General features: G+C 63.9%; 200 protein-coding genes, 2 tRNA genes, 7 pseudogenes and 2 riboswitches (1 of these 211 running past the window's edge). Of the genes and pseudogenes, 101 read left to right on the top strand and 108 right to left on the bottom strand.

The window, feature by feature from the left end; translation table 11 throughout:
* The first annotated feature begins 427 nt into the window (after positions 1-427).
* The 3 genes from AC07Y0_RS21150 to AC07Y0_RS21140 all read left to right on the top strand — a co-directional run bounded on the left by AC07Y0_RS21150 (position 428) and on the right by AC07Y0_RS21140 (position 1,779).
* Complete coding sequence (locus AC07Y0_RS21150; protein ID WP_498679609.1) at positions 428-865, top strand: DUF3775 domain-containing protein; 438 nt, start codon at positions 428-430, stop codon at positions 863-865.
* Positions 866-1,064: 199 nt separating this feature from the next.
* Positions 1,065-1,517 (top strand): DUF2267 domain-containing protein, encoded by a 453-nt coding sequence (locus tag AC07Y0_RS21145; protein WP_498679608.1) that lies wholly within the window; start codon positions 1,065-1,067, stop codon positions 1,515-1,517.
* A gap of 55 nt (positions 1,518-1,572) precedes the next feature.
* Positions 1,573-1,779 (top strand): ChaB family protein, encoded by a 207-nt coding sequence (locus AC07Y0_RS21140; protein WP_498679607.1) that lies wholly within the window; start codon positions 1,573-1,575, stop codon positions 1,777-1,779.
* A gap of 48 nt (positions 1,780-1,827) precedes the next feature.
* On the opposite strand, the gene AC07Y0_RS21135 is transcribed toward AC07Y0_RS21140, so the two are convergent.
* Positions 1,828-2,394 (bottom strand): HPF/RaiA family ribosome-associated protein, encoded by a 567-nt coding sequence (locus AC07Y0_RS21135; protein ID WP_498679606.1) that lies wholly within the window; start codon positions 2,392-2,394, stop codon positions 1,828-1,830.
* A 125-nt stretch (positions 2,395-2,519) separates the two neighbouring features.
* Entirely contained in the window at positions 2,520-3,617 is a 1,098-nt protein-coding gene (locus AC07Y0_RS21130) for a CapA family protein (protein WP_498679605.1), read from the bottom strand.
* Between the two features lie 181 nt (positions 3,618-3,798).
* Here AC07Y0_RS21130 and AC07Y0_RS21125 point away from each other — a divergent pair, with 181 nt between their 5' ends.
* The 4 genes from AC07Y0_RS21125 to AC07Y0_RS21110 are packed head-to-tail and all read left to right on the top strand — an operon-like array spanning position 3,799 to position 7,140.
* Positions 3,799-4,425 (top strand): phosphoribosyltransferase, encoded by a 627-nt coding sequence (locus AC07Y0_RS21125; RefSeq protein WP_498680301.1) that lies wholly within the window; start codon positions 3,799-3,801, stop codon positions 4,423-4,425.
* Positions 4,418-5,284 carry a bifunctional DNA primase/polymerase gene (locus AC07Y0_RS21120; RefSeq protein ID WP_498679604.1) on the top strand — a complete coding sequence of 289 codons (867 nt, stop codon included), beginning with the start codon at positions 4,418-4,420 and terminating at the stop codon, positions 5,282-5,284. The genes AC07Y0_RS21125 and AC07Y0_RS21120 overlap by 8 nt, the downstream gene beginning before the upstream one ends.
* Positions 5,285-5,318: 34 nt before the next feature.
* The gene (locus AC07Y0_RS21115) at positions 5,319-5,792 is read left to right on the top strand and encodes a YbhB/YbcL family Raf kinase inhibitor-like protein (RefSeq protein ID WP_498679603.1); all 474 of its coding nucleotides are present in this window, start codon (positions 5,319-5,321) and stop codon (positions 5,790-5,792) included.
* A 40-nt stretch (positions 5,793-5,832) separates the two neighbouring features.
* On the top strand, positions 5,833-7,140 hold the full coding sequence (locus tag AC07Y0_RS21110; protein WP_498679602.1) for a glycosyltransferase: 1,308 nt from the start codon (positions 5,833-5,835) through the stop codon (positions 7,138-7,140).
* Between the two features lie 84 nt (positions 7,141-7,224).
* On the opposite strand, the gene groL is transcribed toward AC07Y0_RS21110, so the two are convergent.
* Positions 7,225-8,850: a chaperonin GroEL gene (gene groL / locus AC07Y0_RS21105; protein WP_498679601.1), complete on the bottom strand. Its 1,626-nt coding sequence runs from the start codon at positions 8,848-8,850 to the stop codon at positions 7,225-7,227.
* A 149-nt stretch (positions 8,851-8,999) separates the two neighbouring features.
* Here groL and AC07Y0_RS21100 point away from each other — a divergent pair, with 149 nt between their 5' ends.
* Positions 9,000-9,473, top strand: coding sequence for an Hsp20/alpha crystallin family protein (locus AC07Y0_RS21100; protein ID WP_498679600.1), 474 nt, complete (start codon positions 9,000-9,002; stop codon positions 9,471-9,473).
* A gap of 75 nt (positions 9,474-9,548) precedes the next feature.
* On the opposite strand, the gene AC07Y0_RS21095 is transcribed toward AC07Y0_RS21100, so the two are convergent.
* The 5 genes from AC07Y0_RS21095 to AC07Y0_RS21075 form a co-directional block, all read right to left on the bottom strand.
* Positions 9,549-9,794: an acyl carrier protein gene (locus AC07Y0_RS21095; RefSeq protein WP_498679599.1), complete on the bottom strand. Its 246-nt coding sequence runs from the start codon at positions 9,792-9,794 to the stop codon at positions 9,549-9,551.
* Positions 9,791-11,041, bottom strand: coding sequence for a dihydrolipoamide acetyltransferase family protein (locus tag AC07Y0_RS21090; RefSeq protein WP_498679598.1), 1,251 nt, complete (start codon positions 11,039-11,041; stop codon positions 9,791-9,793). The genes AC07Y0_RS21095 and AC07Y0_RS21090 overlap by 4 nt, the downstream gene beginning before the upstream one ends.
* Positions 11,042-11,043: 2 nt before the next feature.
* On the bottom strand, positions 11,044-13,047 hold the full coding sequence (pdhA, locus tag AC07Y0_RS21085; protein WP_498679597.1) for a pyruvate dehydrogenase (acetyl-transferring) E1 component subunit alpha: 2,004 nt from the start codon (positions 13,045-13,047) through the stop codon (positions 11,044-11,046).
* On the bottom strand, positions 13,044-14,795 hold the full coding sequence (gene acsA, locus AC07Y0_RS21080; protein WP_498679596.1) for an acetate--CoA ligase: 1,752 nt from the start codon (positions 14,793-14,795) through the stop codon (positions 13,044-13,046). Before acsA ends, pdhA begins: the two co-directional genes overlap by 4 nt.
* A 205-nt stretch (positions 14,796-15,000) precedes the next feature.
* Positions 15,001-15,801, bottom strand: coding sequence for a Crp/Fnr family transcriptional regulator (locus AC07Y0_RS21075; RefSeq protein WP_498679595.1), 801 nt, complete (start codon positions 15,799-15,801; stop codon positions 15,001-15,003).
* Between the two features lie 453 nt (positions 15,802-16,254).
* On the opposite strand from AC07Y0_RS21075, the pseudogene AC07Y0_RS21070 reads away from it, so the two are divergent.
* From AC07Y0_RS21070 to AC07Y0_RS21055, 4 genes and pseudogenes are all read left to right on the top strand, one after another.
* Positions 16,255-17,447, top strand: a pseudogene (locus AC07Y0_RS21070) (IS3 family transposase).
* A 744-nt stretch (positions 17,448-18,191) separates the two neighbouring features.
* Positions 18,192-19,106, top strand: coding sequence for a CheR family methyltransferase (locus AC07Y0_RS21065; RefSeq protein WP_498679594.1), 915 nt, complete (start codon positions 18,192-18,194; stop codon positions 19,104-19,106).
* A 62-nt stretch (positions 19,107-19,168) separates the two neighbouring features.
* A complete protein-coding gene (locus tag AC07Y0_RS21060) occupies positions 19,169-20,626 on the top strand; it encodes an oligosaccharide flippase family protein (RefSeq protein WP_498679593.1) in 1,458 nt (485 codons plus the stop codon).
* 231 nt (positions 20,627-20,857) lie between these two features.
* Complete coding sequence (locus tag AC07Y0_RS21055) at positions 20,858-21,259, top strand: transposase family protein (protein ID WP_498679592.1); 402 nt, start codon at positions 20,858-20,860, stop codon at positions 21,257-21,259.
* A 46-nt stretch (positions 21,260-21,305) separates the two neighbouring features.
* On the opposite strand, the gene AC07Y0_RS21050 is transcribed toward AC07Y0_RS21055, so the two are convergent.
* Positions 21,306-22,862, bottom strand: coding sequence for an ISL3 family transposase (locus tag AC07Y0_RS21050; protein ID WP_498678269.1), 1,557 nt, complete (start codon positions 22,860-22,862; stop codon positions 21,306-21,308).
* Positions 22,863-22,989: 127 nt separating this feature from the next.
* Between AC07Y0_RS21050 and istA the strand changes: the two are divergent.
* The 4 genes and pseudogenes from istA to AC07Y0_RS21030 form a co-directional block, all read left to right on the top strand.
* Positions 22,990-24,483: pseudogene (gene istA, locus AC07Y0_RS21045) on the top strand (IS21 family transposase); the annotation flags it as partial.
* A gap of 5 nt (positions 24,484-24,488) precedes the next feature.
* A complete protein-coding gene (istB, locus tag AC07Y0_RS21040; RefSeq protein WP_498679591.1) occupies positions 24,489-25,223 on the top strand; it encodes an IS21-like element helper ATPase IstB in 735 nt (244 codons plus the stop codon).
* 198 nt (positions 25,224-25,421) lie between these two features.
* Positions 25,422-25,802: pseudogene (locus tag AC07Y0_RS21035) on the top strand (transposase).
* A gap of 228 nt (positions 25,803-26,030) precedes the next feature.
* The gene (locus tag AC07Y0_RS21030) at positions 26,031-26,507 is read left to right on the top strand and encodes a transposase (RefSeq protein WP_498679590.1); all 477 of its coding nucleotides are present in this window, start codon (positions 26,031-26,033) and stop codon (positions 26,505-26,507) included.
* A 345-nt stretch (positions 26,508-26,852) separates the two neighbouring features.
* On the opposite strand, the gene AC07Y0_RS21025 is transcribed toward AC07Y0_RS21030, so the two are convergent.
* The 8 genes from AC07Y0_RS21025 to AC07Y0_RS20990 all read right to left on the bottom strand — a co-directional run bounded on the left by AC07Y0_RS21025 (position 26,853) and on the right by AC07Y0_RS20990 (position 36,472).
* A complete protein-coding gene (locus tag AC07Y0_RS21025) occupies positions 26,853-27,974 on the bottom strand; it encodes an AGE family epimerase/isomerase (RefSeq protein ID WP_498679589.1) in 1,122 nt (373 codons plus the stop codon).
* Positions 27,975-28,017: 43 nt separating this feature from the next.
* The gene (locus AC07Y0_RS21020) at positions 28,018-29,331 is read right to left on the bottom strand and encodes a glycoside hydrolase family 130 protein (RefSeq protein ID WP_498679588.1); all 1,314 of its coding nucleotides are present in this window, start codon (positions 29,329-29,331) and stop codon (positions 28,018-28,020) included.
* 42 nt (positions 29,332-29,373) lie between these two features.
* Positions 29,374-31,653: a glycosyltransferase family 4 protein gene (locus AC07Y0_RS21015; RefSeq protein WP_498679587.1), complete on the bottom strand. Its 2,280-nt coding sequence runs from the start codon at positions 31,651-31,653 to the stop codon at positions 29,374-29,376.
* Between the two features lie 131 nt (positions 31,654-31,784).
* On the bottom strand, positions 31,785-32,048 hold the full coding sequence (locus AC07Y0_RS21010; protein WP_498679586.1) for a hypothetical protein: 264 nt from the start codon (positions 32,046-32,048) through the stop codon (positions 31,785-31,787).
* 521 nt (positions 32,049-32,569) lie between these two features.
* Entirely contained in the window at positions 32,570-32,845 is a 276-nt protein-coding gene (locus AC07Y0_RS21005) for a DUF1488 family protein (protein ID WP_498679585.1), read from the bottom strand.
* A gap of 1,175 nt (positions 32,846-34,020) precedes the next feature.
* On the bottom strand, positions 34,021-35,214 hold the full coding sequence (locus AC07Y0_RS21000; RefSeq protein WP_498675150.1) for an IS91 family transposase: 1,194 nt from the start codon (positions 35,212-35,214) through the stop codon (positions 34,021-34,023).
* Positions 35,215-35,217: 3 nt separating this feature from the next.
* Positions 35,218-36,126 (bottom strand): tyrosine-type recombinase/integrase, encoded by a 909-nt coding sequence (locus tag AC07Y0_RS20995; RefSeq protein ID WP_498675149.1) that lies wholly within the window; start codon positions 36,124-36,126, stop codon positions 35,218-35,220.
* A 256-nt stretch (positions 36,127-36,382) separates the two neighbouring features.
* A tRNA-Ser gene (locus AC07Y0_RS20990) sits at positions 36,383-36,472 on the bottom strand.
* 296 nt (positions 36,473-36,768) lie between these two features.
* On the opposite strand from AC07Y0_RS20990, the gene rplU reads away from it, so the two are divergent.
* From rplU to AC07Y0_RS20910, 16 genes are all read left to right on the top strand, one after another.
* On the top strand, positions 36,769-37,083 hold the full coding sequence (gene rplU / locus AC07Y0_RS20985) for a 50S ribosomal protein L21 (protein ID WP_454289005.1): 315 nt from the start codon (positions 36,769-36,771) through the stop codon (positions 37,081-37,083).
* Between the two features lie 37 nt (positions 37,084-37,120).
* A complete protein-coding gene (gene rpmA, locus AC07Y0_RS20980; RefSeq protein WP_454748028.1) occupies positions 37,121-37,393 on the top strand; it encodes a 50S ribosomal protein L27 in 273 nt (90 codons plus the stop codon).
* Between the two features lie 133 nt (positions 37,394-37,526).
* Positions 37,527-38,162: a GNAT family N-acetyltransferase gene (locus AC07Y0_RS20975; protein WP_498679584.1), complete on the top strand. Its 636-nt coding sequence runs from the start codon at positions 37,527-37,529 to the stop codon at positions 38,160-38,162.
* Entirely contained in the window at positions 38,162-38,731 is a 570-nt protein-coding gene (locus AC07Y0_RS20970; RefSeq protein WP_498679583.1) for a GNAT family N-acetyltransferase, read from the top strand. Before AC07Y0_RS20975 ends, AC07Y0_RS20970 begins: the two co-directional genes overlap by 1 nt.
* 181 nt (positions 38,732-38,912) lie before the next feature.
* On the top strand, positions 38,913-40,028 hold the full coding sequence (locus tag AC07Y0_RS20965; protein ID WP_498675509.1) for an IS110 family RNA-guided transposase: 1,116 nt from the start codon (positions 38,913-38,915) through the stop codon (positions 40,026-40,028).
* Between the two features lie 404 nt (positions 40,029-40,432).
* Positions 40,433-41,494, top strand: coding sequence for a GTPase ObgE (gene obgE, locus AC07Y0_RS20960; protein ID WP_498679582.1), 1,062 nt, complete (start codon positions 40,433-40,435; stop codon positions 41,492-41,494).
* A complete protein-coding gene (proB, locus tag AC07Y0_RS20955) occupies positions 41,495-42,673 on the top strand; it encodes a glutamate 5-kinase (RefSeq protein WP_498679581.1) in 1,179 nt (392 codons plus the stop codon). It begins immediately after the preceding gene.
* Complete coding sequence (locus AC07Y0_RS20950; protein WP_498679580.1) at positions 42,666-43,952, top strand: glutamate-5-semialdehyde dehydrogenase; 1,287 nt, start codon at positions 42,666-42,668, stop codon at positions 43,950-43,952. Before proB ends, AC07Y0_RS20950 begins: the two co-directional genes overlap by 8 nt.
* Positions 43,953-43,989: 37 nt before the next feature.
* A complete protein-coding gene (locus tag AC07Y0_RS20945; RefSeq protein ID WP_498680300.1) occupies positions 43,990-44,577 on the top strand; it encodes a nicotinate-nucleotide adenylyltransferase in 588 nt (195 codons plus the stop codon).
* 90 nt (positions 44,578-44,667) lie between these two features.
* On the top strand, positions 44,668-45,117 hold the full coding sequence (gene rsfS, locus AC07Y0_RS20940; protein ID WP_498680299.1) for a ribosome silencing factor: 450 nt from the start codon (positions 44,668-44,670) through the stop codon (positions 45,115-45,117).
* A 109-nt stretch (positions 45,118-45,226) separates the two neighbouring features.
* Positions 45,227-45,709 carry a 23S rRNA (pseudouridine(1915)-N(3))-methyltransferase RlmH gene (rlmH, locus tag AC07Y0_RS20935; protein ID WP_498679579.1) on the top strand — a complete coding sequence of 161 codons (483 nt, stop codon included), beginning with the start codon at positions 45,227-45,229 and terminating at the stop codon, positions 45,707-45,709.
* A gap of 167 nt (positions 45,710-45,876) precedes the next feature.
* The gene (locus tag AC07Y0_RS20930) at positions 45,877-47,262 is read left to right on the top strand and encodes a murein hydrolase activator EnvC family protein (protein ID WP_498680298.1); all 1,386 of its coding nucleotides are present in this window, start codon (positions 45,877-45,879) and stop codon (positions 47,260-47,262) included.
* A complete protein-coding gene (locus tag AC07Y0_RS20925) occupies positions 47,252-48,574 on the top strand; it encodes a S41 family peptidase (protein WP_498679578.1) in 1,323 nt (440 codons plus the stop codon). Before AC07Y0_RS20930 ends, AC07Y0_RS20925 begins: the two co-directional genes overlap by 11 nt.
* Before the next feature lie 66 nt (positions 48,575-48,640).
* Positions 48,641-49,831 (top strand): divergent polysaccharide deacetylase family protein, encoded by a 1,191-nt coding sequence (locus tag AC07Y0_RS20920; protein ID WP_498679577.1) that lies wholly within the window; start codon positions 48,641-48,643, stop codon positions 49,829-49,831.
* A gap of 10 nt (positions 49,832-49,841) precedes the next feature.
* Positions 49,842-50,369: an RNA pyrophosphohydrolase gene (locus AC07Y0_RS20915; protein ID WP_498679576.1), complete on the top strand. Its 528-nt coding sequence runs from the start codon at positions 49,842-49,844 to the stop codon at positions 50,367-50,369.
* Positions 50,370-50,932: 563 nt separating this feature from the next.
* Positions 50,933-51,460 (top strand): hypothetical protein, encoded by a 528-nt coding sequence (locus AC07Y0_RS20910; protein WP_498679574.1) that lies wholly within the window; start codon positions 50,933-50,935, stop codon positions 51,458-51,460.
* A gap of 1,146 nt (positions 51,461-52,606) precedes the next feature.
* On the opposite strand, the gene bfr is transcribed toward AC07Y0_RS20910, so the two are convergent.
* The 5 genes and pseudogenes from bfr to AC07Y0_RS20885 form a co-directional block, all read right to left on the bottom strand.
* Positions 52,607-53,092 carry a bacterioferritin gene (gene bfr, locus AC07Y0_RS20905; RefSeq protein ID WP_028737309.1) on the bottom strand — a complete coding sequence of 162 codons (486 nt, stop codon included), beginning with the start codon at positions 53,090-53,092 and terminating at the stop codon, positions 52,607-52,609.
* Positions 53,093-53,572: 480 nt separating this feature from the next.
* A pseudogene (locus AC07Y0_RS20900) lies at positions 53,573-54,018 on the bottom strand ((2Fe-2S)-binding protein).
* 1 nt (position 54,019) lies between these two features.
* On the bottom strand, positions 54,020-57,358 hold the full coding sequence (locus tag AC07Y0_RS20895) for an error-prone DNA polymerase (protein ID WP_498679573.1): 3,339 nt from the start codon (positions 57,356-57,358) through the stop codon (positions 54,020-54,022).
* Complete coding sequence (locus AC07Y0_RS20890; protein WP_498680297.1) at positions 57,355-58,767, bottom strand: Y-family DNA polymerase; 1,413 nt, start codon at positions 58,765-58,767, stop codon at positions 57,355-57,357. Before AC07Y0_RS20890 ends, AC07Y0_RS20895 begins: the two co-directional genes overlap by 4 nt.
* A gap of 40 nt (positions 58,768-58,807) precedes the next feature.
* Positions 58,808-59,731, bottom strand: a complete 924-nt coding sequence (locus tag AC07Y0_RS20885; RefSeq protein ID WP_498679572.1) for an ImuA family protein — start codon at positions 59,729-59,731, stop codon at positions 58,808-58,810.
* 157 nt (positions 59,732-59,888) lie between these two features.
* Here AC07Y0_RS20885 and AC07Y0_RS20880 point away from each other — a divergent pair, with 157 nt between their 5' ends.
* A complete protein-coding gene (locus AC07Y0_RS20880) occupies positions 59,889-60,356 on the top strand; it encodes a metallopeptidase family protein (protein ID WP_498679571.1) in 468 nt (155 codons plus the stop codon).
* Here the strand turns inward: AC07Y0_RS20880 and AC07Y0_RS20875 are convergent.
* Positions 60,353-60,778, bottom strand: coding sequence for a GlcG/HbpS family heme-binding protein (locus tag AC07Y0_RS20875; protein ID WP_028737315.1), 426 nt, complete (start codon positions 60,776-60,778; stop codon positions 60,353-60,355). The genes AC07Y0_RS20880 and AC07Y0_RS20875 overlap by 4 nt on opposite strands.
* 235 nt (positions 60,779-61,013) lie before the next feature.
* Between AC07Y0_RS20875 and AC07Y0_RS20870 the strand changes: the two genes are divergently transcribed.
* Positions 61,014-61,763 (top strand): SDR family oxidoreductase, encoded by a 750-nt coding sequence (locus tag AC07Y0_RS20870; protein WP_498679570.1) that lies wholly within the window; start codon positions 61,014-61,016, stop codon positions 61,761-61,763.
* Positions 61,764-61,811: 48 nt separating this feature from the next.
* Here AC07Y0_RS20870 and AC07Y0_RS20865 read toward each other — a convergent pair whose 3' ends face one another.
* Positions 61,812-62,018, bottom strand: a complete 207-nt coding sequence (locus AC07Y0_RS20865; RefSeq protein WP_028737317.1) for a DUF1737 domain-containing protein — start codon at positions 62,016-62,018, stop codon at positions 61,812-61,814.
* Positions 62,015-62,926: an HpcH/HpaI aldolase/citrate lyase family protein gene (locus AC07Y0_RS20860; protein WP_498679569.1), complete on the bottom strand. Its 912-nt coding sequence runs from the start codon at positions 62,924-62,926 to the stop codon at positions 62,015-62,017. Before AC07Y0_RS20860 ends, AC07Y0_RS20865 begins: the two co-directional genes overlap by 4 nt.
* Positions 62,927-63,037: 111 nt before the next feature.
* On the opposite strand from AC07Y0_RS20860, the gene AC07Y0_RS20855 reads away from it, so the two are divergent.
* From AC07Y0_RS20855 to AC07Y0_RS20835, 5 genes are all read left to right on the top strand, one after another.
* Positions 63,038-63,271, top strand: coding sequence for a hypothetical protein (locus AC07Y0_RS20855; protein WP_498679568.1), 234 nt, complete (start codon positions 63,038-63,040; stop codon positions 63,269-63,271).
* 139 nt (positions 63,272-63,410) lie between these two features.
* Entirely contained in the window at positions 63,411-64,016 is a 606-nt protein-coding gene (leuD, locus tag AC07Y0_RS20850) for a 3-isopropylmalate dehydratase small subunit (protein WP_498679567.1), read from the top strand.
* Positions 64,017-64,175: 159 nt separating this feature from the next.
* Positions 64,176-65,288: a 3-isopropylmalate dehydrogenase gene (gene leuB / locus AC07Y0_RS20845; RefSeq protein WP_498679566.1), complete on the top strand. Its 1,113-nt coding sequence runs from the start codon at positions 64,176-64,178 to the stop codon at positions 65,286-65,288.
* 115 nt (positions 65,289-65,403) lie between these two features.
* Positions 65,404-66,159: a phosphatase PAP2 family protein gene (locus tag AC07Y0_RS20840; RefSeq protein WP_498679565.1), complete on the top strand. Its 756-nt coding sequence runs from the start codon at positions 65,404-65,406 to the stop codon at positions 66,157-66,159.
* A 238-nt stretch (positions 66,160-66,397) separates the two neighbouring features.
* Complete coding sequence (locus tag AC07Y0_RS20835; protein WP_498679564.1) at positions 66,398-67,276, top strand: RNA polymerase factor sigma-32; 879 nt, start codon at positions 66,398-66,400, stop codon at positions 67,274-67,276.
* A 110-nt stretch (positions 67,277-67,386) separates the two neighbouring features.
* On the opposite strand, the gene AC07Y0_RS20830 is transcribed toward AC07Y0_RS20835, so the two are convergent.
* Positions 67,387-67,974: a hypothetical protein gene (locus tag AC07Y0_RS20830; RefSeq protein WP_498679563.1), complete on the bottom strand. Its 588-nt coding sequence runs from the start codon at positions 67,972-67,974 to the stop codon at positions 67,387-67,389.
* A gap of 36 nt (positions 67,975-68,010) precedes the next feature.
* Positions 68,011-69,057 (bottom strand): AraC family transcriptional regulator, encoded by a 1,047-nt coding sequence (locus AC07Y0_RS20825; protein ID WP_498679562.1) that lies wholly within the window; start codon positions 69,055-69,057, stop codon positions 68,011-68,013.
* A gap of 194 nt (positions 69,058-69,251) precedes the next feature.
* On the opposite strand from AC07Y0_RS20825, the gene AC07Y0_RS20820 reads away from it, so the two are divergent.
* From AC07Y0_RS20820 to AC07Y0_RS20800, 5 genes are all read left to right on the top strand, one after another.
* Positions 69,252-70,679, top strand: a complete 1,428-nt coding sequence (locus tag AC07Y0_RS20820) for an APC family permease (protein ID WP_498679561.1) — start codon at positions 69,252-69,254, stop codon at positions 70,677-70,679.
* Between the two features lie 9 nt (positions 70,680-70,688).
* Positions 70,689-71,510, top strand: a complete 822-nt coding sequence (locus AC07Y0_RS20815; protein ID WP_498679560.1) for an alpha/beta fold hydrolase — start codon at positions 70,689-70,691, stop codon at positions 71,508-71,510.
* 153 nt (positions 71,511-71,663) lie between these two features.
* Positions 71,664-72,763, top strand: a protein-coding gene (locus AC07Y0_RS20810) for an IS3 family transposase (protein ID WP_498673386.1) whose coding sequence is annotated in 2 segments (ribosomal slippage) — positions 71,664-71,916 and positions 71,916-72,763 — 1,101 coding nt in all. Because the reading frame shifts where the segments join, the coding sequence is not laid out codon by codon here.
* A 98-nt stretch (positions 72,764-72,861) separates the two neighbouring features.
* On the top strand, positions 72,862-73,212 hold the full coding sequence (locus tag AC07Y0_RS20805) for a hypothetical protein (protein ID WP_498679559.1): 351 nt from the start codon (positions 72,862-72,864) through the stop codon (positions 73,210-73,212).
* A complete protein-coding gene (locus AC07Y0_RS20800; RefSeq protein WP_498680296.1) occupies positions 73,161-73,490 on the top strand; it encodes a cyclase family protein in 330 nt (109 codons plus the stop codon). The genes AC07Y0_RS20805 and AC07Y0_RS20800 overlap by 52 nt, the downstream gene beginning before the upstream one ends.
* A 154-nt stretch (positions 73,491-73,644) precedes the next feature.
* Here the strand turns inward: AC07Y0_RS20800 and AC07Y0_RS20795 are convergent, their stop codons facing one another.
* The 4 genes from AC07Y0_RS20795 to AC07Y0_RS20780 all read right to left on the bottom strand — a co-directional run bounded on the left by AC07Y0_RS20795 (position 73,645) and on the right by AC07Y0_RS20780 (position 80,121).
* Positions 73,645-74,778 (bottom strand): alpha/beta hydrolase, encoded by a 1,134-nt coding sequence (locus AC07Y0_RS20795; RefSeq protein ID WP_498679558.1) that lies wholly within the window; start codon positions 74,776-74,778, stop codon positions 73,645-73,647.
* An 80-nt stretch (positions 74,779-74,858) separates the two neighbouring features.
* Positions 74,859-77,927: an efflux RND transporter permease subunit gene (locus AC07Y0_RS20790; RefSeq protein ID WP_498679557.1), complete on the bottom strand. Its 3,069-nt coding sequence runs from the start codon at positions 77,925-77,927 to the stop codon at positions 74,859-74,861.
* Entirely contained in the window at positions 77,924-78,997 is a 1,074-nt protein-coding gene (locus tag AC07Y0_RS20785) for an efflux RND transporter periplasmic adaptor subunit (RefSeq protein WP_498679556.1), read from the bottom strand. The genes AC07Y0_RS20790 and AC07Y0_RS20785 overlap by 4 nt, the downstream gene beginning before the upstream one ends.
* Positions 78,994-80,121 carry an efflux RND transporter periplasmic adaptor subunit gene (locus tag AC07Y0_RS20780; RefSeq protein ID WP_498679555.1) on the bottom strand — a complete coding sequence of 376 codons (1,128 nt, stop codon included), beginning with the start codon at positions 80,119-80,121 and terminating at the stop codon, positions 78,994-78,996. Before AC07Y0_RS20780 ends, AC07Y0_RS20785 begins: the two co-directional genes overlap by 4 nt.
* 20 nt (positions 80,122-80,141) lie before the next feature.
* Between AC07Y0_RS20780 and AC07Y0_RS20775 the strand changes: the two genes are divergently transcribed.
* Positions 80,142-80,870 (top strand): TetR/AcrR family transcriptional regulator, encoded by a 729-nt coding sequence (locus AC07Y0_RS20775; protein WP_498679554.1) that lies wholly within the window; start codon positions 80,142-80,144, stop codon positions 80,868-80,870.
* Between the two features lie 580 nt (positions 80,871-81,450).
* On the opposite strand, the gene AC07Y0_RS20770 is transcribed toward AC07Y0_RS20775, so the two are convergent.
* From AC07Y0_RS20770 to AC07Y0_RS20760, 3 genes are read right to left on the bottom strand one after another with little or no spacing between them, the layout of a single operon-like run.
* The gene (locus AC07Y0_RS20770) at positions 81,451-81,573 is read right to left on the bottom strand and encodes a hypothetical protein (RefSeq protein ID WP_498679553.1); all 123 of its coding nucleotides are present in this window, start codon (positions 81,571-81,573) and stop codon (positions 81,451-81,453) included.
* Positions 81,570-82,502, bottom strand: a complete 933-nt coding sequence (locus tag AC07Y0_RS20765; protein ID WP_498679552.1) for a VOC family protein — start codon at positions 82,500-82,502, stop codon at positions 81,570-81,572. The genes AC07Y0_RS20770 and AC07Y0_RS20765 overlap by 4 nt, the downstream gene beginning before the upstream one ends.
* Positions 82,503-82,528: 26 nt before the next feature.
* Complete coding sequence (locus tag AC07Y0_RS20760) at positions 82,529-82,954, bottom strand: DoxX family protein (RefSeq protein ID WP_498679551.1); 426 nt, start codon at positions 82,952-82,954, stop codon at positions 82,529-82,531.
* 137 nt (positions 82,955-83,091) lie between these two features.
* Here AC07Y0_RS20760 and AC07Y0_RS20755 point away from each other — a divergent pair, with 137 nt between their 5' ends.
* The 3 genes and pseudogenes from AC07Y0_RS20755 to AC07Y0_RS20745 form a co-directional block, all read left to right on the top strand.
* Positions 83,092-83,994 carry a LysR family transcriptional regulator gene (locus tag AC07Y0_RS20755; RefSeq protein ID WP_498679550.1) on the top strand — a complete coding sequence of 301 codons (903 nt, stop codon included), beginning with the start codon at positions 83,092-83,094 and terminating at the stop codon, positions 83,992-83,994.
* A 143-nt stretch (positions 83,995-84,137) separates the two neighbouring features.
* A complete protein-coding gene (locus tag AC07Y0_RS20750; protein WP_498679549.1) occupies positions 84,138-84,629 on the top strand; it encodes an ester cyclase in 492 nt (163 codons plus the stop codon).
* Positions 84,630-84,699: 70 nt separating this feature from the next.
* Positions 84,700-85,160, top strand: a pseudogene (locus tag AC07Y0_RS20745) (hypothetical protein); the annotation flags it as partial.
* 164 nt (positions 85,161-85,324) lie between these two features.
* Here AC07Y0_RS20745 and dhaL read toward each other — a convergent pair.
* The 7 genes from dhaL to AC07Y0_RS20710 form a co-directional block, all read right to left on the bottom strand.
* On the bottom strand, positions 85,325-85,942 hold the full coding sequence (gene dhaL / locus AC07Y0_RS20740; protein ID WP_498679548.1) for a dihydroxyacetone kinase subunit DhaL: 618 nt from the start codon (positions 85,940-85,942) through the stop codon (positions 85,325-85,327).
* The gene (locus tag AC07Y0_RS20735) at positions 85,942-86,952 is read right to left on the bottom strand and encodes a dihydroxyacetone kinase subunit DhaK (RefSeq protein ID WP_498679547.1); all 1,011 of its coding nucleotides are present in this window, start codon (positions 86,950-86,952) and stop codon (positions 85,942-85,944) included. Before AC07Y0_RS20735 ends, dhaL begins: the two co-directional genes overlap by 1 nt.
* 62 nt (positions 86,953-87,014) lie before the next feature.
* A complete protein-coding gene (gene fba, locus AC07Y0_RS20730; RefSeq protein WP_498679546.1) occupies positions 87,015-88,049 on the bottom strand; it encodes a class II fructose-bisphosphate aldolase in 1,035 nt (344 codons plus the stop codon).
* Between the two features lie 3 nt (positions 88,050-88,052).
* Positions 88,053-89,036: a class 1 fructose-bisphosphatase gene (locus tag AC07Y0_RS20725; protein WP_498679545.1), complete on the bottom strand. Its 984-nt coding sequence runs from the start codon at positions 89,034-89,036 to the stop codon at positions 88,053-88,055.
* A gap of 47 nt (positions 89,037-89,083) precedes the next feature.
* Positions 89,084-89,545 (bottom strand): D-erythrulose-4-phosphate isomerase, encoded by a 462-nt coding sequence (gene derI, locus AC07Y0_RS20720; protein WP_498679544.1) that lies wholly within the window; start codon positions 89,543-89,545, stop codon positions 89,084-89,086.
* Between the two features lie 12 nt (positions 89,546-89,557).
* The gene (locus AC07Y0_RS20715; RefSeq protein ID WP_498679543.1) at positions 89,558-90,331 is read right to left on the bottom strand and encodes a triose-phosphate isomerase; all 774 of its coding nucleotides are present in this window, start codon (positions 90,329-90,331) and stop codon (positions 89,558-89,560) included.
* 2 nt (positions 90,332-90,333) lie between these two features.
* Positions 90,334-91,104 carry a DeoR/GlpR family DNA-binding transcription regulator gene (locus AC07Y0_RS20710; RefSeq protein ID WP_498679542.1) on the bottom strand — a complete coding sequence of 257 codons (771 nt, stop codon included), beginning with the start codon at positions 91,102-91,104 and terminating at the stop codon, positions 90,334-90,336.
* 153 nt (positions 91,105-91,257) lie between these two features.
* Between AC07Y0_RS20710 and tkt the strand changes: the two genes are divergently transcribed.
* The gene (tkt, locus tag AC07Y0_RS20705; RefSeq protein ID WP_498679541.1) at positions 91,258-93,279 is read left to right on the top strand and encodes a transketolase; all 2,022 of its coding nucleotides are present in this window, start codon (positions 91,258-91,260) and stop codon (positions 93,277-93,279) included.
* A 77-nt stretch (positions 93,280-93,356) separates the two neighbouring features.
* Here the strand turns inward: tkt and AC07Y0_RS20700 are convergent, their stop codons facing one another.
* From AC07Y0_RS20700 to AC07Y0_RS20685, 4 genes are all read right to left on the bottom strand, one after another.
* Positions 93,357-94,295, bottom strand: coding sequence for a sugar-binding transcriptional regulator (locus AC07Y0_RS20700; RefSeq protein WP_498680295.1), 939 nt, complete (start codon positions 94,293-94,295; stop codon positions 93,357-93,359).
* Positions 94,296-94,629: 334 nt separating this feature from the next.
* Entirely contained in the window at positions 94,630-95,562 is a 933-nt protein-coding gene (locus AC07Y0_RS20695) for a sugar phosphate isomerase/epimerase family protein (protein ID WP_498679540.1), read from the bottom strand.
* A 14-nt stretch (positions 95,563-95,576) separates the two neighbouring features.
* Positions 95,577-97,094, bottom strand: a complete 1,518-nt coding sequence (locus tag AC07Y0_RS20690) for a glycerol-3-phosphate dehydrogenase (RefSeq protein ID WP_498679539.1) — start codon at positions 97,092-97,094, stop codon at positions 95,577-95,579.
* A 21-nt stretch (positions 97,095-97,115) separates the two neighbouring features.
* Positions 97,116-98,678 (bottom strand): FGGY-family carbohydrate kinase, encoded by a 1,563-nt coding sequence (locus AC07Y0_RS20685; protein WP_498679538.1) that lies wholly within the window; start codon positions 98,676-98,678, stop codon positions 97,116-97,118.
* A gap of 731 nt (positions 98,679-99,409) precedes the next feature.
* Here AC07Y0_RS20685 and AC07Y0_RS20680 point away from each other — a divergent pair.
* From AC07Y0_RS20680 to AC07Y0_RS20650, 7 genes and pseudogenes are all read left to right on the top strand, one after another.
* Entirely contained in the window at positions 99,410-100,066 is a 657-nt protein-coding gene (locus AC07Y0_RS20680; RefSeq protein ID WP_498680294.1) for a DUF2291 family protein, read from the top strand.
* Positions 100,063-101,604, top strand: coding sequence for a sugar ABC transporter ATP-binding protein (locus tag AC07Y0_RS20675; RefSeq protein ID WP_498679537.1), 1,542 nt, complete (start codon positions 100,063-100,065; stop codon positions 101,602-101,604). The genes AC07Y0_RS20680 and AC07Y0_RS20675 overlap by 4 nt, the downstream gene beginning before the upstream one ends.
* 92 nt (positions 101,605-101,696) lie before the next feature.
* Positions 101,697-102,677 (top strand): annotated as a pseudogene (locus AC07Y0_RS20670) (ABC transporter permease); the annotation flags it as partial.
* Between the two features lie 93 nt (positions 102,678-102,770).
* The gene (locus AC07Y0_RS20665; RefSeq protein ID WP_498679536.1) at positions 102,771-103,715 is read left to right on the top strand and encodes a D-ribose ABC transporter substrate-binding protein; all 945 of its coding nucleotides are present in this window, start codon (positions 102,771-102,773) and stop codon (positions 103,713-103,715) included.
* Between the two features lie 125 nt (positions 103,716-103,840).
* Positions 103,841-104,692 carry a DeoR/GlpR family DNA-binding transcription regulator gene (locus tag AC07Y0_RS20660; RefSeq protein ID WP_498679535.1) on the top strand — a complete coding sequence of 284 codons (852 nt, stop codon included), beginning with the start codon at positions 103,841-103,843 and terminating at the stop codon, positions 104,690-104,692.
* Positions 104,693-104,704: 12 nt separating this feature from the next.
* Positions 104,705-106,231 (top strand): FGGY-family carbohydrate kinase, encoded by a 1,527-nt coding sequence (locus AC07Y0_RS20655; protein WP_498679534.1) that lies wholly within the window; start codon positions 104,705-104,707, stop codon positions 106,229-106,231.
* Complete coding sequence (locus AC07Y0_RS20650) at positions 106,228-107,883, top strand: glycerol-3-phosphate dehydrogenase/oxidase (RefSeq protein WP_498679533.1); 1,656 nt, start codon at positions 106,228-106,230, stop codon at positions 107,881-107,883. Before AC07Y0_RS20655 ends, AC07Y0_RS20650 begins: the two co-directional genes overlap by 4 nt.
* 704 nt (positions 107,884-108,587) lie before the next feature.
* Here AC07Y0_RS20650 and AC07Y0_RS20645 read toward each other — a convergent pair.
* The 4 genes from AC07Y0_RS20645 to thiB form a co-directional block, all read right to left on the bottom strand.
* Positions 108,588-110,105 carry a M48 family metalloprotease gene (locus AC07Y0_RS20645; protein ID WP_498679532.1) on the bottom strand — a complete coding sequence of 506 codons (1,518 nt, stop codon included), beginning with the start codon at positions 110,103-110,105 and terminating at the stop codon, positions 108,588-108,590.
* A 275-nt stretch (positions 110,106-110,380) separates the two neighbouring features.
* Complete coding sequence (locus AC07Y0_RS20640; protein WP_498679531.1) at positions 110,381-111,112, bottom strand: thiamine ABC transporter ATP-binding protein; 732 nt, start codon at positions 111,110-111,112, stop codon at positions 110,381-110,383.
* Positions 111,102-112,724 (bottom strand): thiamine/thiamine pyrophosphate ABC transporter permease, encoded by a 1,623-nt coding sequence (gene thiP / locus AC07Y0_RS20635; RefSeq protein WP_498679530.1) that lies wholly within the window; start codon positions 112,722-112,724, stop codon positions 111,102-111,104. Before thiP ends, AC07Y0_RS20640 begins: the two co-directional genes overlap by 11 nt.
* Positions 112,725-112,750: 26 nt before the next feature.
* Positions 112,751-113,725 (bottom strand): thiamine ABC transporter substrate binding subunit, encoded by a 975-nt coding sequence (thiB, locus tag AC07Y0_RS20630; RefSeq protein ID WP_498680293.1) that lies wholly within the window; start codon positions 113,723-113,725, stop codon positions 112,751-112,753.
* A gap of 98 nt (positions 113,726-113,823) precedes the next feature.
* Positions 113,824-113,940, bottom strand: a riboswitch (TPP riboswitch).
* Between the two features lie 210 nt (positions 113,941-114,150).
* Here thiB and AC07Y0_RS20625 point away from each other — a divergent pair.
* On the top strand, positions 114,151-115,944 hold the full coding sequence (locus AC07Y0_RS20625; RefSeq protein ID WP_498679529.1) for an ABC transporter ATP-binding protein/permease: 1,794 nt from the start codon (positions 114,151-114,153) through the stop codon (positions 115,942-115,944).
* 145 nt (positions 115,945-116,089) lie between these two features.
* Here the strand turns inward: AC07Y0_RS20625 and AC07Y0_RS20620 are convergent, their stop codons facing one another.
* From AC07Y0_RS20620 to AC07Y0_RS20610, 3 genes are all read right to left on the bottom strand, one after another.
* Complete coding sequence (locus AC07Y0_RS20620) at positions 116,090-117,922, bottom strand: ABC-F family ATP-binding cassette domain-containing protein (protein WP_498679528.1); 1,833 nt, start codon at positions 117,920-117,922, stop codon at positions 116,090-116,092.
* Positions 117,923-117,924: 2 nt separating this feature from the next.
* Positions 117,925-118,575 (bottom strand): thiamine diphosphokinase, encoded by a 651-nt coding sequence (locus tag AC07Y0_RS20615; protein ID WP_498679527.1) that lies wholly within the window; start codon positions 118,573-118,575, stop codon positions 117,925-117,927.
* Between the two features lie 133 nt (positions 118,576-118,708).
* On the bottom strand, positions 118,709-118,852 hold the full coding sequence (locus AC07Y0_RS20610) for a hypothetical protein (RefSeq protein WP_169734075.1): 144 nt from the start codon (positions 118,850-118,852) through the stop codon (positions 118,709-118,711).
* Between the two features lie 370 nt (positions 118,853-119,222).
* Between AC07Y0_RS20610 and AC07Y0_RS20605 the strand changes: the two genes are divergently transcribed.
* The 5 genes from AC07Y0_RS20605 (at position 119,223) to AC07Y0_RS20585 (ending at position 124,232) form a co-directional block, all read left to right on the top strand.
* On the top strand, positions 119,223-120,062 hold the full coding sequence (locus tag AC07Y0_RS20605) for an AAA family ATPase (protein ID WP_498679525.1): 840 nt from the start codon (positions 119,223-119,225) through the stop codon (positions 120,060-120,062).
* A gap of 399 nt (positions 120,063-120,461) precedes the next feature.
* Positions 120,462-120,540: riboswitch (SAM riboswitch) on the top strand.
* 79 nt (positions 120,541-120,619) lie between these two features.
* Entirely contained in the window at positions 120,620-121,543 is a 924-nt protein-coding gene (metA, locus tag AC07Y0_RS20600; protein ID WP_498679524.1) for a homoserine O-acetyltransferase MetA, read from the top strand.
* Position 121,544: 1 nt separating this feature from the next.
* Entirely contained in the window at positions 121,545-121,997 is a 453-nt protein-coding gene (locus AC07Y0_RS20595; RefSeq protein WP_498679523.1) for a GNAT family N-acetyltransferase, read from the top strand.
* Between the two features lie 6 nt (positions 121,998-122,003).
* Positions 122,004-123,188 carry a vWA domain-containing protein gene (locus AC07Y0_RS20590; protein WP_498679522.1) on the top strand — a complete coding sequence of 395 codons (1,185 nt, stop codon included), beginning with the start codon at positions 122,004-122,006 and terminating at the stop codon, positions 123,186-123,188.
* A 30-nt stretch (positions 123,189-123,218) separates the two neighbouring features.
* Positions 123,219-124,232 carry an aldose epimerase family protein gene (locus AC07Y0_RS20585; protein WP_498679521.1) on the top strand — a complete coding sequence of 338 codons (1,014 nt, stop codon included), beginning with the start codon at positions 123,219-123,221 and terminating at the stop codon, positions 124,230-124,232.
* A 13-nt stretch (positions 124,233-124,245) separates the two neighbouring features.
* On the opposite strand, the gene AC07Y0_RS20580 is transcribed toward AC07Y0_RS20585, so the two are convergent.
* Positions 124,246-125,013, bottom strand: a complete 768-nt coding sequence (locus AC07Y0_RS20580) for an SDR family NAD(P)-dependent oxidoreductase (protein WP_498679520.1) — start codon at positions 125,011-125,013, stop codon at positions 124,246-124,248.
* 147 nt (positions 125,014-125,160) lie between these two features.
* A tRNA-Gly gene (locus tag AC07Y0_RS20575) sits at positions 125,161-125,235 on the bottom strand.
* A gap of 277 nt (positions 125,236-125,512) precedes the next feature.
* On the opposite strand from AC07Y0_RS20575, the gene AC07Y0_RS20570 reads away from it, so the two are divergent.
* The 4 genes from AC07Y0_RS20570 (at position 125,513) to AC07Y0_RS20555 (ending at position 128,031) form a co-directional block, all read left to right on the top strand.
* Positions 125,513-126,019: a prolyl-tRNA synthetase associated domain-containing protein gene (locus tag AC07Y0_RS20570; RefSeq protein ID WP_498679519.1), complete on the top strand. Its 507-nt coding sequence runs from the start codon at positions 125,513-125,515 to the stop codon at positions 126,017-126,019.
* A 57-nt stretch (positions 126,020-126,076) separates the two neighbouring features.
* Positions 126,077-127,048, top strand: a complete 972-nt coding sequence (trxA, locus tag AC07Y0_RS20565; RefSeq protein WP_498679518.1) for a thioredoxin — start codon at positions 126,077-126,079, stop codon at positions 127,046-127,048.
* Between the two features lie 97 nt (positions 127,049-127,145).
* Positions 127,146-127,829: an LON peptidase substrate-binding domain-containing protein gene (locus AC07Y0_RS20560; protein WP_498679517.1), complete on the top strand. Its 684-nt coding sequence runs from the start codon at positions 127,146-127,148 to the stop codon at positions 127,827-127,829.
* 13 nt (positions 127,830-127,842) lie between these two features.
* Positions 127,843-128,031 carry a Trm112 family protein gene (locus tag AC07Y0_RS20555; RefSeq protein ID WP_028737785.1) on the top strand — a complete coding sequence of 63 codons (189 nt, stop codon included), beginning with the start codon at positions 127,843-127,845 and terminating at the stop codon, positions 128,029-128,031.
* A 470-nt stretch (positions 128,032-128,501) separates the two neighbouring features.
* Here AC07Y0_RS20555 and AC07Y0_RS20550 read toward each other — a convergent pair.
* Positions 128,502-129,719 (bottom strand): annotated as a pseudogene (locus AC07Y0_RS20550) (ubiquinone biosynthesis hydroxylase); the annotation flags it as partial.
* Positions 129,720-129,801: 82 nt separating this feature from the next.
* Here AC07Y0_RS20550 and tesB point away from each other — a divergent pair.
* The 6 genes from tesB (at position 129,802) to AC07Y0_RS20520 (ending at position 137,332) form a co-directional block, all read left to right on the top strand.
* A complete protein-coding gene (tesB, locus tag AC07Y0_RS20545; RefSeq protein ID WP_498679516.1) occupies positions 129,802-130,686 on the top strand; it encodes an acyl-CoA thioesterase II in 885 nt (294 codons plus the stop codon).
* Between the two features lie 224 nt (positions 130,687-130,910).
* Positions 130,911-131,249: a P-II family nitrogen regulator gene (locus AC07Y0_RS20540; RefSeq protein WP_498679515.1), complete on the top strand. Its 339-nt coding sequence runs from the start codon at positions 130,911-130,913 to the stop codon at positions 131,247-131,249.
* A 27-nt stretch (positions 131,250-131,276) separates the two neighbouring features.
* The gene (locus AC07Y0_RS20535) at positions 131,277-132,701 is read left to right on the top strand and encodes an ammonium transporter (protein WP_498679514.1); all 1,425 of its coding nucleotides are present in this window, start codon (positions 131,277-131,279) and stop codon (positions 132,699-132,701) included.
* 244 nt (positions 132,702-132,945) lie between these two features.
* On the top strand, positions 132,946-135,633 hold the full coding sequence (locus AC07Y0_RS20530; protein WP_498679513.1) for a DNA translocase FtsK: 2,688 nt from the start codon (positions 132,946-132,948) through the stop codon (positions 135,631-135,633).
* A 109-nt stretch (positions 135,634-135,742) separates the two neighbouring features.
* Positions 135,743-136,417: an outer membrane lipoprotein carrier protein LolA gene (locus tag AC07Y0_RS20525; protein WP_498679512.1), complete on the top strand. Its 675-nt coding sequence runs from the start codon at positions 135,743-135,745 to the stop codon at positions 136,415-136,417.
* 111 nt (positions 136,418-136,528) lie between these two features.
* Positions 136,529-137,332 (top strand): exodeoxyribonuclease III, encoded by an 804-nt coding sequence (locus AC07Y0_RS20520; protein ID WP_498679511.1) that lies wholly within the window; start codon positions 136,529-136,531, stop codon positions 137,330-137,332.
* 15 nt (positions 137,333-137,347) lie between these two features.
* On the opposite strand, the gene AC07Y0_RS20515 is transcribed toward AC07Y0_RS20520, so the two are convergent.
* Together AC07Y0_RS20515 and AC07Y0_RS20510 are read right to left on the bottom strand one after the other, a co-directional pair.
* Positions 137,348-137,803, bottom strand: coding sequence for a Crp/Fnr family transcriptional regulator (locus AC07Y0_RS20515; protein ID WP_498679510.1), 456 nt, complete (start codon positions 137,801-137,803; stop codon positions 137,348-137,350).
* Between the two features lie 16 nt (positions 137,804-137,819).
* A complete protein-coding gene (locus AC07Y0_RS20510; RefSeq protein WP_498679509.1) occupies positions 137,820-138,503 on the bottom strand; it encodes a response regulator transcription factor in 684 nt (227 codons plus the stop codon).
* A gap of 102 nt (positions 138,504-138,605) precedes the next feature.
* On the opposite strand from AC07Y0_RS20510, the gene AC07Y0_RS20505 reads away from it, so the two are divergent.
* Positions 138,606-139,154: a L,D-transpeptidase family protein gene (locus AC07Y0_RS20505; RefSeq protein ID WP_498679508.1), complete on the top strand. Its 549-nt coding sequence runs from the start codon at positions 138,606-138,608 to the stop codon at positions 139,152-139,154.
* 12 nt (positions 139,155-139,166) lie between these two features.
* On the opposite strand, the gene AC07Y0_RS20500 is transcribed toward AC07Y0_RS20505, so the two are convergent.
* From AC07Y0_RS20500 to rplS, 12 genes are all read right to left on the bottom strand, one after another.
* Positions 139,167-139,715: a SixA phosphatase family protein gene (locus tag AC07Y0_RS20500; RefSeq protein ID WP_498679507.1), complete on the bottom strand. Its 549-nt coding sequence runs from the start codon at positions 139,713-139,715 to the stop codon at positions 139,167-139,169.
* Positions 139,716-139,791: 76 nt separating this feature from the next.
* Positions 139,792-140,622: an EamA family transporter gene (locus AC07Y0_RS20495; protein WP_454748090.1), complete on the bottom strand. Its 831-nt coding sequence runs from the start codon at positions 140,620-140,622 to the stop codon at positions 139,792-139,794.
* Positions 140,623-141,055: 433 nt separating this feature from the next.
* Positions 141,056-142,465, bottom strand: a complete 1,410-nt coding sequence (leuC, locus tag AC07Y0_RS20490) for a 3-isopropylmalate dehydratase large subunit (RefSeq protein WP_498679506.1) — start codon at positions 142,463-142,465, stop codon at positions 141,056-141,058.
* A 284-nt stretch (positions 142,466-142,749) separates the two neighbouring features.
* On the bottom strand, positions 142,750-143,577 hold the full coding sequence (locus tag AC07Y0_RS20485; protein ID WP_498679505.1) for an amino acid ABC transporter permease: 828 nt from the start codon (positions 143,575-143,577) through the stop codon (positions 142,750-142,752).
* A 35-nt stretch (positions 143,578-143,612) separates the two neighbouring features.
* Positions 143,613-144,410 (bottom strand): transporter substrate-binding domain-containing protein, encoded by a 798-nt coding sequence (locus tag AC07Y0_RS20480; protein ID WP_498679504.1) that lies wholly within the window; start codon positions 144,408-144,410, stop codon positions 143,613-143,615.
* A 177-nt stretch (positions 144,411-144,587) separates the two neighbouring features.
* Positions 144,588-145,346 carry an ABC transporter ATP-binding protein gene (locus AC07Y0_RS20475; RefSeq protein WP_498679503.1) on the bottom strand — a complete coding sequence of 253 codons (759 nt, stop codon included), beginning with the start codon at positions 145,344-145,346 and terminating at the stop codon, positions 144,588-144,590.
* A complete protein-coding gene (locus AC07Y0_RS20470; protein WP_498679502.1) occupies positions 145,343-146,407 on the bottom strand; it encodes a FecCD family ABC transporter permease in 1,065 nt (354 codons plus the stop codon). The genes AC07Y0_RS20475 and AC07Y0_RS20470 overlap by 4 nt, the downstream gene beginning before the upstream one ends.
* Positions 146,404-147,507, bottom strand: a complete 1,104-nt coding sequence (locus AC07Y0_RS20465; protein ID WP_498679501.1) for an ABC transporter substrate-binding protein — start codon at positions 147,505-147,507, stop codon at positions 146,404-146,406. Before AC07Y0_RS20465 ends, AC07Y0_RS20470 begins: the two co-directional genes overlap by 4 nt.
* 73 nt (positions 147,508-147,580) lie before the next feature.
* Complete coding sequence (locus AC07Y0_RS20460) at positions 147,581-148,990, bottom strand: PepSY-associated TM helix domain-containing protein (RefSeq protein ID WP_498679500.1); 1,410 nt, start codon at positions 148,988-148,990, stop codon at positions 147,581-147,583.
* A 7-nt stretch (positions 148,991-148,997) separates the two neighbouring features.
* Complete coding sequence (locus AC07Y0_RS20455; RefSeq protein ID WP_498679499.1) at positions 148,998-149,684, bottom strand: Crp/Fnr family transcriptional regulator; 687 nt, start codon at positions 149,682-149,684, stop codon at positions 148,998-149,000.
* 103 nt (positions 149,685-149,787) lie between these two features.
* Positions 149,788-150,180: a DUF2946 family protein gene (locus AC07Y0_RS20450; protein ID WP_498679498.1), complete on the bottom strand. Its 393-nt coding sequence runs from the start codon at positions 150,178-150,180 to the stop codon at positions 149,788-149,790.
* A gap of 158 nt (positions 150,181-150,338) precedes the next feature.
* Positions 150,339-150,887, bottom strand: a complete 549-nt coding sequence (gene rplS, locus AC07Y0_RS20445; protein WP_498679497.1) for a 50S ribosomal protein L19 — start codon at positions 150,885-150,887, stop codon at positions 150,339-150,341.
* A gap of 258 nt (positions 150,888-151,145) precedes the next feature.
* On the opposite strand from rplS, the gene AC07Y0_RS20440 reads away from it, so the two are divergent.
* On the top strand, positions 151,146-151,892 hold the full coding sequence (locus tag AC07Y0_RS20440) for a sulfite exporter TauE/SafE family protein (protein ID WP_498679496.1): 747 nt from the start codon (positions 151,146-151,148) through the stop codon (positions 151,890-151,892).
* A gap of 110 nt (positions 151,893-152,002) precedes the next feature.
* Here the strand turns inward: AC07Y0_RS20440 and trmD are convergent, their stop codons facing one another.
* The 5 genes from trmD to ffh form a co-directional block, all read right to left on the bottom strand.
* The gene (gene trmD, locus AC07Y0_RS20435) at positions 152,003-152,677 is read right to left on the bottom strand and encodes a tRNA (guanosine(37)-N1)-methyltransferase TrmD (RefSeq protein WP_498680292.1); all 675 of its coding nucleotides are present in this window, start codon (positions 152,675-152,677) and stop codon (positions 152,003-152,005) included.
* 11 nt (positions 152,678-152,688) lie between these two features.
* Entirely contained in the window at positions 152,689-153,267 is a 579-nt protein-coding gene (gene rimM / locus AC07Y0_RS20430) for a ribosome maturation factor RimM (protein WP_498679495.1), read from the bottom strand.
* A gap of 124 nt (positions 153,268-153,391) precedes the next feature.
* Entirely contained in the window at positions 153,392-153,766 is a 375-nt protein-coding gene (gene rpsP, locus AC07Y0_RS20425) for a 30S ribosomal protein S16 (RefSeq protein ID WP_454748100.1), read from the bottom strand.
* A 96-nt stretch (positions 153,767-153,862) separates the two neighbouring features.
* Complete coding sequence (locus AC07Y0_RS20420) at positions 153,863-154,183, bottom strand: chorismate mutase (protein ID WP_498679494.1); 321 nt, start codon at positions 154,181-154,183, stop codon at positions 153,863-153,865.
* Positions 154,184-154,194: 11 nt separating this feature from the next.
* Positions 154,195-155,769, bottom strand: coding sequence for a signal recognition particle protein (ffh, locus tag AC07Y0_RS20415; protein ID WP_498679493.1), 1,575 nt, complete (start codon positions 155,767-155,769; stop codon positions 154,195-154,197).
* A gap of 276 nt (positions 155,770-156,045) precedes the next feature.
* Here ffh and AC07Y0_RS20410 point away from each other — a divergent pair, with 276 nt between their 5' ends.
* From AC07Y0_RS20410 to AC07Y0_RS20380, 7 genes are all read left to right on the top strand, one after another.
* Positions 156,046-156,459: a hypothetical protein gene (locus AC07Y0_RS20410; protein ID WP_498679492.1), complete on the top strand. Its 414-nt coding sequence runs from the start codon at positions 156,046-156,048 to the stop codon at positions 156,457-156,459.
* A 2-nt stretch (positions 156,460-156,461) separates the two neighbouring features.
* Complete coding sequence (locus AC07Y0_RS20405) at positions 156,462-157,460, top strand: MBL fold metallo-hydrolase (RefSeq protein WP_498680291.1); 999 nt, start codon at positions 156,462-156,464, stop codon at positions 157,458-157,460.
* A 996-nt stretch (positions 157,461-158,456) separates the two neighbouring features.
* A complete protein-coding gene (gene dapF, locus AC07Y0_RS20400) occupies positions 158,457-159,368 on the top strand; it encodes a diaminopimelate epimerase (RefSeq protein WP_498679491.1) in 912 nt (303 codons plus the stop codon).
* Positions 159,365-160,639, top strand: a complete 1,275-nt coding sequence (gene mtaB, locus AC07Y0_RS20395; RefSeq protein ID WP_498679490.1) for a tRNA (N(6)-L-threonylcarbamoyladenosine(37)-C(2))-methylthiotransferase MtaB — start codon at positions 159,365-159,367, stop codon at positions 160,637-160,639. The genes dapF and mtaB overlap by 4 nt, the downstream gene beginning before the upstream one ends.
* 19 nt (positions 160,640-160,658) lie before the next feature.
* Positions 160,659-162,002, top strand: coding sequence for a signal recognition particle-docking protein FtsY (gene ftsY / locus AC07Y0_RS20390; protein WP_498679489.1), 1,344 nt, complete (start codon positions 160,659-160,661; stop codon positions 162,000-162,002).
* A gap of 53 nt (positions 162,003-162,055) precedes the next feature.
* Positions 162,056-162,718, top strand: a complete 663-nt coding sequence (locus tag AC07Y0_RS20385) for a septation protein A (RefSeq protein ID WP_498679488.1) — start codon at positions 162,056-162,058, stop codon at positions 162,716-162,718.
* Complete coding sequence (locus AC07Y0_RS20380; RefSeq protein ID WP_498679487.1) at positions 162,715-163,308, top strand: DUF2585 domain-containing protein; 594 nt, start codon at positions 162,715-162,717, stop codon at positions 163,306-163,308. Before AC07Y0_RS20385 ends, AC07Y0_RS20380 begins: the two co-directional genes overlap by 4 nt.
* A 10-nt stretch (positions 163,309-163,318) precedes the next feature.
* Here the strand turns inward: AC07Y0_RS20380 and AC07Y0_RS20375 are convergent, their stop codons facing one another.
* The 5 genes from AC07Y0_RS20375 to ccmA all read right to left on the bottom strand — a co-directional run bounded on the left by AC07Y0_RS20375 (position 163,319) and on the right by ccmA (position 166,287).
* The gene (locus tag AC07Y0_RS20375; RefSeq protein ID WP_498679486.1) at positions 163,319-163,918 is read right to left on the bottom strand and encodes a DsbE family thiol:disulfide interchange protein; all 600 of its coding nucleotides are present in this window, start codon (positions 163,916-163,918) and stop codon (positions 163,319-163,321) included.
* Positions 163,915-164,088 (bottom strand): heme exporter protein CcmD, encoded by a 174-nt coding sequence (gene ccmD / locus AC07Y0_RS20370; protein WP_498679485.1) that lies wholly within the window; start codon positions 164,086-164,088, stop codon positions 163,915-163,917. The genes AC07Y0_RS20375 and ccmD overlap by 4 nt, the downstream gene beginning before the upstream one ends.
* Positions 164,085-164,852: a heme ABC transporter permease gene (locus AC07Y0_RS20365; RefSeq protein WP_498679484.1), complete on the bottom strand. Its 768-nt coding sequence runs from the start codon at positions 164,850-164,852 to the stop codon at positions 164,085-164,087. The genes ccmD and AC07Y0_RS20365 overlap by 4 nt, the downstream gene beginning before the upstream one ends.
* 45 nt (positions 164,853-164,897) lie before the next feature.
* On the bottom strand, positions 164,898-165,557 hold the full coding sequence (gene ccmB / locus AC07Y0_RS20360) for a heme exporter protein CcmB (RefSeq protein WP_498679483.1): 660 nt from the start codon (positions 165,555-165,557) through the stop codon (positions 164,898-164,900).
* A gap of 82 nt (positions 165,558-165,639) precedes the next feature.
* Positions 165,640-166,287 (bottom strand): heme ABC exporter ATP-binding protein CcmA, encoded by a 648-nt coding sequence (gene ccmA / locus AC07Y0_RS20355; RefSeq protein ID WP_498679482.1) that lies wholly within the window; start codon positions 166,285-166,287, stop codon positions 165,640-165,642.
* Positions 166,288-166,561: 274 nt separating this feature from the next.
* Between ccmA and acnA the strand changes: the two genes are divergently transcribed.
* The 3 genes from acnA to AC07Y0_RS20340 all read left to right on the top strand — a co-directional run bounded on the left by acnA (position 166,562) and on the right by AC07Y0_RS20340 (position 172,587).
* Positions 166,562-169,255, top strand: coding sequence for an aconitate hydratase AcnA (acnA, locus tag AC07Y0_RS20350; RefSeq protein ID WP_498679481.1), 2,694 nt, complete (start codon positions 166,562-166,564; stop codon positions 169,253-169,255).
* A gap of 210 nt (positions 169,256-169,465) precedes the next feature.
* A complete protein-coding gene (locus tag AC07Y0_RS20345; RefSeq protein WP_498679480.1) occupies positions 169,466-170,209 on the top strand; it encodes a DUF1223 domain-containing protein in 744 nt (247 codons plus the stop codon).
* A gap of 308 nt (positions 170,210-170,517) precedes the next feature.
* Positions 170,518-172,587 (top strand): ATP-dependent helicase, encoded by a 2,070-nt coding sequence (locus tag AC07Y0_RS20340; protein ID WP_498679479.1) that lies wholly within the window; start codon positions 170,518-170,520, stop codon positions 172,585-172,587.
* Positions 172,588-172,654: 67 nt separating this feature from the next.
* On the opposite strand, the gene AC07Y0_RS20335 is transcribed toward AC07Y0_RS20340, so the two are convergent.
* From AC07Y0_RS20335 to chvE, 9 genes are all read right to left on the bottom strand, one after another.
* The gene (locus AC07Y0_RS20335; RefSeq protein ID WP_498679478.1) at positions 172,655-173,293 is read right to left on the bottom strand and encodes a 2-dehydro-3-deoxy-6-phosphogalactonate aldolase; all 639 of its coding nucleotides are present in this window, start codon (positions 173,291-173,293) and stop codon (positions 172,655-172,657) included.
* Positions 173,290-174,222, bottom strand: a complete 933-nt coding sequence (locus AC07Y0_RS20330; RefSeq protein WP_498679477.1) for a 2-dehydro-3-deoxygalactonokinase — start codon at positions 174,220-174,222, stop codon at positions 173,290-173,292. Before AC07Y0_RS20330 ends, AC07Y0_RS20335 begins: the two co-directional genes overlap by 4 nt.
* A 12-nt stretch (positions 174,223-174,234) precedes the next feature.
* Positions 174,235-175,749 carry an aldehyde dehydrogenase (NADP(+)) gene (locus tag AC07Y0_RS20325; RefSeq protein ID WP_498679476.1) on the bottom strand — a complete coding sequence of 505 codons (1,515 nt, stop codon included), beginning with the start codon at positions 175,747-175,749 and terminating at the stop codon, positions 174,235-174,237.
* A 23-nt stretch (positions 175,750-175,772) separates the two neighbouring features.
* Positions 175,773-176,708 carry a Gfo/Idh/MocA family protein gene (locus AC07Y0_RS20320; RefSeq protein WP_498679475.1) on the bottom strand — a complete coding sequence of 312 codons (936 nt, stop codon included), beginning with the start codon at positions 176,706-176,708 and terminating at the stop codon, positions 175,773-175,775.
* Between the two features lie 10 nt (positions 176,709-176,718).
* Positions 176,719-178,464, bottom strand: a complete 1,746-nt coding sequence (araD, locus tag AC07Y0_RS20315) for an L-arabinonate dehydratase (protein WP_028737833.1) — start codon at positions 178,462-178,464, stop codon at positions 176,719-176,721.
* Between the two features lie 53 nt (positions 178,465-178,517).
* Positions 178,518-179,483 (bottom strand): AraD1 family protein, encoded by a 966-nt coding sequence (gene araD1, locus AC07Y0_RS20310; RefSeq protein ID WP_498679474.1) that lies wholly within the window; start codon positions 179,481-179,483, stop codon positions 178,518-178,520.
* A 10-nt stretch (positions 179,484-179,493) separates the two neighbouring features.
* A complete protein-coding gene (gene mmsB / locus AC07Y0_RS20305) occupies positions 179,494-180,705 on the bottom strand; it encodes a multiple monosaccharide ABC transporter permease (RefSeq protein WP_498679473.1) in 1,212 nt (403 codons plus the stop codon).
* Entirely contained in the window at positions 180,705-182,240 is a 1,536-nt protein-coding gene (gene mmsA, locus AC07Y0_RS20300; protein ID WP_498679472.1) for a multiple monosaccharide ABC transporter ATP-binding protein, read from the bottom strand. Before mmsA ends, mmsB begins: the two co-directional genes overlap by 1 nt.
* A 117-nt stretch (positions 182,241-182,357) precedes the next feature.
* Positions 182,358-183,428 (bottom strand): multiple monosaccharide ABC transporter substrate-binding protein, encoded by a 1,071-nt coding sequence (gene chvE / locus AC07Y0_RS20295; RefSeq protein WP_498679471.1) that lies wholly within the window; start codon positions 183,426-183,428, stop codon positions 182,358-182,360.
* Positions 183,429-183,599: 171 nt separating this feature from the next.
* Between chvE and AC07Y0_RS20290 the strand changes: the two genes are divergently transcribed.
* Together AC07Y0_RS20290 and AC07Y0_RS20285 are read left to right on the top strand one after the other, a co-directional pair.
* On the top strand, positions 183,600-184,541 hold the full coding sequence (locus AC07Y0_RS20290) for a LysR family transcriptional regulator (protein WP_498679470.1): 942 nt from the start codon (positions 183,600-183,602) through the stop codon (positions 184,539-184,541).
* Positions 184,542-184,713: 172 nt separating this feature from the next.
* On the top strand, positions 184,714-185,112 hold the full coding sequence (locus tag AC07Y0_RS20285) for a DUF2794 domain-containing protein (protein WP_498679469.1): 399 nt from the start codon (positions 184,714-184,716) through the stop codon (positions 185,110-185,112).
* 3 nt (positions 185,113-185,115) lie between these two features.
* Here the strand turns inward: AC07Y0_RS20285 and AC07Y0_RS20280 are convergent, their stop codons facing one another.
* A complete protein-coding gene (locus AC07Y0_RS20280) occupies positions 185,116-185,673 on the bottom strand; it encodes a GNAT family N-acetyltransferase (RefSeq protein WP_498679468.1) in 558 nt (185 codons plus the stop codon).
* A gap of 155 nt (positions 185,674-185,828) precedes the next feature.
* Positions 185,829-187,706 (bottom strand): MFS transporter, encoded by a 1,878-nt coding sequence (locus AC07Y0_RS20275; RefSeq protein WP_498679467.1) that lies wholly within the window; start codon positions 187,704-187,706, stop codon positions 185,829-185,831.
* Positions 187,707-188,293: 587 nt separating this feature from the next.
* Between AC07Y0_RS20275 and AC07Y0_RS20270 the strand changes: the two genes are divergently transcribed.
* Positions 188,294-189,328: an aspartate-semialdehyde dehydrogenase gene (locus AC07Y0_RS20270; RefSeq protein ID WP_498679466.1), complete on the top strand. Its 1,035-nt coding sequence runs from the start codon at positions 188,294-188,296 to the stop codon at positions 189,326-189,328.
* A gap of 172 nt (positions 189,329-189,500) precedes the next feature.
* A complete protein-coding gene (locus AC07Y0_RS20265; protein ID WP_498679465.1) occupies positions 189,501-190,322 on the top strand; it encodes a lytic murein transglycosylase in 822 nt (273 codons plus the stop codon).
* A gap of 20 nt (positions 190,323-190,342) precedes the next feature.
* On the opposite strand, the gene AC07Y0_RS20260 is transcribed toward AC07Y0_RS20265, so the two are convergent.
* Entirely contained in the window at positions 190,343-191,902 is a 1,560-nt protein-coding gene (locus tag AC07Y0_RS20260; RefSeq protein WP_498679464.1) for a GGDEF domain-containing protein, read from the bottom strand.
* Between AC07Y0_RS20260 and AC07Y0_RS20255 the strand changes: the two genes are divergently transcribed.
* Complete coding sequence (locus AC07Y0_RS20255) at positions 191,901-192,029, top strand: hypothetical protein (RefSeq protein ID WP_498679463.1); 129 nt, start codon at positions 191,901-191,903, stop codon at positions 192,027-192,029. The genes AC07Y0_RS20260 and AC07Y0_RS20255 overlap by 2 nt on opposite strands.
* A 50-nt stretch (positions 192,030-192,079) precedes the next feature.
* Here the strand turns inward: AC07Y0_RS20255 and AC07Y0_RS20250 are convergent, their stop codons facing one another.
* On the bottom strand, positions 192,080-192,721 hold the full coding sequence (locus tag AC07Y0_RS20250) for a carbonic anhydrase (RefSeq protein ID WP_498679462.1): 642 nt from the start codon (positions 192,719-192,721) through the stop codon (positions 192,080-192,082).
* An 82-nt stretch (positions 192,722-192,803) separates the two neighbouring features.
* A complete protein-coding gene (gene pdxY, locus AC07Y0_RS20245; protein ID WP_498679461.1) occupies positions 192,804-193,682 on the bottom strand; it encodes a pyridoxal kinase PdxY in 879 nt (292 codons plus the stop codon).
* Between the two features lie 188 nt (positions 193,683-193,870).
* Between pdxY and AC07Y0_RS20240 the strand changes: the two genes are divergently transcribed.
* Positions 193,871-198,658 carry an NAD-glutamate dehydrogenase gene (locus tag AC07Y0_RS20240; RefSeq protein ID WP_498679460.1) on the top strand — a complete coding sequence of 1,596 codons (4,788 nt, stop codon included), beginning with the start codon at positions 193,871-193,873 and terminating at the stop codon, positions 198,656-198,658.
* Between the two features lie 37 nt (positions 198,659-198,695).
* Positions 198,696-200,102, top strand: coding sequence for an MFS transporter (locus AC07Y0_RS20235; RefSeq protein ID WP_498679459.1), 1,407 nt, complete (start codon positions 198,696-198,698; stop codon positions 200,100-200,102).
* A gap of 52 nt (positions 200,103-200,154) precedes the next feature.
* Here AC07Y0_RS20235 and purH read toward each other — a convergent pair whose 3' ends face one another.
* From purH to htpX, 4 genes are all read right to left on the bottom strand, one after another.
* A complete protein-coding gene (purH, locus tag AC07Y0_RS20230) occupies positions 200,155-201,771 on the bottom strand; it encodes a bifunctional phosphoribosylaminoimidazolecarboxamide formyltransferase/IMP cyclohydrolase (RefSeq protein WP_498679458.1) in 1,617 nt (538 codons plus the stop codon).
* A gap of 96 nt (positions 201,772-201,867) precedes the next feature.
* Positions 201,868-203,544, bottom strand: coding sequence for a heparinase II/III family protein (locus AC07Y0_RS20225; RefSeq protein WP_498679457.1), 1,677 nt, complete (start codon positions 203,542-203,544; stop codon positions 201,868-201,870).
* 188 nt (positions 203,545-203,732) lie between these two features.
* Positions 203,733-205,124 carry an RsmB/NOP family class I SAM-dependent RNA methyltransferase gene (locus AC07Y0_RS20220; protein ID WP_498679456.1) on the bottom strand — a complete coding sequence of 464 codons (1,392 nt, stop codon included), beginning with the start codon at positions 205,122-205,124 and terminating at the stop codon, positions 203,733-203,735.
* On the bottom strand, positions 205,115-206,077 hold the full coding sequence (htpX, locus tag AC07Y0_RS20215; protein WP_498679455.1) for a zinc metalloprotease HtpX: 963 nt from the start codon (positions 206,075-206,077) through the stop codon (positions 205,115-205,117). The genes AC07Y0_RS20220 and htpX overlap by 10 nt, the downstream gene beginning before the upstream one ends.
* Positions 206,078-206,192: 115 nt before the next feature.
* Between htpX and AC07Y0_RS20210 the strand changes: the two genes are divergently transcribed.
* From AC07Y0_RS20210 to AC07Y0_RS20200, 3 genes are all read left to right on the top strand, one after another.
* Positions 206,193-206,426: a DUF1674 domain-containing protein gene (locus AC07Y0_RS20210; protein ID WP_498679454.1), complete on the top strand. Its 234-nt coding sequence runs from the start codon at positions 206,193-206,195 to the stop codon at positions 206,424-206,426.
* A 51-nt stretch (positions 206,427-206,477) separates the two neighbouring features.
* Complete coding sequence (locus AC07Y0_RS20205) at positions 206,478-206,939, top strand: thermonuclease family protein (protein WP_498679453.1); 462 nt, start codon at positions 206,478-206,480, stop codon at positions 206,937-206,939.
* Between the two features lie 101 nt (positions 206,940-207,040).
* Positions 207,041-207,307: an excalibur calcium-binding domain-containing protein gene (locus AC07Y0_RS20200; RefSeq protein ID WP_498680290.1), complete on the top strand. Its 267-nt coding sequence runs from the start codon at positions 207,041-207,043 to the stop codon at positions 207,305-207,307.
* Positions 207,308-207,374: 67 nt separating this feature from the next.
* Here AC07Y0_RS20200 and acs read toward each other — a convergent pair whose 3' ends face one another.
* A complete protein-coding gene (gene acs / locus AC07Y0_RS20195) occupies positions 207,375-209,327 on the bottom strand; it encodes an acetate--CoA ligase (RefSeq protein ID WP_498679452.1) in 1,953 nt (650 codons plus the stop codon).
* 238 nt (positions 209,328-209,565) lie between these two features.
* Between acs and AC07Y0_RS20190 the strand changes: the two genes are divergently transcribed.
* Positions 209,566-210,267 (top strand): DUF1013 domain-containing protein, encoded by a 702-nt coding sequence (locus AC07Y0_RS20190; protein ID WP_498679451.1) that lies wholly within the window; start codon positions 209,566-209,568, stop codon positions 210,265-210,267.
* A 67-nt stretch (positions 210,268-210,334) separates the two neighbouring features.
* Here AC07Y0_RS20190 and AC07Y0_RS20185 read toward each other — a convergent pair whose 3' ends face one another.
* Positions 210,335-212,245, bottom strand: a complete 1,911-nt coding sequence (locus AC07Y0_RS20185; RefSeq protein WP_498679450.1) for a propionyl-CoA synthetase — start codon at positions 212,243-212,245, stop codon at positions 210,335-210,337.
* Between the two features lie 143 nt (positions 212,246-212,388).
* Entirely contained in the window at positions 212,389-213,048 is a 660-nt protein-coding gene (locus AC07Y0_RS20180) for a YggS family pyridoxal phosphate-dependent enzyme (protein ID WP_498679449.1), read from the bottom strand.
* A 200-nt stretch (positions 213,049-213,248) separates the two neighbouring features.
* On the opposite strand from AC07Y0_RS20180, the gene leuS reads away from it, so the two are divergent.
* Genes leuS through holA form a run of 3 tightly spaced genes read left to right on the top strand, consistent with a single transcriptional unit; the run spans position 213,249 to position 217,447 of the window.
* Positions 213,249-215,876: a leucine--tRNA ligase gene (leuS, locus tag AC07Y0_RS20175; protein ID WP_498679448.1), complete on the top strand. Its 2,628-nt coding sequence runs from the start codon at positions 213,249-213,251 to the stop codon at positions 215,874-215,876.
* Complete coding sequence (gene lptE / locus AC07Y0_RS20170) at positions 215,866-216,387, top strand: LPS assembly lipoprotein LptE (protein ID WP_498679447.1); 522 nt, start codon at positions 215,866-215,868, stop codon at positions 216,385-216,387. Before leuS ends, lptE begins: the two co-directional genes overlap by 11 nt.
* Before the next feature lie 13 nt (positions 216,388-216,400).
* Positions 216,401-217,447 carry a DNA polymerase III subunit delta gene (gene holA / locus AC07Y0_RS20165; RefSeq protein WP_498679446.1) on the top strand — a complete coding sequence of 349 codons (1,047 nt, stop codon included), beginning with the start codon at positions 216,401-216,403 and terminating at the stop codon, positions 217,445-217,447.
* Between the two features lie 6 nt (positions 217,448-217,453).
* Here the strand turns inward: holA and AC07Y0_RS20160 are convergent, their stop codons facing one another.
* From AC07Y0_RS20160 to hemE, 8 genes are all read right to left on the bottom strand, one after another.
* On the bottom strand, positions 217,454-218,335 hold the full coding sequence (locus tag AC07Y0_RS20160; protein ID WP_498679445.1) for a ParB/RepB/Spo0J family partition protein: 882 nt from the start codon (positions 218,333-218,335) through the stop codon (positions 217,454-217,456).
* A 33-nt stretch (positions 218,336-218,368) separates the two neighbouring features.
* Positions 218,369-219,163 carry a ParA family protein gene (locus AC07Y0_RS20155; protein WP_498679444.1) on the bottom strand — a complete coding sequence of 265 codons (795 nt, stop codon included), beginning with the start codon at positions 219,161-219,163 and terminating at the stop codon, positions 218,369-218,371.
* On the bottom strand, positions 219,160-219,804 hold the full coding sequence (rsmG, locus tag AC07Y0_RS20150; protein ID WP_498679443.1) for a 16S rRNA (guanine(527)-N(7))-methyltransferase RsmG: 645 nt from the start codon (positions 219,802-219,804) through the stop codon (positions 219,160-219,162). Before rsmG ends, AC07Y0_RS20155 begins: the two co-directional genes overlap by 4 nt.
* A gap of 2 nt (positions 219,805-219,806) precedes the next feature.
* Positions 219,807-221,681, bottom strand: coding sequence for a tRNA uridine-5-carboxymethylaminomethyl(34) synthesis enzyme MnmG (gene mnmG / locus AC07Y0_RS20145; RefSeq protein WP_498679442.1), 1,875 nt, complete (start codon positions 221,679-221,681; stop codon positions 219,807-219,809).
* A gap of 68 nt (positions 221,682-221,749) precedes the next feature.
* Complete coding sequence (gene mnmE, locus AC07Y0_RS20140) at positions 221,750-223,078, bottom strand: tRNA uridine-5-carboxymethylaminomethyl(34) synthesis GTPase MnmE (RefSeq protein WP_498679441.1); 1,329 nt, start codon at positions 223,076-223,078, stop codon at positions 221,750-221,752.
* A 108-nt stretch (positions 223,079-223,186) separates the two neighbouring features.
* The gene (gene rho, locus AC07Y0_RS20135) at positions 223,187-224,452 is read right to left on the bottom strand and encodes a transcription termination factor Rho (protein ID WP_028737867.1); all 1,266 of its coding nucleotides are present in this window, start codon (positions 224,450-224,452) and stop codon (positions 223,187-223,189) included.
* A gap of 199 nt (positions 224,453-224,651) precedes the next feature.
* Positions 224,652-225,188, bottom strand: a complete 537-nt coding sequence (gene hemJ / locus AC07Y0_RS20130; protein ID WP_498679440.1) for a protoporphyrinogen oxidase HemJ — start codon at positions 225,186-225,188, stop codon at positions 224,652-224,654.
* 3 nt (positions 225,189-225,191) lie between these two features.
* The gene (hemE, locus tag AC07Y0_RS20125) at positions 225,192-226,226 is read right to left on the bottom strand and encodes a uroporphyrinogen decarboxylase (RefSeq protein WP_498679439.1); all 1,035 of its coding nucleotides are present in this window, start codon (positions 226,224-226,226) and stop codon (positions 225,192-225,194) included.
* 403 nt (positions 226,227-226,629) lie between these two features.
* On the opposite strand from hemE, the gene AC07Y0_RS20120 reads away from it, so the two are divergent.
* The 3 genes in view from AC07Y0_RS20120 to AC07Y0_RS20110 are tightly spaced (at most 43 nt apart) and all read left to right on the top strand, a layout consistent with a single transcriptional unit that may run on beyond the window.
* Positions 226,630-227,451 carry a pyruvate, water dikinase regulatory protein gene (locus AC07Y0_RS20120; RefSeq protein ID WP_498679438.1) on the top strand — a complete coding sequence of 274 codons (822 nt, stop codon included), beginning with the start codon at positions 226,630-226,632 and terminating at the stop codon, positions 227,449-227,451.
* A gap of 43 nt (positions 227,452-227,494) precedes the next feature.
* On the top strand, positions 227,495-228,094 hold the full coding sequence (locus AC07Y0_RS20115) for a Maf-like protein (protein ID WP_498679437.1): 600 nt from the start codon (positions 227,495-227,497) through the stop codon (positions 228,092-228,094).
* On the top strand, positions 228,087-228,579 hold the 5' portion of the coding sequence (locus AC07Y0_RS20110; RefSeq protein ID WP_498679436.1) for a shikimate dehydrogenase. The gene runs 368 nt beyond the window's last position; 493 of the gene's 861 nt are visible here — the first part of the coding sequence; it begins with the start codon at positions 228,087-228,089; the stop codon falls past the right edge of the window. Before AC07Y0_RS20115 ends, AC07Y0_RS20110 begins: the two co-directional genes overlap by 8 nt.

The following is a 228,579-nucleotide window of genomic DNA, read 5'->3' as shown; positions in this document are numbered from 1 at the left end:
CACACATGCAAGTGGAGCCTTGGTCGTGACGATGGCTGCTTTCAGGCAGGTGCGACGGTAGCCTTTATGTCTGACATGAGGGCGCAAAGCCGCCCTTGTATGCGTTAATCGTTGTATCGCAATTGGCCCAGGGGATGAGCTTTTCGCCTTGAACGGAATCGAACCAAAGACCTTGGAGAGGCGGGCCTTATCAAGGACCTATGAATTCGGGGGCCCAGACACTTCGTTTCCATCCTCGATCCGATCGTCAGCCATTTCTGATCGAACGTGGAGCGATAGATCTCGTCAGGGGACAGTCATCAACGCGCGAATGACCGGCACCGTTGACGACGGTCAATGACAGGCGCGGGACGAGCATTAGGTCTAGTCTTGATGGGAGGCCCTCTTCTCCCACAAGGTCGCGTCAAACGGCGGAAGGCAAAGATCAATGAAACATCCCATCGACGTCCCGCAACGGGTCGACATCGAGATCCCAGTGGAGAAGGTCTGCTTCCTCATCATAAAGGCCAGGGAATTTGACGTGAAGGAGGAGGGTACCGATCCGGATTCCGGTTCCAATCCTTCCGATGACGCGGAACTCTCCGTTCTGGAGGATACGCCGGACGACCCGGTGGAGGAGGAGATCCGCTCGCTGATCGACGACCTGTCCATCGACGAGCAGATCGACCTCGTAGCCCTCGCCTGGCTTGGCCGCGACAACTATGACGCAAATGAATGGACCGACCTCCGCATCCAGGCGGCCGAGGCCCACAACAGGCGCACCGCCGACTATCTGCTGGGCGATCCGCTGCTGGGAGACCATCTGGCCGAGGGGCTGGCCGCACTTGGCTACTCCTGCGAGGACGTCGAGCGCAAATACCTTTGAGGCAGATCTCGGGCGGCCGATGCTGCGTGCTGTCTCAGCGGATGATGCTTCTTTCTCCCCATTGATGCCCGTCAATGTCGGCACGGCAGTCTCGTTTACCTTGTCTGGAATCTGCCCTCCACCTGCAGCCTTGAAAGCGTCCTCGACGGGCAACCGGTCATGAGACAATCGCCGGCCTGTCGGGATCCACTCTAACGCCATGGAGTTCATCATGACGACTGGACATCCCACTTTCGACCATACCGTGCAGGAAGCCAATCGCTGGCTCAAGGCGACGGCGGAAGAACTTCACGTCGAGGAACGCCGTCATGCCTATAGTGCACTGCGGGCAACCCTGCATGCGCTGCGGGACAGGCTGCCGCCGGAGGCCGCAGTTCATTTCAGCGCACAGCTGCCCATGGTCATCCGCGGATTGTTTTTCGAAGGCTGGAAAATCAGCGGAAAGCCGATAGAGGAGCACACGGTCGAAGCGTTTTGCGGCCGTATCGCCGGGGAATTGCCGGCGAATTTCCCGATGGACCCGGCAACAGCCGCGCGCGGCGTTTTCGAGGTCGTCTTCAAGGAGCTCGATCCGGGAGAAACGGCAAAGGTCATCGATCAACTGCCCCTGCCGCTGCGCAATCTGTGGCCAGCGCTGGCACGGCGCGGCTAGCCGCAAGGCAGCTGGACCCAGACGTCCGGTCTGAACCCTGTTGTCGGAGCGGCCTATGCCTTATGCGACGAATTCGGATCTGCCGCCGCCGGTGCGCCACGTCCTGCCCCGCCACGCCCAGGACATCTATCGCGAGGCGTTCAATCACGCTTTCGCTGCCCATGCCACTGACCCGCGTCGGGAAGAAGCCGCGCACCGCATTGCCTGGGCCGCCGTCAAGCGCTCCTATGTCAAGGTCGGCGACACCTGGGCGCAGCGCTGAACATGGTCATCCGCTATCCAGCCGCCTTCCCCGGGACACCACATCCCTCTATCGCAGAGCGTGCTTTCCCAGCGGTTTCACGGTACTCGCCTGGTCGCCCTTGATACCCTGTTCTTCGGCGAAGCTGACGCGCGTGCCCGGCTCCAGGTCGTCGAAACTGCCTGCGACGACACTGTTGCGGTGGAAATAGACCTCGCGGCCGTCGGATGCGGTGATGAAGCCGAAGTCGCCCGCATGATCGATCCGCGCGACCGTGCCGATCGGCTGAGGTTCATGGTGCTTCGTTTCGCCCTGAAGCTTGTGCGCCTCGTCCTGCAATTGCCGCCGCGCCCGCTTGAACGCGTCGTTGATGGCGAAATGGAGATCGGAATAGCGCTCGTCGCCATGATCGACATGGTCGACCGCCACTTCACGACCATTGGGAAGCGCCAGGTGTATGCGCACGTCGTAAAGCCCGCCCGTACGATGCCGCTGGCCCGGCCCCGTCACCACCACGCGGCAACTCGTGATCCGGCCATAGCGCGTCTCCAGTTCACCCACATGCTCGTTCAGCATCTCGCGAAGTGCGGGGGAAATCTCCACACCGTGGCTATCGATCTCGACAGGTGTCTCCATCACTATACCTCGTTCTGTTCTTCAAGGCTGTCCGGTCTCACCGCGATCGCTCGGGAATGCAGCGGTTCGCATCTTCTCGATCCGCAGCCACGCCGAACACCAGATGGGAATCCAATAGCGCAACCTCATCCGCCGGCATTGATGCCCGTCAAGACATCTCCCTGCGAAAGCGCGATGCGACAGCTTGGGCTTTCGCGGTCGAGGACCTCGGCAAGCCAGGCGGCGTCCTGGCTTGAAGCGCGCTCGAGGCGGAACTTCCGCCTGCGAAACGGCACCATCTCGAAACGTTCGCGGAGATCGCCGCATTCGTCGAAGTCGACGAAGTAGCCGAGTGCCAGTTCCGGCTTCAAGGCCTCATGGCCTCGTATGCCCTCGTAGTCGTTGATGAAGTCGCCGCAACCATAGAGGATCAGCTTCTTGCGGTAGACCTCCAGCCCAAGCGGATGATGCGAGGAATGGCCGTGAACGAGATCGACGCCGGCTTCGTCTATCAATGCGCGGGCTAAACGGCGATGCGCCTCGGGGATGTCGTATCCCCAGTTCGGCCCCCAATGGATGGAGAGGATGACGACGTCGCCTGGCTCGCGCCATGTTGCGATTTCCCGGCCAAGCCGTCCCAGGGCAACCTGCCCGAGGTCGGGGAGGAAATTGACACCCGGTGTCCGGCCTGCCGCCGCCCAGTGCGACGGGACGCCGGCGGACGCGCAGCCGAGGGCGAAGACAAGTACGCGCCGCCCCAGGGGACCGCGAAGAATGGCCGGACGCGCCGCGGCTTCGCCATCATCGCCGGCACCGGCGCTTGCCATTCCGGCTCCTGCGATATGCCGCACCGTCTCCTCCATAGCGGACAGCCCCCAATCGGCGACATGATTGTTGGCCAGCACGCAGCAATCGATCTTCGCCGACGTGAGGCAGCCGATGTTCTCGGGGTGCATGCGATAGTTGATGCCCTTGGCTTCAGGGACGCCCTCAGCCGTTATGCTGGTCTCAAGATTGACGATCCTCAAATCGGGCGAGCGACTGTCCAGCGCCTCCAGTGTATCGCCCCAGATATAGCCGAGCGGCACCGAGCGAGGGATCGGGCCCGACGCCCGTTCCGCAAGTTCGACATAGCGGAGGGCCGAAGAGACGTAGCTCTCGAACAGGATCGGATCCCCGGGATGTGGCAGGATCTGGTCGATGCCGCGTCCTGTCATGACGTCACCACAAAGAAAAAGCCGCATCTGCGCCCCCTCTTGGGCGGTAACTCTCAATCCACAATGCAGCAGCAAGCCCGTAGCCGCATTGAGCAACGTCAATGCAACGATCAGCCATACCGCGTCTTGTTGTTCGTCATCGGAGTGAGAACCCGGGAGGCGCCCCATGCCGTTCCTAGATCGCGGCGAAGCCGGACGACGGCTCGCCGTGGCGTTGCAGGCCTATGTCGGCCGGCCCCTTGCCGTGTTCGCCTTGCCGCGCGGCGGGTTGCCGGTGGCACTGGAGGTGGCAAAAGCCCTTGGCGCTCCCCTTGAACTCGCTCTCGTGCGCAAGATCGGCCTTCCCTTCTTTCCGGAGTTGGCGATGGGCGCAGTCATCGACGGAGAGCACCCGGCGATCGTCCGAAACGAAGAGGTGATCGCCGGTCACGGGATTTCGGAAGAGGACTTCCAGACATGCTGCCAGCGTGAACTGCAGGAAATCCAGCGGCGGCGACGCCTCGATCTCGGGGATCGACGGGATCGGGATATCAAGGGCAAGATCGCCATTATCATCGATGACGGCCTCGCGACCGGCGCGACCATGCGCGCGGCCATCAAGGGCCTGCGCTTGCGGCATCCGGACAAGATCGTGGTCGCCGCTCCCGTATCCTCTGTCGATATTCTTCCCGTCCTCCGCCGCGCGGCGGATGACGTGATCTGCCTGGAAACGCCTGTCGACTTCCAGGCCGTGGGTCTTCATTGTCGGCATTTTCCGCAACTCTCTGACGAGGACGTGCTGGACGCCTTGAAGGAAGCAGACAGAATCACCGCAAGAGAGGCCGGCGATGGCTAGGCGCAACCAGCCTCCGGCGCAGATGGCGGCGCTGCGATACCGGGCGCTTGGCTGGATTCCCCTGCCGGTCGCGCCCCACAGCAAACGACCGCTCATCGCCTGGACCGAACTGCAGGAGCGCATGCCGGAGGCGAACGAGGTGCGAGGCTGGTACGCGATGTGGCCGCAAGCCGGCGTCGCGGTCGTGACCGGCATGCGCTCGGGACTTGTGGTTCTCGACGTCGACCCGGCGCATGGCGGCAGCGCGGCGCTCGCGGCTCTGGAAGAGACCCATGGCAAGTTGGCCGAGACGGTCGAAGCCATGACAGGCGGAGGCGGGCGTCACCTCTATTTCACCCATCCTGGCGGCGACATCCGCAACCGGACGGGTTTTGCGCCCGGTCTCGACCTGCGCGCGGATGGCGGGATTATTGTCGCGCCCCCGTCCATTCACCCGAGCGGCAAACCCTATCGCTGGCGCCAAGGCCATGCGCCTGAGGAGATCGCCCTTGCCCGTCTTCCCGTCTGGCTTCGCGCTCAAGAGGAGGGTGAGGCACGCGGGCTCGGACACCCGCTGTCCTATTGGCGTGCATTGGCGCGGGAGGGCGTGGAGGCAGGGCGCAGGAACACGACCATCGCCTCGTTCACCGGACACCTGCTTTGGCATGGTGTCGATCCCGAGGTGGTCATGGAACTGATGCTTGCCTGGAACCGCTTGCGCTGCGACCCTCCCCTTTTGGACGACGAGGTCGTCCGCACGGTCCGCTCGATCCACGAGACGCACCGGCGTCACAGCCGTGACGCGGGAGACCGGGAAGGTGCAGATGATGAAGAGGTCGGCGAGACCGGTCGCCAGCCGAAAGATCTGCAATCGCCATGACCGGACGGCGGTTTCAAACGAAGGGAGCACAAGGATGGCCTTCACGATAACCTCACCCGCATTCGCCCCTAACGGAAAAATCCCGAGCCTTTATACCTGCGAGGGGCAGGACATTTCGCCGCCGCTCGAATGGACGGGCGTGCCGATGGCAACGAAAAGCCTGGTGCTCATCGTCGATGATCCGGACGCGCCGGATCCCGCCCACCCCAGGATGACCTGGGTCCATTGGATACTTTACAACCTGCCTCCGGACCTTAGCGGTCTCCCGGCCGGTGTATCGGTCCTGCCCGGAACGACCGTGACCGGCATCAACGACTGGAAGCGCAAGGACTACGGCGGCCCGTGCCCGCCGATCGGCAGGCATCGCTATTTTTTCAAGCTCTATGCTCTCGATCGCCTGCTTGACCATTTGACGCCGGGATCCAAGGATCAGATCGAGTCGGCGATACGCGGCCATGTCCTCGCCGCCACGGAAATCATTGGCACCTATCAGAAGGCAGGGTCTTGACGAAGAAAAGCAATCACCGTTCCGGCGGATCCGCCGGCTGATGAACATTGTCATGTTCACCAACACCTTCACCCCGCATGTCGGCGGGGTAGCCCACAGCGTGGCATGGCTGACCGAAGACCTGCGGCGCCTCGGACATCGCGTGCTCGTGGTCGCGCCGGAATACGGGATCACGCGGAATGACGAGCCGGACGTCCTGCGCGTGCCGGCCGTCCAGCATTTCGCCGGCAGCGATTTTTCCCTCCCCCTTCCCCTGGCTCGGCTCCTTGATGACACGCTCGACGCCTTCCAGCCGGATATCGTACATTCGCACCACCCCTTCCTGCTCGGCTCGCTGGCGCTGCGCGTGGCGGCCAAGTTCGACCGGCCCGTCGTCTACACCTATCACACCCGATATGAGTGCTATTGCCACCATGTCGCCCCGGATGCGCAGGCCATACAGCGGCTCGTCCTTAGCCTCTCCTTCGGCTATTGCGACCTCTGCGACGCCGTGATCGCGCCGAGCGCGAGCATCGCCCGCCACCTCACCGATCATGGTGTCAAGACACCGCTATCGCTGATACCGACCGGAGTGGATCTTGCCTTCTTCGCGGGTGGGGATGGCGCGAAGGCTCGCGCGTCCGCAGGCATTCCGGCTTATGCCTTTGTCGTCGGCCATGTGGGCCGTCTCGCCGCCGAAAAGAATCTCGAATTCCTGGCGGCATCGGTACTTCTGTTTCTCCGCTCCCACGAAGAGGCACACTTCCTCGTCGCCGGCGAGGGCGAAATGCTGACCGCCATCAGAAGCCGCTTTGATGCCGAGGGATTGGCCGACCGGGTGCATCTCATGGGTTCGGTCGAAGGAACCGCCCTCGCCGACACCTATGCGGCGATGGATCTCTTCGCCTTCTCGTCGAAATCGGAAACGCAGGGACTGGTGCTCGCCGAGGCGATGGCCGCCGGCACTCCGGTTGTCGCACTGGATGCGCCCGGCGCTACGGAGATCGTCCGCGACGGAGAAAACGGCCGCCTGGTGCCACAGGATTCATCACCGGAGGCGTTCGCGCGGGCACTCGACTGGGTGAAGACACGGCAGGGGGAGGAAAGAGCCGTACTTCGTCAGGCGGCCCTTGAGACGGCCGAGCCTTTTTCGCGGGAACATGCCGCCGCCCGGATCGTCGATCTCTACCAATCCACAATTGCCAATCATCCCGCCCCGAAAGAACCCGACGCCAGCCGCTGGCAAACGGCGGCCCGTCGCCTCGACCGGGAATGGCAGATCATGTCCAACATGTTCCATGCCATTGGCGACGCCGTCCTGGCGCCTGACGCCGATCATCCGGGACCGCGGGGCAGCCAGAACGGATAATGCGACCCAAGCGGCACGGTGACGAACGCCGCACCGGCCTTGCGATCCGCACGCGAGGCGGCCGGTCGCCATTTCTTGCCGCCATCAGACGTGCAGGCCTTCGCCACTCCCTCGCTCCGCCTTTTCCTCTTCGGGAATTTCGGTCATCGTCGCCTCGGTGAGCAGCAACACGCTCGCCACCGAGACGGCGTTTTCCAGTGCAACCCTCACCACCTTGGTCGGATCGATGATCCCGGCCTCGATCAGATCGACATGACGGTTCTGCGCCGCGTCGAATCCGATATTGCCTGTGCCCTCCAGCATCCTTGCAACGACGACGCCGCCATCGACGGCGGAGTTTTCCGCGATCTGGCGCGCCGGTGCGCTCAGCGCCCGGCGGAGGATTTCCAGACCCGTCTTCTCGTCGCCCTGGCTACGCGTCTGCTCTTGCTCGAGGGTGCCGGTGCAGCGCAGGAGCGCCAGCCCGCCGCCCGGCACGATCCCCTCGGCCACGGCGGCCTTGGTCGCATTGATGGCGTCGTCGAGGGCCTCTTTTCTGCTTTTCAGTTCCGCTTCGGAGGGCGCGCCGACACGGATCACCGCAACCCCTCCGGACAGCTTGGCCACCCTTTCCTCCAGCTTTTCCCGGTCGTAGTCGCTCTTGGTCTTCTCGATCTGCGTCCGGAGTTGCCGAAGGCGGCCCTCGATGGCGTCCCTGGTTCCAGCGCCGCCAATGATCGTCGTCGTTTCCCTGTCGCTGATGACGCGCTTGGCATGCCCCAACTGCGCGATCTCCACCGTTTCCAGTTTGCTGCCGAGATCCTCCGAGACAAGCTGTCCCCCCGTCACAATGGCGATGTCTTCCAGCATGGCCCTGCGGCGATCGCCGAAGCCAGGCGCCTTGGCGGCAATCGCGTGAAAGACGCCGCGAAGCTGATTGACGACCAACGTGGCCAAGGCTTCCCCGTCCACGTCCTCCGCAATGACGAGAAGCGGCCGCCCGCTCTTGGCAACTTGCTCCAGCAGCGGAACGATGTCGTTGATATGGCTGATCTTGCGATCACATACGAGAACATGGGCGTCCTCGATCACCGCCTCCATCTTGTCGGCATCGGTAATGAAATAGGGCGAGATGAAGCCGCGATCGAACTGCATGCCTTCGACGACCTCAAGTATCGTTTCGGTCGTGTTCGACTCTTCGACCGTGATCACGCCCTGATCACCGACCTTTTCCATCGCATCCGCGATCAGATCGCCGATCAGCAGATCATTATGCGCGGAGATGGCCGCGACCTGCGATTTCTCCTTCCGTGTCTCGACCGGTCTCGACATCGAACGCAGCGTCTCCACGCAGATCTTGAGACCGCGGTCGAGTCCCCGCTTGATGTCGATGCCACTGGCGCCGGCTGCGACATTGCGCGTGCCGTCGGCAAAGATCGCGTGGGCGAGAATGGTTGCCGTGCTGGTGCCGTCACCAACGGCATCTCCGGTCTTTTCGGCGGCCTGCCGCAATATCTGGGCGCCGAGATTCTCTTCCGGATCCGCCAGATCCACCTCCTTTGCGATAGTGATGCCGTCATTGCAGACGATCGGCGAGCCCCATTTCTTCTGGATCAGCACCGATTTCGATTTGGGACCGAGCGTGATGCGGACGGCATCGGCAAGCGCGGCGGTTCCGCGCAATATCTTTTCCCGCGCCGCCGAATGAAAGAGGATGTTCTTGTGCGACATATCTGAAGCCCGTTCTTCTGCCGATCATCGGAAATTGGCTTGGTTTCTTCTAGCGCCTCCATCACCGGGCTGGATTGACGGCCGTCAATGTCGCGGCCCTGTTCGACTGCGAGAGTGCCTTTCCCTAGCGAGGCAATGGAGGTGTCGACATGGCGCGTGGAAGTTGGTTGCAGTCCCTGTGGGGCGACAAGGAAGACGACAAGAACCCGTTCGCGGATCTGCGCAAACGCATCGACAGTCTTTTCGAGGATTTCGACCAGGGCCTGCCGGCTTTGGCGGGAAGCTTCGCGGTACGGTCGAATGTCAGCGAGACCGACAGTGAGGTCTGCATGACGGCCGATCTTCCCGGCGTGGAGCAGAAAGACATCGACGTTTCGGTCATCGACAACCGGATCACGATCAAGGGCGAGAAGAAGTCCGAGAAAGAAGAGAAAAAGGAAGACAAGGGGCGCGAGTTCCATCGCATCGAGCGTTCCGCCGGCTCCTTCCAGAGAACGATGACCCTGCCCTTCAAGATCGATGCCGACACCGTCAAGGCAGATTTCAAGAACGGCGTGCTGACGGTCACGATCCCGAAGCCGGCGGGAGCAGTGGCGGAGACGAAGAAGATCGAGGTCAAGTAGGCCTTCTCGGCGACACGACGGCGCCTGCGCAAGCGGGATCCCGAACCGGCACGTCAAACGACGTGTCGGTGTTTTCTAGGCAACCTTCTCCACAAGATAGTCCACGATCGCCGCAAAACTGCGAAGCCTCAGATAGTCCTCTTCCGGGATCGGCAGCAAGAAGCGCTTTCCCAACGCCGTAATCAGATTGAGGAAGTCGATGGAGTCGATGTCGAACTCCTGCCTAAGGTCCCCATCCCGGTCTATCTCCGCAACATCGACATCCGGCGCTATGCGCCGAAGCGCCTCGGTCAGCACCGTCTCCAGTTCCTGCTTGGTCATAGTCCCTCCGGCTTCTGCAGAAGTTGGTCTATGTGGGAGAGAAGAAGCGCGCCCCGGTGTCCGTCGCTTACCCGGTGGTCTCCGGCCAGCGTGACATGCACGATCCTGTGCGGACCGATCAGGCCCTCCAACGCGCGAACCTCCGTGACCGGCATGCCAAACCCGACGATGGCGACCTGCGGCGGATAAATGACGCCATACAAGGTCTCGACGCCGCGATCGCCAAGGCTGGACACCGTGATCGTCGGGTCCGACAGTTCCGACGAACGGAACCGGCCGGCCCTGACCCGCCCGACAAGATCGCGCATGGCGGCCATCAGTTCCGGAACGCCAAGCGCATCCGCATCATGGATGGCGGGCGCCACGAGGCCGGTTCCGCGGATATTGATCGCCACGCCGGCATGGACGACCGTGCTCGGGCGGAAGATGCCGTCGGTGAAATGCCCGTTGAATTCCGGATATTTCCGCGTCGCCCGTGCGACCGCCTTGACGAAGAGCGCACCCAGAACCACGCGCTCCGCCGGATCGCGTCGGGCGTTGAAGTTCGACAGCCAGGCCTCCGCGGCCGTGAGATCGATCCTGTGGGCCAGGTAATAATGCGGGATTTCCCGTTTCGAACGCGCCATCGCGGCAGCAATCGCGGCGCGCATACCGGTCATCGGCTGCGCGGCGGCTTCCTCGGGCGGCGCGGCAAGGCTCGGCTGACGGCCCTCCTGTCCCTCAAGATCACGAAGCTGGATCGCCCCATGGGGGCCGCTGCCCTTGACCAGTGACAGATCCATGCCGCGATCCGCCGCATGGCGCCGGGCCGCCGGCGAGGCACGCACCCTTTCCGGCGCTGTCTCGGCAGCCGTCGGCGGCGCCGCGACGGGCAAGGGCACAGGCTCTTCCGGTCGCTGCCGGGCGCCGGCTGTAATCTCGGCCATCCGCGGCGGACCGGGGGCCTCTGCGGGCGGCCCCTCCAGGGCCGGCGGAGCCGGAGCACCTGGGGCGACAGCCGCCGCCGGCTCGTCCTGACGCCGTATCAGCGCGATCGGCGCTCCTACCGGAACCCTGGCGCCGATCTGGGCGATCGGGCCCTCGAAGATTCCTTCCTCGAAATTCTCGATCTCGATCGCCCCTTTCTGGGTCTCGACCACGGCGATGACGTCGCCCCGTCTCAGCACCGCCCCAGGTTTGACGAGCCATTCGACGAGCGTCCCGGCCTCCATGTCCGCGCCAAGCGAAGGCATACGGAATTCAGCCATGTTCACACCTTTCCCAACATCGCCATAACCGCCGAGACGATCTTGTCGGTCTGCGGTATCGCCGCGTCCTCGAGATGTTTCGCATAGGGAATCGGGACTTCCTCGCTGCAGAGCCTGGCAAGCGGCGCGTCGAGCTCGTAGAAACACTTCTCGGCAATCCGCATGCCGATTTCGGCCGATATGCTTCCCGAGCGCCATCCCTCGTCGACGATCAATGCCCGCCTTGTCTTGGTCACGGAGGCAAGGATCGTCTGCTCATCGAGCGGCCTCAGACTGCGGAGATCGACGACCTCGGCGGAGATGCCGGCGCGCTCGAGTTCAACTGCGGCGTCCAGTGTCTTGAACAGCGATCCGCCATAGGTGATGAGGGAGACGTCGCGCCCTTCCCTGCGCACCGCGGCGCTGCTGATGTCCACCGGCCCGGCGTTCACGGCCAGAGGGCCGCTTCGGTTGTAGAGCATGACATTTTCGAAGATCAGCACCGGGTCCGGGTCTTCCAGCGCCGTCCAGAGCATGCCGCGCGCATCCTCGATCGTCGCCGGCGTGAGCACGCGCAGGCCCGGTATATGCGCATACCAGCCTTCCAGACTGTGGGAATGCTGCGCCGCCAGCTGCCTGCCTGCCCCGGTCGCCATGCGGATCACGACCGGGACCCCGAACTGGCCGTTCGACATGTGCCGGAACGTCGCTGCGGTATTGAGAATCTGGTCGAGTGCCAGCATGGAGAAATTGACCGTCATCACCTCGACGATCGGACGCATTCCGGCGATCGCGGCACCGATGCCCGCGCCGGTGAACCCGGATTCCGACAATGGCGTGTCGCGGATGCGGTCGGGGCCGTATTTTTGCAGCAGGCCCTTGCTGACGGCATAGCAGCCGCCATACTGGCCGACATCCTCGCCCATCAGGAACGTACGGTCGTCGCGGTCGAGCGCCTCCTGTATCGCCATCTTGACCGCTTCGCGATAGGTCGTCTCCACCGTCTCCGCAGCAGGCTCGACCTTCGGCGGGGACGCCGGCCGTACAGGGGCCACGACATGCCGGTTCAGGCTTTCCAGCGGTTCCCAGTGTCCGGCCTCCGCGAAGGCCACGGCCTCGGCGATCTCGGCATCGGCCTTGGCGACGACCTTGTCGACATCACCGGAATGAACGATGCCGTTCTCAAGCAGCCATGTCTGGAAACGCACGATCGGCCCCTTGCGCCGCCATTCCTCCACCTCCTCCTTCGATCGATAGAGTTGCGCATCGAACATCGAGTGGGCGCGGAACCGATAGGTCTGGCACTCCAGGAAATAGGGCTCTCCGACATCCCGGATGGTTTCCAGCGCGCGCCGCGCGGCCGCTTCGACGGCGACGACATCCATCCCGTCGACGACCTCGCTGATCAGCCCGTAGCCCTCGGCCTTCCGGTGAATGTCAATCACCGCCTCCGAGCGTTCCAGCGCGGTGCCCATGGCGTAACGGTTGTTTTCGCACACGAACAGCACCGGCAGATGCCAGAGCGAGGCAAGATTGAGGCTCTCGTGAAACTCTCCCTCGGCAACCGCGCCCTCTCCGAAAAAACAGGCGGTCACATGATCCTCGTCGCGCATCTTGTCGGCAAGCGCCAGGCCGGCGGCGAGCGGCAGGCCACCGCCGACGATTGCGTTGCCACCGTAGAAATTGGCGGCGGCGGAAAAGAGATGCATGGAGCCGCCCCGCCCGCCCGAGCAACCCTCCATCTTGCCATACATCTCCGCCATGACCGTCTTCATCGGCAGGCCCCGCACCAGCGCGTGACCGTGTTCGCGATAGGTCGCGACGACACGATCCTCGCTTTGCAGGAGAGGAATGATGCCGGCGGCGATCGCCTCTTCGCCATCGTAGAGATGCAGAAAGCCGCGGATCTTCTGCTCGGTGTAAAGCTCGGCGCACTTGTCCTCGAATCGGCGGATGCGGATCATCTGGGCCAGCAGGTCGAGCACGTGCTCTCGCGTCAGATGCGGTTTTTGGGAGCGGTCGGTCATCTTTCGTCACTTTCAAGTGTTGAGATGTCGCCCTCGGGCAGGCCCAGCTCCCGTGCCTTGAGCAGGCGCCGCATGATCTTGCCGGAGCGGGTCTTGGGCAGATTGTTCCTGAAGGCGACCTCCTTCGGCGCGACGGCGGGACCGAGCCGCTTTCGCGCATGGCCGAGCAGGTCGAGCATCAGTTCATCGCTACCCTCGTAACCCGGCTTGAGAGCGACGAAGGCCTTGACCACCTCGCCGATCGTTTCGTCCGGTATGCCGATGACGGCCGCCTCGGCGACGGCCGGATGCTCCATCAGGGCGCTTTCGACCTCGAATGGGCCGATCAGGTGGCCCGCGCTCTTGATGACGTCGTCATCGCGACCGACAAACCAGAAATATCCGTCCGCGTCCCGCATCGCCAGGTCGCCGCTCAGGTACCAGTCACCGACGAAACACTTGCGGTAGCGCTCCTCCTCATGCAGATAGGCCCGCATCATCGACGGCCAGCCGGGCTTCAGGGCCAGTTGCCCGATCGTCATCGGCCTTGAGATTTCCCGCACCATGCCGTCATGCTTTTCGACGATCCCGGCGGTGATGCCGGGAAGCGGCTTGCCCATCGAACCCGGCTTGACGTCCATCGAGGCGTAGTTGGCGATCATGATGCCGCCCGTCTCCGTCTGCCACCAATTGTCGTGAAACGGCATGCCGAATGTCCTGTCGCCCCAGGCCACGGCTTCGGGATTGAGCGGCTCTCCGACGCTCGCCATGAATCGCAATCGGGAGAGATCGTGATCCTTCGCGAGCTCCGGGCCGGCCTTCATCAGCATGCGGATGGCGGTCGGTGCCGTGTACCAGACGTTCACCTTCTCGCTCTCAAGGATGCCGTACCAGCGACCGGCGTCGAATTCGGCCTCGTCCACGATCATCGTGACGCCATTGGTGAGCGGCGAAATGATGCCGTAGGACGTGCCGGTCACCCAACCAGGATCGGCCGTGCACCAGAAGACGTCATCGGGGTGGAGGTCGAGGGCAAGCTGACCGGTCAGATGGTGGGCCACGACCGCCCGATGCACGTGAACGGCGCCTTTGGGGCGACCGGTCGTGCCGGAGGTGAAGTGCAGCAGCGCCATATCTTCCGGATCGGTCGCCGCGATCGAAAACCGCGGTCCCGCTTCGGCCATCAGCTTGGAGAGATCATGCGTGTCCGTGTCCGCTTCCGCCTCGTCGCCATCGATCAGGAGCACCGCGCCGAGGCCTGCGAGCTCCTTGCGCCAAGGAGCGACCTTCTTCCTGTAGAGTGAATGTGAGGTGACCAGGACGCGCGCGCCGCCGATCTCCATGCGGGCCTTCACCGGTTCCGGCCCGAAGGCCGAAAACATCGGGCAGAAAACCGCGCCGTATTTCAGCGTTCCGAGTGCTGCGACGTAGAGTTCAGGAACACGACCGAGCAGGGAGTAAACCCTGTCCCCCCTTGCAATGCCAAGCCCCTTCAAGACATTGGCGAAACGGTTGGTCTCACGCAGCAACTCAGCATAGCTGAAATCCAGCCGCGGTCCGTCTTTCGAAATCCACCGGATGGCGATCCTGTCGCCTCGGCCTTGAATGACGTGCCTGTCGATGGCCTCGAACGCGATGTTCAACTTGCCGCCGGGAAGCCCGTCGAGAAGACGTTCCGCGTCCTCCCAGTGAAAGCCCGCGTAGAATTGATCATAGTCAACCAGATTGGCCTGCCGCCTAGTAGCGTCGCTCTTGCGGATAGTGTCCATCACGCCCTCCCACGCAGCTTGCGTTGGGGATCCTGCTCCCTCCCCTTTTGTGGATTAGTGCCAACCTCTTTCGCATTGATGGCCGTCAACACCTGAACCTTCCTGATCCGGTTTGGCGGATCCAATACTCAGGTCCTCTGGCGCGTTCGTGGCGAGCGCCTTTCAGAAACTCCGGACGTCTTAGGCGCAGCCCATCGGCGCGGATTCAACCGAGCCTGGGCAGCGGCCCGATCTTTGCCCTCAACCCGAGCGGCGGATCGGAATCGAACCCGCTCGCCAATATCGGCTTCGCCATGCCGCCCCAATGCTGCTTCGAAAGCGACTGAAGCCGACCAAGATTGCAGATCTCGAAATGGGAATTGTCCAGAACTCTGATGATCCTCTGACGTGCCAGCGTCTGAACATGCCTGCTGATGGTTTCAACGGTTGTGCCGAGGTAGCCGGCGATGTCACGGCGCCCGATCGGAAATTCAATGAAGCGGTCGTGCGTGGGCACGCCGGCCATACGCATCCTCTCACGGATATGCAGCATGAAGCTGACGACGCGTTCGAACGTATTCTGGCAGCCGAGAACCATCATCCATTCCCGGCTCAGTTCCAGATCCCGCAACACACCCATCATGACCATGTGCTCCAGCTCATGGTTCCTGGCCAAAAGGGCCTCGAAGGCCTTCTGGGGAAACACGCAGGCCGTGACATCGGTCGCGGCCTCATACACGAACGCACTGCCATTGCGGAAGAAATGGCCGAAATATTCGCCCGGCAAAGCCAAGCCCACGACCTGCTGCCGTCCGTCGTCGAGGGCTTGCGTAATGCGCACCACGCCGGACACCACCCGGCCGACGACGCTTGGTTCGTCAGCCTCGGCAATGATGGTGATGCCGCTGTCATAACGCCTGAGGTGGCCGATCCTGTTCAATTCCTGTCGCGCGTTTCCTGGCCGGACGACCGTGGCATGACTTTGGAAATTCTGAGGCTGATGAACAGTCGCATCCGTGTCGATCATGCTATTCGGCATACTCTCCTCCTCGCAGAAGTGTCCAAATGCAATCAACAGTGCTTTTACAGACTACTCTTAACACCATGCGTCGAGATTGACCCACATCAATCTTGCGGATTCGATCCAGCGCGACTGTGGGCGGTTGTAGGGGATGGATCGGTGAGGTCATTCCAATTCTACAATGCCCCCCGCTGGTCGCTGGTTTCCGCCCATCGCACGCCAATACAATGAAGCCGCGATAGCTAAGGTCGCTCCACCGATTGCGACTGAATCCCCTGACGATATTCGGTCGAGGGCGACCACGGCCGGCAGGTCGCAACTACCGCTCCGAGCTGAAAGCGGAGTCGATTTCCGAGACGACGACGACGACTGTGCTTAGCGACCGGTGTCGCTTGGTGGCCTGCTGCCGGTTTCATGGACATCGAGTTAAGGTGTTCCTCCTGAAGCCGGAGAGTATGAATGCAAAGACGAATATTCAGCCGCGAGTATAAGCTTGAAGCGGTGAAGCTGGTCAGGGAACGTGGGGTCACTGTTGCCCAAGCTGCCCGTGACCTTGATGTCCACGAGAATGTGTTGCGCAAATGGGTTCGGGAGTACGGTGACGATCCCAGCCAGTCCTTTCCTGGAAAAGGCCAGATGAAGCCGGAGCAGCTTGAGATCGAGCGGCTCCGTCGTGAAGTCGCCAAGCTGAAGGCGGAGCGCGATATCCTAAATTGAAGCCGGAAGAGCAATCGATCCAGTGAATCGATTGCCCGGCGGAACGCCGCAGCCCACTTTGCCAGGGACGCGATATGAAGTTCGCGTTCGTTGCAAAGCACCGTTCGATCTGGCCGGTGGCATGGCTCTGCGAAGCGCTGGGGGTTTCTCGTTCAGGTTTCCATGCCTGGCTCAATCGTTCTCCGAGCGAACGCGCCCGCTATGATGAGGTTCTGCTGGACAAGATCACGCAGAGCTTCAAATCCAGCGACCGCACTTATGGTGCTCGCCGCGTATGGCACGACGTGTTGGAAGAAGGGTTATCCTGTGGCCTCCATCGTATTGAGCGGCTGATGCGTTTGAATGCGCTCAGGGCCAGGCCAAGACGACGTGGCTTGCCAAAGGATGCCGGTGACCGCGCCGTTATCATGCCGAACGTGCTGGACCGTCAGTTCAGGGCAGAGCGGCCGAACCAGAAATGGGTGGCCGACTTCACTTATATCTGGACCGCAGAAGGCTGGCTGTATGTCGCGGCCGTCATTGACCTGTTCTCACGCCGTGTCGTCGGCTGGTCGATGAATGCCAACATGACGGCCCAGCTCGTCACAGATGCGCTGATCATGGCGATCTGGCGTCGGGGAAAACCAGATGCGCTCCTGCATCATTCCGATCAGGGAAGCCAATACACGAGCGAGCAGCTCCAGCGCCTCATGGGCGACCACGGAATCACTTGCTCGATGAGCCGCTCCGGAAATGTCTGGGACAACGCCGCGATGGAGAGCTTCTTCTCATCCCTGAAAACGGAGAGAACAGCACGGAAGGTCTATCGCACGAGGAACGACGCCAGAGCGGATGTGTTCGATTACATCGAGCGCTTCTACAATCCGAAGCGCAGCCACTCGACACTGGGCTATCTCAGCCCCAATGAATTTGAAACCAAGGTGGGATTAGCTTAACTCGTGTCCGATAAACCGGCAGCAGGCCACGCCGCAGTATTTTCCGCAAGGCGAGCGCCTCCAGGGGTATGTGGTTTAGGACCATCTAGTCAAAAAGGCTGAACCATGTTGACCGGCGAACTCCATTGTCGCATTCGCAGGCATCACTTAAAAAAATCGGATGGACAAGCTAAGGCTCCAGAACCTGCCGGACCTGTTGCGAGGCGCGCTCGTCGTCGTGCTCGTGCTTGTTGTCGCCTTTGTCATGGAGGCAAGTCACGCTTCCACGCTTTCGATAGATTTTGACGAACAGGCCACGGTTCTCGCAACGGTAGACCAAGCCACACTGTCTGATGATTGTCTCAGCGACGTGGGGCACGGGAAAGAAACAAAGAGCAGCGGCAAGTGTTGTTCTGTCGCTTGCCCGTTCCTTGCAACGCTGCCGTGTCCGCCCGCCGTCAACTCCCCTGCGAGATCCTCTAAGCCGGTTGATTGCGGAAGGGGCCGACTGTTGGCCACAATCCTCCCAGTTTTGCAGCGCCCCCCGATAAGTTGACTCGGGCATCCCCGCAACACGTGTGTCGCCGACGCGGCGACCCATGCGGCTGCTCGTGTCAATGAAGCCACTGCTCTCGTCGCAGAACGCTTTGGCGTGCTCACGATGAGCCTGTGACGCGAGCTCTTCCTTGAAAATCGAGTTGTTATCGCTTTGTGCTGCCGGAGCCTGACACCGGGGACGAGCGATCCGCCAGTTGGAGAGCCGAAATGGAATATCAAGTTGCCAACATTCCCCAGATCATTAGACGCACTCCCCGAAAGATTTTTCGACGCATTTGGGATGCTCTGCCAGAGACAGTCCTGCGCACGGAGTTGATGAGGCAGTCCGGGAGATTCATCTATCGGCATTTCACCCGTGACACAGTCCGGGTTCAGAGCCACTACACATGGTTCATGCGAAACCCGCCACTCCTGAAAGCGCTTTCGGTTCTGGTGAACGACCTAAAGCCGAGAAATCATCTCAAAGTCGCTTCCATTGGATGTAGTACGGGCGCGGAGCTCTACTCCTTGCTTTACATCCTCAGGCGCGATCACCCCGACTTGGTGATAACCGGCGCAGGCATCGATCTTTCGGCTGCTGTGGTCCATGCAGCCCAGGCCGGGATCTACCGCCCAGATCAATTCGCAGCAGCCAACGCCCTCTTTGCGGAGGGACGACCAGAGGTGATGTCTGCGGACATCAGCTCGTTGGCGGAAATCCTCGAACAAAACGGGGACGGAACTCTGTCCGTCCACGATTGGCTCAAGGAGGGGACCAGATGGCTGACGGGTGATGCAACCGATCCCAACCTGATGACGATACTGCCACAACAAGACATCGTACTCGTAAACAATGTTATCGGGCCGATGGAAGATGCCGCAGCCGAAGCGTGCTTGCTGAATGTCATGAAGCTTGTATCGCCAGGGGGGTACCTTGTCGTGGATGGCATTGATCTCGATCTCAAGACGCGCATTATGATGGGATCCGATTTCATCCCGGCGCGAATTTCCCAAGAAAGCATCTGGAATGCCGACACCTCGAAGATAGGTTGGCCGTGGATACGGTGGGGACGAGAGCCATGGGACAACAGAGTGCCCAACAGTCGCTGGCGCTATTCTTGCGTGTTCGAGCGGCTGAGGTGACTGATGGCTGTTGCCCGCCCGTTTTGGCGGGCACTCGCTCGGTTCGAATCTAGAGATCAAAAATGAAACAGCAGACGGTCGGAAAAAGCCCGGATGGGCGTAGTGCAGCGATAAGCGCTGTGGTCTGGGTAGTCGCCTCAAGGCTTTTCAGCCAGGTAAGCCAAGTCGCCATCTTCTTCATTGCAATGCGCATGCTTCTCCCTGCGGAGTTTGGCCTCTATGCTGTGATCTCCTCCATCGGTATTCTTGGCGCGGTCATAGCCGAAGGAGGTTGGGCCGAATTTTTGATGAAGGCCCGGCAGCGCCGTGATGAGTTTGACCAGGTAGCAACCATTGCGTTCTTGTCGGGCGCCTTCGTCTCGCTGGGGGGGCTCACCGTATCGCTATTCCTCTCGCGAATTCTAGATTTGCCGGAAGCGGGTGCTCTTCTCGCACTATTCAGTTGCTGGACGATGCTATCGGTCGCATCTTCTGTTTTTGAGGGTGCACTTGTTGCCGAGGGGCAGTTCCGCAAGCAGGCTTGGATACGAATTGGTGCGGAACTTGCGGGCCTTATCGCTGCAATTTTAGGTCTTATGCAAGGACTCGGCTCCGTGGCGCTCGTCTATGGCCGGATTATCACCCAGTTCGTGACACTGGTGGCATCTGTATTGGTTTTTGGCAGGTTCCCTCGACTGGCCTTTAGCCGAGAAATGACTATGGCATTGTTGGCCTTTTCCAAACACGTTGTCGCCAATCGTTTTGTTGTGTTTCTGGGATCCTATTCCGGCACGCTTGCGCTCGGCGCCTCGGTCGGGGTGGTCGAGGCCGGCTACTACCGTGCCGCCGAGCGGCTTGTATCGGCGGTCTCAGAATTTCTGGGTGAGCCGACGAAAACGCTGTCATGGCGCTATTTTCGGCAGGCGCAGCAGAATCAGGACGCCGGTATTCCACAAGCCGTCACGAAAATGTCTGTCCGGTTTCTGACAGGTCTGCTTCTTGCCGGGGCACCGGCCTATCTCGGCTTGGCACTTGTGGCACCGTCGGCTGTCGAGATCCTTCTCGGTGTTGCATGGCTACCTGCCGTACCGATCGTCGCAATCCTCTGCCTCCGGCAATTCCTGCTCTTGCCAGGGTACATTACCGAGCCGCTCGTGACAGTCACCGGGCACTTCCGCAGGCGACTTCCCGTAACCCTCCTCAACGTAGCCGTGGCGGTCTTCGTGGTCGTCATATTTGCCCCTTACGGCGTGACTGCCCTTGCGATCGCCCAGTGTGGTGCGGCTGCGTTCGCGATATCGATGTCGATCAGGCTGCAGATTGTTTATGGCAGGGCAGATTGGCCAACCGTTGGCAAGAATTTCACAACCTTCGGCTTGGTGCCAGCTGTGGCACTGTCGATTGTGGTAACACTTGTTCCGATCTGGGCGATCGGACTTCGGGAAATCGAAGTCCTGGGCCTGCAGGTAGTGGCGGGCGCCATCGTTTTCGTAACCCTGTCTTTTCTTGCGTTTCACCTTGCGAGACGACCGTCCGCGTAGTGGGCAACGCTTGTTTCAGTTTCTGCAAACGACGCCGGACCGATCCTCTAGAAATACAGCCGGTGGAGGGCGTTTCGCTGCTGCTGCCCTGATCCAGATACAGCACGGTTTGGGGAATAACCCGCACCAGATCGAGGCTGACCAGCATGGCCCGCCGCGGCAGTTCTCTGAGCCCAAACCTTGGACGCCGGGAAATTACCGCGGAAACTCCAATTGTGAACGGTCCAGTTTTTGGGGATCGGAGCAGCCGGCGAAGCGATCATCGTCTCCGCCTATAGTCGATCCCAAGATTGCAGATGCCCTGACTGTGGAGCCGCCTCCCGTCGTGTGCATAGTCGCTATCCTCGGATGATTGCCGATCTGCCGTGCGCGGGCCGGAGGATCGAATTGCACCTGACCGTCCGACGCTTTGTTTGTAGTGCTGCTCACTACCGCCGAAAGATTTTCGCCGAGCGCTTCGGTGACGGTGTAATCCGTCCAATGGCTCGCCGAACAGCCCGTCTGGACTGCCTCTTTCGGCATCTTGCTCTTGCGCTGGGTGGTCGCTCGGCGGCGCGCTTTGCCGACCGTCTAGGATTGTCTGTGAGCAATGATGTGTTTCGGCGTGGAATATTGACCCCTCTGGCGGGGTGACCGGCGTCCAATTTTGGCTCTGACGCACTTTTGCTGGCGTCGGAGCTTACGCTGCACCGATCAATCGGGCCTGCAGCAGATCAAGTTTGGCTCGCCCATACATTTGGCGTTTGATAAGCTTCAATCGTGTGACCTGACCTTCCGTCTGTCCGTTCGACCAAGGTGAGAGAATTGCGTTTCGCACGGCGTCGAGATCTTTCGCAACGCCACCGGCAAACGATCCGACCAGGCTGTTCTTGGCAGCTTCAACCCATTCATCCAGCTTTCGCGCTGTTTTCGAACGGATCATGGATTGGAACTCGCCGATGGCCGCACGGGCGACTATCAGTTCCGGAACGTTCACTTCGATAGCCGCAACCAGGATCGCTTCAGGTTTCGCCAAGTCATCGCGCGCGGTTGTCATCAACCGGGCAATGACCCGGGCCGATGGCGTTCGCGCAAGCCCGCTCTGGTTGGCTTTCTCCGCAAGACGGCGCCGCTGAGCCCATTGGGAGACGACACCGCTCTGTCCCGGAAAGCCTTTCGCTTTCATCTCCCGCCAGAGCGCCAAGGCGTTCCGCACGCCTTCGTCCCAGCGGCCGTTGAGCCACGGCAGCCAGCTATCCAATGAGCTGGGCCGTGTCCGGAAGACATCGAGGCGCTGGCCCCTCAGAACGTCGCGGACAATCTTCCGACTATGGCCGGTTTGCCGGACTATTTGTCGAATTGAAGTTCCCTTCTTCGACATCTCCCGGATCGCCTCGTTTGTTTCCTGGCGGCGCAGATATCCCTCGTACTGCAGTTTTTCAGCGTAGGTTAAAAGCTTCGGGTCAACGACATTGCTGCCGACCGCCTGCCTGATCTGGCGCATCGACTTGCCGACTGCATCGAGGAAGGCCCGGCTGGAATTCTCCATCAGGTGCCAGCGATCGGCGACCTGCTCGGCATTGGGCAAGGCCTTCGCTATGGCCTCACCATAGCCACCGCCTCGATCGCGAGCGACGATCGATATCGACGGATGCTCGGCAAGCCATCTCCGAGACGTATCCAGCGCACGATCCGGCAACAGGGTGACAGGCCTCCGCCGCTCTAGATCACAAACGATCGTTCCATAGGTCTGGCCGCGCCTGAAGGCAAAGTCATCAATGCCTATGACGGTGAGTTCATCGTTCTGGTCAGCAATGCGGCGGCGAACCACCCGCAGCAGCGTGTCGTTGCTCACCGGAACCATCAAACGATTGGCAAAGCCGGCAGCAGGTCTTCCGCCCAGCGCCAAGCCGAGGTGGTGAACAATTGTCTCTAGCCGCTGGGTGCGCCGGCCATACCGAGCCAAGACGCCGCTATCAAACTGCTCGCAGAAGATGCGCCGTCCGCAAAGAACTGCATCGCACCAGAACCGACGCGCCACGATCGTCAATTCTACTCGCCGGCCGCAGAGGGGAAGATCAGCTGGCCGTCGCAGATATCTGCTTTGCACCCTCCGGCTTGGTCGTCCGCAGTCCGGACAAGACCCTGAGGGATAGCGTGATCGGAGCCGAACTTGAACGCATTCCCCAACAACCATCACTTCGTCTACTGCAAAGCCAGGCGGCGCGAGGCTCGTGCGCTGGAACCGATGTCGCATTGCTGATCCTCCGGTGAATCAGCGAAAGCGTCGCCCCAAACAGCAGCAAATGTGAGTCAGAGCCCAATTTTGACCCCTCTCAGGATTCGTCTGACCATCCGTCTTTTGACGGCGGATGGAGAGGGAGTTGAAGCGAGTGGATACGATTGCGCGTGTTCGCCGGGCCTTCCATGTGCAGGGTTGGTCGGTGAAGAAGATCGTCCGGGAACTGCATGTGTCGCGCAACACGGTCCGCAAGATATTGCGTTCCGATGAGACCGATTTCTCCTACGAGCGCGAACGGCAGCCACTGCCGAAGACAGGAGCCTGGAAGGCCGAGATCGAGCGGTTTCTTGCGACGAACGAGAGCAAGCCATCGCGCGAACGGCTGACGCTGATCCGGATTTATGAGGAACTGCGGGCGCTCGGTTATGACGGCAGCTACGATGCGATCCGCCGTTACGCCAAGACCTGGGCGAAGAACCGGGGAGCAGCGACGGCGGAAGCCTATGTGCCGCTCTACTATGCTCCGGGCGAAGCCTACCAGTTCGACTGGAGCCATGAGATCGTGCTGATCAACGGCGTGACGACAACCGTGAAGGTCGCCCATGTTCGGCTCTGCCACAGCCGGATGATGTTTGCGCGAGCCTATATGCGCGAGAGCCAGGAGATGGTGTTCGACGCGCACGACAAGGCCTTCGCTTTCTTCCGTGGCACCTGCACGCGTGGCATCTACGACAATATGAAGACGGCGGTGGAGGCAGTCTTCGTCGGCAAGGAGCGCCTATACAACCGCCGTTTCCTGCAGATGTGCAGCCACTACCTCGTTCATCCCGTCGCCTGCACACCCGCCTCCGGCTGGGAGAAGGGCCAGGTCGAGAACCAGGTGGGTCTCGTGCGCGAGCGCTTCTTCACGCCGCGTCTCAGGGTCAAGAGCCTGGAGGAATTGAACGTCTGGCTCATCGACAAATGCGTTGCCTATGCCAAGGCCCACAGCCATCCGGAGCAGACCGACCAGACGATCTGGCTGATGTTCGAAGCCGAACGCGGCAGCCTCGTGCACTATGTCGGTCCGTTCGATGGCTTCCATTGCGTGCCGGCTTCGGTGTCGAAGACCTGCACGGTCCGCTTCGACAACAACAAATACTCGGTCCTGTCGACCGCCGTCGGCCGCCCTGTCGAAGTCCACGCCTATGCAGACCGGATCGTCGTCAAGCAGGATGGTGCCGTGGTCGCCGAGCACCGGCGTAGCTTCGGCTGGGGCGATACCGTCTATGACCCCTGGCACTATGTTCCGGTCCTGGCGCGCAAACCCGGCGCTCTTCGCAATGGCGCACCGTTCCGGGAATGGGTGCTGCCCGCTGCCATGGAGAAGGTCCGCAAGCGACTGAAGAGTGCCGATGACGGCGATCGGCAGATGGTGACCATCCTCGGATGTGTTCTCGGCGACGGTCTTGCCGCTGTCGAGGCCGCCTGCCAGGAGGCGCTCGATCACGGCGTCTGCTCGGCTTCGGTGATCATCAACATCCTGGCGCGGCGTCGCGATCCGGCTCCGACCGCAATCCTGCAAACACCGGATGCGCTGAAGTTGACCCATGAACCGGTTGCCGACTGCGCACGCTATGACAGCCTCAGGAGGGCAAGCTGATGGAACGCACGCAGGTTCTGGAATTGATGAGCACCTTGAAGCTCTATGGCATGCGCAGCGCCTACGACGAGGTCATGGGCAACGGCATCAAACGGCAGCACGAGCCGCCGCGCATCGTCGGCGATCTGCTGCAGTCCGAGATCGCCGAGAAGCAGGCACGCTCGATCCGATACCAGCTCAGCATCGCCAAACTGCCGCTCGCCAAGGACATCGACGACTTCGACTTCGCCAACACGCCCGTCAACGAGACCCTGGTCCGGGAACTCGCCAATGGCACCTTCGTCGCCAATCAGCACAATGTCGTCCTCGTCGGCGGCACCGGAACGGGAAAGAGCCACCTGGCCATCGCCATCGCTAGGGCACTTATCCGCAACGGAACACGCGGTCGGTTCTTCAACGTCGTCGATCTCGTCAATCGGCTGGAAGTAGAGGCACGGAGCGGCAAGCAGGGACGAACGGCCGACTATCTCACCCGCCTCGACTTCGTCATCCTCGATGAGCTCGGCTATCTCCCGTTCGCCCAGGCCGGTGGACAGCTGTTGTTCCACCTGATCAGCAGGCTCTACGAACGCACCTCGATCATCGTGACCACAAACCTGGCATTCGGCGAATGGCCTTCCGTCTTCGGCGACGCCAAGATGACGACCGCGCTGTTGGACCGGCTCACCCATCACTGTGAGATCATCGAAACCGGCAACGAGTCCTGGCGCTTCAAAAACCGCTCTCAAAGCTAAAGCCGATAACCCCAACCATCCGCACTTGGCCCGCCCTCTGCAACCCCGGCCAGCGCCGGGCAGGCCAAGCACTCGCCGACTACAAGGGGGTCAACATTGGACTCAGATAGGGGGTCAGTTTTGTGCGCCGGTTGACACAATGATACGCTGCTGCGAACTGTTCGCCGATACGATCGCCCGCCGCCAACGCCACCGAGTGTGATCGGTATCGATGACTGGGCATGGCGGCGCAATCATCGATATGGCACGATCATTTGCGACCTAGAACGGCGAAAGACGATCGCCTTGTTGCCCGACCGAGGACCCTCGACCGCAAAGGCCTGGCTGGTCGAATAGCCGCAGATCGAAGTCGTCGCACGCGACCGCGGCGGCGGGTATGCGCAGGCCGCTACGCAAACCCTACCACACGCCCAACAGGTCGCCGACCGCTGGCATCTGATGGAAAACGCCAGCCACGCCTTCCTTGACGCCGTGCGCAAACCCATGCGGCGGGTCCGCGTTGCGATCGGCACAGCAACTATAAATCCAAAGCTTCTAACTGCCACCGAGCGGCGGCATGAAGAGGCACCTGCGATATGACGGGTACCTAACGCCGTCATCCGTGATCTCGTCAAAGACGGCGTATCCATAAAGGTGATTGTGCGTAAAACGGGACACAGCCGTAAGCTGGTTCGCAGTGTCGTCCGCGGTCAGCGGACCGACATCTTTCGGGTCCGGCAAACCTCCCTGGAACCGCATCTGCCTTGGCTTGAAGCGGAATGGGACGCAGGATTGCGAAACGGCGCTGGACTTTGGCGGCAGCTTCGGTTGACTGGCTTCGGCGGCGGTCTCCGTGTTGTCACCGAATGGGCAACGCGGCGACGGCGTGCCGAAAAGGCCGAGAACGGACTCGGACATGCGCCAGCCGCACGCACCATCGTCCGCCTGATGACCCTTGAACGTAACAATTTAACGAAGGCTCAAACGGTGACGGTTGCTGCAATCGAGGAGCGGCTACCGGACCTTGTCGAGGCCAGGGATGTCGTCGAGAGCTTTCACAATATGCTGCGCCGGAAGTCCAAAGAGGATCTGGAAGCTTGGATCGACCGAGCAGCAAGGAGTCTGGTCGCATCATTCGCCAACGGGGTCATCAGCAACAGGGCCGCCGTCCAAAATGCGATAGCCTCACAGTGGTCGAATGGCCAGACAGAAGGACAGATAACCGAGCTGGAACTCATCAGGCGGCAAATGTGTGGACGCGGGAAGCTCGATCTGCTCGAGGCACGTATCATCGGAGTGCCCTGATGTCACCGAGATTGCGTCAGATCCAACATTGGACGCCGATAGGGGGGCAGTTTTGTGCGCCGGTTGACAGGCAAGCCACGCGTTTCAACGCAATCTCTCTTAGGTGAGTGCAAACCGGTGGGCTCACAGAGTCTCCAAGGCATGGCAGAGGTTTTCCCACGTGGGCGCCGATCAGCCGATCGATCTCCGGGGTCGCTGACGATCCCTTTCGCCGGGTGAAACCGTCCGCCTGCCATGGCCGCGCAAGGCAAGTGCGTCGTGAACTCGTCTCTCCCCCTGCGCTTGCTCAGCTGCCGGCGCCCCCGATTCGTCGTCGTGGAATTGGCCCGCAAACCGCTCGGCGACCTAGACGAAGTCGGCGAAAGCCGTCCAGAGATGATAAAGTGAACTGGCCGGTATGGTCCCGCCGATGGGTCGGTTGTTGAAGTCCAGACGATCATGCCAGCAGCCCGTAGGCACATCTTGGAAATAGGACGTCAGCATTTCGGAGGACAGCGTCTCGGCTTCGGCGAGATAGCTGCCGTCATCGAGCCACCTGTGCTGGGTCAGCAGCGCTTTCAGCATCTCGACCTGCGGCCAGAGCCGTCTCGACGGCGTGACCGGCACCCCTGATGCCAGGGCCTGGTCGACGAGGAAAGGGGATTCGCCCGAGCGGCCTATCCGCAACGCGTTTGCGAGGAGATCGGCGCGAACCTCGTTGTGGGATGTCTGGGTCAGGGTGTCATGGCGGCCGGTCAGCCACACCCATTCGCACATGTGTCCCGGCTCCAGCATCTGCGAACCGAACGTGTCGGCGACTTCCCAGCGAGGCCCGAAGTTCTCGTGCAGAAGATCGTGGGGACCGAGCAGAAAATGCGATTGCAGCAGGGCAAATGCCTTGGTTTCGGCCGGTCGATAGGTCGGCGCCCGGCTTGTCTCGCACAGGGCAAGCGCAGCCTCGAGATAGTGCATGTGCGGGTTCTGCCGGCGGGGCAGCGTGCCGTCGCTGTCTTCGGCCCATCCGCCACAGGGAGCCTGCAACGTCCTGTCGATCGCAGCGATTGTATCGTCGATCCGCCGTCGATATCCTTCCTTGCCCGTGGCCGAGAGCAGCCAGGACAAGGCCAGCACCACGCAGGCATTGTCATAGAGATCCCGCACCGGATCGGTCACCGTTTCCGTCGACCGATCGAAGGCCCTGGCATAGCCCGCGCGCGTGCCGCCCACCCAGGCAATGCGGTGCAGGTTGTCGAACGCCCGTTCGGCCAGCGCAAGCGATGATGGCGGGGCCACACCCAGGGCGCTTGCATGGGCATGCACATAGATCTGCCGGGCGATCGTGCGGGTTCGCACGACGCCGTTCTGCTGCGGCCGCCCGTCGAGTTCCAGATACTCGACGAACTGTCCATGTCGTTCGTCAAAGCCGCTCGCACCCCATGTCGGCAGGATGGATTCGAGAAACAGCGCCTTGAGCTGAGCCAGGCTCATGACGGGACCCAAGGCCCTTCCCGGCTCCAGCGCAATGCATTGGTCATGCGGGAGATCCGGCCGGCTGCATCGTCTCCAGAAGCATGCTGATCTTCATCGTCGTGAAGTTCGAATAGGTATCCGACACGGCATAGGGCAATGCGATAAGGTCCCCATGCCGCATGGCGCCGCAGGAATAGACGACGTTCGGCACGTAGCCTTCGCGTTCGGTCGGTTCCGGCTGCAGCAGGGGATCGACCGTGCGAGCGAGGATGATGCTCGGGTCGTCCTTGTCGAGCAGGGTCACGCCGATCGAATAGCGGCGCATGGGCCCGACCCCGTGGGTGAAGAGCAGCCAGCCCTCGTCGATCTCGACCGGCGAGCCGCAATTGCCAATCTGCACGAACTGCCAGGCGAATTCGGGCTTCATCAGCAACTGGCCCTCGTCCCAATTGTGCAGGTCGTCCGAATAGAGCAGGAAGAGGTTCTCGCTGTCCTGGCGCGCGATCATCGCATAACGCCCGTTGATCCGCCGGGGAAACAGCGCCATGCCCTTGTTGCGGGCGGCCGGACCGCGCAGCGGCGTCAGGGTGAAGTTGAGGAAATCCTGTGTTTCCAGAAGCTCGGACCGGATCCCCGCGCCGTTATAGGCCGTGTAGGTCGCGTAATAGACGGTCTTGCCCTCGTCCTCGAAGGCCACGAAGCGCGCGTCCTCGATCCCGTTCGACTGCGCTTCCGTCACCGGAAAGATCACCCGCTCGCTGAGGTCGCTCTCGTCCTTGAAGCTGATGCCGATGCAGCCGGCCGGAGCGAGGCCGTCATTGGCATGAATGTCCGGCAGCCCCGCCAGCCGCACCGGCGGGTCGATCGTCACGGCCCCCTGCGCATCGATCATCCCCGTTCGAAAGGTCAGGGAGCTGATGTGGCCTTCGCCGACGGCTCTCAGACTCAGGATCAACCGGCGGCTGCCTTCCGCGACGTTCGACTGGTCGGGATGAGGCACGATGCTGGGATTGAACAGCGCGGCAGACTCGAACGAGTATTCGTTCATGAAATAGGCGCCGATCAGTTGCCTCTGCTGCTGACTGAAAGCGGGGTGAAGGGCAAAAGCATTCTCCATGGCATCGGCACGCAGCTCGAACTGGCGCAACAGGTTGCGATGCCGTCCCTCGAAATTGTCGAGGATGTCGTGCAATTGGTTGGTCGTCGCCACGGCATCGAGCGTCAGCACGCGATCGACGATTTCATTCGCCCGCGTCTTGTCGCGCGGGTTGAGGTGCTGGGGTTCGGTCGAGGGTTTGAACGGCCGCACGATGACGCGCGTCGGATCGGGTTTCAGATAGAGGGCTTGCCGATTGAGAAGGCTGGATTGGGCCAAGGAAGATCCTTTGGTTTGGCAATCAGAGAAAAAGGCGGCGCATCACGATGATTGCCGAAACTCCGAGGGCTGGGGCACGGGACGCACCAGACGGGAGGCGCGACCAATCTCGGAGCAGGAGATGAGGTAGCAGAGCACGGATTCCGCCCCACGGTTCTCGTTCGGGCGGTCGGGATGCAGCCCGTCGCGGCAGCTTCCGGTTTCCGGATCGACGAGAGAGACGCCGTGGTCATTGCCGCCGGTGAACCAGTTGAAGGTGCGAAACGCCGTTTCCAGCCAGGACTTGTCCTCCGTCGCTGTATCCGCGGCGAGGCAGGCCGAAATCGTCGCCGTCGCCTCGACCGGCTGCTGATCGAACAGTCTCGGCGCGTCGCCCAGGTCGAAGAAACCGTCCGTGCCGATCGGCCGGAACTGTCCGTTCTCGCCGGTTTGCTGCGTCATCAGCCAGCGCAGGGTCCTGAGGCCGCACGCGACGAAATGGGCCGTGCCCGTTGCCAGGCCGGCGAGGATGAGCGCCTGCGGCAGGCGGGCATTCTCATAGGAGAGCCCTTCCTCGAACCAGTGGCGGTCGCCGTTCGAAACACGCCGCTCAAGGTCGACCAGCCGCTCGGCCAACTGCAGACGCAGGGCCCGGCTGGACATGTCTTCCGGGTTGGCCCGGCAATAGGCGTCCAGCCCGATCAGCGCAAACGCCCACGCGCGGGGCGACTGAAAGCCGAGCACCGTGGGTATCGCCTGAGCGAAGAGCGCGCTTGCCCAGCGACGGCGGGGCCGGTCGTTGTCGGAAAGCGCGCAGACGCCGAGCGCCCAGAGCGTGCGGCCATGGCTGTCCTCCGAGCCCTGCTCTTCCAGCCAGCGCCGGTCGAAGCTCATGAAGTTGCGAAAGCGTTGGAGATCCGGGTTCCAGGCATGCTGGATGAAGGCTGCGAAGGAGGCGGTTCGCCGTTCGGATATGCCGGTTTCCCCCGCGGTCGCCAGATGCGTGGCAAGGACCAGCGCCCTGGCATTGTCGTCCACGCAGTAGCCATGCGCCCGGTCCGGCACGGAATAGACCGCGTGCTGGACGATACCGGTGTCGTCGCACATGGTGTGAAAATGCCCGAGCTTCAGCGATGTGATCTGGGGTGGTCTCACGATCCGCTGCGCCACGAGGTCACTGACCAGGCGGGGCCGGTAGGCGTTGCGGGCCTTCTCCACGCTGTCCAAGTAAAGCGATGCGACCTGCGACCAGATCATCGACCGGCCGGTGTCATAGGCGGCCCGACGCATGGCCATGCGCCTGTCGTCGTTACCCAGCAGGGAGGCGATCGCCTGGCCGGTGGCGACCGCATCGCCGAAGGGCACGAGTTTGCCGCGCCCCTGGTCGAGCAGTTCCTGCGCATGCCAGTAAGGCGTCGACACGACCGCGCTGCCCATGCCGAAACTATAGGCCAGCGTGCCCGAGGTCATCTGCGCCTCGTCGAGATAGGGCGTGACATAGACGTCGCACATGGCGATGAAGTCGAGCAGTGTCGGCACGTCCACGAACTGGTTGAGGAAGACGACCGACTGGCCGACCCCGATCTGCTCGGCCCGTGCGCCAAGGCGGTCGCGATAGGCCTCGCCTTCCTGGCGCAGGAGATTGGGATGGGTCGCGCCGAGCACCACGTAGAGCGCATCCGGGCGCTGCGCCAGGATCGCAGGCATGGCATCGATGACGACTTCGATCCCCTTGTTGGGCGACAGAAGGCCAAAGGTCAGGATGACCGGTCGACCGGCATAGCCATGCTTGGCTTTGGCCAGTTCCGGGTCATGAAATGGGCGATCAGGAATGCCGTGGGCGATGACGTCGATCTTGGCAGGATCCACGCCATAGACACTCTCAAGCAGGGCCCGACCCTTCTGTGCCATGGCAACCACCCGGCTCGAGGCACCGGCAACCTTCTGCAGCACCCGCAACTGGCCCGGCGTCGGCTCGGCCAGGATAGTGTGCAGGGTCGTGATGACGGGAATACGCAGCTGCGAGAGGAGCGTCAGGATGAACTCGCCGTCCGGCCCGCCGAAGATGCCGAACTCGTGCTGCAGCGAGACCGCGTCGTAACCGCCGTTGTTAAGGATACGGGCGGCTGTCCCATAGTCCTCGATCTCGCCGTCGCGGATGTCGAACGCGACATCCTCCGGATAGGCATAGTGGAGCTTGTCGTCGGTCATGGCGATGATGCGCGTCTCGACGCCGCGGTCTGAGGCAGCCAGCGCGTGGCTGAGGTCCGTGGTGAAGGTTGCGATGCCGCACTGCCTTGGGAGCGAGTTGCCAATGAATGCTACGCGCCTGGACTTGGTCATTGGAGGTTCCCTTCAGAACGGTGTCGTCGCTGGTCGGGAACGCCCGATTTTCCCCGACGGGGAACATGCGACTGTGGTCTTGGCATCATGCCTCCGGCGCGGACGGTGTGGCCCGCCGGACGGATCGTCACTCAGTGCGAGACATTGGCATCGGCCTGGTCTCGTGCCATCGCCGCCTCCAGCTCGTCGCCGTCGACGGCGATCCGGCTTGTCGTCAGCCCGGCCCGAATTTCGATCACGGTCGCGGTGCGCCTGTAAGCGAGCCAGGAAATCCCGGTGATCTGCTCCTCGTCGTCCTGCACCTGATAGTCGCCGGCCGGCTGGAGCCCTTCCAGGCCGAACAGGGCGAAGGGACGATCAAAATGGACGGTGCGTATCTTGGTCCGCGTGAACATGTGCTGAGCTTTCCCATGGGTTCTGGCGCAATTGCCCTGCCTGCACTGCACGACACGCGTTGTCAGTCTCGGTTGTCCGTGGCTTTCGGTAATGATGTCCGCCGTTTCCATCAGCGCGCCGAGCCAGCAGCACAGGGCGTATGACGGACCCGCACCGTGGTTTGCTCCTGTCGTCCGAACACACAGCGCGGCCATGAGCCTGCAAGGTTTCTGACTGTCCCGCAGCAAAGCCGGTCCGTGACGCCTTCACTGTGTACAGGACATCGGCTGTTGGCCGGTCGCGACCATGCTGGAATTCGTTGGTCGCCAATTGCCGGCCCGACCTCGTGGGATGCCTTCGTCAAAACCGCGCATGCGGCGTCGATCGGTGGCGCAATCGGGCATGTCTGATTGGCGACCTTGGTCGGCCACCATGATCTGCGGCGGCCGGTCTTGGCCCATCCCGTCGCGCAGCATGTGGCAACGCCCCTGCCTGCGAGGGTCAGTCATGGATTGTGCCGAGACTGTCATCGGTCCGCGCTTCAAGAGCTGCGTCCGAAGCTTGTCTGATCGAGCTCGATCATATCCCTGCGTCGCGACACGTAGGCCTTGCGCGCCACCTCGAAGATCTCTTTGCGCTTGCCGTCGAACGCAGAAAGGTAGTCCGTCTCGGTCGGCATCCGAGCGATCAGGTCGTCTGCGAGGATGGAGACCGGCAGGAAGAAGCGAATCTGCGTGAGGCCGTCATGACCGACGAAGCGTACGCTGTGCCGACTTTCGTCATAGCTGCGAGATGGATTGGGGAATGAGAGGGTCATATGTTCGCCTCGCGGGAAGGGGCGAGCAGAATCTCGGCCGGCAGAGCGCGCTGTGCCACGGAAGAACGCAGATCCGCGAGGCTACGAGCGCCGTGTTGATGTTGTGCAGTTACGAAACGCGCAGCATCCCGAACGCGGTCGGGCATGGGGTAAGCATACCTGAACACCGCACCCGCCCGCATTTCGCTTAGGCCGCCCATGTTACTTGAATTGATAGATCCGTAGAGATTGTCGGAAGACATGAAGTCCTCCTCGCTTGGGGCCAGGGTGCGTGCCGCCCCGAAAGTGACAGTGCCCGTGTAATGGCTATCACTTCTATGAATATGGTGGCGCCCCTAAAAATAGCAAGCCCGAGAAAAATAAACTCTTGGGTGCAGCAGGGCGGGTTCTCGTGTTCATGACGTGACTTCTCACCCTGCCCGAGGACCTGTTGAAGACGGCGACCAGGCGGCGCCTCGCTGCCTCGTCCGGCAGGAGACCGAGCGCGCGAGCGGATCAGTTGCAAGATAGTCCTCGCCTCAGACAATGATGAGCGTGGCGTCCTCGCCCTGTTATTTTCCCGCCGCGAGCGATCGTGGGTGCCGCATTTGTGTCCTGGCTTTGGCCATCAGTCAACAACATGGGCCGCTCCGGCCAACACAAGCCCTGGTATCTGCAAGAGAAAAGGCAGATGAGGCGAACTCTCGGTCTTCGGCAAATGACACCTCGTGACCTGCAATGAATGGCCGCTCCGTCAGTTCCTTGCCCGTTCCTGCACCAATATTCGAGTTCGGCCCGCCATCACAAAGTCGCGAATGGACTCGTTCGCGACCTTAATCCCAGCAGGTTGAGTGTCTGCAATCGCCATCCCGAACTCGGAAGCTGCCAGTCGGCTGACGTGAAGAGTTTCGGGCGCCGGCAGGCGTACGAAAGTCCCCGAGGAAGGAACCCGCGGACCACAGTCGGAGGCTATGGAGATTTCGATCTACGGCTGATGTCTGCGGTGGCGCGACCGCAGCCAGAGAGTGGGGTGATGGATGCGGACAGGCCGCTTCGTTGCGCATCCGCGCGGTATAGCCGGCCCGGCGCCCGGCTCGTCGCGACCCTGTCGGCGGCGATAATCACCATGAATGCGCGTGGGTCGGTTGCCGGAGGCGAGGCGCCTGCGGCTGAAGCCTGGACCATGCCATGCCGGGTCATGAAGCTGTCTCCCGGTTCGTCGCCGTCGCATCCGGTGGTCCTCGCGGCTGCCTCCAGCGTTCAAACACCTCGATGACGATCATTCGTCCGCCGCAGCAGAGGCATGGCGGGCGGAAGTCATCCGGTTCGCCTGGTGTGTCGTCATCGGCCGGTACGGCGACGTGCAGCAGTTCGCGAGCGAGCACGAGGCTGGTCTTGCGGGCTGAGCCGGCGAGCAGGCCGTAATGCCGGATACGATGGAAGCCGCGCGGCAAGACATGGAGCAGGAAGCGGCGGATGAACTCATCGACCGCGAGCGTCATGATCTGCTGTCGGTCGCAGACGTCGCGGCGGTAGTCCTTGTAGCGGAAGGTGACGCCAGTCTCGTCGAAGGTGATCAGGCGGCGGTTCGAGATTGCGACCCGGTGGGTGTAGCGGGACAGGTAGGCGAGCACTGCCTCCGGCCCTGCGAACGGCGCTTTGGCATAGACCACCCAGCGTTTCTTTCGGACCGGCGATAGATGCCGCAAGAATGTCTGCCGCTCGGCGAGATGAGCAAGTGCGCCAAAGAAGCAGAGCCGCCCGGCATCGTGCAGAGCGACCAGCCGGGCAAGGAACAGCCGTCGAAACAGTTTGCCGAGTACGCGTACAGGAAGCAGGAAAGCCGGGCGCGATGATATCCATCGGCTACCGTCCGGCGCGATGCCACCGCCAGGCACGATCATGTGCACATGCGGATGGTGCGTCATCGCCGATCCCCAGGTGTGGAGCACGGCGGTGATGCCGATGCGCGCGCCGAGATGCTTGCGATCGGCCGCGATGGTCAGCATCGTCTCCGACGCCGCCTTGAACAGCAGGTCGTAGACGAGCGCTTTGTTCTGGAACGCTATGTCGGCGACCTCGGCCGGCAGCGTGAACACGACGTGGAAGTAGCCGACTGGAAGCAGATCGGCCTCGCGTTCGGCAAGCCATGTCCGTGCCGCCGCGCCCTGGCACTTTGGGCAGTGCCGATTGCGGCAGGAGTTGTAGGCGATCCGCCACTGGCCGCAGTCCTCGCAGGCCTCGACGTGACCGCCCAGCGCTGCAGTGCGGCAGTTCTCAACCGCCGACATCACCTTCAGTTGCTGCAGGCTCAGGTGCCCTGCATGGGCGCGCCGGTACGCCGCCCCGGCAGCACGGAAGATGTCGGCGACCTCGATCGAGGCACGCAAGGCTCAACCGTCGGGGAAGGCCTCTTCCGGCTTGAACAGACCGAGCGTGTCGAGCGGACTCGTAACTGTGCGGACCGTCCTGGTCGCCACCTTTGCGTAGAGGGCGGTGTTGTTGAGTTTTGCGTGTCCGAGAAGGACCTGGATGATCCGAATGTCCGTGCCGTCCTCCAGCAGGTGGGTGGCGAAGCTATGGCGCAACGTATGCGGCCCGACCCGCTTGGCGATGTCGGCGGCCTGGGCCGCCTCAACGACGATGCGATAGAGCTGCCGCGTGCTGATCGGCTTCATTGCGTTTTGGCCGGGGAATAACCAGCCGTCGCGATGCATCACACCCTGCTGCCGCCCCACCTTCCACCACTGGCGCAGCAGGGTGAGCAGGTCCTCCGAAAGCATGGCATTGCGATAGCGCCCGCCCTTGCCACGCTCGACGCGCAGCAGCATCCGCTCGCTGTCGACGTCGGCGACCTTCAGCATCGACACCTCCGCAACACGGAGGCCGGCGCCATAGGCGACCGACAATGCTGCCTGGTGCTTGAGGCAGGTGGTGGCATTGAGCAACCGGGCAACCTCGTCGCGGCTCAGCACCACAGGCAGATTCCGAGGATGCGCCAGCCGGACGAGCCTGCGCGCCAGGTCCGGGCGGTCGAGGGTCTGGGTGAAGAGGAAGCGTAACGCCGACACGATGCTGTTCATCGTCGGAACGGGAACGCCATCGTTCTGCTGCTCGATCTGGAACCGGCGCAGATCGTCGGCGGTCGCCGTGTCTGGTGACCGCCCGAGGAAGGTCGCCAGGCGTCCGATGTCGCGAAGATAGTTGCGCTGCGTTTCGCGTGAGAAACGTCGCATGTTCATGTCGTCGATCAACCGCTGGCGCAGCGGGCTGATGGGTGTGTCGGGTTGGGGGTACTGCATGATCAGGCTCCTTTGTTAAAGAAGCCCGTCATGCTCTGCCCTTGCCGGAAGACGTTCAATCCAGGCGCAATCTCCAGCCAGCGCCCTCTACCTCAGCCGTAGACGCCCTCCCGCGCAGCGGGTTCGTTCCACGGCCCATTTTGGTCGTTACCGACTACGACGGGCTATGGCTGCATTGGCAATGTGGGTGTTTTTGTGGGGCGCCCTGCGCTACACTTGAATTAACTTATTTAAATCAATATGTTTGACGATTAAATGGCGGAGAGGGTGGGATTCGAACCCACGATACGGTTGCCCGTATGCCGCATTTCGAGTGCGGTGCTTTCGACCACTCAGCCACCTCTCCGCTTTGCTGGTCGGCGCAAGTTGTGCGCGGGCTGTCTCTTAGCGGGCAAATGTCGGGCTTGCAAGGGCGAAAATCCAACTATCTCGTGCTTTCATCTTGACAGTTTTTGACCCGTCACGTATGCGAGCCGTGAATTAGACATGGGCTAACTGTGTCCTGATTTCTCCGCCCCGGCGGAACTCCACCGGCAGGCACCGCGATCGTTGACGATATCGGGGCCTGCTTCAACATCGACTGACAAGAAGACGGCCGCCTGGTTGCCAGGCAGAGCCGGAACGAACATGAAAGGATAACCAATGTTCGCAGTCATCAAGACGGGCGGTAAGCAGTACCGCGTGAGCGCCAACGACGTGCTGACCATCGAAAAGCTGGAAGCCGAAGCTGGTGCGACTATCGAATTCACTGAGGTTCTCATGGTCGGCGTTGGTGCCGATGCCAAGATCGGCCTGCCCTTCGTGGCCGGCGCATCGGTCAAGGCTGAAGTCGTCGAGCACAACCGTGGCAAGAAGGTGATCGCGTTCAAGAAGCGTCGTCGCCAGAATTCCAAGCGTTCGCGCGGCCATCGCCAGCACCATACCGTCGTTCGCATCACCGACATCGTCGCTGCGTAACGGTCAACGAGACAACAGGTTCTAAAGGAGAACTCCAATGGCACACAAAAAAGCTGGCGGTTCGTCGCGTAACGGTCGCGATTCGAATTCCAAGCGCCTTGGCGTGAAGAAGTTCGGCGGCGAAGTCGTCGTTCCGGGCAACATTATCGTGCGTCAGCGCGGCACCCAGTGGCATCCGGGCGCAAACGTCGGCCTGGGCAAGGATCATACGATCTTTGCTCTCACCGCCGGTAATGTCGCCTACCGTACCAAGGCCAACGGCCGAGTCTACGTGTCGGTGATGCCGAAAGCGGCGGAAGCAGCGGAATAAAGCCGGTAACGCTCTAAACAGCCGGCGTCTCATCGACCCGGCTGGCCGTACCAGGTTCAGTCTAGAAAACAGGGGAGATGGGGCGCCATCTCCCCTTTTTCTTATGCCTTTTCAACCAGAAGGAGACTGAACCATGCAGATCGAACTATCGAGGGTCGACCCCTCGCGGTCACCCCAGGACCGGTTGAGGCCGGATCGGTTACGGAGCGATTGCCCCGTCTTGCTGTCGCAGAGGCTCGTCATGCGCGCGCCCCACGAGGAAGACATCGACGCCCTTGCCCATCTCGCCAACAACGCCGCCGTTGCCACCATGGTATCGCGCATGCCGCACCCGTACACGGCACGCGATGCGGCCGATTTCGTGCGACGCACGAATGCTGGCGAGATTGGCAAATGCGTCTATGCGATCACCAAGGCCGAAAACGGCGAATTCCTCGGCTGCTGCGCGCTGGAACCGCATGTCAACGACGCCGACACGCTGGAGATCGGCTATTGGCTCGGCGAACCGCACTGGAACAGGGGCTATGCCACGGAGGCCGCCCATGCGCTGATCGACATGGCGTTTCGCACCCGCGACATCGCCCATATCGACGCGCGCTGCCGGGTCACCAACATCGCCTCGCGTCGGGTAATCCAGAAGTGCGGCTTCCAGTTCCAGGGCTCCGGCATGGTCGGCAGCCTGGCCATGGGCGGCATGATGCCGGTCGAATGGTACAGGCTCGACCGCAAGACCTGGATGTCGCTGAAGAGCTGGGGGGAGATGCGGTGATGAACGCGCCCCTGAAGAAGAGCATGCCTTCGATGCCCGGGCCCTGCCCGGTCATCGAGACGACGCGGCTCACCCTGCGCCCGCATCGCATGAGCGACGCGGAGGCGATCGTCGAATCGTTCAGCGACTATCAGGTCGTGCGCATGCTGGCGCGCGTGCCGGTTCCCTATGACCGACAGGACGCCACCGACTGGCTGAGCCGCGTCACCTGCGGCATCACGCCCGACTGGTCGCTCGCCATCACCGCCGGCGACGACGTTCATCTCGGCGTGGTTTCGATCGAGCTGCGCCACGGCCTTTGGCATCTCGGCTACTGGCTAAACCGCTACTACTGGGGCAAGGGCCTGATGAGCGAGGCGGCGGGTGCGGCGATCGAGCGCTTCTTCCGCCGCATGCCGGAGGCGGAGCTGCATTCCGGTGCCTTCGCCGACAATGCGGCCTCGCTGCGCATCCAGGAAAAGCTCGGCTTTTCGATCCTGCGCTGCGGCGATCTCTACTCCCGCGCCCGCAATGCGGTGGCCCCGCATATCGAAACGCGGCTGACCGAGGCGGACTTCCGCCGGCCGTGACAAACCCGGCCCGGGGCGGCGCATCGTCGCCCCGGACCTCGCCCAAGGTGCGCAGCAACGCCCGGCCAGCCGGCCGTAAGACCGTATGTCCGTCTTCGCGCCTGAGGTGGCTCGCCCTACACTGGTCTTCCGAGGGTTGCTCGGACGGGCCGAGCCGATCCTCATCACAGGAGGACGAGCCGTGGCAGATTATAGAGAAGCTTTTGTCGGAATCGATGTCGCCAAGCTGAAGAATGCGATTGCTGTTGCCGAATCTGGCCGGGACGGAGAGGTACGCTATTTCGGCGAGGTTGATGCATCCGATGTCAGCATGCGTCGCATAATTCAGCGAATAGCCGCGAAGTTTGATCACGTGCATTTCTGCTATGAAGCCGGCCCGACCGGTTATGGCCTCCATCGGCTGATCAAATCCCTTGGCCATGAATGCATGGTTGTCGCCCCGTCATTGATCCCGAGGAAGCCTGGCGACAGGGTGAAGACGAACCGTCGAGACGCGCTCGCGCTCGCCCGGCTATTGAGGGCCGGCGAGCTCACGGCAGTGTGGGTTCCCGACGAGGGCCATGAGGCTATGCGCGATCTTGTTCGTGCTCGAGCTGCTGCGGTCGAGACATTACGGGTTCATCGGCAACAGGTAAGTGCCTTTATGCTCAAGCATAGTCGCATCTATCCACGCAAGAAGGGCTGGACGATGCGATATCTGTGCTGGCTGCAGGAGCAACAGTTCGATCACCCCGCGCATCAGATCGCTTTGCAGGAAATGGTCGAGGCGGTGCGCCTCTCGAAGGAGCGCGTCGAACGACTGGACAAGGTGATTGAGGAGTTTATCCCCACTTGGTCTCTCGCGCCCGTCGTTCGAGCTCTACAGACGTTACGAGGGGTCGATTTGATCGTCGCCGTCACCTTCGCAACAGAGGTCGGTGACGTCACCCGATTTGAGAGCCCCCGCCAATTGATGGGCTATCTCGGCTTGGTTCCTGGTGAGCGATCAACGGGTGAGATAGTCAGACGGGGTTCAATCACCAAGGCAGGCAATGGGCGTGTTCGGCACATGCTGGTCGAGAGCGCCTGGACATATCGCCATCCGCCGAAGGTTGGCGCGAGGAAGCTGTACCGTATGGAGCAAGCGCCGCCGAAAGTGCGGGAGATAGCATGGAAGGCTCAGAGCCGGTTGACGGCTCGTTATCGAATGCTGACCGGACGAGGAAAGCGAACGACGGTGGTTTGTACCGCCATTGCCCGCGAGTTGAGTGGCTTCATGTGGGCCGTTGCAAGGGAGGCGCAGTCGATCAGATCGTAGATCGCCGCATCGAACTTGCATCTCGCGCATGGGCGGGGGCGGAACAACGGCAGGGGAACACCCGTCAGACGCTTTGTGGCCGGCATTCGACCGACGCCCGCAGTAAGATCGGAATAGCCCCGGACGCACAATCGGGAATGCGGTAGCCAACCCGCGCATCAGAGCTTGATCACCGACGTCCTTGAGTTCCGCCTCCACCCATACGCGATCATCATCATGAACAGCCGTTTCTCCGGAACGGTAGCTTCCTCGCGCCCAACGCATTGACAACGGACATCAGAGCGGCGTTCCGCCATCGGGCGGACGGAAGAATATGACGATACTCTTTGACCTCCGGCTCAACCGGCTATATCGATGGCCCAAACAATCCCGCTCATCCCGACCCGCAATCAATTGGCAGAAGCATGAAATTTCTCGACGAGGCAAAGGTCTATATCCGCTCCGGTGACGGTGGCGCCGGCAGCGTCTCCTTCCGCCGCGAAAAATTCATCGAGTTCGGCGGTCCGGACGGCGGCGACGGCGGCCGCGGCGGCGATGTCTGGGTCGAGGCCGTCAATGGCCTCAACACGCTCATCGACTTCCGCTTCCAGCAGCATTTCAAGGCCAAGACCGGCACGCACGGCATGGGCCGCAACCGCACCGGCGCCAATGGCGAGGACGTGACCCTGAAGGTGCCGGTCGGCACGCAGATCTTCGAGGAAGACAACGAGACCCTGATCGTCGACATGACGGTCGAGGGCCAGCGCTTCCGCATCGCCAAGGGCGGCAATGGCGGCTTCGGCAATGCGCATTTCAAGTCGGCGACCAACCAGGCGCCGAACTGGGCCAATCCCGGCCTGGAAGGCGAGGAAAAGACGGTCTGGCTGCGGCTCAAGCTGATCGCCGATGCCGGCCTGGTCGGGCTTCCCAATGCGGGCAAGTCGACCTTCCTCGCAGCCGTCACCCGGGCGCGCCCGAAGATCGCCAACTATCCCTTCACCACGCTGCATCCGAACCTCGGCGTCGCCACCGTCGACGAGCGCGAATTCATCCTCGCCGACATTCCGGGCCTGATCGAGGGCGCCCATGAAGGCGTCGGCATCGGCGACCGCTTCCTCGGCCATGTCGAGCGCACCCGCGTGCTGCTGCATCTCGTCTCCGCCCAGGAAGAACATGTCGGCAAGGCCTACAAGACGGTCAAGCACGAGCTCGAAGCCTATGGCGGCGGACTGGAGGACAAGCCCGAGATCGTTGCGCTGTCGCAGATCGACGTGCTCGACGAGGACGGCCTGAAGAAGAAGGCGCAGGAACTGAAGAAGGCCTGCGGCAAGACCCCGCTTCTGCTCTCTGCCATTACAGGCAAGGGCATGACGGAGGCGCTCCGGCAATTGCGCGACGTCATCGTCGCCGAGGGCGGCAACATCCCGCTTCCGGAAAAACGCGACCGCAATCGCAAGCGCGACCAGGAAACGGAAGGCGATGAATAAATGTCGGCCGGAGCCAAAACGCTGAGGCGCTACAAGCGCATCGTCATCAAGATCGGCTCGGCCCTGCTGGTCGATCGGGGTAGCGGGCTGAAGAAGGCCTGGCTCGACGCGATCTGCGACGACATCGCCGAGCTCAGGGCCCGCGGAGTCGACGTGCTGGTCGTCTCGTCGGGCGCGATCGCCCTTGGCCGCACCGTGCTCGACCTGCCATCCGGCGGACTGAAACTCGAGGAAAGCCAGGCGGCCGCAGCCGTCGGCCAGATCGCGCTGGCCCGCCACTGGTCGGAAAGCCTGTCGCGTTCCTCGATCGTCGCCGGCCAGATCCTGCTGACGCTCGGCGACACCGAGGAGCGACGCCGTTACTTGAACGCCCGCGCCACGCTGCAGCAACTCCTGAAGATCGGCGCCGTGCCGATCATCAACGAGAACGACACGGTCGCCACCACCGAGATCCGCTACGGCGACAATGACCGGCTCGCCGCCCGCGTCGCCACCATGGCCGGCGCCGACCTTCTGGTCCTGCTCTCCGACATCGACGGACTCTATACCGCGCCGCCGCATCTCGATCCCGATGCCCGCTTCCTCGACACGATCGCCGAGATCACCCCGGAGATCGAGGCCATGGCGGGGGGCGCCGCCTCCGAACTGTCGCGCGGAGGCATGCGCACCAAGATCGACGCCGGCAAGATCGCCACCGGCGCCGGCTGCGCCATGATCATCGCCTCGGGCAAGACCGACCACCCGCTGAAGGCCATCGAAACCGGCGCCCGCCATTCCTGGTTCGCCCCCGCCAAGACCCCCGTCACCGCCCGCAAGACCTGGATCGCCGGCCAGCTCCAGGCCGCCGGCGAACTGCATGTCGATGCCGGCGCCCAGACGGCGCTGAAGGCCGGCAAGAGCCTGCTGCCCGCCGGCGTCCGCCAGGTCGTCGGCCAGTTCAGCCGGGGCGACACCGTCTCGGTGATCGGCACGCAGGGGCGGGAAATCGCCCGCGGCCTCGCCGGCTACGACGCCGAGGAGGCGCGCCGCATCACCGGCCGCAAATCCTCCGAGATCGAGGCCATTCTCGGCTATGCCGGTCGCGCCGCCATGATCCATCGTGACGACCTGGTGATGACCGATCCGGCGCACAAGCATGAGCCTGTGCATGCCGACAAGAAGGACGAAGCCCATGCTTGACAAGGCAAAAGCCGATCTGACCGACGTCGATGCGCTGATGCTGGACATCGGCAGGCGCGCTCGCGCCGCCGCCCGGCCCCTGGCGATCGCCTCGACGCAGGCGAAGAACAGCGCGCTCGCGGCCATGGCCGACGCCATTCTCGCCGACGAGCAGGCCATCCTGGCGGCCAATGCGATCGACCTGAAGAATGCCGAGGACAGCGGCCTTGCCGCCTCCTTCGTCGACCGCCTGACGCTCGATCCCGGCCGCATCGCCGCAATGGCCGAGGGCATCCGCGCGGTGGCCGGGCTGAAGGATCCGGTCGGCGAAGTGATCGCCGCCTGGGACCGCCCCAACGGCCTGCACATCGAGCGGGTGCGCACGCCGCTCGGCGTCATTGGCGTGATCTACGAAAGCCGCCCCAACGTGACGGCCGATGCCGGCGCGCTGTGCCTCAAGTCCGGCAATGCCGTGATCCTGCGCGGCGGTTCGGACTCGCTCAATTCCTCGCGGGCGATCCATGCCTGCCTGGTCAAGGGCCTGGAAAAGGCCGGCCTGCCGGCGGATGCCATCCAGCTTGTTCCCGTGCCCGACCGCGCCGCGGTCGGCGCCATGCTGACCGGTCTCGGCGGGTCGGTCGACGTGATCGTGCCGCGCGGCGGCAAGAGCCTCGTCGCCCGCGTCCAGTCGGAAGCGCGCGTTCCGGTCTTTGCCCATCTCGAAGGACTCTGCCACGTCTATGTCGACGCCTCGGCCGATCTCGACATGGCCAGGCGCATCGTCGTCAATTCGAAGATGCGCCGCACCGGCATCTGCGGCGCGGCCGAGACCCTGCTCGTCGACAGCGCGGCGATCGGCACCCATCTCATGCCGATCCTGGAGGCCCTGACGGAAGCCGGCTGCGTTATCCACGCCTCGCCGACCGTGCTGAAGATCCATCCGGGCTTCAAGCCGGCAACGGAAGAAGACTGGCGTACCGAATATCTCGACGCCATCATCGCGGTGGCCATCGTCGACGGCGTGTCGGGCGCGATCGATCACATAGCCCGCTATTCGTCCCATCACACCGAAGCGGTGATCGCCGAGGATCCGGTTGTCGTCGAGCGCTTCTTCAACGAGATCGATTCGGCGATCCTGCTGCACAATGCCTCGACCCAGTTCGCCGATGGCGGCGAGTTCGGCATGGGCGCCGAGATCGGCATCGCCACCGGCAAGATGCATGCGCGCGGTCCCGTCGGCGTCGAACAACTGACCTCGTTCAAATACCGGGTGCACGGCACCGGACAGGTGCGACCCTAAGGTGACTGAGGAAGCGATCGCCCATCGCCATCGTTTCATGCCGCACGTCGAACCGGGCATGGTCATCGGCCTGTTCGGCGGCTCGTTCAATCCGCCGCATCAGGGCCATGCGCTGGTCGCCGAGATTGCCCTTCGCCGCCTCGGCCTCGACCAGCTGTGGTGGATCGTCACCCCCGGCAACCCGCTGAAAAGCCGCGGCAACCTGGCGCCGCTGTCCGAGCGGCTGGCGAAATGCGAGGCGCTTGCGGACGATCCGCGCATCAAGGTCACGGCCTTCGAAAAGACGCTCGGCACCAGCTACACGGCACGCACGCTCGACTTTGTGAAGGCGCGCAATCCCCGCGCCCGTTTCATCTGGATCATGGGCGCGGACAATCTGGCGAGCTTCCACCGCTGGCAGCAATGGCATCGCATCGCCATGACCTTCCCGATTGCCGTGATCGACCGGCCCGGCTCGACGCTCGCCTACCTCTCGTCGAAGATGGCCCGCACCTTCGACTATGCCCGAATCGACGAGGACGACGCCGGCGTATTGTGGAAGAAGAAGGCGCCGGCCTGGACCTTCATCCACGGCCCCCGTTCGCCTCTCTCCTCGACCGCGCTGCGCGAAGCGCAAAGCCGCTGACGTTTTCCCGGTGCCGCGCGTATTTTGGCCGATCCCTTGAAAGATGAACGGAACGGTGCCACTTTCTTGGGGTGATTTCCGATCGTGGGAATCACCTCGTGCTGTTACGCAAAGAAAGGAAAAACTCTGACAACAGTACACACCAAGGGAAAGGCGCATGCCGTCATCCCGAAAAGCCCGGAACGTGGCGCCGATGCCGCAGCCCGCGCGCTTGAGCTGGTCCTCGCGAGCCTCGAGGACTCCAAGGCAGAAGATATCGTCACCATCAACATTGTCGGGAAATCCGCGCTGGGCGACTACATGGTCGTCGTCTCCGGGCGCTCGAACCGGCATGTGGCGGCGATCAGCGAGCACCTGATTTCCGATCTCAAGGACGAGGGCTTCGGTTCTCCCCGCGTCGAGGGACTGGAAGCCGGCGATTGGGTGCTGATCGATACCGGTGACATCATCGTGCATGTGTTCCGCCCCGAAATCCGCGAGTTCTACAACATCGAAAAGATGTGGGCTGCTCCGGACATCGAGGAAGGCACCCTGCACTGACACCGACGGCCCGCTGCCGCCTGGCGGTAGCAGCGAAGCCCTGACAAGCGGCAAGCGTCGCGCTTTTGCCGCCGTGTGGGTTGCGCGGCCGAAATGGAAGGATCGAGACATGCGCGTGGGCATCTATGCCGTGGGCCGGCTGAAGGCCGGGCCGGAGAAGGAACTCGCGTCCCGCTATCTCGACCGCTTCGCCAAGGCCGGGCCCGCCTGCGGGCTCGAATTCCTCCGCTCGGTCGAAATCGCCGAAAGCCGCTCCTCCAATGCCGCGACCCGCAAGCGCGAGGAGGCTGCCGAGCTGGTGAAGGCCATGCCGGAAGGTGCCCTCGTCATCATCCTCGACGAGCGCGGCAAGGCGCTCGACAGCCAGGAATTCGCCGAACTGATCGGCGATCACCGCGACCGCGGCCAGCGGGACCTTGCCATCGTCATCGGCGGGGCTGACGGCGTCGACCCCGACTTTCGCGAAAAGACCAAGCTCGTCCTCAATCTCGGCCGCATGACATGGCCGCATCAGCTGGTGCGCATCCTTCTCGCCGAACAGCTTTATCGTGCCGTGACCATCCTGTCCGGCCATCCCTATCATCGCGCCTGACACCCGCGATCGGGCCTCCGGATCGCCCGCTTTGCGTGGCGGGGCAAATCAGCGTATTTTCCGCCGCGAACCGGGATAGAGCCTTGCGACACGACGACCGTCCATCCATCACCGCCAAGCCAGCCGAGCGCCGCCCCGCGGTCCGCGCGATGCTGCTGGCGTCTGCGATGCTGCTGGGCGGACCGCTTCTAGACCCGCATACGCGCGCCATCGCTCAAGGTCCCACGCCGCCCGTGACCGCCCCGCCCGCCCCGGTGGCAGCCGATCCCGCGACACCCGATCCCGCCGCCGATGACGCGGCCCTGGCGCTGCGCCAGAAACGCGACGAAGTTGGCCGGGAGTTGCAGGAGCTTGCCCGCTCGATGCGGGTCTCCGACGAGAAGGCCACCGAACTGGAAGAGAGCATCGCCGCCCTTTCCAAGACCTCGGAGAGCCTCAAGCAGGCGCTGATCCAATCCGCCGCCCGCCGCAAGGATCTGGAGCGCAAGATCGCCGCCGGCGAGAAGAAGCTCGCCGAGCTTGGTATGAGCGAAGACAAGATCCGCCACTCTTTCAAGGATCGCCGCGCCATTCTCGCCGAGGTGCTGGCCGCCCTGCAGCGCATGGGCCGAAACCCGCCGCCAGCCCTGCTCGTCAGCCCAGAGGACGCGCTCGCCTCGGTCAGAACCGCGATCCTGCTTGGCGCCGTCGTGCCCGGCATCCGCAAGGAAACCGAAAAGCTCGCCGCCGATCTCGCCGAGTTGGTGCGCCTGCGCACGGAAGGCGAGAAGGAGACCGAGACGCTGGTCACCACGATCGCCAGCCGGCAGGAGGAGGAACGGCGCATGGACCTGCTGCTGGTCGAAAACGACCGGCTGTCGCGCCGGAACGCGCTCGAACTCGCGACCGAGAAGCGCCGCGCCGAAGAGCTCGCGGCCCGCGCATCGAGCATGGAGGGCCTGATCGCCAGCCTCGAGACCGAGATCCGTTCGGTGCGCGAAGCGGCCGACAGGGCCCGCGCCGAGGAGGAGCGGCTGCGCAAGCTCAGCGACGAGCAGAGGCAGAAGGCCAGGGAGCTGGCGGCATCGTCATTGCCCGATAAAAACCGCATTGCCCCGGCATATGCTTTCTCCGATCTGAAGCAGAAACTGGAACTGCCGGCGACGGGAGAAATCCTGCGCCAGTTCGGCGATCCGGACGGAACGGGGCACGAGGCCAAGGGCATGGTCATCGCCTCGGCGCCAGGATCCCTGGTGACCGCACCCGCCGACGGCTGGGTCGTCTACGCCGGTGAATTCCGCAGTTACGGACAGATGATCATCCTGAATACCGGCGACGGCTATCATGTGGTACTGTCCGGCATGGACCGCATCAACACCGGTCAGGGCAAGTTCGTTCTTTCCGGCGAGCCCTTGGCGGTGATGGGGGAGAAAAGAGTGGCGAGCGCTACGGCATTGGCGCTGGAAACGGATCGCCCGACCCTTTACATAGAATTTCGGAAAGATGGAAAACCGGTTGATTCCCGCGAGTGGTGGACCGGAAGCGGCTCTGGAAAGGCACAGAATGATTCGTAGGGCTTCTCTTGTTCTCGTCGGCGCGCTCATGGGTGCGACCGCGATGAGCGTTCTCTATTCGGCCGGCATTCCTGCACAGGCCGCCGGCACCTCCACCTACAAGGAATTGTCGATTTTCGGCGACGTCTTCGAGCGCGTGCGCGCGCAGTACGTGACGCCGCCGGACGAGGAAAAGCTGGTCGAGAACGCCATCAACGGCATGCTCACCTCGCTCGACCCGCACTCGACCTACATGAACGCCAAGGATGCGGCGGACATGCAGACGCAGACGCGCGGCGAATTCGGCGGCATCGGCATCGAAGTGACGATGGAAGAGGAACTGGTCAAGGTCATCACCCCGATCGATGACACGCCGGGCTCCAAGGCCGGCATCCTGGCCGGCGACTTCATCTCCGAAATCGACGGCGAATCGGTGCGCGGGCTCAAGCTCGAGGAAGCGGTCGAGAAGATGCGCGGCGCGGTCAACACGCCGATCAAGCTCACCATCCTGCGCAAGGGTGCCGACAAGCCGATCGAACTGTCCATCGTCCGCGAAATCATCCCGATCCGCGCCGTCAAGTCGCGCGTCGAAGGTGATGTGGGTTATCTGCGCGTCATCTCGTTCACCGAGAAGACCTATGACGATCTCGAAGCCGCCATCCTCAAGATCCAGAAGGAAGTGCCGGCCGACAAGCTCAAGGGCTTCGTCCTCGACCTGCGCCTCAATCCGGGCGGCCTGCTCGACCAGGCAATCTACGTCTCCGACGCCTTCCTCGAGCGCGGCGAAGTGGTCTCCACCCGTTCGCGCGATCCGGAAGACACGCGCCGCTTCAACGCCAGCGCGGGCGACCTGACCGATGGCAAGCCGCTGGTGGTTCTCGTCAACGGCGGCTCGGCCTCGGCTTCGGAAATCGTCGCCGGCGCGCTGCAGGACCTGAAGCGGGCAACCGTGCTCGGCACGCGCTCCTTCGGCAAGGGTTCCGTCCAGACCATCATCCCGATGGGCGAAAAGGGCGCACTGCGGCTGACCACGGCGCTCTACTACACGCCGTCGGGCCGCTCGATCCAGGGCACCGGCATCGAGCCGGACATCAAGGTCGAACAGCCGCTGCCGGAAGAACTGCAGGGCAAGGTCCGCGCCGAGGGCGAATCGGCTCTCAAGGGTCACATCAAGGGCCAGAACGAGAGCGAAGAAGGCTCCGGTTCGGTCGCCTATGTGCCGCCGGAAGCCAAGGACGACGTCCAGCTGAACTACGCGCTCGACCTGCTGCGCGGCGCCAAGACCGATCCGTCCTTCCCGGCCGACCCGGCCAAGGCCGTCGTGGCAAAGTAAGAAATGGGGGCGCCGGAGCGATCCGGCGCCCGCTTGCATTCGCCACCCGACGGGAGCGCATAGACCTTGAGCGCCGATCTCCATGCACCGCTCGGCCAGGGCCGCAGGCCGGGAAGATCGCCGCGTCGCTGGCCTTCGTTCGGCACCATGCTCGGCAGCCTGGCGCTCGTCTCCATTCTCGGCCTCTCCACCTATTCCGCCTTCGCCCCGCTGCCGCTGCGCCAGTTTTCTGACGCCGCGCCGAAGCCTGACGGCACGGACGCCCAGACGGCGCAAGCACCCGCCACCGTGCCCGCCGGCCCCGGCCAGAACCTCGCCACCAGCCGGCCGCTCGGCGGAGCGACCGTGCAGCGCACGGTGACCGACGACGGCTCGGTCGTCACCAAGTTCACGCCCAAGCCGCGCGACGGAAACGGGCCCGTGCTGATCGACAGCCAGACAATCGGCCAGGACAGCCGCGTCGCCGCCCTTCCCAACGACGACCTGCTCGAGGACACGCCGGAGGGCCGCCTGCCGATCATCGGCCCCGATGGCCTGAGGCCCTTCGAGCAATATGCACGTCCCTGGTCGGGCGCCCGCGCCACCCGCGTCGCCATCGTCGTCGGCGGCATCGGGCTCAGTCAGACCGGCAGCCAGCGCGCCATCCGCGACCTGCCCGAAGAAATCACGCTGGCCTTCGCCGCGACCGGCAACAGCCTCTCGCGCTGGATGCAGGAGGCCCGCCGCAAGGGCCACGAGATCGTGCTGCAGGTGCCCTTCGAACCCTTCGACTATCCGGCCAACAATCCCGGACGCGGCACGCTTCTGACGACAGACCAGCCCGGCGAGGCGCTGAAGAAGCTGCACGAGGCCATGGGCCGCATCACCAACTATACCGGCGTCATGAACTACATGGGCGCGAAATACATGTCGGACGCCACGGCCTTCGAGCCGGTCATGCGCGACATCGGCGCGCGCGGCCTGCTCTTCCTCGACGACGGCTCGACGGCCCGTTCGCTGACCGACAGCTTTGCCAAGGCGATCGGCATGCCCTATGCGCAGGGCAACCTGCTGCTCGACGGCCAGCCGGAAAAGGCGGCGGTGCTGGCCAAGCTCGACGAGCTGGAACGCATCGCCCGCCGCAACGGCCAGGCGATCGGCATCGCCTCGGCCTTCGACGAGACGATTGCCGCGATCCGCCAATGGAGTGACGAGGCAACCGGCCGGGGGATTGAAATCGTCGGTGTTTCCGCCCTTGCGGCCGATGCCGAACAGTAAGGGGGACATGATGGAAAAGACCGTTTCCGCGAAAATCCGCGCCGAGGACCTGCCCTATCGCCCGTGCGTCGGCATCATGGTGCTCAATCCGGCGGGCCTGGTCTGGGCCGGGCGGCGCATCCCGGTGGGCAATTCGGAATATGACGGCTCGCCCATGCTCTGGCAGATGCCGCAGGGCGGCATCGACGACGGCGAGGATCCCTTGCCGGCGGCGCTGCGGGAACTCTACGAGGAGACCGGCATGAGGAGCGTGTCGCTGCTCGCCGAGGCGAGCCGCTGGATCAATTACGACCTGCCGGCCGAACTGATCGGCATCGGGCTTCGCGGCAAGTATCGCGGCCAGACGCAGCGCTGGTTCGCCTTCCGCTTCGAGGGCGACGAGAGCGAGATCGCCATCGACCCGCCGCCGGGCGGCCACACGGCCGAATTCGACGCCTGGGCTTGGAAGCCGATGGCCGAACTCCCCGACCTGATCGTTCCGTTCAAGCGCAGCGTCTACGAACAGGTGGTCGCCGAATTCCGCCACCTCGCCGGCTGAGAGACGCGCGCGTCGCTTGGGATGCCGACGGTATCGCCGCACGCCGCGATATACCGCACGAGGCTGCTGCCGGGCACGGCCCCAAGGGTTGCACGGCCTGCCGCGCGACGAGTACCTGGCTCGCCGCCAGCGTAGAGGTCTTCCCCGTCACGGCCGACCAGCAAGGCCGGCCGCCGCATGATTTGCCCGGTGACGGCCAGCATGATGAGGAAGGGGGCGACGTAGCGCGGCATGGGGCGGGCGCAAGTCTGCAGCCAGCGAAAAGTGACAGTCCTCGGTATTGCCCGGTGCAAGGGAGATCTGCGCGACCTCAATAGCCGCGGGCCTCGACCGGTCCTGGCTGACCGTGACGGGTCGACCCTCGATTGTTCGATCTGCTTTCCTGCCATCACCCCGCCTCATCAGTGGCTGGATGCCGATCCTTTCGACGCCCAGGCGTCCATGGACGGCACGAACGTCCCGTTCCCGACAGGCATCGTGCGCCCTTTCCTCGACGGCTCGCGCGTCTATAGCCTCGTCCCGCCCGGCAATGCTATGGGAGGCCGAACAAAGGGAGTTGAGCCATGCCGGTGGAATTCTATGCAGATTACGTGCGGCACTTACGCACCCTCTTTGCCGAACTCGACCAGCATCCCGAGCGGTTCCAGACCTACGACGTGCACATTGAGCTCGCTGCCACCGGCAAACTCATCGTCTACGAGACGAAGAGGCGGAAGGGCCAGACCGACAGCCTCTACTATGGTCGCTCCGGCCCCGATGGCGCCCACCGCCAGATCGCCCAGAGCACGGCATTCGCAGCCATCGACCATTTCATGGCGCTCAGCCAGTTCCTCGCCTTCAATGGCAAGCTGGAAAACCTGAAAGGTGAGGAGGCCGCGCAGGCCCTGACGATCGGCTCGCAATACCCCTCCTGCGCCGTGCGTTTCGCCTACCGCAAGAAGGGCCAGCCCAAGGCCATGTCCATGTTCATGATCTTCGTCGGCTTCAACGACGATCAGGATGCCGAGCAATATGTCGCAAAGATCGCCGACCCATCGATCCTGGTGGACAGCCGACCGCTTCGCGCCGACAAGGTCCACGAGTGGAAATGAGGGCAGGGTGGCAGAGAACCAGCCAGGACAGCGACCGTGACGACGTATGGCCGAGCCCCGGGCCAGGACTCGCGCCTATCTGGCTGGATCCGTCAATGGCGAGACGCGGCGAAGCATTGCCGGCTATATTTCCGCCCGGTCTGGCCGCGGCGGGGCAGGAGAATCCAACCGCAAACTCGAACGCCTACACTCTCCACACGCCCCGCCCTTCGAGGATCGCTCCCGCCTCAGGGTGAGGGCTGACCGTGTACCGCATGGCAGTTTTCCACCCCCTTCTTTGCGGTATTCGCGTGGAAGTGTAGGGCTCCAGGCATCCCGTGCCGTGCTGTGGATCCTCGGGTCAGGCCCGAGGATGACGACCTCGGTGAGGGGCAGAAGTCTTCAAGAGCCGTTGCAGCTTGCTGAAACGCAAGACGGAACCGGCCGGCCGCAGCACGACCCTCATGCTGAGGTGACCGGGCAAAGCGAGGGCCTCGAAGCATCCGGCGGCACGCTCGGACGTCACCGCGCCCCACCCGCCCTCGCCCTTCGAGGGGCACTTGCTCCCACCTCAGGGTTGACGGATCACCGTGTACCGGCTTGGCAGCGCCAGTCGCCCCTCGTAGAGGAATTCTCATGGAAAGCGTTGGGTCGGCAAACGTTGCAGGCTGCGCCGTGGATCCTCGGCTCAAGTCCGAAGATGACGACCGCGGTGAGTGGGTAGAAGTCTCCAGGAGCCGTTGGCGCTTGCGGAAACGCAAGACGGAATCGGCCGGCCGCCGACCACGAACCGTCGAATGCGGACAGAAGGTCCGAGACGCGTTCTTTCCGCTGAGACGAACGCCGGAGGGGGTCCCTGCTCGAAAGTGAACGCCGTCATCCTCGGGCCTGACCCGAGGATCCACGCCGCAGGCGGAATCTGGACGGCCGGCCGCAGCACGGCCCTCATGCTGAGGTGACCGAGCAAAGCGAGGGCCTCGAAGCATCCGGCGGCAAGTGCTGCCGTGGATCGCACCCGCCCTCGCCCTTCAAGCGGCGCCCCGGAGAAGAGACAACTCCGGGACCGAGACCATAACCATAGGCCTCACCGGCCGCATCGCCGACCTCCGCCGAGAAGGCGTGCCGCCAATCGGAGGTCAGCCCTCTGCGGACAGGCCCCCAAATGCCTTATTCAGCGGCGTCGGCGGAATCGGCGTTCAGCTGGCCATATTTCTGTTCGCCGATCTTCGAGAGCAGGTCGAGCTGGGTTTCGAGGAAGTCGATATGGCCTTCCTCGTCCATCAGCAGCTCCTCGAACAGCTTCATGCTGACATAGTCGCCGGCCTGGTAACAGATGTCCCGCGAGGCCTTGTAGGCAGTGCGGGCGTCGTATTCGCCGGCGAGGTCGGCCTCGAGCACTTCCTTGACGTTCTGGCCGATGCGCAGCGGCGCGACCGTCTGCAGGTTCGGGTGCCCTTCGAGGAAGATGATGCGCGAGATCAGCTTGTCGGCATGCTGCATCTCCTCGATCGATTCGGCGCGCTCCTTCTTGGCGAGCTTGGTGTAGCCCCAGTCGTCGAGGAGGCGGTAGTGCAGCCAGTACTGGTTGACGGCGCCCAATTCCAGGAACAGTGCCTCGTTCAGCCGTTCGATTACTTTTTGATCACCCTTCATGACGGGTCCCTTCTTCTGTGGTTTTGTCGGTAAGAACTAAGCCCGTTCGCTCCTGTCGTCGCGACAGACGCGAACGCGCCGGGGAAATTCTGCTTTCATCTCAATCTAGTGCACTCTCCCATCGAAGGAAACCGGCCTTGACCGCGGCGACCCGAATGCCGCGTCCGAATGGTGAAAACGGGAAGAGGCCTGGTAAAGCAGAGGGGGCCTGGCGCAGCATGCGCCGCCATCCATTTCCCGTGCAAGGCCGTACCGCCGACAAGGGGCGCCGTTGTACAGGGGCCGGTCGTGCCATGGCACGCGCATACGGAGGGGACCGGAAGCGGGCGAGCACCACGTCCTGCGGAAGCCATCGCGGCCGGTGGCATTGAGACAGCTCGTGGGCCGGCGCGGCGCGAAAATGGGTGGATATCTCCACGACGCAAGCCGCATCTTTCGGCCTCTTGACGAAAGAGAGGGGAAACCCCGGCGTCGATGCGCTCAGGCCACCTGGGCGGCACGCTGGCGACGCTCGAGGATGGCCGTCTTCTGCTCCTCGTGGAAACGCTTCAGGCGCTCCATGAAATCGACGACGTCGGCACCGTCGGTCTGGCGGGCGGCGTGGTATTCTTCGGTGGTGCGGATGATGATCTCGACGACATTGGGGAAGCAGCCGCAGCAGCGGCCGCGCTTGCCCATGGCATGATAGACCTTCGCCGGAACGATCAACTGCCAACAGTCCTCGTCAAGGAGTTCGTTGATGACGTCCTTGATGTCCTTGTCGGTGATGTAATTGCAGCTGCAGACCAGCATGGCCTCTACGCTCTTCCAAACATGACTTTCAGCCCCTCCTTTCTGCTAAACAGGATGGCCCTTGTCAAGAAAATTTCCGATGCAAGCCGGCAATGAATGCACAAGCCGGCCGCCGGGATGGAACCGCCGCGCATTTCAGTGAAAATTCCGCCCCTTCGGCATGGCCTGGCGGACGTCGCCGGCGAGGTCCGGCACGTCGCGGATCAGCCGCGCCAGCGCTCCGGTCGACTTGCCGTCATAGCGGTGCTCGTTGACCGGGCGGCGGATCTCGTCGGCATGGGCAAGCCCGCCGAAATCCTTGAGTTCCTCGCGGAGCAGGCCGAGCTTCTCCGTCGCATCGACCAGATGCTCGGCGACCACGTGGATCACGCCGTCGGCCTTCTGCAGCCGCCCGCGCACCTTCACCAGCCGGGCGCCCATGACGATGGTCCGGTATTGCTCGAAGGTCTTCGGCCAGACGATGATGTTGGCGACCCCGGTCTCGTCCTCGATGGTCATGAAGATCACCCCCTTGGCCGAGCCCGGCCGCTGGCGTACCAAGACCAGGCCCGCCACCTCGACACGCCGTCCATTGGCCGTCTCCTCGAGCGCCGATGAAACGAGCACACCGCCCCGGGCAAGCTCCTCGCGCAGGAAGGAGAGCGGATGGGCCTTCAGCGACAGCGACAGCACGCGGTAGTCATGGATGACCTGCTCGCCCGCAGGCATCAGCGGCAGCGAGACCTCCGCCTCGACCTGCAGGTCGGCATCCGCAGCCCCGGCGAAGAGTGGCAGGTGCTCGACGGCGGCCTGCTGATCGAGCGCCTGGGCGGCCCAGAGCGCCTCGCGGCGGCTGAGGCCCAGCGAGGCGAAGGCATCGGCATCCGCCAGCCGCTCGATCGCCGAGCGCGACAGGCCCGTGCGTTTCCACAGGTCGCGGACCGAGGCATAGCCGCTGCCGCGGCGCGCCACGAGCAGGTCCATGTCCGCCTCCGACAGGCCCTTGACCTGCCGAAAACCGAGCCGCACCGCCTTGGTGCTCAGGATGACCCGGCGCATCGAGGCGTGCCGTGGCGCGACCCGCCGGACGTCGAAGCCGCCCGCCTCCAGAATGCTGTTCCAGGAAGAGGCATTGACGTCGACCGGCCTCACTTCGACCCCGTGCTCGCGCGCGTCGCGCACCAGCTGCGCCGGCGCATAGAACCCCATCGGCTGGGAATTGAGCAGGGCCGCGCAGAAGACGTCGGGATAGAAGGTCTTCATCCAGGCGGAGGCATAGACCAGCAGCGCGAAGGAGGCGGCATGGCTTTCCGGAAAGCCGTATTCGCCGAACCCCTCGATCTGGCTGAAGCAACGCTCGGCGAATTCCAGCGTATAGTCCCGCTGCAGCATGCCGTCGATGAAGCGCTGCCGGAAATTGGCCACCTGCCCCGTCCGGCGAAAGGTCGCCATGGCCCGGCGCAGCTGGTCGGCCTCGGCCGGCTTGAAGCCGGCGGCGGTGATGGCGATCTGCATCGCCTGTTCCTGGAACAACGGAACCCCCAGCGTGCGTTTTAGCACCGCTTCCAGCTCGGGTTTCGGATAGGTGATCTCGCGGCCGGCCTCCCTGTCCTTCCGGTTCTTCAGGTAGGGATGCACCATATTGCCCTGGATTGGCCCGGGCCGGACGATCGCCACCTCGATCACTAGGTCGTAGAAGACTTGCGGCCTCAGCCGCGGCAGCATGCTCATCTGCGCCCGACTTTCGATCTGGAAGACGCCCAGCGTATCGGCCCGGCAGATCATGTCATAGACCTCCGGCCTCTCGTCGTCGAGGAAGGAGGCAAGCGTCATGGGTCGCTCGTAATGGTCGGCAAGCAAGGTCAGCGCCTTGGCTAGGCAAGTCAGCATGCCGAGTGCCAGGACATCGATCTTCAGGATCTTCAGCGTATCGAGGTCGTCCTTGTTCCACTCGACCATGTAGCGCCCGTCTGCCGTGTTCATGATCGGCACGACCTCGTCCAGCCGGTCGCGGGTGATGACGAAGCCGCCGACATGCTGCGAGAGATGGCGCGGAAAACCCATCAGCGTCGAGGCATAGTCGAGCACGCGCCGGGTCGTCGGATCGGTGAGGTCGAGGCCCGCGGCCCTGGCCTCGCGCGCCGACAGATCGGCCGTCGACCAGCCCCAGATCGATCCGGAAAGCGCCGTCTGCACATCCTCCGACAGGCCGAACACCTTGGCCGTCTCGCGCCCCGCCGAACGCGCCCGGTAGTTGATGACCGCCGCCGTCAGCGCCGCATGTTCACGGCCATAGGTCTGATAGATGAACTGGATCACCTTCTCGCGCTTCTCGTGCTCGAAATCGACGTCGATGTCCGGCGGTTCGTCGCGTTCGGTCGAGATGAAGCGCTCGAACAGCAGGGTCGTCTTTTCCGGGTTCACCTCGGTGATGCCGAGGCAGTAACAGACGGCGGAATTGGCGGCCGAGCCGCGCCCCTGGCAGAGAATGCCTTCCGAGCGGGCATAACCGATGATGCGGTGGACGGTGAGGAAATAGGGTTCGTAGCGCTTCTCGCCGATCAGGTTCAGCTCGTATTCGAGAAGGTCGGCGATCTTCCGCGGAATGCCGCCGGGAAACCGCCCGGCCGCCCCCTCATAGGTCAGCCGGCGCAAGGCCCGGTCGGTCGTCTCGCCGCCGATCGCCTCGTCGGGATATTGATGGCTGAGTTCGTCGAGGGAGAAATCGAGCCGGCCGAAGAACTCGGCGGTCGCCGCGACCGCTTGCGGATAGGCACGGAAAAGGCGTGCCATTTCCCGGGGCTCCTTCAGATGCCGCTCGGCGTGGGCGTGAAGCCGGAAGCCGGCGTCGGCCACCGTCACATGCTCGCGGATGGCGGTCACCACATCGGCCACCGGCTTGCGCTCGGGCGCGTGGTAGAAGGGGTCGTTGCTGGCGATCAGCGGCAGCGAGAGCCTCTGCCCCATCTGCTCGATGCGACTGAAGGAAAGGCGATCGAGGCCGTCGTAACGCGGCACGAGCGCCAGATAGAGCCGACCTTTGAAGGGCTCCGCCAGTCGCGCCAGCCGGGCGCCGTAATCCTTAGCCTCGGCGTTCGTCGCAAAGCTCGGCACCATCGCCGCGACCATCAGGTCTTCCGCCCATTCGACGAGATCGTCTTCGTAAAGCGTGCACACGCCCTTTTGCGAACGCAGGTTTCCCGCGCTCAGCAGGCGGCAGAGATGGCCCCAGCCGCGCCGGTTCATCGGATAGGCGACAAGCTCCGGCGCTCCGTCGGCAAAGGCGAGCCGCGCCCCCGGCCGAAAGACATAGCCCTTGATCTTCGCTGCGGCATGCATGCGCACCACACCCGCCACCGTGTTGCGGTCGGCAAGCCCAAGACCCGAAAGGCCGATCCGGGCGGCGGTCGCCACCATCTCCTCCGGATGCGAGGCCCCCTCCAGGAAGGAGAAATTGCTGCGGCAGCCGATCTCGAAGAAGGCCGGGGCGCTCATGCGAATATGCCCTGCATGAACCAGCTCGGCCGGGCCGATCCGCGCTCGTAGAGACCCTGGCGGAAGAGCCAGAAACGGTGGCCGGCGCTGTCCTCGATGCGGAAATAGTCGCGCGGCGAGGCCTCCTCGCCGTCGATCCACCATTCCGGCGCCAGCCGTTCCGGCCCCTCGGCCCGCGCCACCCTGTGCTGGGCCCGGCGCCAGCGGAAGCTGGCGGGCGGACCGTCGGGCACCTCGGCGGTCACCTCCACCGGTTCGGGATGGGCAAAGAGTCGAATCGGCCTTTCGCTGCGGACCGGCGGAGCGGGCAGACGCGCGGCGGCCGGCGCCGCCGCCTCGGCGAGCGGCAAAAGGCCGGAGGCGCGTTCCGGCCAATGGCTCGCATGGGTGACGGGGAGCGTGAGGCAGCCTTCGCCGAAACGGGCCGTCACCCGGTCGATGAAGTCGAGGGCCGCATCCTCCTGCCGCGGGCGGGTCCCGAAACTGCCCTGCGTTTCGGCCAGGGCCTCGGTGCGCAAGACGTTGAGCCGGACGATCTCGAAACCGAAGCCGGCATCGAGGTCGTCATGCAGCACGCCGAGCCGTTCGGAAAACAGCGCCTGGATGCGCCGGGCATCCTTGAGCGGCGACGCCGCGCCGATCTCGATCCGGAACACCCGGCCATCCACCCGGAACAGCAGGAGTTCGAACAGCCGGCCGCCTTCGCCGCGCGCGTCGAGGCCCGATTTCAGGCCCGCCGCCAGCCGACCGGTCAGGTCGAGGATCACCTCCTCGTCGCGGATCGGTTCCGCCAGCCGCCGTTCGACCGAAAGCAGGGCGACCGGGCGGCGGGGCACGATCGATTCCCCCTCGCGCCCGAGCGCCTGGTCGAGCCGCAGCAGCAGGCCGGGACCGAAGCGCCGGGTCAGCGGCCCGCGGGGCGCCGTCAGAAGATCGCCCACCTGCTTGAGCCCGACCCGCGCCAGCGCCGCCGCCATGCCCGCGTCGATCCGGAGCGCCGCCAGGGGAAGGGGTGAGAGAACCCGCACCATGTCGCTGTCGGCCACCACCGCATGGCCGGAAAAACGCGCGGCCGCCCAGGACAGGCCGGGCGTCGAGGAGATCGCCCCGCGCGCATCGAGCCCCAGCTGAAGAAGCCGGTCGAGCAGTTCGGCGACAAGCTTCGCCTCCCCGCCGAACAGATGGGCGCAGCCCGTGATGTCGAGCATCAGCCCGTCCAGGCCGTCCAGCTCCACCAGCGGCGTATAGCGGTCGCACCAGTCGGCGATCGCCTCGAGAAAGCGCCGGTCCGCCGGCATGTCGTCCTCGGCGACGTCGAGCGCCGGACAGATGGCGCGCGCCTCGGCGAGCGCCTGGCCGGCGCGCAGCCCGATCGCCTCGGCGACCTCGTCGAGCGCGCTCAGCCGCATGGCATTGGCGATCCGCCCGGCGCAGACGACCGGCGGATGCTCAGGACGCCCGGTCGAACGCCACGACTGTCCCCAGCGCCGGCGCGCCAGCCGATCGGTCGAAAGGCGGGGGAACCAGAGTGCCAGGATGCGCCGGTCGGTGTGCAGGGCTTGTGCCGGCGTGAAGGGGAGCTGCGGGGTAAAATTGGCGGTCATCTTTGTTCCACTCCAGGATCAGTTCGCGAGGGCCCCCGAGCCGGATCTTTTCCGGAACGAGGCGAAAGACGGGATTGCCGATGCTGCCGCCAAGCATCGTTCCGTCGGGCAGGAAGCGCGCCGCCGCCGGCGCGGGTTCGATGCGAAGGCGAAGGGAAGCGCTGCTCGCCTCTTCCTCCCCGCCCTGGCGCACCAGAAGGAGAAAACCGCCGGTGCTCTTGGCCTTCAGGCTGAGACGCCGGCTTTCGGTTAGGCCGAACCCGCGCGGATTGCCGTTGACCTCCAGCATCACCGCCGAAAAGCCGCCCGAGGTGAGCGCCGCATCGGCAAGCCAGAGCGCATCCTCCAGCCGCCTGGGCATGGCATAGAGGAGTTCACCCGGCTGTAATCCGTAGTCGGCAAGCCCCGCCGCATGGGGCAGGCCCGCCTCCCGGGCGACCATCCGTTCGCCGATCCACAGGATGCGCTTTCCCAGCCGATAGGACCGGCCGAACAGGCAGAGCCCCAGCCCGAAGCCGCTGACGGCCCCGGCGTCCCGCAGCTGCAGGCCGCGCGCCTCGATCATCGAACCGACCGGAAAACCCTCCGGCAGAAGGCTTTCGAGGTGCTGGTCTTCCTGGATGACGGAGCCGCAGGACCGCGGATTCGCCTCGCCGACGGAGCCGCCCGCCACGGGCGCAAGCCCGTCCGCAGGAGCGCGCCCCTCGATCTTCGCTATGGCTTCGCGCAAGGCAAAAAGCCTCTCCTGCGCCTGAGCGGTCGCGCCCATGACGTCTCTCCTGCTGGAATGTTCTCTATATGTTCCTATGGATTCCAGAGCTTGCTAAAAGAGTCAACCGGATTCGTTGTGAATTTATTCCTTGACAGGATTCCCACTCGAAATGCGGGGGCAAAGGTCCTATATGGAAAGCCAGTAAGGAGTACCGATGGCACGTATTGACCAGACCGAAGATTGGCGCGAACGCTATGCCCCGACGATCAGCGCGTTCGAATCGCTGGCGATCGAGGCCTATGGCCATTTGCCGGAGGAATTCCGTGCGCTGACGGGCAATCTGATCATCGAGATCGCCGATTTCCCCACTGACGAAGTGTTCGAGGACATGGCGCTGGAAACGCCCTTCGATCTGCTCGGCCTGTTCGAGGGCCGCGGCATTTCCGAGCGCTTCACCATGGAAACCGGCGAGATGCCGAACCGCATCACGCTCTATCGCCGTCCCATTCTCGACTACTGGGCCGAGAACGAGGAAACGCTGGGCGACATCATCACCCATGTGCTGATCCATGAGATCGGCCACCATTTCGGTCTGTCCGACGACGACATGGAGCGTATCGAAGAGAGCGCCGAAGATGCCGCCGCGGAATCCGACGGCATGTCCGCCTCGTTGAAGGATTAACCCCGCGTCGCGAGGAAATGGGCAATGCCCGCCTCCGCGCAGCTGAGATCCTGAGCCGGCGTGCCCGAGCTGATGCCGATCCCGCCGACCACCTCGCCGTCGATGATCACCGGCAGGCCGCCGCCAACCACCATCAGCCGGCCGCCGATCGCCGAATGAATGCCGAAGGCCGGGCTGCCCGGCTGGCTGGCCGCGCCATATTCATGGGTCGCCTTCTTCGCCGCAGCCGCCGTAAACGCCTTGTCGATGGCGATCGTCGTGCTGGTCACCTTGCCGCCGTCCATGCGCTCGAAGGCGATGAGCTGGCCGCTCTCGTCGGTGATGGCGATGCACATCGGCACGCCGATCTCGCGGGCCTTGTCGCTGGCGCCGGCGATCAGCAGGCGGGCATCGGAAATATCGAGACGTCGGATGGTCAGCACGGGCATTCTCCTGCGATGGGTGGGGGGAGGCGCCGCCGCAAGCCGGCAGAGGCGCAAGCCCCGACCATGGCCGCAATCATGCTCGAAGGACAATGGCGCCTTGCGGAAAAACATCTGTGCGGGGACGGCATATCCAGGGGTCGACAGGCAAACCGCCCGTGCCGCGTCCGGAAACGGGTGGTCGCCGCCCCGCCCGCTGCCTATCCCTTGGCCTCCAACACCCAAGGAGGTTTCCATGACAAGCCTGAAAGACAAGGTCGCCATCATCACCGGAGCATCGTCCGGCATCGGCCGCGCCACTGCCCTTCTGTTTGCCGCAGAGGGCGCATCGCTGGTGCTCAATGCCAGGGGCAGTGAGGCTCTCGACGAAATCGTCGACCGCGTGCGCCGCGCCGGCGGCAAAGCCCAGGCCGTGCCGGGTGATGTCGCCCGCGCCGAAACCCATGACATGCTGGTGGATGTGGCCGTCAGCCGCTTCGGTGGCCTCGACATCGCCATCAACAATGCCGGGGCCGTCGGCCCGATCAAGCCGCTGGCGGACGTCACCCTGCCTGAATGGCAGGACACGCTGGCAGCCAACCTCACCTCGGCCTTCCTCGCCGCGCGGCTCCAGATTCCGGCCATGCTGGAGCGCGGTTCGGGTGCCCTGGTCTTCGTGTCCACCTTCGTCGGAACGAGCGTCGGCATTCCCGGCATGGGCGCCTATGCGGCGTCAAAGGCCGGCCTCATGGGGCTGGTGAAGGGCATCACCGCGGATTACGGCAGCCGCAACATCCGGGCCAATGCGCTGCTGCCGGGCGGCACCGATACGCGCATGGCCGGCGATCAGACCCAGAAGGACTGGGCAGCAGGCCTGCACGCCCTGAAGCGCATCGCCCGCCCGGAAGAAATCGCCCAGGCCGCCCTGTTCCTGGCCGGCCCGATGGGGAGCTTCGTCGCCGGCTCCGCCCTCTTTGCCGACGGCGGCAATTCCGCCGTCAAATGACCCGACGCATCGGGGCGCCCGCCGCATACGGCAGGCGCCCCGAGCCTGTCATTGTTCGCCGAGCTTCATGCTCGGATCGTAGTCCTTGCCGTGCACGGTCTTCACCACGGCCTGCCCGCAATGCATCTGGTTGGTCGCGGCATTGAAGGACAGGCTCGGCGCCCCGTGCAGTTCCCAGCCCTTGTTGAGCGCATCGGTGACGCGATGACAAAAGGCCGCGTCGTCCGGGCCGGTGAGGAAACGATAGACTTTCATGCTGTCCTGCCTTCTCTTGCTTCGATGACCCGAGCCTTGGCGAGAAGCCGCTCGGCCTGTTCCAGATGCAGCCGCTCGACCATGCGGCCGTTGAGGTTGATGACGTTGAGGCCGGCCGTCGCCGGATCGGCAAAGGCGGCGACGATCGTCTTCGCCTCGGCCAGCGCCTGCGGCGAAAAGCCGAAATGCCGGTTGGCGCCGTCGATCTGCGCCGGATGGATCAGCATCTTGCCGTCGAAACCCATGGCGCGGCCTTGCGCGCATTCCGCCTCATAGGTCTCCAGCGTCTTGAATTCGTTCGACACGCTGTCGATCGCGTCGAGCCCGTAGGCGCGGGCGGCCAGGATCACCTGCATCAGGAAGGGCACGACATAGGTCCGCCCCGGCTCCGGCGCCACGCCGGTTTCCTTGCGCAGATCGTTCAGCCCGACGACGAAGCAGTCGAGCAGGCCGCCGGCGGTGCGGCCCGAACCGGCGATCGCCGCGGCGTTGAGAACCCCGCGCGGCGTCTCGATCATCGCCCAGATCCTGAGACTTTCCGTCGCATCCGATTCCGCCAGCAGGTCGGCGACGCGCTGCACGTCGTCCGGCCCGTCGACCTTCGGCAGGAGCACCGCATCCGGCCGGCAGGCAATCACCGCCGCCATGTCGTCGAGGAAAAATTCGGTGTCCAGGCCGTTCACCCGGATGATCGCCTCGTGGCCCTTAAGCGGCGTCTCGGCAAAGAAACGGCGCAGATTCGCCCGCGCTTCGGCCTTCTTCTCGGGCGCGACCGAATCCTCGAGGTCGAAGATGACGGCGTCGCAGGACAGCCCATGCGTCTTTTCCAGCGCCCGGACATTGATCGCCGGCACGCTGAGAACGGAACGGCGCAGCCGCGCCGGGTGGTGGGAATTGATCGAATTCATGCGCCAACTTCTGCCAAGCTTTGCGCAGCCATGCAAGGCGACATTTGGCGGAAAGCCCTTGCATTCCGCGGGAAGAAGGACCACCTTGGGACTTCAGAAAGGATTTCCACCATGCAGAATCTCCGTTCCGTCGCCCTTGCCGCAGCCGGCATCGTCGTGCTGGCCATCGCAGCCGCCTTCACCGTCTCGCTGACGCTGATCGCCGGCGCCGTGCTGACGCTGACGCTTGCCGCCCGCATGCTGACCGCGCGGCCGAAAAAGGCCCCGGTCTATGCCAAGGCAAAGACTGAAGGCCGCGAGATGCGCGTGTGGAATGACGGCCGCGGTACCATCATCGATCTGTGACAGGATCGGCCGGCACGCCCGGAAAACTGACGCTTCGGCGGCCGGGCGTACCCGTTTGGCCAATAAAGGCCTTCAAATCCGCGCGATTTTCCTCTATGGCCTGCGGAATTCCTGAATTGCATTCCGAAGGCAGGGTCTGATGGAAAAGTTCGTAAAGCTCACCGGCGTCGCAGCACCCCTTCCGGTCGTCAACGTCGACACCGACATGATCATCCCGAAGGACTATCTGAAGACCATCAAGCGCACCGGTCTCGGCCAGGGTCTGTTCGCCGAGGCGCGCTACAAGGACGACGGTTCGGAAAACCCGGATTTCGTCCTCAACAAGCCGGCCTATCGCAATGCGCAGATCCTGGTTGCCGGCGACAATTTCGGCTGCGGCTCCTCGCGCGAGCATGCCCCCTGGGCACTTCTCGACTTCGGCATCCGCTGCGTGATCTCCACCTCGTTTGCCGACATCTTCTACAACAACTGCTTCAAGAACGGCATCCTGCCGATCGTCGTCAGCCCGGAAGACCTCGACAAGCTGATGGACGACGCCAACCGCGGCTCCAACGCCGTTCTGTCGGTCGACCTTGAATCGCAGGAAATCACCGGTCCGGACGGCGGCCGCATCAAGTTCGACATCGACGCCTTCAAGCGCCACTGCCTGCTGAACGGCCTCGACGACATCGGCCTGACGCTGGAAAAGGCCGCAAGCATCGCCGCCTTCGAAAAGACCAACGCCCAGACCCATCCCTGGGCCTGATCGATCCCGGCTGCGGCGCGGGATCGGCTTGACCGACCGCGCCGGCCTCTCCGCTACGGCTGCCTCCCACCGTACCGTTCTGCCGCTGAGTGTCCTTGAAATGCGGGTTTTTGCCCGATAGAAGGCGGCAACTCTTTTTCAAAGCCAGGGAGGCTTTCCATGACACAGCACAATCTCTTCCTTCTGCCCGGCGACGGCATCGGCCCCGAAGCCATGGGCGAGGTCCGCAAAATCATCGCCTACATGAATGCCGAACAGGGCTCAGGCTTCGCCACCGACGAAGGTCTGGTCGGCGGCTGCGCCTACGACGCCCATGGCGCGGCGATCTCCGAGGACGACATGGCCAAGGCGATGAACGCCGATGCCGTGCTGTTCGGCGCCGTCGGCGGCCCGAAATGGGACGACGTACCCTATGACGTCCGCCCCGAGGCCGGCCTGCTGCGCCTGCGCAAGGATCTCGAACTGTTTGCCAACCTGCGCCCGGCGATCTGCTATCCGGCGCTCGCCAATGCCTCCTCGTTGAAGCCCGAGCTGGTCGAAGGCCTCGACATCCTGATCGTGCGCGAACTGACCGGCGGCGTCTATTTCGGCGAGCCGAAGACCATCACCGATCTCGGCAATGGCCAGAAGCGGGCAATCGACACCCAGGTCTACGACACCTACGAGATCGAGCGCATCGCCTCGGTCGCCTTCGAGCTGGCGCGCACCCGCAAGAACCGCGTCTGCTCGATGGAAAAGCGCAACGTGATGAAGTCGGGCGTCTTGTGGAACCAGGTCGTCACCGAGACCCACAAGGCCAAGTATCCGGACGTCCAGCTCGAGCACATGCTCGCCGACGCCGGCGGCATGCAGCTCGTTCGTGCGCCAAAACAGTTCGACGTCATCGTCACCGACAACCTGTTCGGCGACATGCTCTCCGACGTCGCCGCCATGCTGACCGGTTCGCTCGGCATGCTGCCGTCCGCCTCGCTCGGCGCACCCGATGCCAAGACCGGCAAGCGCAAGGCGCTCTACGAGCCGGTCCACGGCTCGGCCCCGGACATTGCCGGCAAGGGCATCGCCAACCCGATCGCCATGATCGCCTCGTTCGCCATGTGCCTGCGCTACTCCTTCAACATGGTGAAGGAAGCCGACAACCTCGAAAAGGCGATCGCCGCCGTGCTCGACAAGGGCATCCGCACCGGCGACATCATGAGCGAAGGCGCAACCAAGGTCGGCACCACCGAGATGGGCGACGCCATCCTCGCCGAGTTCAAGGCGCTGTCGGCCTGACAGGCCCTTGCATTTGAAAGCCGCGGCAACCATCTTGCCGCGGCTGCATGCCGTTCGTGGACGCCGTTCCGGCCTCTCCTTCGCCGGCAGGCTGGAATGAAGCGGAAGGCTGGACGTGAGCGGCATCGACAAGATCAGGATCTGGCTGAAGCGGCGCCGTGACCTCAATCGTCACCCGCCTGCGCCGCACTACTGGCAGATCTTCGCCGTCGTCGCCGCCAATCTGGTTCTCCTCTCCTTCCTCATCTTCGACGCGCCGGTCGGCGCCTCGCGGCACCGGGACATCTTCACCCGCTCGCTCGGCAAGATGATCACCGAATTCGGCAGTTCCGGCTGGATCCTGACGGCCGCGGCCATGCTGGCGCTCACGGGATTTGCCTCCTGGCGGCTGTCGCGCGGCGCAAGGCAGCGCTTCCGCGCCCTCCATCTCGGCCAGATCGGCGCCTATGCCTTCCTCGCCGTGGCGCTCTCCGGCATTCTCGCCAATCTCGTCAAGCGGGTGATCGGCCGCGCCCGCCCCGGCCAGTTCGAGGACTGGGGCTCGTTCGGCTTCTCCTCCTTCAGCGGCGCGAAGTTCGAGAGCTTCCCCTCCGGCCATGCCACCACGGTCGGCGCCATCTTCATGGTGCTGATCCTGCTTCTGCCGCGCTACCGGCTTGCCTTCATGCTGCTGGCGCTGTGGATGGCGTTCAGCCGCGTCATGGTCGGCGCGCACTATCCGAGCGACGTGATCGCCGGCCTGTCCTTCGGCGCCTGGTTCACGCTGCTGCTCGCCAATATCTTTGCCCGCTACCGCCTGGTCTTCATGCCCGACGCCAAGGGCTGGCCGGTACCGCGCCTGGCACTCATCGCCGGCCATCGTCCCGCCTGATTCAGGGCCCGTCATCACAAGTCCGTGAAAAGCCGAACCGATCGGCCCTTTGACGCGCAACGTTCAAACCGAATTCCCATGTTCCGCGTAATGGTTTTCGAACGGTCTGCGGCCGGAGACGCTTGCCTTTGGCAAAAATCGACCTACGCGCGATGGAACCCGTGTGGCCTTGGCCCGTTCATGCATGAGTGCCGGCACTAGACGACCCGTCCTGATCGTACCGCCCATGGAGACACCGATGAAAGCCATGTCCGCCGACAGACACATCATCCGATTTGCGATGGCTCAGCCCTATCTCGAACGCGAGGAGGAGCTGGATCTGGCGATCCGCTGGAGAGACAACGACGATCAGGATGCCCGCAACCGCATCGCCCATGCCCATATGCGCCTGGTCATCGCCATGGCCTCGAAGTTCCGCGGCTTCGGCCTGCCGCTCAACGACCTGATCCAGGAAGGCTATATCGGCCTCTTGGAAGCCGCGGCCCGCTTCGAGCCAGCCCGCGAAGTGCGTTTCTCCACCTATGCCGGCTGGTGGATCCGCGCCTCGATGCAGGACTATATCCTGCGCAACTGGTCGATCGTGCGCGGCGGCACGAGCTCGTCGCAGAAGGCGCTGTTCTTCAACCTGCGCCGCCTGCGCGCCAAGCTCGCCCAGGGCGACAACCGGTTGAGCGACCAAGCCATCCACCAGGAAATCGCCTCGGCGCTCGGCGTCAGCCTGGCCGACGTCCAGTCGATGGATGCGCGGCTCTCCGGCGCCGACGCCTCGCTGCAGGCGCCGATGAAGGGCCGCGACGGCGGCGATGGCAGCGAACAGCTGGAAATGCTCGAAAGCAACGAAGTGCCGCCGGACGAACAGGTCACCGGCATCATCGACGGCGAACGCTGGCACGGCTGGCTGAAGAATGCGCTGACCGAACTGAACGAGCGGGAAAACCGCATCATCAAGGCGCGCCGCCTGACCGAGGACGGCGCGACGCTCGAGGAACTCGGTGCCGAACTCGGTATTTCCAAGGAACGTGTCCGCCAGATCGAGACGCGAGCGCTGGAAAAGCTTAAAGCGGCGCTCACCCACTATGGTCCGAAGACGGGCCAGATGCACGAAATGGCCTTGTGAGGCAAACACAATCGACAAGGGCCGGTTCATACCGGCCCTTTCTGTATGACCAGCACTGCACCCTCGACGTCATCCCCGGCCTTGTGCCGAGAATCTACGACATGAAGGGCTTAACCAGGGTGCTGATGCCCGGGACAGGCCCGAGCATTTACCGAGACCGGCAAACGGGACTGGGCGGTGTATGACCTGGGCTTGTAGCGGGGTTTTCCGCTGCGGTCGATCCAGTCGAGGATGGTGCCAAGCTCGCTTTGCAGCGTGATGCTGCAGGTGCCGCGTTTCTCGCCGCGCGTGACCACAACGCCGTCGATGATTTCGCCGATGGCGGCGGCAGCTTCAGGTGCTTTGCCGGGATGGGAAAGCGTCTCGGCCAGGCGCTGGATCCTGCGCCGACGGATCTCCGCGACGCCCGGATGAAGATCGGGTATGTCCTGAGGGATGTCAGCGAGACGCGCGCTGTGGATGTCCTGTTTGGCTACCAGCTCGGCCAAGCGGTCGGACAGGGCACGAAGCCAGCCACCTTGCTCGATGACGCGCACGATCTCGGCAATGGCCTTGGCAGTCTCGGCAAGTTCGCGACGGTTGGCCTCGGCGGAATTGCGGCGCTCGCGGTTGAGATGATTGGTTTCCTGCGCATAGGCCCGCATGGCTTCCGCCATCATCTCCGGGATCATCAGGCGTTCGCGGAGGCCTGCCAGCACACGGCTCTCCAACGCTTTGCCGGACAAGGCAGCCTGTCACGATTTTCTGAATTCGGCCGGCGATTCGCCTGTCAGGTCGCGAAACGCGCGCGAGAAGGCACTTGTCTCGCTGAAGCCCAATGCGAGTGCGATCTCTGTCACCGAATTCTGGGGGTCAGACAAAAGAAGCCTCGCGGAGTCAAGCAATGAGGCGTTTCTCAAATCGCGAAAGCCTGTTCCATAGGCGGCGAGTTGTCGATGAAGGGTGCGCGCACTGATACCCAGTTGGTCGGCGACATTCGACGCGCTGATTTGAGCGAGCTTGCCGGCGTAAAACGCCTCACCCAGCGATCTCAGAACCACATTTACGGTGTCGTTTCGAGATCCAAGACTCTTAAGTTCGTCTCTCACGCGATCCGCGACAATTCTGTAAAGGTAAGGGTCTTTGCTCGGGCCTGGCCGATCCAGGGCGTCACGCCGCACGTAAATGGCATTGCAGTGCTCTCGCAATCGGAAGTCTTTTCCAAGCCATGCAGGCGCTGCTTCTCGTTCCCACCCCGGAATATGTTCAAGATCCACCCGGTGGACGTCGACGGATGCGTTCAAACCTCTTCGAAGCGCCGCACCCAACATGGTGACCGAAAACTCTGCGTCCGGAGCCTTTTCCTCCGGTGTTCCGACACGAACGGAATATGAGATGCGCGCCAGTTCTCCGTGCGCCTCCACCCCGATCGCCGTGTTTTCCTGAACGAGCTCGAAAGCAGAGCAGAAGTCCTTGAGGGCTGTACCCAGGTCCGGGGCGAGATCGAACAGATAGCCAATTGCGCCCAACGAGCGGACGTCGAAATCCTGGGCGAATTCCATGCTCAAGGTTGGCAGCTTTGTTTCCTTGGCCGCCGAGCGCAGCATGCAAGAGAAAGCAGATAGGGTAATTTCTGGATTCTGTGCCGTGAGGTGAAGTTCGTCGAACGCCTGTCGCAGTCCGGACTCCTCGAGTACGCGTGCGGGATCACCACCACGTTGCCTGACGATTTGGTCCAGGCCGACGGTAACGCCGGCATTCACCAGACCCAAATGCCCTATTGTCGTTGGCTCGCGCTGCACCGGGAAGCTTACCTCCGATTAAACAAACCCCTCCAAGGAAAACAGGATCCGCCATCAGGTCTCGTCACGCACGATCTTGAACCTGAGGTATTATCGCGATCACTTGTCTGAAAGTGTCAATTGGCTAGCTGACGTTGTCAAGCAGGATCTGGCCAAGTCGATTAGCTTTGAAAGACTGGCGAGGGAGGTCTCAAATGGCAGAATCTCAATTGACGCATACCGGCTTGAAGCCGAATTCGCTCGGCTTGGCGAGCATCGTTTTCTTTGTTGTCGCGGCGGCGGCGCCGCTTACCGCAATCGTGGGCGCGGCGCCCTTGGCTTTCGGGCTCGGCAACGGGGCTGGGGCTCCGTCCGCTTACGTCTTCGCAGGACTCGTCTACCTTGTATTTGCGGCCGGATTCACCGCCATGAGCCGTCACGTCGGAAGCGCGGGTGCGTTTTACGTGTTCGTGTCGCATGGACTCGGCAAATCCTGGGGTGCTGCAACCGGTGCAATCACACTGCTCACCTACATCGAAATCCAGATTGCCGTCTACGCCTTCTTCGGCATCGTGATGGCAGGCATCGGGGAGTCCGCGGGCCTGACATTGCCATGGTGGGTCTGGGCATGTGCTTGCATGATCGTGGTGGATCTGTTCGCCACTCGGAACATTGAATTCTCCGGCAAGGTTCTTGGCATCTGCATGCTTGGGGAAGTCGCTGTCCTCCTGATTCTCGACCTTGCAATCCTCTTCCAGGGCGGTGGCCCACAGGGCATTGCATTCACGTCCTTTGCGCCCGAGACAGTTTTCTCGACGGGCCTGGGCGTGAGCCTGCTATTCGCGGTGGCATCGTTCATTGGCTTCGAGGCGACGGTGATTTTCGCTGAAGAGGCCAAGAATCCGCGTCGCACGATCCCGGCAGCCACTTACGTGGCGGTCATTGCCATTACGGTTTTCTATGCTTTCTCTGCCTGGTGCATGGTGATCGCCTACGGGCCTTCGAGCATCCGGGAAGTCGCGAATGGCGATCTTTCGAATCTGTTCGTAAACACTGCGGCAACCCGAGTAGGCGATTGGCTGAAGCTCGCGATGACGGCCTTGCTTGTAACGAGCCTTTTTGCATGTGTCCTCTCGTTCCAGAATACGATCAGCCGCTATCTCTTCGCACTCGGTCGCGACGGACTTCTGCCGAAGGCACTGGGGACCACGGACCCCGTGCATCGGTCGCCGCGGCTCGCATGCCGGTCCTATACGGTTGGCGCGCTTCTCTTCATCGGCATCGCCGCGCTGCTTCAGCTTGATCCGTATACGGTCCTCTACTCATGGCTGGCCGCTGCGTCTGCGCTCGGCATCCTGATTGTGCAACTGCTCGTGTGTTTCGCCATACTGAGGTTCTTCGGTACGGACAGGCGCGAGACGACCGCATGGCAAAGCCGCTTTTCGCCTGGTCTCTCCATCGTTGGCCTGGGTGGCTTCCTGCTTCTTGCGCTCACAAACCTCTCTCTCTTGACCGGTGACAATACCTGGAAGGTTTGGCTTATCCCCTGCGCCTTCGTACTGGTTGGGCTGTTCGGTTGGTGGCGATCCGCCCGGGTCGAAGGAAAATCCATCAATGCCTCTTTGTCTGCAGCCAGCAAATAGAGGCCGAGCATGTCGTATGAGCTTAAGCATCTGGATCTGCCGGGTGGAAACAAATTGGAATACGTGCGCCGGCCTGGCGGAGACGATCCGATAATTCTGATCCACGGATATGCCGACAGTTGGTATTCATTCAAGGGCGTGATGGAGTACCTGCCGGCAGATTTTGCGGTTTTCGTGCCCAGCCTCCTGGGACATGGCCGTTCGTCCAAGCCGAAACAAGACTATTCGATCGAGGGGTATGCAGACGATGTCCTGCAGTTCATGCGATCGATGGGCCTGGAGAAAGCGGCCATTGTCGGCCATTCAATGGGCAGCTTTGTCGCGCAGTGCATGGCGCTCAGGGAGCCCGAAAGGGTCACAAACCTGGTGCTCATAGGGACCGCCGTTACGGCTGATAATTCAGTTCTACGGTCAGTCCACGAGGAGACGCTGCTATTCCAGGATCAGGTTCCCGGCGATTTCATCGAGAAATTCCAGGGTGGAACCTGTGTCGGACCGGTGGACCGATCGATGTCGATGGATCAAATCCTCAGTGAGAGCAGCCTCCTTCCGCCCCACGTGTGGTCCTCGGCGATCAAAGGACTGATAGATTACCGCCCCGCAGATTTCGATGATCAGGCATTGCGCTCGCTTCAGACACGAACCTTCGTGCTTGGAGGAAGCCTGGACGAGATATTTGTCGAAGCCGCACAGCGGAAGCTGGCCGACGTGCTGCCCAACGCAATGATCTGGCTGGACTCGCGTTGCGGCCACTGCCCAAACTGGGAAAAACCGAAACGTACGGCAGAACAGATCGCCAGGTTCCTTGACGAAGGCACAGGGTCAACCTGATCGCATCGCTTGGCCTCGCTGACAAACTCGCCGGCCAGTGCCCTGGCGCTACCTTCGTCTTCGCGTCCTCGATCTCCGTTTATGGCGCGTGACCTGAGACCCTGAACTTCCTCCAGAATTTGGTAGAGTCCGTCACATCAAGGAGACGGACGAATGAAGCGTTCACGGTTCACGGAAGAACAGATCATCGGAATATTGAAGGAGCAGGAGGCGGGCGCGAAGACAGTCGATGTCTGCCGCAGGCACGGCATCTCGGATGCAACCTTCTACAAATACAAGGCGAAGTACGGCGGCATGGACGTGTCCGATGCCCGCAAGCTGAAGGCGCTCGAGGACGAGAACGCCAAGCTGAAGAAGCTGCTCGCCGAGGCCATGCTGGACAATGCGATCCTGAAGGATGTCGCTGCAAAAAAATGGTGACGCCCGATGTGAAGCGGAATGCGGTGGCTCACGTCTGTGCGCAGCACGGGGTGAGCCAGCGTCGGGCGTGCGAGGTTCTATCGGTGGATCGTTCGAGCATGCGATATCGGAGCGTGCGGCCGGACGATGCGTCCATCCGCGAGGCGATGAAGAAGGTGGCGTCCGAGCGTCGTCGCTTCGGCTATCGCCGTATCCACGTGATGCTCGACCGGCAGGGGATGGTCATGAACCTGAAGAAGCTTCGACGTCTCTATCGCGAGGAGAAGCTGACGGTGCGCAAGCGCGGCGGCCGAAAGCGGGCCTTGGGGACGAGACGTCCTTTGGCTCTGCCGTCGCGTCCGGGCGAGCGCTGGAGCCTGGACTTCGTCAGCGATGCCTTCACCGACGGTCGTCGCTTTCGGGTGCTGGCGGTGGTCGACGACTTCACCCGTGAATGCCTGTGCCTGGTCGCCGACACATCCCTGTCGGGGGCACGGCTTGCCCGCGAACTGGATAGTCTCATCGCCAGACGGGGAAAGCCGAGGACGATTGTCTCGGACAACGGCACGGAGATGACCAGTATGGCCATCCTCAAATGGTGCCAGGAAGCAAAGGTCGAATGGCACTACATCGCCCCAGGCAAGCCGATGCAGAACGGCTTCGTCGAAAGCTTCAACGGCAGCTTCCGTGACGAGTGCCTCAACGAGACCCTGTTCTCGTCGCTCACTCAGGCCCGAGCCGCCATCAACGCATGGAAGGAGGATTACAACAGGAGCAGACCCCACTCGTCGCTGGGCAATATCACCCCCAGCGAGTTCGCAATGAAAATGGCTATGGAAAAACAGGCCGCATGAGGCCAGATTAAAAACCCAAGACTCTCCCGAAAACTGGAGGGAAAGTGGGTCTCAGGTCACGCGCTCGGCCAGGAACCGGTGCCGATGCCACGAGCCGGGTGACCGGACTGACGTCCCGAATCCGCTTCGGCACGGATGTCGTCCTGCAAAGGATCTTCGGTGCCATGCCACCGCTCGATGCGCGCGAGGCGATTTCTCTCGGCTTCCAGGCGGATGCCGATCTCGACATGCTGGCCAATGCCGCACTTCAGGAGAATGACCCCATGAAGATCATCGACCTCTCCGGGGCCATCGAAAACGACGTTCCTGCCGATCCCCCGGGCCTTGGCCCCGACATCACCTACACCGAGCACTCTGAAAGCATCGACGAGGTTCTGCGCTTTTTTCCGGCCTCGACATTGCAGAATGTCCCGGGTGGCGGGGGCTGGGCGGTCGAGCAGTTGAACTGACGGCCCATGCCGGGACGCATCTCGACGCGCCCTGGCATTTCGCCTCGACGATGAACGCGGTCAGGGCGACGGGGCATGACCTGCAGCCGTTCGACATCGTGCTCATCAACACCGCTGCCGGTGCCGCCAATGGACGGCCGGAGTTTCTCGGTCGCGGCATCGGCCGCGAGGCGACCCACCGGCTTATGAACAAGGGCGTGCGCACGGTCTCGTGCCTGCCGGTGAAGATCAGGGGCGGCTCCGCCGGCTGGTGCCGCGCTGTCGCGCTGTTTCAATGATAAGAGCCCGCGCTCGGCGACTTCGCTGCGGGCGGTTCTATGAGTGCACCTATCCTTCAGGTCGGTCATCCCAATGGAAGGCCGCACCAGAGCTGATCCGTTCCGCAAGCCGCGGCCAGATACCGCGCACAAGGCGGCAAGTGGCGACATCTGTCTATCTCGCCGCGGCGAGACGCGTGTCTCCAGTCACGGGGAGAGGCCTCTTCAACAGTTGGCCGGCTGCGTCGACGACGAAGGCACCGACGTTGTCCGGAGTTTCGGAGCCCGGCTGATACTGTCTCTTGATCTCTTCGGCGGACTTGGCGAGATTTACATACCTGTCATGCCCGAGGCCGTCATTGTCATTGATGCCCGTGATGTCGACGAGCCGGAGGTTATGGTCTTCTGCCGCCGCGACGACTCTTGCATCGCCGATATCTGATCGGCCGACCCGCGGCCGTTCGCGGCCGAGGAAGCTCGACACGCGAAGCACCTTGTCCTTTCTGGAGACCAGCAGCGTGATGGGGCGAGGCAGCCGGCCGATGTCGTTCAACTGGGAGAGGAAGAGATCGGCGTCGATGTCCGCGGCGGCCAGAACGATGTCGAGTTTCTCGGTAGTGCTCGACTGCTTCTCGAGTTTCAGCTGACGCACCGCCTCCACAGCCAGCATGGACCCCATGCTGTGGGCGAAGAGAACGATGCGTTTGACGCCGTGAGTACGACCGATCAGGACCAGCAATCTGGTGAGCTCCGTCCGGGAAGCCAGTGCTTCGTCCCTGTCTGCGACATAGCCGGTCAGGCTCGCCTGCGACGGCCAGGAGAATAGGATTGGCGGTGGCAGCGTCGGGGCGTCGGCGCCAAGCTGGGCGGTACGAAAAAGCGCCTCCTGATGGCTGTAGTTGTAGCCGTGCACGAAGACGGCGACAGTCCCGTCGTCGTCGACCGTGCGCGCGATCTCGGCCGAGAACTGCGACGATGTCAGATCACCGTGGTCCGTGACGACGAATTGTCGTCGTGGATCTGGAGAAGCCGTCGGATAACTGATGCTGGCGGCTGGCCGGATCTCGGGAACAGAGAACCTATATCGCTCGAAGCTCAGATGGTCGGACCTCTGCTCCAACGGACCGTCACCCCTGGAACCCAGGCTCCGGTTTGTCGCCGCGAGGACCGTGACCTCTTGGGTGGCAGGCTGTCTGAGCGTGAGCGGCGTCAGGACATCCTGCGAGGGGCGGGATGTGCATCCTGCAATGGATAGCATCAGGGTCGCGACCAAAAGGAGTCGCCAGGCTTCGGGGCGGAAACGTTGCATCTGCGGGCCTTTTCGCGGAGCGGGGGTTTTGTGCCGGATATCGGGATAGGATGGTGCCCGGGCTATGCCCGGGCGTCCTTTCACAGAGTGACCTCGCCGGTCACGTCGTCGGGCTTGCGAATACGGAACCAGACGATATAGAGCGCCGGCAGGAAGAGCAGCGTCAGCACCGTCCCGACGATGATGCCGCCCATCATCGCGTAGGCCATGGGGCCCCAGAAGATCTCGCGCGCAATCGGGATGAGCGCTAGAGAGGCGGCCGCTGCCGTCAGCATGATCGGACGCATGCGGTGTTCGGCGGCCTCGCGGACCGCGTCCCAGGCATGCCTGCCGGATCTACGCAGCGTGTCGATCTCGACCACCAGAATGACCGAATTGCGGATGAGAATGCCGATCAGTGCCAGCACGCCGAGGATCGCGACGAACCCCAGGGGCGCACCGCTCGGCAGCAGCGCGCCCACCACGCCGATCAGACCGAGAGGGGCCACGATCACCACCATCAACAAACGCTGGAAGCTTTGCAGCTGGAACATCAGGATCGTCGCCATCGTAAGCAGCATCAGCGGTACGACGGCGGCGATCGGCGCCTGGCTCTTGGCGCTGCTTTCGACGGAGCCGCCGGTTTCCACGCTATAGCCGCCCGGCAGCTTGGCCGTGAAGGCGTCGATGGAGGGCTTCAGTCGCTGGCCGATGGTGGCCGGCTGAGTGTCGTCCGCAATCGCCGCCTTGACCGTGATCGTCGGAATGCGGTCACGGCGCCAGATCACCGGTTGCTCCAGTTCGTAGCGGAAGTTGGCGATCGAGGCGAGCGGAACCGATTGGCCGTTGCTGCCGGGCAGTTGCAGATTGCGCAGCGTTTCGATCGACTCCCGCTCGTCCTTCGTGGCGCGAGCCACCACATTGACCAGATAGATGCTGTCGCGGATCTGGGTGATGGTCGAGCCGCCGGTTATGTTGTTGAGCGAGGTCGCGATGTCGGACGAGCTGACGCCGAGCTGGCGGGCCTTGTCCTGCAGGACATCCACCTTCACCACGCGGGCCGGCTCGTTCCAGTCGAAGACGATACTGGCGAGGCGCGGGTCCTGGCCCATGATGCCGGCCAATTCCTGCGCATAGGCGCGTACCATCTGCGGGTCTGGGCCACCCACGCGATACTGGACGGGACGACCGACCGGAGGGCCGAGTTCCATCTGCTTCACGAAGACGTCCGTTCCCGGATATTCCTCTTCGGCGGCGGCCGCTAGCTTGGCCATCAGGCGGTCACGCCCTTCGATATCCTTCGCGACGACGACCATCTGTCCGAAATTGTTCGTCGAAGGCTGGACGTCGAAGGAAAGCACGAAGCGCTTGGCGCCCTGCCCGACATAGGAGGTCCAATGGTCGACATCGGGGTCGCCGGCAATATGCTTGGCCTCAAAAGTATCCATGTCGGCCTTGGTCTGGGCGATGGTATAGTTCTGCCGAGCCGTCCAGTCGATGATCAGCTCCGGCCGGTCGGACGCCGGGAAGAACTGCTGTTGTACGAAGCCCATGCCGTAGACGGAAAGACCGAACAACGCCACGGTGGCCAGGATCGTTGTCTTGGGCCAATGCATGCAGACGGCGAGCATATCGGAGAACACACGCGCCAGCAGGCTCTTCTGCTCGTGATGCGCCTTCATCGTCTTCGGCAGCATCAGCACGCCGAGCAGGGGGGCAAACAGGACCGCGACGATCCACGAGACGATCAGCGAGATCGCGATGACCACAAAGAGCGAGAAGGTGAATTCACCCGCCGCACTGTCGTTGAGGCCGACGGGTATGAAGCTCGCGACGGTCACGAGCGTGCCGGTGAGCATCGGAAAGGCGGTCGAGGTCCACACGGCTGTCGCCGCCTTGGACAGGGGTTCTCCGTGCTCCAGCTTGGATACCATCATCTCGATGGCGATCATGGCGTCGTCCACCAGCAGGCCGAGTGCGATGATGAGTGCGCCGAGGGAAATGCGCTGCAGCGAGATCCCGAGATATTGCATGAAGACGAAGGTGATTGCCAGAACCAGCGGGATCGAGACGGCCACGACCAGGCCGGCGCGCATGCCAAGGCTGAGGAAGCTGACGACGAGAACGATGGCGATAGCCTCGAAAAGGGCCTTGGTGAACCCGCCGACGGCCTCGTCCACCACGACCGCCTGATCTGCCACGTGATGCACGCCGATGCCAACCGGCAGGCTGGCGATGACCATGTCCATCTTTTCCGACAGCGCCTCGCCGAAGTTCAGCAGGTTGGCGCCGGGCTTCATGCCGATCGCCAGTCCGATGGCGGGCGTGCCGTTGACGCGGAAAAGCGCCTGCTCGGGATCGGAATAGCCGCGCGTGATCTTGGCGACGTCGCTCAATCGGAAGAAGCGGTCGTTGACGCGCAGGTTGATGTCGCGCAGGGCATCTTCGGTGGCGAACTGGCCGGAGACGCGCAGGTTGATGCTTTCCGCACCGGTGCGCAACGTGCCGGAGGCGACGACGGCGTTCTGGTTCTGAAGCGTATCGATGATGTCACTCTGGCTGAGGCCGAGTGCCGCCATCTGCTTCGTCGAGAATTCCAGATAGACGACCTCGTCCTGCGCACCGATCAGGTCCACCTTGCCGACATTCGGCACGGAGAGAATCTGCTGGCGGGCGGCCTCGAGATAATCGCGCAGCTGGCGCTGGCTCAGCCCGTCGGCAGTGAAGGCGTAGATATTGCCGTAGACGTCTCCGAAACTGTCGATGAAATAGGGACCCTGGACGCCCTGAGGCAGGTTGGGCGTGATGTCGCCGATCATGTTGCGGACCTTGACCCAGGTCGGCTTCACGTCCGCGGCCTTGGTGTTTTCCCGCAGATTGACGTAGATCGTCGCCTGTCCGGGCGTGTTGATGCTCTTCGTGTAGTCGAGCGATTCAAGCTCCTGCAGCTTCTTCTCGATCCGGTCGGTGACCTGGCTCGTCATCTCATCGACCGAGGCGCCCGGCCAGGAGGCCTGGATCAGCATGGTCTTGATGGTGAAATCCGGATCTTCCTCGCGGCCGAGATTGATGTAGGACAGAACGCCCGCGACACTGGCGAGGATCATGAAATACCAGACGAGCGACTTGTGCTGGAGCGCCCATTCGGAAAGATTGAATTTCGTGTTCATTGCGGCATCTCGTCTGGGATTCTGACAGGTTGATCATCGGCGAGTGAATTGACACCCGCCGTCACGACACGCTCGCCTTCGCCAAGGCCGCTGAGGACGTCGACACCGCCGGCGGCGGATGGACGGATCGTTACGGTGCGGCGCTGCACCTTCTTGGCGATCGGATCGACCACCCAGACGAAACGGGCTACGTCATCGCCACCGATCGCCGTTTCCGGCAGCCAGACGTGGCCTTCGCTCGGCGCGACGGGCGTTGCTGTCACCGTGCTTCCGAGCCGGAAGCTGTCCGGCGGGTTTTCCATCGCGATCTTGGTGCGGCGGGTGCGCGTGGCCGCGTCCGCCTGCGGGGACACCTCGCGCACCGTGCCCGTGACCTTCACCTCCGGATTGGCCTGCAGGATCACCTCGAAGTGCGTGCCGATCGTTGTCAACTGACCGTAGCTGTCGGGAATATCGACCACGGCGTCACGAGCCTCGAGGCGCGCAATCGTCAGCACGGCCTGGCCTGCCGCCACCACCTGTCCGACTTCGGCGGAGAGGGATGAGACGACCCCGTCGGATTCGGCATTCAGGACGGCATAGTCCAACTGTTCACGTACCTTCGTCAGGCTGGCCCGCAACCGCTGCATGGTGGCTTCCGCTGCCTCGCGTGACTGGACAGCCTCTTCAAGCTGTTCTCTCGTCGTGGCGTTGGAGGCAAGGAGCGTCAGCTGGCGCTGCTCGTTCACACGGGCCAGATCAAGCTTGGCATCGGAGGAGGCGATGTCGGCCTCCGCCTGCTTGACAGCCAGCTCGAGGCTGGTGGCATCCAGGCGGGCGAGCTCCTGGCCCTTATGCACCAGATCGCCGATGTTGACGTCGCGCGAGACGATGCGGCCCAGCACCTGGAAGCCGAGGTTCGTGCTGAACTTTGCCTCGACCGTTCCGGCAAAGCCGAAGGCGGTTGCCTCGCGTGGCTTGGCCAGCATGGAGAGCACGGGGCGTACCGGGGCCTCGGCCGCCTTTTCATCCGAGCATGCGCTGAGGCCGGCCGACAGCAGGACAAGAGGAAGGAGGAACTTGAAGGTCATCGGGTCTGATCCTCGGAATAGGAAACGGACTGGTTCTCGCGGAGGAACTGGCCGCCGTCGACGACGATCAGTTCGCCGTCTTGCAGACCGTCGGCGAGCACGACCTTCGAGGCATCATACCGCTCGATGACGACCGGCTTCATCCGGGCGGTCTTCGTCTCCGGATCCACGACCCAGACCGCCGGCTTGCCGGCCTTGGAGAATATCGACTGCCACGGAATGGAAACGCGCTCTCGCCGGGCCAGGACGACATCGGCGATAGTGGCCGAGCCAAGCGTCATTTCCGGCGGAGGATCGATGATGGCAAGCTTCACGCGTACCGTGCCGAGCGAAGTGTCGAGAGCGGGGCTGACCTCGCGCGGCCTCGCGAGTGCCCTGACTGTCGGGTTCGAGACAAGTGCGACCTCCAGGGAGAGCGGTGCCGCCTTGCCGCTGAGGGCCGTCTCCTGCACGTTGAAGACGGCGTCGCGCTCGCCGTCGTGCGCCAGAGTGAAGACGGTGGTGGAAGCCTGCACCACCTGGCCGACCTCGATGTCGCGAGCAGTAATGGTGCCGTCGGCGTCGGCGCGCAACACGGTCTGTTGCAGCGCCTCCATCGCGGTTTCGAGTTCGGCGCGCGCGGCATCCAGGTCCTTCCCGGCCGACTGGTACTGCTGCAGCGCGCTGTCGAGATCCTGCTGTGACATGGCGCCGGTCTGGGTCAGCGTCTTGCGGCGGTTGAGAACCGAGCTTGTCATGCGCAGCGTCGCCTCCTGCGAGGCGACGGACGCTTGGGCCGATTCGAGATCAGCCTTCTGTTCCACCGGGTCGAGCGTGGCCAGCACCTGACCGGCTTTCACGTGGTCGCCGACGCCGGCGGTGCGCGAGATGACGCGGCCGCTGATCTTGAACGAAAGGTCGCTTTCGATGCGTGCCTTGATCTCGCCCGTTGCGGAAGCACGCACGACATCGCTCGCCACCGTCACGGCCTCGACGCTCACATGGGTGGCATCTGCCGTCGCTTGGTTGTCTCCTGCGTCGCAAGCAGCGAGCGCGAGGACTGAGAGCACCGCGAGGAACGGTGCCGTTCCCAATCTTCGATGCCGTATGGCGCGTTCGGGCGCCGCCGGTGATGTGTGTGGCATGTCTGCTTCCCGGGAGAACTGTGGGTGAAACGCATTTTATTCATCAGATGTTGAATATAATCCGTCAATGGCCTATCCTTGTCAAGTATCAAGAGGAGAGAGCATTGACAGACGAACGGAAAGCTTCGGAACGCGGTCGCGGTCGGCCGAAAAAGGGCAAGGAACTGGACGTCGATGCGCTGTTCGACGCCGCGGTCGCCAACTTCGCGGAATGGGGCTTCGAACGCGCGTCGCTCAGAAAGATCGCCGGTCAGGCCGGTGTCGACGTCGCGCTGATTTCCTATCGTTACGGCTCGAAACTGGGGCTCTGGACGGCAGTGGTCGATGCCGTCGCGGACGAAACCCTCACCCGCGTCCTTGCGTTGCAGGAGCTCTGCCACGATCTTCCGCCGAATGAACAGATGGAGCGTCTCTGCACGGAGATGGTCGATCTCCTCGGCGCCCGCCCGCTCTTCGCGCAGCTCCTGATCAGCGAAATCATGACGAGTGCGGACAGCGAGCGAAAAGCGCTGATCGAAGAGCGGCTCGCCCGACCTGTTTTTGATCTGCTCCTCGGGTGCGTCAGGACGATCCGGGGGCCGGATGAAGGTCCCGCGGGCGTCGACACGGAGCTCTCGCTGATTGCGGCAATATCCATGGTCGGCTCCGTCGTATCGACCCAGAGCTTCTTTCAGCGGTTGATGCCGGCCGCGGGAGACAAGCAGCAACTGTTCAGGCAGTTGGCCGTTCTGATGCGTCGGCTGTTTTGACAGGCGCCGCGCGGTCGTGGGCCGACGGCGGCCGGTGACAGGCGGCAAGCAGTCCTGTCGAAGGTGGTGTGCGGTAACAATGTTTCCGAGATCAGTGATGATGGCGGGCTCTCGCGTGTTGGCTGAAAGAAATCGGGCGGGAGGTTTCCCACGCCGAAAAAGTGCCGTCATCCTCCATTCAGGAACGATGGGATCATCTCTCCGCAAGGTGACGAGCCGCGACCGGGTTGCGCGAAGCGGTCCAGCGTCCCGCGATCCCAGCCGGGCGCGAGAATAGTCCTTCCCTCCCATCAACCAGAATCGGATCGGCCCCGAGGCTGACATCCGAAAATCTCGCAGAAGGGTATGGATAAGGCCGTCACACTTGTACTTGGCGCTCATTCTGCCACCGGTTGCACGCATGAGAGACTCCATTCCTTCGGGATCAATCGGCAAGTTCGATGCACGGCGGGAATTCACCACGTGTGGGCAGCGGCTCAGTATCGCCGTCGATGCGGCCAAGACGGATCAGGGCCGCGGAAGCGCAGTCATAGCCGGACCAAGACAGCCCCGAAGATGAGAGTGCCGATCAATCCGTGCATCATGGCAAGCGGAGCGCGAACCATGGGTCATGAATGGCGATCTGGACCACGACGCCGATCATGACGAACCAATGAAGCGCGATCTGGGCGGAACGATAGGCCTGTGGGGTCGGGGAAGTCATGCGGCATCCCTGTCGGTTCGCGTTGTGGGAGAAAGAGCGAGTGTCAGCGTGGCGCCTGCCGGATCACAGCCCGACAGATTACCGTGGGCGTCATGTCGAAGGCGCCTGCTGGCCTGTCTGAACAGTGCTGCATCTGAGGTCGTCAGGTGATACCGGACAAGGCGGGCCGAGTGGTCCGGGGCCGGGGGAGCGCCCCGTCCGGCCCAGATATTGAGAGCGAGCCTGTGGGTATAGGCAGCACCCGCTCCCATGTCAGCCATGCCCATCGACGGCAGCGCGAGATTGCGTGCAAACCCCAGCCCTTCGAACCAGTCCAGCCCCGGCTCCAGGTCCGGCACGTGCAGGTGCATGTGGGCCACAACTGTCTCGGAAGCGATGGGTGCTGAAGGATCAGTTCCGGCTGCTGCCGCAAGCTCAGCCTTGAGGTCGAGCGGATCTCGGCCACTCCGGAACCGTCCCTCGCTGTCGATCATCGCAAAGCCGTAGCTGGAATTGTCGAAGCGTGCGAAGCGCTCCGGTGTCTCAAGCGCAATCTCGATTCCATGTCCGTCCGGATCGTTGAGGTAGATCGCCTTCGACATGGTGTGATCGACCGGGGAAACCCGCAGTCCAAGGCCCTTGAAGCGGTTGAGAAGGCGGGAAAACTCTTCTTGCGACGGCACGGCAAAGGCGACGTGATAGAGGCCAGTGACGTCATTCATGACGGGTCGGTGGGCGCCCGGTTGCAGGACCACCAGGGTGCGTTCTGACGTCCCGAGCGCAACGCCCGTGCCTGGATCGGGACGGGGAAGAAATCCCAAGGCCCCGGTCCAGAACTGTACGGCGCGGTCAAGATCGGTGACCGACAGTTCCACGGCGCCCCATGTCAGCCGTTCGGGAAGACCATGGGCCTTCAGGCTGCGGGCCAGTTTGAGGGCATCCGTGTCCATGTCGGTCATCTCCTTCGTCTAGCGCCTCAACGCGGCAGGATCGGCGCCTTGCGGGAGCGGCCCCAGATCACCAGCACGGCGAGCGCGACGTAGATCAGGTTGAAGGGAAGCGGTGCGAACTCGCCTCGGATGGCATGGAAGGGGATTGCCAGTGCCTGGATCGCCAGGAGCCCGACTGCGGCCAGAACCGTCAGATGCGGCTTGATCCGGGTGGCGGCCGGCAGGATCAGGCCGATGACACCGAGAAGTTCCATCACGCCGATGAAACGTACGAGAGCAAGTGGCGCTTCTGACATCCAGACGGCGCCCATTGCGGCAGCCTCTTCAGGAGACATAAGAAGGTGCATCCAGACACCCATCAGATAAAGCAAGGCGAGTGCGATCTGCGCGACCCAGAGGCCGATGTTCCAGCGGGGGCTCGGTGCAGTCGTAGTGGTGGTGAACGTCGACATGTTCGGTCCTGTGCCATAGGTCCGCCACCCTGCATGCAGGTTGCGGCACGGTTGAAGATGGACAGGATCCTATGACTTTCGTAATGCTTGATCATCTGCACCATGATTGAAGGTGCGTTTCCTGTGAGGAGATGATCATGGACGCGCTTGTCGGTCTCCGAGTCTTCGCGACGGTTGCCGAACTGCGGAGCTTTTCTGCGGCCGCGGAGCGTCTTGGTCTTTCTCCTGCCATGACCAGCAAACACATTCAGCATGTTGAAGCGCGCGTGGGAGCACGGCTCCTCAATCGAACCAGCCGCAGCGTAAGTCTGACGGAATCCGGAACGCTCTATCTGGCGACTGTTCGCACTCTCCTGGAGGGGCTGGAGCAGGCAGAGGCACAGCTTTCGCACACCACCGTTCTGCCGAAGGGAACGCTCAAGGTCAGCCTGCCTGTATGGATGGCGAATCCTGCCTTCGCTCGTCTCCTGGTCGCGTTCCGCGCGCAGCACCCCGCGGTGACGCTCGACCTGGACCTCTCCGGCCGCAAGGTCAATCTCGTGGAAGAAGGGTTTGATCTTGCCCTGCGCGTGACCGCGTCATTGGATGATACCCTGATCGCCCGCCGTCTGGCGACAATCCGTTTTGTCCTTGTCGGAACGCCGGAGCTCCTCGATCGCCTCGGGCGACCTCAAGGTCCGGAGCAATTGCGAGGCGCGCCGTTCCTGGCCTATAGCGCCGTTTCCCCGGACGGCCGGGTGCGGCTTGGTAGCGGGCCGGACGCGCCCGAACTGCATCTCACCCCGGTTCTCTTGAGCGGCAACGAGTCACTCCTCTACTTGGCCGCTCGTGAGGGACTTGGCCTGTCAATGATGCCCCACTGGCTGGTTCAGGAAGACCTTGCCCTAGGCCGGCTCGAAGCGGCCCTGGGCCAAGAGCTCTGGCCCGAGGTCACCTTGCATGCCGTCTATCCCAACCGGAGCTATCTGCCGGCCAAGACGCGGTCTTTTCTGGACTACCTGACCGGTCCGCACGGCATTGGCGGTCTGGAGGCTGAGTAGTCGATCATCTACTGAGAGGAAATGGACCATCAAGATTCCGAGTGATGATGTTCCCGTCGGTGAACGGTAGGTTCCTGTCACGTCCAGCAAAGGCCGACCGGCAGCCTGGCGTAAAGAACCTTGAGGTGAAGAGGAGATCTCACATGACCATCACTCGACGTGCATCCATGTTCCTTGCTGCCGCCGCGACCGCTGTGGCGCTGATGACCAGCCCGGCGTCGGCAGAGTCCGCGCACAAGGAGAAAATCCGTCTGTTCTACGAGACGTTCGTGACAGGCAATGCTGACCTTCTCGACCAGGTCCTGGCCGAGGACTGGTCGAACGTACCGACCAATCCGGGTCAGGGTCCTGGCCGCGCTGGCTTTAAGGCAATGATCCCCAAAATGTCTGCCACCTTCACCAATGGCAAGTTTGTGATCGAGGACATGGTCGAGGAAGGCAACAAGGTCGTCGTTCGCTCGACCTATTCCGCGACCCAGGCCGGCCCCTTCGCCGGCTTCCCGTCCAAGGGCAAGGACTTCACGATCATGACCATCGATATCCACCAGTTCAATGACGACGGCATGGTGACCAAGACCTGGCATCTGGAGGACTGGCTGGGCGGCCTGTTCCAGATGGGTGCTTTCAGCAAGTAGCAATTGCTTTAGGTGATCCTGGGGTTTGCCGCCCAGGATCACTTGCTTCGGCGTTGAAAGAACGCACGGTTATCTGCGGCGGCGTCCCGCCGCGCTTGCAGGGATCAACATGCAATTTGGCCTGTCCTCGCACCGGGCCGAGCAAGTCAAGACTTTCGAAATCGAGGATGGCCGCGTCGAGCTGCGGGCTGTCACCGGGCCTGATTACGGCAGGATTCACGACTACGAATTGGCCAAAGCCGTCCAACGCATTGCCGGCAACCGCACCGGTGATACGCGAGGAAGATCCTTGGCGTACTCGACTGGTCGAACGGGATCTACAATCCCCGGGTCGAAATCTCGACGCAGACCACCACCTTCTACGCCTCCGATCGTGACGTCTTCGTCTTCCTCGTCGACGATCTGAACCCGATCGAGGCCGGCCGGTCCATCTTCGATTTCGTCCAGGGCATCACCGCGCTTGCGCGCACCAGGCCCCATCAGGACGCGCGCCTCGACATGGAGGCAAAGGCGAAGAAGCGCCTCGACCGGAGGCGCCGCTTTCCGTGTTTTCGGCGTTGTGCATCTCTCACTCTGCCGTCATACGCGCACGACGTCGAGAGTCGTTTCGGGCGGGCGCCTTTCCTCCTGCAACACGATATCGTTGATCTTTCCGGCATCTGCCTTGGAAAGCCCGCGCCCGCTCAGGAAGCCGCTCACGGTGAAATCCGGCTGGCGATGATCCCCACGATCAGCGCGGCGGAGACGGCACCGGGATCCTGATGCCCGAGCGAACGTTCCCCGAGCCGGGCCGCTCTCCCCAGCACGGCAACCATCGTCGCTGTCGCCTTTGCCCCGGCATCGGCCCGCGAAGCGATCACATCCGGCGAAGCCCCCGCCGCCGCGGCTTCGGCGGCCGGTTGCCAGGCGTCGAGCATGGTCTTCTGGCCAGGCTCGGCCTTTCCCCGGTGAACGATCCCGTCCCGCATCGCCACGATGACGTCTGCCAGCTCCCCGCGCGACATCGACCGGCGCGCGCCGGCCACCTTGCCGGCCCGAAGCAGGGCCGTTGAATACAGCGGGCCGGAAGATGCGCCGATCGCATTCAGGAAAGCCTTTGCCGCGGCATTGAAGCCTTCCTGCAGGGTCGTGTCGTCGGAGAGGGCTTGGACGGCGGCGGAGGCTGCGGCCATCCCCTGCTCCATGGCGACTCCATGGTCGGCATCCCCGATCCGGCCGTCGAGTTCACATAGCCGGTCCCGTTCGCGCTCCATGGTAGCGGCGAGCGCGACGAACAGCTCCTTCAGGTCGTCCAGGGTGAATTCCGTCGACATCATCCCCTCCGGAACATGGCGCAGTCACAGGGATGGTCGATGAGCGGCTGAAGCTCGTCGTCGAGGTGCATGATGGTGATGGACGCACCCGCCATGTCGAGCGAAGTGCAATAAGGCCCGACCAGAGCCAGATGGATTTCGAGACCAGCCTGTTCGAGGCGATGGCTGACGCGGGCGAAGAGGATGTAGAGCTCCATCAGCGGCGTCGCGCCGAGCGAGTTCACGAGGACGGCGACCCGGTCGCCTCTCGCTGCCGACATCTCCGCGAGGATCGCATCCATGATCTCGTCCGCCACCTCATCGGCGGACTTCAACGGTCCTCGGCGGATACCAGGCTCGCCGTGGATACCCATTCCGATCTCCATCTCGCCGGCCGGCAGATCGAAATTGTATTTGCGCGTATGCGGCAGCGAGCACGACGAGAGCGCCACTCCCATCGTGTAGGTGCGGGCATTGGCATGCCGTGCGATCCGCTCCACCTCGTCCAGCGGCATCATCAGGTCGGCTGCGGCGCCGGCGGCCTTGAAGATGAAGAGATTGCCGGCGACCCCTCGCCTCTTTGCCTTCTGTCCCACGGGCGCAGACGCGATGTCGTCCGTCGTCAGGACGGTACGCGCTTCTATGCCCTCCATCTCCAGAAGTTCCGCCGCCATGTCGAAATTCATCACGTCGCCGGCATAGTTGCCGTACATGAAGAGAACGCCGGCTCCGCCATCGGCGGCCATGGCCGCGTCGACTGCGGGTTGCGGCGGAGGCGACGCGAAGACGTTGCCCACGGCCGCGGCATCCGCCAGCCCCTTCCCGACGAGCCCGACGAAGGTCGGTTCGTGACCCGAACCGCCACCGATGACCAGGGCAACCTTGCCTTTCCGGGGGCCATGGCGCGCGATCACGGCGCGCGGTGCGTGTTCCGGGCTCCAGAGGCAATCCGGATGTGCGGCGAGAATGCCCCGAAGCATCTCGTCGACCGCCTTGTTGCCATCGTTGATCAGCTTCTGCGTCAAGCTCATCGTGTCTCCTCCCTCATCGGACCTTAGGCACCGTTCCGGCTGACTTCAAGCCTCGTGCCGTCTCAGTAGCGCTTCGCCATCTTCTCCAACGGAATCGGCATCATCCGCTCGGCATTCCCCGACGCGCCGAACGCATCGAAACGTTGCCGGCAGACGTCCTGCATCATGACCATGGCCTGCTTGAGGTATCTCCTCGGGTCGAATTCGGCCGGATGCTCGGTCAGACTCTTGCGGATGGCAGCCGTCATCGCAAGACGATTGTCGGTGTCGATATTGACCTTGCGCACACCGCTACGAATCCCGCGCTGGATCTCCTCGACGGGCACACCCCATGTCGGCTTGATGTCACCACCATAGGAATTGATGATGTTCTGCAGATCTTCCGGCACAGAAGAAGAACCATGCATCACCAGATGGGTGTTCGGCATGCGACTATGGATCTCCTCGATCACATGCATGGCAAGCACGGATCCGTCGGGCTTGCGGCTGAACTTGTAGGCGCCGTGGCTGGTTCCCATAGCGATGGCCAGGGCATCGACACCGGTATCCGCCACAAAGCGGGCGGCGTCGTCCGGATCGGTCAGCAACTGATGTTCGGCGAGCTTTCCGGTAGCTCCGTGGCCGTCTTCCTGGTCACCCATGCCGGTCTCAAGCGAACCGAGGACTCCGATTTCACCTTCGACCGAGACGCCTGCGGCATGAGCCACCTCAACGACCCTGCGCGTGACATCGGCATTGTAGGCATAGTCGGCCGGTGTCTGCCCGTCCTCCAGCAGGGAACCATCCATCATCACCGAGGTGAAACCATTCTGGATCGCCGTGACACATGTCGACAGGGTGTTGCCGTGATCGAGATGCATGCAGACAGGAATATGCGGGTACATCTCCGTCAGCCCCTCGATCAGCCGGGCGAGAACGCGATCACCGGCATAGGCGCGTGCACCACGGCTGGCCTGCAGAATGACCGGCGCGTTGCAGGCGTCGGCGGCGGCCATGATGGCAAGTCCCTGCTCCATGTTCGAGATGTTGAAGGCCGGGACCGCATAGCCCCTGTCCGCGGCATGGTCGAGGAGTTGACGAAGGGTTATGCGGGCCATGGTTCATCCTTTTCCTGATCCGGCGAGATATCGGCCAGCCAATCGAACGTCGTTGCGGGCGCCGAAATAGAGCGGAGTGTTCTCATGCAGGCTCCCGGGCACCTTGTCGAGAATCGCAGTCATGCCATCCGTCGCCTCGCCCCCCGCCTGCTCGACGAGAAAGGCGATCGGCACGGCCTCGTAGACCAGTCTCAGACGCCCCCGTTCGTAACCCGGACGCCGATCCGCCGGATACATGAACATGCCGCCGAGCAGCAGGATTCGGTGCAGTTCGCCGACAGCCGCGGCCAGCCAGCGCATGTTGAAATCACGCTCGAGCACCCCGTCGCGACCCGAAAGGACCGCGTGTGCATAGCGTTGCAGTCCCCCCGGCCAATGGCGAGTGTTCGAGCCGTTGAAGGCGATGGTGTCGGCATCGGGCCCGAGGCGCACCTCGCGCCGTGCCACGCGGAACAGGCCGGCCTCGGCATCGAAGGTGGCGACCGTGACACCCTGGCCGAGCGAAAAGCCGAAATCGCAGGAATGGCCGAACGAGACGTAACCCGCGGCCGTGACGTCACGACCGGACCGCAGAAAACCTTCCGGGGACGCCGGCAGGATGGAAAACAGCACGCCGAGCGGCGCTCCGATGCCGATGCTTCCAGACCCGTCGATCGGGTCGATCGCCACATCCCATGCTCCGTCAGCATTGAGCTCCTCGACCTCCGCCGCCTCCTCGGAGAGCATCTGCCGAACGCCCGCGGCCCTGAGTGCGGCGGCCATGTGGACATGCGCCGCGACGTCGATCGCCTTCTGCCGGTCGCCGCTGTCATTGAGCCCGACCACCATTGCCGGATCGCCCGGCAGGTGCCCAGCGGCAAGGCGCCTCGCCAGCGCAGGCACGGCATGCGCGATGGCGAGGATGATCGCTCCGGGGCCGCCATAACCGGCAAGCTCGTCATCGAGAGGCGTCCCCTGCGAGACACCGTCATTGGGAAGTTTCAGCATGACCACCTTGGAGACACCGACCGCGCGGTTCGGTCCGACTGCCGGACTCAGACCTTGTTGTATTTGGCGTCGACGGCCTTGATCGCATCGACGTTGCCGGCGGACCGGCCCTTCGGATCAAAGTTATTCGTCTCCTTGAGCCAGGCGTCGGCGATGGATTTCGCCAGCTCCGGTCCGATGACCCGAGCACCCATGGTGATGATCTGCGCATCGTTCGACAACGCTGCCCGCTCCGCCGAATAGGTATCGTGCACCAGCGCGGCGCGAATGCCCGGTACCTTGTTGGCCGTGATGCAGACGCCGATGCCGGTTCCACAGACAAGGATCGCCCGGTCGTATGTCCCGGCGGCGACGCCGGCCGCGACCCGATCGGCCAACGTGGCGTAGAAAGCGTCCGGCCCCTCCGGCGTGCGGGAAACCTCCGACACTTCGAAGCGGTGCTTCAGGTGCTCTGCGAGAACCTTGGCGAGACCTTCGCCTGCACTGTCTCCAGCGATTGCCAGCTTCATAATTCTACTCCTTCAGAGTCCGTGCGAGCATTTTTCGAGAATGTTGAGATACCCGTCGACATTCCATGCCGACCGGCCGATGAAGAGCCCGTCGACATGCGGACAGGCGATGAGTTCCTCGCAATTGCCGGGATTGACGGACCCACCGTAGAGGCACGGGACCCTGCGGCCCAGGACATCTTCGGCAACGGCGATGATTTCGGCCTGACGCGCGTCCGCATATTCGGATGTCGCGGGGATGCCGTTGACCCCGATGGCCCAGACCGGTTCGTAGGCAAAGAGAATCCTCGCCTGATGCCGCTGTTCCGCCCCGAGCCTTGCCAAGGCGGCGCGGACCTGCGTCTCCAGGACTTCAGCCGCCCGTCCCGCCTGGCGCTGCTCCAGGGTTTCTCCGATACAAATCAGAGGCAGCAATCCGTACCGTACCGCCGCCTCGGTCTTCAGGCCGACCGTTTCGTCCGTCTCGCCGAAGAATTCGCGCCTTTCGGAATGGCCGAGCTCGACGATGTCGAGGTTGCAGTCCTTCAGCATCAACGGCGAAATCTCTCCCGTCCAGGCTCCGTCGTCCGCCCAGTGCATGTTCTGCGCACCGACCTTGACCGAGGTTGCCGCCAAAACCTCCTTGACCTGCCGCACGGAGGTGAAGGGCGGTATCACGAACCGCTGTACGCGCGGGTCGTGCGTCGCGTCGGACCCGACGAGCGCCTCGGCGAAGACCATGGCCTCCGCGAGCGTCTTGTTCATCTTCCAGCTGGTGCCGATCCAGACTTTCGGCTCGGTAGACATGGTCAATCCTGTTGGCTTGCAATTGTCAGGCGAACGCCCTCTTTGGCCAACGTCTCGACGGCTTCTTCCGCCGGGACGTCGTCCGTGATCACGCATTCGAATTCGCGGAGGTCGGCCAGGACGTGCAGTGCCGAGTGGCCGAAGCGGGTATGGTTGACGAGCAGGCACGAGCGGGCGGCGGAGGCGATCATCGCCCGCTTCGACCGCACCACCGCGTCGTCCATGTGAAAAGCCTTGGTTCCAGACAATGCCGGCGCCGAGACGAAGGCGAGATCGGCCCTCAGCCTCGCGAGAGCTTCTTCCGTCACCACGCCGAAATAGCCGTTGAATTTCGCCGAATAGAGCCCGCCGAGAGCGATCAGCGCAATTCCGGCTTCGTCCTTGAGAGCGTCCATCACGGCCGCATTGTTGGTGATGACGGTCAAGGGACGGCGTTCGACCAGGACGGCACCGAGCACTGCGGCCATCGATCCGTCGTTGACGATGACGGTCATTCCCGGCTCGACCAGCTGCAGGGCCGCGCGCGCCATCCGCTTCTTGGCCTCCTCGCCTTGCCGCTCGCGGAAGCGAAAATCACTCTCGAACCGGGTGCCGGCGTCGATCGTTGCGCCACCGCGCACCTTGCGAAGAAGCCCTGCCTGCTCGAGATCGTCCAGATCACGGTGAATGGTCATCTTCGAAACGGCGAAGCGCTCGGCAAGCCCGTCCAGCTCGACAGCATGCTGCTCCACGAGCAGATCCATGATGAGCTGCTGGCGCTCTTCGCGACGCATCCTGAAACCTCCACCCAATGGCGACTCGCCGGCCGCGATGGCACTCAAGTTAACATGACTCCATTTATTTGCAACATATCATTTGTGATTTTGTTATTTTGTGTTGTTACGATCGACAGGGAGTGATAGGGAGCGAAAAACGGAGGAGTCAAAATGACGATGCAAGACCTCGTGGCCAGCAAGGCCGTACTCGATCCTGGCAACTTCGCGCTGGCCAACTGCATCCGCGCGCTCGCCATCGACTCGGTCGAGGCCGCGAAATCCGGCCATCCCGGCGCCCCGATGGGCATGGCGGACGCGGCGACGGTACTGTTTCGCCATCACCTGAAGTTCGACGCATCCAGCCCCGACTGGCCGGATCGCGACCGGTTCGTGCTCTCCAACGGCCACGCGTCGATGCTGCTCTATGCGCTGCTTCATCTGACCGGCTACGAAGACATGACCATCGAGCAGTTGCGGAATTTCCGCCAATGGGGCGCGATCACGGCAGGACATCCGGAATACGGCCACGCCAAGGGCGTCGAAACGACGACCGGGCCGCTGGGTCAGGGCCTCGCGACCGCCGTGGGCATGGCCCTCGCCGAGCGTCGGCTCTCCGCCGAATTCGGCCCCGAACTCGTCGACCACCGGACCTATGTCTTCGTCGGCGATGGCTGCCTCGAGGAAGGTATCGGCCAGGAGGCGATATCACTGGCGGGCCATCTCGGACTGGGCAAGCTCATTGTGCTTTACGACGACAATTCGATCACCATCGACGGTCCGACCTCCGTCTCTTTCTCCGAGGATGTTCCGGCCCGTTTTCGGGCCTGCGGCTGGCATGTCGTGTCCTGCGACGGCCACAACGGCAAGGAAATCGACATGGCGATTGCTGAGGCCAAGGCCGAGACAGGCAAACCGTCGCTGATCGCGCTGAAGACCGTCATCGGCTTCGGCTCCCCCAACAAGGCGGGCACCTATTCGGTTCATGGGTCGCCGCTCGGAGGGCCGGAAGCGGCCGCGGCGAAGGAAGCTCTCGGCTGGACGAGCCCGCCCTTCGATATCCCCTCGCCGCTCCTTTCCGTCTGGCGCGCCGCAGGCTCCCGCGGGACGCCGGAACGCGATGCCTGGGAGAAGAGGCTTGCGGCCGTTCCGTCCGAACGGCGCGAAGACTTCACCCGCCGCCTCGCGCGACAACGCCCCGCCGGTTACGAGGAGGCGGTCAGAGCCGCAAGGGCCGCACTGTTTGCCGAGCCGAAGCGCGTCGCGACAAGGCGCGCCAGCCAGATGGCGCTCGAAATGCTGGCGCCCGCCCTCCCGGAACTGATTGGTGGATCGGCCGACCTCACGGGTTCCAACCTCACCCGTGTGAAGGCTGTGGACCAGCAGTTCACGCGCGACGTGGCGGGACGCTATATCGGCTACGGGGTACGCGAATTCGCCATGGCCGCCGCCATGAACGGGATCAACCTTCATGGCGGGCTGCAGGCCTATGGCGGTACCTTCCTGGTGTTCTCGGACTATGCCCGCAACGCAATCCGTCTGTCGGCGTTGATGGGCGTCGGCACGATCTACGTGATGACCCATGACTCGATCGGCCTTGGGGAGGACGGACCGACCCACCAGCCCGTCGAACACTTGGCATCGTTGCGCGCGATCCCCAACCTTGTCGTGTTCCGGCCGGCGGACGCCGTGGAAACGCTCGAGGCCTGGGATATCGCGATCCGCTCCCGGACGGTTCCGTCGCTGCTCGCCCTGTCGCGCCAGGACGTGCCGCAGCTTCGTCTCGACGCCGGCGCCGAGAACCTCACTGAGAAAGGTGCTTATGTCATCCGCCAGTTCGGCGAGGGTCGCGACCTGACCCTGCTGGCGACGGGTACGGAAGTGGCACTCGCGGTAGAGGCCGCCCAGGCCCTGTCCGACGACGGCGTCGCAGTCGCCGTGGTGTCGATGCCGTCCTGGGAACTGTTCGAGGCCCAGGAGACTTCCTACCGGAGCAGGGTCCTGGGCGAGGCGCCCCGGATTGCGGTGGAGGCCGCCGGAAAGTTCGGCTGGACACGTTACGTGGCCAGCGAGGAGGACGTGATCGGCATGCCGGGCTTCGGCGCTTCGGCACCGGCGGAACGGCTCTATGCGGAATTCGGCATCGACAAGGACACCATCGTCAAACGCGCCCGCACGCTGCTGAAGCGGGCCTGATGTCTGCTGACACGCAGTCTCGCGGCAGGCGTGCCCGCCGCGAGACGGTTTACGGGGCTGCCTGCGGTGGCGCCGTCTCAGTGCACCAGAACGCGCGCCGTCGGCTCGTCGGTGATCAGGCCCTTCAGGCGGCCACTTTTCAGCACGGCCCGTATCGCCGCGGCTTTGGAGAGTCCGCCCGAGATCGCAACGATGCGGCTGTCGTCCGGGCGGTCCACGTCGACGGCGAGGGTGCGCGCGGTGAGCGTCGTCTCGAGCAGGTGTCCGCTCTGATCGAAGAAGTGTCCCAGCATTTCACCGACGCCGCCGGCCGCATTGATCTCGGCGATTTCCCGGGGTTCGATCATGCCGGAGGCGACCAGCTGTGCGCCGGCATCCGCCGTGCCGATTCCCACGAACTTCAATTCGGCCCCGTTCGACATGTCGAAGATCTCCCGCACGCCGGGTTGCGCCAGAAGCACTTCCTTGTCACCGGCCGAATTGGCAAAGAACGGGACGGGCAGCACGTAGGCTTGCGCGCCCGTCTTTTCCGCCAGTTTGTGCATCACGTCATGCGGGTTGGCGGCGTAGTTGCGCGTCAGCCCGCCGAGCAGCGATACGAAGCGGATGTTGGACGCATCAACGCGCGCCATATGCTGGACGGCGGCCGCCAGGGTTCGTCCGTGGCCGAGCCCGATCACCTTGTAGTCGCCCCGCTCGATTTCCCGTTTGAGGAAGCCCGCACCGGCCAGGCCCAACGCCCGCAGGGGTAGGCCCTCCTCGCCGAGGTCGGGTGCAACCTCGCAATAGTCGAGGCCGAAGCGCTCGCATAGGCGATTTTCGAGCTCGACGCATTCGACGATCGGGCCGTCGATCGAGACCTTCACCACACCGTCGGCCACCGCACGCGCGATCAGCCGGTGCGCCTTGACGGAAGGAAGCCCAAGACGCTTGGCCACCGCCGTTTGCGTCAGGCCACCGGCGTAGTGGAGCCATGCCGCCCTGATCGCCAAGCTCTTTTCCGGATCGATATCCATGTCTGCCGCCGTTTGCTTCCGTTTCATCAGGCTGTTTCCTTAATACGCAAAAGCGCTTCGCGCGACAGATTTGCGGGGATCGCCTTCGCGGAGAGCGAAGATGCCGTCGCAGTGCCGGGGTGTTCGCCGGTCAGGACCGGATCAGGTTCTCTTCCGGTCGAAAGACAGAGGATCCCGCATCCCCCTCCGGCGCGATGACCGGGCGGCCACCGCGCCCGGCCGGATGCGCCGACGCGACCCCGTGCATTCTTCGTGCCTTCCCGACTAAGGCAAATCTCGGCGCCCCTTGGCAGACTGAACGCCAGGAGCGGTTCGGGGCCGTGCCACATACACGTCAGAGGTGGAGATCCTCGACTCCGCTATCGATATGCGGCGCCCAGAACGCGATGCTTTCAGCGATCTGCGAGATCACCTGCCGGTCGTTCGGTTCGCGTTCCTTGAACGACAGCTCGAGGCAGATTTCATTGTCGACCGCACCGCCCTGTTCGAGCGCCGCCAGCAGTGGTTCCGGGTGGATGCGTCCCTTGGCGTTGAATTCGGCGGTGAACGGGCGGTGTCCCCCCTTGTCCATGAGGCTTTGCTTGATGTGGATGATCGGCGACAGCTTGGGGACCGCCCGAGCCCATGCATAGGGATCATAGTCCTGCGGATCGGGCGAGGTGATGTCGCCGTGGTCGATATCGGCCATCATCCACATCGGTATGGCCATTCCGGCTGCCGACAGACGGCCTTGCAGCCGCAGACACTCGGCGATGGTTTCGCCGAACTCGCGACCGACGCTCATCGGCTCCCAGAAGACGTAATCCAGCCCGGCCGACTTGCCGTGCTCCGCAACTTCCGACCAGCAATCGACGGCGATCTGGATCAACTCCTGCCGCCGGGCCGGATCGTCGAAATCCTTGTAGGTGAAGATCGCAAACTGAGTGCCAACCGATTTGCCACCCAGATCGGCCGTGATGTCGGCGAAGGTCTTGAACCAGTCGACATAGTAGCGGCGCACCTCCTTGTCGGGATGGCCGAAGTGGTTGAGACGGCCGTAGGGGCCGGTCATGCCGCTAGTCACCCGCACGCCCGTGCGAGCCAGCGCGGCCGCCATCTGCCGGGTCAGCCGGCGGGTGATGGCGGCGGGCCAGCCCGGATTGATGAATTCGTGCGTCAGTTGCAGGTCGCGAATCCGGAGATCCCGCGCGACCGTTTCGATCAGATCGTCAGGATCGGCAAACCGGTTCACGAGCGGGTTCGTGTTGAGGGACAGCGTGAGTTTCATCGTGAGGATCCGCTTCAGGCGACGCTATGCAGTTGCTCGACGTCGAACCAGGCGACAAAGGCGGCTTTCTCGGCCTCGGTCAGATGCAGACAATGCTTGGTGCGACGATAGAGGATGTCTTCGGCGGTCATGGCCCATTCATTTGCCACAAGATATCGCACTTCGGCTTCGTAGAGACGGTCGCCGAAGTGGCGCCCCAGTCCGGCGAGACTGGTTGCACCGCCGACCACATCGCTCGCACGCGTTCCGTAGAGCCGCGCGAAATGAAGTGCGAGCGGCCGCGGCATCCACGAATAGGCCGATCGCAACTCGTTCAGGAAGGTTTCGAAGTCGGCACGCGGCATGTCGCCACCCGGCAGCGGCAGGTCGGCCGTCCAGTCTCTTCCCATGGCCGGGAAGACATGCCTGAGCCGCGCCAAGCCGCGCTCGGCCAGTTCGCGGAAGGTCGTGATCTTGCCGCCGAACACGTTCAGCAGCGGCACGCCGTCCGTCTCGTCGAGATCGAACACATAGTCGCGGGTGACGGCCGACGGATTACCCTTGCCGTCATCGAACAGCGGGCGAACCCCGGAGAAGGAATGGATGACGTCGCTCCGGCGCAGCTTTTCCTTGAAGTACCTGTTGACCGCCTTGATCAGGTAGTCGATCTCGCTCTCGTCGGCCTGAACATCCTCGGCACGCCCTTCATAGGCGATGTCGGTGGTTCCGATCAGGGCCTTGTCGCCTTCATAGGGGTTGATGAAGATCACCCGCTTGTCGTGGTTCTGGACCAGATAGGCATGGCTTCCGCTCCACCATTTCGGCACGATGATGTGGCTACCCTTGACGAGCCGGACATTACGCGTCGACTTCGAGCCGGCGACCCGGCCGATGATGTCGGACACCCAGGGACCTGCACAGTTGATCATGCAGCGGGCGCGGAATTGCCGCGTCTCGCCGGAGATGCTGTTGCGCGTCGTCACGGTCCAGGCGCCCTTCTCGCGGCGGGCGGACACGGCGGCAGTGCGCGTCAGGATCTCGGCGCCCTTGTCGGCCGCGCCGAGTGCGTTCAGCACGACGAGACGGGCATCGTCGACCCAGCAATCCGAATATTCGAATCCGCGCTTGTAGCGCTCGAGGATCGGCGTTCCCTCGGGATCACGACGCAGGTCGAGCGTGCGGGTCCCCGGCAACTTTCGACGCCCCCCGAGGTGATCGTAGAGGAAGAGGCCGAGCCGGACCAGCCAGGCGGGACGGTCCTCGGGGCTGTGCGGCAGCACGAACCGCATGGGCCAGATGATGTGCGGGGCCGCATTAAGCAGCACCTCGCGCTCGATCAGCGCCTCCCGCACCAGGCGGAATTCGTAGAACTCGAGGTAGCGCAGACCACCATGCACGAGCTTGCCCGAACGGGAAGACGTGCCCTGGGCCAGGTCGTCCTTCTCACACAGGACGACCTTTAACCCGCGCCCGGCGGCATCGCGTGCGATGCCGGCCCCGTTGATGCCTCCACCGATGACGAAGATGTCGATCATTCCGGTTTCGTTGGTCATGGAAAACTCCTCTTCGCCACCTCAGGTGGCCGTATTCTGGCGCGCGGCGGCCAACAGGCTCCAGGCGGGCGAAAGTCCTACGCGCGATGATTGGAAGGCGGGAAACAGGCGCCGATAGACGTCGACGAGTGCCGGATCCGGGCTCTTCGGCGTCCCGAGCAGAGGCGTCACCCAGTCCGCGATACAGGCATGCATGTCGGGATAGGCCCCTATCGCGACGGCCGCCATCATTGCGGCACCGGCAGCTCCCGCCTCTTCCCGCGACGAGACCCTGACCGAGGCGCCCACGCATGCCGCCAGGATCGCGCGAAGGCCGGGAGAGCGAGCCGCTCCGCCTGAAAGTCGCAATTCGGACGGCAACCCACCCATGGCCAGGTAGCAGTCCCGCAGGGCCATGCCGAGTCCCTCGACCACCGCACGCACCAGATCGGCATACCGATGGTTGGCCGACAGTCCCACGAAACCCGCGCGGGCCTGGGAATTGACAAAGGGGCCTCGCTCGCCGGCCTCGGAGATATAGGGATGGTACACGACTTGGCCCGGGCTGCTGGCCTCCAGCCATGCGTCGATCCTGGCCAGCAGATCCGCATGCGTCACCTGCCGGCCTGCGCTTTCCAGCAGCTCGGCGGCAATTCCGAGGATCCAGTCCAGGTTCAGTGTGGCCGCCATGTTCGTCTGGGCCTGCACGACCATGCCCGGGATCGGCAGCGCCATGACGTAACCGGTCCCCTCGGCATTCAGATGAACGGCGGCGTTGGTCACGGCCCGCATGTGCACCCCCGTGGAACCGACGATCGAGCAGGCTGCTTCGCTCGAGCCACCACAGACGCCGGCACCGAGGGCCGTCATCACCATGTCCACGTAGGCGAGACAAACAGGCGTTCCGGCCTTCAGGCCGGTCTCGGCGGCGGCTGCCCCGGAGAGCGGATGCGTCAGCTGCGTGCCCTCGACGATCTCGGGCAGGAGACGACGACGGTCGCTCAGGCCCAGCGCCTCGATGACGACATCGTCGTAGCAGCGGGTACGGAAATTGCCGAAGGTGAAGCTCGCCTCGGACGGATCGGTCGCCCGCACGCCGGTGAGGCAAAGGTAAAGCCAGTCCTTGCAATGCAAGGCGACTTCAGCCGCATCCAGGAGACCCGGAGCGACGCGCTCCATATGCGCCATTTGGCTGCCTTGCTGACAGGCGTTGAGACCCGTTCCGGTCGCCTCGAAGCGGGCTCTGCTCAACGGACCGGACGCGAGCTTCTCGACGGTGGGGGCGGCTCGCGCGTCAAGCCAGAGCCAGGCGTCGGTCACAGGTTGATTGTCACGACCGACCAACCAGGTGCCATCACCCTGCGCCGTCACGGAAATGGCCGCCGTGCGCTCGGCAAGTGACGGTACCTTTTCGGCGAGGCCCCGGAGCGCCGCCGCGCAATCCGCCCAGGTCCTGGTCATGTCCTGAGTGGCCGAACCGTCAGAGTTTGACTGCAATCTGTTGGGAACGGAGGAGGAGGCTATCTGCGCTCCACGCAGATCGAAGGCGACAGCCTTGATGACTGATGTGCCGGCATCGATCCCGATCAGCACGTCACCGGGCATGACGCGCGCTCCCCGCCCGCAAAATTCTGCTCGCGCCCGTGTTCATCCCCATCCTCCCTGGAGCAATCTCAAAAGAGGCATAGCGCAGCAGGACCACACCACCTCACCATGAAATTATATCACTTAGATAACGCAAGTATCGATTTTTCTTGCGTTGATTGCAAATAATTTCAGCGTTCCATAGGTTTGTCAAGCACTCAAGACTCCAGCTCCACCGCGCCAGCGAGGACCGGACCACAGCAGTGGCGGCGAGACGGACACGCTGTGCGCGACGAGAGTCCCACCCACCCCTTCGCCGCACTTCACACAGCCAACTCGCCCAGAGCGCTCTGAAAAATTACGTGTTTACATTGCAGTACAGCATCATGCGCCATGATCTCGTCCGACTTTTTTGCGCCGCCGAAGAGCGCGACACCGGGCATTTGAAGGGTGCTGAACATGGAGAGACTGCGGGGGAACTTTGCCGGAAACGGCGGCCCCCGACATCGAATTGTAAAAAATTTCAAAATTTGCAATGTAATACACTTGACGCCTTGCACAGAGCGGATGTAACTTTTGTTGTGTGATGATCTCGCAACTGGGAGGACAGTTGCCTGCGCTCATCGTCTCAGGGAGGAGCCCATGGACAATAACGCCGCCGCCTCACCGCAGGATCGCGTCCTGCAGGCGATCCGCGCCAGCCGGTGCGCCTCTGTTGAGAGCCTCTCCCCCCGGTCCAATTTGACGGAAGAATTGCGATGAGCTCCGAATCCGCACCCAAGGTACGGCAAACCTCCCACCGCGGTTCGCTGCTTGCGCTGGCGCTGGGCGTCGCGGTGGTGGCGGCAATGGCGCTCGATACGACCGTGGTTCATATCGGTTCGGACAATGACGTGCGCCAACAGGCCTTTGCGCCGGACAGCTATGGCGACAAGGAGTTTCCGCGCATTCAGGCTTTCATCGTGGAGAAGGCCGTCGACGGCGTCGCGGTCGCCGCGGAAGTGCTGGCCGACAAGGCAGCTGCGGCGAAGAAATACGGCACGATGTCGACGACCGGCACCATCATGATGGTCAAGCTCGTCGGCGTGGCGGGTAGCGCGAAATCGGGAGTCTATGACCTTGCTGTGGACGGCATGCCACCGGAAATCAAAGTGAGGCTCCAGACCGGTCCCGCCATCAACGGAACGGATCTCCGGGATGCGCCCGGCGACATCGCCTTTGGCATGTTCAAGAACCAGATCGAATACCAGGACGCAGGCTCGGCGATCAATCGGGCGATGAAAAAGGCCGTGCTCGACAGCATCGACACCGCTTCGCTGAGCGGCAAGACCTTGGAGATCACAGGGGCCTTTCGCCTCGTCAATCCGAAGAACTGGATGATTACTCCGGTGGAAGTGACGGTGAAATGAGCGCCTCGGTCACCAACGCCACTGCTTCGACGAGCGTCGTTCTGGCGGCACGCAACATTGCGAAGTCTTACGGCAGCATCCATGCCCTCAAGGGTGTGAACTTCGACATTCATCGCGGGCAGGTTACCACTCTGTTCGGCGAGAACGGCGCGGGCAAATCCACGTTGATGAAGATTCTCTCCGGCGTGGTCAGGCCGACCAGTGGCGAGATCATTCTCGACGGGGAACCCGTCTCCTTCCACTCGGCCGCGGATGCGCGCGATCGGGGCATCTCGATCATTCACCAGGAGCTGTCCCTGGCACCGAATCTGTCGGTGCGGGATAACATCTTCATGGGGCGCGAGATCAAGGGTCCGACCGGCGTGGATTTCGCCGCGGAGGAACGGGAAGTCCGTCGCCTCCTCGACGAACTGGAAGAGGACATCGACCCGCGTACCCCCGTCGAGGAGCTGCGGCTCGGCCAGCAGCAGATCGTCGAGATCGCCCGCGCCCTGTCTGTCGACAGCCGCATCCTGATCATGGACGAGCCGACGTCGGCACTTTCCGCCTCCGAGGTCGAGGTGCTGTTCAAGGTGATCCGGGACCTGACCGCCCGTGGCGTGTCGATCGTCTACATTTCCCATCACCTGGAGGAGGCGCTGCAGATCACGCACCATGCCGTGGTCTTGCGGGATGGCACGATGACAGCTTACGCCCCGCGCAAGGACATCGACCTGAACTGGATCGTCCGCAACATGGTGGGCGAAAATTACGACCTCGGCTCGCCGCCAACCGGCTACGAATTCGGTGAGACGGCCCTTTCCGTTCGGGCTCTTACGGTGCCCGATCCCGCAGGCGCGGACTTCAATGTGGTCGACCGCCTGTCGCTCGATGTCAAGGCCGGGGAAATCGTCTGCATTTACGGGCTGATGGGTGCCGGGCGAACCGAACTGCTGGAGACTCTCGCAGGACGGTTCGCGCAATCCTCGGGAGAGATCTTGCTCGAAGGCCGTGAGATATCTCGCCTGAGCATTGCGGAGCGGATCGCGACCGGGCTCGCTTTGGTGCCCGAGGACCGCCAGCGCGATGGCCTGGTCCAGACCATGACCGTTGGCCAGAACCTCTCGCTCGCTTCGATCATGAACTTCACCCGGGGGCTATTCACCCAGAAGGGGCTTGAGCAGACGCTGATCGACGATACGATCCGCAAGGTGACGGTGAAGACCACGGGCGGCGGAGCCGCAATCGGCTCCCTCTCCGGCGGCAACCAGCAAAAGGTCGTCATCGGGAAGATGCTGGCGACCAATCCGAAAGTGATGCTGCTCGACGAGCCGTCACGCGGGATCGACATCGGCGCCAAGGCGGAGGTGTTCAAGCTTCTGGCGCAACGGGCGCGATCCGGCCTTGCCGTCGTCTATTCGACCTCCGAGGTCGGGGAATGCCTGTCGGTCGCTCACCGCATCATCGTCATGCGCAAGGGTCGGATCACCGCCGAGTTCGATTCCACCGTTACCAAAGAACAAATCATGGCCGCCTCGGGCGAGGCCGTCACTCATTAATGGCCAAGGGTTCAGGGAAGAAGCCAATGTCCGAGAAGTCCGCAACAGCCGCCCCTTCGCCGAACAGGCATAGCGGCATCAGCATCGGCCATATCCTGCTGGAAGGACGCGCGTTCCTGGCCTTGATCGCCATCATCGCCGTCTTCTCGTGGCTGTCGCCGAACTACCTGACCGTGTCGAATTTCCTGATCATGGCTTCGCATGTCGCCATCTACGGCATCCTCGCCATCGGAATGCTTCTCGTCATCCTGAATGGCGGGATCGATCTCTCGGTCGGGTCGATCCTCGCCCTGTCGGGCGTCGTCGCCGGCGCGCTGATGCAGGGTGTCGAGCTGCAGTCCCTGGGCGTCATCCTGTACGCGCCGGTCTGGGCCGTCGTCGTGCTGACGCTCGCGGTCGGCGCTCTGCTCGGTGCGGTGAACGGCATATTGATTGCGGTGTTCCGCGTTCCCGCCTTCGTGGCGACGCTCGGCGTCATGTATGTGGCCCGCGGCATCGCCCTGCTCCAGACCAATGGTCTCACATACAACAATCTGTCGGGGCGCCCGGAACTGGGCAATACGGGCTTCGACTGGCTCGGATTCAATCGGCTGGGCGGCATACCGATCTCGGTCATCGTGCTGATCGCCCTCGCCGCCGTCACCGGCCTCCTGCTCAGCCGCTCGGCATTCGGCCGCTGGCTCTATGCATCGGGCGGCAACGAGCGCGCGGCGGACCTCTCCGGTGTTCCCGTCAAGCGCGTGAAGATCACGGTCTATACGCTTTCCGGCATCCTTTCCGCCGTCGCCGGGCTCGTCCTGTCGTCCCAGCTGACCTCCGCAGGTCCGACTGCCGGCACCACCTACGAACTGACGGCGATCGCTGCCGTCGTCATCGGCGGCGCGGCCCTTACCGGCGGGCGGGGCACGGTACGCGGCACCATGCTCGGGGCCTTCGTCATCGGATTCCTGTCCGACGGCCTCGTGATCATCGGCGTGTCGTCCTATTGGCAGACCGTCTTTACCGGCGCCGTCATTGTTCTCGCAGTCCTGATGAACTCGCTCCAGTACGGATCGGGTGCGCGCAGGAGCTGACGCATCGAAGCTTGCATCCCGGTTCCAGCATTTCGACCGGGGACAAGAAATTGCCAAACCGGCAATAGGTTCAACACAGAGGAGGAGAAACCAATGTTGAAATCCACGAAAACGCTCGTCATCGCAGCGTTCGCATCGGCCATGCTGTCGAGCGCGGCCTTCGCCGGCGATCTCATCTCGATCATCGTGACGGATCCGGCCAACCCCTATTGGAAGACGGAAGGCGACGTGGCCAAGGCAACGGCCGAGGAGCTCGGATACACCGCGAATGTTGCGGCCCACAAGGGCGACACCAATACCGAGTCGACCCTGATCGACACGGCGATCACCAATCAGTCGAAGGCGATCATCCTCGACCCGGCGAATGCTGATGGCTCCGTCGGCGCGGTAAAGAAGGCCGTGGCCGCCGGCATCCCGGTCATCCTGGTCAATGCAGAAATCAACCAGGAGGGGCTCGCCAAGGCCCAGCTGGTCTCCAACAACGCCCAGGGTGCTGCGCTCGGCGCAGAGCAGTGGGTCAAGATGATCGGCGACAAGGGCACCTACGTCGAGCTGTTCGGCAACCCGGCCGATAACAACGCCGCCACCCGCTCGAACGGCTACGAAACCGTCATCACCCAGTATCCGGACCTCCAGAAGGTCGGCAAGGAAGTCGCCAACTGGGATCGCACGCAGGGCTACCAGAAGATGCAGTCCCTGCTGCAGGCGAACCCGGATATCAACGGCGTGATCTCCGGTAACGACGAAATGGCGCTCGGCGCGATCGCGGCCCTCAAGGAAGCCGGCAAGCTGGCCAACGTGAAGGTCGGTGGTTTCGACGGCTCGCCGGATGCGGTCGAGGCCGTCAAGGCCGGCGAAATGCAGTACACCGTCCTCCAGCCGGTTGCGGTGTTCTCGGCAGAAGCCGTCAAGCAGGCCGACAACTTCATCAAGAACGGCTCGACCGGAGCGGCTACCGAAAAACAGCTCTTCGACTGCCTCCTGATCACCAAGGAGAACGTCGACAAGTATACCGGCCCGTTCACCCTGTCGGAATAGGTTCAAATCGGGAGGTCGCAACCCTTGCGCCCTCCCATCCTCGTCCACGGGAGTTTCCGCGCGCCATGTTGCTTGCCGACACGGATGGACCGTAGATGAACGCTTGTGGTCGGGAGAAATGGCGGATGGAATTACACGACAATCAGAACCTGACAGCCGAACGGTCGAGTGTCGATGATTTTCCGAGCGACAGCCGGCAGGCGCGACAGATCGCACGCCGGCAGCTCATCGCCGAAGCCGTGATGTCTGAAGGGACAATGCGGATCGAAGACCTCACGGATCGCTTCGGCATCAGCCTGATGACGGTACACCGCGACCTCGATGACCTCGAAAGCCGCGGCCTGCTTCGCAAGACCCGCGGCGTGGTGTCTGCCGCCCCGACGAGCTACGTCGAATCCAGCGACGTCTACCGCTCCACCCGACAATCTGTAGAGAAGAAGGCGATCGCCGCGGCGGCGGCCACCTTCATCGAGCCCGGACAGGCGATCTTCTTCGACGATTCGACCACCGTACTGCAGATGATACCCCATATCTCCTCGCGCGTGCCTTTGACCGCGATCACCAATTCGCTGACCCTGATGAATGCGCTGCGTGGCGTCAGCGATGTGACGCTGCTCGGCCTCGGAGGCCAGTTCCACAACTGGTGCAACGCCTTCGTCGGTCCCGCGACGGCCGCCGAGATACGCCGCCTGCGCGCCGATCAGGTCTTCCTGTCCGTTTCGGCCATCACCGACGACATGGTATTCCACCAGTCACCGGACATGGTGGAAGCCAAGCGCGCGATGTTCGAGTGCGCCCGTCGACGTATCCTTCTGGTAGACCATACGAAATTCGAGCGCCGCGCCCTTCACGGCATGTGCCGGCTGGACGAATTCGACGCGGTGATCGTCGACGCCAACATGCCCTCCGCCGAGGTGCTCAAGCTGAAGTCCCGAGGCGTCAACGTGGTCGTCGCCCCGTGGCAGTCGACGGCGTGACGGGAGACGGCCATGGTGTGCCTGCTGGGTATTGATAACGGTCTGACGGTGACCAAAGCCGTCGTCTTCGATGAAGCCGGGAAACCCCTGTCGATCGCGCGACGGCGGATCAGCCAGATCATCGATCGCCCCCGCCACGTCGAACGTGACATGAGAGAGCTATGGCGGGAAACCGCGGCCGCTATACGCGAAGCAATAGCGACCGCGGGCCGGACGGCCTCGGATATCGCCGCCGTCGCGGCCACCGCGCATGGCGACGGCCTCTACCTGCTCGATTCCAGCAGGCAGCCGCTGGGCAACGGCATCCTCTCGCTCGACAGCCGCGCCTGCGGCATCGTCCGGGACTGGGAGCGGCAAGGGCTGTCGGAAATCGCGCTGCGATTGTCGGGGCAGATGCCACATGCCTCTGCCCCCGCATCCCTGCTTGCCTGGGTGAAAAGGCACGAGCCCGAACGATATGCGGCGATCGGCCATGTCGTTGCTTGCAAGGACTGGCTGCGCTACTGCCTGACCGGCACGATCGGGACCGATCTGACCGAGGCGAGCACGTCCTTCTCCAACGTTGAGACCCAGACCTACGATGCCCAGATCCTCGAACTCTTCGGGCTGGGTGCCTTGCAGCACGCACTTCCGCCGGTCCAGAATCCCGATGATGTCGCAGGCACGGTCACGGCAGAAGCTGCCGCGGCGACGGGCCTGATGCGCGGGACTCCCGTCGTAGCCGGCATCCATGACGTGACTGCGTCGGCGCTCGGAATTGGCGGCCTGGCCGAGGGGATCGTCGCCATCGTTGCCGGAACCTACTCGATCAACGAGACCCTGACCTCGCGTCCGAAGATCGGGAGCGAGTGGTTCTGCCGCAACGGCTTGCGACGGGGCGAGTGGAACAACATGGCGATATCACCTGCCTCGGCGACGAATTACGACTGGTTCATCGACCAGTTGTGCGCGACCGACAAGGCCGCCGCCGAACGCGACGGACAGTCGTTTCATGCGGTGCTTGCCCGTGAGATCGAGCGCGCCTTCTCCAGCCCGTCTTCCCTGATGTATCACCCCTATCTGTTCGGATCACCCCACGGTGCCGCCGCAAGCGCCAGCTTCCTGGGGCTGCGCGGCTGGCATGGTCGCGGCGACATGCTTCGGGCGGTGCTGGAAGGAATTGCCTTCAACCATCGTCTGCATGTGGATGCCCTTCGCGACAACTTCCGGATCACGGCCGCCCGGCTCACCGGCGGGATATCCCGCAATCCCCTGTTCGCCCAGCTGATGGCTGATGTCCTCGGCCTGCCCGTCACGACGACCGATACCGAAGAAGCCGCCGCATGGGGCGCTGCCCTTTGCGCGGGGGCCGGAGTCGGCATGTTCGCCTCACCTTATCATGACCCGCGCTTCGGCGAGATGCACGACAGGATATTCACTCCCACCGACGCCACCGCCACTGAGCTGGCCGAGCGCTATCGGTTGCATTGCAGGGCAAGCCGGACGCTCAGCTCCCTGTGGACTGAACTCGAGGATCTGGCGTCGAAGGACACACCATGAGCACGGTTGAAGACATTCAGGTTCTGATCATCGGGGCGGGCATCAACGGAGCCGGCCTGTTCAGGGATCTGTGCGCCCAGGGCGTCGTCTGCGCCATCGTCGACAAGGCGGACTTCGGTTCGGGTACGTCGGCTGCCCCCTCCCGCCTGATCCATGGCGGCATCAAGTACCTGGAGACCGGCGAGCTCGGCCTCGTTGCCCAGTCCACCAAGGAACGCAACCTGCTGCTGAAGAACGCGCCCCATGCAGTCAGTGCCCTGCCGACCGTGATCCCGATCTTCTCGTGGCTGAACGGAATTCCCGCCGCCATCCGCACGCTGTTCGGCTCGACGACCGCACCGCGCAGCCGGGGAGCCGTGCTGATCAAGATCGGCCTGCTTCTCTATGATTTCTACGGATCTCGCCACCGGGTGATGCCGCGCCACTCCATGTGGTCCAGATCGATGGCGCTTGCCAACATCCCCCCTCTCACCCCGCAGATCGTCGCCGCAGGGCTCTATTACGACGCCAAGATCGTTCATCCTGAACGACTGGTCCTCGAGCTCGTCGAGGACGGCGTCCGCGCCGAGCCGCGATCGTTTGCCCTCAATTATGCCGAGATCGAGAACTCGGACGGCGAAACCGTGACGCTGCGCGACGCGCACGGGGTTGTTCGCGGAGTGCGCCCCCGCGTCGTGGTCAACGCAGCCGGTCCCTGGATCGACAAGGTCAATGCGCGACTCGGCGTGGCGTCCCGCCTCATCGGCGGCACCAAGGGATCCCATATCCTGCTCGATCATCCGGATCTAAGCCGCGCGCTCGCCGGCCGGATGATCTATTTCGAGGCCAATGACGGGCGCATCTGCCTCGTGTTCGACTATCACGGGCGGGTACTGGTGGGCTCCACCGACATCCGGGCGTCCGATCCGGACGCCATAGCCTGCGAAGACGATGAGATCGACTATTTCCTCGGCAGTCTGAGAAGCCTTCTCCCGGGCCTGGCCTTCGAGCGCGACCAGATCGTCTATACCTATTCGGGGATCCGGCCGCTGCCCCTATCCGACGGCACCGCACCCGGCCTGATCAGCCGCGACCACTCCGCTCCGGTCATCGAAGCCTCCGAAGGTCGGCAATGGCCGATCTTTTCGCTCGTCGGCGGCAAGTGGACGACCTTCCGGGGCTTTGCCGAAGAAGTCGCCGACGTGCTGCTCAAGCGTCTCGATCATCCGCGGCGGGTCCGGACCGACAGCCTGCCGATCGGGGGCGGCCGCGACTACCCCGCCGCCGTCGAGCAGGACAGATGGCTCGACACGATCTCTCGTGCGACCGCGACGGAACCGGCGCGCGCCCTGCAGCTACTGCACCGCTACGGGAGCAAGGCAGGCGACATATTGATGTCGGAAGGCCGAAATCCGGTCTTTCTGGATGAGACATGCGGCCATTCCGAGCAGGAAATCACCTGGATACTGCGCAACGAGCGCGTCATTCGTCTCGATGACGTCGTGATGCGCCGAACAGGCCTTGCCGTGACCGGGCGGCTGTCGCTTGCGACCCTCTTTCGGATTTCCGAGATCGCCGCCGCCGAACTCGGCTGGAGCGAGGTCAGGCGTAACGAGGAGCTGTCTCGCGTTCAGGAAATCCTCTCCAAGAGACACCGGATCCGGTGGGCCTGAAGGGCTCTCGCGCGCGACATATCGGAAGTCCGGCAGAACCGATTTCACAACCTGACATGTCAGGTTGATACCTGAGCGTTCGCCGGAGCCCGGTGTGCAGGCCGCGGTCAGCGGGTCGAGCACCCTTGACCGCGGCACCACATGTCAAGCGGCGACGGCGGACGCCGACGTTTCTTGCCGGTTCCGGTACCGGATCAGCTCCTCGATGGTGATGATGGGAAGCGCGTGAAGACGGCAGAACTCCAGAAGTTCCGGCAGCCGGCTCCGGCATCGCACCGGATCTGCTGCCTTCCACCTTGGCGGAAGCGCTCGCGGGCTCCCGGCAAAGCCGGACACCGCCGGTGGGGAATTTCGCCCCGCCCTGAGAACAGGATGTAGATAAGGGTAGTTCGTCTGCCCTTTCAAGCGGTAAAGCGCAGTGGGCGGCCATTCTTCGCGTAACGTCCCTGCGCTGCACATGAAGGTCGCGGGCGCATCAGGCGCGACGCGGTCGGCGAGGTGCCCCAACCTCCTCTAAACGCAAGAATCCCCTTTGAGAAAATGGGCATCGTTGTTGATTCATGCTGGAACTGGCTGCGTGGGCTGGCATCAAATCTCCACAGTCAGCAAATGTCGGTCTCGGCCAAGACTTTGCCCGGGCATGACGCGGGAGCGCGCGACAGCCTTGTCAGTATCCGCAGGGCCGGTATGAACCGGCCCCTTATCTATTCCGAGATGATCTTGACCTTGTTGCCGGCCTGCACCGTGGAGGTGGGTCCGAGCGCATTGATCAGCCGGAACAGTTCCAGCTTGCGATCCGTGCCCATCATGCGGGCCGAAAGCGTGCCGATCGTATCGCCCGGACCGACGGTGACCACACGCACGCGCAGGGGTTTCAGCGTCGCCGCCTCCTGCGGGGTGATCCGCCGGAAGCTCGCCCTCAGCTTGTCCGCCGTCGGGGTGAGCACGGCGCTGCCCTTCGGAACGGCCGTCAGGAAGCGGAAGATCTGCGGGCCGATGCGGATGACCGTGATGTCGAAATCCCAGCGCTCCGCCGAGGCGCGCGCAGTCGCCGCCTCCAGCCCGTTGACGGTGATCTCGCGGATCGTCTCCGGCAGCAGACCGGTCACCCAGCCGCTGGAAATATAGTTGGACAGGCTGCGGCGTTCGGCGTCGGCCACGCCGTCGAAACGGATCGCCACGTCGCCGGGGCCGGTGGCAAGCACCGCCTCGACCTTGTTGTCGATCTGGAAGCCGTCGGGAACGTCAAAGCGGATGCCGAGGCTCCCATGCAGGAATGTCTGGCCGCGGACATAGCCCTCCTGCGGGCTGTCGCCGTAGAGCAGGCCGTCGATCCCCTTGAGATAGTAGTCGCGGCCCGATTCGCCATGCGTGCCCTCCGGCCCGAAGGCGCGCGCATGGCGCCTTGCCAGTTCGACGCGCTGCGGCGCGTTCGGGTGGCTCGACAGGAAGTCGAGGCTCTGGTCGGCATCGGGATCGACCGAGGTGAAATGGCTGTAGCTCGCCATGGAATCGAGGAAACGCGCGGCCGCATAGGGATCGTAGCCGGCTTCGCCGAGCGTGCGCACGCCGATCACGTCGGCCTGCAGTTCCTGCTGGCGGGAGAAGGCGGCGAGCCGGAGCTTGCCGCGCGCCAGCGCCTGCTTGCCGGCGAGATCGCTCGACAGCACTTCGGCGACGACCCGGCTGGCGATCACTTCCGCCTCTTCGCGGCGCTGCCGCTCGATGCCGTGGTTCGCCGTCACATGGGCCATCTCGTGGGAGAGCACGGCGGCCACTTCCGAGGCGTCGTTGGCGAGCGCCAGCAACCCGCGCGTCACGTAGAGATAGCCGCCGGGCAGCGCGAAGGCGTTGATCGCCGGGGAGTTCAGAATGGTGATGCGATAGGACTGGTTCGGGTTCTCCGAGACCGCGGTCAGCGCGCCGGTGATCCGGGCGACCAGCTTTTCGGTCTTTTCGTCGTGATACTCGCCGCCATAGCTCGCGACGATGCGCGGGTGCTCGCGCGCGCCCATCTGGGCCCGCGGATCGTCCTTCTGCACCTGGTCGACGATCTGCGGATTGTCGGAAGGGCCGACGGTCGGCACATAGGCCTGTTCGAAAAGTGTCTGGCAGGAGCTGAGCGCCAGCGAGGCGCAAAGAAGCGCGACCGCGCCCCGCGCGACACCGGCCTGACGGTGTCGCCGCACGCGACCGACAAGCGATACGCCTTTACCGCCCATGACGTTCATCCTGCCTCAACAACAACGCGCCCTCGAACCTCCTTTTGAATCGCTCTAGGTACCGATGCAACCGGAAATCGATCCGGGAAACGAGACCTCGCATCGGTGTGGCCCTTTTAACATCATTCGTTAGATATGGATAAAATTGCATGAGGAAAAAGAGGCGGCGCCGGATAAGTAAGAACGAAAAGGCAGAAAGACGGACTCGTCAGGTCCTCTTGAGCGAATGCCACCGGCGAACGTCCAAAATAAGGCGAAGGCTTCGTGCCGTTGCGTCAGCCGCCGTCGGCCTTTCCGAGGAAATCGGCGACGGAGGCGATGTCGGTCCGAGTGAAGAACGTCTCCCGCGATGCCTCAAGCGCAATGCGGCCGGCTTCGAGGAACAGCACGTCGGCGGCGAGCCGTGCCACCTCCTGCGGATCATGGCTGACGATGACGATCGTATGGCCCGTCTCGCGATGCAGGTCCAGCAGGAGGTCGGCCATCGCTGCCCGCAGGCCCGGATCGAGCGCCGCAAACGGCTCGTCGAGCAGCATGACCGGCTTCCTGCGCACCAGCGCCCGGGCAAAGGCCGCCCGCTGCCGTTCGCCGCCCGACAGCGTCGCCGGCAGGCGTTTCTCGTAGCCACCGAGCTCGACGCGGGCCAGCGCTTCGCTCACGGCCAGCCGGTCGCCCGGCTTCAGCCGCATCGCCGGGTCGATGCCGAGCCCGACATTGGTGAAGAGGTCGAGATGGGCAAAGAGGTTGTTGTCCTGGAACACCAGCGACACCGGGCGGTCGGCGGGCGAAAGCCGGCTCACGTCCTCATCTCCGATCAGCACGCGGCCTTGATCCGGCTGCTCGAAGCCGGCGATCAGGTTGAGGAGCGTCGACTTGCCCGAGCCGGACGGCCCGGCGACGGCTGTGATGACGCCCCTGGCAATGCGGCAGTCGAAATGGAATTCGGCCGATCCGAGTCTCAGCCGGACATCCTCGAGCACGACGGCGCTGGCATTCCTATCCGGCATGGCCTGTCTCCCTTCGCCGGGGCTCCGGCGTTCCCGCCAGGGCCAGCATCAGGCAGACGAGGCCGAGCAGAAGCGCCAGCCCGTCGGCATCCTGATTGCGATAGGCGCCCATCCGGCTGTAGATCAGCCACGGCAGCGTCGTGAGGTTTTCCGAGCCGAACAGCGCGACCGCGCCAAGATCGCCGAGCGACAGCGCCATGGCGAAGGACAGCGCCGTCAGGATCGGCCGGCGCAGCACCGGCCAGTCGATGAAGCGGAACCGGGCAAGGCCCCTGATCCCGAGACTGTCGGCGAGCCGGGCGCTGCGCAGCCGATGCGCCTCGAAGGCCGGCGAGAGCACCCGCATGGCAAAGGGCAGCGCCATCAGAGCATTGATGCCGACCACCACTCCGGCCGCATAGCGCGCCACGTCGCCCTGGGCGCGAAGCACCAGGAACCAGCCGGTGGCGAGAACCGCCGTCGGCACGAGCAGGACCAGTGAAGAGACCGCGGCAAGCGCGCCGGAAACGACGGTTGCCAGCGGCGGACGCCGCTTGCCGAGGGCAAGCGCCGCCCGGGCGCGGATGACCGCCACCCCGACCAGAACCGAGACCAGCGCCGCTGAAAATCCGATGACGAGACTGGTCGCGGCAGCGTCGAGCACCGCCCTGTCGGCGACAAGTCCCGCCAGGTTCGACCGGAGGCCGGCGAACACGACCTGTCCCAGCGGCAGGCCGAGGAAGAGCGCGCAAGCGAGGATCACCACGCCGTCGCGGAAGCGGGCAAGCGGCCTGCGCCCGTCGAAACGCTGCGCCACCGCGCCGAGCGTCGTGCCGGGATCGGCAGGCGCGGGGAAGAGCGCCATGGCCCCGAGGATCACCGCCGTCACGGCGATCTGCAGGAAGGCCAGCGCCACGGCCCGGGCCGGGTCGAAGTCCAGCCGCAAGGCCTGGTAGATGGCGACCTCGATGGTCGTGGCCGCCGGCCCGCCGCCGAGCACCAGGACGAGGGTGAAGCTGGTGGCGCACAGCATGAAGATCAGGCCGGCAATGCCGGGAATGACGCACCACAGCACCGGCCATTCGATGAAGCGGAAGACCGACAGCCGGCCCATGCCGAGGCTCGCGCCGGAGCGCCAGTATTCGGAGGGAACGCGCTCAATGCTCGCGAGCATCAGCCGCGCGGCGAGCGGCAGGTTGAAGAACACATGGGCGATCAGGATGCCCGAAAGCCCGTATATGCTGAAGCGTTCGCTCAATCCCAGCGCCGCCAGCATGTCGTTGACCACGCCCTGCCGTCCCCAGATGCCGACGATGCCGAGCGCGCCGATCAGCACCGGCAGGCCCATCGGCACGGCCATCAACCGGATCAGCCATTGGCGGCCGAAAAAGCGCGGCTGGCGGGCGAGCGCACGGGCCACCGGGATTGCGGCGGCGACCGAAATCAGCGTCGAAAACGCCGCCTGCAGGAGAGTGAACCACAAGACCCGGCGCACGACCGGATCACTGATGATCGTCGCAGCCGACGTCTCGCCGCCGACCGAAAGCAGCGAGGCGACCGCCGTCGCGACGAAACCGGCGATCAACGCCAGCACGAAAAGGCCGCCGGCGATCGCCGGCAGCCTCTCGTCCATCCGTGATCGCCGCAGAACCGCCATGCTCAGTTGAGCGTCATGGCGGAAAGCCACTCGTCGATCCAGGCCTTGCGATGCGTCGCCACCTCTTCCGGCGTCATCAGGAAGGTCTTTTCCGGCGAGACCAGCTTGCCGAAGGCCTCCGGCAGCGGTTCGGAGGTCGCGGCCGCCGGCATCATCCAGTTGTTCGTCGGGATGGTATCCTGGAAGCCGGGCGTGATCATGAAGGACAGGAACTGCCGCGCCAGGTCCTTCTGCGGCGCGCCCTTGAGCAGGCCCGCCACCTCGATCTGGATGTAATGCCCCTCGGAAAACGCCGCCGCCTGGTAGCGCTCGGTGTTCTCGGCCACCATGTGATAGGCCGGCGAGGTGGTGTAGGACAGCACCATCGGCGCCTCGCCCTTGGTGAAGAGGCCGTAAGCCTCCGACCAGCCCGGAGTGACGGTCAGCACGCGGCCCTTGAGCTTGGCCCAGGCCTCGTCCGCCTCGTCGCCATAGACCGACTTGACCCAGAGCAGCAGGCCGAGGCCCGGCGTCGAGGTCCGCGGATCCTCGATGACGATCTTGTCCTTGGGATCGCCCTCGACCAGGTCCTTCAGGCTCTTCGGCGGCGTCTTCATCGCCTCGGTGTCGTAGATCACCGCGAAGTGGCCGTAGTCATAGGGCACGAAGGCGTCGTCGGCAAAACCGCCGGGCACCTTGACCGCCGAGACGTCGATGCCGTGCGGTTCGAACAGCCCGGTCTGCTTGGCTTCCGCCACCAGGTTGGTGTCGAGGCCCAGCACCAGATCCGCCTTGGTGCCCGCGCCCTCGAGCTTCAGCCGGGTGAGCAGCGCCACGCCGTCGGCCACGCCGACGAAATCGACGGTGCAGTCGCAGGTCTTCTCGAAGGCTTCCTTGACCTTCGGCCCCGGACCCCATTCGGAGATGAAGCTCTCATAGGTATAGACGGTCAGCGTCTTGTCGGCGGCAACGGCCACAGAAGCGGTAAGCGCCAGCATGGCGAGCGCGGCAAGGCCGCGGCGAAGATGGAGATGTCGATGGGTCGGCATGAAGGGCCCTTCCTTTGCATGTTGAAAATTTGGGATAGGGCGTCTTCTGATGACACGCGTCTAATCCCTCCGCCGGTGTTAGCCGGATCAGGTTCCGCGGGTTGGCTGCAAAGCCTCTCAGCCGTCGATCCGTTTCCGGACTAAAGGCACCCCGTTAGAGCAGGAAGACACATAGCGTGGAGGCGGTCGCCTGGCAAGCGGCGGACAGGGAGGGGAGGTGCTGGGCGCGCCCGGCCTGTCATCATGCCGCAAACGCTTTGCCAATACATTCCCGCTAGACTGAAAGCCCGGCCCGCCGGATTCTAGCAGCCTCGCATGGACAAGCGTGGCAGGCATGGTATCTGGTATGTCCGATACGGCGAGACAAAGACTGCATGTTCAATACGGTATCCGATACCCCTATGCCCGCGCCTGAGAACGCTCCGCCGGTCGAACTCGGTTTCCGGCGGCAACTCGCCATCGCCAGTGCCTCCTTCTGGGCATCGCCGGTGCGCAACCGCATCCTGCTGCTCGCCACGGCCTTGCTGGCAATCATCCTGCTCACCGCCTATGGCCAGATCCTGCTCAACCGCTGGAACGCGCCCTTCTACAACTCGCTCGAGCGTCGCGATCTCGATGCCTTCGTCGTCGAGCTCGGCAATTTCGGCAAGATCGCCGGCTTCCTGCTGCTCCTGAACGTCACCCAGACCTGGCTCAACCAGATGACGGCGCTCTACATGCGCGAAGGCCTGGCCCGCAACGTCGTCGACGAATGGCTGACCGACCGCCGGGCCTATCGCCTGATGATGACGAGCCCGCTCGGCGTCAATCCCGACCAGCGCCTGCACGAAGACGCCCGCAAGCTGGCCGAGATGACCACGTCGCTGTCGATCGGCCTGCTGCAGGCCACCATCCTTCTGGTCAGCTTCATCGGCGTGCTTTGGCAGCTTTCGAGCGGCTTCGTCTTCCACTTCCGGGACTACAGCTTCTCGATCCCCGGCTACATGGTCTGGGGTGCCGTCGCCTATGCCGGTATCGCCTCGCTGTTCAGCCAGGTCGTCGGCTGGAAACTCACGCGCCTCAATGCCGAGCGCTACGCCAACGAGGCCGAGCTGCGCTTCTCGCTGATGCGCGCCAACGAAAATCTCGAGGCGATCGCTCTGGCCGGCGGCGAGGAGACCGAGCGCCGCCACATCCATGAAAAGCTCGACGCGGTGCTGCGCTCCATCCGCCACCTGGCCAGGGCGCTCACCAATCTCACCTGGGTCACCGCCGGTTTCGGCTGGCTGGCCATCCTGGTGCCGATCCTCATTGCCGCGCCCGCCTATTTCGCCGGCACCATGACCTTCGGCGGCCTGATGATGGCCGCCGCCGCCTTCAACCAGGTCCATTCGGCGCTGCGCTGGTATGTCGACAATTTCGGTGCGATTGCCGACTGGAAGGCGGCCTTGCTGCGTGTGTCTGCGCTGCGCGCCGCGCTGATCGACATGGACGACGGCCCCGCCGAAGGCCACATCGTCGTCCTGAAGGGCGAACCCGGACGGCTGACGCTCGAATCACTGGCGATCGCCTCGCGTGTCGACGGCGATTGCGCCCTCGACGGCTTCCGCATCAAGGAAGAAAGCCCCACCATCGTCGCCGGCCAGCGCGTGATGATCAACGGCGACCAGGGCGTCAACCGCAAGCTGCTGTTCAACGCCATTGCCGGGCTCTGGCCCTATGGCGAAGGCCGCATCCTGCTGCCGCAGGAAGACGACATCCTGTTCGTGCCGCAGCTCGAATACCTGCCCGAAGGCAAGCTCAGGAGCGTTCTCGCCTATCCGCTCGCCTCGGCCGGCTTCACCGACGAGGCGATGGTCGCGGCGCTCCGGCGCGTCGGCCTCTCCCGCATCGCCGGCAAGCTCGACGAGCGCGCCCGCTGGGACCGGCTGCTCGACAAGGACGAGCAGATGGCGCTGGCCTTCGCCAGCCTCATCCTGAGCAAGCCGCGCTGGATCGTGCTCAACGATGTTCTCGAAGGACTGGAACCGGACACCGTCACCACGCTGTCCGGCGTGCTGGCCGAGCTCTCCGACTCGACCATGATCTATATCGGCCGCTCCGGCGCCTTCTACGACACGCTGTCGCCGAACCTGCTGCATCTGGAGCGAATCAGCTGCGACAGGGAGCAGCCTGCACCGCAGTCATAAGCCACGGAGGCGGGGAGTGGCTCACATCCCCTCCGTCGCCCGCTAGGCTACGTCCTTCTTGTGTTCCTTATTGTCTGCACATTTCTGACGATCATTCTTCGCTGACGCCCATCGCGCCGGAGTGATCGCGCGGTTTTCGCAGCGTCTACCCCTCCAGTTCCTCGCGCAGCATTTCCAGCTCCAGCCATTCCTCTTCCATGCGGACGAGGTCGGCGCGCAGCTTTTCCGTCTCGGCGGCGAGCTTGTTGAAGGTCGCCTGGTCCTTGGCGAAGAGGTTCGGATCGGCCATCTTCGCCTCGCGGGCGGCGATGTCCTTCTGCGTCTTCTCCATCTCCTTCGGCAGGTTCTCCAGCGCGAACTTCTGCTTGTAGGAGAGCTTGCCGCGGGCCTTGCCGCCGCCATCGGCAGGCTTCGCAGCGCCGCCGTCGGACGACTTCGCCTTCTCGGCCCTGTCGGCGCGCTTGCGCTCGTCCTCGGCGCCCTTCTTCTGCGCCAGCATGTCGGAATAGCCGCCGGCATATTCGATCCAGCGGCCGTCCGGATGCTCCGGATCGGCTGGCGCGATCGTCGAGGTCACCGTGCGGTCGAGGAAGTCGCGGTCATGGCTGACCAGGATGACCGTGCCGGAATAGCCGGCGACGATTTCCTGCAAAAGGTCGAGCGTCTCGATGTCGAGGTCGTTGGTCGGTTCGTCGAGGATCAGCAGGTTCGACGGCTTGGCCATCATCCGCGCCAGCATCAGCCGGGCGCGTTCGCCGCCGGAGAGGTTCTTGATCGGGGTGCGCGCCTGCTCCGGCTGGAACAGGAATTCCTTCATGTAGCCGGTCACATGCTTCTGTTCGCCGTTGACCAGAAGGTTCTCGCCGCGCCCGTCGGTGAGGTAATGCGACAGCGTGTCCTCGAGGTTGAGGTCCTCGCGCTTCTGGTCGAGCACGGCGATCTCGAGATTGGTGCCGAGCTTGACCGTGCCGCTGTCGGGTTGCAGCTGGCCGGTCAGCATCTTGAGAAGCGTCGTCTTGCCGGCCCCGTTTGGGCCGATCAGGCCGATGCAGTCGCCGCGATGAACCCGGATCGAAAAGGGCGCGACGATGGTGCGGTCGCCATAGGCTTTTGTGATCTTCTCCGCCTCGATCACCAGCTTGCCGCTTTCGCGGCCTTCCGTGGCGCTCGCCTGGATCGTGCCCTGCGGTCCCTTGTGGCCGCGATATTCGGCCCGCAGGCTCTGCAGATTGCCGAGACGGCGCATGTTGCGCTTGCGCCTTGCGGTCACGCCGTAGCGCAGCCAGTGCTCCTCGCGCTGGATCTCCTTGCCGAGCTTGTGCTGCTCGATCTCTTCCTCTTCCAGCACCTTGTCGCGCCATTCCTCGAAATGACCGAAACCGCGGTTGAGTCGGCGCGACAGGCCGCGGTCGAGCCAGACGGTGGCGGTCGACACCTTCTCAAGAAAGCGGCGGTCGTGCGAGATCACCACCAGCGCGCTGCGGCTCTTGGCCAGCTCGCCTTCCAGCCATTCGATGGTCGGCAGGTCGAGATGGTTGGTCGGCTCGTCGAGCATCAGGATGTCGGGTTCCGGCGCCATGACGCGGGCAAGCGCCGCGCGCCTGGCCTCGCCGCCCGACAGGCTCGCCGGGTCTTCCTGGCCGGAAAGCCCCAGATGCTCGAGCAGATAGGTGACGCGATACGGATCGTCGCCCGGTCCGAGCCCCGCCTCGGCATAGGCCTGCACCGTCTTGTGCGCGCCGAAATCGGGCGCCTGCTCGAGATAGCGGATGGTGGCTGCCGGATGGCGGAACACCTCGCCCGACTGCGGCTCGACCATGCCGGCGGCGATCTTCATCAGCGTCGACTTGCCCGAGCCGTTGCGGCCGACCAGGCAGATGCGGTCGCCCGGCTCGACCTGCAGGCCGGCGCCGTTGAGAAGCGGTGCGCCGCCGAAGGAGAGCACGATGTCGTCGAGTTTGAGAATGGGTGGTGCCAAGGTCAAGCTCCGGAAAAATCGTAAGGGCGGGCAAGGACGACGGCATCGCCGCTTTTCAGCGAGAACCGCACGGGACCTTCCGCGACGTTGGAAATGGTGCGCGACGACCCGAAGGGCAGCGCGAAATCTTTGAGCGGATAGCGGGCATTGTCGATCGTCAGCCCGGCCAGCGGCGACAGGCCGAGGACCGAGAACAGCGAGCCCTTCGGCAGGTCGAGGGTAAAATCGTGCCCAAGCAGCGGAAAGGCCTCTTCGCTTCCCGACGTCATCATCACCTCAATACCGCCCTTGGCCAGCGCCACGCCCGACAGCAGATGCATCAGCGCATGGTCCGAGCGTTCGCCGCCGAGCGCGCCGGCCAGCACCAGGCGCCTTGCCCCGCGCGACAGCGCCTCTTCGACGGCGATCTCGCCGTCGGTCGCCGCCTTTTGCGCCGGATAGGGCAGGCGCGGCACGCCGGGAAAATCCTCGACCGGCAGATCGGCGGAACTGTCGAAGTCACCGACCCACAATTCCGGCGAAAGGCCGAGCGCTGCCGCGTGGCGCATGCCGCCGTCGGCCGCAATGGCGCGGCTTCCCGCGACCGCGGCTTTCAGCCGTTCGGTCGGGATGAGCGCCCCGCCGAGCAGGATGGTGAAGGTCGTGTCCGTCATGGATGTGCCCATAGCGCATATGGGCGGGGAAGGGAAAGGCCGATTGCTTGGCCCCTCGCCGCCTGACCGGGCGCCGGGCGCCGATCAGGCCGGGCACGACGCTTGGTCGTGGTATCGCTGAGCCCGATGGCGCCTAGCGCTTGGCGGTGCCGTCCTTGGAGGTTTCGGCATTCTTCAGCTGGCTGGCGAAGCCGGTCGCCTTCGGCGCATCGGCCTTGGTCTTGTCCTTCTTGGGTTTTCGGGCTTCGCGGTTCGAACGTACCTGACCTTTGGCCATGGGTGTCTTCCTTCGGTGAAGGATCGCGGGCCGCCCTTGATGGCGGCGCTCGATCGGGAACAGGTGATCTTCGGTCGGCTGGCGGTAGAAACTTCGTCTTCGAAGCGAATGCGGCGGGGGATGCCGTGTGCTTGGCAGGACCTGCCGGGAATGCGCCCGCCGCGGTCGCGAATGTGACTTTCTTGCCCACAGAGGCAAGTGTCGGAACACCAACGGGCGGCATGTGTCGCTGTGTTCAGCCTGTCAGATTCCAGCATTTTTACAAGCTTTATCTGCCGCGCCGCCACCGCCGCCGGCCGCCCCGCCATCTTGCACTGCACCCCTTGCGCCACTAGGTTCACCGCCAAGGATCAGCCAGGAAGACTCGAGCATGCAGTTCATCGGTACCGCCGACTATATCGCCGACAAGGACCTGATGGTCGCCGTCAACGCGGCCATCACGCTCGAGCGGCCGCTGCTCGTCAAGGGCGAACCCGGCACCGGCAAGACCGAGCTCGCACGACAGGTGGCGGCGGCGCTTGGCCTGGACATGATCGAATGGAGCATCAAGTCGACCACCAAGGCGCAGCAGGGCCTCTACGAATATGACGCGGTCTCGCGCCTGCGCGACAGCCAGCTCGGCGACGCACGGGTCAACGACGTCGGCAACTACATCCGTAAGGGCAAGCTCTGGCAGGCCTTCGCCGCCGGCCGCAAGACGGTTCTGCTGATCGACGAGATCGACAAGGCCGACATCGAGTTTCCCAACGACCTGCTTCAGGAACTCGACCGCATGGAATTCCATGTCTACGAGACCGGCGAAACGGTGAAGGCCGCCGTGCGCCCGATCGTCATCATCACCTCGAACAACGAGAAGGAACTGCCCGACGCGTTCCTGCGCCGCTGCTTCTTCCACTACATCCGCTTCCCCGACGCCGACACGCTGACCCGCATCGTCGAGGTCCACTATCCCGGCATCAAGCAGGCGCTGATCCGGGATGCGCTGACCCAGTTCTACGAGATCCGCGAGACGCCGGGCCTGCGCAAGAAGCCCTCGACCTCGGAAGCGCTCGACTGGATCCGCCTTCTGGTCGCCGAGGACGTCGACCCGGCCGACCTGCGCGCCGACCCGAAACAGGCCCTGCCCAAGCTCCACGGCGCCCTTTTGAAGAACGAGCAGGACGTGCACCTGTTCGAACGCCTGGCCTTCATGGCGCGGCGGGAGCGCTAGGCCGCAAGCGCTGAAGTCCCGATCGACTGGCTTCTGACCCACAGTATGCGGGATACCCCCCCTCTGCCCTGCCGGGCATCTCCCCCTCAAGGGGGGAGATCGGAACCTGGATATCGCCCGGATGCCGCAACCGCATGACTCAGATTCCGGCAACAGTTGCCGCTGGTATGCGGCCGAAGCCACCACAGATGACAAGACCCTCGCAACTTGCTCGGGCGTAGCGGTCAGGCGAGCGCCTGCCCCACGCCGATCTCCCCCCTTGAGGGGGAGATGTCCAGCAGGACAGAGGGGGGTGCCGCTCGCACCGACGCCGAGGACAGTCGCAACCACACCCAACCGGCCCATGACACGCAACAGACCGACCCCCATTGATTCGCCGCCCCAACAGGCGTAAATAACCGGCTGTCCCGTGGTGATTTGGCCGGCCGGCTTGCAGCCACGTTAAAGAAGTCGCTAAAGGGGCCGAGGAAAGTCGTCATTTTCCCGAGCACCGGTCGCGATTTCTCGCCGCCGGTTTTATTTTGCGGTTTTTCCGCCAATGCTGGGAATGAGAAACGATGCCGATCAGGATACCCGATACGCTGCCCGCCTTTGAAACCCTCGTCCACGAGGGCGTGCGGGTGATGACCGAGACGGTGGCCGTCCGCCAGGACATCCGCCCGCTGCAGATCGGCCTGCTCAATCTCATGCCGAACAAGATCAAGACCGAGGTCCAGTTCGCCCGCCTGATCGGCGCCTCGCCGCTGCAGGTCGAGCTTACCCTCGTGCGCGTCGGCGGCCACAAGGCCAAGAACACCTCGGAAGAACATCTCCTGTCCTTCTACCAGACCTGGGAAGAGGTGAAGGACCGCAAGTTCGACGGCTTCATCGTCACCGGCGCGCCGGTCGAGAACCTGGCCTATGAGGACGTCACCTACTGGAGCGAGATGCAGCAGATCTTCGACTGGACGGAAACCAACGTCCATTCGACGATGAACGTCTGCTGGGGCGCCATGGCCGCCATCTACCATTTTCACAAGGTGCCGAAGCACGCGCTGAAGCAGAAGGCCTTCGGCGTCTACCGCCACCGCAACCTGTCGCCGGCCTCCGTCTACCTCAACGGTTTTTCCGACGACTTCCAGGTCCCGGTATCGCGCTGGACGGAAGTGCGCCGAAAAGACATCGAGAAGCATCCGGACCTTGAGATCCTGATGGAATCCGACGAGATGGGCGTCTGCCTCGTGCACGAGAAGCGCGGCAACCGGCTCTACATGTTCAACCACGTCGAATATGATTCGACCTCGCTGGGCGAAGAGTATTTCCGCGACGTGAATGCCGGCGTGCCGATCAAGATGCCGCACGACTATTTTCCGCACAACGACCCGACGCTGACCCCGCTCAACCGCTGGCGCAGCCACGCCCATCTCCTGTTCGGCAACTGGATCAACGAGATCTACCAGACGACGCCCTACGACCTCAGCGAGATTGGCACCGGGCGCTGACATGGCGGCGACCGTCGACATCCGCCCCTTGCGCACGCAGGACGAAACCGCATGGCGCCGCCTGTGGAAGGCCTATCTCGCCTTCTACGAGACGGAGCTGCCGGAGGAGATCTACGCCCTGACCTTCGCCCGGCTGACCGGCGGCGCGCCGGGCGAATACCGCGGCCTTCTGGCATGGGTGGACGGCCGGCCGGTGGGCCTTGCCCACTATCTCTTCCATCGCTCCTGCTGGCACATCGACAACATATGCTATCTTCAGGACCTCTATGCCGACCCCGAGATCCGCGGCACCGGCATCGGCCGGGCCCTGATCGAGGCGGTAGACGAGCGGGCAAAGGCGGAAGGCGCAAGGGAGGTCTACTGGATGACGCAGGAATTCAACGCCACCGCGCGCCGCCTCTACGACCGCATCGCCGAGAAGACGCCGTTCATCGTCTACCAGCAGAATTTCTGACCTCGGATGTTCATTCCCTTTTTCCTCAAGCTCAAGGAAGCGCATGTCCCGGTCACGCTGAGGGAATTCCTCGCCCTTCTCGAAGGCATGGAAAAGGGGCTGGCCGACTTCGATACCGAAGCCTTCTACTTCCTCGCCCGCACGGCGCTGGTCAAGGACGAGCGCCATATCGACCGCTTCGACCGGGTCTTTGCCGAGATGTTCGGCGGGCTGGAGGCCCTGTCGGGTACCGATGGCGTCGAGACCGTGCCGATCCTCGAGGAATGGCTGAAGAAGCTCGCGGAAAAGCACCTGTCGGAGGACGACAAAAAGCTGGTCGAGGCGCTCGGCGGCTTCGACAAGCTGATGGAGACGCTGCGCCAGCGGCTTGCCGAGCAGGAGGGGCGCCACCAGGGCGGCTCGAAATGGATCGGCACCGCCGGCACCTCGCCCTTCGGCGCCTATGGCTACAATCCGGAAGGCGTGCGCATCGGCCAGCACGAAAGCCGTCACCGCCGCGCCGTGAAGGTCTGGGACAAGCGCGAATTCCGTAATCTCGACGACACGGTCGAACTCGGCACGCGCAACATCAAGGTGGCGCTTCGCCGCCTGCGCCGCTTCATCCGCGAGGGTGCGGCCGACGAATTCGACCTCACCGGCACCATCCGCGCCACCGCCGAACACGGCTATCTCGACGTGAAGACGCAGCCGGAGCGGCGCAATGCCGTCAAGCTCTTGATGTTCTTCGACATCGGCGGCTCGATGGACGACCATGTGCGAACCGTGGAGGAACTGTTCTCCGCCGCCCGTTCCGAATTCCGCCACATGGACTATTTCTACTTCCACAACTGCCCCTATGAGCGGGTCTGGAAGGACAATCGCCGCCGCATGGCCGAGGTCATCGGCACCGACGACATCATCCGCACCTTCGGCCCGGACTACCGGCTGGTCTTCGTCGGCGACGCATCGATGAGCCCCTACGAGATCAGCCATCCGGGCGGCTCCGTCGAACACTGGAACACCGAGGCCGGCGCCGTGTGGATCGACCGGCTGACGGCGCATTTCCGCCGCAGCCTGTGGATCAATCCCCTGAAGCAGGACTATTGGGGCTACACCCAGTCGGTCGGCATGATACGCCAGCTGATGGGAAACAGGATGTATCCGCTGACGCTCGGCGGGCTGGAAGACGCGGCGCGCGCGCTGGCGAGATAGACGGCGAAAGGCCGCAAACGGGGGAATGGCATGACCGGCAGGGAAATCTTCGGCACCACCTTTTCAGGCGAGACGGTCGAGCGGGTGACCCTGTCCGGCGGCGGGCTGACGGCACGCATCATCACCTTCGGCGCGGCGATCCAGGACCTGCGCCTTGCTGGCCATGACGCCCCGCTGGTGCTCGGTTTCGAGCGCTTCGAGGACTACGAGCAGCACTCCCCCTATTTCGGCGCCTCGCCCGGCCGCTGCGCCAACCGCATCGCCTGTGGCCGCTTCGCGATCGACGGCAAGGACTACCAGCTGGAGCTGAACGAGCGCGGCGTCACCCACCTGCATGGCGGCTCGACCGGCACCGGCCGGATGAACTGGACGATCGTCGACCAGGGCAGCGACCACGTGACGATGGAAGTCGTCGATCCCGATGGCCGCGCCGGCTATCCCGGCAACTGCACCATCCGCGCGATCTATGCGCTGAAGGACGAGGGCGTGCTGTCCGTGATCTATGAAAGCCGCACCGACCGCGCGACGCCGGTCAATGTCTGCCAGCACGCCTATTTCAACCTCGACGGCCGCAGCGACATCCTCGGCCACGACCTGATGATCGCCGCCGACCGCTATCTGCCGGTCGACCGCGACCTGATCCCGACCGGCGAGGTCCGGCCCGTCGCCGGCACGGCCTTCGATTTTCGCGAAATGGCGCCGATCGCGCGCCAGATCGACGGCAAGCAGGTCCCCTACGACCACAATTTCTGCTTGGCCGCCGAACGCGGGTCCAAGCATTCGGTCGCCCTTGCCCGCAGCATCAATTCCGGCGTGACGATGGAAGTGCGCACCACGGAACCCGGCGTACAGTTCTATGCCGGCGTCTATCTCGACGTGCCCGTCCCCGGCCTCGAAGGCCGTGTCTATGGCCCCTTCGCCGGCTTCTGCCTAGAAACCCAGGTCTGGCCGGACGCGATCAACCACGCCGATTTCCCCAAGGCCGTGCTGCACCCCGGCGAGGTGCTGCGCCAGGAAACCGACTACGTGTTTTCGAAAAGCTGAGTGCGACGCCGCGTCAGATGGCGGTGAAGCCGTTGTCGACGAAGAGATGCACGCCGTTGACGAAGGCCGAGTCGTCGCTGGCGAGGTAGAGCGCGGCCCGCGCCACGTCCTCCGGCTCGCCGATCCGGCCCTGCTGGGCGGCGATCGCCGCCTCCGAGACGTCGACGCCATGGGCGGTGAGTTCCGCCACTTCGCGCAGGCCGTGCGGCGTGCGGATGAAGCCGGGGCAGACCGCATTGCAGCGGATGTTGCGGTCGCGGAACTCGACGGCGATGGCGCGCGAGAACATGTGCACGGCGCCCTTGGTCGTGTCGTAGAGCACTTCCATCGGCGTTGCCGCCACCGCCGAAATCGACGAGGTGCAGACGATCGAGCCGCCGCCGGCGCCGATCATCCCGGGCAGCACCGCCTTGGTCATCAGGAACATCGAGCGCACGTTGACGGCATGCAGCCAGTCCCACTCCGTAAGCGTGGTTTCGAGGAAGGGCTTGATGACGATCGTGCCGGCATGGTTGAAGAGCACGGTGACCGGGCCGAAGGTCTCCTCGACCGCCTTGACCGCGGTATTGACCGCCCCCTCGTCGGATACGTCGGCAACGAAGCTTTCGGCCACCCCGCCCGCATCGCGGATGGACGCGACCGTCCTTGCCGCCTCCTCGCCGTTGCGGTCGATCACGGCGACCCTGGCGCCCTCGGCGGCAAAGAGCCGCGAGGCAGCCCCACCCATGCCGGTCGCGCCGCCGGAGATGATTGCGATCTTTCCTTCGAGCCTGCCGGCCATGTCCTGTCCCCCGCCTGAATGCCGGGTGGAACTATAGGACGAAAATCGAAAGGGGATAGCCGCTCGGGCCAAAAATCCGCACCACGCGGCACGACGCTTATGGCGTGTTTGCCTAGTATTTCTTCGTCATTATAGCAAGAGAAGAATTGGAGCGGGTGAGGCGATTCGAACGCCCGACCCCAACCTTGGCAAGGTTGTGCTCTACCCCTGAGCTACACCCGCTCATAACCTCGATCCGGGGGTAGACAGTGGATCGGGGGCCGTCCGTTTGTTGCGGCGACGGGCGCTATATGGCCCAACAACTTTTCAAATGCAACAGGGAAATGACGAATTTTCCGAGAAAAAATTGCGAACCCGGCGCCTGTCGCGCCAAAGCCCATGAAACGCGGGCTTTCGCAAAATCTCGGCGATTGCCAAGGCCGAAGCCCGGACGTATCACTCGCCGGCAAGGGCGTTCGCCCCGCCCGACCCCAGCCCCGATCCGCAGAAGAGACCGTTGATGACCACTGAGCCGAAGACCGCCGAAGACCTCTACCGCATGCTCGACGAACTCCACATCAAGCATGAGACGAAGCACCACGAACCGGTCTTCACGGTGGCCGAATCGGTGGCGCTGCGCGACGAGATCCCGGGCGGCCATACCAAGAACCTGTTCGTCAAGGACAAGAAGGACCGGTTCTTCCTGCTGACCGTCGAGGAGAATGCGGTGGTCGACCTGAAGACCGTGCACACGCTGATCGGCGCGGCCAGCAAGGTCTCCTTCGGCAAGCCGGAAAAGCTGATGGAATATCTCGGCGTCATCCCCGGCTCGGTCACCGTGTTCGGCGCGATCAACGACACCGGCCGCAATGTCACCTTCGTGCTCGACAAGGACCTGATGGAACATGACGTCATCAATGGCCACCCGCTGTCGAACGACGCCACCACCTCGATCGGCCGCGACGACCTCCTGCGCTTTCTCGAAGCGACGGGACACACGCCGCTTGTCTTGAAAGTCACGGCCTGACATACGATCTTAAGCGGAAAATTGGCCGGTGAGGCCTGAAGATGCGGGAGACGATCGATGAGCGACAACAGCAATCCCTATGGCGGCTACGGCGGCCAGATGACGGCCCAGGCGCATTTCGGCGGAGCCCCGGCCACGCCTGCCGCCCCTGTCGCTCTCGTCAAGGACACCACCACCGCGGGCTTTGCCAAGGACGTGCTGGAAGAATCGCGCAACCAGCCGGTCCTGGTCGATTTCTGGGCGCCCTGGTGCGGTCCCTGCAAGCAGCTCGCGCCGGTGATCGAGAAGGTCGTCGCCGAGGAGAAGGGCCGCGTCAAGCTGGTCAAGCTCAACATCGATGACCATCCCTCCATCCCCGGCCAGCTCGGCATCCAGTCGATTCCGGCCGTCGTCGCCTTCGTCAACGGCCGCCCGGTCGACGGCTTCATGGGTGCCGTGCCGGAGAGCCAGATCCGCCAGTTCATCGACAAGGTCGCCGGTCCCGCCGGCGCCGATCAGGCCGCCGAGATCGAAGCCGCGCTCGCGGAGGCAGGCACCCTTTTGGCCGGCGGCGACATCAACGGCGCGGCGCAGCTCTACGGCGCCGTCCTGCAGGCCGATCCGGACAATGCCAAGGCTGCGGCCGGCATGGGCGAATGCATGCTCGCCGCCGGCCAGCACGAGCGTGCCCGCGAGCTTGTCACCGGCATGCCCGACGAACACAGGAAGACACCGGAAGTCCAGGCAGTGTCCAAGAAGATCGAGCAGATGGAAGAAGCCCGCAAGCTCGGCGATCCGACCGCGCTCGAGCATGCGCTGGCGCTCAACCCGGACGACCACGAAGCGCGCCTGAAGCTCGCCAAGATCCTCAATGTGAGCGGCAAGCGGGAAGAGGCGGCCGAGCATCTGCTGCTGGTGATGAAACGCGACCGTACCTTCGACGACGACGGCGCGCGCCGCCAGCTGCTCGAATTCTTCGAAGCCTGGGGACCGAAGGATCCGGCAACCATCATGGCGCGCCGCAAGCTGTCGTCCATCCTGTTTTCGTGACGCTCGGGCACGCCCGCACCCTTGAGTTTTGGGCGCGGCGAACCACATTAGAGAGATATGCGACGGCCCGTTTCGGGCCGCGCGGAATGGGGTTCCCATGCAAGTCGGCAATGCCAGATATCTGACCGCAAACGACCTGCCGGAGATATTGCCGGTGTTTCCCATCGCCGGGGTTCTGCTCCTGCCCGGCGGCCAGCTGCCGCTCAACGTGTTCGAACCGCGTTATCTCGCCCTGTTCGATGCGGCAATGGCGGGCAATCGGCTGGTCGGCATGATCCAGCCCTCCCTCACCGAAGGCCTGACGGGCGACATCCTGCCCGAGCGCCCGGCGCTCTGTCAGGTCGGCTGCATCGGCCGCCTCACCTCGCTCACGGAAACCGGCGACGGCCGCTACATCACCTCGCTCGGCGGCGTCTGCCGATTCCGCCTGCTCGACGAGGTCAGCAGCACCAAGCCCTATCGCAGCTTCCACATCGCCCCCTTCATGGCCGACCTCAAGGGTGGGCCGGAAGAAGAGGCGAGCGTCGACCGTGCCGGCCTGCTCGCCGCCTTCCGCGCCTATCTCGACGCCAACAAGCTCGAGGCCGACTGGGAGAGCGTCGAGCGCGCCAGCAACCTCACCCTGGTCAATTCCCTGTCGATGATGTCGCCCTTCGGCCCGGCGGAAAAGCAGGCCCTGCTCGAAGCCCCCGACCTCAAGGCCCGCGCCGAGACGCTGGTGGCCATCACCGAGATCCTGCTCGCCCGCTCGTTCGGCGACGCCGACACGCGGCTCCAATAGGAAGGGACCCGGCATGGACGCGCGGATGAGCAAGGTCGACGTCAAGCTGCTGGAACTGCTCGTCTGCCCGCTGACGCAGGGCCGGTTGAGCTACGACCGGGAACGCAACGAACTGATCTCCGAACGCGCCCGCCTCGCCTACCCGATCCGCGACGGCATTCCGATCATGCTGGTGTCGGAAGCCCGCAAGATCGAGGAATAGTGGGGCCCAGGGGTCAGGAGGCCGCCACGCACAGCGCCCCCGCATGGGCTTCGGCTGGGTGCGAACCTTCCATCCTTGACTGATTCCTTGGCGCCGCACCGGCTCCGACGACGTCTCACACACCTCTGCCTCTGACATCGCGTCTGCCCCTCACCCTGACCCTCTCCCCGCAAGCGGGGAGAGGGGACGGCCAGCGTTGTGGACGCCACGGGTGCGACGTCAGCGGTGGCGTCACGGCGGTGCCGCTTGTTCCTTCTCCCCGTTTATGGGGGTGAGGAATGGTCGGCGAAGCCGACGAAACGATCCAGCGAATCGTTTCGAATGACGAACGCCCTGAGCCCAAGCGAAGGGCCGGCAGAGGTGCCGGCAGGCGGATGAGGGGCAAACGGCGCCGAATGTCGCTGCTTCAGAAGGGGCTTCGCGGCGGAACGGCAGGAACACCTCTCGCCATATCCAACGACATCTCCGCCTCAGATCGTCTCGCCGGCCAGAAGCTTCGGCCGGCCGCCGTCGCCGGTGCCCGCGGCCTCGCGGATGAAATAGGATTTCAGCCCCGGCAGCCGGTCGACCAGGCCGAGGCCGACGTCGCGCATCACTCTCAGCGGCGTGAAATCGTTGGAGAACAACCGGTTCAGCACGTCGGTGGTGACGCCCATGCGGAACGTATCGAAGCGGCGCCAGGTCTGGTAACGCTCCAGCACGGTGAGATCGCCGATGTCGAGCCCCAGCCGGTCGGCCTCGACGATCGTTTCGGCCAGCGCCGCAACGTCCTTGAAGCCGAGATTGAGCCCCTGGCCGGAGATCGGGTGGATGCCGTGCGCCGCGTCGCCGGCCAGCGCGATGCGCGGGGCGACGAAGGCGCGCGCCAGCGTCAGGCCGAGCGGAAAGGCGCGCCGGTCGCCGGTCGCGCGGATCGGGCCGAGCTTGTGGCCGAAGCGGCGTTCCAGTTCCTCCTCGAACACCAGGTCGTCCGCGGCCACCAGCCGGTCGGCGTCCGCCGTGCGCTCCGTCCAGACCAGCGACGAGCGGTTGCCCTTGAGCGGCAGGATGGCGAACGGGCCGGAGGGAAGGAAATGTTCCTCGGCGCAGCCCTCGTGCGGCCGCTCGTGCTCGACCGTCGTGACGATGCCCGACTGGCCGTAGTCCCAGGTGACCGTCTTGATGCCGGCCATGTCGCGCAGCTTGGAGCGCACCCCGTCGCAGGCGACGACGAGGCGCGTCGACAGCACGCTGCCGTCCGACAAGGTCAGCTCCGCCGCCGGCCCCAGGTTCCTGAACCCGGTCGCCCGCACGCCGTGGCGGATCCGGATGCCCAAAGCCTCGCAGACCTCGCGCAGCGCGCCGACCATGGCGACATTGGGGATCATGTGGGCGAAGGGCCGTCCCTCCTCCACCGCGCCGTCGAAGGTGAGGAAGACCGGGCGAACCGGATCGGAGGTCCTGGAATCGGTGACGATCATCTTCGTGATCGGCTGCGCTTCGGGTTCGATGCGGTCCCAGATGCCGAACACCTCGAGCATCTTGGACGCCGCGGCGATGATCGCCGAGGCGCGCGGATCCTTCTTCCAGGCGTTTTCCGGCGCCGCCTCGATCACCTCGACGGTGAGATGCGGCGCTGCCTGCTTGACTGCGACGGCGACCGACAGGCCGACATAGCCACCACCGACGATCAGCAAATCCAGCATGGCGAACTTCCTTTGCCCTTGTGCATATCCTTGCTCCTATATAGATCAGCCTTGAACTAGTTCCTACAGCCGGAGCCGTGCAAACATGTCGAAATCGAGCGAAAAACCGAGCACCATGGATCGGCTGATCGAGACGCTGAACGTCGAGAAGCTCGAGGAGAACCTGTTTCGCGGCATGAGCCCGCAGAATGGCTGGCAGCGGGTTTTCGGCGGCCAGGTGATCGCCCAGGCGCTGATGGCGGCGCAGTGCTGCGTCGACAGCGACCGCCACGTCCACTCCCTGCACGCCTATTTCGTCCGCCCCGGCGACCCCTCGGTGCCGATCATCTTCCAGGTCGAGCGCACCCGCGACGGCTCGAGCTTCACCACCCGCCGCGTCGTCGCCGTGCAGCACGGCAAGACCATCTTCGCCATGTCCTGCTCGTTCCAGATCGAGGAACCGGGCTACGACCACCAGATGGTGATCCCCAAGGTGCCGCAGCCCGAGGAACTGATGGGCGAGGCCGAATTCCGCGAGGTCTTCCTCGCCCAGGCGCCGGAGACGGTGAAGCGCTACTGGGGCCGCGAGCGCCCGATCGAGATCCGCCCGGTATCGCTCACCCACTATATCAGCGACGAGAAGCTCGAGCCCAATGCGCATATCTGGGTCCGCACCACGGGCCCGGTTCCGGACGACCGCCACTACCAGTCGGCGGTGCTGGCCTATCTCTCCGACATGACCCTGCTCGACACCTCGCTCTATCCGCACGGAACCTCGATCTTCAATCCGGAAATCCAGCCCGCCAGCCTCGACCACGCCATGTGGTTCCACCGCCCCTCGAAGCTCGACGACTGGCTGCTCTATACTCAGGACAGCCCGAGCGCGTCCGGGGCCCGCGGCATGACCCGCGGCAGCATCTACGGCCGTGACGGCACCCTCGTCGCCTCGGTTGCCCAGGAAGGGCTGATCCGCAAAAGGGCAGACGCCTAAAATCTGAACATTTTGCCAAATTTGCTCATTTTTTGTGCGATTATCCGCCGATCAAATGCACATTTATTAGATCGCCTCCCTATAGTCTTTAGATTTCAATAACTTATTAGACCACTTCCAACTGGCACATACTTTGAATGTAGCTCTGCAGTCGCTCGGCGTTTTCTCTCGCCGGGGGCAGGAGAGTCGGCTGGGGCCGAGGACAAGCAAAGGATGGGAACCAGATGAAGATTGTGATGGCCATCATCAAGCCGTTCAAGCTGGATGAGGTGCGCGAAGCCCTCACGGCTGTTGGCATTCAGGGCCTGACCGTGACCGAAGTGAAGGGTTACGGCCGCCAGAAGGGGCACACCGAGATCTATCGCGGCACCGAATACGCGGTGAGCTTTCTGCCGAAATTGAAGATCGAGATCGCCGTCTCGTCCGAACTCGCGGACAAGGCGGTTGAGGCGATCGCCACGTCCGCCAAGACCGGCCAGATCGGCGACGGCAAGATCTTCGTCTACTCGATCGACCAGGCGGTGCGCATCCGCACCGGCGAAACCAATTCTGAAGCTCTGTAAGAACGGCTGTTAGGGGAGTTGTTACTGATGTCACTTTCTAAGTTGAATTCACATTTCGTGCGCCTTGGCGCCGCGTCGGCAGCGTTGCTGGCGCCGGTCGTCGCCTTCGCGCAGGAAGCCGCCCCGGCCGCTGCCGAAGCTGTTGCCGCCGTTCCGGTTCCGGACAAGGGCGACACCACCTGGATGCTGATCTCGTCGGCCCTGGTTCTGTTGATGACTGTCCCGGGCCTTGCCCTGTTCTACGGCGGCCTTGTGCGCAGCAAGAACATGCTCTCGGTCGCCATGCAGGTGATGATGATCGCGGCCGTCGCCATGCTCTTGTGGGTGACCTATGGCTACACCGTCGCCTTCACCGCCGGCGGCGGGATGAACGCCTTTTTCGGCGGCTTTTCCAAGCTCTTCCTCGCTGGCGTCACGACCTCGACGACCGTTGAGACCTTCTCGAAGGGCGTCGTCATTCCGGAACTGACCTTCGTCATCTTCCAGATGACCTTTGCCGCCATCACCCCCGGCCTCATCATCGGCGCCTTCGCCGAGCGCGTGAAGTTCTCCGCCGTGATTCTCTTCACCATCCTGTGGCTCACCTTCATCTACTTCCCGATCGCGCACATGGTCTGGTTCTGGGGTGGTCCGAGCGCCTATGCCGACCCGGCCGGCCTGATCTTCGGCTTCGGCGCGATCGACTTCGCCGGCGGCACCGTCGTTCATATCAATGCAGGCATCGCTGGTCTGGTCGGCGCCCTCATGGTCGGCAAGCGCACCGGTTACGGCAAGGACATGATGGCTCCGCACTCGATGACGCTCACCATGGTCGGCGCTTCCCTGCTGTGGGTCGGCTGGTTCGGCTTCAACGCCGGTTCCAACCTGGAATCGAACGGCTATGCCGCCCTCGCCATGATCAACACCTTCGTCGCCACCGCCGCCGCGATCGTCTCCTGGGCCATCATCGAGACCTTCACCCGTGGCAAGGCATCGATGCTGGGTGCCGCATCGGGCGCGGTCGCCGGCCTCGTCGTCATCACCCCTGCCGCCGGCTTCGTCGGCCCGATGGGCGCGATCGTCATGGGCCTGATCGTCTCGCCGGCCTGCTACTTCTTCGTCTCCACGGTGAAGAACAAGTTCGGCTATGACGACACTGCCGACGTTTTCGGCGTTCACTGCATCGGCGGCATCATCGGTGCCCTCCTGACCGGCGTATTCGTCAATCCGGCCCTCGGTGGCGCAGGCATTGTCGACTACTCGACCGCCGACTTCGCTGCTACCTACGCCGGCACCGCCACCCAGGTCTTCAACCAGTTCAAGGGCGTTCTCGTCACCCTGGTCTGGTCGGGCGTCGGCTCGGCGATCCTCTACAAGATCGTCGACGTGATCGTCGGCCTGCGCGTCCCGGTCGAAGCCGAGCGCGAAGGTCTCGACCTCGCCTCGCACGGCGAAGCAGCCTACCACTCCTGAGCCCTTCGCCGCGCCGGTTCGCCGGCGCGGCCCTCCACCCGTTGCGGCCACCGAAAGGTGCGCCGGACTCGCCCGGACCTCACGGTCCGGGTTTTTTTATGCCTCGCGCCGGCCCGCGCGCGCGACGCCATGGTTAATGCGCCATTAACCCTCGCGCATGTACTGTGCCGAAGAGCCATGGTCGGGCGCATTCGCGCGTCCGGCCGACTTCGGGCAGCATGCAGGCACACGGATGGGCAGACAGATGAACAGAGGCAATTCCGCAGCGATGGAGGAACAGCCCGGCCGCTTCGCGCTCAGCGCGTTCGTGGTTCGCCAACTGCTGGCGCTGCTGGGCATCGTGCTTTTCCTCGGCCTCGTGCTGGCGGTCGCGGCGCTGGCCAGCTGGAACGTCGCCGATCCGAGCCTCTCCTACGCCACCGCCAACGAACCGACCAACATTCTCGGCTATGGCGGCGCGGTCTTTTCCGACATCATGCTGCAATTCTTCGGCCTTTCGAGCCTTCTGGCGCTGCTGCCGGTACTCGCCTGGTCGCTGGCGCTGATCACCGGCCGCCCGCTGTCGCGCGTTCCCGCGCGCCTCGGCGCCTGGGCCGTCGGCTCGATCGTCGCCTCGGCCGTGGTCGGCTGCTTCCCGCCGCCCACCACCTGGCCGATCCCCAACGGCATCGGCGGGGTCTTCGGCGACATGATCCTGCGTTTCCCCGGCCTGTTCATCGGCTCCTATCCCACCGGCACCTTCTCCATGATCCTCGGGGCGCTGCTCGCCCTGCCGGCCGCCTGGTTGCTGCTGTTTGCCTCCGGCCTGATCGGCCGCGAGAGCATCGACGGCGATGCGGACGAGATCGCCCCGGCCGAGCGCCGCAAGCCCGCAGCCCGTCCGGCGGAGGACGACGAAGAGGACGATCGCGAAGGTCCGATCGCGCTTGCGCTGGGCGCCTTCGCCCACAACTGGTATACGCTGAGAGCCCGCGCCCGCCGCCTGCTCGGCCTGAAGCCGAAGGAGCGCAGCCGCCGTTTCGAACAGCCCTATGATTTCAACGAGGACGAGTTCGGCACGCTGAACGAGCCGGTGCGGCCGAAGGCCCCGACCGCGCTCGAGCGCCGGGAACCGTCGCTCGACGCAGCACCCTTTGCCGCATCCCGGGTCGCCCCGCCCTCCCGCCATATCGTCTCGCCGCCGCCGATCTCCGGCGATATCGACGACGATTTCGACGACGACCAGCCCTTCGACCTCGACGGGATGCCCCGCCCGGCCGGCATCCTGCCCGACGACGGCGGCTGGACGCCCTCGCCGGTCACCGGCTCCCCCCGCGCCGCCGCCTCGCCGCGGGTCGTGGCACCCGCCGCGCGTCCGAAGCCCGGCGCCCGCGTCGAGCGCGACGCCCAGGGCATGCTGCTGAAGCCCGAGGGCTTCCAGCTCCCCTCGGTCCACCTGCTGACCGAGCCCAAGGCGATTGCCCGCGACGCCACCCTTTCGGCAGACGCGCTGGAACAGAATGCCCGCATGCTGGAAGGCGTGCTGGAGGATTTCGGCGTCAAGGGCGAGATCATCCAGGTCCGTCCCGGCCCGGTCGTCACCCTTTACGAACTCGAGCCGGCACCCGGCATCAAGTCGTCGCGCGTCATCGGCCTGGCCGACGACATCGCCCGCTCGATGAGCGCCATCGCCGCCCGCGTCGCCGTCGTGCCTGGCCGCAACGCGATCGGCATCGAACTGCCGAACCAGACGCGCGAAACCGTCTATCTGCGCGAACTGATCGGCAGCCGCGACTTCGACGGCAACAAGGCCAAGCTCGCCATGGCGCTCGGCAAGACCATCGGCGGCGAACCGGTCATCGCCGACCTCGCCAAGATGCCCCACCTGCTCGTCGCCGGCACCACCGGCTCGGGCAAGTCGGTCGCCATCAACACCATGATCCTGTCGCTGCTCTACCGGCTGTCGCCGGAGAAATGCCGGCTCATCATGATCGACCCGAAAATGCTCGAACTCTCCGTCTATGACGGCATTCCGCACCTGCTCTCGCCGGTCGTCACCGACCCGAAGAAGGCCGTTGTCGCGCTCAAGTGGACGGTGCGCGAGATGGAAGAGCGCTACAAGAAGATGTCGAAGATCGGCGTGCGCAACATCGACGGCTTCAACAGCCGCGTCGAGCAGGCGCTGGCCAAGGGCGAGGTCCTCACCCGCACCGTCCAGACCGGCTTCGACCGCCAGACCGGCGAGGCGATCTACGAGACAGAGGAGTTCGACCTCCAGCCGATCCCCTATATCGTCGTCATCATCGACGAAATGGCCGACCTGATGATGGTCGCCGGCAAGGACATCGAAGGCGCCGTGCAGCGGCTGGCCCAGATGGCCCGCGCCGCCGGCATCCACGTCATCATGGCGACCCAGCGTCCCTCGGTCGACGTCATCACCGGCACGATCAAGGCCAATTTCCCGACCCGCATCTCGTTCCAGGTCACCTCCAAGATCGACAGCCGCACCATTCTCGGCGAACAGGGCGCCGAACAGCTGCTCGGCATGGGCGACATGCTCTACATGGCCGGCGGCGGCCGCATCCAGCGTGTCCACGGCCCCTTCGTCTCCGACACGGAAGTCGAGGAGATCGTCGCCTACTTGAAGACGCAGGGATCGCCCCAATATCTGGAAGCGATCACCGTCGACGATGATGAAGACGAGGATGGCGGCGGCCCCGTCGGCACGTCCAACCTCGGTGATTCGGACGACCCTTACGACCAGGCCGTGGCGATCGTCCTGCGCGACGGCAAGGCTTCGACCTCCTACGTCCAGCGCCGTCTCGGCATCGGCTACAACCGCGCCGCCTCGCTGATCGAACGCATGGAGAAGGAAGGGATCATCAGTGCGGCGAACCACGCCGGCAAGCGCGAGATCCTCGTGCCGACCGAAGCCGACATCATCGAGCGGTGAACCAAGCGGCCCGCCGGGGCGTTGCCTGCCTGGCGCGCCCGATGGTCGCACCGCGTTTCGCCCGCTCGGCCATGAAGACGCCGTCTTCTTCGGCGATGCAGGGCACCATATGAAGGAGTTCCGGATGACTGAACACACTATCGAACGCCTGGCGGGCCTTCCGGCGTCCACCACGCGCCGCCGGTTCGTTGCCGGCGCCGCTGCCGGCCTCGCGCTCGCAGCCCTGCCCCAGGCCGCCATGGCCGCCGCCGATCCCGTCGCGGCGCAGAAGATCGCCGACCATTTCTCCTCGGTGAAGACGATGATGGGCGAATTCGTCCAGTTCGGTCCCCGCGGCGAACAGACCGGCGGCAAGTTCTTCATCCAGCGCCCCGGCAAGCTGCGCTTCAACTATGACAAGCCCTCGCCGATGCGCGTCATCGCCGACGGCAAGAATGTCGTCATCGGCAATGTGAAGCTGAAGACCTGGGATCTCTACCCGCTGTCGAAGACGCCGCTCAGCCTGCTTTTGTCGGAAAAGATCGACCTCGGCAACAAGATGGTGCGCGACGTCAAGCAGGAGGCGGACCTCACCACCATCGTGCTCGGCGACAAGACCATCTTCGGCGATTCGACCATCACCCTGATGTTCGACCCCAAGACCTTCGACCTGCGTCAGTGGACGATCACCGACGTCCAGGCCAAGGACACGTCCGTGATGATCTTCAACGTCCAGAACGGCGTGCAGCTCGATCCGAGCGTCTTCGAGATCCCCTACGCCGACGTGCACGGCCAGAAGCGCTGATCAAGACCTCCCCTGTGGAGAAAGGGCGCCCCGCTGACAGCAGGGGCGCCCTTTGGCTGTTCAGGCCCCGGGAAATTGCCTAAGTCTGCAGACAAAGCGGGAGCAGACGGCATGGACCTTTCGATCACCACCTGGAACATCAACTCGGTCAGGCTGCGCCTGCCGCTGGTCGAGGATTTCCTGAAGGGCGCCAGGCCGGACATCCTCTGCCTGCAGGAGATCAAGTGCCAGAACGACGAGTTCCCGGCCGATGCGCTGAGGGCGCTTGGCTACGACAACATCATCCTGCACGGCCAGAAGGGCTATCACGGTGTGGCGATCGCCTCGCGCTTCCCCTTAACCGAGGACCATCGCCAGGACTATTGCGGCGTCGGCGATTCGCGCCACATCTCGGCGATCTTCGAATGGGGCGGTCGGCGCATCCGCATCCATAACTTCTACGTGCCGGCCGGCGGCGACGAGCCGGACCGCGCGATCAACCCGAAATTCGGCCACAAGCTCGACTTCATCCGCGAAATGCGCGACTTGAAGGCCGGCGCCGAACCCGGCGTCTCGGCCATCCTGGTCGGCGACCTCAACATCGCGCCGCTGGAAAACGACGTCTGGTCGCACAAGCAGATGCTGAAGATCATCAGCCACACACCGGTCGAGACCGAGGGCCTGCTGGAAGTCATGCGCGAGGGCGGCTGGGTCGACCTGATGCGCCACCACGTGCCGGCCGACCAGAAGCTCTACACCTGGTGGAGCTATCGCGCCAAGGACTGGGCCGCCGCCGACCGCGGCCGGCGCCTCGACCATGTCTGGTCCTCGCCGGACCTGACCGAACACCTGCGCACCATCGAGATCCTCAAGGACGCGCGCGGCTGGGATCGGCCGTCCGACCACGTGCCCGTCACCGCCCGCTTCTCGCTCTGAGGAAAGGGGCGGGTCCTATTCGAAACGGCCGGCCATCGCCGCCGCGCCGTCGATCAGGCTGCCGATCGCCGCGCGGATGCGGCCCTCGACCACCACGGCCATGTCCGGGTATTCCTCGAGCAGCCGGTGGAACAGGGCGCGCGTGATGCGGATCACGTCGCCGTCCTCGAGCGCCACCGCCGTGAATTTGCGCTCGACCATGCTGACGAGCGCCAGCTCGGACAGCATCACGCCCGGTCCGGCCACGCCCTCCACCTTGGTCTTGCCGCCGCGTGCCAGCGTCGAAAGCTCGAACGCACCCCTCGTCACGACATAGGCGCATTCGGCCGGCGACTTCTCGCGAAACAGCGCCTGCCCCTTGCCCACCGGCCGGTGCTCGGCGCCAAACGCGATCAGCCGCAGCTGGTCGGGCGAAAGCCCGGCAAACAGGGGCACCTTGGCCAGAAGGTCGATATCGTCGGCAAGCGCCATGGAGGAACTCCGATAGTCAGGGAACGATCTTGTAGCCGCCGTTTTCGGTGACCAGGATCTCGGCATTGGACGGATCGCGCTCGATCTTCTGGCGCAGGCGATAGACATGGGTCTCCAGCGTATGCGTGGTGACCCCGGAATTATAGCCCCAGACCTCTTCCAGAAGCACGTCGCGCGTCACCACCTTCTGCCCGGCGCGATAGAGATAGCGGATGATCGCCGCTTCCTTCTCGGTCAGCCGGATCTTCTTCCCCTCTTCCGTGGTGAGCAGCTTCTGGCTCGGCTTGAACAGGTACGGCCCGACGCCGAAGGTCGCGTCCTCGCTCTGCTCGTGCTGGCGCAGCTGCGCGCGGATGCGGGCAAGCAGCACGGCGAAGCGGAAGGGCTTGGTGACATAGTCGTTGGCGCCGGCTTCCAGCCCGAGAATCGTGTCCGAATCGGTATCGTGTCCGGTCAGCATGATCACCGGCGCCTTGAAGCCGCCCTTGCGCAGCAGCTTGACCGCTTCGCGCCCGTCCATGTCGGGAAGCCCGACATCCATGATCAACAGGTCCACCTGGCCGCTGCGCGCCGCCTGCAGGCCCTTGGCCGCGGTGTCGGCCTCGGTGAGCGTGAATTCCTCGTAGAGCGACAGCTGCTCGACCAGCGTCTCGCGCAGGTCTTTGTCGTCATCCACCAGGAGAATGGTCCGCACTGTCATGAGATCTTCCTGTTTTCGTTCGTGCCGCTCGTCTTGGCGCGCCGGTTCGAAGTGCTATGAATACACCGAACTTCACAGGCAAAGCAAAATCTCGTGACCTCCGTGCGAAAAACAACCGAGAAATCCCACAGGAAGCAGGGCCGGATCGTCGTGCGGCGGGCCCCGGGCAACGCGACCGAGGCGATCCTGCAATACGGGCCGCTGCGCCTGCGCGCCGCGATCGGCCGTTCCGGTATCACCAGCACCAAGCGCGAGGGCGACGGCGCGACGCCGCGCGCCACGATGCGGCTGATTTCCGCCTATCGTCGCGGCGACCGCATGGGCGCCCTTGCGACCAGCCTGCCGATGCGGCGCATCCGGAACGACATGCTCTGGTGCGACGCGCCGGGCCACCCCGCCTACAACCGTCCGGTCTCCGCCCCCTTTGCCGCGAGCCACGAGAGGTTGATGCGCGACGACCGCCTCTACGACGTCTGTATCGTGTTGGACTGGAATTTTCGTTCGCGCCGCCGCGGCTGCGGCTCGGCGATCTTCTTCCACATTGCCCGTCGTGACTACGCGCCGACCGAAGGCTGCGTCGCGCTTTCGCCAGCCGACATGCGCCGGCTCCTGCCATACCTTAGCGACCAGACCGTACTTACGGTTCTGTGAGAGGCCAGCCGTTCAGCCGAGCGCCTTGGGCGTGACGAAGCGTTCGAGCCGCCCCATGCCCCGGCCGACATCGCGCCATTGCGCCGCCGGAAAGTCGATGACCGCCAGCCCCGCGGTCGGATATTTCGCCGCCATGCTTTCCCGCGAAGCCGCATCGCCGCCGCCCGTCAGCGCCAGGGCCAGATCCTGCATGCCCGGATTGTGGGCGAGGATCAGTACGGTTCGGGCGGCCGGCTCGACCGCCTGCAGCACGTCGAGGATCTGCCCGGGGCTCGCGGCATAGAGTTCGGCGACCATGCGCATCTCGGGTTTCCGCGGCAGTCGTTCGCGCACCAGCGCCCAGGTTTCCTGCGTGCGGCGCGCCGTCGAGACGAGGGCGAGGTCGGGGATCAGCTTGGCCTCTGCCAGATAGTCGCCGATCAGCCGGGCGGCGGTGCGGCCCCGGCCGTTCAGCGGGCGCTGTTCGTCGGCCACGCCCTCCGGCCAGGCCGACTTGGCATGCCGCAGCAGCAGCAGGCGCAGGCCCCCGGCTTCGCCGTTATCCTGCGGTTTCGACGGCATGGCGGCGGCCTCCCGGACGGTGATTCACATGAAACAATGGATGGACGACCGGCACGACAGCCGGTGCGCGGTCATTCTAGAGGCTAACGCAGATCGCGCCAACAGCGACGATGACGCAGGCGGCGAGCCGGCGCGCCGTCAGCCGCTCGCCGAGGAAGAAGGCGCCGATGAGCACGGCGAAGACCACGCTCGTCTCGCGTACCGCCGTCACCAGGCCGGCCGGCGCAAAGGAATAGGCGACCACCACCAGCCCATAGGCGGCGAGCGCCACCACCCCGCCGCCGAAGGCCTTCCAGGTCGTCGGCGAGCGCATGTCGATGGCAAGGCCGCGCCGGATCACGGCATAGGTCACGGTCAGCATCAACCCGTAGAGAAAGAGCACCCACATGGCATAGGCCACTGGCTGCGCCACCAGCCGCACGCCCTTGGAATCCACTGTTGAATAGCAGGCTATGATCAGCCCGGTGGCCAGCGCGAAGAGCAGGGAGGCGTTGCCCGCCCTCGCCTTGCCGAGCGAAAGGCTCATGATGCCGGCCGCCACCAGCACGACGCCGAGCGTCTGGAAGGGTCCGAGGATCTCGCCGAAGAACAGGAAACCGCCGAGCGTCACCAGCAGCGGCACCGTGCCGCGCACGATCGGATAGACCTGGCCCAGTTCGCCGTGCCGGTAGGCGGCGACGAGGAACAGGCTGTAGCCCACCTGCAGCAGCGACGACAGGAGGATATAGACCCACGCGTCTGCCCCCGGCAGCGGGAAATAGAGCACGAAGGGCAGGGCGATCAGCGTGCCGGCCAGGCTCATCACCGTCACCGACCACAGCCGGTCGGCGCCATTGCGCAGGAAGGCGTTCCAGCTGGCATGCAGGATGGCCGCGACCAGCGCCAGCCCGACGGCGATCGCACTCACGGCCGCACCGCCTGCGGTCGATAGGAGAGATACAGGCGCGAGGCGGCTTGGAACGGAGAGGGCATCGGGCGCGGGACTTTTATGACGGTTTTATGACGGCCGGACGATAGCCACCTTGCCACGCTTTGCAATCGCCGATCACGCCGGCGGCCCTCACGCGGCATATCGAAAACGCGGCAAACGGTCAGCCCTCACCCTGAGGTGGGAGCGCCAGCGACCCTCGAAGGGCGAGGGCGGGCGGGGTCCATGTCAGCGCAAACAAAGGGATGCTTCGAGGCCCTCGCTCTGCTCGGGCACCTCAGCATGAGGGCAGCCGCGGGCGTAAGGCGCCGGTGGCGCCGAAGGCTACGGCGCCGCCGGCGATCAGGCACAAAAAAGCCGCCGGCAGGAAGGCCGGCGGCTTGGTCTTTTCAGGCTGTGGCGCGAACGGCGCTTATTTCCACTTGCGGATGTCGACGAAGTGGCCGGCGACGGCAGCCGCCGCAGCCATGGCCGGCGACACCAGATGGGTGCGGCCCTTGTAGCCCTGACGGCCCTCGAAGTTGCGGTTCGAGGTCGAGGCGCAGCGCTCGCCCGGCTTCAGCCGGTCGTCGTTCATGGCGAGGCACATCGAGCAGCCCGGCTCGCGCCATTCGAAGCCCGCGTCCTTGAAGATCTTGTCGAGGCCTTCGGCTTCCGCCTGTTCCTTGACCAGACCCGAGCCCGGCACGACCATGGCGGACACGGTCGGCGCGACATGGCGGCCTTCGAGCACCTTGGCGGCGGCGCGCAGGTCCTCGATGCGGCCATTGGTGCACGAACCGATGAACACGCGGTCGATGGCGATGTCGGTCATCTTCGTGCCCGGCTTCAGGCCCATATAGTCGAGCGCCCGCCACTTCGAGACGCGCTTGTTCTCGTCGGCGATCTCGTCCGGGTTCGGCACGACGCCCTCGATCGACACTACGTCTTCCGGCGAGGAGCCCCAGGAGACGATCGGCGGCAGGTTGGCGGCGTCGAGCACGACGACCTTGTCGAAATGCGCGCCCTCGTCGGTGTGGAGCGTCTTCCAGTAGGCGACCGCCTGGTCCCAGGCCTCGCCCTTCGGGGCGCGCGGCTTGTCCTTGATGTAGGCGAAGGTCTTTTCGTCCGGGGCGATCAGGCCGGCGCGGGCACCGCCCTCGATCGTCATGTTGCAGACCGTCATGCGGCCCTCCATGGAGAGCGCACGGATCGCCTCGCCGGCGAATTCGATGACGTGGCCGGTGCCACCGGCCGTGCCGATCTCGCCGATGATGGCGAGGATGATGTCCTTGGCGGTGACGCCGTCCGGGAGCTTCCCGTCGACGCGCACCAGCATGTTCTTCGCCTTCGACTGGATCAGCGTCTGGGTGGCGAGCACATGCTCGACTTCCGACGTGCCGATGCCATGCGCCAAGGCACCGAAGGCGCCGTGCGTCGAGGTGTGGCTGTCGCCGCAGACGATGGTCATGCCGGGCAGCGTGAAGCCCTGCTCGGGGCCGACGATGTGCACGATGCCCTGACGCTTGTCGTTCTCGGAATAGTATTCCACGCCGAACTCGGCGGCGTTGTTGGCCAGCGCCTCGACCTGGATGCGGCTTTCCTCGTTCTTGATGCCGGTATGGCGATCGGGCGTGGTCGGCACGTTGTGGTCGACGACGGCGAGCGTCTTCTGCGGCGCATGCACGGTGCGGTGCGCCATGCGCAGGCCTTCGAACGCCTGCGGGCTCGTCACTTCGTGGACGAGGTGGCGGTCGATGTAGAGAAGACAGGTGCCGTCTTCCTGGCGGTCGACCAGGTGGTCGTCGAAAATCTTGTCGTAGAGGGTCCGGGGTGCGCTCATGGCTGAAGATCCGTCTGAGTTTTGAAAATGGAATGCGGGCAGGACGCCGCGGGGCGGCGCCGATGACGGACGCTTAGCCTAGCAGGCTGATGAGCGCCCCGGAGACGCGCGCGAAAAAGCGTGCCGGCAGACGCTTGTGGTCCTGCAGCACGTAGATATCAGGCGCGAGACATCCGAATTTCGATCCCATGGCCGGCCTCATAGCAGTTTTGCCCCCGCCCGGCAATGATTTTGCCGCAGGCAAGCCGAAGAGGGACCCGGGCCCCATCCACCGGCCGAGCCCGTCATCGGTCGCCGCTGCCGTGCTCGCGCATCCGGATCTCCAGGCGCCTGAGCACCAGCGACAGGCCGATGGTCAGCACCAGGTAGACATAGGTGACGATCGAATAGGTCTCGAAGAAGCGGAAGGAGCCGGCGGCATAGACCTTGGCCATCTGCGTCACGTCGGCGACGCCCAGCACCGAGACGAGCGAGGAATCCTTCACCATCGCCACGAAATCGTTCGACAGCGGCGGGAAGATCACCCGGATCGCCTGGGGAAAGACGATCAGCCGGAAGCGCTGGTAGCGGTTGAGCCCGAGCGACATCGCCGCCTCGATCTGTCCCTTCTCGACCGACTGGAAGCCGGCGCGAAAGATCTCGGCGATGAAGGAGGAATAGCCGATCATCAGCGCGATGATCGCCCGCCACATCAGCGACAGGTCGCGCACCACCATCGGTTCGAGCCAGCCCAGCGACACGAGCGGGGAGATCGCCAGATTGTAGAGCGCGACGAAGGCCGGTGCGCCGACAAATGCGATGTAGAACAAAAGAACCAGGATCGGAATGCCGCGGATCACCTCGACATAGAAGCGCGCCGTCTGGCGCAGCACCAGGCTGTTCGACAGGCCGAGCAGCGCGATGCCGAGCCCGAGCAGCGTGGCGAGGAAGAAGGCAACGAGCGTCACGAAGATGGTGACGAACACGCCCTTGCCGACGACGGTGAAGACCTGGGCATAGAGATCGTTGAAGGCGATGACGGCGGCCAGCACCAGGCCGATCAGAACGAGGGCGGCCAGCCACCACGGCCGGTCGCCCTTGTCGTCACTGGACGGAAGCGTCTGGAAACCCATCAGCGCCTCGCGCCCACATCAGCATGCATCAAGGATCACTCGCCCATCTTGTAGTCGAGGAACCATTTCTTGTTGAGCGCGTCGAGCGTGCCGTCGGCCTTCATCGCGGCGATCGCCGCATTGACGGGCGCCACAAGGTCGGAGCCCTTGGTGAAGATGAAGCCGAAATCCTCCGAGCCGAGCGGCCCGCCGACCAGCTTCAGCCCGCCGTTCGAAGCGTCGACATAGCCCTTGCCGGCCGTGCCGTCGGTCAGGACGACGTCGACGTCGCCGGCCTTGAGGGCCTGCACGGTGGCGCCGAAGGTTTCGAACAGCTTGATGCGCGGATTGGCCTCGTTGCCGTCCAGCACCTCGTAGACGGCGGTGTAGAAGGGCGTGGTGCCCGGCTGGGCGCCGACCAGCGCATCCTCGACCGCGGCGAAGCTCTTGCCGTCGGCAAAACGGGTCTCGTCGCCGCGCACCAGCATGAACTGTTCGGAGCGCATATAGGGGTCGGAGAAGTCGATCTTTTCCTTGCGGTCCTCTTTGATGGTGATGCCGGTCATGCCGATATTGTACTGGCCGTCGGACACCGCCTGGATCATCGCATCCCACGAGGTGTTCTGGTATTCGACCTTGAAGTTCAGCCGCTTGGCGATCTCGTCCATCGCGTCATATTCCCAGCCGATCGCCTTGCCGCTCTTCGGGTCGACGAACTGCAGCGGCGGATAGGCGTTTTCGGTGACGACGACGACCGTCTTGCCGCCGAGATCCGGCAGGTCGGCGGCAAGGGCGGAAAAGGGCGCGACGACGAGGGCTGCGAGCCCGGCGAGAAGAGCGCGTCTGGACGGCATGGTATTCTCCTGAAGATGTGGCCGCCGAGAGTGTCACGATTTGTTCGGCGCTGGCAAGGGATGGCGCTTGCCAATCCGCCGGCGCGCCGGGAAGAAAAGTGCAGCCGGCGTGACGGCTCGGAGATTCGTTTCCCGAGGCCCGGCGCCGGTCTCCGGGACCCGTTTCATCCCCCGCGCCTACCGGTCTGCGCTCGCATGCGGCACGACGACGGGCCGGCCGTTCCGGCACGACAGCACCTCCGCCTCGATGCCGTAGACGGTGCGCAGCGCCTCCGGCGTGACGATCTCCTCGAAGACGCCCATTCCCTCGAGCCTTCCGCCATTGAGCAGGAGAACGCTGTCGCTGTGCCGGGCGGCGAGGTTGAGATCGTGGATGGCGATCAGCACCAGCGCCCCGGTGCGGGCGACGTAAGTGCCGAGCAGGTCGAACACCCGCATCTGGTGGCGGATGTCCAGCGCGCTCGTCGCCTCGTCGAGCAGCAATAGCCTGGGCTCGCGCAACAGCCGCTGCGCCAGCAGCACGAGCTGCTGCTGGCCGCCGGAAAGGGTCTGCATCGCCCGTCCGGCCAGCTCGGCGATGCCGAAGCGCTCCAGCATGTCGGAGGCCGCCTGCAGAACCGCGTCCCCGACCCGCCAGCCCAGCGTCTCATGGCGCCCGAGCAGCAAGACTTCGAGCACCGAAAGCTCGGCCCGCACCTGGCACTGCTGCGGCATGAAGCCGATCGCACGGATATCGACCCGCCGCCCGCCCCAGGCGATATCGCCATCGTAGGGCGCAAGGCCGGCAATGGCATTGAGCAGCGTCGACTTGCCGGCGCCGTTCGGTCCCACCAGCCCGACGATCTGCCCGGGCGCGAGCGAGGCGCTGACGTCGTGAAGAATGCGGGTGCCGCCCCGCCGCACGCCGACTTGCTCAAGGGTCAGCCGTTCCGTCATGCGATCCCCTTTCCGCCACGCCGGGCGATCACGGCAAACAGCATGGGCACGCCGGCGACAGCGGTGATGATGCCGACCGGGATGACGGCCGCGGGAGAGATGAACTTGCCGAACACCGAGGCGCCGACCAGGATGATCCCCCCGGTGACGGCCGAGAGCGGCAGGGCGTAGCGGTGATCCTCGCCGACCAGCGTGCGCGCCACATGCGGCGCGATCAGCCCGACGAAGCCGATCGTGCCGACGAAGCAGACGGCTCCGGCCGTCAGCACGGCGACAATCAGGAAGGCCTCACGGCGAACATGTTCGACCGACAGGCCGAGGCTCCGGGCATTGGCGTCGCCGAGCCTGAGCGTCGTCAGTGCCCAGCAACTGCGCAGCACCAGTGGAAGGCAGACAATGAGGATCGCGCCCGTCACCGCCACGCTGGTCCAGCTCGCCTTGAGCAGGCTGCCGAACAGCCAGAAGACGATCTGCTGCAACACTTCCGGCGAGGCGAGAAACTGCAGCAGCGACTGCAGCGACTGGAAGAAGAACAAAACGGCGATGCCGCCGAGAACGAGGATTTCCGGGCTCGCCCCGCGCAGGCGGGCGATGAAGTAGACGAGCCCGCAGGCGACGAGCGTCATGGCGAACGCCATGGCCGGCACGACGACGAAGGACGGCAGCGGGATCAGCTCGCCGAACATGATGCCGAGCGCCGCCCCGAAGCCGGCCGCGGCGGAAAAGCCGAGCGTGAACGGGCTCGCCAGCGGATTGGCCAGGATCGTCTGCATCTGCAGGCCGGCAAGGCCGAGGCAGGCGCCGACCAGCATGCCCATGACGGTCTGCGGCATGCGCAATTGCCAGAGGATCGTCGCCGTCATCCTGTCATCGCCGTTCGGCCCGGCCCGCAATCCCTGCCAGACGTCCGTGAGCGGCATGCCGGACGGGCCGGTCGTGAGATCGAGCAGCATGAGGGCGAGAAGAAAGGCCGCGGCGGCGAGCAGGGCGGCCACCCGACGCGAGCCTGCGCGACGATAACCGTCGCGCAGGCCTTGCATGTCGCTGGTGATCGCGGTCATTGGCCCGCGGCTTCGTACGGCAGCACGAACACGCCGTCCACCTTGATCGGCAGCCAGGTGTCGTAATAGCTGCGGATGTTGGCGGCCGGGTCGACGTCCTTGAACGCCTCCGGATAGAGCTGCTTGGCGATGTACTGCGCATAGACATAGTCCGACAGCGTGCGGGCACCGCCGTGATAGATCGCGTGAACGCCGCCATGCTGTACGGCCGGAAGCTCCGACCAGCCCGGGCGACCGAGATAGGCTTCCATGCGCTCGCGCGTCAGCTTCGGATCGGCGCCGAAGCCGACCTGCACGGACAGCGGCTTGTTGACCCATTCTGAGCCGGCCAGGAAGATCAGGTCGGGCTTCTGCGCCAGCACGTATTCCGGGCTGAGCGGCCCCCAGTTCTCCACCTGCCCCTTGGCGATGTTGGTGCCGCCGAGGCTGTCGATCAGCGAACCCCACATGCCGTTGCCGTAGGAATTGCCGACCTCGGCTGCGCCCTTCTGGGCAAGCTCGACATAGACCTTCTTGGTCGTCGGTCCAGCCGCCTTGATGCGCGCGTCGATGTCGGCCATGGCTGTCTTGTAGTTGTCGGCGAGCTTGGTGGCGCGGTCCTCGGCCCCCATCACCTTGCCGAGCACCTCGGTGGAGAGCACGTGCTTCTCGACCGTCTGGGCATTGTAGTCGAGCGTGACGACCGGAATGCCGGCGGCCTCGATCTGCTTCACCCCTCCGCCGAGCGCGTCATAGGACCAGGCGGCGAGGATGACGAGATCCGGCTTGGCGGCGATCACCTTTTCAATGGAGAAGGTCCCGTCCTCCGTATTGCCGACATCCGGGATCAAGGAAAGCTTCGGCAGCGCCTTCTCATAGGCGGCGAACTGGTTCGGCCGCCAGTCCTTCCACGTCGACAGCGACAGCGCGACCACCTTGTCCAGCGCGCCCGGGCCGGCGACGGCGAGGAAATCCTCGTAGTAGAAGCCGAGCACGACGCGCTCGGCCGGTTTTTCCAGCGTCACCTCGCGGCCCTTGACGTCAGTGACCTTGATTTCGGCGAGGGCCTGGCCGGCAAGCGCGACAAGCGCGATGGCGGCGGAGACAAGCAGTTTCTTCATGATTTTTCCTTCAGGGTAATTTGGCGGCCGCTTTCGCGGCGCGCCGGCAGGAAGAGAGAGACGCGGGCGGCCATCAGCCGATGGCGCGCTTCAACGGCCTCACATGGCGGATGACCAGCAGGTCGAGCGCGAGAACGGCGATCAGCACCGCGCCGCTCAGCGGAAACAGCAGTGCCACCGCCAGCATGACGATCGCACCGGTCTTCCACAGCGGACCCGGCTCGCTGACCGGGGCGAACAGGCGCGCAGCCCCCTTCGGCCGGCGCATCCACCACATCACGATGCCGCTGACCGAGAGGAAGATGACCGAAAGGCAGAACAGCGTGACCAGCGCCACGTTCCAGAGCCCCATGTCGCCCTCGTGAAAGGCGATGCCGACGGCCATGGCCTTGCCGGCCGCGCCGTAGTCCGAGAATCCGACATCGGCGAGAACCTTGCCGGTGTAGCGGTCGATATGCACGGTGCGGTCGGAAATCGGATTGCCGCTGTCATTGCTCATCGTGTCGCGCGAGATCGACCAGACCCCGGTGCCGTCGGCGGGAAAGGAGAGCTGGAAGCGCTGGTCGAAGCCGATCGCGCGGGCAAAGGCGACGACGCCGTCGAGATCGGCGGCCTGCCCTTCAGGCAGGCCCGCAGCACCGGCCTGCGAACCGGATGCCGGCATCGGCGTCTGCTCGAGCGTCCACGGCACTTCCTTGATGCCGCCGTGGTTCATCGAGGCATGCGTCGCGTCAGACAGGGGCACATTGTCCCATTTCTCCGTCGGGAAGGTGCTCCAGGCCTGGGTGAATTTCTCGCCCCAGATCCCGGCCCAGGTCAGCCCGGAGACGAGGAAGACCAGGAGAATGATCGAGGCATAGAAGCCGACGGTCCTGTGCAGCGACTTCCACAGCGCGCGGCCGCGTGCCGAAAGCTGCGGTACGAGTACCCCGGAAAATCCCCGGTCGTCCCGCGGCCACCAGAGATAGAGGCCGGTCACGATCAGGACCACGCCGAAGCCGGCGGCGATCTCGATCAGCCTGTCGCCGACGTCGCCGATCAGGAGCGTGCCGTGGATCGTGTCGGCGAGGTCATAGAGAGCGTTACGCCGCTCCCAGCTGCCGAGCGCCTGACCGGTATAGGGGTCGGCGGCGACCATGGTCGCTGCCTCGCCGACTGAGACGCGAAACACGGCCGCACCTTCGGGCGTGCGCGGCGCGATATACTGCACGAGGCTGCTGCCCGGCACGGCCGCAAGGGCCGCCTCGGCCTGCTGCGAGACAAGTACCTGGCTCGCCGCCGGCGTGACGGTGAAGGCCTTCTCCCCATCACGCCCGACCAGTACGGCGGACCACAGCATGATCAGACCGGTGACGGCCAGCATGATGAGGAAGGGGGCGACATAGAGCCCGGCATAGAAGTGCCAGCGCCAGGCGGTGTTGTAGAAACGTCGGGTCAGCGCGCCGGATGCCGGCGTCGCTCGGGTGTCCGATACGATCGTCATGGTGTCCTCACACGGGGTTGATGTTGTCGATGGCCCTGTTGCCCGCGGCGATGTCGGCGAGCGCCTGGGGCTGCAGCAGGGTGACGATTTCGGGGTGGCGGAATTCGATCAGCCCGGCGCGCTTGAGGCGGGTGAAGCAGCGGCTGACTGTTTCCACCGTCAGGCCGAGCCAGTCGGCGAGTTCGCCCCGCGTCGGGTGAAGGTTGAAGCAGACCGTCTCGCGCTTGCTTCGCGAAGGGCGGACGAACTGGCCGGCCAGGTCGAGGATGGCGGAAGCGACCCGCTCGGGCGCGGTCTTGCGGCCGAGCAGCGTCGCGTGTGCCTGTGCCCGCAGCACCATCTCTTCGAGCGCCTGCTCGAGATCGCGGTGATCGACCTCGCCGACCGGCTCGAGCGTGACATAGCTCAGCGTGTCGGCCGAGCAGCGGTTGTGCTCGCCCACGCCGATGCCGAGCAGGCGCCCGGGTCCGACCATGTCGATGATCTGCCGCCGTCCGTCGGGCAGCGACTGGGAAAGGGCGACGCAGCCATCGAGCACCCGGGACTGCGGCGCGCGGCCGTACCCCTGGAGAAAGACGGTGCTGCGGGGCGGGAGGTGCAGGGCGTTGGCGCCGTGGCGCCGCCCGGTCTTGTCGGAAAGCAGGTGTGGCGGCAGGGCGCGCTCGCCCGCAGCCTTGAGCGTGAATTGCAGCATGACGAAATCCGGCGTTTCGGCCGGTTGCGCATGCGGGATGCGTCTCTACCGGCCTCGATGAATGATTCCGGACGCAAGCGATGCCTCGCTCACGCAACCGGGCTCAGGCAAGGGCCGGATGGGGCGGCGCACGGGGTGCGGCATTGGGGGGGAAGAGCTGGCGATAGAAGGCTTCCACGCGCGGCGGAAGCAGCACGTCGACGGCCACGGCAAGGCGCTTGCCGGTGAGGTCCGCAGGCGCAGGCAACAGCACCGAGGCGGAGATGAGGCAGGCCTCGCAGTGGTTGAAGCCCGATTGCGCCTTGCCGTCGTCCATGTCGCCGGGCAGGCAGAGCTCCGGCACGCTGCCGTCGGGCAGCGTCATGGCCGCGACTTCCGCGGCGGAAAGAGCAGGGGAGGCGAAGGACGGAGCGCGATGGGAAAAACCGACGGCAAGCAGCGCGATCACGCACAAGGCGCGCACCACGACCGGCAATGTCGATCCCGAACGGCGCATTCGAAGTCCCCTCAACGAGGCAACTGGTAGCAGTCCGCGCGAAGCCTCGCAAGGCCGCCCACCCGCGCCCCAGCGCCGCACCCGGGCCGCCTCTGGGGCCAAGAAACGAAAAAGGCGGCCCGAAGGCCGCCTTGTCCGAAATCCCGTGACGGGAAATCTTATTCTGCGGCGCCTTCGGCCGGTGCAGCTTCGGCAGCGGCTGCAGCTTCTGCGGCGGCCTTGGCTTCAGCGGCTGCCTTTTCGGCGGCCAGAGCCTGGGCTGCTGCGACCTTTTCAGCTTCCAGGCGTGCCTTTTCCTCGGCAACGGCGGCGCGTTCGGCGTCGTTCAGCTTGCGGGCGCGGGTGCCGGTGTTCTCGACGATACGAGCCGACTTGCCGCGACGATCGCGCAGGTAGTAGAGCTTGGCGCGACGGACCTTACCGCGGCGAACGATTTCGACGCTTTCGACCAGCGGCGAGTAGACCGGGAACACGCGCTCGACGCCTTCGCCGTAGGAGATCTTGCGAACGGTGAAGCTTTCGTTGATGCCGCCGCCGGAACGGGCGATGCAGACGCCTTCATAGGCCTGCACGCGGGTACGGTTACCTTCCGTGACGCGCACGTTGACGCGTACGGTGTCGCCGGCTTCGAACTTCGGCAGCGGTGCGCCGCGCTTGGCTTCGATCTTGGCAGCCTGTTCGGCTTCCAGTTGCTGAATGATGTTCATGTCTAACCTCTAGTTCTTCTGAAACAGCCAGAGCGCTCTTGCATCCATCGGTCAAAGCCTCCGGATTTTGCCTTGTCAGGCGCGAGCGGATACGCATGCTCTTTGTTTGTGGCAGACGGGCTGGGCCCATTTCCGACGCGGCCAATACACCAAAGCCCGGCGTTTGTCATCCCTTGCCGCACATTTTTCTCCGATCGCCGCCATTGCGGTCCGGGGCGTGAACGAATAACCGTTCTCGACCACCGGGGAAAGCTCAACATGTCGATCGCCACCATTGTCCTGCTGTTCGTCGCCGGCTTCCTCTCCGGCGTCGTCAATGCCATCGCCGGCGGCGGCACCTTCCTGACCTTCGGCGCCATGACTCTGGCCGGCCTGCCGCCGATCGCCGCCAACGCCACCTCGTCGATCACCCAGTTCCCCGGCTACATCACCTCGACGCTCGCCTATCGCCGCGAATTTTCCGGTCTGTGGAGGAGCGCGCTGATCCTCGGCCTGGTGTCGGCGCTCGGCGCGCTCGGCGGCGCGCTGTTCCTGATCGCCCTGTCCAACCCGGCCTTCCGCGCCATGGTGCCCTGGCTTCTGATCGCCGCCACCGCCGTCTTCGCCGCCGGACCGAAACTTCGCCCGAAAAACGCTGGTCAAAGTCACCCGGCCACTCCGCTCGGCCTCGCCCTGCAGGCCGTCACCTCGTTTTACGGCGGCTTCTTCGGCGCCGGCATGGGCATCATGATGCTCGCCTCGCTCGGACTTGCCAGCGGCGGCGACTATCACCGGCTCAACGCGCTCAAGAATTTCCTGTCGATCGTCATTGCCGCCGTCGCCATCATCGTCTTTTCGACCGCCGGCGCGGTCTCCTGGCTGCATGCGGCGATCATGGTGCCGGCCGTGGCTTTGGGCGGCTATGCCGGAGTGGCGATCGCCCGCCGCGTGCCCCAGGCCCTGCTGCGCTGGCTCGTGGTGGCCGCCGGCCTCGGCCTTGCGATCTACTATTTCGTCACGGGGTGAGGAATGGTCGGCGAAGCCGACGAAACGATCCAGCGAATCGTTTCGAATGACGAACGCCCTGAGCCCAAGCGAAGGGCAGGGCTGGGTAACCGCAGGTTCGCCGCAGTGACCTATTTCAGCAGGTCCGGCCGCCGCTCGGCGGTCAGCTTCAGCGCCTGCTCGTGGCGCCATTTTTCGATCGCCGCATGATTGCCCGAGGTCAGCACATCAGGGATCTCGCGGTCCTCGAACACCTGCGGCCGGGTGTAGTGCGGATGCTCCAGCAGCCCGCCCTCGAAGCTTTCGTGCACGCCCGACAGCTGGTTGCCCATCACGCCGGGCAGGATGCGCACCACGGCATCGAGCAGGGTGAGAGCTGCCGGCTCGCCGCCCGAGAGAATATAGTCGCCGATGGAAATTTCCTCGAGATGCCGCGCCTCGATCACCCGCTGGTCGACGCCTTCGAAACGGCCGCAGACGATGACGACGCCCTCGCCTTCGGCGAGCTCGCGCACCCTCTGCTCGGTGAGCGGCCGGCCGCGCGGGCTCATCAGCAGGCGCGGGCGCCCGTCATCGGCGATCGAATCGATGGCGCGGGCCAGCACGTCGGGTCTGAGCACCATGCCGGCCCCGCCGCCCGATGGCGTGTCGTCGACGCTCCGGTGCTTGTCGAGCGCGAAATCGCGGATCTGCACCGCCTCCAGCGACCAGTCGCCGCGCTCCAGCGCCCGGCCGGCCAGCGCCTGGCCGAGATGGCCGGGAAACATGTCGGGATAGAGGGTGAGAATGCTCGCCTTGAACGCCATCGCGGCCGGGCTCACGAATTGTCCCGCGGCGGTTTTCCCTTGGCTCCGGCGCCGTAGGGCTTGCCCTCGTCCTCGTCCTTGAGGCCGGCGGCGGTCGGATCGACGAGGATGCGGCCAGCCTCGAGGTCGATCTCCAGCACGGCGGCTTCCGAGAACGGGATCAGCACCGGCCGTTTGCCCGGGCCCTTGAGCTCCAGCAGGTCGCCCGCGCCGAAATCATAGACCCCGGTTACCGCGCCGTAATGCTGGCCCTCGGCGTCATAGACCTCCAGGCCCTCGAGATCGGCATAGTAGAATTCGTCCTCGTCGAGCTCGTCGTCGGGCAGCGCATCGCGCTCGACATAGAGTTCCAGCCCGTTCAGCGCCTCGGCCGCATTGCGGTCGTTGATGCCGCGGAAGCGCACCACCACGACATTCTTCGCCTCGCGGATGTCGAGGATCTCGAACACCCGGCCGTCGGCGCTGCGCAGATGGCCGTATTCGCCGAGCGCCATCGGGTCGGCGGTGAAGGTCTTGACCCTGACCTCGCCGCGCAGGCCCTGCGCCGCACCGACCACGGCCATCAATATGGGATTTTCGAGTTTGCTCATCGCTTCGGTCTTTTCCGGTCGGCAACGTTTGTCCTCGCCCTTTTACGGCGAAGTGCGGCAAATGGAAACGGAAAACGGGCGGCAGGATGACCCGCCGCCCGTCGATCATCGCAAGGGATGAGGCTTATTCCGCAGCGGCTTCGGCAGCGGCGGCAGCGGCTTCGGCAGCCTTCATTTCGCGTTCCTTGATGCGCTCGACAGCCTTCTTGCCCGGCTTTGCCTTTTCCGGGTTGCTGCGGGCGTCACGGGTGGCGATGCCGGCTTCGGCGAGGAAGCGCAGAACGCGGTCGGTCGGCTGGGCGCCCTTGGCGAGCCATTCCTGGATGCGTTCGCCGTTCAGCTCGACGCGCTTTTCATTGTCCTTGCCGAGCATCGGGTTCCACGAACCGACCTTTTCCAGGAAGCGGCCGTCGCGCGGCGAACGGGCGTCGGCGATGACGATCTGGTAGTAGGGGCGCTTCTTGGAACCGCCACGGGCGAGACGAATCTTGAGGGACATGGTTTTACTCCTTGGTTCTTGTTAGGGCCGCCTTCCGGCGGTCCGGGGTCTGGTCGGGCCGCCCTTTCAGGCGGTCCGGGTTGGTCGGGATCGCCGTCAGGCGGTCTTTTCGGTAACGCCGCCGTGCTCGGCGGCAATGGCTTCATGATGCCGGATGACTTCCGTGATGATGAAGTTCAGGAACTTCTCGGCGAAATCCGGGTCCAGATGCGCATCCTGGGCCAGGTGGCGCAGGCGGGCGATCTGGTATTCCTCGCGCGCCGGGTCGGCCGGCGGCAGATCGTACTTGGCCTTCAGCACGCCGACCGCCTTGGTACAGCGGAAGCGCTCGGCCAGCATGTGGACCAGCGCCGCGTCGATATTGTCGATCGACTGGCGATAGCCGGAAAGCTGTTCCTTGACGGATGCTTCGGTCATGGCCGCTCTCCTCACTTCTTCTTCGGCAGGCCGGGCAGGCCGCCGAGTCCAGGGAGTTTCGCGCCGCCGAGGCCGGGCAGGCCACCGCTGAGGCCAGGCAGACCGCCCATGCCGCCAAGCCCCGGCGGCGGCTTGAGGCCGGCGGCTTCGGCCTGCTTGGCCAACGCTTCGAGCTGCTTCGGGTCGAGGCTGGACAGGTCCGGCATACCGCCTATGCCGCCCATGCCACCGAGACCCATCTTGCCGGCGAGGCCGCCCATCATCTGCTTCATCATGCCGCCGCCCTTCTTGCCGCCCATGGCCTTCATCATGTCGGCCATCTGGCGATGCATTTTCAGCAGCTTGTTGATTTCGGCGGCGTCCGTGCCGGAGCCGGCAGCGATGCGCTTCTTGCGGGAATGCTTGAGAATGTCGGGATTGGCCCGCTCGGCCTTGGTCATCGACTGGATGATGGCGATCTGGCGGCCGAACAGCTTGTCGTTCAGGCCGGCCGCGGCCATCTTGTCCTTCATGCCCGACATGCCGGGCATCAGGCCCATGATGCCGCCCATGCCGCCCATCTTCTGCATCTGCCGCAGCTGGTCGGCGAGGTCGTCGAGATCGAACTTGCCCTTGGCCATCTTGGCGGCCATGGCGGCCGCCTTCTCGGCGTCGATGTTCTCCGCCGCCCGTTCGACGAGCGAAACGATGTCGCCCATGCCGAGAATGCGGTCGGCGATGCGCCGCGGATGGAACTCCTCGAGCTCCGACATCTTTTCGCCGACGCCGATCAGCTTGATCGGCTTGCCGGTGACGGCGCGCATCGAAAGGGCCGCACCGCCGCGGCCGTCGCCGTCCATGCGGGTCAGCACGAGACCGGTGATGCCGACGCGTTCGTCGAAATTGCGGGCGAGGTTGACGGCGTCCTGGCCGGTCAGCGCATCGGCGACCAGCAGGATTTCATGCGGCTTGGCATTCTTCTTGATGTCGGCCATCTCGACCATCAAGGGCTCGTCGATATGCGTACGGCCGGCGGTGTCGAGGATGACGACGTCATGGCCGCCGAGCTTGGCGGCCTGCACGGCGCGGCTTGCGATATCGGTCGGCGACTGGCCGGCGATGATCGGCAGCACGTCGATGCCGGTCTGCACCCCGAGCTGGCGCAGCTGTTCCTGGGCGGCCGGACGACGCGTGTCGAGCGAGGCCATCAGGACCTTCTTGCGCTCGCGATCGGTGAGCCGCTTGGCGATCTTGCCGGTGGTCGTGGTCTTGCCCGAGCCCTGCAGACCGACCATCATGATGACGACCGGGGCCGCGGCATTCAGATCGACGCCGACGCCTTCCGAGCCCAGCATTTCGACCAGCTCGTCATGGACGATCTTGACGACCATCTGCCCGGGCTTGATCGATTTCAGCACCGCCGCGCCGACGGCCTTCTCGCGGACCCGGTCGGTGAAGTTGCGCACGACCTCGAGCGCCACGTCGGCTTCCAGAAGCGCACGGCGCACCTCGCGCAGCGCTGCGGAAACATCGGCTTCCGACAAGGCGCCACGGCCGGTCAGTCCATTCAGAATGGAACCAAGGCGGTCCTGGAGGTTATCAAACATCGGCTCTTCCTTATCGTTTCGGATCCCCGAAACGTTGGTCTTTCCCGCGCTGAAAACAAGACGCAAAGCCAAAATGCACCCGAGGGCGCATCGCGCTGTCGGGTGTTGACCTCCGGGATCTCTTTATACCTTGACGGGTCCCGGTCGGCGGCTCGGAGTGCTTGTCTCTTCGCAGATTGGGGGCGATTAACAGCAAAGGGCCGGAAAAGTCAAGAACTACTCAAGGTCGCACAAAACCGGTAGGCCTTGAATCCCATCACACGGAGCACTTTATTCATGGAGCCGGAAACGCGACTGTCGGCAACGCTGTTGGACCGCGCTTCAGTGAAGGGACGGGAATACAGCTGGCCCTTGGAAGACATTCCGAACGTCATTGAAGACGCGCGCAAGGCCCGCCTCGCGAGTATTGGCGGCCAACTGCAGTTTCATTTGCCCGACGGGGGCATATGTGAATGCTACTGGATAGAGGTCGACACGATGAGGGGGCAGAAAACCCCTTCGAATTGGGACGAACAAGTGGAATTCACCGCAGCCGAGGCACTCCGCCAGTTCGCCCGCATTGGATCGGAATTCGACATTGTCGCAGAAGGAATAGCGGCTTTTCCCGATCACCTATTGCCGCTCTTGGGCAGTGGTGAAGATCTCCGTAGGCTCGCCCGCTTCGTCTGGTATGTGGAGGCACCCACTTGAGCATGAAACCCACCAATCCCTACTATACCGGCCCCGTCTCCGACCATTTCGACGGCAAGCGCTTCTTCAACCCTGAGGGTGTCGAGCCCGGCGGCATGCGCGACCTCATCAAATGGCAGACCAACGGCAAACGCGCCCGCTGGCCGAAACGCGTGGCGCATGGCCCCGCTTCGGCGCCGCTGCGCGAGCGGGTCGACGGCGCCGACCTGCGCGTCACCATGATCGGCCATGCCACGCTTTTGATCCAGGTGGCGGGCCTCAACATCCTCACCGACCCGGTCTGGTCGAAGCGCGCCAGCCCCTTCTCCTTCGCCGGCCCGAAGCGGGTCGCAAAGCCCGGCATCGCCTTCGAGGACCTGCCGCCGATCGACATCGTGCTCGTCACCCACAATCACTACGACCATCTCGACCTGCCGACGCTCGCCCGCCTCGTCGAGGAGCACGAACCGCATATCGTCACCCCGCTCGGCAACGACACGATCATCCACCGCGCCCTGCCCGAGGCCAAGATCTCCGACATGGACTGGGGCGACCACCTGCAATACTGGGACGTGCTGTCCATCCATGCCGAGCCCTGCCACCACTGGTCGGCGCGCGGGATGCGGGACCGGCGCATGGCGCTCTGGGCCGCCTTCGTGCTGTCGACCCCGGCGGGCAAGATCTATCACATCGGCGACACCGGCTTTCACGACGGCATCAACTACCGGGCGGCGGGTGAAAAGCACGGCGCCTTCCGCCTCGCCAACCTGCCGATCGGCGCCTACGAGCCGCGCTGGTTCATGAAGGGCCAGCACCAGAACCCACAGGAAGCCGTCGAAGGCTTCCGCCTCTGCAACGCCACCAACGCCGTCGGCCACCACTTCGGCACCTTCCAGCTCACCGATGAGGCGATCGAGGCCCCGGTCGAGGACCTGTCGAAGGCCCTCTCCGCCGCCGCCATCCCGCCCACCCGCTTCCGCGCCCTCCGCCCCGGCGAGGTTTTTGACGTGCCGGACATGTGAGCAGGCCGCATGCGCAACGCCTCCTCTCCCCTTGTGGGCTCCGAAGCGGTGGCCGAAGGCCAGAAATCGGCAAAGTCGATTTCAGCGTACGGAGGCCTGAGCGCGACGCCGCGCGAGGGCGATGGAGCCCCAAGAGGCGTAGCCGATTGGCGCGGCGAACTTGGTGAGGGGGTATTTCGTTGCACCCTACGACACCCCCTCACCAACAAAATCTAACATTTAGCCTTCGGCTAAGCTGTTGATTTTGTAACCTCTCCCACAGGGGGAGAGGTGGCGCCACCGAACCCGGCGCAGGCTCTGCGAGGACCCGACTGACCAGAGGAAGAAGGCTGCACCATGGTCGCGAGACCAGAAACGGAGGGACGAACTCCAGTAATTCTCTAACGAATTCAATATCACCGCCGCCCGCATTTCCCCGCCTTCCCGCCTCGCCCTAAACTGATCCCGTTCCGTCGCGGATACACCACAAGGCGTTGTGGCGAGGCGGGGCCGGCGCGGGATTTGGGGGAAAGACGCAAGAACCCAGACCTCGGGTCCGCGGAAGATGGTCTCCCCCTGGCGACGTGGGGGCAAGGTCAAGGGCTTTGGACTGCCCAAGACCTTGCCGGCCCTGACAGCGCGCCGGGAGCGCCTGTGTGGCGTGGCATGGTGGTAAGACCGGGTTGTCGAGGGTGTGCGGGCGTCCGCCGGTCAAAAGCCGGGCCCCGCGTGAAAAATCCCCGGCAAGGGCCGGCGCCGCAGAGAGGCCGAAGTCGCGGGCAAAAACCGCCGAACGGGGCGCCTCCGGGTGTCATTTGATTTTTTTACCTTACGCGGCAGCCAGAGGCGCCCCGTCCGCTCAGGTTCGACCTGGGCAAAAGGAAATGACAGCGAAACCGGAGGGCATAGGCCCGGCCGGGCTTTTCGGCTGGGCAAGAGGCCTGCCCGCATGCCTTCACACTGGTAATTTCCGGCGGTTTCCGCCATATAAGCCCGAAGACGTCGAGGAATGGTCAAATGGCAGACATGGTCGAATTCGCGAAGATGAACGGGCTTGGCAACAAGATCCTGGTTGTCGACATGCGTGGCCGCAAGGACAAGGTGACGCCTGAGGCCGCGATCGCGCTCGCCGCCGATCCGCTGACCGCCTTCGACCAGATCATGGCGATCCACGATCCGCGAGTCGAGGGCACCGATGCCTGGATCGACATCATCAATTGCGATGGCACGCTGGCGCAGGCCTGCGGCAATGGCACGCGCTGCGTCGTGCAGGCGCTGTCGGCCGAAACCGGCCGCAAGACCTTCACCTTCCAGACGCTTGCCGGCATCCTCAACGCCATCGAACACGAGGACGGCCTGATCTCGGTCGACATGGGCAAGCCGGTCTTCGAATGGAACCGCATTCCGCTCGCGGAAGAATTCCACGACACCAGCCGCATCGAGCTGCAGATCGGCCCGATCGACGCGCCGATCCTGCATTCGCCCTCGGTCGCCTCGATGGGCAATCCGCACGCCATCTTCTGGGTCGACCGCGACCCGATGGACTACGAACTGGAACGCTTCGGACCGCTGCTGGAGAACCATCCGATGTTCCCGGAACGGGCCAATATCACCCTCGCCCAGGTGACCGGCAAGGACCGCCTGCGCACCCGCACCTGGGAGCGCGGCGCCGGGCTGACGCTCGCCTGCGGCTCGGCCGCCTGCGCCGCCGGCGTCTCGGCGGCCCGCACCGGACGCACCGGTCGCAAGGTGACGATCGACGTCGCCTCGAGCCCGAGCCGCCAGCTGCTCACCATCGAATGGCGCGAGCACAATGACCGCGTCGTCATGACCGGCCCCGCCGAATGGGAATGGTCCGGCCGGCTCGACCCGGCCACCGGCGCCTTCGAGCGCGATCCGGCCACCGAGGCTGGAGCGCAGGCTTCGTGAGCGGCATCGACGTCATCACCTTCGGCTGCCGGCTCAACACCTACGAGTCCGAGGTGATGAAGGCCGAGGCGGCCAAGGCCGGCCTTGACGACGCCATTCTCGTCAACACCTGCGCCGTGACCGGCGAGGCCGTGCGCCAGGCCCGCCAGGCGATCCGCCGCGCGAGGCGCGAGAATCCCAAGACCCGCATCATCGTCACCGGCTGCGCCGCCCAGACCGATGCGGCGGGCTTTGCCGCCATGCCGGAAGTCGATGCCGTGCTCGGCAACGAGGAGAAGCTGAAGGCCGAGAACTATCGGGCCCTTCCCGATTTCGGTGTCGAAGCGGACGAGAAGCTGCGCGTCAACGACATCATGAGCGTGACCGAAACCGCGCCGCAGCTGGTCGGCCATATCGACGGCCATGTGCGCGCCTTCCTGCAGGTGCAGAACGGCTGCGACCACCGCTGCACCTTCTGCATCATCCCGTTCGGCCGCGGCAATTCCCGCTCGGTGCCGATGGGTGCGGTCGTCGACCAGGCCCGCAGACTGGTCGAGAACGGCTATCGCGAAGTGGTGCTGACCGGCGTCGACGCCACCAGCTACGGCGCCGACCTGCCCGGCCGCCCGACCCTCGGCCTGCTGGCCAAGACGCTGCTGAAGCAGATCCCCGAGATCGCCCGCCTGCGCCTCTCCTCGATCGACGGCATCGAGGCCGACTGCCATCTGTTCGACCTGATCGCCGACGAGCCGCGCTTCATGCCGCATCTGCACCTCTCGCTGCAGCATGGCGACGACATGATCCTGAAGCGCATGAAGCGCCGCCATTCGCGCGCCGATGCACTGGCCTTCGCCGAACAGGTCCGGCGCCTGCGTCCGCAGATCAGTTTCGGCGCCGACATGATCGCCGGCTTCCCGACCGAGACCGAGGCCATGGCGGAGAATTCCGCGAGCCTCGCGGACGCCATCGGCATCGCCCAGCTGCATGTCTTTCCCTACAGCCCGCGCCCCGGCACGCCCGCCGCCCGCATGCCGCAGCACGACCGCCGCCTCGTCAAGGAGCGCGCCGCACGGCTGCGCCAGATGGCGGAGCGGCTGCAGGCGCGCCATCTCGCTTCCATGGTCGGCACGCGCCAGACGATCCTTGTCGAAATGACCGGGATGGCCCATACGGAAAACTTCAGCCTCGTCGCCGCACCGGACCTTGTCCCCCGCAGCCTCGTTACGGTGACGATCACCGGCCACAACGGCCGGCATCTCGACATGCAACCGGCGACCGCCTCGGCCGCCTGACAGAACGGACAACAGCTTCATGGCGCTCGGCTTCATCAAGAAAGTCTTCACCTTCGGCAAGGACAAGCCGGCGGCCGACAAGCCGACGGAAAGCGAGGCCTTCGCCAGCCTGGTGGACGACGCCGAAAAGGTCGATGCCGGTGAAACGATCGAGGCGCTGCCCGAAGCGGCCGACCCGATTGCGGCGGAGGTGATCGACACGGCCGGCGGCCCGGCGGCGGATGAAGCGGCAACCGAGCCGGCGGGCGCGATCGCAGCGTTGCCGATCGAACCCGAGGCCGAAGAGCGGGAAGAAGCCGAAGAATTCCACCCGCAGCCGGAGCAGCCGGCCGACGTCACCCATGGCGAGCTGGCGCAGGATGCGGACAATGCCGTGACCCTGCCCAAGGGCTTCGCCGCCGCGGCATCCCGGCCCGAGCCGGAGCCAGAGACCCCGGCCGTCAAGCTTTCCTGGTTCCAGCGCCTGCGTCAGGGCCTGGCCCGCACCTCCTCGCAGCTCACCGGCCAGATCGCCGCTCTCTTCACCAAGCGCAAGCTGGACGAGGACACGCTCGAAGAGCTGGAAGACCTGCTGATTCAGGCCGATCTCGGCGTCGAGACCGCGATGCGCGTCACCGGCACCCTGTCGTCTGAGCGCTACGGCAAGGACGTGACCGGCGAGGATGTCTCGCGCATCATGGCGGCCGAGATCACCAAGGTGCTGAAGCCGGTGGCAAAGCCGCTGGCGCTCGACCTCTCCCACAAGCCGCACGTCATCCTCGTCGTCGGCGTCAACGGCACCGGCAAGACCACCACGATCGGCAAGCTCGCCGCCAAGCTCTCCGGCTCCGGCCTGAAGGTCATGCTGGCCGCCGGCGATACCTTCCGCGCCGCCGCGATCGAGCAGCTGAAGATCTGGGCCGACCGCACCGGCTCGACCTTCCTCGGCACCAAGCTCGGCGCCGATGCCGCGGGCCTCGCCTACGACGCCTTCGAAAAGGCCCGCGCCGACAAGGCCGATGTGCTGATCATCGACACCGCCGGGCGGCTGCAGAACAAGACGGAGCTGATGGCGGAGCTGGAAAAGATCGTCCGCGTGCTCGGCAAGCTCGATCCGGATGCGCCGCATACCGTGCTGCAGACGCTCGACGCGACCACCGGGCAGAACGCCATGAACCAGGTCGAGATCTTCCGCAACATCGCCGGCGTCAACGGCCTGATCATGACCAAGCTCGACGGCACAGCGCGCGGCGGCATCCTCGTCGCCATCGCCGCCAAGCACAAGCTGCCGGTCTATTTCATCGGCGTGGGCGAGGGCATCGACGATCTCGAACCCTTCGAGGCCGAGGATTTCGCCAATGCCATCGCCGGCCTTCCCCACTGAACCACGGCCTTGAGCGGCAAGCGGCGTAGCACAACGAGTTGAGAGACGAAACGATGAGCAATATCGAAAGCGACACCAAGCCGACGGCCGAGGAGCGCCACCATCCGCTCTTGAAGATGGCGCTCGAGATCGGGCCGCTCATGGTCTTCTTCTTCGGCAACCTGCGCGGCGAATGGCTGGCCAGGACCTTCCCGGCGCTGACCGCGGTCGGCGGCCCGCTGCTCATCGCCACCGCCCTCTTCATGGTGGCGACGGTCGTCTCGCTCATCGTCTCGAAGATCGTCTTCAAGCATCTGCCGATCATGCCCTTCGTCTCGGGCATCGTCGTCATGGTGTTCGGCTCCCTGTCGATCTGGCTGCAGGACGAAACCTTCATCAAGATGAAGCCGACCATCGTCAACACGCTGTTCGGCGTGGTGCTGCTCGGCGGCCTGTTCTTCGGCAAGTCCTTGCTCGGCTACGTCTTCAACGCCGCCTTCCAGCTCGACGCCGAGGGCTGGCGCAAGCTGACTCTGCGCTGGGGCATCTTCTTCCTGTTCCTCGCCGTCCTGAACGAGGTCGTCTGGCGCAATTTCTCCGACGCCGTCTGGGTCAATTTCAAGGTCTGGGGCACCATGCCGATCACCATCCTGTTCACGCTCGCCCAGATGCCGCTGATCATGCGCCACTCGCTCGAAGCGGAAACGGAAACGAAAAACGGAGGCAAGGCCGAATGAGCGACCGTCCCGTGACGCTTGCCGCCGACGACCGCGCCACGCGCTTCTGGCTCGCCGCGGCCGCCGCCTTCCTCATCGTTCAGATCGTCACGCTGGCGCTGATGGGCCGCATCCCGATCTGCGAATGCGGCTACGTCAAGCTGTTCGAGCCGGGCGTCAACACGGCCGGCAATTCGCAGCACATTTCCGACTGGTACACGCCGTCGCACATCATCCACGGCTTCCTGTTCTACTGGCTGGCGATCGTCGCCCTGCCCCGCGCCTCGTTCAGCGCCCGGCTGACGCTGTCGGTCGTCGTCGAAGCCGCCTGGGAACTACTGGAGAATTCGCCGATCATCATCGACCGCTACCGCACCGCGACCATGGCGATCGGTTATACCGGCGACAGCATCCTCAATTCGGCAATGGACACGGTCGCCATGGTCCTCGGCTTCCTCTTCGCCGCCCGCGCCCCGGTCTGGCTGACGGTTGTGCTCGCCATCGGCTTCGAGGTCGCAACCGCCATCGTCATCCGCGACAACCTGACGCTCAACGTGCTGATGCTCGTCTGGCCGGTTGAGGCCGTCAAGGTATGGCAGGCGGCGCTGTGAGGCACATGCCTCAGGAGCCCGCGAGCGCCTTCTCGATCGCCGGATAAAGACCGGTCTTGAGCGATTGCGGATCGAAGGGGCCGACCTTCTTGTAGAGGATCGTGCCGTCGGCGGCGACGAGATAGCTTTCCGGGATACCGTAGACGCCCCAGTCGATCGCCGCCTTGCCGTTCGGATCGACGCCGATGGCCTTGTAGGGATTGCCGAGCTCGCCGAGGAAACGCAGCGCGTTGTCTTGTCTGTCCTTGTAGTTGATGCCGACGACATTGAGTCGCGGATCCTGGGACAGTTCCTTCAGGATCGGGTGCTCCTGCCGGCAGGGTACGCACCAGGAAGCAAAGACATTGACGAGCGTCAGCTTGCCGGCGATCGCCTCGGAGGTGAGGGCCTGCGTGTTCGAGCCGACGAGCGCCGGCATGGCGAGCGCAGGGGCCCGGGTGCCGATCAGCGCCGAGGGCAGGTCGGAGACGTTCTTGCCGTTGACCTCCTGGTCGTAGAGCATCTTGCCCGCCGTCCCGGCAAAGACGGCGAAGATCGCCAGGGGTATGACCGCCAGCATGTAGCGGCCGATGCCGCGGCGGGCGCCGTCTTTGACCTCGATCTCGCTCATTCGGAAGCCCCCGATCCGGACGTGGCCGAGCGGCGGCGGATGCCGGCCGCTTCCAGCGCCTTCAGTTCCGCCTGGCGGGCGCGGCCGTCGAACCAGGTCCAGCCGGTCAGGGCAAGGACGATCACCGCACTGATACCGTAGGAAAGATAGATGTAGAAGGCGTGGCTCACGATGCGACCTCCCGGCCGGCCATGCGGGCTGCCATGCGGCGCTGCGTGGCGATCCGGCGGCGCCAGATCTCGTTGCGCATCGCCATCAGGTGCAGTGTGAAGAACAGCAGCGTGAACGCGATCGCCATGATCAGCAGCGGCCAGAGGAATTCGGGGTCGATGGTCGGGCCGTCCATCCTCATCACGCTGGCGGGCTGGTGCAGCGTGTTCCACCATTCGACCGAGAACTTGATGATCGGGATGTTGACGAAGCCGACGAGGATCAGCACGGCGCTGAGGCGCGCCGCCTTCGAGGCGTCGTCCATGGCCCGGTTGAGCGCGATCAGCCCGAGATACATGAGGAAGAGCACGAAAACAGAGGTGAGCCGCGCATCCCAGACCCACCAGGTGCCCCACATCGGTTTGCCCCAGAGCGAACCCGTGATCAGCGCGATCAGCGTGAAGGCAGCGCCGAGCGGAGCGGCCGCCTTGTGGCTGACATCGGCCAGCGGATGGCGCCAGACCAGCGTGCCGATCGCCGAAATGGCCATGACCGAATAGCACATCATCGACAGCCAGGCCGCCGGCACGTGGATATACATGATCCGCACCGTCTCGCCCTGCTGATAGTCGCCTTCGGTCGTGAAGCTCATGTAGAGCCCCACGGCGAAGAGCAGCGCGGTAAGGGCTGACAGCCACGGCAGGATGCGGCCGGATAGCGCCAGGAACCGGGTCGGATTGGCGAGTTCGCTGAATTTCGACAGGACAAGGCTCGTGGTGTTCATGGAATGCTTCTAACCTGAGAGCGGCCGCTCTGCAATTGATCCCGGTCAATCCGAGGCGCTGCGCAGCGCCAGCGCCGCGCCCACCGGACCGATCACCGCGAAGAACAGCGTGATGGCGATCAGAAACAGGAAGGGCGGCAGAAATGGGGCGGGATCCTCGACGGCCGCATAGGATGCGCTGACCCCGAAGATCAGCACCGGAATGGCGAGCGGCAGGACGAGGATCGAGACCAGAAGCCCACCGCGCGGCAGGGCAACGGCCACGGCCGCGCCCGCCGCCCCGATGAAGGTGATCGCCGGCGAGCCGACGAGGAGCGTCAGCATGACGGCACCGATCGCCGTCTCGCTCATGTTCATGAACAGGCCGAGCAGCGGCGAGGCGATGACCAGCGGCAGGCTGGTCGCCACCCAATGGGCCAGGCACTTGACGAAGACGGTCAGCACCAGCGGCGTCTCCTGCATCAGGATGAGGTCCAGCGACCCATCGTCGCGCTCCGCCTGGAACAACCGGTCGAGGCCGAGCAAAGCCGCGAGCAGCGCCCCGATCCAGACGATCGCCGGGCCGATACGCGACAACAGGTTGAGGTCCGGCCCGACGCCGAAGGGAATGACGGCGACCACCGTCATGAAGAACAGGACCCCGATCAGGGCCCCGCCGCCGGCGCGCACGGAGAGCTTCAGGTCGCGGAGGAAGAGGGCCATCATGCGATATGTCTCGTCATTCGATTGAAATCGCCAGGTGTGAAAGCGGGGAGGAAAGGAACGTCGCAGGAAACGGCCAGCCGCATCATGCCATTTCCCCCGTCTCGCGATACTCGAACCCCTTCATCACGAGGGTCTTCGCATCCTTGAGGCCGAGGGGCTGGTGGGTGGCGGCGATGGCGATGCCGCCTTGGGCCAGGTGTTCATGCACGAGGCCGGCGAACATCTGGTCGGCGCTGGCATCCAGGGCGGCGGTCGGCTCGTCCAGGATCCAGACCGGGCGGTGGGCGACGAGCAGCTTGGCCATGGCGAACCGGCGTTGCTGGCCGGCCGAGAGATAGCCGAAGGGCAGGTGCGTGATTCCGCCGAGGCCGACCGCATCGGCCGCCGCCGCGATGGAGCGGCCTTCACCGCCCTCGAAGTCGCCGAGATAGGCCTGCCAGAAGGCGAGATTCTCGATGACCGTGAGTTCCTGCTTCATCGCATTGCGATGGCCGAGATAATGGCTGACCTCGCGCGCCGGACGCCGTTCCCGGCCGTCGCGGATCACCGCCTCGACGCGTCCCTTTTCGGGCCTGAGCAGACCCGCCACGACGCGCAGCAGCGTCGATTTCCCCGACCCGTTCCGGCCCGTCAGGACCAACGCCTCGCCGGGCGCCAACTGAAAGGAAACGTTAACGAAAATGAGATCTTCGCCGCGTTTGGCGGCCACGTCTTCGGCGATCAGCCGCATGGTTTGAACCTTCCGGCGATACCCTCGTCGCCCTTCCAAAAAATTGTCCGAATTCGCCATTCGTTGGTCTGGCACCTTTCTTAGAAATTATCTATAAGACCTGCAACCACGCCAGCGGTCGGCGTGAATATCATCCTTGTGCCGAACCTGGGGTTGCAACAGCATCATCCACGTGCGGACAGCGGAAATGGCCGTACCCGCATCCTGATGTGCATGAAGTGCATAGGCGTCCGCACGACAAGTGTAGGCTATCAGAATAAGCGGGGCTTTATCCGTGTCCAAATCCATCGACAGCTTCAATTGCCGTTCGACCCTTTCCGTCAACGGCAAGGACTATGTCTACTACAGCCTTCCCAAGGCCGAGGCCAACGGCCTGAACGGCGTATCGAAACTTCCCTATTCGATGAAGGTTCTGCTCGAGAACCTGCTGCGCAACGAAGACGGCCGCTCGGTGACCAAGAACGACATCCAGGCGATCGCTGCCTGGCTCGTCGACAAGGGTACGGCCGAGGCCGAAATCGCCTACCGTCCCGCACGTGTTCTGATGCAGGACTTCACCGGCGTTCCCGCCGTCGTCGACCTGGCCGCCATGCGTGACGCCATGGTGTCGCTCGGCGGCGATCCGGAAAAGATCAACCCGCTGGTTCCCGTCGACCTCGTCATCGACCACTCGGTCATCGTCGACGAGTTCGGCACGCCGACCGCCTTTGCCCGCAATGTCGAGCTCGAATACCAGCGCAACGGCGAACGCTACCGCTTCCTGAAGTGGGGCCAGCAGGCGTTCAAGAACTTCCGCGTCGTTCCCCCGGGCACCGGCATCTGTCACCAGGTCAACCTCGAATATCTGGGCCAGACCGTCTGGACCAAGGAAGAGGACGGCGAAACCATCGCCTATCCGGACACCTGCGTCGGCACCGACAGCCACACCACCATGATCAACGGCCTCGGCGTTCTCGGCTGGGGCGTCGGCGGCATCGAAGCGGAAGCCGCCATGCTCGGCCAGCCGGTCTCCATGCTGCTGCCGGAAGTCATCGGCTTCAAGCTGACCGGCAAGGTCAAGGAAGGCGTCACCGCGACGGACCTCGTGCTCACCGTCGTGCAGATGCTGCGCAAGAAGGGCGTCGTGTCGAAGTTCGTCGAATTCTTCGGCCCCGGCCTCGATTCGATGTCGCTCGCCGACCGCGCCACCATCGGCAACATGGGCCCGGAATACGGCGCGACCTGCGGCTTCTTCCCGGTCGACGGTGAAACCATCAACTACCTGACCATGTCGGGCCGCACCAAGGACCGCATCGCGCTGGTCGAGGCCTATTCCAAGGCCCAGGGCATGTGGCGCGACAATGACGGTTCCGACCTCGTCTTCACCGACACGCTCGAACTCGACCTCGGCGACGTCGTGCCGTCGATGGCCGGCCCGAAGCGTCCGGAAGGCCGCTTGCCGCTCGAAACGATCGCCTCCAACTTCGCGGTCGCGCTCGAGAACGACTACAAGAAGCCGGGCCAGCTGACGAACCGCTATGCGGTCGAAGGTACCGACTACGACATCGGCCATGGCGACGTCGCGATCGCCGCGATCACGTCCTGCACCAACACCTCGAACCCGAGCGTGCTGATCGCTGCCGGCCTTCTGGCCCGCAACGCGGTTGCCAAGGGTCTGAAGTCCAAGCCGTGGGTGAAGACCTCGCTCGCACCGGGATCGCAGGTCGTCGGCGAATATCTCGCCAAGTCCGGCCTGCAGACCTCGCTCGATGCGCTGGGCTTCAACCTCGTCGGCTTCGGCTGCACCACCTGCATCGGCAATTCCGGCCCGCTGCCGGCGCCGATCTCGAAGACGATCAACGACAAGGGCCTGATCACCGCGGGCGTTCTGTCGGGCAACCGCAACTTCGAAGGCCGCATCTCGCCGGACGTCCAGGCCAACTACCTGGCTTCCCCGCCGCTCGTCGTCGCCTATGCGCTCGCCGGCACGGTCCAGAAGGACCTGACCACCGAACCGCTCGGCGAAGACCAGAACGGCAACCCGGTCTTCCTCAAGGACATCTGGCCGACCTCGCACGAGATCCAGGAATTCATCCTGAAATACGTCACCCGCGAACTGTACGAATCGAAGTACGCCGACGTGTTCAAGGGTGACGCCAACTGGCAGGCCGTCCAGGTCCCGGCAGGCCAGACCTATGCCTGGGACGACAAGTCGACCTATGTGCAGAACCCGCCCTACTTCGTCGGCATGGGCAAGACCGGCGCCGGCGTGAAGAACATCGTCAATGCCCGCGTGCTTGGCCTGTTCGGCGACAAGATCACCACCGACCACATTTCGCCGGCCGGTTCGATCAAGGCCGCTTCCCCGGCTGGTGCCTACCTCCTGGAGAACGGCGTCGGCGTCGCCGACTTCAACCAGTACGGCACGCGTCGCGGCAACCATGAAGTGATGATGCGCGGCACCTTCGCCAACATCCGCATCCGCAACCACATGCTCGGCCCGAACGGCAAGGAAGGTGGCTACACCATCCACTATCCGTCCAAGGAAGAGATGTCGATCTACGACGCCGCCATGAAGTACAAGGCCGAAGGCACGCCGCTGGTCATCTTCGCCGGCGTCGAATACGGCAATGGTTCGTCGCGTGACTGGGCCGCCAAGGGCACCAACCTGCTCGGCGTGCGCGCCGTGGTCGCCCAGTCCTTCGAGCGTATCCACCGCTCCAACCTGGTCGGCATGGGCGTCATCCCCTTCTGCTTCGAGGAAGGCACGACCTGGACCTCGCTCAACCTGAAGGGCGACGAGACCGTGACGATCGAAGGCCTCGAGGGCGAGATCAAGCCGCGCGAGAAGAAGATCGCCAAGATCGCCTATGCCGACGGTTCGGTGAAGGAGATCCCGCTGATCTGCCGCATCGATACGCTCGACGAGGTGACCTACGTCAACAATGGCGGCATCCTGCAGACCGTTCTGCGCGATCTCGCGGCTTAGGCGCACACGCTTTGAAACAGGGCCGCCGGGCGACAAACCCGGCGGCCTTTTTCATGGGGGGACGGGCCGCACCGACGTTGACGCGGGCTTCACCCCATCGTGACTTTGACTGACACCGATGACGGGTTATTCCTGTACGTCATTCAGGAACCGACCCCGGAAAATACGCCTCGCGGCGTGCTCCGGGAAGCGTTGAACGGGTTTTGCTCCATGATCTCGAGGATCGTTACCGGCCTGGTTCTCAGCTGCACGATCGCCTTCGCCGCGCAGGCCGACGAAGCGACCGTGCCGAAGGGCGTGGTGGAGCTCTTCACCTCGCAGGGCTGCAGCTCTTGCCCGCCGGCCGACCGGGCGCTTGAGACGCTCGCCCGACAGGCCGGCATCGTCGCGCTCTCCTACCATGTCGACTACTGGAACTATCGCGGCTGGGCCGACACGCTGGCCTCGCCGGAAAACACCGCCCGGCAATATGCCTATGCGCGCAGTCTCGGCCGAAGCGGCGTCTACACGCCGCAGGCCGTCCTCAACGGCCGCGACCACCTGAAAGGCACCGATGCCGAAACGCTCGACGGTCGCCTGGAGGTGCTGCGTGCCAAGGGCCAGGGCATGACCGTGCCCGTCGAGGCCAGCCGCAAGGGCGACGAGCTGGCGATCCGGATCGGGGCGGGTCGGGGAAGGGCCGATGTGGTGATCGTCTATTTCCGCCAGCAGCAGACGGTCGAGGTGCTGGACGGAGAGAACACCGGCAAGACCATCGATTACGTCAACAGCGTCACCGACGTGCAGACCGTCGGCATGTGGGACGGCGGCGCGCTCGACCTCGTCCTGCCGGCGAAGATGATCGGGACAAAGGGGACGGACGGCTTTGCCATCCTGCTGCAATCGAGCGGCCCACGGGGCGACCCGGCGGCGATCCTCGGCGCGGCGGTGATGACCGCGGAGACGAAATCTTGAGATCTTGGCGGGTCCGGTCTAAAGCATTGGGGGGCTGGGGGTAAGGGGTCAATGCACCAGACCGGACCCTCTTGGCGTGCTAGACGCCAATCAAGAGCCGTCAATCTCAACTCCAAATTGGGCGCTGTTTTGTCCAAAATGGGGCGCGTGCCGAGAATTGCCGGTTGTAGCCGTAAACGGCTTACCCCACAGAGTTTTTCCTTTGCGACCGCTCGACTTGACGATCGTCAAGTTCACTCTCTGTTCTTGCCAAATCGGGCAATGTCGGGCAAACCGGATCAGAGAACGAGCAGGGATGTCGGGAGCGGATGAACGCAACACACCTCGAGGCACTGAACGACCGGCAGCGGAGCGCCGTCGTGCACGGCATCGGACCAGGGGGCGCGGCCGCGGACGGGCCGCTGCTGATCATCGCCGGCGCGGGCTCGGGCAAGACCAACACGCTTGCCCACCGGGTCGCGCATCTGATCCTCAACGGCGCCGATCCGCGCCGCATCCTGCTGATGACCTTTTCGCGCCGCGCCGCGACCGAGATGAGCCGCCGCGTCGAACGCATCTGCCGCAAGGTGCTGGGCAACGATGCCGGTGTGCTCACCGATGCGCTGACCTGGGCCGGCACCTTCCACGGCATCGGCGCCCGCATCCTGCGTGACTATGCCTATGAGATCGGCCTCGACCCCGGCTTCACCATCCACGACCGGGAGGATTCCGCCGACCTGATGAACCTGATGCGGCACGATCTCGGCCTGTCGAAGATGGAGAGCCGTTTTCCGACCAAGGGCACCTGCCTCGCCATCTATTCCCGCGCGGTCAATTCGCAGACGCCGCTGACGGAGGTGCTGCGCACCGCCTATCCCTGGTGCAGCACCTGGGAGAAGGAGCTGAAGGGACTGTTTGCCGCCTATGTCGAGGCCAAGCAGGCGCAGAACGTGCTCGATTACGACGACCTGCTGCTCTACTGGGCGCAGACGGTGAGCGAGCCGGAGCTCGCCGCCGAGATCGGCGGGCGCTTCGATCATGTATTGGTCGACGAATACCAGGACACCAACCGGCTGCAGTCGTCGATCCTGACGGCGATGAAGCCGGGCGGTCGCGGGCTGACCGTGGTCGGCGACGACGCCCAGTCGATCTATTCCTTCCGCGCCGCGACGATCCGCAACATTCTCGACTTTCCGGCGAGCTTCGACCCGCCGGCCGACATTATAACGCTCGACCGCAACTACCGTTCAACCCAGCCGATCCTGGCCGCCGCCAACGGGGTGATCGACCTTGCCCGCGAGCGCTTCACCAAGAATCTCTGGACCGAGCGCCAGTCCGAGGACCGGCCGCGGCTGGTCAGCGTGCGCGACGAGGCCGAGCAGGCCAACTATATCGTCGAGCAGATCCTGGAAAACCGCGAGCGCGGCCTGACGCTGAAAGACCAGGCCGTGCTGTTTCGCGCCTCCAACCATTCCGGCCCGCTGGAAATCGAACTCACCCGGCGCAACATCCCCTTCGTCAAGTTCGGCGGGCTGAAATTCCTCGACGCGGCGCATGTGAAGGATCTCTTGGCGGCGCTGCGCTTTGCCCAAAACCCGCGCGACAAGGTGGCCGGTTTCCGGCTGATGCAGCTGCTGCCCGGCGTCGGTCCGCAGACCGCCTCGAAGATCCTCGATGCGATCGCCGCCGACCCGCATCCGCTGGCGGCGCTCGCCGAAATCCCGCCGCCGCCGCGCACCAGCGAGGACTGGGGCCGTTTCGTCGACATGCTGAGCGAGATGGGCAAAGGTCAGGCGGGCTGGCCGGGTGAGATCGAAATCGCCAGGCTCTGGTACGAGCCGCATCTCGACCGCATCCACGAGGATGCCGAGACCCGCAAGGCGGACCTGTTGCAGTTGGGCCAGATCGCCTCGGGCTACGGCTCGCGCGAGCGTTTTCTCACCGAACTGACGCTCGATCCGCCGGACGCCACGAGCGACCAGGCGGGCGTGCCGCTGCTCGACGAGGATTATCTGATCCTCTCGACCATCCATTCGGCCAAGGGCCAGGAATGGAAGTCGGTCTTCGTGCTGAACTGCGTCGACGGCTGCATCCCGTCCGATCTGGCGGTCGGCACCACGGCGGAGATTGAGGAAGAACGACGCCTGCTCTACGTGGCGATGACGCGGGCCAAGGACAGCCTGCACCTGACCGTGCCGCAACGCTTCTTCACCCATGGGCAGAACGCGCAAGGGGACCGGCATGTCTATGCCGCGCGCACACGCTTCATTCCGGCGACCCTTCTGCAATTCTTCGAATCGGCCGCCTGGCCGGTGGCCCAGCCGAGCGCGCCAGGCACGCGCGACGCACGGCAGATCCGGCTCGATGTCGGGGCGCGCATGCGCGGCATGTGGAGCTGAGCGGCCGAACTGCTACAGGTCCGGAATTGGACGAGAGCCTCAGCGGCGTTACTTCAACGTGAGAGGGTCAGGCCGATACGGCAGCATCGTAGGCGGCGACCGTGCGCTTCGCCTTTTCCGCCACGGCAGACGCGCTGTCGCCCGGCTTGTAGAGGCTGGAGCCGAGACCGAAGCAGGTGACGCCGACCTTGAGATAGGCGGCGAAATCCGCATCCGACACGCCGCCGACCGCACCGATCGGCAGGCCCTTGGGCAGGATGGCGCGGATGGCGCTGATGCCGGCCGGCCCAAGCGCACTGGCGGGGAAGAACTTGAGGGCCGCGGCCCCGGATTTGGCGGCCAGGAGGGCTTCCGTCGCGGTGAAGACACCGGGCATGGTCACCATGCCTTGCGCCACGGCGCGCCGGATCACGGCCGGCTCGACATTGGGCGTCACCAGCAGATTGCCGCCGACCCCCTTCAGGCGGTCGACCTGGTCCACTTCCAGCACGGTCCCGGCTCCGATGAGGCAGGAGGTCGGCGCGAGCCGCCGTGCCTTCTCGATCGAAGCAAAGGGTTCCGGCGAATTGAGAGGCACTTCGATCGCCTCGAATCCGGCTTCGACGAGGACCTCGACCACGCCCTCGATCTCCTCCGGCTTGATGCCGCGCAGGATGGCGACGAGGTTGCGCTTGAGCGACGGCCAGGCGATGCGGGGGGTGGTCATGGCGCGATCTCCGCGAAACGGTGGGGGAAGAGGGCTCTGGCAGCACTGAACAGGCCCTTGCGGACGAGTTCGCCGCCATCGAGCGACACGGTCTGGACATCCGCAAGCGACAGTGCCGCGGCATAGAGTTCAGTCAGCGCACCGCTGCCGATCAGCTGCACGCGCTGGCCTTCGCCGAGACGCGGCCGCATGGCGGCGATCTCCGCGCCGAGCAGCAGGCCGGACAGGCGCGAAGCCGCGCTCGCCTCGTCGGCGCCGGAGAGCAGGGCCCGGGCGCGGATGGAAAAGAGCCGGCTGGTCAGGCCGAAATCGCCCGCAAGCGCTTCCTCGACCGCCTGCCCGAAGGCCGGGTGGTCGGCGGTGGCACGCCCTTCGCCGATCGACAGGCGCAGGATCGACTGCCGGCTAATCAACTGGAAGAGTTCGCCCGTCATCACCGTGCTGAAACGGCTGATCCGGCCGCCCTCGAGCGATACCCATTTGGAATGGGTGCCCGGCAGGCAGAAGAGCGCATCGGAGAGCCCGGACGCGACGGCGCCGAGAAGCTGTGTCTCCTCGCCGCGCATGACGTCTTCGGCGCCGGAAGTGCGCTGGCACACGCCGGGCAGGATCCGGACGTCGCGGTCGATGCCGGGCGCGGAGACGGCCTTGAGATGCAGATCCGTCAGTCCCGCCGGCGTTTCGGCATAGGGGGCCTCGATCCAGCCGGCCCGGGCACCGGCCATGCCGGCGACGACCGCCGGCAGGTCGCGATCGGCGCCGAGCGCGGCCAGATGGCTCTCCAGAACGCCGGCGAAACGATCCGGCGACAGCGTGCCCATGCCCTCGGGCGATTGCCGCTCAGCGAGCACGTTTGCCGCGGCATCGACCAGCCAGACGCGCAGATTGCTCGTTCCCCAGTCGACCAGTGCCACGGCTTGCATGCTCATTTCACTTACCCCTTAACGCAGGTCTTCGGGCAGCAGCGCCACCGGGATGTCCTGGTAGCAGACCGGCCGCAGGAAGCGGCGGATCGCCATCGTGCCGACGGAGGTCGCGCCGAAATTGGTCGAGGCCGGATAGGGACCGCCATGCACCATGGCATCGGCCACTTCAACGCCGGTCGGGAAGCCGTTGGCCAGAAGTCGGCCGGCCTTGCGTTCGAGGATCGGCAGGAGCTTGGCGGCAATCGCCTCGTCGCCGGCTTCGAGGTGAAGCGAGGTCGTCAGCTGCCCGGCAAGGCTGCGGGCGACAGCCAGCATCTCTTCGGCGTCCGAAACGGTGACGATCATGCCGAGCGGGCCGAACACTTCCTCGCCGAGCACATGGTTGGCGAGCCAGTCCTTGCCGGTGGTGGCGAAGAGATAGGGCGTCGCATTGCGCAGGTCGCAGGTGGAGGTGAGCACGGCGCGCACGCCATCGGCTGCGGCGATCTTCGTCGCGCCGGAGCGGTAGGCATTGGCCATGCCTTCGGTCAGCATGGTCTGCGGCCCGACGGCGCCCAGCGCCTGCTCGGCGGCGGCGGCAAAGGCATCGGCCTCAGGACCGGCGATCAGAACGACGATGCCGGGATTGGTGCAGAACTGGCCGGCACCCATGGTGAGCGAACCGACCCAGCCCTTGGCGATCGCTTCACCGCGCTTGGCCATCGCCTCCGGCAGCATGAACATCGGGTTGACCGACCCCAGCTCGCCGAAGAACGGGATCGGTTCCGGACGGCGGGCGCAGAGATCGAAGAGCGCGCGACCACCGCCGAGCGAGCCGGTAAAGCCCACGGCGCGGATCAGCGGATGCTCGACCAGCGCGGTGCCGACTTCGCGACGTCCGCCCTGGACCAGGGAGAAGACGCCGGGATGGATGCCGCAACGCTTGATCGCCGCATCGATGGCGGCCGCGACGATCTCGGCGGTGCCGGGATGCGCCTCGTGGCCCTTGACCACGACCGGGCAGCCGGCAGCAAGGGCGGATGCCGTATCGCCGCCGGCGGTCGAGAAGGCGAGCGGGAAATTGGACGCGCCGAACACGCCGACCGGGCCGATCGGCCGCTGCATCAGCTTGAGGTCCGGCCGCGGCAGCGGCTGGCGATCCGGCAAGGCCGGGTCGTGGCGGCGGTCGAGATACTCGCCCTTGAGGATATGCGCGGCGAACAGGCGCAGCTGGCCGACGGTGCGGCCGCGCTCGCCGACGAGGCGGGCCTTGGGCAGGCCGGTCTCGCCGGAGCCGATCTCGGTGATGTCGTCGCCGCGCGCGTCGATCTCCTCGGCAATGGCTTCGAGGAAGGCGGCGCGTTCGGCCCGGCTGGAATAGCCATAGGTCTCGAAGGCGGCTTCCGCCGCACGGACGGCCTCGTCCACCAGGGCTGCCGAACCCATCGAATAGTGCCGGACAGGGCCTTCGGCGGGCGAGGAGGCGAAGCTTTCGTCGCCCGCTACCCAGCGGCCGGCGATCAGGTGTTTGCCGGTGAATTCATAGGCCATGACGCATATCCTTGCTGTTGCTTTCAGTCTTCGAACGCCTCGACTTCCCGGCGCTCACCGCACAGGAAGGCGTCCGCGACGATGCGGAGCGGCTGGTAGTCCACGTCGCTCTCGCGATTGCGGATCAGCGTGGCGAAGCGCTCGTAGATACCGGCATATTCGCGGTCGGGTCCAGAAGACTTTTCCACGCCGTCGATGAAGAGTTCGGAGCCGCCCTTGGAAAGACGCAGGGTGCCGGCATCGGTTTCCACCGTGATGTCCCAGGTCTGCGGGCCTTCCTGGCGCCAGTCGAAGGCGGCCGAGACCGGTGCGCCCGAGACGGTGCGCATGGCGATGTCGGCGGCGATCGGCTGCTTGCGGTTCGACGGGAAGGACAGGCTTGCCGCCTCGACCAGGATCGCCCCCGGCACGATCGCGGTCAGGATCGACAGGGCATTGATGCCCGGATCGAAGACGCCGAAGCCGCCCGGTTCCCAGATCCAGGCCTGGCCGGGATGCCAGCGGCGGACGTCTTCCTTCCAGACGATGGAGATGGAGCGGATCGCCTTGTCGGCGAGCCAGGCACGGGCCGGCTCGACGCCGAGCGCGAATCGCGAATGCCAGGTGGCAAAGAGCGTGACGCCGGCTTCGCGGGCAAGAGCCGCCAGCGTTTCGGCTTCGCCGAGCGTGGTGGCCGGCGGCTTTTCCATCAGCACGTCATGGCCGGCGGCGATCGCCTTGCGCGCCATGGCGAAGCGGACTTCCGGCGGCGTGCAGAGCGACACCGCCTTGATGTCCGGCCGCTTGGAAAGGAAGGCATCGAAATCCTCGAAGTTCTCGATGCCCTCGATCTTGCCGTGGCGGCTGATCGCCGCCTTCAGCTCGAAATCGCTGCCTGCCGCGACCGACGGGATATGCTGGTCGCGGGCGATCTTGCCGACGCCGGCAAGCGCAAGCGGGATACGGGTCTGGGCGGTCATCGTCTGCCTCTCAGTGCGAGTCCTTGCCGACGGCGGAGCCGCGGCAACCCTTGAGGAAGTCGAAGTCGGCGCCGGTATCGGCACCCTCGACATGCTCGTGGAACATGCGGGCGTAACCGCTGGCCGGCGGTTCGGCGGCCGGGCGCCAGGCGGCGAGACGCCGCTGCAGTTCCTCATCCGGAATGTCGAGATGAATGCGGCGATTGGCGACGTCGACCTCGATCATGTCGCCGTTGCGCACCACGGCCAGCGGTCCGCCGACGGCGGCTTCCGGCGAGGTGTGCAGCAGCACCGTGCCATAGGCCGTGCCGGACATGCGCGCATCCGAGATACGGACCATGTCGGTGATGCCCTTGCGCAGAACCTTGGGCGGGAGGCCCATATTACCGACCTCGGCCATGCCCGGATAACCCTTGGGGCCGCAATATTTCATGACCATGACGCAGTTCTCGTCGATGTCGAGATTTTCGTCGTTGATCTTCGCCTTGTAGTCGTCGATGTCCTCGAACACCACGGCGCGGCCGCGGTGCTGCATCAGGTGCGGCGAGGCGGCCGACGGCTTCAGCACGCAGCCCTTCGGCGCCAGATTGCCCTTGAGCACGGCAATGCCGCCCTGCTGGGTGAGCGCGCGCTCGACCGGACGGATGACGTCGTCGTTCCAGTTGCGGACGTCCTTGACCTCGTCCCAGATCGTTCCGCCGGAGACGGTGAGCGCATCCTTGGTCAGCTTGCCGGCTTCGCCGAGCATCTTCAGCACCACCGGCAGGCCGCCGGCGTAGAAGAACTCTTCCATCAGGTATTCGCCCGACGGCATGAGGTTGACGATCGTCGGCACGTCGCGGCCACAGCGGTCCCAGTCGGACAGCGACAGATCGATGCCGACTCGGCCGGCAATGGCCAGCAGGTGCACGACGGCATTGGTCGAGCCGCCGATCGCGCCATTCGTGCGGATGGCATTTTCGAACGCGGCCTTGGTCAGAATGTCGGAGGGCTTCAGGTCATCCTTGACCATCTGCACGATGCGGCGGCCGGTGAGCTGCGCCATGACGCGGCGGCGGCTGTCGACGGCGGGGATCGCGGCATTGCCGGAGAGCGTCATGCCGAGCGATTCGACCATGGAGGCCATGGTCGAGGCCGTGCCCATGGTATTGCAGGTGCCCGTCGAGCGCGACATCGAGGCCTCGGCCTCGAGGAATTCCTCCTGGGTCATCTCGCCGGCCTTCACGGCTTCCGAGAACTTCCACAGGTGGGTGCCAGAGCCGACGCGTTCGCCGCGGAAATAGCCGTTCAGCATCGGACCGCCGGACACCATGATTGCCGGCAGGTCGACGGAGGCGGCACCCATCAGCAGCGACGGCGTGGTCTTGTCACAGCCCACCAGCAGCACGACGCCGTCGATCGGCTGGCCGCGGATCGCTTCCTCGACCGCGAGGGCGGCAAGGTTGCGGTACATCATCGCCGTCGGGCGATAGGTGTTCTCCGACGCCGAGAACACGGGCACCTCGACCGGGAAGCCGCCGGCTTCCCACACGCCCGCCTTCACCTTCTCGGCGAGTTCGCGCAGGTGTCCGTTGCACGGGGTGAGATCAGACCAGGTGTTCATGATGCCGATCACCGGGCGACCGTCGAACAGGTCGTGCGGGTGCCCCTGGTTCTTCAGCCAGCCGCGATGGTAGATGTTGTCGCGGGTATTGCCGCCGAACCATTCCTGGGATCTCAGCTTGCGGGGCCAAACTGCCGGTTTGAAAGCGCTCATGGCTGTTCTCTGTCTCTTTACCTGAAGGCGTCGCCGGATTTGGGCGCTGGCGTTCAGAGCGTGGTTACGTCGATGGCTTCGGTGTTGGCGCGGGCCAGGGCGTTCTTGAGCGGAAGGCCGAACTGGACCGCCTGGACTTCGAACACGTCGCCATCCTCGGCCTTGATGCCGTCGGCAAAGGACAGCGTCGCGGTGCCGAACATGTGGACGTGCAGGTCTCCCGGCTGGCGGAAGAGGTCGTACTTGAAGTGGTGGTATTCGAGGTTGGCGATCGTGTGGGACATGTTGTCCTCGCCTGACAGGAAGGGCTTCTCCCAGACCACCTTGCCGCCGCGCAGGATGCGCGACGTGCCGTCGATATGCGACGGCAGCGTGCCAACCAAGAGCTCGGGCCCGAAGGAGGCGGGGCGGAGCTTCGAATGGGCGAGATAGAGATAGTTGATCTTCTCGGTGACGTGGTCGGAGAATTCGTTGGCCAGCGAAAAACCGATGCGGAACGGCGTACCGTCCTTGCCGATCAAGTAGAAGCCGGCAATCTCGGGCTCCTCGCCGCCGTCCAGCGCGAAGGACGGCGACACGAGCGGATCGCCGGGGGCGACCGCGTTGACGCCGGTGCCCTTGTAGAACCATTCCGGCTGGACGCCCGTCTCGCCGGGCCTGGGCTTGCCGCCCTCGATGCCCATGCGGAACATCTTCATCGAATCGCTCATGCCGACGGTATCGGCATGCATGCTGTCGCGCGCCGATGCCGAGCCGGTGTGAGTAAGGCCGGTGCCGGTGAGGAACATGTGAGCCGGATCCGGATGGCGGACCGGGCAGTCGAGCTTGCCGGCGGCCGCCAGGGCCATGAGATCGATGGCCTGGCCTTCGCCGCGCCGGGCGATGCAGTCGGCCAGCGACACGCCCGCGGCGATCGCGGCCTGGGCAAGCTCATAGGTCGAGGAGAAGCCCGGAACGAGGCGCGCAGATTCCCCCTGGCGGCAGATGACGCCACCATCCTTCAATTGCGAGAGATGCATTTGTCTTACCTCAGACTGCTTTGTTCTTGTTGTAGACGTCGAAGAACACGGCCGCGAGCAGCACCAGACCTTTGATGAGCTGCTGGTAATCGATGCCGATGCCCATGATCGACATGCCATTGTTCATCACGCCCATGATGAAGGCGCCGATCACCGCACCGATGATCTTGCCGACACCGCCGGACGCCGAGGCGCCGCCGATGAAGCAGGCCGCGATGACGTCGAGTTCGAAGCCGACGCCGGCCTTCGGCGTCGCCGAATTGAGGCGGGCCGCGATGATCATGCCGGCAAGCGCCGCGAGCACGCCCATGTTGACGAAGGTGTAGAAGGTCAGCCGTTCGGTATTGATGCCCGAAAGCTTGGTGGCCTTCTCGTTGCCACCCATGGCGTAGATGCGCCGGCCGATGGTCGAACGGGTCGTGACGAAGGTGTAGAAGGCGATCAGCACGCCCATGACGACGAGCACGTTCGGCAGGCCGCGATAGGTGGACAGCTGGAAGCCGAGGAAGATGGCGACCACGCTGATCACCGCCATCTGGCCGGCGAAGAACACGAAGGGCTCGTTCGGCGTGCCGTGCTGGTCGTTGAGGCGACGGTTCTTCATACCCGAATAGATCGCCCAGCCGACAAGCGCCAGGACCGCGATCAGCGCCACGTAGTTCTTGATGATGCTGGTGGCCGGATCGGTGAAGGACAGGAAGTCCGGGATGAAGCCGGTCGACAGCAGCTGGAATTCCTTGGGGAACGGACCGATCGGGCGGCCCTGCAGCACGACATAGGTCAGGCCGCGGAAGACCAGCATGCCGGCCAGCGTGACGATGAAGGACGGGATCTTCTGGTAGGCGACCCAGTAGCCCTGGGCAGCGCCCATGGCGGCGCCGAGGATCAGGCAGAGCGGCACGACCAGCGAGAAATGCCAGCCCCATTTGACCAGCATGATCGCCGATATGCCGCCGATGAAGGCGACGATCGAGCCGACCGACAGGTCGATATGCCCCGCCACGATGATCAGCAGCATGCCGAGCGCCATGATGACGATGAACGAGTTCTGCAGCACCAGGTTGGTGATGTTGACCGGCTTGAACAGGACGCCGCCGGTCAGGAACTGGAACAGCAGCATGATCACGACGAGCGCCAGAAGCAGGCCGTATTCGCGGATGTTCTTCCGCAGGTAGTCGCTGACGGAAACGTTGGGGGTTTCAGTGCGGGTTTCGATAGCCATTAGTGTTTCTCCCCCGAGCGCATGATGGCGCGCATGATGGATTCCTGGCTCGCCTCTTCCTTCGAGAGCTCGGCGACGATCCGGCCCTCGTTCATCACGTAGATGCGGTCGCAGGTTCCGAGCAGTTCGGGCATTTCCGACGAGATCATCAGGATGCCCTTACCTTCAGCGGCAAGCTGGTTGATGATGGTGTAGATTTCGAATTTCGCCCCGACATCGATGCCGCGCGTCGGCTCGTCGAGGATCAGGACTTGCGGATCGGTGAACAGCCACTTCGACAGCACGACCTTCTGCTGGTTGCCGCCGGACAGGTTGACGGCTTCCTGGTAGATCGAGTGCGAGCGGATGCGCAGCTTGGAGCGGTAGTCGGAGGCGACCCGCGCCTCCTTGCGCTCGTCGATGAAGCCGCGCGCCGACACCGCGTCGAGATTGGCCAGCGTCGTGTTGTGCATGATGTTGTTGTTGAGCACGAGACCGAGATGCTTGCGGTCCTCGGTGACGTAGGCCAGCCCCGCGGCGATCGCCTTCGGGATGGTGCTGACATCCACAGGCTTGCCGTGCATGGCGACTTCGCCGGTGATCTTGTGGCCCCAGGACTTGCCGAAGATGCTCATCGCCGTTTCGGTACGTCCCGCGCCCATAAGGCCGGCAATGCCGACGACCTCGCCGGAGCGCACGGTGAAATTGACGTCGTGCAGGAACTGGCGGTCGCGGTGGTTCTGGTGGAAGACGTTCCAGTTCTTCACCTCGAGCAGCGTCTCGCCGATCTTCGGTTGGCGCGGCGGGTAGCGGTCTTCCATGGCGCGGCCGACCATGCCGCGGATGATGCGGTCCTCGCTGATGTCGGCGCCGTGACAGTCGAGCGTCTCGACCGTGCCGCCGTCGCGCAGGATGGTGATCTGGTCGGCGACCTTGCGGATCTCGTTCAGCTTGTGGGAGATGATGATCGAGGTCATGCCCTGCTTGCGGAATTCCATCAGCAGGGTCAGCAGCGCATCCGAATCGGTCTCGTTGAGCGAGGCGGTCGGTTCGTCGAGGATGAGCAGGCGCACCTTCTTCGACAGCGCCTTGGCGATTTCCACCAGCTGCTGCTTGCCGACGCCGATGTCGGTGATGCGGGTCGAGGGCGAATCCTTGAGGCCCACTTTGGCGAGCAGCTCCTGGGTGCGAGCGAAGGTCGCCGGCCAGTTGATGACGCCCTTGTCGGCGATCTCGTTGCCGAGGAAGATGTTTTCGGCGATCGACAGAAGCGGCACCAGCGCCAGCTCCTGGTGGATGATGATGATGCCGAGTTCTTCGCTGTCGGAAATGGTCGAGAAGCGGCGCACTTCGCCGTCGAAATGGATCTCGCCGTCATAGGTGCCGGCCGGATAGACGCCCGAAAGCACCTTCATCAGCGTCGACTTGCCGGCGCCGTTTTCGCCGACCAGCGCGTGGATCTCGCCCTCGCGCACCTTGAAGCTGACATTGTCCAGGGCCTTCACGCCCGGAAACGTCTTGGTGATGCCGCGCATCTCGAGAATGATGTTGTCCATGTGCAGAATTCCGGCGCGCGTTCGACGACGGTGACGTCAAGCCGAAGGCGCAAGCTCCTTATACGCTATGGAAAGAGGGTCCGCGACTGTTCGCGGACCCCCGTCGATCACAGAGGATCAGTTGTCGATCTGCTCGGCGGTGTAGTAGCCGGAGGAGACCATGACATCCTTGATGTTGGCCTTGTCCACGGCAACCGGCTTGAGCAGGTAGGACGGAACGACCTTGACACCGTTGTTGTAGGTCTTGGTGTCGTTCACCTCAGGCTCCTTGCCTTCCATGACGGCTTCGACCATCGAGACGGCGACCTTGGCGAGTTCGCGGGTGTCCTTGAACACGGTCGAGTACTGCTCGTCGGCGAGGATCGACTTGACCGAGGGAAGCTCGGCGTCCTGACCGGTGACGACCGGCATGACCATGTCGCCCGAGCCGTAGCCGACGCCCTTCAGGGCCGAGAGGATACCGATCGACAGACCGTCATAGGGCGACAGAACGCCGTTGACCTTGGCGTCGGTGTAGGTCGAGGACAGCAGGTTTTCCATGCGCGCCTGGGCGACGGTGCCGTCCCAACGGAGCGTACCGACCTGTTCCATGCCCTGCTGGCCCGACTTCACGACGATTTCGCCGCTGTCGATCATCGGCTGCAGGATCGACATGGCGCCGTCGTAGAAGAAGAAGGCGTTGTTGTCGTCCGGCGAACCGCCGAACAGTTCGACGTTCCACGGCTTGGTGTCCGGGAACTTCGCCTTCAGGCCGTCAACCAGGCTGGTTGCCTGCAGGACGCCGACCTGGAAGTTGTCGAAGGTGGCATAGTAGTCGACATTGCCGCTGTCGCGGATCAGTCGGTCATAGGCGATGACCTTGACGCCTGCGTCGGCAGCCTTCTGCAGGATGTCCGACAGCGTGGTGCCGTCGATGGCGCCGATCACGAGGACCTTGGCACCCTTGGTGACCATGTTCTCGATCTGGGCAAGCTGGTTCGGAATATCGTCGTCAGCAAACTGCAGGTCCGGCTCGTAACCGGCATCCTTGAACAGCTTTTCCATGGTCTCGCCGTCCGAGATCCAGCGCGTCGACGTCTTGGTCGGCATCGAAATACCGACTACGCCCTTCGTTTCCGCAATTGCCTGCGACGCGAACATCGAAATGCCCAGCGCGACAGACGCAATAAGAGTGGTGATTTTCTTCACGGAATTCCTCCCTTGGCTGATCGTGCGGTCCCAGCTCCTTCCGGCAACCGCACACTGCAAGAACCGGCGACTGCATGAGCCCCGCCTGATCCGAGGCGAGTCTTAGTGCCTCGGATATACCGATCAAATGAATAATTTGACTTTCTGCATACCGTGATTGATATGTGAATCATGCCTGAGATCCTTGCCAACCGCCTTCTGCCCAAGCACTTCAGCCTGATTCGCGCCGTTGCCGAATACGGCCAGCTCAGCCTCGCGGCCAATGCGCTGGCCATGACGCAGCCCGCCGCGTCGCGCATGCTGGCCGACATAGAACGCCAGGTGGACGCGCCGGTCTTCGTGCGTACGCCCAAGGGCATGGAGCCGACGGCGATCGGGAGCGCGCTCGCGCGGCGGGCCGAAAACCTGCTGGAGGAGATCCGGGAAGCGGCCCGCGAGGTGGAGGCGATCCGCCGCGGACTGACCGGCACCGTGCGGGTGGGCGCCGTGACCGGCGGCGCCGTCGGCTACGTCGTGCCGGCGATCCAGGCGCTGAAAGCGGAGACCGAGACGGTCGACATCCATGTCGACGTGGCCGCCAGCGGCTCGCTGATCGCCGACCTGCTGGCGGGACAGCTGGATTTCGTCCTGGGGCGCATTCCCGCCGGCATCGACGCCCGCCAGTTCTCGATCACCGGCATGCTGAGCGAGGAGGTGGACCTGCTGGTGCACCAGAATCATCCTCTGGCCAATGCCGAGAGACTGACGATGTCGGACCTCGTCCATTTCCCCTGGGTGATGCAGGCGCCGGGTGCGCCGATGCGCCAGGCGCTGGAAGGCGTGTTCGTCGCCCAGGGCGCGCCGATCCCTTCCAACATCGTCAACACGACCTCGCTGCTGGTGATGATCGCCATGCTCGCCGCCTCGAACGCCATCGCGCCGATGTCGCGCGAACTCTCGGAGCTGCTGTGCCGGCACACGACGGGCACGGGCGTCACCCGGCTCGATGTCCGGCAGGAGATCTCGGTCGCGCCCTATCACCTGATCAGCCTTGCGGGCAAGCGGATGAGCCCGATCGCCACGCGTATGCGCGATCTGGTGGCCCGCGAGTTCGACAGCCGCCGGCGCGTCTGAACGGACCGCTGCGGATCGCCCCACCCTCGACCGGACCTGGGGACTGCGCCGCTCCGTGCATCCGCGACGGGCGAGCCGGTTCATGCCCGCCGGACGCGCCAAGACTTGCAATTTCGGCCTCTTGAGGCAGACTGTCATTCATCCGTCACGAAGGCGAGGTTTTGAAGCATTGATGAGCGATCAGTCGGATACAGGGCCCGATGAGTTCGGAAGCCAGGAACCGAGCCCCGCATCCGTCGTCGATATCCGCGAATATCGCCAGGCCCGCGATCCGCTGCCCGTCACCTTCCACCGCCGCGAACTGGACGCCATCCTGTGGATCTACGGCCGGATGGTCGGCGAAGGCGCATGGCGCGACTACGCCATCGACCACCTCAAGGACCGGGCGGTGTTTTCCGTGTTCAAGCGTTCGGGCGAGTTCCCGCTTTACCGCATAGAGAAGAATCCGAAGCTCGCCGGCAAGCAGGGCGCCTTCTCCGTCATCGGCGCGGACGGCCGCATCCTCAAGCGCGGCCACGAGTTGAAACAGGTGCTGAAGGTGTTCGACAAGTCGCTGAAGCTCGTCGAATAGGACTCATCCGGCAAAGAGCGTCCCGGGATAGCGTGACGGATCCGGATCGGACGTGTCCCCCTCGCCCAGCGCGATCTGCATGAACACCGTATCGAGCCACTGGCCGAGCTTGAAACCCGTGCCGTTGAGCGTGCCGACCATGCGGAAACCGCAGGAGCGATGAACGGCGATCGAGGCGAGGCTCGCACCGCCGATGACGGCGACCATCTGGCGAAAGCCGAGATCGGTCGCGCGCCGCACAAGCTCCTCGAGCAGGAGGCGGCCGATGCCCCGGCCCCGCGCCGCGGGCGCCAGATAGATCGAATCCTCGACCAGCCAGCGATAGGCGGGGCGCGTACGGAAGGCCGAAGCGTAGGCATAGCCAAGCACCTCGCCCGACGGGTCGACGGCGACGATATAGGGATAGCCCTGCCGCGTGATCGCCTCGAAGCGCGACTTCATCTCGTCTTCGTCCGGCGGCACCAGTTCATAACTCGCCGTGCCCGTCATGACCGCATCGGCGTAGATGCCGGTGATCGCGGCGATGTCGGCCGCACTGGCGTTTCTGAGCGTCACTGTCATGGAGGTCACCGGGAGGCTGGGCAGGATGGCCCAGTTTTCCATAGCGCCACCGGGCTTTCAAGCGGCCCGGCCTCGCGCCTCAACGAAAAAAGCCCGGCGCGTCGGCGCCGGGCTTCCCCGGGAGCGAACTCCCGGAATGCGTCACATCGTCCGCCTCAGGCGTTGATGTCGTTGTCCTTGGTTTCCTTCAGGAAGATCATGCCGATGACGAAGGTCGCGCCAGCGACGATGATCGGGTACCAGAGACCGTAGTAGATATCGCCCTTGGCGGCGCTCATGGCGAAGGCCGTTGCCGGGAGAAGACCACCGAACCAGCCGTTGCCGATGTGGTAGGGCAGCGACATGCCGGTATAGCGGATGCGGGTCGGGAACATCTCGACGAGCATCGCGGCGATCGGGCCGTAAACCATGGTGACGTAGATCATCAGCACGGTGAGGACTGCGATGACGCCGGTCCAGCTGACCTTGGCCGGGTCGGCGACCATCTTGAACGCACCGCCGTTGGCGATGGTGTAGACGGCCATTTCGGGAGCAGCGGCAGCTTCTTCGGCCGTCAGGAGCTTTTCCTTGACCAGATCGGCCGTCGGAACCATGGCCTTTTCGCCTGCGCGGATGGCAACAGCGTCCAGGGCGAGTTCCGGGTTGCCGGCGACGAAGGCGTCGAGCTTCACATCCGGAACCTTGGCGGCTGCGCGGACCAGCGGATAGCCGTTGGACTGCAGGGCAAGGTTCATGCCCTTCTGCATCTTGGCATCCAGAGCCTTGGACTGGTCGGCCGCCTTGACGGCGTCATAGCTCTCGATGGTGGCATCGCCGATCTTGATCGTGGCAACCGAGCCGGCCGGGCCGGCGACGACATCATACGGAACCGAATTCTTGGTCAGCGTCGAAGTCGCGATGTCGCAGGAGGTGGTGAACTTCGCAGTACCCGTCGGGTTGAACTGGAAGGTGCAGTCTGCCGGATCGGCGGTAACCGTTGCACGGATGCTTTCCTGCGCCGCGAACAGGGCAGGGTTACCGAACTGGGTCATGGCCTTGAAGAGCGGGAAATAGGTGAGAACGGCGAGAAGCAGGCCGGCCATGATGATCGGCTTGCGGCCGATCTTGTCGGACAGCCAGCCGAATACGACGAAGAACAGGGTGCCGATGGCGAGCGCGATGGCAACCATGATGTTGGCGGCCTGCGGGTCGACCTTGAGCACGTTCTGCAGGAAGAACAGCGCGTAGAACTGGCCGGAATACCAGACCACGGCCTGACCGGCGACGGCACCGAGCAGGGCGAGGATGGCGACCTTGGCGTTCTTCCACTGACCGAAGGCTTCGGAGATCGGCGCCTTCGAACGGGTGCCTTCTTCCTTCATCTTCGTAAAGGCCGGGGATTCGTTCATCTTCAGACGAATCCAGACCGAAACGGCGAGGAGCAGCGCGGAGAGAAGGAACGGGATGCGCCAGCCCCAGTCGGCGAAGGCTTCCTTGCCCATGACCGTCTGGATGCCCAGAATGATCAGCAGCGAGAGGAAGAGGCCGAGGGTGGCGGTCGTCTGGATCCACGAGGTGTAGAAACCGCGGCGGCCATGCGGTGCATGTTCCGCAACATAGGTTGCAGCACCGCCGTATTCACCGCCGAGCGCCAGGCCCTGCAGCATGCGCAGGCCGATCAGGATGATCGGAGCGGCGATACCGATGGTGGCCGAACCGGGCAGCAAGCCGACCAGGAAGGTCGAGGCGCCCATGATCAGGATGGTGACGAGGAAGGTGTACTTGCGGCCGACCATGTCGCCGAGACGGCCGAAGACCAGCGCGCCGAACGGGCGGACCAGGAAGCCTGCGGCAAAGGCGAGCAGGGTGAAGATGTTCCGGGTCGCTTCCGGATACTGCGAGAAGAAGGTTGCGCCGATGTAGATGGCCAGCGAACCGTAGAGATAAAAATCGTACCACTCGAAAATCGTACCGAGAGACGACGCAAAGATGACCTTGCGCTCTTCGGCAGTCATGCCCCGAGGCGAGCCGCTAACGGCTGCGACATTTGCCATTGTAATTCCTCCACAAGATTACGTTCCCCGCCGACCGCCGACCCACCACTCCTCCGGGTCGCTATGTCGCGGTTACGGGTTGTTTACAAACTGGCAGAAAACGGGAGAAATCAAGAGAGATGCTTTGGGCTTATGACTTAAGTCTAAGACGCCTGTTCAATGCGGTCGCATTTGCGCTAGAGCGGCTCCGTTTCAGGCCCATTTGCGGCATCCGATGGTTGTGACGCCAGATCGGCTGCGGGATGACGACCCGCAGGGTACCGCTGGGTGCGTGAGGCAGGGGCAGGGCGCCGGCCGCGCTTTTGCTTGACTCTCGGCCAAAACCTTCTAATAGCTCGGCGCGAATAGGGATTCGCTCATGTATTCTTTCTGCTCGCACATTGCCGACAGATCGAGCCTGGCGCACGGCGCCGGGATGGGCATGCGTTTTTCCGTTTCATTCACGACCAAGGCCAAAACGACGACCAAAACCGTCTGACGTCTCTGGCCCCCGCTCTCTCCCCGGCACGGCCGGGGACAAGGAAGGCGCGCCCTGGCGCGGCTCTCCCCCTCACCACCCCGAGGAGAGACAGAAAGAGAGCATATAAATGGGTTTCAAGATCGCTATCGTAGGCGCCACCGGCAATGTCGGGCGCGAAATGCTCAACATCCTCTCCGAGCGCGGCTTTCCCGCCGACGAGGTGGTGGCGCTCGCTTCCGCCCGCTCCCAGGGCACGGAAGTCTCCTTCGGCGACAAGGTGCTGAAGGTCCAGAACCTCGAGAACTACGACTTCACCGGCACCGACATCTGCCTGATGTCCGCCGGCGGCACGATCTCGCAGAAGTGGTCGCCGAAGATCGGCGCCCAGGGTTGCGTCGTGATCGACAACTCCTCGGCCTGGCGCTACGACGCCGACGTTCCGCTGATCGTTCCGGAAGTGAACCCGGACGCCATCGTCGATTTCAAGAAGCGCAACATCATCGCCAATCCGAATTGCTCGACCGCCCAGCTCGTCGTCGCGCTGAAGCCGCTGCATGACTTCGCCAAGATCAAGCGCATCGTCGTGTCGACCTACCAGTCGGTCTCCGGTGCCGGCAAGGAAGGCATGGACGAGCTGTTCACCCAGACCCGCGCCGTCTTCGTCGCCGATCCGATCGAGGCGAAGAAGTTCACCAAGCGCATCGCCTTCAACGTCATCCCGCATATCGACGTGTTCATGGAAGACGGCTACACGAAGGAAGAGTGGAAGGTTCTCGCCGAAACCAAGAAGATGCTCGATCCGAAGATCAGGGTAACCTGCACCGCGGTGCGCGTGCCGGTCTTCATCGGCCACTCGGAATCGGTCAACATCGAATTCGAAAACGAGATCACCGCCGACCAGGCGCGGGAAATCCTGCGCGAGGCTCCCGGTTGCCTCGTCATCGACAAGCACGAAAACGGCGGCTACATCACCCCGCTCGAATGCGCCGGCGAGGATGCGACCTTCATCTCGCGCATCCGCGAAGACGCAACCGTCGAGAACGGCCTGAACATGTGGATCGTTTCCGACAACCTGCGCAAGGGCGCGGCCCTCAACGCCGTGCAGATTGCCGAACTGCTCATCAATCGCGGCCTGATCAAGCCGAAGAAGGCTGCGGCCTGAGCCGTGAATTCCGGCCCCTCGGTCCAGCCGGGCCAGGGGCCGGACACATCTCCGCTTTTCGTGATCGCAAAGAGAGCGAAAGCACTATCGAAACAGCGTCACGCCGCGTGACAGAATCAGCGCTCGCTGGCATGTTGCGGACAAAGTCTTAATCGCAGAATACGAGGCATAGATGCGACTGAACAAGTTCCTGTCGGCGGCGTTTCTCACGGCGGCCGTGTTTTCAACCGCCACGGGCGTGGCTGCTGCGGCTCAATGCGGTAATAATTCGGCCGGATTCGACGCTTGGAAGCAGGAGTTCAAGTCGGAAGCAAGCGCGAGGGGTGTCAGCCCCAAGCTCCTCGACAAGGTCTTCGCCGGCGTCAACTACAACAAAGCGACGATCCGCGCCGACCGCGGCCAGAAGAGCTTCAAGCTGTCCTTCGATCAATTCATGCAGAAACGCGGCGGTGCGACGATCATCTCGCGCGGCAAGGGCATGAAGAAGAACAATGCCTCGCTGTTCGCCAGGATCGAGCAGCGCTACGGCGTGCCGGCCGGCCCGCTGATCGCGATCTGGGGCATGGAAACCGGCTTCGGCTCCTACATGGGCAACGAGCACATTCTCTCGGCCGTAGCGACGCTTGCCTATGACTGCCGGCGCACCGAATATTTTACCGACCAGTTCTATGCGGCGCTGCAGCTCGCCGGAAGCGGCACGCTGGCGATGACCGCACGGGGCGCAGCCCATGGCGAAATCGGCCAGACGCAGTTCCTTCCGCGCAATGTGGTGACGTTCGGTGTCGACGGTGACGGCGACGGCCGCGTCGATCTCGTCCGCTCGCGCGCCGATGCGCTCGCCTCGACTGCCAACTTCCTGCGCGGTCACGGCTGGCAGCCCGGCGGCGGCTATCAGCCGGGCCAGGCCAATTACGGTGCCTTGCAGCAGTGGAATGCGGCCACCGTCTACCAGCAGGCCATCGCCCATATCGGCGCCCGGATCGACGGCGAATAAGCACGCTTGAGGCAGGCCGCTCAGGCCTGCACGGCCCGTCTCTCGGCGGTCAGCACATCGCTTTCGCCATCAAGCGCCACGCGGTTGCGGCCGGCGAATTTCGCCGTGTAGAGCGCGAGATCCGCTCGCCGGATCAGCTCGGGAATAATGTGGGTGCCGATCGGCGCCTCGCCGCTGGCGCAGCCGAAGCTCGCGGTCACCCGCATCACCGTCCCGTTGTCCAGCGCGAATTCCGTGCCTTCGATCGCCTCCCGCACCCGCTCCGCGACCTCGGCTGCGGATTCCAGATGACAGTCCGGCAGCAGCGCGAGAAATTCCTCGCCGCCGTGCCGTGCCAGCAGATCGCCCGACCGGAACATGGAGCGGGCAATCTCGCCGATGCGTTGGAGCACCACATCGCCGGCCTGGTGGCCGTGGATGTCGTTGACCTGCTTGAAGCGGTCGAGATCGAAGATCACCACCGAAACGGCCTGCATGCTGCCTGCCTCCAGGAGAACCCGTGTCATGCCGTCGAAGCCGCGACGATTGAAAAGCCCGGTCAGGTGGTCGGTCTGTGCGGCATTGCGCAATTCCTCGACGAGAAGCTCGCGCTCGCGCAGCAGGCGGGAGGCGAGCGCGACGCCCTTGATCGCAAGCACGATCACTAGGCCCAGCAGCAGCGACAGCACGCCGATGGCACCGACGAGGACGAGCAGCTGATGCCGCGCCGCGGCCGCGAGCGTGTCGCCGGACTGGCGGATCTCGCCGATCACCTGGGCGATACCCCTTTGCCAGAAGGCGACCCTGGCCTCGTTTTCGCGCGTCCAGCGCTGCAATAGCGGGCGCGACGGCAAGGCCGTGCCCGCCAGAATTTCGCGGGTGGTCTCCTTCAGCCACTGTCCCGACGGAGTTTCCTCGAAGTCGAGCATCTGCTTCAGGCTGGCGCTGGAAAGATGCACCGCGAGCTGGTGCAGCGATTCATTCTTCATCGCCGCCGCCCGGACGAACGTGTCCAGGTCGCCGGCCGACAGGGTGCGGCCGCGCAGATATTCCGTTCCGTAGAAGCCGGCGACCAGGCCCGACTCGTTGGCCTTGAGCAGGCTGACGAACATGTGGAGCTTGCGGGACAGCACCGGATCGGCGATCTCGAAGCGCAGAACGTCGACCAGGTCGACATTGATGTCGGATGCCGGCTTATATCGGCCGATGATCTCTTCGGTCACAGCATTGCCGTTGTCGACCCGGATGCGGTAGCGATGGATCCCGTCGACCGCGAGGCGCAGTCTCTCGCCATAGGTCCTGAGCACCGGCCGCTTGTCGCCGAATTCGGCGAGTTCCGTCATCAGCCGGGCGAAGTCCCGGTCGACGGCGCCGCGGGCCTGCTGCAGACGGACAGGGTTCGCCTCGCCGGGCTCGGACAGGTAGCGGATAGTCTCATGCGCCTCGGTCGGAATGGTCGAAGAGCCGAGCCGGCCAGCATCCGAGGTGACATAGGCATAGTTCTTGTCTGCTTCGAGGATGCGCAATCTGTTGAGCGCGCCGTCGATCAGGAGGACGGCCTCGGCGCCCATGACCAGGCCGGGCAGAAGGAGGGCCGCCATGACGACCTTTTTCGTAGCTTGCAGATCCATCCGCACACCTGCCGCTGTCCTGTCGATCGCGAAGGATCGCTCGCAGCCATGGTGGCGAACCACGGCCGAGCCGGACATCTTTACCGGCTCGGCATAAACATTCTCTAAATTAGTAGCAGAAAAGAGGAGAGGCCGAGGCCTCTTCCGTCACGGCTCGAGGCGGACGAAGTCGCGGGTATCCGGGTCCATGATCCACAATTCGCCGTTGGCGATATCGAACCAGGCGCCATGGATCTGCAGCTTGCCGCGCTCCTCGAGGATCTTCACGCAGGGAAAGCTGCGCAGATTGGCGATCGAGTTGCGGATCGAAATCCGTTCGAGTGCCGTCTGGCGTTCGGTGGCGGTCATCACCGAATTGTTCTGCAGCTGCTCGGCGGCGGTGCTGACGAGCCCCATCCACTTGCCGATGAAATCGCCCGGTGAAAGCGGCTCCGCATTCGGATCGAGCGCGGCGCGGATGCCGCCGCACCGGCCATGGCCCATGACGATGATATCGCGGACCCTCAAGGCCTGGACGGCGAATTCGAGCGCGGCCGAGGTGGAGTGGTACTGGCCGTCCGGCTCGTAGGGCGGGACCATGTTCGCCACGTTGCGCACCACGAAGAGTTCACCTGGGCCTGCATCGAAGATGGTCTCGGGCGCGGCGCGGCTGTCACAGCAGGCGACCACCAGCGTATGCGGCTTCTGCCCTTGATCCGCCAAAACGCGATAGCGTTCTCGCTCATCGACGTAACGGCCGCTCATGAAGTTGCGGTAGCCATTGAGAAGAGTGGTTGGGAAGCGCTTCATGTCTTTCCGATTAGCGCGGGCCGGCCCTGAAGGCAACAGCTTCGCGCAAGCTTCGAACGCAAAGCAGCAGAGCGAATCGCGTCTAGCTGCGCTTCGGGCGCTGGGATGGATGCATGAGGTGGCGCATCTGGACAAGCGCCATGGGCGTCGAGAGGCTGGAGGCATCGCTTTCGAGGGTCAGTTCGTCACCGCCGCGTTTGGCGGTGCGCGCCAGCACCTCGAAGACGCTCGCCGTCGTCAGTTGCAGGGCGCGCTCGTCCGGCACGCCGGCCAGCAACCGCGCCAGGAACAGCGCCGAGGTGAGATCGCCGAGCCCGTTGGGCGGATTGTCGATGAGCCGGTGCTCGGCGAGCAGGGCGTGTTTTCCGCTGAGATAGAGATTGCCGGTCCCGCCGGCCATCATCGGCACCGCAGAAGTGACGAGCATGCGCGAGGGACCAAGCGACAGCGCCGCCTCGATGATTTCCGCATTGGACGACAGCTTGCCGCCGACCAGCCATTCCAGCTCGTAGCGATTGGGGGTGGCGACGGAAGCCAGTGGAATGAGTTCGTCACGGATCGCGACCGCCGTCTCCTCGCGGATGTAGAGACCACCGACATCGCCCATCACCGGATCGCAGACATAGAGAAGGTCGGGATCGCGTGCGCGCAGCGCCTTGACCAGCCGCGCCACCGAACGGGCCTGGGCAGCATTGCCGAAATAACCCGTCAGGACGGCCTTCACCTCGGACAGCCAGGGTGCGCGGATAAGGTCGTCGACGGCATGGTCGAAGTCGTCTTCGGTGAAGGTGAGCCGGGTCGACGGACCGTGTCCGGGATGCCACGGCAGCACCACCGTCGGCAGGGCCCAGACGGGAAAGCCGAGGCTCTCAAGGGCAAAAACCGCCGCGCGATTGCCGACCGAGCCGCGCACGACGTGGCTCGAGATGACGATGACCGCGCCCTGCGACTGCTCTGTCATGACTGAAGATCCATTTGGTTGCGCCGTTGATCGGCCCTTTCGCCCCAGCCTGTCAATATCGGCGTCCTCGGTATCGGATATCGGAATGCCGCAAATTTCCACATAGAAAGCTGGGATCGCTCATGTTTCGACAAGAAAATTTATTGTACATGTGCGCAACATGCGAATGACATTGGAGGGAGTGAACAATGGTCGCGAGCAAGAAAACCCGAAGAGAGCAACAATTCGAAAGCGCCCGCCGCATCGCGGTCGCGAATGAAGAGGCTTTCATCGACCCGGGAACTCTCTTCGGCCGTGCCAGCAATGACGACCTCGATATCTACACGCCTGAAATGCTTGCCCTTTCTGCCGTTCGAGCAGCTGCGGACCTGGCAGCCTGGGACGGCGAGACGCCGCGCATCACGATCGAGGCGGCGGATGACGTGACGCCGAACGGCGTTCCCGTCAGCATCCTGTCGATCGTCGATCACAACAAGGCCTTCCTTTATGATTCGGTCATGGGCGAGGTGACCAGCCTCTATCGCGACATCACCATGGCGATCCATCCGATCCTGTCGCTGACGCCCGGTGGAGAGATCAGCCTGTCGGTACCGGAGCAGGAGGCGGAGGGAGCGATCCGCGTCAGCTACATGCAGATCCATCTCGCGCCGCTCAGCGCCGAACAGGCGCGAGCGCTCGAGGAAAATCTCGCCGGCGTGCTGGCCAAGGTGAAGATGGCCTTCACCGACTGGAAGCCGATGCTCTCGCTGCTCGACGCGGCGATGCAGGAACTGTCGACCACCGTCGCCGGGCGCCGCAAGGCCGACCGCGACGAGGCGCTCGCCTTCCTCGACTGGCTGCGCAAGGACAATTTCACCTTCCTCGGCATGCGCGAATACATCTATTCCGGCGAGGGAGCCGACGCCAAGGTCGAGCGCAGCCTCGGCCAGGGGCTCGGGATCCTGTCCGATCCGGACGTGCTGGTGCTGAGACAGGGCAGGCATGCGGTGACCACCACGCCGGAAATCCTCGCCTTCCTGCAGGGCCCGGACTTCCTCATCGTCACCAAGGCCAATGTGAAGTCGGTCGTGCATCGCCGCGCCTACATGGACTATGTCGGGGTGAAACGCTTCGGGCCGGACGGCAAGGTCATCGGCGAGCTGCGCATCGTCGGCCTGTTCACCGCCACCGCCTACACGCCCTCGGTCAACCAGATTCCGCTTCTGCGCGCCAAGGTCGAAAAGGTCATCAGCCATTTCGGCTTCGACCCGCAGAGCCATTCCGGCCGTATCCTCGAAAACACGCTGGAATCCTATCCGCGCGACGACCTGTTCCAGATCGACACCGAGCTGCTGGCCAAGTTCTGCGAACAGATCAACGATCTGGCGGAGCGGCCGCGCGTGCGCGTGTTGCCGCGCATCGACCAGTTCGACCGCTTCGTGTCGCTGATCGTCTATGTGCCGCGCGAAGACTACAACTCGATCGTGCGCGAAAAGATCGGCAACTATTTCAAGACCGTCTACGAGGGCCATGTCTCGGCCTATTATCCGGCCTTCCCCGAGGGCGGCGTGGCACGCGTCCACATCATCATCGGCCGATCGGAAGGCAAGACGCCGCGCATCGCCCAGGCCAAGCTCGAGGAAGCCGTGCGCGAGATCACCGCACGTTGGGACGACCGGTTCGCCACGCTCGCGGGCAGCGACGCGCCGCGGCTTTCCGTCACCCAGGCGTTCCAGGAGGCCTTCACCGCGGAAGACGCTGTCGAGGACCTGCGCCATATCGAGGCCTGCCTCGACGGAGTGCCGATCTCGATCGCCTTTCATGAGGTCGAGGGCGAAGACCGCGCGCTGCTCTATCTCAAGATCTTCCACGCCGGCGCGCACCTGCCGCTCTCACGCCGCGTGCCGCTGCTCGAAAACCTCGGCTTCAACGTCATCAGCGAGCGCACCTTCGACATCGGCATCAACGAAGGCACCGAACGCGAAGGTCTCGTGGTATTGCACGACATGGAACTGCAGGTGCAGGGCGGCCGCGGCTTCGATATCGCCACGCAGGGCCGGATGCTGGAGGAAGCCTTCGTCCTGGCCTTTACCGGCACGCTCGACAACGACGCCTTCAACCGCCTCGTCATGGCGGCCGGCCTGACGGCACGCCAGGCCAACGTGCTGCGTGCCTACGCCGCCCATCTGCGCCAGTGCGGTTTCGTCTACTCGCCGCGCCACATCGCCGATACGCTCTACAAGCATCCCGGCATCACCGCGACGATCCTTTCGCTGTTCGAACTCACCTTCGATCCGAAGCTTTCCGACAAGGCCCGCCAGCGCAAGCAGGCGGACGCCCGCAGCGAGCTCGAAACGGCGCTCGCCTCGGTGCCGAGCCTCGACGAGGACCGGATTCTGCGCCGCTACCTGAATTCGGTCGAGGCGACGCTGCGCACCAACTATTTCCAGCCGGCCTATGCGGCCGGCAATCGCCCGATGCTGGCCTTCAAGTTCGATCCGCAACGCCTCGAAGGCCTGCCGGAACCGCGGCCCTTCCGCGAGATCTTCGTCTACGGCGTCGAGGTCGAGGGCGTGCACCTGCGCTTCGGCAAGGTCGCGCGCGGCGGCCTGCGCTGGTCGGACCGCGCCCAGGATTACCGCACCGAAGTGCTCGGGCTGGTCAAGGCGCAGCAGGTGAAGAACGCCGTCATCGTGCCGGTTGGCGCCAAGGGCGGCTTCTTCCCCAAGCAACTGCCGGTCGGCGGCAGCCGCGATGCCTGGCTTTCGGCCGGCACCGAAGCCTACAAGACCTATGTCACGACGATGCTGTCGATCACCGACAACATCGTCGGCGGCAAGATCGTGGCGCCGGCCGACACCGTGCGCCTCGACGAGGATGATCCCTATTTCGTCGTCGCCGCCGACAAGGGCACGGCCACCTTCTCCGACACCGCCAACGGCCTTGCCCAGGCGGCAGGATTCTGGCTCGACGACGCCTTCGCCTCCGGCGGCTCGGCCGGCTACGACCACAAGAAGATGGGCATCACGGCGCGTGGCGCCTGGGAAGCGGTCAAGCGCCACTTCCGCGAGATGAACATCGACATCCAGACGACCCCGTTCACCGTGGCCGGTGTCGGCGACATGTCGGGCGACGTGTTCGGCAACGGCATGCTGCTGTCGGAGAAGATCCGTCTGGTTGCCGCTTTCGACCACCGCGACATCTTCATCGATCCGGATCCGGACATGGCGGCCTCCTTCCGCGAGCGCAAGCGCATGTTCGCCCTGCCGCGTTCCAGCTGGCAGGACTATGACAGGAAGCTGCTGTCGAGGGGCGGCATGATCATTTCGCGCGCGGAGAAATCCGTGACGTTGACGCCCGAGGCCGCCGCCGTGATCGGTCTCGACAAGACGGTGGCGACGCCTCTCGACATCATGAACGCCATCCTCAAGGCCCCGGTCGATCTCCTGTGGTTCGGCGGCATCGGCACCTATATCAAGGCCGCCGACGAGGCCGACGCCGATGTCGGCGACCGCGCCAACGACGCCATCCGCGTCACCGGCCCGGAAGTGCGCGCCAAGGTGATCGGCGAGGGCGCCAATCTCGGCGTCACCCAGAAGGGACGTATCGCCTATGCCCTGAGTGGCGGTCGGTTGAATTCGGACGCCATCGACAACTCGGCCGGCGTCAATTCCTCCGACGTTGAGGTCAACATCAAGATCGCCCTTTCCCCGGCGCTCGCCGACCAGCGGCTGACCCGCGAAAAGCGTGACAAGCTGCTCGCCGAAATGACCGACGAGGTGGCAGCGCTCGTGCTGCGCAACAACTACCTCCAGTCGCTGGCGATCTCGCTGACGGAGCGCAAGGGTGCCGTCAATCGCGAGGAACTCGGGCGGCTGATGAGCTATCTGGAAGAGCTCGGCCGGCTGAACCGCAAGGTCGAGGTCCTGCCCGACAACGCGACGCTTGCCGACCGCTACGCCTCGGGCAAGGCGCTGACCCGCCCCGAGATCGGCGTGCTGCTCTCCTATGCCAAGCTGGTGCTGTTCGATCAGCTGGTCGCCTCCGACCTGCCGGATGATCCCTACTGCGAGAGCGCGCTCACCAACTACTTCCCCGCCCGCATGCGCAAGACCAATGCGGCGGACATTGCCGGGCATCGCCTGCATCGCGAGATCATCGCGACCGTGCTGGCGAACCATGTCATCAACCGGGGCGGCCCGGCCTTCATCGCAACCGTCGGCGACGCGACGGGGGCTACCCCGGAGAAGATCGTCAAGGCTGCGCTGATCACCCGCGACGGGTTGCAGCTTCCGGCCATCTGGGAAAAGATCGACGCGCTCGACGCCAAGATCCCCGGCGAGACGCAGAATCGGCTGCACGCGATCGTCGCCCGCGTCTATGCCGGCGTCACCCGCCTGCTGGTCGAGACCGGCATGGCGACCGGCGACCTTTCCGAGGCGCTGGCGCGCCTGAAAGCAGCAGTCAAGGCCTCGAAACAGGCCTTCGGGGCAACACTTCCCGCCAATCTCCGCGTCATGTTCCAGCATGAAGTCGCAGACCTCGTGGAGGCCGGATCGCCGGCCGACATCGCCGAGGAAGTGGTCGGTCTCCTGGCGCTGCTGCTCGTGCCGGAAGTGATGCAGATCGCCGCCCGCACCGAGGCGCCGCTTGCCCGCGTGATCGAGGGCTACTTCGCCGTCTCCGATGCGTTCCGGATCGACCGCATTCTGGCCGCCGGCAGCCGCATCGTCAGCGGCGACCACTATGAAAGCCTGGCGCTCGCCCGCAGCATGGACCAGATCGCCGCGGCACGGCGCAACATCGTGGTGTCGGCCTTTGCCCAGCATGGGCGCGAGAAGCAGCCCGTCCATGCCTGGCTGTCGGCCCAGCGGCATCGGGCCGAGCGGCTCGGTGGCGAACTGGCCACGCTGAGCGAGGCCGGCGAGACCAGCCTGGCGAAGATCGCGGTCGCCGCCGGCCTGCTCAGCGATCTTGCGAACAACGGGACAAAGTGACAGTCTCTGCCTCGATCGATCGGGGAAGGGACCTTGCGTGACGAACATGGCGGATGTGACGGGGGAGCGCCGCGGCGGGATCTATAGCCGCGGCGTGGTGGGCTGGATGCTCTTCGACTGGGCGGCCCAGCCCTTCTTCACGGTCATCACCACCTTCATCTTCGGCACCTACTTCGTCTCGCGCATGACCAGCGATCCGATCGCCGCCCAGGCCACCTGGAGCAACATGGCGACGATCTCCTCGATCATCATCGCCGTGCTGTCGCCGGTTCTCGGGTCGATCGCAGACGAATCCGGCTCACGAAAACCGTGGATCGCCTTCTTCGCGACGATCAAGATCGCAGCCCTCTGCCTGCTCTGGACGGCCGCGCCCGGTTCTTCGGTCGCCTTCATCGTCCTGCTCATGGTTCTCGCCACGACATCCGCGGAGTTCTCCATCGTGTTCAACGATTCGATGATGACCCGGCTCATCGGCCAGAAGGACGTGGGCCGCGTGTCCAACATCGCCTGGGGCATGGGCTATCTCGGCGGCATGATCGTGCTGATCAGTGTCGTGCTGTTCATCGCCGCGAGCCCGGAAACCGGCAAGACCATCCTCGGCACCACGCCGCTGTTCGGGCTCGATCCGGCGACCGGCGAGGATGCCCGCATCACCGGGCCGATCTCGGCTCTGTGGTATCTGGTCTTCATCCTTCCCATGTTCTTTTTCACGCCCGATGCCACCCGCGGCAAACCGCTTGCCACCGCCGTGCGCTCCGGGCTCGGGGAGCTCGGCAGCACGCTCCGGGAGCTGAAGCACAAGCCGGGCGTCTTCCGTTTCCTGATCGCGCGGATGATCTATCAGGACGGCGTCAATGGCCTGATCATCCTCGGCGGTGTCTTTGCCGCGGCGATGTTCGGCTGGCATACGCTGGAAATCGGCATCTACGGCATCATCCTCAACATCATCGCCATCTTCGGCTGCGTGGCGGCGAGCTCACTCGACCGGTGGCTCGGGTCGAAATTCGTCGTGGTTCTGGCGCTGCTGCTGCTGCTGGCCGCGACGCTGGGGATGATCTCGACGGGACCGGACTTCACGCTCTTCGGACTGATCAACCTGCCGATCGCATCCACTGACGGCCTGTTTTCGACCCCGGCGGAAAAGGCCTACATCCTCTACGGCCTGCTGATCGGCATTTCCTTCGGGCCGGTGCAGGCCTCCTCGCGCTCCTATCTGGCGCGCAGCGTCAGCCCGGCGGAAGCCGGGCGCTATTTCGGCATCTATGCACTCTCCGGCCGCGCCACGAGCTTCATGGCGACGCTTTCCTTCTCGCTTTTGACCTATTGGACGGGATCGGCGCGCATCGGCATGGCGAGCCTGATCGTCTTCCTGTTGGGCGGCCTGCTCATCCTGCTGAAGACGCCCTACCCGGCGGCCCATCCGGCAAAGCCGCTCGAAACATGAAAAAAGGCCCGGTCTCCCGGGCCTTTTGCTTGCCGATCGAGACGAACCGCGATCAGTGGCGGAAATGGCGGATGCCGGTGAAGACCATCGCCACATTGTGTTCGTCGGCAGCGGCGATGACTTCGGCATCCCGCATCGACCCACCCGGCTGGATGACGGCCGTGGCGCCGGCGGCAATGGCGGCCAGCAGGCCGTCGGCGAAGGGATAGAAGGCTTCGGAGGCGACCGCGGAGCCCCTGGTCAGCGGTTCGGCCAGACCGAGCGCCTTGGCGGCATCCTCGGCCTTCAGCGCCGCGATGCGAGCGGAATCGACGCGGCTCATCTGGCCCGCCCCGATACCGGCCGTCTGGCCGTCTTTGGCATAGATCACCGCATTCGACTTGACGTGCTTGGCGATCTTGAAGGCGAACTTCATGTCTTCCAGCTCGGTTGCCGTCGGGGCACGCTTGGTGACCACCTTGAGCTCGAGGTCCTCGACCATGACATTGTCGCGCGACTGCACGAGAAGACCGCCGGAAACCGTCTTGGCGACGATGCCGCGGGCGCGCGGGTCGGGAAGCGCGCCGGTGGTCAGCAGGCGAAGATTCGGCTTGGCGGCGATGATCGCCCTGGCCTCGTCGGTGACCGAAGGTGCGATGATCACTTCGGTGAACAGCTTGACGATCTCCTCGGCGGTTGCCGCGTCGAGCATCTGGTTGAGCGCGATGATTCCGCCGAAGGCCGAGGTGGAATCACAGGCGAGCGCCCGCTTGTAGGCCTCGACCAGGCTCGGGCCGGTGGCAACGCCGCAAGGGTTGGCATGCTTGATGATGGCGCAGGCCGGGCCGTTTTCGGCCGGGAACTCGGCGACGAGTTCGAAGGCCGCGTCGGTGTCGTTGATATTGTTGTAGGAAAGCTGCTTGCCCTGCAGCAGGGTCGCGGTGGCAACCCCCGGGCGCTGGTCGCCGGTGACATAGAAGCCGGCGCTCTGGTGCGGGTTCTCGCCGTAGCGCATCGCTTCCTTCAGCGAACCGCCAATGGCGCGATACTGCGGCATGTCGATCGACAGGGCCTCGGCGAACCAGTTGGAGATCACCGCGTCATAGGCGGCGGTGCGGGCGAAGGCCTTGGCGGCGAACTGCTGGCGCAGCGCGTAAGTCGTCTGGCAATCGTCGGCCTTCAAGGCGTCGAGCAGGGCCGGATAGTCCGACGGATCGGTCAGAACGGTGACGTAGGCATGGTTCTTGGCCGAGGCGCGGATCATCGCCGGGCCGCCGATGTCGATATTCTCGACGGTGGTCGGATAATCGCCGCCGGCAGCACGGACTTCCTCGAACGGGTAGAGGTTGATGACCGAGAGGTCGATCGCCTCGATGCCGTGCTTGCGCATGGCCTCCGCATGCTCGGCGTCGTCACGGATCGCCAGCAGGCCGCCATGCACGTTGGGATGCAGGGTCTTGACGCGGCCGTCCATGATTTCCGGGAAGCCCGTGACATCGGAAACGTCGGTGACCGGCAGTCCGGCCGCGGCGATCGCCTTGTGCGTGCCGCCGGTGGACAGCAGGCGAACGCCCATGGCGTTCAGCGCGGCTGCCAATTCCACGATACCGCTCTTGTCGGACACCGACAGCAGGGCTGTGCGGATTTTGACGCGGTCGGGAACGGGGATTTTCTTGGATGCGACGGCCATGGTTCTGCTCCGATCTGATCTGCCGCGCCGCTTGAGATGGGAGATCGCGAGCGCGATGCCGCCGCCTAGCACAGCTTCTCCGCCGATGGAACAGTTCTATGCGTGATGGGCGAGAAACCAGCGTATTTCCGGCCCCTGGAAGGAAACTTCCAGCTGGTTCGACGGCCGCACGCCCGAAGCGTCGGCGAAGAACACGTCCTCGCCGATCACCAGTTCGCCCGAAGGAATCGAAAAGGTCCAGCTCTCGCCATCCGGCGCCAGCATCCGGACCTTGCGATCATCCACCCGCTCGAGGGTGATGGCCGGATGGATATGGAAGCGGGCGACCGCCGGCTCCGGCGGCGGCTCGGTCGAGGGCGTGCCGTCGGGCAGCAGGAAGCGGTCGCGGCCGGCGATCTTGTTGCCGGCCTCGTTGACGCGGATCTCGCGCTCGTGCAGCACGCCGAACTTCGCCAGATAGCCGTCATGGCTGAGGCACAGACGATCGCTCGCATCCGGGCCGGTCTGGCGCGACACGTCGACCTTGTTCACCCCGGCAACCATGACCGGGCCGAGATAATCGGATTCGGAGAACCGCGCCGACGAGGCCGTGCCGATGCAGACGGTCGAATGCGCCGCCGTGGTGCGCGCCAGCTGCCGCAGCTTTTCGCCGGCAAAGCGCGGCGAGCCGCTATTGATGATGAAGCGGTGGCGGCCGGAGGAGAGCTCGAAGGAGAGACAGCCGGCATGGGCCGTGCGGGACAGGTCCGACGAGATCGGCAGGCCGGTATCGACCAGCAGCACCGTGCCGCCCGCCGTCATGCGGTGATATTGCGAATGGGGCAGGGCCTTGAACGGCTGACCGGCCGTTTCGTCGTAGCGCAGCACCGACATCAGATCATTGGCGAGCGTCGAGCTTGCCCCGTTGAACAGGGCGAGATCTCCGCTTTGGTGGCGGAAGAAGCGGATGGCCGGATACATGCGGTCGATCGCCGGAATCAGCTTCATCGGCACATCATGGCCGAGATTGATATAGGTCTGCCGGAGCGGCAGAAGGTCGAACAGCAATTCGACGGCGGCCTGGGGATTGCGCGACACATGGCCGCCATCCGGCAGGATCTGGCGATCAATCTCGCGATTGAGATCGCGCGCCGCGCGCCGGATCCTCGACGCGCGCGTTTCCATCGAGATCGACGCCATGGCGAGCGCGATGCGCAGTCTGAGCCGCGGCAGGCCGGCCGGCGCGTGGCGGGCGCAGCGCCTGAGATAGCGGACCTGGAAGGACAGGCTCGACAGGAAGCGCTTGTAGAAGCCGCTGTCGGCATCCTGCAGCACCACGGTCGAGTGCGAAAGCCAGGCGATGATGCGCTGGGCAATCACGTCGGCCTCCCAGGCCACGCCGCCGATCCGCGAGCCGTGCAGCTCGATCCAGTCGTCGACGATGGCGCGGGCATTGGCGCAGGCCTGCTCGCTCTTGTCGGACCGGATATGACGCAGCCAGGAGAAGGCATGAAGCCGGATAGCGAAATGGTGGGATGGCAATTCCAGGAGGAAGGGCGACTGGTTGCCGGCATCGAGCACGCGGCCGGCCAGCGGGAAGCGTCCCTCGTAGATCTCTTCGGCGACGAAGGGATCGATGGCGCGCAGGTCGGTCGGCGCGACGATCAGCCGGCCGGGCGCCGCACCGGGAAGGCCGATCGCCATGGCGCGCGGAAGCGCCAAACCTCGGACGAACCGCCGCCAGGTTTCCGCGATATAGAGATAGGCCAGCCTCTGGCGTAGCGTCAGTCGCATCATCTTCCCAAGCCGTGGCACTAGATCCCGTCCAGCGCGGAAGCCGCTTGCGGCTGTCCTGCCTTGATCCGTTCCGTCGTCTGCCTCGATGACCGGGTCAGGCCCGTCAACACGTCGCCGCAACACCCGATCGATGAGTCGGCGAGTGTGCATTCCCTCAAAGTCTAACAATTCTAGTGAAATTTCCGTTAAATTTTAGCGATGACGCACGCATAAAAGCCGTCAAGCCCACCCGCGTCGGCAAGCATGGCCGGGGTGGTGCGGAATTCGCCAAGCGGGGTGATGGCTTCCTCCAGGCCGGGCCAGTCGGCCGCGTCGATGGCGACGCGACGATAAGCGGGGCTGTCGGCAAGCACGCGCGCGACCATGTCCTCCCCTTCGAGCGGATCGAGCGAGCAGTTGGAAAACACCACGACGCCGCCCGGACCGACCAAGGTCAGCGTGTGGCGCAGCAGCTTCTCCTGGAGCTCGGCAAGCTTGGCGATGTCCACCGGTCCCTTGGTCCAGGGCACGTCCGGATGACGGCGCATCGTGCCGGTGGACGAGCAGGGCGCATCGAGCAGGATGGCATCGAAGGGCTTTTCAGGGTGAAAGTCGAGCAGACTGGCCAGCACGCAATCGGCCTTGAGGCCGAGGCGGGCCAGATTGCCTTCGAGCCGCTTCAGGCGCGATTGGGATTGCTCGACGGCCGTTACCTCGGCGCCCATGGCGATCAGCTGCGCGGTCTTGCCACCCGGCGCGGCGCAGAGATCGGCCACGCGCTTGCCGCTGATGTCGCCGAACAGTCGGGCAGGAATGGCGGCTGCCGCATCCTGAACCCACCAGGCGCCGTCGTCGAAGCCTTCGAGCGTGGGGATCGCACCGCGGAACTTTTCCAGGCGCACGCTGCCGGTCGGCAGAACCTTGCCATTGAGTTTGTCGGCCCACATCTGGGCGTCCTGCTTGACCGTGAGGTCGATCGCCGCCGGCTGCAGCTGCGCTTCGGCAATGGCGAGCGCGGCGTCGTGGCCGTAGACGGCCGTCAGCCGGTCGAGGAACCAGGCAGGCAGGCAGGGCAGGGCGCCGACCGATTGAAGCAATGCTTCCTTCTCGCGGCCGATGCGGCGCAGCAGGGCGTTGACGAGCTTGGCGAAACGCCGATTGCGCGGGTCGCGATTGGACTGTTCCACCGCGAGATCGACGGCGGAATGATCCGGCACGTCGAGATAGAGCATCTGCGCGGCGGCGACGATCAAAAGGTGCTTGAGCGAACGGGCGCCCTCCGGCAGCGGCGTGTCGAGCAGGCTGTCGAGGATCGCCTCGATGCGCGGCAAATGGCGAAGCGCGCTGTGAAGAATGGCGCGGACCAGGGAACGGTCGGCCTCGGAAAGCTCGCGAATCGCCGGATTGCCGTGCTCGGCATCGAGCATGCCGTCGAGCGGCGTCTTCTTGTCGACCACGGCACCAAGGATCTTGGTCGCCGCGATTCGCGCATCCAAACCTGCCTTCGGTTCAGGGACGGGCCGGTAACTGCCGCCGGCCGGCCGGGCCGACTTCGCATTTCTGGATTTTCCGCGCGATTTTTCGTCGTTCAAGACCATGGTCCCCTAGGTGGTTCGGAGCCACCGCGGCCCCACCCGGTATTCGGCACGGAACGCGATTTACGGGGCGGATTAGCAGTGCGTTCGGGCCGCGTCGATCCCCCAACTCCGGTTTCCGGCATATCGAGCAGTGCGGCGATGCGGTTTTCGGTGTTGGGATGGGTGGAAAACAGATTGTCCATGCGCTGGCCGGACAGGGGATTGATGATGAACATATGCGCCGTCGCGGGGTTTCGCTCGGCATCATAGTTCTCGATATGCGAGGCATCGCCGGCGATCTTCTCCAGCGCCGAGGCAAGGGAACGCGGGCTGCCGCAGATCTCGGCGCCGCGCCGGTCGGCGGCATATTCGCGGGTCCGGCTGATCGCCATCTGCACCAGCATGGCCGCAAGCGGCGCGACGATCATGGCGATCAGCACACCGACGAAGCCGAGCGGATTGTTGCGGTCGTCGCGATTGCCGCCGAACAGGAAAGCGAAATTCGACAGCATGGAGATGGCGCCCGCGAGTGTCGCCGTCACGGTCATGGTCAGGGTGTCGCGGTTTTCCACATGGGCGAGTTCATGGGCCATGACGCCTGCGACTTCCTCCGGCGTCAGGCGGCGCAGTAGACCGGTCGAGGCGGCGACGGCGGCGTTCTCAGGGTTGCGGCCGGTGGCGAAGGCATTGGGCTGCGGATTGTCGAAGACATAGACGCGGGGCATGGGCAGGCCGGCATTGGCCGACAGGTCGCGCACCATGCGGTAGAATTCCGGCGCGGTGCTCTCGTCCACCTCCTGGGCGTGGTAGGCGGAGAGCACCATGCGGTCGGAATTCCAGTAGGAGAAGAAATTCATGCCGGCAGCAACGACGAAGGCGATCAGCATGCCCGTCTGGCCGCCGATCAGGTAGCCAACTCCCATGAACAGGGCCGTCATGAAGGCGAGCAACATGGCGGTACGCATCATATTCATCGCTTCTCTCCGTCGTTGGGCGCAAATGGCGGATCGCCGCTTGGTTGGCGCGCCGGACTGCACTAGATGTAAATGGCCCAAGCCAAGTTTCAATGATCGCCGGAATGAATCGGACATGAGCGCAAACGCCGACAACGACAATCTGCAGACCGCACCGGACCAGCCAGGCGCCGACCAGCCGCCCCGCAAGCCGCTGACCGAGGCGGCAAAGCGTGCTCTGGCCGAGGCGGAAGAGCGCCGCAAGGCCGAGCAGAAGGCGGAGCCTGCGCCTGAGATCGGCGGACGCGGCGGCGCCGATCCGGCCCGCTTCGGCGACTGGGAGATCAAGGGTCGGGCGATCGACTTCTGATCCGAATAAAAGCCTATTGATCCCAGTGCATGATAGGAATACATTCCCTTCATGCGCAATCACCCTTCCCACGTCACGATTTTCGTTCTGCTGTCCCTCCTGGGCACGCTGCTCGGCGCTCGGCACGGCGTGGCCGCCGACAAAATCGCCGGCCCGGTCGCAGCCGAGCTGATTCGCGTGATCGACGGGGACACGGTGCTGGTGAGCGCCATGCCCTGGCCGGACCATCACGTGACGACCTATGTGCGGCTGCGCGGCATCGACGCGCCGGAGCTGAAATCGCGCTGCCCGGCAATCCGCAGTGCCGCCGAACAGGCGCAGTCGACCCTCACAAACCTCCTGAACGCCTCCCCCGTCGTCGCGCTCACCGAGATTTCCGGCGACAAGTATTACGGCCGCGTCGTCGCGGCGCTCACCCTCGCCGACGGCAGCGATCCGGCCGAGGCCCTGCTCTCCGCCGGCCTGGTCGATCCCTACCGGGGCGGGCGCAAGAAGACCGTCGCTTGCTCCTGACCAGCTGCCACGCGCAAGCGCCAACTGCCGATGGTTGGTGGACAAGGAGGATCGCATCGTCTTCAATCGCGGTTCTGCCGAATTGACCGTCGAGAAGCCCCATCGCAAACCCGCTTGCCCAGCTGCTGATCCTGTTTCTCCTGCTCCTTCCGCCCAAGGCCGCCGAAGCCGAGGCGACGTCGGCGGACTTTCCGCTCCGGCTCGCAGCCGGGCGGACCTGCAAGCAGGTGGCGAGCTGCGCCGAAGCGGTAGAGCTGTGGTGCAGCGGCTATCGCCGCGCCGATGGCGACGGCGACGGCATTCCGTGCGAGAACATCTGCCACTCGCGCGCCGAAGTCGATGGAATCCGCGAGGCGATCGGCTGTTGAGGCCTTTAATGCAAAAGGCCCCTCCGGAGGAACGGAGAGGCCCTGTGGATTGCAGTGGCAGGCGCGATCAGGCGATCTTGTTCTGCCGGTTGGCGATCAGATCGTCGACAACGCCCGGATCGGCCAGCGTCGAAGTGTCGCCGAGCGCGCCGAAATCGTCCTCGGCGATCTTGCGCAGGATGCGGCGCATGATCTTGCCGGAACGGGTCTTCGGCAGGCCGGGGGCGAACTGGATCTTGTCCGGCGTCGCGATCGGTCCGATTTCCATGCGCACGTGCTTCACCAGCTCCTGGCGCAGGGCATCGTCACCGTCATGCTCGGCCATCAGCGTGACATAGCAATAGATGCCCTGCCCCTTGACCGGATGCGGATAGCCGACAACCGCGGCTTCCGAGACGAAGTGGTGCGACACGAGTGCCGATTCCACTTCGGCCGTGCCGAGGCGGTGGCCCGAAACGTTGAGCACGTCGTCGACGCGGCCGGTGATCCAGTAATAGCCGTCCTCGTCGCGGCGGCAGCCGTCACCCGTGAAGTACTTGCCCTTGTAGGTGGAGAAATACGTCTCGGCAAAGCGATGATGATCGCCGTAGATCGAGCGGGCCTGACCCGGCCAGCTGTCGGTGATGCAGAGATTGCCGTCGGTCGCACCCTCGAGCACGTTGCCCTCGTTGTCGACCAGCTGCGGCTTGATACCGAAGAACGGCAACGTGGCCGAACCCGGCTTCAGGTCGGTCGCGCCCGGCAACGGCGAAATCAGGATGCCGCCCGTTTCCGTCTGCCACCAGGTATCGACGATCGGCGACTTCTGCTCGCCGACGACGTTGTAATACCATTCCCAGGCTTCCGGATTGATCGGCTCGCCGACCGAACCGAGCAGGCGGAGCGAAGAACGCGAGGAGCGCTTGACGAACTGGTCGCCGGCACCCATCAGCGAACGGATCGCGGTCGGCGCGGTGTAGAAGACATTGACCTTGTGCTTGTCGATGACTTCCCAGAAACGGCCCTGGTCGGGGAAGTTCGGGACGCCTTCGAACATCAGCGTGGTGGCGCAATTGGCCAGCGGTCCGTAGACGATGTAGGAGTGGCCGGTGACCCAGCCCACGTCGGCGGTGCACCAGTAGATTTCGCCGTCCTTGTAGTCGAAGACGTATTCGTGCGTCATCGAGGCATAGACGAGATAGCCGCCGGTGGTGTGCACGACGCCCTTCGGCTTGCCGGTCGAGCCGGAGGTATAGAGGATGAACAGCGGATCTTCCGCCTTCATCTTGACCGGCGGGCAGTCCGGCTTCGCCTTGGCGGTTTCCTCGTGATACCAGAGGTCGCGGCCCGGCGCCCAGCCGATCTTGCCGCCGGTGCGGCGCACGACGAGAACCTTGTTGACGATCACATACTGCTTGGCGGCGATGTCGATCGCGGTGTCGGTGTTTTCCTTGAGCGGAACCGGCTTGCCGCCGCGCAGGCCCTCGTCGCAGGTGATGACGAAGGTCGATTCGCAGTCGACGATACGGCCGGCAAGCGCGTCCGGCGAGAAGCCGCCGAACACCACCGAGTGGATCGCGCCGATGCGGGCACAGGCCAGCATGGCATAGGCTGCTTCCGGGATCATCGGCATATAGATGGTGACGCGGTCACCCTTCTTGACGCCCTGGTCCTTCAGCACGTTGGCCAGGCGGCAGACATTGTCATACAGCTGGTTGTAGGTGATCTTCTTGTCGATATAGGGATTGTCGCCTTCCCAGATGATCGCGGTGCGTTCGCCGTGGGTTTTCAGGTGACGGTCGATGCAATTGTACGAGACGTTGGTGAGGCCGTCCTCATACCACTTGATCGACACCTTGCCCTTGAAACTGGTGTTCTTCACCTTGGTATAGGGCTTGAACCAGTCGATCCGCTTGCCATGCTTGTCCCAGAATTTTTCCGGGTTTTCGATGCTCTCCTCGTACCATTTCAGGTACTTGTCCTTGTCGATCAGGGCACGGTTCTTCGCCGATTTGAGCACCGGATATTTCTTGGCTGACATGAACACCTCCTCATGTTGACGCGCCAACTATTCTACACGCCGCGGGCACTCCTCCCGAGACCTCTGTGCTTCATTCATAGCAGCTAAAGGCGCTACAGCAATTAGACAAAGGTCATTCTCAAGCAGATGAATTGCATTCCTCCCCTTTTGGAGCTATATAGCGCCTTGATTTCCGGAAATTGTGGTTGAGACCCACGGCCCGCGGCTCCCGGCGCGGACGCAGAGAAGGATTGTTTCCATGGCTCAGACATTGCTCATGCCGAAGGCGACGGCCGTATGGCTTGTCGACAACACCGCGCTGTCATTTGACCAGATTGCGCAGTTCTGCAAGCTTCACCCGCTGGAGGTGAAGGCGATCGCAGACGGCGAAGCAGCGCAGGGCATCAAGGGTCTCGATCCGATCGCCACCGGCCAGCTGTCGCGCGACGAGATCGCAAGAGCCGAGAAGGACGTGAACCACAAGCTGAAGCTCTCCGAGCCGAAGGTCCGCGTTCCCGACAGCAAGCGCCGTGGCCCGCGCTATACCCCGGTTTCCAAGCGCCAGGATCGGCCGAACGCCATTCTCTGGCTGGTGCGCAACCACCCGGAACTGAAGGACGCACAGATCTCGCGCCTCGTCGGCACCACCAAGTCGACGATCGAGCAGATCCGCGACCGCACCCACTGGAACTCGACCAACCTGACGCCGATGGATCCGGTCACGCTCGGCCTCTGCAGCCAGATCGATCTCGACATGGAAGTGGAAAAGGCCTCGAAGGGCCGGCCGCTGCCGACCGCCGCCGAACTTGGCGCGACCCTGCAGGCGGCGAGCGACACCGAACATCTCAACCTCGGCTACCGTGACGAGGAAGAGAAGGAAATCGACGCGAATGCCGTCTTCGCCAAGCTGAAGTCGCTGAAGTCGGATCGCACGGAAGACGAGGACGACGATCGCTTCTGATCCTCGCCGAACGGCATGAAAAAGCCCCGGTCAGTCCGAACTGACCGGGGCTTTTCTTTGAGCGCTGTTACTTCGCCATGCCGTGCTGCTTCAGCACCTCGGTGATTTCTTCGAGGATCGCCGGATCGTCGATGGTCGCCGGCATCTTCCACGGCATGCCGTCGGCGATCTTCTGCATCGTGCCGCGCAGGATCTTGCCGGAGCGGGTCTTGGGCAGGCGTTCGACCTTCATCACGTTCTTGAAGGCCGCGACCGGGCCGATCTCGTCGCGCACCAGCTGGACGATCTCGCGCTCGATCACCTTGAAATCGCGATTGACATTGTGCTTCAGCACCAGGAAGCCGCAGGGGATCTGTCCCTTGAGATCGTCGGCGATGCCAATGACCGCGCATTCGGCGACATCCGGATGCATGGCGCAGACTTCCTCCATGGCGCCCGTCGACAGGCGATGGCCGGCGCAGTTGATGATGTCGTCGGTGCGCGCCATGACATAGACATAGCCCTCCTCGTCGACGATGCCGGCATCGGCGGTCTTGTAGTAGCCGGGGAACTCCTCCAGGCAGGACGAGCGAAACCGCTCGTCGGCATTCCAGAAGGTGACGAGGCAGCCGGGCGGAAGCGGCAGCTTGACGACGATATTGCCGAGCGTGCCGCGCGGGACCGGATGCCCCGCATCGTCCAGCACCTCGATCGCATAGCCGGGCATGGCCACGGCCGGCGAACCATATTTTACCGGAAGCAGGCCGAGACCGGCGGGGTTGGCCGCGACCGGCCAGCCGGTTTCCGTCTGCCACCAGTGGTCGATGACCGGGACACTGAGGATCTTCTCGGCCCATTTGATGGTTTCCGTGTCGGCGCGTTCGCCGGCGAGGAAGAGGGCGCGCAGGCCCGAGGTATCGTGCTTGCGCGCGAATTCGCCGTCCGGATCGTCGCGGCGAATGGCGCGGAAGGCGGTCGGGGCGGTGAACAGCGTCTTCACATCGTGATCGGCGACGACACGCCAGAACGTGCCGGCATCCGGCGTGCCGACCGGCTTGCCCTCGAACAGGATCGTCGTATTGCCGGTCAGCAGCGGGCCATAGACGATATAGGAATGGCCGACCACCCAGCCGATGTCGGAGGCGGCCCAGAAGACCTCGCCCGGCTTCACGCCATAGATGTTCTCCATCGTCCAGGCGAGCGCCACCATATGGCCGCCATTGTCGCGAACGACGCCCTTCGGCTGGCCGGTCGTGCCCGATGTGTAGAGGATGTAGAGCGGATCCGTTGCGGCGACGGGTTCGCAGGCGACCTCGGTGCCGTTGACCTTCTCGACTTCCACGGCCTTCGCCAGATCGACGTCGCCATGTTCGTAACGGAGCGGGGCGTGCAGCTGGTCGCGCTGCAGGACGAAGGAATATTGCGGCTTGACCTGGGCCATGTCGATGGCGTGGTCGAGAAGCGGCTTGTAGGGAACGACGCGGCCCGGCTCCAGGCCGCAGCTGGCGCTGATGACGGCCTTGGCATTGCAGTCGTCGATGCGGGTGGCGAGCTCATGGGCAGCGAAACCGCCGAACACGACGGAATGGATGGCGCCGATGCGGGCGCAGGCCAGCATGGAGAAGACGGCTTCCGGGATCATCGGCATGTAGATGATGACGCGGTCGCCCTTGCCGATGCCGTGGTTCTTCAGCACCGCCGCGATCGCCTTCACCTCGACGAGCACCTCGTCATAGGTGAAGCTCTGCTTCGCTCCGGTCATCGGGCTGTCGTAGATGATGGCCTTCTGCGTGCCGCGGCCGGCGGCCGAATGACGATCGAGACAGTTGTGGCAGGTATTGGTCTCGGCGCCTGCGAACCAGCGGCCATAGACGCCGGCCTCCGCGTCGAACACCTTGTCGGCGGGCTTGAACCAGTCCAGCCTGTCCGCCTGAGCCTTCCAGAATGCCTCGGGGTTACCCATCCACGATTGATAGGTCTCCAGATACTTGCCCTGCATGAATTCCTCCGGATGCGACGCGAGACTATTGATAGTTTTGTCGCAATACTAAGGACCGGGCAGGCAATAGGAAAGTGAGACGAAAGCGGTATGCCCGCCGAGGTGGCGGGCATGGGAAGCGCAAATCCCATGAAAGCCGGGGATCAGCGCGATCCGAAAATCGCCGAACCCACCCTGACGCTGGTCGCGCCAAAGCCGATGGCCGTCTCAAAATCGCCGGACATGCCCATCGACAGTTTGTCCACGCCGTTCTCCGCTGCGAGCTTGGCCAGCAACGCGAAATGCGGGCCGGGATTTTCATCGGCCGGCGGAATGCACATCAGGCCGTCGACGGCCATTCCGATGTCGCCCCGGCACAGCGTGAGGAAGGCCGCGACATCGTCCGGTGCGATTCCGGCCTTCTGCGGTTCGAGCCCGGTATTGACCTGCACATAGAAACGCGGCGTGCGGCCCTGGCGCTTTGCCTCGTCGGACAGGGCGCGGGCGATCTTCTCGCGATCGACCGTCTCGATGACGTCGAACAGGGCGACGGCATCGGCCGCCTTGTTGGACTGCAGCGGACCGATCAGATGCAGTTCGAGATCGCCGGTCTCCTGCTTCAGCTCCGGCCATTTGCCCTGCGCCTCCTGGACCCGGTTCTCGCCGAAGATCCGCTGCCCGGCGGCGATCACAGGCCGGATATGCTCGGCGTCGAAGGTCTTGGAAACGGCGACAAGCTGAACCGAATCCGGCTCACGACCGGCCTCGGCCGCTGCCTTTTTCACCCGTGCGCGCACATCGGCCAGTCTTTGTTCGATCGTCATGCCTGTATCCGTCCATAGTCTGTCATCGGGAGCATCATCGCCCGGGCCTTCGCCGCATGGCAAGCAGGCGCAACGATGTTTATATCATGCCTTCTAACAGCGACCGGCAAATCGCCGCAATGGCCTCGAAAACTTGACGCTTGGCCGGTTTCGTGGTGAAGGTCGGCGCATCCTTCCTAGCTATTCCGGAAATGCAGAATATGGCCACCGAACGTTACAATCCGCGCGATGCCGAGCCACGCTGGCAGGCGAAATGGTCCGAAGCGGGCGTCTTCGTTACCGACAACAACGACAAGCGCGAGAAGTACTACGTCCTCGAGATGTTCCCCTATCCGTCGGGGCGCATTCATATGGGTCATGTGCGCAACTATGCGATGGGCGACGTGGTCGCGCGCTACAAGCGCGCCCGCGGCTACAACGTTCTGCACCCGATGGGCTGGGACGCCTTCGGCATGCCGGCCGAAAACGCCGCCATGCAGAACAAGGTCCATCCGAAGGAATGGACCTACCAGAACATCGCCACCATGCGCGGCCAGCTGAAGTCTATGGGCCTGTCGCTCGACTGGTCGCGCGAGTTCGCCACTTGCGACGTCGAATACTACCACCGCCAGCAGTACCTCTTCCTCGACATGATGGAAAAGGGCCTGGTCTACCGCAAGCAGTCGAAGGTGAACTGGGACCCGGTCGACCATACGGTGCTTGCCAACGAACAGGTCATCGAAGGCCGCGGCTGGCGTTCCGGCGCGCTCGTCGAGCAGCGCGAGCTGACCCAGTGGTTCTTCCGCATCACCGACTTCAGCCAGGACCTGCTCGACGCGCTGGATACGCTCGACCAGTGGCCGGAAAAAGTGCGCCTGATGCAGAAGAACTGGATCGGCCGCTCGGAAGGCCTGACGCTGCGTTGGGAGATCGCCGGCGAACCCCCGGCCGGTCATTCCGAGGTCACGGTCTACACCACCCGTCCCGACACGCTGTTCGGCGCCTCCTTCCTGGCGATCGCCGCCGACCATCCGCTGGCCAAGGCGGTTGCCGAAGGCAATGCCGAAATCGCTGCGTTCTGCGACGAATGCCGCCGGGCGGGGACGTCGCTGGCTGCGCTGGAAACGGCCGAGAAAAAGGGCATGGATACCGGCGTCAAGGTTCGCCATCCCTTCGACCCGGAATGGGAGCTGCCCGTCTATGTCGCCAATTTCGTCCTGATGGACTACGGCACGGGCGCGATCTTCGGCTGCCCGTCGGGCGACCAGCGCGACCTCGATTTCGCCCGCAAGTATGACCTGCCGGTCGTGCCGGTGGTTATGCCGAAGGACGGCGATGCCGCGACCTTTTCGGTCGGCGACACGGCCTATGACGGCGACGGCGTGATGATCAATTCGCGCTTCCTCGATGGCCTGGACACGGAAGAGGCCTTCAAGGTGGTCGCCGACCGGCTGTCGGAGAAAACACTCGGCAACGCGCCGCAGGGCGAGCGCAAGATCCAGTTCCGTCTGCGCGACTGGGGTATTTCCCGCCAGCGCTATTGGGGCTGCCCGATCCCGGTCATCCACTGCGAGGCCTGCGGCGTCGTTCCTGTGCCGAAGAAGGACCTGCCGGTCAAGCTGCCCGACGACGTGACCTTCGACGTGCCCGGCAATCCGCTCGACCGCCATGCCACCTGGCGCCACGTGGCCTGCCCGCAATGCGGCAAGGACGCCCGGCGCGAGACCGACACGATGGACACCTTCGTCGATTCGAGCTGGTATTTCGCCCGCTTCACCGCGCCGCGCGAGGATCTGCCGACGGTTCCAGCGATCGCCGACCACTGGCTGCCGGTCGACCAGTATATCGGCGGCATCGAGCACGCGATCCTGCACCTGCTCTATTCGCGCTTCTTCACCCGGGCCATGCGCGAGACCGGCCATGTCAATCTGAGCGAGCCCTTCAAGGGCCTGTTCACCCAGGGCATGGTCGTGCACGAAACCTATAAGCTGGGCTCGGGCGCGCATGGCCTGTGGGTGGCTCCGGCCGACATCCGCATCGAGGAAGTCGATGGCGCGCGCCGCGCGGTCTTGCTCGAGACCGGCGAGGAAGTGACGATCGGCTCGATCGAGAAGATGTCGAAGTCGAAGAAGAACGTCGTCGACCCGGACGACATCATCGCCTCCTACGGCGCCGACACGGCGCGCTTCTTCGTGCTGTCCGACTCGCCCCCCGATCGCGACGTCATCTGGTCGGAATCGGGCGTCGAGGGTGCGCATCGCTTCGTCCAACGGGTCTGGCGCCTGATCTCGGAAGCTTCCGAGGCAATGTCCGCCGTGACGGCGAAACCGGCTAAGGAAGGGGCGGCGCTTGCCGTCTCCCAGGCGGCGCATCGGACGCTGGCTGCCGTTCAGGGCGACTACGACAAGCTGGCCTTCAACAAGGCCGTGGCCCGCATCTACGAACTGGTCAACGCGCTCGCTGGACCGCTCACCGACGTCGCCGCCGGCAAGGCCGATGCGGCGATGATCGCTGCCGTCAAGAATGCCGCCGAGATCCTGATTCTGCTCATCAGCCCGATGACCCCGCATCTGGCCGAAGAATGCTGGCGCGTCATCGGCGGCGAAGGCCTGGTGGCCGAGGCCGCCTGGCCGGCGTTCGAAGCCGATCTGGTCCAGCAGGACGAAGTCGTCATGCCCGTTCAGGTCAACGGCAAGAAGCGAGCTGAATTGACAATCAGCCGCGACGCGGACCAAGATGCGGTGAAGAACGCGGTTCTCGCACTCGACACCGTGAAATCTGCCTTGAACGGGCAGGCTCCGAAGAAGATCATCGTCGTTCCGTTGAGGATTGTGAACATTGTCGTCTGACCCCGTCCGCGTACCGGCTCGCCGGACCAGCCTGCTGCTTTGTTTCGGCCTGTCGGCGCTTCTGGCTTCTTGCCAGGTGCGTCCGCTCTACGACGACACCGCGGCGACGCGCGAAAATCTCGGCGCGATCGCCTATTCGGACGCTGATGATCGCGTCGAGCTCGAAGTGCGCAACCAGCTCATCTTCATGACGGGTGGAGGAGCCGGGGAACCGGCGACGCCGCAATACCGGGTCGAGCTCAAGGTCGAATCCGACGTCACCGGAGTGCTGCTCGAGCAATCTTCGGACACGGCCGCGGCCGGCCGCGTCACCGTTTCCGCCGATTACACCCTGGAGCGGGTTGCGGACGCCACGGTCCTCAAGGCAGGGCATCGCCAGGCCGTGTCACTGGTCGATTTCCCCTCGCAGCAGTTTGCCAAGCTTCGAGCCGTGCGCGACGCCGAGAACCGCGCCGCCCGGGAGCTTGCCGAGCTGATCCGCGCCGATCTCGCCATGGTTCTCGGGCGCTGAGGGCGCCCGAGCGATGACGGAAGTCAAATCCCACGAATTCGAGGGCTTTCTGCAGAAGTCGGTGCGGTTCTACCGCATATTCGTGGTCTACGGACCCGATCGCGGCCTCGTCGCCGAGCGAGCCGCGCAGATTGCCGGCACCACCGGCATCGACCTCTCCGACAGCTTTGCCCTGATCAGGCTCGACGTTGGCGACATCGCCAGCGATCCCGGCCGCCTGATGGACGAGGTCAATTCGTTTGGCCTGTTTGGCGGCGACAAGCTTGTCTGGATCCGCGGCGCGGCCAATGAGAAAGCCCTGGTCGACGGGCTGCAGTTCATCGCCGAGAAGCCGCCGGAGAACTGCACGGTCATCGTCGAAGCCGGAGACCTGAAAAAGGGCTCGGCGCTTCGCAAGGTGGCGGAGCCGTCGCGTGCAGTGGCGATCATTCCCTGTTACCAGGACGACGCCAAGGCGCTCAACGCCCTGATCGACACGGAACTCTCGGCGGTCGGGCAGCGCATCAGCCCGGCTGCCCGCGAACTGCTGGCGGAATCGCTCGGCGGCGACCGTATCGCCTCGCGCAACGAAATCCGCAAGCTGCTGCTCTATTGCCTGCATGAGCCGATGATCGACGAACAGCATGTCACCGACATCATCGGCGACGCGAGCGCCATCTCCACCGATGAAGTCGTCGACGCCGTGCTGAGCGGCGAGCCGGATGCCTTTCTCCATGCGATCCAAAAGATCGTCACCTCGAAGACCCCGGTTTTTCTCGTGCTGCAGTCGTGCATGCGCCAGTTCCAGCAACTCGAACTGATGCGGATCGAGATGGAGGAGCGCCAGCAGCAGGCGGGCCAGGTGATGCAGACGCTCGGGCGGGGCATTCACTTCCGCCGCAAGCCGATCATAGAGCGGGCTTTGCGCAACTGGTCATCCAAGGACCTGGGCCGGGAGGCGAGCCGCATCCAGTCGACCATCCTGCAGACGCGCCAGAAGGCTGCTCTCGAGGACAATCTGGCCCTGCAGACGCTGCTTTCGACCACGCTGCAATCAGCGCGGCGCAATCGCCGCGCCTGAGGGCGATCAGTTGCGGCCTTCAAGAAGGCGGCAGATCTCTTCCAACTGCTCCAAGGTCTTGTAGGCGATCTTGATCTGCCCGCCGCTGCCCTTGTGATTGATCGCGACGGCGAGGCCCAGGCGATCCGTCAGGCTGCGCTCCAGCGCAACCGTGTCGGAGTCCTTTGATTCACGCGGCTCGGCCGGCGGCGCGTTCTGCGCCTTGATATGGGTCTGGGCGAGCTTTTCCGCATCGCGTACCGAAAGACCCTTGGCAGCGATCGTTTTTGCCAGCGTGACCGGATCCGGCGTCGACACGAGCGCGCGCGCATGGCCTGCCGACAGGCTGCCTTCGGCCAGCATGTCGCGCACCGGTTCCGGCAGCTTCAGCAGGCGAAGGCTGTTGGCGACGTGACTGCGGCTCTTGCCGATGATCTCGCCGAGATCGTTCTGTGTATAGCCATGTTCGGCGATCAGCTGCTCATAACCGAGCGCTTCTTCCAGCGGATTGAGGTCGGCGCGCTGGACGTTTTCGACGATGGCCAGTTCGAGTGCCGTGCGGTCGTCCACATCGCGGACGATGACCGGGATTTCGACCAGGCCGGCCAGCTGCGCGGCCCGCCAGCGTCGTTCGCCGGCTATGATTTCGAAGCGTCCCTTTTCGCGCGTGCGCACGACGACCGGCTGGACGATGCCATGCTGGCGGATCGAACCGGCCAGATCCTGCAATTCGGCCTCGTCGAAATAGCGGCGGGGGTTTTTCGGGTTGCGAGCGACGAACTCGATCGGCACGGTGCGGTCCGGATTGATGCTCGGCCGGCTATCGCCGACCGGCAGGGGCTGGTCCATTTCGCCGATCAGGGCAGCCAATCCCCGGCCAAGGCGCCGCTTGGAAAGATCGTCACTCATATATTATACTCCATAACTTAATAGCGTCGGCGATTACGCTGCCTTGCGCTGTCTTTCCCGCTGGATCACCTCGGAGGCCAGCTGCAGATAGGCCTGGCTACCGGCGCATTTCAGATCGTAGAGGATGGCCGGCTTGCCATAGGAGGGCGCTTCCGAGACCCGGACATTCCGGGGAATGAGCGTCGCATAGACCTTGTCGCCGAGATGGGTGCGCACGTCGCTGACGACCTGCTGCGCAAGATTGTTGCGCGCGTCGAACATGGTCAGCACAATGCCCTGGATGTCGAGCGTCGGGTTGACCGTCTGGCGCACCTGGCTGATCGTCTCCAGCAACTGGCTGAGACCTTCCAGCGCGAAGAATTCGCATTGCAGCGGCACCAGCACGGAATGGGCCGCGGCCATGGCATTCATCGTCAACAGATTGAACGATGGCGGGCAGTCGACCAAAACATAGGTGAAGCGGCGCGCGTCATCGGCATTGAGCGCCTTGCGCAGGCGAAAAACGCGATCGGCCTGCTGGGAGATTTCCATTTCGAAGCCGAGCAGGTCAAGCGTCGACGGCACGATGGCGAGATTGGGTACCGCCGTATCCAGTGCCGCCTCGGCGACCGAATGGGTACCGATCAGGACGTCATAGGACGACAGCTTGCGATCGCGACGGTCAATGCCAAGGCCGGTGCTGGCATTGCCCTGCGGGTCCAGATCGACGATCAGCACCCGCTCTCCAATGGCGGCGAGCGCTGTGGCCAGATTGATGGCGGTGGTGGTCTTGCCGACCCCACCTTTCTGGTTTGCAATAGTGATGATCCGGTTCTTTTCGACAGTCATTCCGCACCTTGCGCTGGTTGACTTCCGCGCCGCACATTCGCCAACTCCAGTATGACGGAGTCGGTCTCGATGGCACTCCTGTGTATTACCAGATCGAAGTCCCAGCGACCACGCGCTTTATCGATTTCCGGTTGGTAATCCCGACCTTTGTGGAAGAAACACCGAAGGGACGGATTGCGTTGCGCCCAGGGCTCGGCAAATGCCAGTAGTTGGTTGAGATCTGCGAGCGCGCGGGCTGAAATCGCATCACAATCCAGCAATTTCGTTTGCGCTTCCTCGATGCGGACGGGGTGCACGGCGGCACGCACGCCGGTTTCCGCAATCGCCATACGCAGGAAACTCGCCTTCTTGTGGTTGCTTTCGACAAGATCGACCCAGCCTTGTCCGCTCTCCGTCAGAAGGATTGCAGTGATGATGCCGGGAAATCCGCCGCCGCTGCCAAGATCGACCCAATGTTTCGGGTCCGGAGCAATCTTGAAGATCTGGGCACTGTCGGCGATGTGTCGTTGCCAGAGATCGGCCTTGGTCGAGGGGGCCACAAGATTGATGGTGGCCGCCCATTTCTGGAACAGACTCGCAAAACGTTCGAGCTTATCAAGGGTTTCACGTGAAACGTTTATCCCGATATCATGCGCCTTCATACTCATCCTGCCTTACGAAATGGCTCGCTCTTGCGCAAATGAGCGATCAGAAGCGAGATTGCCGCCGGCGTCATGCCATTGATTTTCTTGGCCTGAGAGACAGACCACGGCTTTGCCGCACCAAGCTTCTGCTTCAACTCATTGGAAAGGCCCGGAAGCGCGCTGTAGTCAAAATCCACCGGGATTCGCCGATCTTCCTCGCGCTGAACGTCGATGATATCCGACGTCTGACGTTCGATATAGCCGGCATAGAGCGCGTCAATGGAGACGCCCGTGGCCACGGATTGCAGCACGGCACGGAAGTCGGGCCACAAACGACATATGTGATCCCACTCGACGTCCGGGTAGGATAGCAGTTCGCGTCCCGAGCGGCGCTTTCCATCCTGATTGACCGTGATACCGGCAGCCGCGGCCTCATTCGGGGTTACGGTAGCCGATTCCAGCTGCTGGTAGACCGAAAGTCGGTCAGCCTGATAAGTGGAAAAACGCTCTGCTCTGGCGCTGCCTACGCAGCCGATCTCCATACCCAGCGGGGTGAGGCGCATATCGGCATTGTCGGCGCGCAGTGTCAGCCGGTATTCGGCCCTGGAAGTGAACATGCGGTAGGGCTCGGTAACACCCGAGCTGCTGAGATCGTCGATCATCACGCCGATATAGGACTGCGTGCGGCTGAACACCACGCCTTCGCTACCGCCTGCCAGACGAGCAGCATTGATTCCCGCGACGAGTCCTTGCGCGGCCGCTTCTTCATAGCCCGTGGTGCCATTGATCTGGCCCGCCAGGAATAAGCCCGGCAGCTTGGTGACCTCCAAGGTCGGCCGAAGCTCTCGTGGATCGACATAATCATATTCGATGGCATAACCGGGCTGAAGGATACGCACCTTCCCAAGACCCGGGATCGTCCGAATATAGTCGTCCTGTACCTCTTCGGGAAGAGATGTAGATATACCGTTCGGATAAACAGTATCGTCGTCCAACCCTTCAGGTTCCAGGAAGATCTGATGACCGTCACGATCGCCAAAACGCATGATCTTGTCTTCGATCGACGGGCAATAGCGGGGGCCGACGCCTTCGATTTGTCCTGAATACATGGCAGACCGGTGAATATTGTCGCGAATTACCTTATGAGTCGCATCCGTGGTGCGTGTAATACCGCAACTGATCTGCGGCGTCTCGATGCGGTCCGTCATGAATGAAAATGGTATCGGATCCGAATCGGCTTCCTGGCTGTCGAGAGACGACCAGTCGATCGTTTTACCGTCCAAACGTGCCGGCGTGCCGGTCTTCAACCGCCCCATGGAAAGGTTGGCAGCCCGGAGCACTGAACTTAACCCCAGAGAAGGGGCTTCGCCGACACGTCCGGCCGGAATCTTGCGGTCCCCGATGTGAATGAGCCCCCGAAGGAATGTGCCGCTGGTCAGAACCACAGCCCGACATGGGATTTCCCGGCCATCACCCAGGCGCACGGAGTTAATCGCACCAGCGGAGTCGCGGCCCAGCGAAACGGCATCGCCCTCTATGACACAGATCCCGGGCTGTTCAGCCAGTATCGCCCGGACCGCGTTGCGATAGAGCTTGCGGTCCGCCTGAGTCCGGGGGCCCCAGACCGCGGGCCCCTTGCGTCGATTGAGCATGCGGAACTGTATGCCGCCGAGATCCGCTGCACGGCCCATGATCCCGTCCAGCGCATCGATTTCGCGGACAAGGTGGCCTTTGCCGAGACCACCGATCGCCGGATTGCACGACATGACGCCGATGGTATCGGCACGGTGGGTGATCAGCGCGACGCGCGCACCCAGGCGCGCCGCTGCACTTGCGGCTTCCGAGCCGGCATGACCGCCGCCGATGATGACGACGTCAAAGGATTCGCCTGTCATTTTCATTTCCTCCACCGTTCAGGATCGACGCAAGCATCGTCCGTTTCGGCAGCGTTGTTTCACGTGAATCACTTGCCGACGCAGAATTCCGAGAAGATCTTTCCGAGCAGCATCTCCACATCGATACGCCCGGTGATCCGCCCGAGGGCGTCCGAGGCGCGGCGAAGATGCTCGGCGCGGATCTCCAGGCCAAGGTCTTCGCGCCCGATCGCCTGCTGCACTTCCGCGATTGCATCGCGAAGTTGCTGTCCATGCCTCAGACGGCTCGGAATCGCAAGGGAAAACGTTCCGACCTTATCCTCCATGCGGGAAAGCACGTAAGCCTTGAGATCGGCAATCCCATAACCCGTCGCACTGGAAATCAGGATATCCACCATCGGTTTCGTATCCGAATCGGTGAGTAGGTCCGCCTTGGTGCCAACCTGAATGACGTCCAGCCCATCCGGCACATCGACGACATCTTCAGGCGACTTCGAGTCGGCAAGAGACAAAACAAGGTCCGCCTCCTCCATCTTGCCAAGCGCGCGGCGGATGCCTTCTCGCTCAACGGGCTCGCTGGTCTCGCGGATCCCGGCCGTATCGTAGAAATGAACGGCATAACCGCCGATATCGAGCTCGCAATGCAGGATATCGCGTGTCGTACCTTCATATTCGGTGACGATGGCCACATCCCTTCCTGCCAAGGCATTGAGAAGACTGGATTTCCCGGAGTTTGGACGACCGGCGATGACGACTTTGAAGCCGTCACGGATGATCTCGCCGGTCTTCAGGTCATCCAGAGCCTTCTCCAGCTCCGCAAGAAAGGCCCGCATATCGCCCCAGATGCGGTCGGATACGGCACCGGGAATGTCCCCTTCATCTGAAAAGTCGAGTTCCGCTTCGATCAACGCCCGGGCGTCGATCAACTTGCCCCGCCAGGTCTCGTAGATGGACGAGAGATGGCCGGAGCTCTGTTCGACGGCCAGGCGACGCTGCATCTCCGTATCCGCCGCCAACAGGTCGGACAGGCCCTCTATCTCGACAAGATCGAGCTTGCCGTGCTCGAAGGCGCGCCGGGAAAATTCCCCGGCTTCCGCCATCCGGCAATTGTCGAAGGAAGCCAGTTCCTCAAGCACCACGCGGACCAGCGCCCGGCCGCCATGCAGGTGCAGCTCGAGGCAGTCTTCGCCGGTGAAGGAGTGTGGAGCGGGAAACCACAACACCAGGGCCTGGTCAAGCATGAGACCGTTGCGGGAGCGAATCGAACGCAGCGCGGCTTGGCGGGGCTTTGGCAAACCGCCTGCCAGCTCTTGGCAAATGGCGCTGGCTGTAGCACCGCTGACGCGCACGATCGCAACGCCCGAGGGCAGCGCACCCGATGACAGCGCGAAAATCGTTTCCCGAACAGGCAAGCGCATGGCCTAGACCCTATATCCCATCACCGAGTTCGATACGGAAGCGAATCGAGCGGCGGTTTTCACCGCCGCTCGTTCAATATTCACATATACAAGCCGGGCACGCTCGGCTCAGGTGTTCATCGAATCGAAGAAGTCACCATTGTTCTTGGTCTGCTTGAGCTTGTCGATGAGGAACTCAATCGCATCGGTCGTGCCCATGGGCGCGAGAATGCGCCGCAGCACGAAGATCTTCTGCAGGTCCTGGCGCGGTACGAGCAAGTCTTCCTTGCGGGTGCCGGACTTGAGAATATCCATAGCCGGGAAGATGCGCTTGTCGGCGACCTTGCGGTCCAGCACGATTTCCGAGTTACCGGTACCCTTGAACTCTTCGAAGATGACTTCGTCCATGCGGCTGCCGGTATCGATCAGCGCCGTCGCAATGATGGTCAGCGAGCCGCCTTCTTCGATGTTACGGGCCGCGCCGAAGAAGCGCTTGGGGCGCTGCAGGGCGTTGGCGTCGACACCGCCGGTCAGGACCTTGCCGGACGACGGCACGACCGTGTTGTAGGCGCGACCGAGGCGGGTGATCGAATCGAGCAGAATCACGACGTCACGGCCATGTTCGACGAGCCGCTTGGCCTTCTCGATCACCATTTCGGCGACCTGCACGTGGCGAACGGCCGGCTCGTCGAAGGTCGAGGAAACCACCTCGCCGCGCACGGAGCGCTGCATGTCGGTCACTTCTTCCGGACGCTCGTCGATCAGCAGGACGATGAGATAGCATTCCGGATGGTTCGCCGTGATCGAATGGGCGATGTTCTGCAGGAGAACGGTCTTACCGGTGCGCGGCGGCGCGACGATCAGGCCGCGCTGACCTTTGCCGAGCGGGGCTACCAGGTCGATGACGCGGGCCGACAGATCCTTCGACGTCGGAACATCAAGTTCCATCTTGAAGCGCTCGTTCGGGTAGAGCGGCGTCAGGTTATCGAAATGGACCTTGTGGCGGATCTTTTCCGGATCTTCGAAATTGATCGTGTTGACCTTGAGAAGGGCGAAATAGCGTTCGCCTTCCTTCGGTCCGCGGATCGGGCCTTCGACCGTATCGCCGGTCTTCAGCGAGAAGCGACGCAGCTGCGAGGGCGAGATGTAGATATCGTCCGGACCCGGAAGATAGTTCGCGTTGGCAGAACGCAAGAAACCGAAGCCGTCCTGGAGAACTTCGACCACACCCTCGCCGATGATTTCGACGTCCTGGCTGGCAAGCATCTTGAGGATCGCGAACATCAGCTCCTGCTTGCGCATCGTGCTGGCGTTTTCGACTTCCAAGGATTCGGCAAAGGTCAGGAGATCGGTCGGCGATTTGCTTTTGAGTTCTTGTAGCTTCATTTCAGCCATGAAGAAGGACCACGTTCTTTATTTTTTTGGGGGAGGCGTGCTGGTTGAATTCAGTACGATCGCGAATGTCGCAAATGACGGAATGTTACGCACGCCGAGAAGATGAGATGCCGCGAAAATAGCGATTCAGCCTTTCGACCGCAAGGGAAAAGCAGAATCCGGCGAAAATAATGCCGGAACGCCTGCCATGCGGGACTTTTCAGAGGGGCTTGACGATCACGAGGATGACGATGACGATCATCAGGAGCGTCGGGACCTCGTTCATCAGCCGCCAGAAGCGCGCGTCGCGGACATATTCGCCGCGCCCGAAGGACCGCACCGATTTGGCAAAGAATCCATGCACGCCCGAAAGGGCGACGACGGCCGCAAGTTTTGCATGCAGCCAGCCGCCCTGGAATCCGAACACCGTCCAGGCGATGTACAGGCCGAGCAGCCACGAAACGACCATGGCCGGACCCATGATGACCTTGAGCAGACGTTCCTCCATGACGCTGAAGGTGCGGGCCTGGTCCGATCCTGGCTCACAATCGCCGTGGTAGATGAACAGCCTCGGCATGTAGAGCATGCCCGCCATCCAAGAAATGACCGCGATGACATGCAGCGCCTTGATCCAGGGATAGGCGGCATCGGCGCCGAAAACGGCGATGGCCAGTGCGATCGCACCGAAGAACAGGACCGCCATACCCGCCTTGACCGCGGCCTTGCGGCCGGCCGCAGCGCCTGTCTGCCGCTCCATCGTCTATCTCCCGAAGCTTCGCACGCGATCGACCAGCGCCTTCACGTTTTCCGGATCGGCCTGCGGCGTGATGCCATGGCCAAGATTGAAAATCAGCGGACCATGGCCGAGCTTGTCCAGAATGCGGTCGATGCCTTCCTCCAGCGCCCGTCCACCGGCGACGACGCGCATCGGATCGAGATTGCCCTGTACCGGCCCGTCCTTCTGCAGCTCAGCAGCAAAATCGAGCGGTACCGCCCAGTCGAGCCCGATCGCATCGGCGCCCGTCTTCTGGCGGTAATCGCGCAGCAGATAGCCGGCACCCTTGGCGAAGGCGATGACCTTGGCGGCCGGCCTCTGCGCCTTCACCGAAGCGATGATGCGCGCCATTGGCCTTACGCAGAAGCGCTCGAACTCCACCTCGCCGAGCACGCCGGCCCAGGAGTCGAAAATCTGCACCGCATCGGCACCGGCGTCGATCTGCGCGACCAGATAGGTGGCAGACATATCCGACAGCACATCGAGAAGATATTCAAAGGCTTCCGGATCCCGATAGGCAAACAGCCGGGCAGGGGCCTGATCAGGCGTACCGTGTCCGGCGATCATATAGGTCGCCACCGTCCAGGGCGCGCCGCAGAAGCCGAGCAGGGTCGTCTCGTTCGGCAATTCCTTGCGCAGCCGCCGAACCGTTTCGATCACCGGTTCCAGATGCGCCATGAAGCCATCCGACCCGAGCTTGCGGATGCCGTCCGCATCGATCGGATCCATCTGCGGTCCGTGCCCCTCAGTGAAACGCACATTTCGCTTCAGTGCATCCGGAATGACCAGGATGTCGGAGAACAGGATCGCCGCGTCAAAGCCGTACCGGCGGATCGGCTGCAGCGTCACCTCGACGGCGAAGTCGGGCGTGTAACAGAGATCGAGAAAGCTCCCGGCTCTGGCCCGCGTCTCGCGATATTCCGGAAGATAGCGCCCTGCCTGCCGCATCAGCCAGATCGGCGGCGGCGTGATCGTCTTGCCGCTCAGGACTTCGAGGATTTTCCGTTCGGTAGCACTCAAGGCGTCAGCCCTCTTAAATAAAGAAAAGATAATTGAATCTTCTTCTATTTCTAAGAGTCTGTGACTATCAAGCATTAAACCCCATCCACAGCCGAACGCCCGATCCGGCAAGAGTCTGCCGTACGGTGGACAGGATTCGAGGACGGGTCGATGAAATCGTGGAAACCCTCAAAACATCGAGGCGATTCATTCGCTTACAGGCCACATGCAGATCTCCTTGTCTGTGGACGGGCTGTGGAGAAAGTCTGAAAGCTGCGGCTTCTTACCACAATCCACAAGCGCGAAGGAAAGGGACCAGCACGGAGGCCGATGTGGATAAGTCGGCACTTTTCCGCTTGCCCTCAGGCCTTCGCCGCCGCTACCTCTGCTTGTCCCGATTTATCAACAGGCGGCCGAGAAGAACGTGGAGAACCGCAGAAACTTCTTTCATCTCCATCTGATTTCTGACTCGACGGGAGAGACTCTCATTTCCGCCGGTCGGGCCGCGGCCGCGCAATTCAAGTTTTCCAACGCGATCGAGCATGTGTATCCGCTGATCCGCTCGAAGCGTCAGTTGCTTCCCGTGCTGCAGGCGATCGACGAGGCGCCGGGAATCGTCCTCTATACGATCGTCGATTCCGATCTCGCCCACCTGCTCGAGACCACCTGCCGCGAGATGGGTGTGCCGAGCGTCAATGTGCTCGCCCCGGTGATCGAGAAGTTCCAGACCTATCTCGGCGCGCCGTCGCGGGGTCGGGTTGGTGCCCAGCACGTGCTCAATGCCGACTACTTTGCTCGGATCGAGGCGCTGAACTTCACCATGGACCACGACGACGGCCAGGCGCCGGACGACTATGACGATGCCGACGTGGTCATCATCGGGATCAGCCGGACGTCGAAAACCCCGACCAGCATCTATCTGGCCAACCGCGGCATCAAGACGGCGAACATCCCGATCGTCGTCGGCGTGCCGCTTCCCGAAAGCCTGATGCGGGCGAAGCGCCCGCTGATCGTCGGCCTGATCGCCACCACCGACCGCATCTCCCAGGTGCGGGAAAACCGCGAGCTCGGATCGACGCCGGGCTACGACCGAAGCGATTACACTGATCGGGCGACCATCGCCGAGGAGCTGAAATATGCCCGCGCGCTGTGTGCCCGCAACAACTGGCCGATCATTGATGTGACGCGCCGCTCGATCGAGGAAACGGCAGCGGCCATCGTTGCCCTCCGCGTGAAGCTGCGTTAAGCCGATTCTTAACGGATACACTGCTTCGGGGAATGCGATCGCCATGGCCGAAACGCTCGTGCTTGCCTCGGCGAGCCCATCACGCCGCATGCTGATGAAAAATGCCGGATTGAACTTTCGAGCCATTGCGGCGGAGATCGACGAAAGGGCCGTCGAGCGGGAGATCGAACACCGCGCGCTCGGGCCGGACGAACTGGCGCTCGAGCTGGCATGCAGCAAGGCGTTGGAGGTGAGCAGCCGTTTTCCGCAGGCGCTCATTATCGGCTGCGACCAGACCATGTCGCTCGGATTGCAGGTGTTCCACAAGCCGGCAGATCGCGCCGAGGCCCGCTCCAATCTCCTGCTGTTGCGGGGCAGGACCCATCGACTGAACAGCGGTGTCGTTCTGGTACGCGGGGGACACGAGATCTGGAGGCACCTGTCGACGGCTGATCTCTCCATGCGGGAGTTCTCCGACGCCTTCATTGACGACTACCTGGTCCGCTGCGGCGACGACGTGATGAAGAGCGTCGGCTGCTACCAACTCGAAGGGATCGGAATCCAGCTATTCAATTCCATCTCCGGTGACTATTTCACCATTCTCGGATTGCCGCTTCTGGCACTGCTGGAAGAGTTGCGGACGCTCGGAGAGCTCGATGTCTGATTCACGTGAAACAATTAACCATCGCGCCTTTGTCGTCGGCTACCCGATTAAGCACTCGCGCTCACCGCTCATCCATGGCTACTGGCTGAAGACGCTCGGCGTCGCCGGCAGCTATGAAAAGGTCGAGGTCGCCCCGGAGGCCTTCGCCGATTTCATCGCCGGCCTGAAAAGCGGTGACCCTTCCTTCTGCGGCGGCAATGTCACCATCCCGCATAAGGAAGCGGCTTATCGGTTGGCCGATGAGACCGATGAACTGACCGACGAACTCGGTGCCGCCAATACGCTCTGGCTCGAAGACGGGAAGCTCAAGGCGACCAACACGGATGGGATCGGCTTCACCGCCAATCTCGACGACCGCCAGCCGGGCTGGGACCGCGGCGGAAGGGCCGTCGTGCTCGGCGCCGGCGGTGCAAGCCGGGCTATCATCCAGGCGCTGCGCGAGCGTGGCTTCTCCGAAATCCATGTCGTCAATCGCTCCCTCGACC

It is taken from the genome of Allorhizobium sp. GW101-3B10 (assembly GCF_059424725.1).
Note: the sequence above shows the minus strand (reverse complement) of the source record. Positions and strands in the feature narration are given on the sequence as shown.

What these genes read in the sequence shown, in the direction of transcription:
- AC07Y0_RS21150 (WP_498679609.1), top strand. Translation starts at nt 428, where the DNA reads ATGAAACATCCCATCGACGTCCCGCAACGGGTCGACATCGAGATCCCA.
- AC07Y0_RS21145 (WP_498679608.1), top strand. Translation starts at nt 1,065, where the DNA reads ATGGAGTTCATCATGACGACTGGACATCCCACTTTCGACCATACCGTG.
- AC07Y0_RS21140 (WP_498679607.1), top strand. Translation starts at nt 1,573, where the DNA reads ATGCCTTATGCGACGAATTCGGATCTGCCGCCGCCGGTGCGCCACGTC.
- AC07Y0_RS21135 (WP_498679606.1), bottom strand. Translation starts at nt 2,394, where the DNA reads ATGGAGACACCTGTCGAGATCGATAGCCACGGTGTGGAGATTTCCCCC.
- AC07Y0_RS21130 (WP_498679605.1), bottom strand. Translation starts at nt 3,617, where the DNA reads ATGCGGCTTTTTCTTTGTGGTGACGTCATGACAGGACGCGGCATCGAC.
- AC07Y0_RS21120 (WP_498679604.1), top strand. Translation starts at nt 4,418, where the DNA reads ATGGCTAGGCGCAACCAGCCTCCGGCGCAGATGGCGGCGCTGCGATAC.
- AC07Y0_RS21115 (WP_498679603.1), top strand. Translation starts at nt 5,319, where the DNA reads ATGGCCTTCACGATAACCTCACCCGCATTCGCCCCTAACGGAAAAATC.
- AC07Y0_RS21110 (WP_498679602.1), top strand. Translation starts at nt 5,833, where the DNA reads ATGAACATTGTCATGTTCACCAACACCTTCACCCCGCATGTCGGCGGG.
- groL (WP_498679601.1), bottom strand. Translation starts at nt 8,850, where the DNA reads ATGTCGCACAAGAACATCCTCTTTCATTCGGCGGCGCGGGAAAAGATA.
- AC07Y0_RS21100 (WP_498679600.1), top strand. Translation starts at nt 9,000, where the DNA reads ATGGCGCGTGGAAGTTGGTTGCAGTCCCTGTGGGGCGACAAGGAAGAC.
- AC07Y0_RS21095 (WP_498679599.1), bottom strand. Translation starts at nt 9,794, where the DNA reads ATGACCAAGCAGGAACTGGAGACGGTGCTGACCGAGGCGCTTCGGCGC.
- AC07Y0_RS21090 (WP_498679598.1), bottom strand. Translation starts at nt 11,041, where the DNA reads ATGGCTGAATTCCGTATGCCTTCGCTTGGCGCGGACATGGAGGCCGGG.
- pdhA (WP_498679597.1), bottom strand. Translation starts at nt 13,047, where the DNA reads ATGACCGACCGCTCCCAAAAACCGCATCTGACGCGAGAGCACGTGCTC.
- acsA (WP_498679596.1), bottom strand. Translation starts at nt 14,795, where the DNA reads ATGGACACTATCCGCAAGAGCGACGCTACTAGGCGGCAGGCCAATCTG.
- AC07Y0_RS21075 (WP_498679595.1), bottom strand. Translation starts at nt 15,801, where the DNA reads ATGATCGACACGGATGCGACTGTTCATCAGCCTCAGAATTTCCAAAGT.
- AC07Y0_RS21065 (WP_498679594.1), top strand. Translation starts at nt 18,192, where the DNA reads ATGGAATATCAAGTTGCCAACATTCCCCAGATCATTAGACGCACTCCC.
- AC07Y0_RS21060 (WP_498679593.1), top strand. Translation starts at nt 19,169, where the DNA reads ATGAAACAGCAGACGGTCGGAAAAAGCCCGGATGGGCGTAGTGCAGCG.
- AC07Y0_RS21050 (WP_498678269.1), bottom strand. Translation starts at nt 22,862, where the DNA reads ATGCGACATCGGTTCCAGCGCACGAGCCTCGCGCCGCCTGGCTTTGCA.
- istB (WP_498679591.1), top strand. Translation starts at nt 24,489, where the DNA reads ATGGAACGCACGCAGGTTCTGGAATTGATGAGCACCTTGAAGCTCTAT.
- AC07Y0_RS21025 (WP_498679589.1), bottom strand. Translation starts at nt 27,974, where the DNA reads ATGAGCCTGGCTCAGCTCAAGGCGCTGTTTCTCGAATCCATCCTGCCG.
- AC07Y0_RS21015 (WP_498679587.1), bottom strand. Translation starts at nt 31,653, where the DNA reads ATGACCAAGTCCAGGCGCGTAGCATTCATTGGCAACTCGCTCCCAAGG.
- AC07Y0_RS21010 (WP_498679586.1), bottom strand. Translation starts at nt 32,048, where the DNA reads ATGTTCACGCGGACCAAGATACGCACCGTCCATTTTGATCGTCCCTTC.
- AC07Y0_RS21005 (WP_498679585.1), bottom strand. Translation starts at nt 32,845, where the DNA reads ATGACCCTCTCATTCCCCAATCCATCTCGCAGCTATGACGAAAGTCGG.
- AC07Y0_RS20995 (WP_498675149.1), bottom strand. Translation starts at nt 36,126, where the DNA reads ATGCAGTACCCCCAACCCGACACACCCATCAGCCCGCTGCGCCAGCGG.
- rplU (WP_454289005.1), top strand. Translation starts at nt 36,769, where the DNA reads ATGTTCGCAGTCATCAAGACGGGCGGTAAGCAGTACCGCGTGAGCGCC.
- rpmA (WP_454748028.1), top strand. Translation starts at nt 37,121, where the DNA reads ATGGCACACAAAAAAGCTGGCGGTTCGTCGCGTAACGGTCGCGATTCG.
- AC07Y0_RS20975 (WP_498679584.1), top strand. Translation starts at nt 37,527, where the DNA reads ATGCAGATCGAACTATCGAGGGTCGACCCCTCGCGGTCACCCCAGGAC.
- AC07Y0_RS20970 (WP_498679583.1), top strand. Translation starts at nt 38,162, where the DNA reads ATGAACGCGCCCCTGAAGAAGAGCATGCCTTCGATGCCCGGGCCCTGC.
- obgE (WP_498679582.1), top strand. Translation starts at nt 40,433, where the DNA reads ATGAAATTTCTCGACGAGGCAAAGGTCTATATCCGCTCCGGTGACGGT.
- proB (WP_498679581.1), top strand. Translation starts at nt 41,495, where the DNA reads ATGTCGGCCGGAGCCAAAACGCTGAGGCGCTACAAGCGCATCGTCATC.
- AC07Y0_RS20950 (WP_498679580.1), top strand. Translation starts at nt 42,666, where the DNA reads ATGCTTGACAAGGCAAAAGCCGATCTGACCGACGTCGATGCGCTGATG.
- AC07Y0_RS20945 (WP_498680300.1), top strand. Translation starts at nt 43,990, where the DNA reads ATGCCGCACGTCGAACCGGGCATGGTCATCGGCCTGTTCGGCGGCTCG.
- rlmH (WP_498679579.1), top strand. Translation starts at nt 45,227, where the DNA reads ATGCGCGTGGGCATCTATGCCGTGGGCCGGCTGAAGGCCGGGCCGGAG.
- AC07Y0_RS20930 (WP_498680298.1), top strand. Translation starts at nt 45,877, where the DNA reads ATGCTGCTGGGCGGACCGCTTCTAGACCCGCATACGCGCGCCATCGCT.
- AC07Y0_RS20925 (WP_498679578.1), top strand. Translation starts at nt 47,252, where the DNA reads ATGATTCGTAGGGCTTCTCTTGTTCTCGTCGGCGCGCTCATGGGTGCG.
- AC07Y0_RS20915 (WP_498679576.1), top strand. Translation starts at nt 49,842, where the DNA reads ATGGAAAAGACCGTTTCCGCGAAAATCCGCGCCGAGGACCTGCCCTAT.
- AC07Y0_RS20910 (WP_498679574.1), top strand. Translation starts at nt 50,933, where the DNA reads ATGCCGGTGGAATTCTATGCAGATTACGTGCGGCACTTACGCACCCTC.
- bfr (WP_028737309.1), bottom strand. Translation starts at nt 53,092, where the DNA reads ATGAAGGGTGATCAAAAAGTAATCGAACGGCTGAACGAGGCACTGTTC.
- AC07Y0_RS20895 (WP_498679573.1), bottom strand. Translation starts at nt 57,358, where the DNA reads ATGAGCGCCCCGGCCTTCTTCGAGATCGGCTGCCGCAGCAATTTCTCC.
- AC07Y0_RS20890 (WP_498680297.1), bottom strand. Translation starts at nt 58,767, where the DNA reads ATGCGGCTGAGCGCGCTCGACGAGGTCGCCGAGGCGATCGGGCTGCGC.
- AC07Y0_RS20885 (WP_498679572.1), bottom strand. Translation starts at nt 59,731, where the DNA reads ATGGGCGCGACCGCTCAGGCGCAGGAGAGGCTTTTTGCCTTGCGCGAA.
- AC07Y0_RS20880 (WP_498679571.1), top strand. Translation starts at nt 59,889, where the DNA reads ATGGCACGTATTGACCAGACCGAAGATTGGCGCGAACGCTATGCCCCG.
- AC07Y0_RS20870 (WP_498679570.1), top strand. Translation starts at nt 61,014, where the DNA reads ATGACAAGCCTGAAAGACAAGGTCGCCATCATCACCGGAGCATCGTCC.
- AC07Y0_RS20865 (WP_028737317.1), bottom strand. Translation starts at nt 62,018, where the DNA reads ATGAAAGTCTATCGTTTCCTCACCGGCCCGGACGACGCGGCCTTTTGT.
- AC07Y0_RS20860 (WP_498679569.1), bottom strand. Translation starts at nt 62,926, where the DNA reads ATGAATTCGATCAATTCCCACCACCCGGCGCGGCTGCGCCGTTCCGTT.
- AC07Y0_RS20855 (WP_498679568.1), top strand. Translation starts at nt 63,038, where the DNA reads ATGCAGAATCTCCGTTCCGTCGCCCTTGCCGCAGCCGGCATCGTCGTG.
- leuD (WP_498679567.1), top strand. Translation starts at nt 63,411, where the DNA reads ATGGAAAAGTTCGTAAAGCTCACCGGCGTCGCAGCACCCCTTCCGGTC.
- leuB (WP_498679566.1), top strand. Translation starts at nt 64,176, where the DNA reads ATGACACAGCACAATCTCTTCCTTCTGCCCGGCGACGGCATCGGCCCC.
- AC07Y0_RS20835 (WP_498679564.1), top strand. Translation starts at nt 66,398, where the DNA reads ATGAAAGCCATGTCCGCCGACAGACACATCATCCGATTTGCGATGGCT.
- AC07Y0_RS20820 (WP_498679561.1), top strand. Translation starts at nt 69,252, where the DNA reads ATGGCAGAATCTCAATTGACGCATACCGGCTTGAAGCCGAATTCGCTC.
- AC07Y0_RS20815 (WP_498679560.1), top strand. Translation starts at nt 70,689, where the DNA reads ATGTCGTATGAGCTTAAGCATCTGGATCTGCCGGGTGGAAACAAATTG.
- AC07Y0_RS20795 (WP_498679558.1), bottom strand. Translation starts at nt 74,778, where the DNA reads ATGCAACGTTTCCGCCCCGAAGCCTGGCGACTCCTTTTGGTCGCGACC.
- AC07Y0_RS20790 (WP_498679557.1), bottom strand. Translation starts at nt 77,927, where the DNA reads ATGAACACGAAATTCAATCTTTCCGAATGGGCGCTCCAGCACAAGTCG.
- AC07Y0_RS20785 (WP_498679556.1), bottom strand. Translation starts at nt 78,997, where the DNA reads ATGACCTTCAAGTTCCTCCTTCCTCTTGTCCTGCTGTCGGCCGGCCTC.
- AC07Y0_RS20780 (WP_498679555.1), bottom strand. Translation starts at nt 80,121, where the DNA reads ATGCCACACACATCACCGGCGGCGCCCGAACGCGCCATACGGCATCGA.
- AC07Y0_RS20770 (WP_498679553.1), bottom strand. Translation starts at nt 81,573, where the DNA reads ATGACTTCCCCGACCCCACAGGCCTATCGTTCCGCCCAGATCGCGCTT.
- AC07Y0_RS20765 (WP_498679552.1), bottom strand. Translation starts at nt 82,502, where the DNA reads ATGGACACGGATGCCCTCAAACTGGCCCGCAGCCTGAAGGCCCATGGT.
- AC07Y0_RS20760 (WP_498679551.1), bottom strand. Translation starts at nt 82,954, where the DNA reads ATGTCGACGTTCACCACCACTACGACTGCACCGAGCCCCCGCTGGAAC.
- AC07Y0_RS20755 (WP_498679550.1), top strand. Translation starts at nt 83,092, where the DNA reads ATGGACGCGCTTGTCGGTCTCCGAGTCTTCGCGACGGTTGCCGAACTG.
- AC07Y0_RS20750 (WP_498679549.1), top strand. Translation starts at nt 84,138, where the DNA reads ATGACCATCACTCGACGTGCATCCATGTTCCTTGCTGCCGCCGCGACC.
- dhaL (WP_498679548.1), bottom strand. Translation starts at nt 85,942, where the DNA reads ATGTCGACGGAATTCACCCTGGACGACCTGAAGGAGCTGTTCGTCGCG.
- AC07Y0_RS20735 (WP_498679547.1), bottom strand. Translation starts at nt 86,952, where the DNA reads ATGAGCTTGACGCAGAAGCTGATCAACGATGGCAACAAGGCGGTCGAC.
- fba (WP_498679546.1), bottom strand. Translation starts at nt 88,049, where the DNA reads ATGGCCCGCATAACCCTTCGTCAACTCCTCGACCATGCCGCGGACAGG.
- AC07Y0_RS20725 (WP_498679545.1), bottom strand. Translation starts at nt 89,036, where the DNA reads ATGCTGAAACTTCCCAATGACGGTGTCTCGCAGGGGACGCCTCTCGAT.
- derI (WP_498679544.1), bottom strand. Translation starts at nt 89,545, where the DNA reads ATGAAGCTGGCAATCGCTGGAGACAGTGCAGGCGAAGGTCTCGCCAAG.
- AC07Y0_RS20715 (WP_498679543.1), bottom strand. Translation starts at nt 90,331, where the DNA reads ATGTCTACCGAGCCGAAAGTCTGGATCGGCACCAGCTGGAAGATGAAC.
- AC07Y0_RS20710 (WP_498679542.1), bottom strand. Translation starts at nt 91,104, where the DNA reads ATGCGTCGCGAAGAGCGCCAGCAGCTCATCATGGATCTGCTCGTGGAG.
- tkt (WP_498679541.1), top strand. Translation starts at nt 91,258, where the DNA reads ATGACGATGCAAGACCTCGTGGCCAGCAAGGCCGTACTCGATCCTGGC.
- AC07Y0_RS20700 (WP_498680295.1), bottom strand. Translation starts at nt 94,295, where the DNA reads ATGGATATCGATCCGGAAAAGAGCTTGGCGATCAGGGCGGCATGGCTC.
- AC07Y0_RS20695 (WP_498679540.1), bottom strand. Translation starts at nt 95,562, where the DNA reads ATGAAACTCACGCTGTCCCTCAACACGAACCCGCTCGTGAACCGGTTT.
- AC07Y0_RS20690 (WP_498679539.1), bottom strand. Translation starts at nt 97,094, where the DNA reads ATGACCAACGAAACCGGAATGATCGACATCTTCGTCATCGGTGGAGGC.
- AC07Y0_RS20685 (WP_498679538.1), bottom strand. Translation starts at nt 98,678, where the DNA reads ATGCCCGGTGACGTGCTGATCGGGATCGATGCCGGCACATCAGTCATC.
- AC07Y0_RS20675 (WP_498679537.1), top strand. Translation starts at nt 100,063, where the DNA reads ATGAGCGCCTCGGTCACCAACGCCACTGCTTCGACGAGCGTCGTTCTG.
- AC07Y0_RS20665 (WP_498679536.1), top strand. Translation starts at nt 102,771, where the DNA reads ATGTTGAAATCCACGAAAACGCTCGTCATCGCAGCGTTCGCATCGGCC.
- AC07Y0_RS20660 (WP_498679535.1), top strand. Translation starts at nt 103,841, where the DNA reads ATGGAATTACACGACAATCAGAACCTGACAGCCGAACGGTCGAGTGTC.
- AC07Y0_RS20655 (WP_498679534.1), top strand. Translation starts at nt 104,705, where the DNA reads ATGGTGTGCCTGCTGGGTATTGATAACGGTCTGACGGTGACCAAAGCC.
- AC07Y0_RS20650 (WP_498679533.1), top strand. Translation starts at nt 106,228, where the DNA reads ATGAGCACGGTTGAAGACATTCAGGTTCTGATCATCGGGGCGGGCATC.
- AC07Y0_RS20645 (WP_498679532.1), bottom strand. Translation starts at nt 110,105, where the DNA reads ATGGGCGGTAAAGGCGTATCGCTTGTCGGTCGCGTGCGGCGACACCGT.
- AC07Y0_RS20640 (WP_498679531.1), bottom strand. Translation starts at nt 111,112, where the DNA reads ATGCCGGATAGGAATGCCAGCGCCGTCGTGCTCGAGGATGTCCGGCTG.
- thiP (WP_498679530.1), bottom strand. Translation starts at nt 112,724, where the DNA reads ATGGACGAGAGGCTGCCGGCGATCGCCGGCGGCCTTTTCGTGCTGGCG.
- thiB (WP_498680293.1), bottom strand. Translation starts at nt 113,725, where the DNA reads ATGCTGGCGCTTACCGCTTCTGTGGCCGTTGCCGCCGACAAGACGCTG.
- AC07Y0_RS20625 (WP_498679529.1), top strand. Translation starts at nt 114,151, where the DNA reads ATGTTCAATACGGTATCCGATACCCCTATGCCCGCGCCTGAGAACGCT.
- AC07Y0_RS20615 (WP_498679527.1), bottom strand. Translation starts at nt 118,575, where the DNA reads ATGACGGACACGACCTTCACCATCCTGCTCGGCGGGGCGCTCATCCCG.
- AC07Y0_RS20610 (WP_169734075.1), bottom strand. Translation starts at nt 118,852, where the DNA reads ATGGCCAAAGGTCAGGTACGTTCGAACCGCGAAGCCCGAAAACCCAAG.
- AC07Y0_RS20605 (WP_498679525.1), top strand. Translation starts at nt 119,223, where the DNA reads ATGCAGTTCATCGGTACCGCCGACTATATCGCCGACAAGGACCTGATG.
- metA (WP_498679524.1), top strand. Translation starts at nt 120,620, where the DNA reads ATGCCGATCAGGATACCCGATACGCTGCCCGCCTTTGAAACCCTCGTC.
- AC07Y0_RS20595 (WP_498679523.1), top strand. Translation starts at nt 121,545, where the DNA reads ATGGCGGCGACCGTCGACATCCGCCCCTTGCGCACGCAGGACGAAACC.
- AC07Y0_RS20590 (WP_498679522.1), top strand. Translation starts at nt 122,004, where the DNA reads ATGTTCATTCCCTTTTTCCTCAAGCTCAAGGAAGCGCATGTCCCGGTC.
- AC07Y0_RS20585 (WP_498679521.1), top strand. Translation starts at nt 123,219, where the DNA reads ATGACCGGCAGGGAAATCTTCGGCACCACCTTTTCAGGCGAGACGGTC.
- AC07Y0_RS20580 (WP_498679520.1), bottom strand. Translation starts at nt 125,013, where the DNA reads ATGGCCGGCAGGCTCGAAGGAAAGATCGCAATCATCTCCGGCGGCGCG.
- AC07Y0_RS20570 (WP_498679519.1), top strand. Translation starts at nt 125,513, where the DNA reads ATGACCACTGAGCCGAAGACCGCCGAAGACCTCTACCGCATGCTCGAC.
- trxA (WP_498679518.1), top strand. Translation starts at nt 126,077, where the DNA reads ATGAGCGACAACAGCAATCCCTATGGCGGCTACGGCGGCCAGATGACG.
- AC07Y0_RS20560 (WP_498679517.1), top strand. Translation starts at nt 127,146, where the DNA reads ATGCAAGTCGGCAATGCCAGATATCTGACCGCAAACGACCTGCCGGAG.
- AC07Y0_RS20555 (WP_028737785.1), top strand. Translation starts at nt 127,843, where the DNA reads ATGGACGCGCGGATGAGCAAGGTCGACGTCAAGCTGCTGGAACTGCTC.
- tesB (WP_498679516.1), top strand. Translation starts at nt 129,802, where the DNA reads ATGTCGAAATCGAGCGAAAAACCGAGCACCATGGATCGGCTGATCGAG.
- AC07Y0_RS20540 (WP_498679515.1), top strand. Translation starts at nt 130,911, where the DNA reads ATGAAGATTGTGATGGCCATCATCAAGCCGTTCAAGCTGGATGAGGTG.
- AC07Y0_RS20535 (WP_498679514.1), top strand. Translation starts at nt 131,277, where the DNA reads ATGTCACTTTCTAAGTTGAATTCACATTTCGTGCGCCTTGGCGCCGCG.
- AC07Y0_RS20530 (WP_498679513.1), top strand. Translation starts at nt 132,946, where the DNA reads ATGAACAGAGGCAATTCCGCAGCGATGGAGGAACAGCCCGGCCGCTTC.
- AC07Y0_RS20525 (WP_498679512.1), top strand. Translation starts at nt 135,743, where the DNA reads ATGAAGGAGTTCCGGATGACTGAACACACTATCGAACGCCTGGCGGGC.
- AC07Y0_RS20520 (WP_498679511.1), top strand. Translation starts at nt 136,529, where the DNA reads ATGGACCTTTCGATCACCACCTGGAACATCAACTCGGTCAGGCTGCGC.
- AC07Y0_RS20515 (WP_498679510.1), bottom strand. Translation starts at nt 137,803, where the DNA reads ATGGCGCTTGCCGACGATATCGACCTTCTGGCCAAGGTGCCCCTGTTT.
- AC07Y0_RS20510 (WP_498679509.1), bottom strand. Translation starts at nt 138,503, where the DNA reads ATGACAGTGCGGACCATTCTCCTGGTGGATGACGACAAAGACCTGCGC.
- AC07Y0_RS20500 (WP_498679507.1), bottom strand. Translation starts at nt 139,715, where the DNA reads ATGCCGTCGAAACCGCAGGATAACGGCGAAGCCGGGGGCCTGCGCCTG.
- leuC (WP_498679506.1), bottom strand. Translation starts at nt 142,465, where the DNA reads ATGAGCGCACCCCGGACCCTCTACGACAAGATTTTCGACGACCACCTG.
- AC07Y0_RS20485 (WP_498679505.1), bottom strand. Translation starts at nt 143,577, where the DNA reads ATGGGTTTCCAGACGCTTCCGTCCAGTGACGACAAGGGCGACCGGCCG.
- AC07Y0_RS20480 (WP_498679504.1), bottom strand. Translation starts at nt 144,410, where the DNA reads ATGCCGTCCAGACGCGCTCTTCTCGCCGGGCTCGCAGCCCTCGTCGTC.
- AC07Y0_RS20475 (WP_498679503.1), bottom strand. Translation starts at nt 145,346, where the DNA reads ATGACGGAACGGCTGACCCTTGAGCAAGTCGGCGTGCGGCGGGGCGGC.
- AC07Y0_RS20470 (WP_498679502.1), bottom strand. Translation starts at nt 146,407, where the DNA reads ATGACCGCGATCACCAGCGACATGCAAGGCCTGCGCGACGGTTATCGT.
- AC07Y0_RS20465 (WP_498679501.1), bottom strand. Translation starts at nt 147,507, where the DNA reads ATGAAGAAACTGCTTGTCTCCGCCGCCATCGCGCTTGTCGCGCTTGCC.
- AC07Y0_RS20460 (WP_498679500.1), bottom strand. Translation starts at nt 148,990, where the DNA reads ATGACGATCGTATCGGACACCCGAGCGACGCCGGCATCCGGCGCGCTG.
- AC07Y0_RS20455 (WP_498679499.1), bottom strand. Translation starts at nt 149,684, where the DNA reads ATGCTGCAATTCACGCTCAAGGCTGCGGGCGAGCGCGCCCTGCCGCCA.
- AC07Y0_RS20450 (WP_498679498.1), bottom strand. Translation starts at nt 150,180, where the DNA reads ATGCGCCGTTCGGGATCGACATTGCCGGTCGTGGTGCGCGCCTTGTGC.
- rplS (WP_498679497.1), bottom strand. Translation starts at nt 150,887, where the DNA reads ATGAACATCATTCAGCAACTGGAAGCCGAACAGGCTGCCAAGATCGAA.
- AC07Y0_RS20440 (WP_498679496.1), top strand. Translation starts at nt 151,146, where the DNA reads ATGTCGATCGCCACCATTGTCCTGCTGTTCGTCGCCGGCTTCCTCTCC.
- trmD (WP_498680292.1), bottom strand. Translation starts at nt 152,677, where the DNA reads ATGGCGTTCAAGGCGAGCATTCTCACCCTCTATCCCGACATGTTTCCC.
- rimM (WP_498679495.1), bottom strand. Translation starts at nt 153,267, where the DNA reads ATGAGCAAACTCGAAAATCCCATATTGATGGCCGTGGTCGGTGCGGCG.
- rpsP (WP_454748100.1), bottom strand. Translation starts at nt 153,766, where the DNA reads ATGTCCCTCAAGATTCGTCTCGCCCGTGGCGGTTCCAAGAAGCGCCCC.
- AC07Y0_RS20420 (WP_498679494.1), bottom strand. Translation starts at nt 154,183, where the DNA reads ATGACCGAAGCATCCGTCAAGGAACAGCTTTCCGGCTATCGCCAGTCG.
- ffh (WP_498679493.1), bottom strand. Translation starts at nt 155,769, where the DNA reads ATGTTTGATAACCTCCAGGACCGCCTTGGTTCCATTCTGAATGGACTG.
- AC07Y0_RS20410 (WP_498679492.1), top strand. Translation starts at nt 156,046, where the DNA reads ATGGAGCCGGAAACGCGACTGTCGGCAACGCTGTTGGACCGCGCTTCA.
- AC07Y0_RS20405 (WP_498680291.1), top strand. Translation starts at nt 156,462, where the DNA reads ATGAAACCCACCAATCCCTACTATACCGGCCCCGTCTCCGACCATTTC.
- dapF (WP_498679491.1), top strand. Translation starts at nt 158,457, where the DNA reads ATGGCAGACATGGTCGAATTCGCGAAGATGAACGGGCTTGGCAACAAG.
- ftsY (WP_498679489.1), top strand. Translation starts at nt 160,659, where the DNA reads ATGGCGCTCGGCTTCATCAAGAAAGTCTTCACCTTCGGCAAGGACAAG.
- AC07Y0_RS20385 (WP_498679488.1), top strand. Translation starts at nt 162,056, where the DNA reads ATGAGCAATATCGAAAGCGACACCAAGCCGACGGCCGAGGAGCGCCAC.
- AC07Y0_RS20380 (WP_498679487.1), top strand. Translation starts at nt 162,715, where the DNA reads ATGAGCGACCGTCCCGTGACGCTTGCCGCCGACGACCGCGCCACGCGC.
- AC07Y0_RS20375 (WP_498679486.1), bottom strand. Translation starts at nt 163,918, where the DNA reads ATGAGCGAGATCGAGGTCAAAGACGGCGCCCGCCGCGGCATCGGCCGC.
- AC07Y0_RS20365 (WP_498679484.1), bottom strand. Translation starts at nt 164,852, where the DNA reads ATGAACACCACGAGCCTTGTCCTGTCGAAATTCAGCGAACTCGCCAAT.
- ccmB (WP_498679483.1), bottom strand. Translation starts at nt 165,557, where the DNA reads ATGATGGCCCTCTTCCTCCGCGACCTGAAGCTCTCCGTGCGCGCCGGC.
- ccmA (WP_498679482.1), bottom strand. Translation starts at nt 166,287, where the DNA reads ATGCGGCTGATCGCCGAAGACGTGGCCGCCAAACGCGGCGAAGATCTC.
- AC07Y0_RS20345 (WP_498679480.1), top strand. Translation starts at nt 169,466, where the DNA reads ATGATCTCGAGGATCGTTACCGGCCTGGTTCTCAGCTGCACGATCGCC.
- AC07Y0_RS20340 (WP_498679479.1), top strand. Translation starts at nt 170,518, where the DNA reads ATGAACGCAACACACCTCGAGGCACTGAACGACCGGCAGCGGAGCGCC.
- AC07Y0_RS20335 (WP_498679478.1), bottom strand. Translation starts at nt 173,293, where the DNA reads ATGACCACCCCCCGCATCGCCTGGCCGTCGCTCAAGCGCAACCTCGTC.
- AC07Y0_RS20330 (WP_498679477.1), bottom strand. Translation starts at nt 174,222, where the DNA reads ATGAGCATGCAAGCCGTGGCACTGGTCGACTGGGGAACGAGCAATCTG.
- AC07Y0_RS20325 (WP_498679476.1), bottom strand. Translation starts at nt 175,749, where the DNA reads ATGGCCTATGAATTCACCGGCAAACACCTGATCGCCGGCCGCTGGGTA.
- AC07Y0_RS20320 (WP_498679475.1), bottom strand. Translation starts at nt 176,708, where the DNA reads ATGACCGCCCAGACCCGTATCCCGCTTGCGCTTGCCGGCGTCGGCAAG.
- araD (WP_028737833.1), bottom strand. Translation starts at nt 178,464, where the DNA reads ATGAGCGCTTTCAAACCGGCAGTTTGGCCCCGCAAGCTGAGATCCCAG.
- araD1 (WP_498679474.1), bottom strand. Translation starts at nt 179,483, where the DNA reads ATGCATCTCTCGCAATTGAAGGATGGTGGCGTCATCTGCCGCCAGGGG.
- mmsB (WP_498679473.1), bottom strand. Translation starts at nt 180,705, where the DNA reads ATGGCTATCGAAACCCGCACTGAAACCCCCAACGTTTCCGTCAGCGAC.
- mmsA (WP_498679472.1), bottom strand. Translation starts at nt 182,240, where the DNA reads ATGGACAACATCATTCTCGAGATGCGCGGCATCACCAAGACGTTTCCG.
- AC07Y0_RS20290 (WP_498679470.1), top strand. Translation starts at nt 183,600, where the DNA reads ATGCCTGAGATCCTTGCCAACCGCCTTCTGCCCAAGCACTTCAGCCTG.
- AC07Y0_RS20285 (WP_498679469.1), top strand. Translation starts at nt 184,714, where the DNA reads ATGAGCGATCAGTCGGATACAGGGCCCGATGAGTTCGGAAGCCAGGAA.
- AC07Y0_RS20280 (WP_498679468.1), bottom strand. Translation starts at nt 185,673, where the DNA reads ATGACAGTGACGCTCAGAAACGCCAGTGCGGCCGACATCGCCGCGATC.
- AC07Y0_RS20275 (WP_498679467.1), bottom strand. Translation starts at nt 187,706, where the DNA reads ATGGCAAATGTCGCAGCCGTTAGCGGCTCGCCTCGGGGCATGACTGCC.
- AC07Y0_RS20270 (WP_498679466.1), top strand. Translation starts at nt 188,294, where the DNA reads ATGGGTTTCAAGATCGCTATCGTAGGCGCCACCGGCAATGTCGGGCGC.
- AC07Y0_RS20265 (WP_498679465.1), top strand. Translation starts at nt 189,501, where the DNA reads ATGCGACTGAACAAGTTCCTGTCGGCGGCGTTTCTCACGGCGGCCGTG.
- AC07Y0_RS20255 (WP_498679463.1), top strand. Translation starts at nt 191,901, where the DNA reads ATGACGACCTTTTTCGTAGCTTGCAGATCCATCCGCACACCTGCCGCT.
- AC07Y0_RS20260 (WP_498679464.1), bottom strand. Translation starts at nt 191,902, where the DNA reads ATGGCGGCCCTCCTTCTGCCCGGCCTGGTCATGGGCGCCGAGGCCGTC.
- AC07Y0_RS20250 (WP_498679462.1), bottom strand. Translation starts at nt 192,721, where the DNA reads ATGAAGCGCTTCCCAACCACTCTTCTCAATGGCTACCGCAACTTCATG.
- pdxY (WP_498679461.1), bottom strand. Translation starts at nt 193,682, where the DNA reads ATGACAGAGCAGTCGCAGGGCGCGGTCATCGTCATCTCGAGCCACGTC.
- AC07Y0_RS20240 (WP_498679460.1), top strand. Translation starts at nt 193,871, where the DNA reads ATGGTCGCGAGCAAGAAAACCCGAAGAGAGCAACAATTCGAAAGCGCC.
- purH (WP_498679458.1), bottom strand. Translation starts at nt 201,771, where the DNA reads ATGGCCGTCGCATCCAAGAAAATCCCCGTTCCCGACCGCGTCAAAATC.
- AC07Y0_RS20225 (WP_498679457.1), bottom strand. Translation starts at nt 203,544, where the DNA reads ATGCGACTGACGCTACGCCAGAGGCTGGCCTATCTCTATATCGCGGAA.
- AC07Y0_RS20220 (WP_498679456.1), bottom strand. Translation starts at nt 205,124, where the DNA reads ATGGTCTTGAACGACGAAAAATCGCGCGGAAAATCCAGAAATGCGAAG.
- htpX (WP_498679455.1), bottom strand. Translation starts at nt 206,077, where the DNA reads ATGAATATGATGCGTACCGCCATGTTGCTCGCCTTCATGACGGCCCTG.
- AC07Y0_RS20210 (WP_498679454.1), top strand. Translation starts at nt 206,193, where the DNA reads ATGAGCGCAAACGCCGACAACGACAATCTGCAGACCGCACCGGACCAG.
- AC07Y0_RS20205 (WP_498679453.1), top strand. Translation starts at nt 206,478, where the DNA reads ATGCGCAATCACCCTTCCCACGTCACGATTTTCGTTCTGCTGTCCCTC.
- acs (WP_498679452.1), bottom strand. Translation starts at nt 209,327, where the DNA reads ATGTCAGCCAAGAAATATCCGGTGCTCAAATCGGCGAAGAACCGTGCC.
- AC07Y0_RS20190 (WP_498679451.1), top strand. Translation starts at nt 209,566, where the DNA reads ATGGCTCAGACATTGCTCATGCCGAAGGCGACGGCCGTATGGCTTGTC.
- AC07Y0_RS20185 (WP_498679450.1), bottom strand. Translation starts at nt 212,245, where the DNA reads ATGCAGGGCAAGTATCTGGAGACCTATCAATCGTGGATGGGTAACCCC.
- AC07Y0_RS20180 (WP_498679449.1), bottom strand. Translation starts at nt 213,048, where the DNA reads ATGACGATCGAACAAAGACTGGCCGATGTGCGCGCACGGGTGAAAAAG.
- leuS (WP_498679448.1), top strand. Translation starts at nt 213,249, where the DNA reads ATGGCCACCGAACGTTACAATCCGCGCGATGCCGAGCCACGCTGGCAG.
- holA (WP_498679446.1), top strand. Translation starts at nt 216,401, where the DNA reads ATGACGGAAGTCAAATCCCACGAATTCGAGGGCTTTCTGCAGAAGTCG.
- AC07Y0_RS20160 (WP_498679445.1), bottom strand. Translation starts at nt 218,335, where the DNA reads ATGAGTGACGATCTTTCCAAGCGGCGCCTTGGCCGGGGATTGGCTGCC.
- AC07Y0_RS20155 (WP_498679444.1), bottom strand. Translation starts at nt 219,163, where the DNA reads ATGACTGTCGAAAAGAACCGGATCATCACTATTGCAAACCAGAAAGGT.
- rsmG (WP_498679443.1), bottom strand. Translation starts at nt 219,804, where the DNA reads ATGAAGGCGCATGATATCGGGATAAACGTTTCACGTGAAACCCTTGAT.
- mnmG (WP_498679442.1), bottom strand. Translation starts at nt 221,681, where the DNA reads ATGACAGGCGAATCCTTTGACGTCGTCATCATCGGCGGCGGTCATGCC.
- mnmE (WP_498679441.1), bottom strand. Translation starts at nt 223,078, where the DNA reads ATGCGCTTGCCTGTTCGGGAAACGATTTTCGCGCTGTCATCGGGTGCG.
- rho (WP_028737867.1), bottom strand. Translation starts at nt 224,452, where the DNA reads ATGGCTGAAATGAAGCTACAAGAACTCAAAAGCAAATCGCCGACCGAT.
- hemJ (WP_498679440.1), bottom strand. Translation starts at nt 225,188, where the DNA reads ATGGAGCGGCAGACAGGCGCTGCGGCCGGCCGCAAGGCCGCGGTCAAG.
- AC07Y0_RS20115 (WP_498679437.1), top strand. Translation starts at nt 227,495, where the DNA reads ATGGCCGAAACGCTCGTGCTTGCCTCGGCGAGCCCATCACGCCGCATG.